This is a genomic window from Mucilaginibacter sp. cycad4 (genome assembly GCF_034263275.1).
Classification (GTDB): domain Bacteria; phylum Bacteroidota; class Bacteroidia; order Sphingobacteriales; family Sphingobacteriaceae; genus Mucilaginibacter.
The window spans coordinates 5,246,935-5,477,620 of the sequence record NZ_CP139559.1 but is presented as its reverse complement, the minus strand read 5'-3'; the positions used below and the strand labels follow the sequence as shown (position 1 = coordinate 5,477,620).

Below are 230,686 nucleotides of genomic sequence, written 5' to 3'. Positions count from 1 at the left end.
GTACTTCGGCATCCGTAATACAATCCAGGTTAACTGTAGCGCGTTCGCCGCTGTAAAGCGCGTTATAATCTGAAGCCCACCAGGTGGGCATGGCAAACTGCAGGATGAACATTTTCATGTCGTCGTTAATAAAAAACGACTTCAGATAGCCCGAAAGTACAAAATACTCACAGTCTACTTTATCACCTTCCCCTATGATGGTTTGCCCTTTTTTGAATGTTTTGTAGGTAAAATGCGAAAAGAAATAATCGAACTGATCATCGGTCAGCGAGACTGTTTTGCTTACGTGCTCTCTTAAAATTTCTTTTGGCTGCATATTATTATAAACTAACTACAAAAAAACTTTATTAGGAAAAGGGAGTCAATATTTAACTTTCCCGCTCTCCGCTTATTTTAGTTTCGCAATCCGGGAAAACAACGGGCGTCAGTTGGCTAATATAAAGTTAAAGCAATTCATAAGATATTAATGTTGCCCAGGGAATAATAAATTTACTTTTACTATGGAATGAAAAAACTGAACGATATTTTGCTGCTTGGCGATGAGCGCCTTTACCAGGTTTGCCCGCCGGTATTACAAAACGAATTGCCGCTGGTAAGCGGCTGGGTTGAGGACTTGCACAATGTAATGCAGGAGATCAGGCAGAAGTACCATTTCGGCCGGGCTATCGCGGCTCCCCAACTGGGCATTATGAAACGCCTCGTTTACATGAATATTGACAGGCCTGTAGTTTTCATTAACCCCGAAATACAGGATGCCAGCGATGAGCTTTTTGAACTTTGGGACGATTGCATGAGCTTTCCCAACCTGCTGGTAAAAGTTAAAAGGCATAAAACCATCACCGTAAATTATCTTGACGAAAACTGGCAGCAACAGCAGTGGATAATGAGGGATTCCTTGTCTGAACTGATGCAGCATGAGCACGATCATTTAAATGGTATTTTATGTACCATGCGGGCTATTGACAGCATGGCGTTTAAGTGGCGGCCGTAGTATGCTTTTGTAAATGTTGTTGTACCTCCTTATTCTCTTACTTATGAAACAATTTATAACACACATTACAGTGGTTGTTACCAATTATGACGAAGCAATTCAATTCTATACAGAAAAATTGAATTTCGACCTGGTCGAAGACACGCTGATCAATGAAATAAAAGGTGGGTTTTGGTAAGGCCAAAGGGTTCAGCAGAATGCAGTTTATTGTTGGCAAAGGCTGTAGGTGAAGAGCAGCAACGCAGCATAGGGTGGCAAACAGGTGGCCGTGTATTCCTTTTTTTGAAAACCGATGATTTTTGGCGCGATTACCGTGCAATGCAGAACAAAAGTATCATCTTCGTACGTGAACCCCGGGCAGAACCATATGGCACAGTTGCAGTTTTTAAAGATCCCTTTGGTAATTTATGGGATTTGCTTGGTTGAGCCTAAGGCTGCCAAAATCCGGCCACCAAAGCTTCTTATAATATCTCTGTTAAATAAAAAATTAAAACGCCTGTAACGTATAGGGGTAAAGTGTGGTCATAGCTGTATTACCATTAAAACCCCATTTATGAAAAATTATATTTTACTCCTTTTGCTTGCCGGGCAAACCGCTGTGGCCGTAGCCCAGAGCGGCGATAGCCGTTCATTATACCTCACCAAATCATTAGCTAATGATGCTATTAACAGTGTAATTGTAAACACATCGGCCGGTGGTATTGTGGTTAGCGGGCAGGCCGGGCAGGCGCCGCGCGTTGAAGTTTACATTAAAGGCAATAACGGCAGCGAACTTTCAAAAGAAGAGATCAAAAAACGCCTTGATAAAGATTATACCCTCGATATTTCTGTTAGCGGGCATGAAGTTAAAGCAGTTGCCAAAAGCAAACGCCAAAGTTTTTTTAACTGGAGAAGCACGCTCAGCATCTCATTCCGCATTTATGTACCTCAGCAATGCTCAACCAACCTGGAAACCAGCGGCGGCGGTATTGGTCTTGATAATTTAAAAGGTAACGAAAAATTCAGCACCAGCGGTGGTGGTTTAACTATCGACAGGCTTTACGGTACCATCCGCGGTAATACTTCGGGTGGTGGCATTCATGTTTCCAATTCAGGCGATGATATCTCGCTCGAAACCAGCGGCGGCGGTATCGAAGCCAAAAACTGTAACGGCCAAATCAGGCTTGAAACCAGTGGTGGCGGCATCACTTTAGAAAATCTTAAAGGCAATATCAACGCCGAAACCAGCGGCGGCGGCGTTGACGGCAATAACATCAGCGGCGAACTGATCACCAGTACTTCTGGCGGAAGCATCAGCCTTAAACGTATGGCTGGCAGTGTTAGTGCACAAACCAGCGGTGGCGGCCTGTACGCCCAAATGCTGAAGGTTGGCAAGTACCTTAAACTGGAATCAAGCGCCGGCAATGTTGATATCGAACTTCCGCAAAACCAGGGCTACGACCTCGACCTGAGGGGCGAAGGTGTATCGCCATCATCTGTTGCTAAATTTAACGGGCAATGGGAAAAAGAACGGGTTAACGGCAAATACAATGGTGGCGGCATCCCGGTTAAAGCAGAGGCATCAGGCGGCAGCGTTAATTTAAAATTCAGGTAATAACCAGACCTTTCTTTTTTTAATAAAAAGCCTCCGATTTCATAAACCGGGGGCTTTTTATTTTCTGTTAGAGGCATTCAAAAATCATTGCCGTTGGTTTTAACCAACGGTAAAAAGTTGCAATGTCATGGCTTTAGCCCAATTAAAAAAGCTGATTGGGGCTGAAGCCCTCCTTATCTTTACTCATTATTCCGTTGGTTAAAACCAACGGTAATGAAGTTTACCGACATCAGTCTTAATAGCCTCTTAAACCTTCTTCTTTCCGGTTAAAGCAACCAGCCCTAAAACCGGCCCTATGGCCAGTATCATATAAATATATCGCGCGTTTTCGGCTGTTCGAAAGGCGGTGATCAGTTGGATACTTACAATAGTGATAGCAAAACCGATGCAATTGACAATAGTTAGCGCGGTACCTTTTGATTGCTGATCGGCATTTTGCGCAACCAATGTTGAAAATAGTGGCGAATCGGCAATGACTGCAATACTCCATATCAATAAAAATGAAATCAATATCCATGTCGGGCCGGCAAATAAAAATAGCGGCGATACCAGGCAACAAGCGCAGGAAATTGTCAACGCAACAGTGGCTACATTTTTTACCCCCATATGTTTCGATATAATACCGCTTCCTGCACAGGCCAGTGCGCCCACCCCAATAATGAGAAAGGATAACAGGGGAACATTCAGATCTGCAGTTGTAAACCGGGCGTTATAAGCATTTAGTATCATGGGGATAAAGGCCCAAAAAGCATACAGTTCCCACATGTGGCCAAAATAACCAAAGGCCGCCGCCCTGAATTGCCTGTTGCCAAAACTTTGTAAAAATGCGGCCGGATTAAGCGCCACTCCCGGCTTTCTTTCCGGGCCGTCGGGTACCAGCAATATCATAGCACATCCACCCAAAGCGGCTAATATCGAGGTCGACAAGATAACGTAGCGCCATGGCAACGTTGCCATCAGGCTTTTAAGCAGGTGCGGCAACGCTGTGCCTAAAACCAATGCCCCAACCAAAAAACCGAGGGCTTTTCCCAATCCCTGCGGATAATGGTCTGAGGCTATCTTCATGCCCACCGGGTAAATCCCGGCCAGGAAAAAACCTGTAGTATACCTTAGCACTAATATCATGGCGGCATCCGTTCCCGGTAAACATGCCAACGCGTTAACAGCTGCGGCGGTAAGCGCACAGGTAAAAAATACCCGCACAGGTGAAAACCTGTCGGCAATACCAAGGATGGCAAAAACAAGGGTGCCTGTGATAAACCCAAGCTGAACAGCGCTTGTTAAGTATGCCAGGTACGATGGTTCAAGTTGCAGCTGTTTAGCAATATCGCCCATAACGGCGTTACCCGCAAACCACAACGAAGTACAAAAAAACTGCGAGAGTACAATTACCGGAAGAATGCGTTTCATTTGGTTTTGAAGAGCTAAAGAGGTGCAATAATAATTATAAACTGTGCTTTAAAAAAATGAGCGCTTTTGCGGGGCGAAACCCATTCAACATAAGGTTCCATAGGCACCTCGTGTTTTAAAAGAACTCCACCTGCATTTTTATTGCCTGTTGTGTTTCCTTTATAAAATAGGTATCTTGAGTTTCAAAACTAAACCTGATCTCATTACCATTATCAATGGATAAGCAACAAATTATTGACCAGATAAAATGGATGATAACCGATGGTAATTCGGATCATGAAATTGAAGCTTTACTGGTTGCAGAAGGCGTTGCCCGGGCCGAAGCAAAGCACACGCTTTCTGTGATCAAAAATGAACTGTTCCCGCACGAATATCCGCTGATAACCGAACCCAAAAGAAATCGCAATTACTTGTGGGCGGCCTTACTAATTGTTGCAGTATTGGTGTCATTATTAGTTTTACATCCATGGCGTAAACCATCGGGCACAGCAGAAAGAGAAGTGACCCCCGCCGATATGATCCGGCTTATGAAAGCCGGGCCGGGCGTTTATACTACCGAACTCAATAAGATCAGCAGCGGCTGGGCCTTTAACCAGGATAAAAACAGATGGGAAAACAAACAACGAAAAACAGCCCTTGCTACCAGAATGGAGCAGCTGCTTTATATGTGTCCTGTGCTGCATGATCACTCATTCCAGGGTTATCTCGAAAGCCACGAATTCAGAGATATAATTTATTCTAAACCCGGCAGCAAGATATTTCAAAACGATGAGTTCATGTTCACAATCCAAACCAATGAACATTACACGATGATATCGCTGGCCTACCGGTAATTGGGCTATTGCCTTAAGTGCATCTTTTTCCATCGATTGTAAAAAGGTCAAATTTTTAGCAGTTGCTCCATAACACTCTTTTTACAAAGCGCCAAAGTTTAAACCTTGTTAATCCCCGGTTAACAAAGCCAGCTTGTTTATCAATAGCAAAAAGCTGAAAACCAACTAAAAGCAGCACAAATAAGAAAATCAATATTGATTTTAATTAATAGATAAGTTAACCCTATATTTATTTCCTGATAATAAAACAACCGTTGCTTTGCACCAATTATCGCCCTCCTATCTCAACTCGGGCATCTATTAAAACAGGGTTTGTCATTAATTAAAACTATGAAAAAAAACTACAGATTTATTTTAAGGCTCTTTTTTGAACAAAGTAAAACGATTTGTCTTTTCCTGCTGATGTTTATAGCCTCGTCAGCGGTTTTTGCACAGGACGGCACCATAAAGGGTACCGTTACCGACGAAAGTAATCTTCCTTTACCCGGTGTAGTGGTAACCGTAAAAAGTTCGGGAAGATCAACCTCAACCAACGCTAACGGTGCCTATACCGTAAAAACAAGCGGTGCCGGCGATGTACTTAAATTTACCTTTTTAGGTTCGGTACCCAAAGAAGTTACTGTTGGCGAAAAGAACACAGTAAACGTTACCATGGTAACTGATACCAAACAGCTTAAAGATGTTGTGGTTATCGGTTACGGTACCGCCAGCCGCAAAGATGTAACAGGAGCAATCACTTCGGTAAAAGCCGAGGATTTTAACGCCGGTGTATTAACCACCCCTGCCGAACTATTACAGGGTAAGGTAGCCGGTTTGAACATCACCAAAAGCGGCGACCCTAACAAACAACCTGCAACCATTTTAAGGGGCCCATCAACTTTGCGTGAAGGTGCTGCTCAGCAACCTTTTTACGTAATTGACGGTGTACCGGGCGCCTCTATCGATCTTTTGGCCCCTGCCGATATCGAAAGTATTGATGTGTTAAAAGATGCATCTTCAACTGCAATTTACGGTTCACGTGCTGCTAACGGTGTAATCATTGTTACTACCCGCAGGGCCAAGGCCGGTCAAACCCGCTTAACTTATAGCGCTTATGGTGCTGTTGAGAACGTATCAAAAAACATTGATGTACTTACCGGCGACGAGCTGCGTAAATATTTAACCGACAATGGCGTGCCTAAATTAAGCACTGCTGATGACGATGGTTCAAATACCAACTGGCAAAAACTGGCCGAAAGAACGGGCTATTCACAAAATCATAATCTTTCATATGGCGGTGCAGGTACTAATTCGGAGTATGGCGCAAGCGTAAACTATATGAAAAACAATGGTATCCTGAAAAATACCAGCCTGGAGCGTACCATTTACAAAGGTTACATCAACCAGCGGTTTTTTAATGATCGTTTAAAACTGGGTATTACACTTACCAACAGTGTTACTAAAAACAATGATATCTTCCAAAGCCAGGTGTTATCAGGTATTTTATTCTACCTGCCAACGGTTAGCCCTTTTAACCCCGATGGTACTTATAAAGAAAACTATACCCGTACAGGTAGCGGCCCTCTAAACCCGCTGAGCTTAATTAATAACAACTTTACCAAAACAGAGAACAACAAAACATTAATTAATGGTTTTGCCTCTGTGGACATTTTGAAAGGGTTGAAGTTTACCGTGTCAGGATCAACCCAAAAAGAACAAAATAACGTTAACACTTATTCTACCAGCCAGTCGGGCATATATGTTAACGCCGGTGGTGTAGCTGTGCGCAGCGCTTACACTAATACAAGCAACGTTGTTGAAGCTTATTTTAACTACGATCGCGTTTTTGGTAAGCACTCACTGAAATTATTGGGTGGTTACTCTTATCAGCAAGATCGTAACAACGATGGCTTTGGTGTGCAAACTCAAGGTTTCTCAAATGATGCTTTAACTTACAATTACCTGGCGCTTTCAAACCCAATCCAGCTTTCGCAAATAGTATTTAACCCTGCCTATATCTCTACACTGAGGTTTGTATCTTTCTACGCCCGTGCCCAGTACGAGTTTTCGGATAAATACCTGTTACAGGCTTCATTAAGGGAAGACGGTTCATCGGCATTTGGTATTAACCAGCGCCATGGTTACTTCCCGGCTGTTTCTGCAGGATGGAAGATCATCAACGAAGAGTTCATGAAATCAGTTCCGGTTATCAGCGACCTGAAGTTAAGAGCTGGTTATGGTGTATCTGGTAACAGCTTAGGTTTCGATGCCTTTACTGCAAGATTGATTTACGGTGTGCCTCCCGGCGGCGGTAAATTTTTAAGCAATGGTAACATCGTTAACCCTATTGGCCCGGTACGTAATGATAACCCGGACCTGAAATGGGAAAGTACTGCTACCACCAACATCGGTTTGGATTTTGGCTTTTTCAACAATCGTTTAACCGGTTCGGTAGATTATTATATCAAAAAAACATCCGACCTGATTTACACTTATCCGGTATCAACCACGCTGTATTTTTATCCGTTTTACACTGCTAACGTAGGTAAAATTAAAAACAGCGGTATCGAGGTTGTTATAAACGCTGTGCCGGTGAAATCACAAGCCTTTACCTGGCGCACTTCATTCAACGTTTCGCATAACAAAAACGTTGTTCAAAGCTTATCAAACAGCCAGTTCGGTCTTAACTTTATTCAAACTGCCCAGTTAGGCGGTAAAGGCCAGTCGGGCAATTACAGCCAGATCATACAGCCTGGTTATGCTATCGGTACTTTTGACCTGTGGCACTATCTCGGTAAAAACGCTAACGGCGTAAGTACCTATCAAAAAGCCGATGGATCAACCACTGCTACGCAGCCGCTTACTACCGATCAGTTTATTAAATATGATGCGCAGCCTAAATTGGTTTATGGCTGGAGCAACAGCTTCTTCTATAAAGGCTTCGACTTAAACTTCCTGGTACGTGGTGTTTATGGCAACAAAATCCTGAATGCAACATTGGCATCGTTGAACAACCCTGCCGATTCAAAATTGCAGAACATCCCAAGGTTTACCTTAGGCGAATCATTTAAGGATATCAATGCTTACCTGATTTCTGATCGTTTCCTGGAGAGTGGTTCATACCTGCGTTTGGATAACGCTACTTTGGGTTATACCATTAAGCCACATATCCAGGCCATTAAAAGCCTGCGTTTTTATGCATCGGGCAACAACATTTTTATCATCACCAAATACCGGGGTGTTGATCCCGAAGTTAATATCGGCGGCTTAACCCCGGGGATCGATAACCGCGATTTCTATCCTAAAACACGCACGTTCAGCTTAGGTATAACTGCATCATTCTAAAAAAACTCAGAAAGACAAAAGATGAAAAAGATATTTTTTATATGTGCTGCTATTGCTGTGATCATGAGCACATATTCATGTACAAAATTAGATGTACCTGTTGAATCACAATACGTAAAGTCAAACTTCCCGGTTACCGATGCCGATTATACAGCATTATTGGGTACCATTTATTCAAACCTGTCGTCAAGCTACGCGGTGCCTTACTGGCGCATGCAGGACATGTCTACCGATGAGGCTATCCTTCCTGCCCGCGATGGTAACTTTGACGATGGTGGCCAGTACCGCCAGTTGCACTACCACACCTGGACATTTGACCATCCTAACGTTATCAGCGTATGGCAATGGGGTTTTGGCGGTATCAATACCTGTAACCGTATTATCAGCGTAATCAATGCCTCATCATCAACGGCGGCAAAAAAAGCATCGTCTGTTGCCGAGGTTAAAGCCATGCGCGCGTTATACCTTTATTTCATGATGGATCTGTATGGTAACGTACCTATCATTACTGATTTCCCGGTAACTACTCAACCGGCCAATCAGCCGCGTGCTAAAGTATATGAGTTTATTGAAAGCGAACTAAAAAGCGTTTTACCATTATTGCCGGCCAAAACCAGCAACGCAGCAACAAACGTATCGCAGTACGGCCGCCCGACAAAAGGAATGGTGTTTGCCCTGCTTGCAAAAATGTACCTGAACTCAGGTGTATATATTAACTCAAACCGCTACCAGGAAACAGTAGCGATGTGCGATAGCGTTCAGAACAATACCAACTACTTCCTGGATGCTAAATACAGGGATATATTTTTACCAACTAATGGGCCGGGGGTTAACGAAACCATATTTGCAGTTCCTTATGATCAGCAAATACCGGGCAACCAGTTTACCCGTTTCGGTTTCTTCTACTACCTGGTTAATGCATACGGCTTTAACGTGGGCTTAAGTATTGCTATGAGCACCACGCCCGAGTTTTATAACCGCTTTAACATCCCGGGCGATGACCGTACCAAAACATGGCTGGCCGGACCGCAATATTACCCTGATGGCAACGGCGGATTTACCAATCAACCGGTTTATTATCCAGCTCCGAATGCTACCAAGCAAATTAATATCATCCCAACCCTAACCCTTACCGGCTTAAAGCCTATGGACCTGGGTAACGATGTAGTTACCTCGCAATCGGAAGGTGTACGCTCTATCAAATACTACCCGGATGTTAATATTATCCAGGCTACCCGTTTAAACAGCAATGACGTACCGGTATTTCGTTTGGCGGATGTTTACCTGATGAAAGCTGAAGCTATTTTACGCGGCGCTACTCCAACAACAGTAAACGGCGACTTCCAATCGCCACTTACATTGGTAAACAAACTGCGCACCCGTGCCCATGCGGAGGTTGCCACATCAATTGATTTGGACGGCCTGCTGGACGAACGTGCACGTGAGCTTTCATGGGAAGCATGGCGCCGTAATGACCTGATCCGTTATGGTTTGTTTGAGAAAGAATATCCACTACCGGTTATGGGCGGCAAAACAGACGACCTGAAAATGAACACCGATCCAACCCGCAGGTTATATCCGATTCCATCAACCGAATTAAAAACCAACCCTAACCTGAAACAAAACCCGGGTTATTAATAATACCATTTTTTACAAAGCGCAAGGGGTTTCCTTTGCGCTTTGTATTTATTAAACAATAAAAACCAATTAAACAATGAAACTTATAGGCGGATTACTTGCCGGTATTATTCTTACTGCAGCTGCAATTAAGAATGATCCCGACAATCAAACCATCAACCATTTCCAGGTAATAGGATCTCACAACAGCTATAAGCAGGCAATTGATCCCAAGCTATTCCGTTTTTTGCAAAAGCGCGATTCGGTTGGTATGAGCAAGATCGACTATGAACATATCAGCCTTACAGATCAGCTTAACTTAGGCCTAAACGCGTTGGAAATAGATGTGTATGCCGATACCAGGGGCGGTAAATACGCGCACCCCAAAGGGTTGGACTGGGTGCCGGGACAGCCGGCATTTGATACCCGGGGTTTAATGAAAGAGCCCGGTTTTAAGGTTTTTCATATTGAGGATATCGACTACCGCAGTAACTGTGCAACTTTTAAGCTATGCCTGCAGGAGCTTAAAAAATGGAGTGATGGGCACCCCGGTCATAACCCCATTTACATTACCATGAATGCTAAAGACGAGCCGTCAAAAAAAACTGGTTTTACCGTTCCTGAGAAATTTACAGCAAAAACTTTTGCCGACCTGGACAAGGCGATATTGGATAACCTGGGTAAACAATACCTGATAACGCCCGATGATGTACGCGGCACATACAAAACCCTTGAAGCCGCTGTATTGCACAACAACTGGCCAACGCTTAAAGCTGCCAAAGGCAAATTCATTTTTATTCTTGATGAAAAAGGTGAAAAAAGGGCTTCTTATATCGCCGGTCACCCGTCGTTAAAAGGCCGTGTATTGTTTGCCGATGCATTGCCGGGCACACCTGAAGCCGCTATTCACATTATGAACGATGCTAAAAAGGATCTTGCAGTCATTCAGAAACTGGTTAAGAAGGGTTACATTATCCGTACCCGCGCCGATTCGGATACGGAAGAGGCCCGCGCAAATGATATGAGCTCATTTATAGCAGCGCAAAAATCAGGCGCACAGATCATCAGTACTGATTATTATAAAAAAAGCACCCATTTTAAATCTGATTACGTGATCAGTTTTGCAGGCGGCAATTATTTTAAACCCGATCCGCTGTTTAAAACAACTGCTTCAGCTTCGGCGGGTAATTAAAATGCATCACTATAAAATAATAAGGAGGCCCGTAGTTTTAATACGGGCCTCCTTTGTTGGTACCTGTCGACAATTGATATTAAACTGTCGCGGTGCTTGTTGTTGGATCAATGATGGCTTTAACTTCGGCAATGCTGGTTACCGGGAAGCCGCCTTTCATGGCGTGCTCGCGAACAACATCTTCACTTTCGGCAATGTGGATGCAGTAAATCTTATCAGCCGTAACAAACGACTGGATCCAATGGTATGGCTTTCCCAATTCATTTACAACCGAACACGATGCCTGTGAAATTGCCTGTAATTCTTCGGCCGACAGGTTACCGGCGCCTGGCAGCTCCCTTTCAATTACAAATTTTTTCATAAAATATGATTTAATGGTTAAATATTACTTTCAACAGCAACGTTAAATCAAACAGGTGTAATTGGCAGAAATGGAAGATAAAACGCAGCTAAACAAGTAGCAACATTTTATAAATCAAAGCTATAGAATAAATAAGCAATAACCCAGCTTCGGCGTATTTAATTTTTCATGAGATACGATGTTCAAAAAAGCAACCCCGCCTGATGTAAAATCAGGCGGGGTTGCTTTTTAAATCCAGACGCTTGCTATTTTTAAGATTTAGCCCTGTTGCGGCCACGGGCAGCAATTTTAAGTCTTCGCCGTTTAAGGGAGATCTGCGTGTTTTGCTCCCTGTTTTCGGCAATATACTGGTAGTAGGTGTTTAAGATCTCTTTATAGGAGATTTGTCCGGCAATGGTATTTCCGGCGGCAATAACAGGTAACGCTTCTACCGATTCTTCAGCCATGATCTCCACAACGCGTTTCAGCGGGTCATTGCTCTTCACAGCCTGTTTACTTGCCCGGGTTATATTACTTATGGTGAGTTCAGCAGAAATACTATGGTTATAAATGTCGGTCAGGCTAACCATGCCTGCATAGCTGCCATCATTATTAGTTACTATAAAAAACCTTTGGGCAATATTATTTCCGGTAAGCCGGGCCCTGGTTTCGGCTATGGTACTATTGCTTTTTAAAGTTTCACCAACTTCATTGTTAACATCAGCCACAGTCAATACCTGCAACAGATCGGGTTCGTACGAATCTGGAGTGTATACGCCCCTGCGGGCAATTTTTTCGGTCATGATAGTATTCTCCATCAGGAAGAATGAAACCAGGTATGATGCTGTACAAGCGCCGAGCAGGGGCAGCAAAGCATGCGATTGCATGGTAGCCTCCAGCGCGAAGGTGATACTGGTTAAATAAGCCCTTGAGGCACCTGCAAACATAGCGGCCATGCCAATAAGCGCGGCTATTGGAACACTTATGCCCGCATCAGGAAATATCAGATGCACCAGTGCGCCAAAAGCTGCACCTGCCGCGCCGCCAATGGTTAACAAAGGGGCCAGCGTACCACCCGAAGTACCACTGCCCAGGGCTATAGCCCATGAAAGGAATTTGAATAAACACAAACGCACAATTAGCATCAATGACAATGTACCCGAAAGAATAGTGATAATATTATCATATCCCACACCAAGGGTGTGCGGCGCAAAATAACCTATCAGGCCTACCGCCAGGCCACCAATTGCAGGCCACCACATCCAATGAACAGGCAGTTTTTCAAAGCTATCCTCAATAAAATAAACTATTTTGGTAAGCCCCAATGATATAAAGCCGATGGCCAGGCCAATGATACTGTAAATGGCAAGGGCGGTATTTGAAGGTGTATCTACATCAGGCATCGGGAATACAGGCCCGGCTTCAAACAATAAATGATGCCCCGCTGCTCCGGTGATACAGGCCAATGCTACAGGTAATATAGCCCTGGGCGAAAACTCGAACAGCAGCAGCTCAATAGCCAAAAACACCGCGGCTATGGGTGTGCCAAATATGGCCGACATACCCGCTGTTGCTCCTGCCGCTAAAATAATTTTACGCTCGTTGGGCGATATTTTAAATAACTGACCAAAGGTTGAGCCAAGCGCCCCGCCTGTTGCAATAATAGGCCCCTCGGCACCAAATGGCCCGCCGGTACCTATGGCTATGGCCGATGATACGGGTTTCAGAAAAGTTATAATCGGTTTTATTTTGCTTTTATTTACCAGGATCTGCTCCATTGCTTCAGGTATGCCATGCCCCCTGATAGCCTTTGAGCCATAAAGGGCCATAAAGCCTACTATAATGCCGCCTATAGCCGGTATAACAATTACCCATAAACCTAAATGGTTATTGGCCGGGCTGTGAAATCCGGCATCCAGCATCCCGTAAAATGAAATATTGGTGACAATATTAATAAGATAGATCAGTCCTTTGGCTATTACACTGATGAGGCCTGCAATGAGAATACAGAGTGCTGATATAAAGATCAGCCTTGTTTTCATTTGCCTGGTGCCTTTTAAGCCGGATTTAAAATTGTAAAGATCATTTAGTGAGGGTGAAACCGGGATGGCATTCTGTTTTGTTTCCATGTTTTAATTAGTTCCGCTTCATTTTTAAGGGACTGCTTTATTTTATTGCAAAGGTAATACTTAAAGAGGCTTAAATAAATTTTATTTTCAATTTTATATTGCACATGCAATATAATTATCTAACATTTGCTTAATTTTTTACAAAATCTATTGCACAAATAATAATTATGAAAATTGCCAGTCTCGTTCTTTCTGTGTTAGGTGCTGCAAGCATCATTGCCGGATTATTATTATTCAGAAACCTGAATACTGTTAACCCTTTCGATTCTCACCCCTGGACCATTTATATTAATGGCATCCGTTCGTTCCCGTGGCCTGTTTTTGGCGGTGCGGTATTGTTAAGCCTCGGAATTATTTTTAACATGGCCACCTGGAAGCAGCCAAAAGGCCGCCGCTTTTAATAAATTAGCACGCTTTAACAAAAATGGCAGGGCTTAAACAAGGGCTATTAATGAATTTTATATAAAGTAACTAAATGGCGTGTTAACCAGTTGATTAGCTTTAGGTCTTGTTTATTCTGCTTTTAGCTTTCATATAAATACAATTTCAATAAATGGGAAAAAACAAAGATAAATGCGATTTGGGGACTTGCTTTTTATGTACACATTGCCTGCCCGACTGGATCCCGGCCATTAGCGCCGCCAGGCAAAATATCGTTATAAAAAAAGGGCAGCAGATATTTAAAGAAGGGGACCCCGTTACAGGCATTTACTTTGTTTATTCGGGCACTGTAAAGGTTCATAAAAAGTGGGATAAGGAAAAGGAGCTCATTCTCCGTTTTGCCCGCCAAGGTGATATTGTTGGGCATCTTGGTTTGGGCAGTACCGAGTTTTATCCGGTTTCGGCCACGGCTATTGAAGCGGGTATAGTTTGTTACATTGATATGCCCTTTTTTGAAAGCACCCTGCAGGTTAACAATAACTTTGTTATTAAGCTGATGCGTTTTTTTGCCAACGAACTGCAGGAATCGGAAAAGCGGATGCGCAACCTGGCGCATATGCCGGTTAAGGGCCGTGTAGCCCAGGCCTTTATTTCGCTTAAAAATAAATTCGGGCTAAATGAGCAAGGATTTATCAATATTGAACTTACCCGGCAGGACCTGGCCTCATTTACAGGTGCCGCCTATGAATCACTGTTTCGCACCATTAATGATTTTATCGACGAGCAGATCATCGAAATATCGGGCAAAAGCATCCGCATAAAAAATGAAACCACGTTGCTGAAACTGACGGAAGAGGAGCAGCAGGCGGCTATTTAATCTGGACAATATAGCAGCGGCCCACAGTTTAATGGACAGCAATGCCGCCGGCGGTAAAATTGTTGTATTGACCTGATTAAGGGAGATATTCAACGTTATTCATACACATTACCTAATAAAATTGCGTAATGTTGAACTTGTTTTAGCACCCCATTTGCCAGCCGCTTGCTAATCAAATCGCCTACCTGTCCCGTGAGGTGCTGAAACAAGTTTAGCATGACCTGCTACAGATGTCATTTCACCTTCACAGCTCACCGAACTTTCAAACTCGCGATGACGATTTTATTCTTTTCAAACAGAATCTAACCATTATAAAAGCTCCACAAACCCGTCTGTTCCATTTACCCGGATTCTTTGTCCGTCTTTGACCAGCCGGGTTGCGTGCTCTACGCCTACAACTGCCGGTAAGCCATATTCGCGTGCGATAACTGCGCCGTGGGTCATCAGCCCGCCAACTTCGGTTACCAGGCCTTTTATGGATACGAATAAGGGCGTCCAGCTGGGGTCAGTAAACGGGGTTACCAATATATCGCCATCTTCCAGTACTGCATCTTCCATATTTAAGATCACACGTGCCCGTCCCTCTATAACTCCAGCAGAAACAGGCAGGCCTATAATAACGCCGGCCGGGAGGTTTTCCCGTTTATATCTGCCCATGATAATTTCACCGTCGGATGTGATAACACGCGGCGGGTTTAGCTTTTCGTGTAATTGGTGCTCTTCTTTTCGTTTGCCGATGATCTGTGGATCCAGTTTACCGGTGCGTACCACTTTACGAAATTCATCAAAGTGGAGATAATAGATCTCTTCTTTTTCATGAATAACGCCGGCTTTTACAAGCTGCCCGGCTTCTTGCAGTAAGGCCTGCTTATAAACAAAACTTCGGCTAACTATACCATATTTTGGATACTCACGATAACCGGCAAAATTCCGGATCAGGCTGATCCTTTGTTTTGTTTCTTCGGCTTTTTGTTCACCATCCGGCAATTGCTTTAATCTATCTATTAGCTCCCGTTCTTTTTTCAGAGCTTCCTGGCGGCCCTGCTCAAATTTTCGGTTACCTTCACCGGGTCCAAAGTTTTTGATGTTATTGAGGATCATGGGGAGCAGCGTAATTGGTTTTTCGCTCCAGCGAGCTTTAGTAATATCTATCTCGCCGGCACATCGCATCCCGTATTTGTTAAGATAAGCACTGATAGCATCCCGGGTTTCCGTTCCGCCGCTAAACTTTACCAGTTCATCCAAAAAATTATCGTCTTTTACATCTTTCAAATAATTAATTACTTCCGGGTAAGGGCGGATCACATCTGCTACATCCAATAACTCCAGGCCCATTTCCGAAGTAATATTGTTTGGTACAGATTGAGAAATTGTATCTGCTGCATTTTTTTCACCCAACCACTCCTTCATTTTTTCATTGATCCATGATGAAGCGCTCATTCCCGCCATGATCACAGCCAGGCTTTGCGGGGCAAATAAGCCCTTCCTTAATCCCTGGAGGTCCTGCAGGATAAAATCAAACAGATCAGTTCCTGATTTCGTCCGGATATTTTGTTTTAATGTTTCTACCGATGTTTGACTTTGTTTAATCAGGTTAGCAGCAATTTCCGGGTTGTTTTCTATTGGCGGCGGGGGAGCTAAAGCCGGCGGGACCTGAGCACTTTTAGCCGGAACGGGTTCTCCCTCCGACAGCGGTTTTATGAAATCTCCGCGTTCTATGATAGTAGTAATCGCATCTTTTATGAGCGGGTCATGCTGCTCCATGGCATTCAACAACGCACCCCTGCCGGCGGCAGAAGCCAGGCTATCCATAACATCAACAAACAACCGGCCCCCGGCTTTATACATGGCGCGGGCAGCCGTTAACTGCCATAAAGATAACCCCAGTGGCTTCATGGCATCGGTCATCATTTGCTGATGGCCTACAGATACATACACATGATTTTCCTGGTCATTTGCTTCGGGGATAGGGTATAAGGTTGTGACAGGCCTGCTCTGAACAATATAGAATGTATCGCCGGCCAGGCACCATTCAATGTCCTGCGGGCTGCCGAAATGCACTTCAATCTTTCTGCCGATGTGCTCAAGCTGTAGGATTTGCTCATCTGTAAGCACTTGCCTGGTTTGCATTTCAGGCCCAATTTCCTTTTCTTGAGTACCGCCATCTTTTAAGGCATAAACAGCCAGTTTCTTGACAGATATCTTTTTATCGATAATCTTACCCTTACACGTTTTATAGTTGTCAGCATTCACCAGACCGGAAACCATAGCTTCACCAAGCCCAAAGCCGGCATCAATGGATAGTGTCTTTCTGTTACCGGTAACGGGATCGGCAGTAAACAAAATTCCAGCTGCCTGCGGGAAAATCATTTGCTGTACCACAACCGACAGGTGTACCTTACGATGATGGAAGCCATTTTGAAGGCGATAGGTCACAGCCCTATCGGTAAATAGTGATGCCCAGCACTTGCTGATATGTTTAAGGATGGCGTCCGTGCCAATAATGTTCAAATATGTATCCTGTTGGCCGGCAAACGATGCCGTAGGCAGGTCTTCCGCTGTCGCGCTGGACCGCACAGCGAACGCATCTTTTTCACCAAACCTGGCGAGATGACCTGCAATCTCTTCCGCAATCTCCTCACAAATAGGTGTTCTTTCGATGATCATACGGATCTTTGCGCTGATGCCGCTGATATTTTCCCTCTCATCCGCCTTAAGGCGGGTTAATTCATCCAGCAAGCTGCTAAGCTCCGGATTAGTTTCAATTATTTTTTTATAGGCATCTGTAGTGATACAAAAACCTTCCGGTACCCGTATTCCCCCGATGCGGAACAACTCGCCCAGGTTAGCGCCTTTGCCTCCGGCGGTCATTAACATTGACCTGTCAATATCCTGAAAATCGAGTACATAAGCGGATGTTTTTTTGACTGGGTTAAGCTTGTTTTCCGGGATCATACAGATGTTTTTTTGAGGTGTGTATCCAAAAGTATGAGGTAAAATGCATCGAAACGTTGTTTTTAAAGTATATTTTTTTGAGCGCAATAATGACGAAAACAAGGCGTTATCCTTACAAACAGAGGGAGTTGGCCTCACCCAACCCTCTCCAAAGGAGAGGGCTTTAAAAAATTTTAAGCCTCCCCTTTTGGGGGATTTAGAGTTCTTCGCAAAGACGCCTTTTTAACACAGCATTTTTTATGAAACTTGATACCGCTCAAATATGAAACATTACTTTGAGCAGTATAATCCTTCCCGGCAGGGTATACGAACTGGCGGTTAATGTATTGGCCGATAAATAAAGCGTGTTGTAAGTTTTTACGTTCAGGAAGTTGGCAGCGCTCAGCTCCAGGTCGGTTTTCCATTTTTCGACCCTGAATTTTGCCGAGGCGTCTGCAAAAAAGTATTTGAGATCAGGATTGCCTTGCTGGCGGGTGAAATAATGTTCGCCCGATAATTTGAACTGTAAATTGGTTACAGGGTTATAATTTACCGAAGCTTGCTGAAGCAACTGGTTAATATGATAAGCCGATGCCTCCGCTGCCGAATGACTTTGTATTTGGGTAAATGTAGCTTTATAGCTAAAGTTTACCTGCTCGTTCACTTTGGTATCAGCACCGGCATTAATGGTCCTGGAAATGGTATTGAATGGCAGCAGTGCATTGTTCTGGATCTGCACCGACTTATTACTTTGCCACTGGACGCCTCCGCTAAAAGTGGTTTTTAATGCAAAGGAGTATTTGCTGACGGTGCCGTTCACTGTCCATGAATCGGTACTGTTGGAGTAGGGCAACACTACACGCTGCCGCAGGGTGTTGGTGATCACTTCCGAAGCAATATTATTGGAAGAGACATGGTTATAAAGCATGTTCAGGCTCGCGAAAAACAGGGTTAGTGCCTTCCGGTAATTGAACCCAAGGGCTGCCAACTGGTTCTGCCGCTCGGTAAGCCCGGCATTATTGGCATAAAGCGTCCGGTAATCTTTTAAAATATAGCCCCGGTACATGTCTTCTATGGTACCCGCCTCGTTGCGGTAGCTGTAAAGGAAACTGAGGTAGTTCTCAATCCCGGTTTGATATTTTACTTTTAATTGCGGGTTGAAATATAACCTTGTTAAACCCTTGCGCAGTGCATACAGGCTATCCGAATAATTGATCTGCTGCAGGCTTACCGGTAAGGTGAGGTTCACTTTGAGGATACTGCCCGGCAGATCATAAGCCGCCTCGGCGTACAGTTTTTTCCTGGTCCAGTTTAAATGATTGACGGAACTGTCTGACTCCTGGTTGATGGTGTTATTAGTCTGTACAACGTTTAAATCAGAGTTTAACTTTTGCGATTGAAGGCTGAATCCCGTTCTGAAGCTTTGAGTGATTAGGTTTGACGGTATTTTGAAAGAAATATAGTTATTGGTATACCACGCAGGCACATTTACATTTTGCACCAATTGAGCATAGGGAACGTTGTTGTTAAATATTGGATTATTATAGTCCGGCCCGATTGTCCTGCTCTCGGGCTCGGTTGAATGACTGATATAGGAATAAGCCTGGATAATATTGTTAGATCTTAATGACTTGATCAGGTTAAATTCATTGGAAAAACTCAGCGCGTTATCCTTAAATACCTGGTTCACCATGCTGCCGTTAGTGTTCAGGTCCGAATAGTTGGTAGACCGGTTGTTATCCATCAGCAACACATTGTTCAGGTAATATTTATCTTGGTTAATGTTCAGCGTAAACTGGGTATGCAACATATCCGGGCGGAAGCGGTTGCGTTGAGTTTCATTATAGCGCACGGTGTCACCGGGCAAAAAAATGGTGGTACGCTGACTGTAATCCTGCCGCCTGGTATCGTGCAAATAGTAAGCATTAATCTTCATCTGTACGTTCTTTTTAAAATTGACCAGGTTATTGAAATTGAGGATCCCCGAGCGATTTAACAGATACCGGTTACGCGATAAAGCCGGGTCATTCACCGATCCAAGCGATAGCATGGTGGCCGGTACATCGTTATCGATCCGCTGCATGTAATCAGCAAAATTGTGCGATACCAGGTCCTGCTGCAGATCGTTACCTGTGTTATTGCCCTTGAGGTAATTAATGGCTTTGTACTTATCCTTAAACATCATGGCGTTCAAATCCACGTCATAATTGCCTGGTAAGCCCGCGCCGATGCTCTCTTGCCCCACCATCTGTAATTTAGCGCCTTTTTTGAAGCTGAGGTTGAGCGCCACATCATCGCTAATTACTTTATTTTGAAGCACTTTAACAGGCTGGTGGTTTTGAATTACCTGCACCTGGTCTACCGCCCCCTGCGGAATGGTAGTGGTAGCGATATTATATTTATCGTCCAACAGGTTATCACCGCCAATGTACAGGTTGGAGATCGGTTTATTGTTATAGCTGATCCTGCCATCAGCGGCAACCGTTATTCCCGGCAGTTTTTTGATCACATCGCCAATAACCCTGTCCTGCACGCTGCTGAAATCAGATACTTTATAGCTTAGGGTATCGCCGTTTGTACGCAACACCGGCCGGCTGCTTTTGATCACTACGGCCTGTAACTGGTTGATGGAAACAGATAAAATGAAATCGACCGGCGCCTGCAAATCCGTAATGCCCTTGCTCTGGTTTTTATAGCCTATACAGCGCACCTCGACCACCAGGCCGCTCACCGGTATGCTGGCCGGGAGCGGCAAAGTGTAGGTGCCTTTGGTATCGGTAATGGTATAATTTATAATACCATTAGTGGCGTTGTTTTTCAGGTTAACAGTGGCATAAGGCACCGGTTTTCCGGTGCTGTCTTTCACTGTCCCTTTAATGCTTTGACCAAAGCCGGGAACCGAAAATAGTAACCCTATAAGCAGCAACCAGATGCGTTTTATAATCCGGCTCATTTCTTTTCGGGCAACTCTATAGGGTTATTGATCACTGGCTGCGGGCCGATCCTTATATCGATTTTGGGGGCCGGCCGCCCCTGGCTTGCCGCCTGTGCAGCCACCATTGACTGAGCAAAAGCATTAGGGTCTTTACGCATGGCCTCCTGTAACTTAGAAAACTCCTTTTCGGTAGTTTTGATGGCATTGGCGGGGATCTGGATGATATTGGGGTCGCCAACCTGGTCGTCCATGCCTATCATAACGGCCATCCGTCCCTGGTTATCCGGGGCCTGGCCGGCGGGTTGATCACCCTTTTGGGGAGAAATGGCGGCCTTTTCAATTCCGTCAAACTTAAAATAAACTTCTTTTTTGGCATCATAAGCCTCCACAATCACCCCCGGCAGTCCATTGAGTTTCCAGGGACCTATACGCAAAAGCAGATCAGGGCTGAACCAGGCCGTATAATCCCTTCCCTTGAAATGCGCTGTCGCTTTCTGGCAATGTAAGCCGCCAAACGTTGCCGTGTCTCCGTTTATTTTCCAATCTATGGTGGGCAGGACATCTGTTATGAGATAACTATTGAACAGCAGTGGTTCTTTCCTCGCCATTTTTTTTCCGTTCGGGAATTGGTAATAGTCTGTACCCGATCCCGATGATCTCCGCTGGATGTTTACACGCCCATCGGGTGAGTTGGCCATTTGTTCCTGCACTTGTTTTTTGAATAGCGCGTCCTGCAGTTGCTTGTCATAACTTTTGTAAGCGCCTGCATTTTTACCTACAATCAAAACCATGTTCTCGGTGTAGGGGTGCTCCCGGTTGGTGGTATCCCTGATGTGGGAAAATTTGTAGTGTACCAGCATTTGTGCGGTATCCGGCTTTTGTGCCCGGGCCATAATGGTGCACGATAAAAGGGCTGTACACAATAAAAATTGCTTTTTCATAATTTGGATATTTTTAAGCAATAGTACTTTGCCCTTTAAATCCGCCAAAAACTTTGGTATGAACAGCATATTCATTTCGACGTAAAATGGATATTTGTTATTTGAGCTTCTGTCGAAAACAAATTGCCGGTGGCCTTAAGCCCGGATTTCAAAAATTGCCCGTTTAGCCGGCAAATCACTATATTAACATCAATAATTTATGAATAAGCCGGGCTTAATATACTTTTGAAGAATGCACCGTATCAAGGTTAAACATATCATCGAGATACTGATCCACCTGGCGTTCTGGATAGGGGTGTATTATACCCTGGATTCGCTAACCAGCTCAACGGTTAAGATCCGGGTAAACCACAACGGGAAAATCATGGAAAGGAGTGAGATAGATACCATTTTTCCGTATTCCCGCTTTACACTTGCTTTTCTGGCCCTGCTGTTTTATGGCAATATATTTTGGATCTTTAAAAAGGCGCTTCGCTATAAAAGCTTATTTGCAGGCATCGCTATAGCTGCAGGCTGGTTTATACTTGTCTTTTTGGCCAATTATATTTTAGTTGGGTCTAAATTAAACAATAGCTTGCCCATGGGGCTTCCGCCTCCTGGTTTTACTGCAGGCAAAGGCGGCCTTAATCACCTGATACCAAATCATAACGCACTTTTTGCAATAGGGAACTGGGTGCACATGCAGCTCACCATGCTGCTTATTTTTTTAACTGCAGCCGGGCTTTCGATAGCTTATTTCTTTTTGAAAGAATGGGCCCGAAATGAACTGGTACGCAATCAACTGGAGGCGTATCAACTGAGTACCGAGATCAAATTCCTTAAATCGCAGATCAATCCGCATTTCCTGTTTAATACGCTCAATAACCTGTTTTCGATGGCCCAGGAAAAGGGGAATGATGAGCTTGCCGACGGCATCTCAAAGCTTTCGGGCATGATGCGCTATATGATCTATGACAGCAATGCCGGCGGGGTGCCGCTGAACAAAGAAATAGCATACCTGGAAGATTGCATCACCCTGAATAAGCTGCGTTATGCAGATGATGAGGTAAAAGTGATATTTGACCACCCTGCGCAGACGGGAACCGTAGTCGTTGCTCCTATGCTTTTTATACCTTTTGTTGAAAATGCTTTTAAGCATGGCGTATCTATCGGGCAAACCTCCTGGATAGACATTGCCATTGTGCTTTCAGATCACAGGCTGATCTTTACCTGCATCAACACCAAATATAACGCCATCAAAAAAATGGAGGACGAAAAAAGCGGCATCGGGCTCGAAAATGTAAAACGGCGGCTCGATCTGTTGTACCCGGGCAAACATAACCTGCAGATCAATGAAGGCCAGGGGAAATATATTGTTAAACTCGAAATTGACCTGGAATGATAACCTGTATTGCCATTGATGATGAGCCGAAGGCACTTGAAGTGATAGAGCGTTATTGCCTTAAAACCAGCCTGGTTGACCTGAAAGCCACTTTCCGCGAACCGGTGAAAGCAATTGAATTCCTGAACCATGAAAAAGTGGACCTCATTTTTCTCGATATTAATATGCCTGATATCAGCGGAATGCAGCTGGTACAAACCCTGGCGCCAAGGCCAATGATCATTTTTACTACCGCTTACAGCCATTACGCGGTAGAAAGCTATGACCTGAACGCCCTCGATTATCTGCTGAAGCCCATCACCTTCGAGCGCTTTCTTGCGGCCATAAATAAAGCCGCGGCAGCACTGTCTTCAAAAAATGGGGTGAGCAAAGAGGATGATCTCACAGTTTTTATTAAAAGCGGCCCGCAAACCTACCAGGTTAAGGTGGAAGAGATCTTGTACCTGGAAAAAGATGGCAATTATATCACCATTCACCTGAAAGACAGAAAGATCCTGATCCGTGAAAACATGGGCGATATTTTTGACCTCGTACCGGCAGCTGATTTTTTACGGGTGCATAAATCATATGTGGTGGCCATTAAACATATTACCATGATCGAAGTACATCAGCTCATAATCAACGGCGAAAAGATCCCGATAGGCAGCACCTACCGGGATCTTTTGCGCAACAGGCTGGGGTTAAAATAATGCACCGGCAAACTGTTATTCACTTCTCAAACTCTTCACCGGATTAGCTTTTGCTGCTTTTATAGCCTGGAAACTTATGGTTGCAAGTGCAATAATAATTGCTGCCATTCCGCCTGCCGCAAATAGCCACCAACTGATGTTGATGCGGTAAACATAAGCTTGCAGCCATTGGTGCATGTAATACCATGCAATGGGGGTAGCGATGGCAAAGGCAATAGCAATGAGTATGATAAACTCTTTCGAAAACAAATAAACGATGCTGCCTGAAGTAGCACCAAGTACTTTGCGGATACCAACTTCTTTTATCCGCTGTACGGCCATGAACGAGGCTAAACCATACAAACCCAAACAGCTAAGAAGTATAGCGATAGCAGCAAAAATTTTATATAATTGGGCTAACTGATTTTCCTGTTTGTAAAAACTTGCAATTTTATCATCCAAAAACCGGTATTCATAAACAAAATCGGGAAATGTTTTCTCAAATACTTGTTTAACAGATTGCATCGTCGAAAAAACATTTTTGGTTTTAAGTTTTATGCCGGCCTGGTTATACATGGTGATGTTTGTGGCGATAAGCAATGGTGCCAGGCTGTGCCGAAAAGACCGGTCATTAAAATCTTTTAACACGCCAACAACCGGGCATTTTATTACACCATCCCATATGCTGATCTCCTTGTTTAATATATCCTCGGGTTTTTTAAGCCCTAAACTTTTTACAAGCGATTCGTTCACCAGAAACTCCCTGGTAAAAGGGGATGGCTGAAGGTTTCTTCCGGCTATCAACTTTAACTTGTAAGCAGGTACATAGCCTTCGTCGGCAAATTTGGTAATCGCCTTGAAATCTGTTTCTTTTGTTGCGTGGTCAAACCTGACTGCGCTCCACGTATCATTTCCGTTTTCAATAGGGGTGTTAGAACTATAGCATACTGCCTGTACGCCGTTTACGGATAGTAATTGGTTCCTCAAATAATTTAGCCGGCTCATTCGAAGACTATCTACCCGGAACGGAATATTAACAATTGTTTCTTTATCGAAGCCTAAAGGCTGATCCATAAAATAGTTCATTTGCTTTACAATGATGAGCGTCCCGATGATCAATGCCTGCGCAATGATGAATTGAAACACAACCAATCCTCGTCGTAAAGAGATTCCTCTTGCCGGATCTGCTGTAAGTTTACTTTTTAAAGCATTAACAGGATTGAAGCGCGATAAAACGATAGAAGGATAAAAACCGGCGAGCGCGGTTACAGCAACTGCCACAGTCAGCAGAAATAAAATAATTGAAGGATTACTGAATATGTTGAATGAAAGCGACAGCTCTAAAAGCCGGCTCAAATAAGGCAATGCAAGTATGGTAATAACAACTGCAAGTATTAAAGCGCTTGCTACTATCAAAAATGTTTCGACAATGAACTGGAGTTGTAATTGCGATTTATTACTCCCCAAAACCTTTCTGACACCAACTTCTTTTGCCCGGTTAACAGCCTGCGCGGTAGAGAGGTTAATAAAGTTTACACAAGCAATTAGCAGGATGAACGCGGCAATTAGCCATAATACATTGAGCAACTGATGGCTGGCTGTTTGGTTGCTGTAGTTGCCTGTTTGTGAATCATAATGCACGGCATTTAATGCTTGTATAATATGGCTGTCCTTATTATCAGAAGATTGTACCTTTTGTGAATAAGCTTTCAGCTGCTGATTAAAATTGTCGGCAGTAAGGCTTTGAGGTAACAAAATATAGCAGCCAAAATCGGTTACCGTTCTGTTCCAATCTGTGGATTTTGCTAAATAGTCTCCAGTAAACCCCGTACCAAAACTAACAACAAGTTTGAGCTGAAAGTCGGAATTTGCAGGAATGGGAGCCAGGATCCCCGAAACTTTTAATACATCCGTGCCATGCTCAAACATGAAACCGCCCATTTGTAATTTAATGGTTTTACCCATTGCCGATTTCCAGTCGCCAAAATACTTTTCGGCAACCTCTTTGGTCAACAATACGTTGTCCGGATCTTTTAATGAAGCGTACGAGCCGGCAAGCAGCGGGAAGTTAAAAATTTTAAAAAATGATGGATTGGTATAAAACAGGCCCCTTTGTTCCTTAAACATTTTTACTGTAGCCCCATTTTCGTCAGGTATAATCAACTGGTCATTCTGGCTTGCAAAAATTGGGGCAACCTGTTCTATTTGAGGGAAAGCCGTTTTTAATCCTAATGGTAATGGAAAAGGAATGTCTTTGCCATATGTAATATCTCCGGTTTCTGCGTGATGATATTCGGTTAGCACACGATAGGTGCGGTCTTTCTTTGGGTGAAAACTATCAAAGCTTGTTTGAAACTGTATAATGATAAAAATCACCATACAAACAGCAATACCTACGGCCAGGCCGGTAATATTAATAGCGGCATAACTTTTATTGCGTGTTAAATTACGCCAGGCGATTTTGAAATAATTTTTAAACATAAAGTTGCGGTTGGTTTTATCATGAAACCATTTAGGGGCGGTTTCATGATTCAAAACTACCGGCGCAAATTGGATATCGCTTCTCAAATTATAAGATGGGAACTCTTTTTTTAAGTTATTTTTATATTCCTGCGGACTTTTCCCGGTCACCTGTTTAAAAATGCGGCTAAAGGTACTTTGGGAGTTAAATCCCGATTCAAACGCGATTCCTAAAAGGGTAATATGATCATTAGCAGGATCCTGCATTTTTCGGGCAGCTGCCTGTACCCGGTATTCGTTAATAAAATCATTGAAGCTTTTTTTGAGCACGGTATTGATGATCCGTGATAATTCATGGGTATGCATGCCAAGCTTTTCGGCGAGGGAACTTAAACTCAATTCCGGGTCCTGGTAGTAATTATTTTCTTTAACAACCCGCTTTAACCAGGCGCCTTTTTGCTTAAGCTCCGCAGGCAGTAATGGTTTTAAAACCGGTAAGTTATCTGCCTGTACAGTAATTTCCGGCCTTAAAAACGCTCTTGCCGCCATCCAGATAAGCATACACATTAAAAGGAGATACAAAGGGTAGTAAGCCTGAACGCTTAACCGGTAATCATAATAAAAATAATCTACAGCTATAAAAGGGACCCACAACAACCATAACAACCCGAAGCCTGTCAGTAAGTTATGTATCCATTTCAGCTCGTGCCGGTACCGGTCGCCTCCGTTAAATTTTAGCTCCTGGTAAAAGTTTTCGATCAGCCTGCGGCACCGGTATAGATAAATAATGACCGAGATAAATGCTGATAGTTGTAATACAGGGTTTAATCGTTGAAATATAAATGTATCGTAAGTTGCCCAGCCCGTTTTTATACTTTCCAGCACCGCTAAGGCCCAGGCGCTTAGTTCGACTAACAATGGACTGAAATGCAGCAGGTCCTTGCGGGTGAATTTATACTCCGGCCGGGTTATTTTAAGTACATAAAAGAAAATGAGTGGGCCAATTGCCAGCGAAAACTGCAGCGGTAGCCGGCTCCAGTTGGGAATATAAGTTGACAGCCCGATATCGGTGCCCAGGATCCGGGTTATCCACAAAGCGGCAATAGCCAATACCATCGCCAAAAACCGGTTTGCTGACCGGTTTGTTTTCCTGGTGAACCATAAAAGCAGGATAAAAGTGAGGCCGATAAACAACATCCCAAAAAACGCAGCGTCATAAAGGGTAATATGGAATGTATATGGCTTCAAGTAAATGAATGAGGTTAATAACTACTCCAAATTAATAAAATACTAATGGATAATAGGTTAACGGATAAATTAAATCCAAAATACCGGTCTCTGCCTTACGGAGTTTTTAAATGGATGCGTATGCCCTCGGCTTGTCATTGCATGTTCACAAAAAAACCGCTTACTTTCGTAAAGCGGCTTAGTAGCTTATTTAATATAAATACTTCAGGGGGATTGCCTGATCTGTTCCAAAAAAAGATTAATCCCAAATACCGTTCTGCGCTGTAAATATTACCGGCTCACCGCCGGTTACCATAATGGTGTGCTCGTGCTGTGCAACAAAACCGCCTTTATTACCAATTAATGTCCAGCCGTCGGCTTGAGTATCGGCAATTGTCGACCGTGTTGAAATGAATGTCTCTATCGCCACCACCGAATTCTTTTTAAAACGCGTAGTGTTATACCTGTCGCAGTAGTTGGCAACTTCATGCGGTTCTTCGTGCAAGCTGCGGCCAACACCGTGCCCGGTCAGGTTTTTTATTACCGTATAGCCGGCTTTTTTGGCTTCAGTCTCAATTAACCTGCCGATCTCTGAGATCCTGACACCGCCTTTAATGTTTTTGATCGCTTTTTTTAAGATTTCTTTCGAGGTTTCCACGAGTTTGCCATAGCCATGGATGTCCTGTCCTAAAACGAAGGAGCCGCCGTTATCGGCCCAGTAACCATTTAGCTCTGCCGATACGTCAATATTTACGAGGTCGCCTTCTTGAAGGATTTTATCGGCCGAGGGTATGCCGTGCGCCGCTTCCTCATTCACGCTTATACAAGTGTGTCCCGGGAAATTGTAGGTTAGCAAAGGTGCAGATTTTGCACCTAATTGTGCCAGCAGTTCGCCGCCGTATTCGTCAAGCTCTTTTGTAGAGATACCTGGTTTGGCGTACTCCCGCATCTTCCTGAGTGTAATGGCTACAGCATCACTGGCCTGCTGCATTCCAATTTTTTCGTCTTCGGTAGTTATAGACATTTTTAAATTTTTATCTGTTGCAAAATTAACAATTAATGCGGTTAGCAGGGTTTATCAAATGTCAGTTTGCGAAGGTAGGGTGCCGTGTTCCCGGAAGTGATGAAAAAGCCGCTTTGCTTTCGTAAAGCGGCTTTATTAGCCCGGTATCAGGGATCCCGGGGGAAATCTTAAATAGATACTAAGGTAGTAATGCTGGAGGCTGAAAGATTAATGCCAAAACTACTACCTGATACCGTGAAATTATTTGAAGACAGGTTAGCCGAACTTGTAGTAAAATACCGGTTAAAACCGGTAACGGTTATACCGCTAAGACTAAAGCTTTGATAAGTGGTTGCCGCATTTTGATTAACAATTACAATTACCAGTTTTGTTTCGCTTTTGTAGGCCGTAACATACACGCCGGTTGACGGATTTGCTGTGCATGATATTTTGCTGTATCCCGGACGCACATACCTTGCATATTGTGCCATTACATAGCCAAGCTTGGTGATGTTGCTGCTTTCATCTATTGGCCCGTAGCTTCGGCGAATATACCACCATACATAGGCTGCCCATCCCGCGTTCATGCAGTCATGAATCTCTTTGGCGGCAGTCATGGCATTGCCCCAGTCGTCACCGCTGATACTTGAATTGGTGTAGTGTTCCGTCATCCAAACCGATTTGCCAATGCTCCCTAAATTATAGGGGGTTTTACCATAAATATGCCCGCAAACAAAACTGGTATTTGTTTTTGCAGTAGTATTGCCCAGATAGGTATTAATGAAGGTTTGATCCATATTAAATGGTTCGGGCGCCATTATCGGCGCGCCGCAATTAGCCCCTTGTGCAGCAACAAAATTGGCTGCTTCGGTTGCGGTAGCCGCTGTCCACCCTGAATTGGAAAGATTAGGTTCATTAAAGGGGCTGATGGCATAAACTCCGCCTACAGCAGTATTATAAGCTTTTAGGTGGGCGGCATAATCTGCATAGGAAGCGGGATTTAAATGATTGTCGCTGGTTAACATCCCGGATGGTGCGTACCAGGCTGTTGCAATTACTTTTGCGCCAAAACTCTTAGCTGCGTCGATGGTTGGTTTTTCGGCTGCAAAACTGCTGCTGCTTGCCGGGACCATCACACGGAGTACGCTCATGCCAATACCATTGCTGCTTGAAAATGCCTTGGTTCTTTGATCGCTTGTTAAATCAGCTATCCATGCCAAAATGCTCGCTCCTCCAAAGCCCTGAATGGTTTGCTGTACCGTAGCCGCATCGATTGCAGCTGTTCCCGTTGCATTGGTTTGCAAACCGGCGGCTGGCTTAACAGATGGCGCCGGGCCTTCGCCGGCATTGTTGTTTTTTGTACATCCGGCCAATAGGGTAATGGCAACCAGGAATGGAAATAATTTTTTTTTCATAATTTGGTCAAATTAGATTGGAAATTAGGTAGTTATAACTGGCCTTTAGGAAGGCTATACAAACGTATTTTTTCTTTTACTTAAAAGATATTACGTTTGGTTTTATTGATATAAGAAATGTTCAAAATATGCTTATATAAAGTCTAATATATTTTTACAATTAAAGAAAAAAAATGTAACTTGCTTACATGAGCAAAGTAGCATTAAAAATAGAACATTATACTTCAGAAGAGTTACGATCCCTATTGAGGAAAGACGAGAAGTATCAACAGGCGATAAGATTATACGCCTGTTACCAGGTTTCTTTAGGTAAGCGGCCACAGGAGTTGGAATCGATTTACGAAACGTCTTTTAAGTCGATTTGCAATTGGGTAAACCGTTTAAATGAAGGCGGGATAGAGGCATTAATAGATAAGGTAAAACCGGGAAGAAATAACCGGCTTACGAATGATGAGCTACAATCGATAAAAGCTGTATTGTTAAATAAGCAGCCCGATGATTATGGATTTAACAGCGCCACCTGGACAGGGCCGTTATTGATTGAACTGATCAGGAAGGAATATCAGGTTGAATATAAAAAAGCGCAGATATACAATATATTAAAGAAGTTAGGTTTGACATTTCAAAAGGGTAAAGGCCTGTATCCCGAAGCACAGGACAGGGAAGAAAAGGTAAATGCTTTAAAAAAAACTCCGGGGGTTTCGGCAAGCTGATGCGGTAATCGTATTTGAGGATGAAGCAAGTTTGTCAAACACAGCTACAGTTTCGTATATGTGGGCAGAAAAAGGTAAGCAGCCGAAAATAAATCAAAAACAACGAAAAAGAGAAAGGAAAACTTTGTTCGGTTGTATTGAACCTGAAACCGGGATTGTAATCACCGGTAAAGCCGACAAAGGCAATACTGTCAGCTTTTTTAGTTTCCTGCTATTGGTAACGAAAATGTACCGGGACCGTAAGGTGATAATGGTTCTGGATAATGTGCCCTATCATCACGCCAAAAGACTGAAACCGATATTGGAGCGATACAGGCACAGGATAGAATTACTATACCTTCCAGCGTATTCTCCCGACCTGAATCCCATTGAGCGGGTTTGGTGGTATATGAGAAAGAAGATTACTCATAATCGGTATGTTCACAATCTGGAAGACCGGATCAATAGCTTTGACGTCTTTATGCAGGATTTCAAAGTTGAAAATGATCTCGGAAAGAATTTAGCTAAATTAATTGTAAATATTTAATGTACTTTATATAATATTTATATTTCGAAAAATATATCAGTATCATATCATCGGGCAATAAGAATTTGCACGGTTAAAAAGCGGTAGAAACATATTTGATAGAAGGACGGTATTCCATTTATTATTCGTGTAATAATAAATGGAAAAGGAGAGCGGAAAATCATCTGAAAAGCAAAAGCCGCTCTACTTTCGTAAAGCGGCTTTGTAGCGTATTTTGGGGAATTCTTTGAACACCTGGGGGGGGAATGTTCAACCACCTAAAACAATCGATATATGGTACCCCCTGGCGAAATGTTATTTTTTCAGCGGGCCAACGTGTCGGTAAGTGTTGACGAGCAAACCGGTGGGTGTGCTCTTCGAGTCGACAAAAGCAAGCTCCCGGGCGTCAATACTATCCGATAATAAGCGTTTACCCCGGCCAAGCAACACCGGGTAGGTGATGAGCACAACTTCGTCAGCCAGTCCCTGGTCAAGCAGCACAGAAGTTAGTGTTGAACTTCCCACCACGATCAGGTCGGGCCCATCGGTTGATTTGAGATCGCGAATAGACGCTATAATATCCTCGCCCAAACCCTTTACCGGTCCCCACTCCAGGGTGTCGGGCCTGTGGGTTACTATGTATTTTGTTGCGGCATTTATAGCATTTGCCATTGGGAAATCTCCGGCAGTAGGCCAAAAGCCACTAAATATATCATAAGTGTGACGGGCAAGCAGCAAGTCGAAGTTTGGTCCGTATGCCTCCAAAAGGGTTGCCGCGCCGGCTGGGCTCCGATAAGGCGTTGTCCAGGCGCCATAGGTGTAATCTCCGTCATGTTCTATCACGCCATCCAGCGAGATATGTTCAAAAATTCTGATTTTTCTCATTTGTTTATGATTAGTTTATAGATAAATCTGACATTAAAATTCCTTTTCCTGCGGTTGTATTTTAGATTGCAATTATCGCGGCTTTGTTATTGTAAAAAGCTATTCAGAAGATCTGATATAGTTTTTGTTTGCTGCATTAAGCTGACATGTCCCTGCGCAGGAACAATAGCTAAATGTGATTTTGGCATCGGCGCCAAATCAGCAGATATGCCACCTCCCAGTAATTGGTACGTTTTCATCAGCTCCACTTTGTCCAGGCCATCATTATCGCCAGAGATGAGCAATACCGGCGAAGTAATTTTAGCAATATTGGCATCGCCCACATCAAAAGGCTCTCCGGCAAAAACAATCATTTGTTCAACAAACTTTATCCATTTAGTTTTGTCGGGCGCCACTGCATCATATGTCGTTTTTAGAGGAGTATTGTTAAAAAATTCAGGCTTGAAACCTTTAAATCCATTATTTACAACAGGCAGCCAGCCATTGGTTTTGTAGGTAGACGAAATGATCACTAATTTTTTTACCCGTTTAGGGCTTTTTGCTGCTAACTGGTAAGCTACTGAACCTCCCATGCTATATCCCGCAACATCAGCACTATCAACTTTTAAGTAATCCATTACTCCTTCCACATCACTTGCCAGGGTAGCGATGTCTAATTTCCTGTCCGAATACGGGGTGTGCCCATGGCCCTGCATTTCAAGGGCAATTACCTTTCTTGTTTTTGATAATTCAGGGATTAGCTGCGCCCAGTTCATCTCAATGGTATAAAAAGCGCCATGCAGTAAAACAAGAGGCTTACCCTCGCCATATACCTCGTAATAAACTTTGATGCCATTAACAGGGGCGTAACCGCTGGTGACAGGCTTGAGCTGCTGGCCCTTTGATTGGAATACAGTAAAGAAAAGTATAGCAATTATTAATACCGGTTGGATGACATTAGATCCTTTAAATACTCTTTTCATGGAATGTTGGTTTAATTGTTTCGATTTTATTGATAATACAAAGATGGTGGGTATTGTAAGATTAAGTACTGTGCAAAAACGACATGTTGAGGGGTGGATCGCGACAAAGATATTGCCCGCACATACAGCAGGCCAGCTATTCCAAAAATAATCGCAAATAAATTTGCGCAACTCAGAAGTTGCATATATATTTACGCAACTCAAAAGTTGCGCGTTTTAAAATGAAACAAGATATATTCCAGGCCATAGCCGATCCGACACGCAGGGCAATTTTAACTTTAATTGCTATTAAGGCGCTGACACCTAATGCAATGGCCGAAAAATTTGATATGAGCCGCCAGGCAGTATCCAAACATATTAAAGTATTATACGAATGCGAATTGATTAAACCCGAACACTCGGGCAGGGAAATTTATTATCACTTTAACGCAAAAAAAATGCAAGAGCTCGACAATTGGTTAGCCCAATTCAGGCAAAGCTGGGAAACGCAGTTTAATCAGCTCGACAAAGTATTATCAACAATTAAACAACAGAAAATATGAACAACGATTTGCTATTTGATTTTACCGTTGATAAAGCAGCGCAAAAGGTATTTATAACCCGCGAGTTTGATGCGGGGCTTGACCTGGTATGGGATGCTTTCACCAAACAGGAAATACTTGACCAATGGGCCGCACCCGCACCAATGCGCTCCAAAACCAAATACATGAATTTTGAAGTTGGTGGGCGAAGATTTTACGCCATGATAAGCCCCGACGGACAAGAGCGTTGGCTGCTGCAGAAATATACTTCTATTACGCCCAAAACCAATTTCAAGCTATATAATTCTTTCGCCGATAAAGACGAAACCCCCGAACTACCGGGCTCGGAGTGGGATTACAATTTTGGCGAACAAGATGGTATAACAACAGTGAATATTTCCATTTATAATGAATCGCTTGAACGAATGGAACGCTTAACCGATGGCTTCACTAAAGGAATGATGCTGATGTTGAAAAACCTGGACGATCTGTTTGCAACCTTATCGCAAAAACCATAGAAAGAAAGTCGCCAATTATACTAATAACCGAAAGAGAAAAAACATAACAATTTAAAAACTAAAATTATGAGAGCAATTAATCCCTGGATCAACTTCAATGGCAACGCCCAGGAAGCATTCAATTTTTACAAATCAATTTTTGGCGGAGAATTCACCAGGATCATTCGCTTTAAAGACTTAGCAGGCCCTGAATTTCAGGTGGCAGAAAGTGAAGAAAACAAAATAATGTACATTGGTTTACCCCTCGGCAAAAACAATGTATTGATAGCCAATGATGTTCCTGAATTTATGGGGCAGGTAAGCGAAAATGAAAACAGGTCTAAAATATATGTGAGCGCTGAAAGCCGCGAAGAAGCCGACAAAATATTTAACGGATTATCGGCAGGAGGAGAGGTTGAAGGACCAATTGGTGATAGCCCCTGGGGCACGTATGCCGGTATGTTCAGAGATAAGTATGGTATTGAATGGATTGTGGAGTTTGACCCCAATTACAACGGGTAATTCTCGCAGTTTAAGCGTCTTTCGCTTGAAATATAGTTTAGGTAAGCGTCCGCGTCTTTTATGGGCGTCATCTTAAACGCCAATTTTTTTTAATTTAGGGTGACAATCGACAGCGTGTAAGCGCTGTTGATTGTTTAAGCGCTTGTAAGTAAATTGTCATACATAATAACATGAAGAAATATCTAATGATAATGTTTACGGGGGTAATTATGCTCTTGGTAACAGTTAATGCAATGGCGCAGGTTGATGCATCTCAACAAAACAAATTAGCCGAAAGGCAGGTAGTTAAGAAAGGCATGATCAAGGTGACGATACTTTATCCAAACGGGGAAGGTAAAAAATTTGATATGGATTACTACACCAGGAAGCATTTCCCCTTACTCAAAAGTTTATTTGGGGATGCTTTAAGGGCCACTGCTATTGACAAGGGAGTAGCCGCAGGCACGCCCGGCGCGCCGATTCCTTTTTTGGCTATTGGCTACTTGTATTTCGATTCGGTTGAAGCCTTTCAGGCTGGAATGAAAATCAATGCAAGCAAAATCCGAGCAGACATTCCAAATTATACTGATATCCAACCGATAATTCAAATCAGCGAGGTTTTGCTGTAATTATTAAAGGTAAACCCATCGCCCGGGTTATTCCGGATCCCCTCTTTGCTTCAGTTGCTGCACGTATGCCACGTGTTCTAAATTAATCCCAACAAAAAAGCCGCTCTACTTTCGTAAAGCGGCTTCGTAGCCCGTAGGGGAATCGAACCCCTGTTTGAAGAATGAAAATCTCCTGTCCTAACCCCTAGACGAACGGGCCGTCTTTTTTTATTTTGTTTCCCTTGTTTTGGGATTGCAAAGATAGAGTTTAAGTGATAAAATAAAAATAAATTTTTAAAAAAAATTAAAAGCACTGCGAAATTGATTGTGTGTCAATTAAATAAAATAAAATTACAATTTCAGACTTGCAGATTTTGTTGGGTTAAAGCTATCTTTATTCCATAAATCAATCATCTTTTTATGAAAGCTATCTGGAATAACCAGGTCATTGCCGAAAGCAATGACACTATTGTTGTTGAAAATAACCATTATTTCCCTAAAGAAAGTGTTAAGGCCGAGTATCTTAAACCGTCCGATGTGCATACAACCTGCCCGTGGAAAGGATTGGCATCATATTATTCCCTTGAGGTTGACGGCAAGGAAAACCAGGATGCCGCATGGTATTATCCCGAGCCAAAAGAGGCTGCAACAAACATTACCAACTACGTGGCGTTTTGGAAGGGTGTGAAAATTACCGAATAAAACTATGAAAACTTACGATGCCATTGTTATAGGCGCCGGTCAGGCCGGCGCCCCATTAGCCAAAAAATTGGCTAATGCCGGGAAAAAGACCGTTATAATTGAGAAACGATTTTATGGCGGCACCTGCGTTAACGATGGCTGTACGCCTACTAAAACCATGGTTGCTTCGGCAAAGGCGGCTTACATGGCCGGCAAAAGCCATGAGTTGGGTGTGCCGGTAAAAAAGTTTTCGGTTGATCTGGCTGCTATAAAAAAACGTAAGGACGATATCGTATTACGCTCGCGTAATGGCGGGTTAAAATCTGCCGAAAAAACGCAGAACCTTGATGTGGTGTTAGGCGAGGCGACTTTTACCGGCGAAAAAACGGTTGAGGTTAAGCTTAACAGCGGCAAAAAGCAAACGATTACTGCCGATCTTATCTTTTTAAACCCGGGCGCGTTGCCTTTGATTCCCGAAATTGAGGGATTGAATGAGATAAAATATCTTAACTCAACTACCATACTTGATTTGGAAGAAGTACCGGAGCATCTGTTGGTGCTTGGCGGAAATTACATCGGCCTGGAGTTTGGACAGATGTTTCGGCGATTTGGCAGTAAGGTTACCATTTTAGAAAAATCGGAGCGGATAGTTTCGCATGAGGATGAGGATATTTCGGCAGAGATGCAAAAGATCCTCGAACTGGAGAAAATCGAGGTCCTCAATAATGCCCAGGCCGTTAAGTTTAAACAAAAAGCCGGCGGCAAAATAACAGTGACCATAGCTCAAAAAGGGGAAGAGCGCAAAATCAAATGCACCCATGTATTGATAGCCATCGGCCGTAAACCGCAAACGGAGGCCTTAAATTTGCCAATCGCCGGGATTGAAACGGATGAGCATGGCAATATCAGGGTGAACGATAAGCTGGAAACCTCAGCTGCTGGTGTCTATGCACTTGGAGATGCAAAAGGTGGGCCGGCATTTACGCATATTTCCTATAACGATTATACGATTGTTTACCGTAACCTTTTTGAAAAAACTGATTATACCATCAAAGACCGCCCGGTGCCATATTGCATGTTTACCGATCCGCAACTGGGCAGGATCGGTTTGGATGAAACCGGGGCAAAAAAGCTGGGGATTAAATATAAAGTAGCAAAGCTGCCCATGGCCCATGTGGCGCGCGCTATTGAAACCGGCGATACACGTGGTTTTATGAAAGCCATTGTTGATCCGGATACAAAAAAGATCTTAGGTGCTACGGTACTTGGCCCCGAAGGCGGCGAAATCATGACCGTGCTGCAAATGGCCATGGAAGGCGGCATCACTTACGATAGGGTCCGTTATTGTGTTTTTGCCCATCCGCTGTATTCCGAATCACTGAACAATCTTTTCATGACCCTTGGGGATTAAACCGGCGCGCATGATCAAGGTTGATAAGCTAAGCAAACATTTTGGCGAAGTTAAAGCGGTTGACGGGGTGTCTTTCGAGGTGGAGGATCAGGAGAGCCTCATTTTGTTGGGCACCAGCGGATGCGGTAAAACCACCACCCTCAAGATGATCAACAGGCTCATTGAACCAACAAGCGGGGCTATTTACATAAATGGTAAAAATATTTTAGAGCAGCAGCCTGAAACCCTGCGCCGTGGAATTGGCTATGTATTGCAAAACAACGGCCTGTTTCCGCATTATACCGTTGCCCAAAACATTGCAGTTGTGCCTAACCTGCTAAAATGGGACAAGGAGAAAACAGAGAAACGCACAACTGAACTATTAGAGAAACTCCATCTTGATGCTTCGTATTTGAACGTTTACCCAAATGAACTAAGCGGCGGCCAGCAACAGCGCATAGGTTTGGCAAGGGCATTGGTGTCAGACCCGCCGGTGCTGCTGATGGACGAGCCTTTCGGCGCGCTGGATAACGTTACCCGTTCAAAAATTCATGCCGAGTTCAAAGCCCTCGACGAGCTTAAGCGCAAAACCATCATCATGGTAACACACGATGTTCAGGAAGCCTTTGAACTGGGCGACAGGATCTGCCTGATGGATCAAGGCAAAATTATCCAGTCGGGTGCTCCCGCTCAATTGCTTTTTAACCCCGTTAACGATTTTGTAAAAGATTTTCTGAAACATCAACGTCTGCAACTGGAATTCAAAGCCATCAAACTAACCGATCTTTGGGATTTGCTGCCCGAGCTGCATAAAGAAACAAACGCGTCATCATTTACCGCCGGTACCAACCTGTGGGAGGCCCTGGAGAGCTTTAAATTTAGTGATGAGGAAACCATCAACATCAGCAAAGATCAAAACCAGGTTAAAACGGTAAGCTTTGAGCAGCTGATGACGGCTTTTTATCAATATAAAAATCGCCAAGGCCATGAATGAGCAGCAGCAAACTTTATGGCAGTTTATGCAGCAGCAGTCCGGCAAATTGCAGGAGCAAACGCTGCAGCATATCGGGCTTACCTTCATTTCGTTGTGTATAGCTGTATTGGTTGGTTTGCCGCTGGGCATTCTTATTGTTCGTAAAAAACAGTTGTCAGGCATAGTTTTAGGGATTGCAGGGGTACTGCAAACCATTCCGAGCATAGCGTTGCTTGGTTTTATGATCCCTCTTTTGGGTATCGGCCCTAAGCCAGCCATTGTTGCGTTATTGCTATATGCACTTTTACCCATTATCCGCAACACCTATACGGGCATTTTAGGGGTTGACGCGGCGGTTAAAGAAGCCGCTGTTGCTATGGGGATGAGCAAGTGGCAAATCTTGTTTAAGGTAGAATTGCCGCTCGCTATGCCCGTGATATTTGCCGGCATCCGTACCGCTACAGTGATTAACGTTGGGGTTGCTACGCTGGCTTCGCTTATTGCAGCCGGGGGTTTGGGGGAATTTATCTTCGGAGGTATCTCGCTTAATAATACCAACATGATCCTGGCAGGGGCAATTCCATCCGCACTGTTGGCGGTTATTTTTGACCTGCTGTTGTCGATGGTGCAAAAGATCAGTTTTAAAAAACTTAAACGGGTTATCTATGCATTTCCGGTATTACTGATAGTGCTTTGCCTGTTCTACATTATCCCGGCAAAATCCAAAGGAAAACTTACCGCAGGTTTTACACCCGAATTTATGGGCAGGCAGGATGGTGATCTCGGTCTCAGGAGCAAATATGGCTTAAAGATCCATACCATTGTGATTAGTGATGCTGTGATGTATAAAGCTGCATTTGAAAAGCAGCTTGACGTGATCAGCGGCTACTCAACCGACGGGCGTTTAAAAGCTTACGATTTAGTTGTACTGGATGACGATAAGCATATTTTCCCACCGTATTATGCCGCGCCTATAGTGCGTAATGATGTGCTTCAAAAATTTCCTGACCTTGAGCCGACATTAAATCTGCTCGCGGGTAAAATAAATGATTCAGTCATGACGGTTTTAAATTACCGTACCGACTATCTTCACCAAAGCCCCGAAAGGGTTGCTAAGGATTTTCTGGTTGCCAATAAATTGTGGCGGCGGGAGCGGGGCGGGAGCGAGGGTATTGTGCGCATAGGTTCAAAAATATTTGGTGAGCAATATATCCTGGCCAATATGTACAGCATGCTGATAAAGGGTTATACAGATCATGATGTATCAACAAAAACAGGCCTTGGCGGCACCAAAATTTGCTTTGATGCGCTAACCAATAACCAGATAGATTTTTACCCCGAATATACGGGTACCGGCTTGCTGGCCATTTTACAGGCCCCGCCAAAAATAGTTAACGAAGTAACAGTAAACAGGGATAGCACATATAATTACGTACAGCGCCAGTTTGAAAGTAAATATCAGATCAAATGGCTTAAACCAATTGGCTTTAATAATGCGTATGCTTTAATGATGAGGCAGCAGCAGGCAAAGCAATTGGGTATAAAAACAATTTCAAACCTAAAGCAGTTTTTGGATAGTAAATAATTTCGATGGATTTAATAGCTCGTTACAAAGAGGTGCGCCGGCGTACGGAACAAATTTGCTCGTATTTGCAAACGGAAGACTATGTGGTGCAGCCTGTGGTTGACGTTAGTCCGCCTAAATGGCATATTGGGCACGTTACCTGGTTTTTTGAAACATTTATCCTCAAGCCTTATTTTATGGGCTACCAGGAATATAATCCCGACTACAACTACGTTTTCAACAGCTATTATGAAACTGTTGGCACACGTGTTATCCGTACGGACAGGGGTAACCTGAGCCGCCCCACGGTTATCGAGATCTATGGTTATCGCAAATATGTTGACGAAGCCATGGAAGGCTTTTTATGTGGCGATGTAAGTGATGATGTTAAGGAGTTAATGATACTCGGCTTTAACCATGAAGAGCAGCACCAGGAGCTTTTAATGACCGATATTAAATTCATATTGGGCCATAACCCGCTGTTCCCGGCCTATAATAAAAATTATGCTGCCCCTCATATTGATGAAGGGGAGGATGATGCCTTTATTAGTATGAATGAAGGTATTTATGAACTTGGCTTTACCGGCGATGGTTTTTGTTTCGATAATGAGCTTAACCGCCATAAAGTATATCTCAATGCATATCAAATAAGCCCTAAACTGGTAACCAATGCCGAATACCTGGAGTTTATTAACAGCGGCGGGTATCATGATTTTCGGCACTGGCATGCCGAAGGCTGGGATTGGGTAAAAACCAATAAAGTTGAAGCGCCTTTATATTGGCACCTGGTAGATAATGAATGGCATAACTATACCTATCATGGTTTGGAACCGCTGCATTTAAAAGAGCCGGCTACACACATCAGCTATTTTGAAGCCTATGCCTATGCATCATGGAAGGGCTTAAGGTTACCTACCGAATTTGAGTGGGAAGCAGCCGCCGGGAAATTTAACTGGGGCCGTCGCTGGGAATGGACTGAAAGCTCCTACCTTCCATACCCGGGTTTTGCAAAAGCGCCGGGTGCCATAGGCGAATACAATGGCAAGTTTATGGTTAATCAGAAAGTGCTGCGCGGCGCGTCGGAAGTTACGCCTCCGGGTCATAGTCGTGCAACTTATCGCAATTTTTTTCAAACAAATTTACGCTGGCAGTTTACTGGCATAAGACTTGCGAAGTAAATTGACACAAAAACCACCACCATCACTTATGAACCAGGTCTTTACATCAACAGCCGTTAATTGTACCATAAGCGCCGAAAACAGGCAGTTTTATGCCGATGTTATTGCCGGGCTGCAATCAGAGCCAAAGCATCTTAACTCAAAATATTTTTATGATGCAAACGGCGATAAGCTGTTCCAGGAGCTCATGAACTGCCCTGAATACTATCCGACTAACTGTGAATTGGAGATCTTTTCAGAAAAAACCGCTGAGATCTGTGACGCGCTGATAGCTGACGGGGATGCTTTTGACCTTATAGAGCTTGGCGCCGGCGATGCCACAAAATCCTCGTACCTGCTTAAGTACCTTTTGGATAAAAAGGCCGATTTTACCTATCTGCCGATAGATATATCAGATAATGTAATATCATACCTCAATATAACCCTGCCCGTAACCCTGCCCGGCTTAAAGATAACGGGGCTTAATGGCGAGTATTTTGAAATGCTTGAAAAGGCGGCTGCTATTTCGTCAAGGCGTAAAGTGGTGTTGTTTTTAGGCTCCAATATTGGCAATATGCCTGTTGATGGGGCTATTGAGTTTTGCCGCGAGTTGAGGAGTCATCTGTCGGAAGGGGATATGGTATTGATTGGGATGGACCTGAAGAAAGACCCCAGGGTGATCCTTGCAGCCTATAATGATAAAGATGGTATTACCCGCGAGTTTAACCTCAACCTGCTTCGCCGCATTAACCGCGAGCTGCATGCCGATTTTGATGTAAGCAAGTTTGAACATTATCCAACCTACGATCCCGAAACCGGGGCTTGCAAAAGCTACCTCATCAGTTTGCAGGATCAGCAGGTTACTATAGGGAACGAAAAAATAAATTTCAAAAAGGACGAATACATCTACATGGAGATCTCGCAAAAGTTCACGCTGATGCAAACCGATCAGATAGCCATAAACACAGGCTTTCAGCCGGTAGGGCAATTTTTCGATACCAAAAAATGGTTTATCGATGCAGTGTGGGTGGCAGGGTAAACCTCACCCAACCCTCTCCAAAGGAGAGGGCTTTTAATGGTTGTTTTGAAGTCTCCCCTTTTGGGGGAGATTTAGAGGGGGTTACAGCACCTTCGGGTTCAACTCCGAATCTATTAACCCGCCAATTGGTTTACTCATCAGCCATTTATGGTGGTCATTTTTTTGCCATTCGTTTTTGTAGGGGGTGACGCGGGCGCCGTCGGCTACATAAATTATGGTCATGATCTCGCGCATTTTATCTGAGTTGTTGCCGGGGGCATTGTGAATGGTGAAACCCCGGTGCCAGGTGGCATCACCGGCCTTCATGGTTTGGGCACGGGTTATTTCAAATCCTTTCTCCTTCACATAATCGTCAAACGCCGATTCCGATTCGTCAGAAATTTCATGGTTAAACACAGCGCCGTTAACGTATGAGCCCGAGGCAAAGGTGAGCATGCCCATGTTTACATCAATATCAACCAGCGGCATCCAAAGGGTTACTGTGTTGTTGGTATCGATAGGCCAGTAGTACTGGTCCTGGTGCCATGGGGTTGGGCCGCCGCCCGGTTCTTTAAACAGGGCCTGGTCATGATAAATACGTACGTTTTCAACACCCATCAGGTCGGCAGCAATTTTGGCCAGGCGTTTGGCCATTACAAATGTTTTAACATCCTCATCAACCCGCCAAAGGTTCATGATCTGTAAAAAGGCTTTCCCGTAAGTGTCCCGTTCGTCCAGTTTACGCTTTTCGGTGTTATACCTGTCGGCAGCGCCAACAATTACGGGACGATAGGCAGCAATTTCATCTTTTGTAAGCACTTCGTGTACAAGGGTATGGCCTTTTTCGCGAAATTCCTTAATATTGTGATTGGATAGTTTTATAAAATTATCAAGTGACGGTAAATGAGCGATCTGTGTATTCATAGTTTTTAGGTTTATATTTCAAAGTAAACTTATCTTTAGTTGAAAAAAAATGAAACGAATGGTACATTTATGGATGATTTTATCCGTAATTTGAATTAGAATTTTATTTACGTTAAAATATGCAATGATAAAAGCGTCGTACGAAGTTCTTCAGCCTACAAATACACAGTCATTTCTTGTGCGGAAATTTGATAAGCTGGCATTTGATGCCCCCTATCATTTTCACGAAGAATATGAATTAACATGTATTATCAGCGGCACCGGCAAACGCTATGTTGGCAGCCACATGGAAGATTTTGCGTCCGGCGACCTGGTGTTGCTTGGTTCTAACCTGCCGCATTGCTGGAAACTTGAGCCCAATGAAACAGTGCTCCGCGAGGCAAGCGCCGTGGTGATCCAGTTTAATGATGCTTTTTTGGGCGAGGAATTTTTTAACAAATTTGAGCTTCAGCTCATTAAAAAGCTTTTTCAGCAAAGCGGGTGCGGGGTATCATTTTATGGCGAAACACGCGCCGAAGTTAACAAACTGCTGCTTAGCCTGGTTGAAGAGAAAAGCAATTTCAGGATGCTGATAGGTTTGCTGGAGATCCTGCACCGTATGGCTTCATCAGAAGAGTACGTGCTGCTCGATCAGCACCGGATTATAGGGGAGCGCTCAAATACCGAGCGCGAACGGATTAACCCTGTGTTTGCATATTTGGTTGAAAATTTCAGAAAACACGTATCGTTAGATAAAGCGGCCGGTATCGCCAATATGACTCCGAATGCTTTTTGCAAATACTTTAAAAAAGTTACCCGCAAAACGTTCATGGAAACTATAATTGAGTATCGCCTTAATTATGCCATACAGCAGCTGGTGCAAACAGATAAGCCTATTTCAGAGATCTCCTATGAGAGCGGCTTTGGCGATGTATCCCACTTTTACAAAATGTTTAAAGCCAAAATGAACCTGAGCCCGCTTAACTACCGCAAAAGGTTTATGCGCAACTTGGCAGGTGATAAAAAGTTATCGGCGTAATTATTATTAAGTCCAATGTCGGAAGTCTGAAAGTCGGAAAGTTTCCTTTTCTATAGCTTCGTACTAATGGTTACGTGACGTTAATGATGCCGCGCTTTATGGCGTAGATAACTAATCCCACTAAGTTTTTCGACCCGGTTTTTTCAAACAGCCTTGCACGGTAACCTTCAACAGTGCGCACACTCAGGAAAATTTTATCTGCTATCTCCTGGTTAGAGCATTCCTGGCAAACCAGTTTAAGCACTTCAATTTCGCGCTCATTAAGGTCGGTTTTGTTATTGGGGATATTATCGGCCTGGTCATTGCCTACCAACTGTTTGATAAGGGTTATAGAAAGATGCTCGTTAAAATAAAAGCCCTTGTTGTAAACGGTTGATACAGCCTCGATGATCTCTTCCGGTTCGGCATTTTTAAGCAGGTAGCCCGATGCGCCGGCCTTCATCATATCCACAATATATTTATCTTCGTTAAACATGGATAGCGCCAGGATCTTGATATCCTTAAAATGCTGATGGACATGAGTAGCGGTTTGGATGCCATCCATCTCGGGCATTTTAATGTCCATCAATATAACATCGGGGGTTTTGTCGGTTAACAAGCCTATCAGCTCTTTGCCGTTTGATGCTTCGAGCACGAGTTCAAAATCCCCGCAGTCTTCAAGGGTAGCTTTTAAACCATTTCTGAAAATTTTATGGTCGTCTACTATACCTAATTTAATTGGGCCCATTGGTTGTTTTCAAGATTCAAATGATCAATAAATATAGGCTATTGATTTTAACTATGCTACTTTTAATTTAATGATTGTAATAGCCCCGCTAAGCGGTTTGCTATATGTATTTATTTCACCGTTAATGAGTTGCACGCGGCTTTGTAAATTTTTAAGGCCGAAGCCCTGCTTAACATCGCCCATATTAAAACCCTTGCCGTTATCTTTAAATTCCATAACAAGGTAGCCGGAATCTAAGGCCATGTTGAGGTTAATGATGGTGGCTTCTGAGTGTTTTATGGCATTGCCGAAAAGTTCCTGGGCTATGCGGTACATGGCCAGTTCAATTTCATTAGGGAAGCGCTTATCGGCGAAGTTTTTAGTGAACTTAACTTTGATATGGGTATTGGTTTCAACCTTGGTGCATAGCGCTTCAACAGCAACCAGCAAGCCATAATCGGTAAGTATAGGGGGTAAAACGTTTTGAATAATATTCCTGATCTCCTGGATGCATTCATCGGCCAGCTTGCGGGTATCAATTAATAGTGGCTGGCTTACTTCGTTCACACAATTTTTATCCAGGCGGTGCAGGTTAAGCTTTATTGCCGAAAGTACCTGGCCAACACTGTCGTGCAAATCTTCGGCCAGGCGCCTGCGCTCGCTTTCCTGGGTTTCAAAAACAGCGTTCATCAGGTCGGTTTGCCGTGCATCATGCATGGCGCGTAATTCTGCCTGGTTTTTTAACATTCTCCGCTGATATACAATCACGAAGAAGAATAAAAAAATAATCAATACAACAACCACAAGTGTCCCGATGATAAGAACAGGGATAAGGCCATTTTCGGATACTTGTAAAATAGGGCTGTTATACATGATTATTATATATGCAAACCTAAATTTATGATATTTTCTGTGGTTTGCAGAGTAAACCTATCGAATATAATATATTGGCTATAATATTCGTCACGCTATGGATCATGTAATAGTTATGTTGTTCGGCTTTTGGAATACGATCCAGGAGCATAAATAGAAAAATATTAACCGCTGAATAAAACAATATTCCTGTGTTTATCCAAAATAACCCCAGTTTTTCAATGTGTATAAATTCTTGAGGGTTAAGTAATTGGTAGAAATAGCAAAGGGACAAGATTATAAGAAGGACACCAAGGGAGGTGTTTGAAACAGACGGATATTGATCTAAATTGTGATTATAAACAATCATTATAATTGCAACTATACATGCCAGTATAATTGTCATATTCTTTAAAATAATTTTTTCAAACAGCTTGCTATATATAATAGCATAAAAGATCAGGCTTATTATAATGTATATATGGATTATATACATATCATTTTTTGTTCCAATTTCTTGAGCAACCCATAATGTTACGTCGACCACAAACGAGAATGCGAATAGTGCAAAAATTATCTTCAATAAATTGTTAAGGTTCCTGAATTTCAGTAACGCCGCGGCAATAGGGAAAATACCCGATATAACCGAGAGGATTTCTAACTGCCGCGTATAATTGATAGACATTTTGTAATATTTGATTATACTGTTTGGCCTGTGAGTCTGTTTTGCGGACATCCAGATGAGCCGGGGCATGGCATCGATTGCTCCCCAAGTATATTAGAAGTAGTAGCAGACATCAACGCAAAGGTTTGAACGCTTTCTGGAGCTTTTGCTTTTGGAGCAATTTCTTCAGGTAGTTGATCTTCACCTGTTTCAAGAACCCCGGTTATAATAAAATGCTGCTGCCCACCAACGTTGGCTATTACAGATAATAGAAAATTACTTATCGCTATCCAAAACTTTTGCCAGCCATTAAGCCTTTGATCATTAGCATAATAAATACGGATGCCCATGCAATCAGGTTGGTTAAGTATGGTATTTAATATTTCGCGACCGAAAAATTGTGATATGTTATCTTTAGGATTGCGGTGCCGGTGATTTTCTGTCCATTGTGCGGCTAAATCAAGTTCAATTGGTGCGCCTTCGTGGCCGGTGATGGGTGATGATGGTCTTTTTTCTTGTGTTTCCATAAAAAATAATAGCGTGTAGGGATTTAGTTTTGTATAAAACTAATACTAATAAGCATCCCTTTCAATGAGAACCCCGGTCATATAAGCTGTAATTGGATTTTGGTATGATTTTATATCGTTGATTATTAATTAATTGCGAATTACTTGCGTTTTATTACCCTCGTATAATACGTATTTTTACGTATCAGAAACTGTAATCTTACGTGGCGGTAAACAGGCTCCTCTTTGTGACTTTTCTGTATAAAATATCATGTTTTAAATGGTGAAGTTTTATATTAAATTATAAATATTATTTATTAAATTGCTTCAGGTAGTATTAATATTACGATTGCCGGTTTTGCTAAATGTTAAGAGGTGTTAATTAAACATGAAACAAGATCACCCAGTCCTTTACTGAACCAATAACAAACCGAAGTTTATGAGCCTGCGTCTTTCCAGCCCGGAAAGGCGCTTTTTTTATATACGTGTTTTCTCTTAGCGCGTAGTTCTACGTTTGGTTCATGTTGATGATACGTTTTTATATCGCGTACCACTACAGGCTGTAATAGCGTAGTGGCAACGTTGATTGCGCGCCGGTTTTGCCCAAACTTTGACACAGCAAATGAGCTGTACGTCAGCCTGCTTGCGGTGGAGTAAGCTGAAAATCCAGTTTAAAGAGTAGGCCGGTACAAATACTAATCAAAAACTTATGAACTACATTATTAAAGGGAACCTTCGCGGTTTATTATGTTCGGACTGCGAACTGCCTGTTGCGGGCACATCGGTAAAAGTTTATCGCCCTTCCGATCAGCAAAACGAAACCCGGCTTGCTGTGGCCGATCCCAAACAAACTTTTCACCAGGTAAATGATGAAGAGCTGAAAGCAAAGGAACGGCTGTTCATTACCCAGGCCGATGTGCAGGAAAATGGTGATTTCACTATCGAAATTGACGGCGGCAAATCCGGCTATGAAGGCGGCAGTATTGATGTGGACTGGTATTGCGGCAACGTGCCATTCAAAATTCCTGTGCCTAAAAAAGATCCGGCATTGCAGTTTCATATTACCACACTGCAACCATTATATAAAAGCAGCCAGGAAAATGCCCAATATGCACGATTTGATTATAAAATAGATTCCAAATGGTTTTGCCGCATCCTTACCCTGTTGGATATCTGGGTGGTTTGCGGTTATGTAAACGATTGTGAAACTCAAAAGCCAATCCCCGGCGTTAAGGTTTTTGCCTATGATGTCGACCTGCTGCAAGACGACTATTTGGGCAACGCGTATACCGAAAACAACGGTAAATTTACTATCGTATACCCTGGCGACAATTTCAGGAAAACCTTATTACCATGGCTTAATGTGGAATGGCCCGCCGGTCCTGATTATTATTTCAGGGTTGAAAGCTCATCAGGCACAGTATTGCTTGCCGAAGACCGTACCCGCGGCCGCCAAAACGACAGGCACAACGCCAATAACTGTTTCTGTGTAAAGCTTTGCATTAAAGGCGGCGGCATCATTACCAGCGATACGCCATGGTTTACTTCGGTAGGAAATTTCAGCATTACATCTGATATTGATGGCAGCGGTAAAACCCTCATGAGTAAATTTGGAGCGGGTGGCGCCGGTTATGGTTTCTTCGGTTCGGTGAAGCTGGGGGGCTATGCCACCAAGAAGGTGCCAACAGCGCCTGCCAGTCCGCTTTATTACCGCTTTTTATTCTCGACTGATAATGTAAACTTTAGTCCGGTAACAACAGCCCAGATGGAAACCACCGCCTTAAAGGTTGCCACCCGGCAAATTACCTGGAACGGCACAACTGCTTTTCAGGATGTAGTGATCGACATTAATCAACTTGCTTCGGTACCCGATAGTGTTCCGGCCGATAATTATCCAAATCCGATCCCCGATCATGTGCTGCACCCTGATGCCAATGGCTGGGTTCGGGTTGATCAGCCTGCGCTTGATAACGGCTTTTATGGCTCCCTGTTTTATTTAAATACCGCTACCATTATAGGTGGAGGTGATGCCAGCACTGGGCTTACCCCTGGTTTAGCTGTACCGGTAGCGGATCAGAAAAATGGCAGGATGTTATATATCCAATTTCAAACTACCGACGATCCGGCTAATCCGGGCTCGCCAAACCTTAATACACAATTGCTTATCGGCAAAATATATGTGAACAACTGGAATGAAGTGAACCTGCTGAAACTGGAAGAGCTTTTTGCCGGCGGCGGCAGCGGCTGCACCCCAGTAAGCGGCGTGGCACATGCTGATTACACGGTAGATCATGAGCTGATTGCCAGCTGGTCGTTGGGCGTTTGGTCGAACGCTACAGGTACTGTAAGCGGCTTGCCGAGCGGAACAACGCCGCGTGGCGACGCTAAGAAGTTTAACCTGGCTGCACCGGCCCCATTTGTTTTAACTCCTCCTTTTAGCGCATGGCCCTCATGCGCATATAGCCTAACCCTGACAACCTATCGCAAATTAACCACAGGCGAAAGTAATGACTGGGCAAAAACGAACCAGGTTATCTTTTGCAAGTAACCTGCATGTGGACGGGGAAGAGGGTGTCGTTGCATGTCGGCACCCTCTCATTTAACCGTTAAAATAACCTCAGTATGTACGAAGCCTCGTACAGGATAAAGATGATCACCAAAGCCGCATGAAACTTAGGGTTCTCCACCTTAATGGCTATCATGCATAATATGAAATGGCTGATATTACGGATAGGGTACTCGATGTTGTAGTGATGTACATAGCTTGGGCCCTTTATTTCGGTATCAATAATATCCAGCAGATAGCTCGTTCCCAAAATACCGAAGATCCATTTACGGCGCGAGTAAAAGTAGTCTTTATAACCCTGATAGTCCTTCAAATCGTCGGGATAGAGCAGGGCACAAACGCTGTAATAGGTTACAATGTAGATGATGATAAAAAAGTATTCGGCAAAAAGCCAGTGCTTAATTTCGTGCAGGCTGATCTCCCACCACCAAAAATGCAGCAGTAAAATAAACATGTAAAGTGTCCACAGGTTATGTACCCAATAAGGTTTATCCCGGCCGGGATGCTGAATTTGTTTGGCCGCGCCTTTAAGCAGATGGGTAATGCTAAGCCCCAAAGTAATGCTGATAACAGCCTTGATGTGACTAAAGGTATCCATAGGCAGGTTTATTACTAAAATAAAAATAGTGTTTTATTTTAGTAATAGGTGTTACTATAAATATCTGGTGGTCAATTATTCCCGTCATTGCGAGGTACGAAGCAATGACGGGAATAAGATAAAGGTCATGTTGAACTTGTTTCAACATCCCACTTGCTAAGCAACCATGCTAAGCAAATTGAGCTACCTGTCCTGTGAGGTGCCGAAACAAGTTCGGCATGACGTTGTGAGTTTGTGCCCCCTAAAATATAGCCTCAGCAATCCTTTTGGTTGGCCCGGCATTACTCATGGTATAAAAATGCAGTACCGGTGCGCCAAAAGCAATCAGTTCTTTACACTGGTTAATCATCCATTCAATGCCTACTTCTTTCACGTCCTTTTCGGTGGCGCAGGCATGGATAGCATCGCTCAGATCTTCCGGAATATCGATATGGAAGGTTTTTGACAGCGTAACTAATTGTTTTGATGATGTGATCGGCTTCAGGCCGGGGATAATAGGCACATTGATGCCATTGGCCCGGCAGCCGTTTACAAACTCCTTGTATCTGTCGATATCAAAAAACATTTGGGTTACAATGAACTGCGCGCCCATCTCTACCTTTTGTTTAAGGTATTTGAAATCGGTTTTAAGGTTAGGGGCCTCAAAATGCTTTTCAGGGTAGCCGGCCACGCCAATACAAAAGTTTGTTTTGGCAGTATTGCCATGGTCCTCATGCAGGTAAATACCGTTGTTGAGGTTAACCACCTGCTGCAGCAAATCAGTAGCATAGCAATGGCCGTTAGGCGTAGGTACAAATGATGAATCACCGAGACGGGCATCACCGCGTAAAACGAGTACGTTTTCGATACCTAAAAACTCCAGCTCGATAAGGGCATTCTCGGTTTCGTCTTTAGTAAAGCCGCCGCAAAGCAGGTGAGGCACGGTATCGACCTTATACCTGTTCATAATAGCCGCGCAAATAGCAATAGTGCCCGGACGCTTGCGGTAAGAGAGTTTCTCGAGCAGACCGCTTGGATGCTGCTTATAAATAAAATCCTCGCGCAGGGTAGTAACATCAATAAACGGAGGTTTAAATTCCATCAATGGATCGATAGCATTATAAATGCCCTGGATGCTCTGCCCCTTTAAAGGCGGGATCAGTTCAAAAGAAAAAAGTGTTTTGCCGTTGGCGTTTGCTATATGTTCAGGTATTTTCATTTGACCCCTAACCCCCTAAAGGGGGAATTTTTTATTTAAGTTTTATAATATACTTTTTTTAGCTCCCCTCTTGAGAGCAGGGCTGTTGCATTCTAATTTAATAGTTGTTTCAACCTGTTGATATCGTTGCAAACAAGCCTTTGCGCTTGTGCGAGGTTTGGGTAATCATTTATTCTAAATACATTAATAACTATGTTTCTGAACACAGAAGTATTTTCAGGCGCATTGGATGTTCTAATTCGTGAAGCGTCTTCGTTAAATGTCACGTCCTTTACCCAATGAAGACTGTTTTCTATACTCCAATGGCTTTTAATACCATGGCAGAATATTTGCGCATTACCGATTAAGCTACTGATGAAAAAGGCGTATTCTTCCCGGATACGTCCTTTTTCTTTTACCCAGCGATGCACTTTAATAAGTTGGCTTACCCCAGCCCATGTGTTACTGATTTCCTCTGTTCCCGGGTACACCCAAACTGTTCTACGTTCTATTCGCCCTTTGTTTTTCAACAACTCAACAAACTTACTACAAACCATTGCCTCGTCCGATGTAATGGTTTCGATCTTTTTGTAAAGGTTCTTTTGATTCTTCTTCACACCTATTATATAATTGTTATCTGTATCAATAATAGCCTCTACCGTTTTTTTTGACAATGTAATGCGTCAAGTGTAAACGTTACCCCCTGTAATCCTAAACTGGAAATAAGCTGCTGAACTACAGAGATTTCACTTTGTTTTGAGTTGTCAACTAAACCATGGCCAACGACTTGATTACTCCTGCTACTATACAAGCTTACCAGGCTTACAAATCGTTGTTTGTCAAGAGAATAATCGCTCATCGTCCCTTTCATTGCCTTACCATCTATATGTAGCCATTCATTTTTAGACAAATCAATATGCTGACTGGCCCATTTATGGAAACTCTCATTTAAGCTGTTAAAGTCTAAATCTTGTATTACACGTCTTATAGTATAAAAGCTTGGAAGGCGGGCTTTATTAGGCTGAAAGAAGGCCAAAAGATCGACTTCATTCCGCTTTATAAAATCACCCATCGAACGATAGCCATGATAACCGCTCATTGTACTCATTAACACAAGCAACAGAATGAAAGTCTGGTCATGGCGCTGGCCTGCCTTTCGCCTTATATCCGGTAACTCTGATAAATACGCTAATATGCTCTTATCCATCCTAACTTTTTTGACCTCAAGTTAACTTATAATATTTAGAATGCAACAGCCCTGCTCTTGAGAGGGGGTGCGTCGGTAATGTGTGTAGGGAGGGGTGTGTTGTCTGGTGTTCATTCCCACTTTGTTTAACACACCCCTCCCCCCCCTCTCAAGAGGGGAATCGCACGCGCCTTACGCTTTTTTTTAACGCCGCCGCTCGGCTCCAGCCGAGTGGCGGCGAATTTTTTTATTCTTCCTCCCCCTTTAGGGGGCGGGGGGCTAATAATTAATATTTGGCCCCAACCATCTTTCTGCATCTTCCAACGGCATGTTTTTCCTAACCGCGTAATCTTCCACCTGGTCTTTGCTGATCTTGCCAAGGCCAAAATACCTTGCCTGCGGATGCGCGAAGTAGAAACCGCTTACCGACGCAGCCGGTAACATGGCCAGGCTTTCGGTAAGGTGCATGTGCGCGTTATTCTCGGCTTTTAACAACTCAAACAAGGTGGTTTTTTCGGTGTGGTCCGGACAGGCGGGATAGCCCGGCGCCGGACGGATACCCTGGTATTCCTCCTTGATCAGGTCGGCATTGCTTAGTTGCTCGCCTTTGGCATAGCCCCAGTGTTCTTTACGTACCAACTCATGCATTTTTTCGGCGAAGGCTTCGGCAAGGCGGTCGGCAAGGGCTTTGGCCATAATGCTGTTATAATCGTCATGGTCGGCCTCAAACTCGGCTACCAGTTCGTCGCAACCCAAACCCGTGGTTACAGCAAAGCCTCCAAAATAATCAGGCACACCGCTTTCTTTAGGTGCGATAAAATCCGACAGGGCGTAATATGGATCATTCTTTACCTTTTCGGCTTGCTGACGAAGAGTGTGAATGCGGGTTAATACTTCGGTACGACTTTCATCGGTATACAATTCAATATCATCACCTACACTATTTGCCGGCCAAAAGCCGATAACGCCGCGGGCTGTTAACAGCTTCTCGTTAACGATGCGCTTCATAAGCACCTGTGCATCGTCAAATAGTTTTTTGGCTTCAACGCCTACAAACTTATCCTCAAAGATCTTCGGATAGCTGCCGCGAAGTTCCCAGGTATGGAAAAACGGTGTCCAATCGATATAAGGCAGCAACTCTTCCAGCGGGAAATTCTCAAATACTTTGGTACCGGTAAACGCAGGTTTCGGCGCCACATCGCCATCCAGGCTAATCTGGAACTTGCCCGCGCGGGCTTCTTCGATAGTTACAAAACGTTTATCCGATTTTTTGTTGGCATGTGCTTCACGGGCTTTAGCATATTCATCCTTAATGCCCTGGATATAGGCATCGCGGTTATCCTTGCTCATGAGATTGCTGCATACGGTAACACTGCGCGATGCATCCAGCACGTGAATGGCAGCCCCGGAGTATTGCGGTGCAACTTTTACCGCCGCATGAATGCGCGATGTGGTAGCACCACCAATGATGAGCGGAATGGTAAACCCTTCGCGCTCCATTTCCTTAGCAAAATGCACCATCTCATCAAGCGACGGGGTAATTAAACCACTCAGCCCGATGATATCAACGTTTTGCTTTTTAGCCTCTTCAATAATGCGCTGTGCCGGTACCATCACCCCAAGGTCGATCACCTCGAAGTTGTTACAGGCCAACACCACGCCAACTATATTTTTGCCGATGTCATGTACATCGCCTTTTACGGTAGCCATTAAAACTTTGCCGGCATTAGCACGCTGATCAGCATTGGCGTTGTTCTTTTTCTCTTCCTCGATGAAGGGCAGCAGATAAGCCACTGCCTTTTTCATTACACGGGCCGATTTTACCACCTGCGGCAAAAACATTTTACCCGCGCCAAATAAATCACCCACGATGTTCATGCCATCCATCAGCGGACCTTCAATCACTTCAAGGGGTTTGCTGTAGGCCTGGCGGGCTTCCTCCACATCATCGTCAAGGTATTCAACGATACCCTTCACCAGTGAGTGGGAGAGGCGCTCCTGAACGGTACCTTTACGCCACTCTTCATCACGCACTACTTCTTTGCCTTTACTCTTGATGGTATCGGCAAATTCAACCAAACGCTCGGTAGCATCCGGACGGCGGTTAAGCAGTACGTCTTCCACCAGTTCCAGCAGGTTTTTGGGGATCTCTTCATAAACTTCCAGCATCCCGGCGTTAACAATACCCATATCCATACCGGCTTTAATAGCATGGTACAGGAAAGCCGAGTGCATAGCTTCGCGCACCGTATTATTACCCCTGAACGAGAAGGAGATATTACTTACCCCTCCGCTCACTTTGGCATGGGGCAGGTTTTGTTTGATCCAGCGGGTGGCTTCAATAAAGTCGACCGCATAGTTGTTATGCTCTTCTAAACCGGTAGCAACGGTAAGGATATTAGGGTCAAAAATGATGTCCTGCGGTGGGAAACCCACTTCATTCACCAGGATATCGTATGAGCGTTTACAGATTTCGATACGGCGCTCCAATGAATCGGCCTGACCGGTTTCGTCAAAGGCCATTACAACGGTGGCTGCACCATAGCTTAAGATTTTCCGGGCCTGCTCCCTGAATTTTTCCTCACCCTCTTTTAGGGAGATAGAGTTCACTATACCTTTACCCTGTACGCATTTCAAACCAGCCTCGATCACTGTCCATTTTGAGGAGTCGATCATGATAGGCAGTTTGGCGATATCCGGCTCGGAGGCAACAAGGTTCAGAAATTTCACCATCACCGCTTCCGAATCGATCATGCCCTCATCCATGTTAATGTCGATGACCTGTGCGCCTCCTTCAACCTGTTGCAGGGCAACAGATAAGGCTGCCTCATAATCTTCGGCAAGGATGAGTTTAGAGAACTTTGGAGAGCCGGTGATATTGGTACGTTCACCCACGTTCACAAAGATGCTTTCGGGTTTTATGGTAACGGATTCCAAACCGCTCAGGCGCATATCCGGCTCAATTTGCGGGATAGGGCGGGGCGGATATTTAGCAGCCTTATCGGCAATGCATTTAATATGCTCGGGTGTAGTACCACAGCAACCACCAACGATGTTAACCAACCCGGACTTGATAAAATCATCAACCTGGTGCGCGGTTTCATGCGGGGTTTCATCGTACTGGCCAAACTCGTTAGGTAAACCGGCGTTTGGGTAAGCAGAGATAAATACACCTGCTTTTTCAGAAAGCTCGGCCAGGTGTGGGCGCATTTCCCTGGCACCTAAAGCACAATTTAAACCTACTGATAGCAGGTTGGCGTGGCTTATCGAGTTCCAGAAAGCCTCAACCGTTTGCCCGGAAAGGGTACGGCCCGAAGCATCGGTAATGGTACCCGAAATCATGATACCGCCGTTATCGCGGAAGGCAGGAAAATCCTTACCGGCAGCTTTACATTCCAGCTCATACCGTTTTATGGCGAACAAAGCAGCCTTGGCGTTCAATGTATCGAAAATAGTTTCAACCAATAACAAATGCGAACCACCATCAACCAAGCCACGAACCTGGTCATAATAGGCTTCGGCAAGGTCATCAAAAGTAACGGCGCGGTATCCCGGGTCATTTACATCAGGCGATAAAGAAGCAGTACGGTTGGTTGGGCCTATGGCACCGGCAACAAAGCGCGGTTTGGCAGGGTTGCGCTGCGTATATTCATCGGCAACTTCGCGGGCAATGCGCGCACCTTCGTAGCTTAGTTCATAGGCCAGTTCTTCGAGGTGATAATCGGCAAGGGAAATTACCTGCGTACTGAAAGTATTGGTCTCAATAATATCGGCACCGGCATCCAGGTATTCGGCGTGGATGGCTTTGATAATATCGGGCCGTGTGATATTGAGCAGGTCGTTATTGCCCTGCAGGTCGCTATGATGATCGCGAAAACGCTCGCCACGAAAATCCTTCTCGGTAAGCTGGTACCGCTGTATCATGGTACCCATCGCCCCATCAATCACCAGGATGCGTTTCTGTAATTCTTTTCTAATGTCCATTTTTTGATTTCACCAATTTTTATTTGATGATTTCACCGATTGCTTTGATTTTAAAGATTGTTAGGATCTACCGACGTCTTAAGCAAATAGCCGGTCAGTAAAAATTAAATCAGTGTAATCAGAACAATCGTTGTAATCACAAATAAATAAAAGCTTATCTCGAAAAGTCGGGTGTTGTTATGACTTTCGCTTATCTGTCCGGGCGCATAATTGCTGCCTGGTAGAATGTAGCACCTTGTGAAGCACAGGTTGCTAAGACATCGCAGGGTCTAATCCCTCCGTCTTTCTCCATAAGCACCGCAAAGTTGCGCAATAAAGTTGTCATTTGCAAGTGTATAACGTACGCTAAATATCACAGCTAAGCCACATTGTTAAACAAAAAAAGCCGCCTATGAAAACGGCAGCTTTTTGATTGAGTTTCTTAATTAGAATTATCTTCTTCTGCCGAATAAACGGAGGATCATCAGGAAAAGGTTGATGAAGTCAAGGTACAATGTTAAACCACCTAAAAGGGCCATTTTACTTGTTGATGAGGTGCCATATTCAAGACCGGCTCCTATGCGTTTCAATTTCTGAACATCATAAGCGGTTAATCCAACAAATACTGCGATGCCAACATAACTGATGATGTATTCTAACTGAGAACTATGCATAAACATGTTAAATAACGATGCTACGATAATACCAATAAGACCCATCATCATGATCGATCCAAACTTGGTAAGATCGGTATTGGTTGTATACCCTGCCACGGCCATTATACCGAAAACAACAGAGGTTGTAATAAATACGCCAAGTACCGAGCTTTCTGTAAACACTCTTAGTATATAACTTAAACTAATACCCATAACTGCCGAAAAAGCGATAAACAGCAGTGCTGCTACACCGTATGATAAACGGTTAAAGCCAAATGAGATTATCAGTACGAACGCAAGCGGCGCAAACATTACAATGGTACCTAAACCGGTATTGCCGCCGGTGGCAGGGTCCCTAAGCATTTCATATAACGCCTGGTTACCTGAAAATATGAACGCACACAAGGCCGAAAGCCCCAGGGCAACAAACATCCACACAAATACATTAGCTATGAATTTGCGCGACGCATCTTGTTCATTTAATTGTATTACGTTTTTATAAACGTATTCGGGATCTTTAATTTCCATTTTTTGTTATTAAATAATATACGAATTTATGAATAAAAAGTGAATGTAAGGTGAAGAAAGGGAGGAAAGAAGCAAGACAGTTTTGTCGTCTCTATAACAAGCACCGTCATGTTGATTACTTGTTTCAACACCTCACTCGCTAAGCCACCTGCTTAGCAAATCGCCTACCTATCCAGTGGGGTGCTGAAACAAGTTCAGCATGACCCGGTTGTTGCTTTGCCCGAAAGGCTTCCGGTAAGATTAGTTTAAACGGCGCATCAACTGCTCTTCCACCTTTTTGAAAACCTGTACAGGTTTTAGGGCTCTCCACCCAAGGTTATCAAGTTCGCCGCCGAAGTTGATGTAGTAGTCGATGTTGTTGTGTTTAAACTCATCGATTACGTGGTCGCGGAAGTTGATGCCTGCTATCCAGCCGTCCTCCACATCCTGGAACCACTCTTCGTAATAGCAATCATCGCTTGAGTGAAAGTTGAGTACGTTTTCGCCTATCAGGATAAAGTGGGTGATGCCGTTATCGATCATCAGGTCAAGTAGTTCGCGCTTCAGCAGCATGATGTCGTTATTGATGGCGTCGTTCCATTCGCCTATCAGCTCAATAATGGTGTAGCCTTTATCATAATCGGCAAAAAGCACTTTAAGGTAAAGTGTATTGGAGCCGAATGAATCCCATTGCGGGTGCAGCAGGTAATTGTATACCTGCTTGTCAAATTCAAACTCGCTGTATTCTGTTGCATAAAAAGGCGAAAACTCATCTTCCGATGCTACGTAATCATCTCGCCAGCGATAATATGGTTCAATTTCGTGCATTGTGTTAATTTCAATTGTCTGAACCTGAATTTATTGAATTGAAAAATTTATCGAATGCCAGGCATTTTCAAATTTTCAAATCAGCACATTTTCAAATTCAGCTTATTTTTTAAAATGATCAACAGCGCTCCGTACGCTGCCGTATTGTTTCAGTAACCCGGCTGCTTCCTCTTCGCTCAAGCCGGTTTCGTCCATTACCATATGTGTGCCCCTGTTCACTAATTTATGATTGCTTAATTGCATATCAACCATCCTGTTCCCTTTTACACGGCCAAGCTGGATCATTACGCTTGTGCTCAGCATATTTAAAACTAATTTTTGTGCGGTACCGGCCTTCATACGGGTTGATCCTGTTAAAAACTCCGGACCGGTTACCACTTCAACCGGGTACTGTGCCACAGCCGCAACCGGGCTGCCGCTGTTACAAACAATGCAGCCGGTAACTAAATTATGCTCATTGGCTGTTTTTAAACCGCCAATTACATAAGGCGTAGTGCCCGAAGCCGCAATGCCAACAACTACATCTTTATCATTAATGTCAAAAGCCTCCAGATCTTTCCAGGCCTGTACAGCATCATCTTCGGCAAATTCAACTGCTTTACGGATTGCGCCATCGCCACCGGCTATCAAGCCTACTACCATATCAAACGGAACGCCGAATGTTGGCGGGCATTCCGATGCATCAACCACACCTAAACGGCCGCTTGTACCGGCGCCTATGTAAAACAACCTGCCGCCGTTTTTCATCCTCCGGGCAGTGATGGTAGCAAGCGCTTCTATCTGCGGCAGGGCCTTTTCCACAGCAAGGGGAACGGTTTTATCCTCGTTATTAATGTTTTCTAAAATTTCCCTTACGGCCTGTTTTTCGAGGTTTTTATAGTGCGATTCCCTTTCGGTGGTGGTTTCCATAGCCTGTTTTCAAATAATTTATAACAAAATTCGGTAAAAATCATCAAAAGCAAGGGTGCAGGTAAAAATTATTGACCCTGCAATTGTTAACTTTGTGTGTAATAAGTTATGAAGAGGACCGCGGGTGTAATTTTCCGGACAATAATTCTGCTGCTGGTAGGGGTGATGATAGGCCAGGTGCTTAACAAGGATTTTGCCGCGCGTAACCTTGGCTTCTCTTTTGTGAGCAATAGTAAGATAGCAAAGGTACTGCAACTGGTTGACCGTAACTATGTTGACAGCGTTAATATCGATAGCATTGAAGGGGTATCGGTAAATAACCTGCTTCAAAACCTCGATCCGCATTCGCTTTATTTACCGCAGCAGCAGGCGCAATCCATCAATGAACGGTTAGACGGTGGTTTTAACGGTATCGGTATCGAATATCAGTTGCTGCGTGATACACTGATCATTACACAGGTTTATGCGGGGGGCCCGGCCGAAAAGGCAGGACTGCTGGTGGGAAGTAAGGTGATCAATGTTGATGATAAGAAGTTTTCGGGCAGTAAGCTAACGGCTACCCGTATAAATGGTGTTTTCAGGGGTGAAAAGGATGCTGAAATAAAATTGAGCGTTGTGCCTCCGCTGAGCAAAGATTTAAAAATACTTACCGTTAAGCGCGGACATGTTGACCTGAGCAGTGTTGATGCCGCCTATATGGCCGATGCCAAAACTGGTTATATCAAAATCAGTAAGTTTTCGGCTACTACCGACGTCGATTTCAGAAAGGCGTTAACGGCCCTAAAAGTTGACGGCATGAATAAGTTACTACTTGACCTGAGAGGCAATGGCGGCGGCTACCTGAATGCTGCTACCTCATTAGCTGATGAGTTTTTAACCGACGGGAAGCTGATAGTTTATACCAAAGGTATACACGAACCCCGTACCGATTATTTTGCTACAGATTCGGGCATGTTTCAAAAAGGGAAGCTTACCGTGCTTATTGATGAATACTCGGCTTCGGCCAGCGAAATTTTAGCAGGTGCCTTGCAGGACCTGGACAGGGCCACTATTGTTGGGCGCCGGTCGTTTGGTAAAGGCCTGGTGCAGCAGCAGTTTGCTTTTGACGACGGTTCGGCAGTGAATTTAACGGTGGCAAGGTATTATACCCCTTCGGGCCGCTCTATCCAGAAATCATACAAAAACGGGGTGGACAGTTACCGTAATGAACTGGCCCAGCGCATGCAAAAGGGCGAGCTTTTTTCAGAACAAAGCAACCTGAACGACAGTGTTTTTAAAGGAACGCCATCATACCATACCTCAAGCGGGCGTAAAGTTTTTAGCGGCGGCGGTATCATGCCTGATGTTTTTGTACCGGCGGATACCAGCAGGTTTACACCGCTTATCCAGGACCTGAGCCAGCAGCAATTATTTACCGCTTATGTTGTTGACTGCCAGCAGCAATTGCTTAAAAAATATCCTACAGAAGCTGACTTTTTAAAACAATACGCCGTTAGTAATGATGACGTGGATAAATTTATCCTGTATGCTTCGCAAACCATTAAAGAAATGGATTCGCACGAAGTTCAGATCTCCAGGGAACCTATAAAAACTATCCTCAAAGCCCAGGCAGCCCGCTTTAAATGGGGGGATAATGCCTACTTCAAAGTGATCAACACCGATGATGTGGCCTTTAAAAAAGGGTTGGAGCAGTAAGGGGCTAAACAAAAAAATGTCATTTCGGGCGAGCGCGGGGGCGAAAGAGAAACCTTTTAAGCCTGACAAAGCAACAAAATACATCTTCACAGTCTGATATATGACAAATTTAAACTCGAAGGAAGACTTTGTAAAATTTATGTCGTCGTTAATCAACGATTTGAAAGTTAACCCTGATAAATGGGAAAACAAATCTTTGTTAGAATATCTTGAGGCAATCCAAAGTTGGACTGATGATATGGAAGGCTACTATGTGAACAATAATCTCCCTTTCCAAAAAATATGAACTGGAATGTTTTTGCTGATATCCTGACTGCTGCAAGGATTTATGAATAAGTATTTAACTTCTCCCAGACTTTTGAAGTCTTCAATGTAGTTAGATTGATGCTACTTCCCCGCCAGGAAAACCTCATCAATTAATTCCAGATTCGCCATAACGCCTGCCATGGTGCCGCTGTTAACCGCGTTGGCTATGGAGCGAATGCCTGAAGCACTGTCGCCACAGGCATAAACACCCGGTATGGTAGTTTTTTGCCGCGCATCAACCTGGATATGGCCCTGCTTGGTAAACTCGCAACCCAACTGCAATGCAATATCACTATGCTGCACAAAGGGGAGCCTTGCATATAAAGCCATTAATTTTATTTCGGTACCATTTTGTAGCCTGATAGCGGTAATCTGGCCGTTATAATGATCAAGTGCTTCTATTTTTTCTTCAACAATCCGGATATTGTTATTTAGGATGATGGTTTGCTGGTCGTCGGTTAAAGTTGATTTGCCATTCGTGAACACGGTTAGCTCCTTTGTCCAGTTTGAAATAAGTTTGGCCAGTTCAAAAGCCATTTCCCCATTGGCAAATATGCCGGTATGCTGATGCCCGTACTCGTAGCCATGGCAATAAGGACAATGTATAACCGATATGCCCCAGCATTCAGCAAATCCCGGAATATCAGGCATCTGGTCTTTAATGCCTGCGGCAAGAATAACCTTTTTCGCGCCGAATACTTCTCCGGATCTTGTACTGACCTCAAAGCCGTTTGGCACTGGAATGCAATGGGCAGCCTCGTTATGAAGCAGCGTAATGGTTGGGTATTTTAAAGTCTGTTCGCGGGCAATAGTCAAAATCTCGTGCGGAGTTTGGCCATCGCGGGTAAAAAAGTTGTGTGAATGTGGCGTTTGGCGGTTGCAGGGTATGCCGCTATCAATAATTAATACTTTACGCATGGCGCGGCCCAAAGCCATGCCTGCCGATAAACCGGCACTGCTGCCGCCGATAATGATCATATCAAAATCCTTCATATGATATTGTGGTTAATTATTGATAAAGGTAAATGACAAAAACACAAAATGCAACTGTGTTGCATTTTGTGTTTTTGAATTGACAAAGGAAAGCAGGCTGATTATCCGGGGAAACTAACCTGGCTTTGGCAGCACCGGTAGAGTTTCAGAAGTATAAAACCTTAGTTTATCTTTTGTTTAGTGGTTTTATCCAGGGTCATTAATCCATTGAAATAATAAATTAATTTCCTGTCGCTGTCTTGAATATAGGCTACGGGGTAATCGTTGTACTTTGAGAAAGTTACCTTCCATGCTTTAATAAAATTGGGATGCTCCGGGGTATCCTGGTTTAGGTTGAAGTACCCGAATTCGGCATTGAGGCATGAGGATTCGTTAACATTGTTGGCAATGTTATAACCATCTTTTTTAAAAGCATCGATGAAAACTTTACGTATTTGCGGCAACGTTGCTTCGGCCTTAGTATTTAGGTTAAGAGTGCCAAAGCGCCGGCCTATTGAGGAGCTAAAAACCTCGTTCCTGAAATGATAGCTTATCCCCGAATTAAAGATGGGCAAGCCATTGCTTTCTTCATAGGCTACCACATGCTGGTAAATATTAAGCGGGCCGTTACTGGTTATGCTATCGTTTAAAATAACTCTATATATCACCAGGTCGTTAACCGGGATGTTGTTTTTTTGCAGGAGCTTAGTGGCAGTTATCAGCTCAACTTTGTTGCTGTCGCTATAATCGCGTTTAACACGATTGATGCAGCCATTGTCCTCTCCATCGCCGGATGAAAGTTGGCCTTTTTTACATGCAGCAAAAGCCACCAGTACTATGAGTACCAAACAATAAAACTTTTTCATGAAGTGTAAAGTATTGAGGTTTAGTAGTATTACGGAGCGGAGGAGAGAAACGCAACAATGGGGGAAATAAAAAACGTCATTGCGAGGAACGAAGCAATCGCGGACTATACAGGGCGTACCTGCAAATAGGGGATTGCTTCGTACCTCGCAATGACGCGGTATAGTGGAACTTCATAAGTCTGGATTTTACAAGGATAAATCTCAAGGAAATCCTTGAATCCTAAAAATCAGGGTCAGGTTCAGATTACTTCTGCCTGAACCAAACTTGCACGGGCGCACCCGAAAACTCAAAATTTTCGCGGAGTTTGTTTTCAATAAACCGGTAGTAAGGCTCCTTAACGTATTGCGGCAAATTGCAGAAAAACGCAAACATTGGCGAAGTACCGGCAATTTGGGTAATGTATTTTATTTTAACGTATTTACCTTTTATGGATGGCGGAGGGTAATTTTCGATAATGGGCAGCATTACCTCGTTCAGTTTTGAAGTAGGGATTTTGCGGGCACGGTTCTGGTAAACCTTGTTGGCCACATCAATCACTTTTAATACCCTCTGCTTTTCGGTAACCGAAGTAAATACGATAGGTACATCGGTAAAAGGGGCTATCTTATCGCGGATCTGCTCTTCAAATACTTTGATGGTTTTGCTGTTTTTCTCGATCAAATCCCATTTATTAACCACAATCACTACGCCTTTTTTGTTCTTTTCGGCCAGGTGGAAGATGTTGATATCCTGCGATTCAAAGCCTTCAACAGCATCGATCATCAGGATAATTACATCGGCTTCTTCCAGTGCTTTGATGGTACGCATTACCGAGTAAAACTCGATATTTTCTTTAACCTTTGTTTTTTTACGCATCCCTGCAGTATCAATCAGCATAAAATCATGACCATACTGGTTATAATGGATGTGGATAGAATCGCGGGTGGTGCCGGCTATTGGGGTAACAATGTTACGGTCTTTGCCGATAAGGGCATTAATAATAGATGATTTACCCACGTTAGGGCGGCCAACAATGGCATATTTAGGGCGGGTATTTTCTTCAAGTACTTCGTCTTCAAAGTGTTTTACTACTTCGTCGAGCAGTTCACCAGTGCCAGAGCCTGTCATTGATGAAATGCTGTAGATTTCACCAAGGCCAAGGCTGTAAAATACCATGGCATCCGCAACCTGGTTATTATTATCCAGTTTGTTCACTACCACAAAAACAGGTTTTTTGCTTTTGCGCAGGCGGTTTGCAATCTCATCGTCCAGATCGGTAATGCCGGTAGTAACATCAACAACAAACAGGATCACCGAAGCTTCTTCAATGGCTATATCAACCTGCTCGCGAATGGCGGTTTCAAATACATCGTCGGAGTTGGCTACGTAGCCGCCCGTATCAATAACGGTAAAGTTGTGGTTAAGCCATTCGGCAAGGCCGTAATGCCTGTCGCGCGTGACACCGCTAAAGTCATCAACAATAGCCTTCCGGCTTTCGGTTAAACGGTTATATAATGTTGATTTGCCTACGTTGGGCCTGCCCACAATGGCTACTATGTTACTCATGCTTTTTTATTAAGAGTCAGGATGCAAGAAGTCAAGATGCAAGAACAATGCAAATCTATCTAACTTAACAATCCAGTTCTATTGAAATTTAAATTTTTATTAAACGATAAATCAAAGATGCTGGAAGTGTGTCCTGTATCCTGATTCTAAAAGTCTTGATTCTGTTCTTCCTATTCGTACCCGAATTGTTTGAGGTAATTCTTTTTGGTACGCCAGTCGGGGATTACTTTTACAAACATTTCCAGGAAAACCTTTTGCTGAAAAAAGTCTTCCATGGCGCGGCGGGCATAGGTACCGGTGATTTTTAACATTTCGCCGCCTTTGCCTATGATGATGTTTTTTTGCGATTCGCGCTCCACAATGATCTCGGCGCTGATGCGGTAAAGTTTTTCGCCTTCTATAAACGCGGTTACAATAACCTCGGTGCTATAAGGAATTTCTTTTTTGTATTGCTTAAACACCTGCTCGCGGATCATTTCTGAAGCGAAGAAGCGGTCGTTACGATCAGTCAGGGCATCTTTTTCATAATAAGCGGCATGCTCGGGCAGGTTTTCGATCACGAAATCCATAATGGCTTTGATGTTGTGGCCATGCAATGCCGATATGGCGAAGATGGCTTTAGGGTTTAATTTTTCCTGCCAAAATTCAACTTTCTTTTTTACGGTTTCTTCATCGCTCTGGTCGATTTTGTTGATGAGCACGGCAAGCGGCGCTGATGAACGTTCCAATTTTTTAAGAACGTCTGCTTCGTCATACTCTTCATAAATGTGGGTGACCAGTAAAATAAGGTCGGCATCAACAATAGAGCCGTCAACCTGGTGCATCATGCTTTCGTGCAGGGCGTAGTGCGGTTTGATAACGCCGGGCGTGTCCGAAAACACGATCTGGTAGTTTTCATCATTCACAATACCCAGGATCCTGTGGCGTGTAGTCTGCGCTTTTGGGGTGATGATGGACATTTTTTCGCCCACCAGCGCGTTCATAAGGGTTGATTTCCCTGCGTTGGGTTTACCTATTATACTTACAAAACCTGCCTGATGAGCCATAAAAAAATAATTAAAAATATATTTGGACTGCAAAGAAACGAATTATATCTTTGCAGTCCAATTAAAACGGAGTGCAAATTTGCATTTTGGTAATTGGAAGCACCTTTCCGGGGTTATGGCCGGATCTCAAATATATAGCACAATACAGTGCGGGATGGAGCAGTTGGTAGCTCGTCGGGCTCATAACCCGAAGGTCGTAGGTTCGAGTCCTGCTCCCGCTACGAAGAAAATGAAAGCCTTGAATCGAAAGATTTGAGGCTTTTTTTTGTTGGAAAAACAAGTTTACGTGCTGACCCGCCTCTTGTCAAGGTTTGTTAATAATTTCACGACAGATCATCTTTGCTAACGATCAATTGCGGAGATGGAAGGATTTCTAACTGCTAATTGCAGTTCCAGTTTAGCGCGCCCCCGGTCGATTTTGAACGACCAATTGATATTCCCCGGGGGATTTGAAATAGAAAATTGCACTCAGTTTTTTTTAATTTTAAGGCATGAAAAAAAATATAGTTTTGATATTTATACTATTTCTTTCTCAATCTATTTGGGCGCAGTCTTATAAATCACCGGCTATCACAACAGCATTCGCTGATTCCTTAAAGAATCAGATCACCAACATTATTCCCAAAGGCTATACAATCAGGCTTTCATACCAAAGCAAAATCTCAACTGAGGGAAAGCTATTGAAACCATTGATAACAAGGCAATTTTCAGAGGATTCATTTGACAACAACGCGATAATCCAAAAATTGAGGTTCTTAATAAAAGAAGCACCCGCATGGAACCCAGCCAGGGATGCATCAAATAACGCCATAGAAGGAATGGTATTATTTGATGTAGAGATAAATAAAGGCAATATATCTATAATTGATAAGACCCAATAATATTGCAATTTATCCCTTGAGCATTATTCATTTCTTAAACTCGTTACCGGGTTAGCCATTGCTGCTTTTATTGCCTGGAAACCTATTGTTGCCATAGCAATAATTATCGCGGTTATTCCTCCGCAGCAAATAGCCACCAGCTTATTTTTGAGCTTTAATTGAGATGTTTTAATTTTCAAATCAGCATACCAGCGAGTGGGGTTTAGTTTTGCCGGGATTGTAAAATGAAACCTTCTTAACGCGCTAACTTAATAGGTATCTTTCAAATTCCCCTGGTGCCAATAGATCATATACCGGGCATCATGTAATTTGTAAAAAGGGATCAGTTCCAGTTTTTTAAACTTCGCCGGACTGATCAGTTCAGGCGCAATGAAAGTTTGAGGTTTTCCGGCTACTGGTTTCAGGTATTTTTCAAGATCAGGCTGGTTGCTTGCAAGTATAGGTGCCTCATTTAACGGATAAGTTTTACCACGGGCACGGTAACCCTCAAACTGGTCGCCATCGGCAATTAAGTTATCAAGATCGGTAGTGTCGGTTTTAGCCGCTAATACAATTGGCCCGTTTAAAAATGCTACATAATGCGAGCTATCCGGTAATGCTTCGGTGCTCAATTCCATAGGTAAACGAATTGCTATTTCATCGCCTTTTTTCCACAATCTGTTAAGCTTTACATATGAGCCGGGCCGGGCATCAACAGGTACTTCCGTACCATTGATCTTTATTTGCAGTTTACCTGCCTTTACCCAATGAGGGTAGCGGATATTAATGTCGAATTTACCAGGCTTCACTGCTTCAACTAAAAGTTTGGTAGTTTCCGTATCCGGAAATTTGGTTTGCTGCGAAAGTACAAGCCCTTGTGCAGCCCAATTTAACCGGGACGCAATAAACAGGTTTACATACAGGTTTTTTTGCTGATAGCTGTAGATGAGCTCGCCATATTTGCCATGGTTTTCCATGCCCGAACCCACACAGCACCACATATCAACCTGAGGCTGCGAGTAAACGCGATAATGGCGCGGGCGCATAGAGGTGTAATAAACAAAGCCACCGTGTACGGGATGCTGGCTCGAAAGGATATGATTATACAAAACCCGCTCGTAAAAATCCATATACTTAACATCTGCCGCCTTTTCAAAAAGATGGCGGGTTAGTTTGAGCATATTATAGGAGTTACAAGTTTCCGGGCCTGCAATATCTGTGATCATTTTAGTGAAATTGCCCGCTGGGTTAAAATGCTCATTTACACTGTTGCCGCCTATTACAACTGAACGGTTATTTACTACCGTTTCCCAGAAAAACTGAGCAGCCTTGCCATAATCTGCATCGCCGCCAACTTCTGAGATGCGCTGAAAGCCTACAGCCTTAGGGATTTGCATATTGGCATGCAGTCCATTGAGCTCATCATGCCTTTGGATCAATGGGTTTAAGGTCTCTTTATGTGAGAACCTCCGTGCCAGGGTAAGGTATTTATTTTGGCCGGTTATAACCGATACGTCGGCAAAAACTTCATTTAAGCCACCCTGTTCAGAAATCAGCATGGTTTGGATCTGCTTATCAGTCAGTTTGAGGGAAACGCTATAGATATAGTCTGTTAACCGCACCAGTATTTCTTTTGCCTGGCTTTTCCCGGCAATCATATAGGCATCCCTGAGGCCGGCAAAAAGTTTGTGGATATTATAAAGGGGTACCCATTTTTTATTGAGGGAGAAGGTGTCGGCTTCAATTTTACCTGCAGCGATATCCTTCCACATTGCTGTCCCTCCGGGTGTACCACCAAGATAACCACTTCCTGTTTTATCCTGGCAGCGTTTCAATTGGGCCAGCATATAATCCAACCGGCGGTTTAGTTCCGCATCGTGAGTGGCGGCGTACATAAAGGACAGGGCCGATAAATAGTGCCCGCCGATGTGCCCGTCTAACCCGGTGTTTTCCCAGTTTTCATAGTTTTTCTTTTTAGGCTTAAGCCCTGCTTCGGTTAGGTAAGGAGCCAACAACCGATCAGGATCTAAAGCCAGGATGTAAGCCTTGTCTGTTAATTGTGCATCTTTAAATACACCGGGCAATAGCTTAACCTGTTGCAACCGAAAGGAATTCAGTTGGGTTTGGGCTTGTGCTTGAATAGAGATAATACAAACTGATATTGAAAACAGCGTTAAAAAACGACCTGTTATTTTCCTGGTTGTCATGGTTTGGTATTTACAAATGGGTTAGCCTTGCTAAAGTATGGAATGTTTTTATTAATTGTTATTTTAACACCAATTTTGGTTTTTTGATGAATCAAATGAAATAATAGTATCATACTTTACTATCGTATCCACAGTAAATTGACATATTAGTCTTTAGCCCAAAATCATAAGTTCTAAGTATGTAAAGAGGAAGAATCGGACTTCCGGCTTGGTACTATCGGCTTAATACAGCTATCTTTTTTACATTTTGATTACTATCCGTGGAAATTTTTACCTATCATTACAACATGCATTTTGTAGTTGGTCCCAAACTCCTCCTTATTGCTTGTTTATCATTTATGAAGCCGGTAAAGCCAGCCGTACTTCATGCAGCAAAAAAACATAAAGCTAATAAAACGGCAAGGTCGCATAGTCATTCGCGGCTGAGGCATCATTATGCCGAAGTTGAGGCCAATTATGAAACTGGCGAAACCACACCTGATGAACTGGTTGAATTTGCCCAAACCCTGAAAGGCATCAGGTACCGGTATGGTTCAAGCAATCCGGAAAAAGGTTTTGATTGCTCGGGTTTTGTTAATTATGTTTTTACCCATTTCGGCATCTCTATCCCCCGCAGCTCATCGGATTTTACACCTGTTAAGGGTATCGATATTAGAGAGGCCAAATTTGGCGATCTGATATTATTTACCGGTACCCGCAGCCATAATTACCACAGTGCCGGCCACATTGGTATAGTTATATCGCAACCCGGCGAGCCGTTGGTATTTATCCACTCTACATCGGGCGATGAAAATGGGGTTACAGAAACTGCCATGAATGATCGTTACCAGCGCAGGTATATTAAAACCATCCGTGTGTTTAAGGAAGATCTGCAAGCCGGAGAAGAAGAAGACGCCGTACCGGATGCGATAGAAGAAGCGCGTTAATCTTTAATGTAGAGATGCATAATTGCGTCTCCCGTAATTTTCGTTAATAACTCCTTTTAACCAATCGTTGGTCGACAAAAAGATAACCGACGAAGCCAATAACCAGTGCCAATAACACCCATTTAAAGCTGATCACTGCATTTAAAAACATATCGCCGCTTTCAGGGCTCATCATCGCTAACAGGCCATAAGCCAGTGTTAATCCCCCGGCAAATATGACCATGGCCACCAGGTTAAAGTGCAGGTCGCTTTTGCGGTTAGCCTGTTCCTGTAGTTTTCGCCTAACGTTTGCGGCAAAGCTCATGGGCAAGCCTTGTTCGGGCCCGGTGCTTAGTGCGCTAAATAAGTTTTGATAAGCATGCAGATCGTTCTTATCTTCTTCTGAAAGTGTTTTGTTATCCGGAACCAGGCCATTGTTTAATAGCTCTTGTAATTCGTCGTCATCCAGCTCTTTCATATGTTTTCTTTCTTAAGGTCTTTTTCAATTTTCTCTTTCAATAATTTTCGTGCCCTGAAAAGATGGCTTTTCACTGTTCCTTCCGGAATTCCTGTGATCTCTTCGATCTCCGCACATGAAAACTCATTAAGGTGGTACAGCGTTAACACTGTTTTATATTGATGCGGCATTTGCTCAATAAGCAGGTTAACATATGCTGCGGTATTCTTTTTTATCAGTTCCTGCTCCGGGTTTTCATCTGTAAAATGATAATTATCAATATTTTCGGGATATTCGGCAGTGGAATTGTTCTTGTTCTTTTTTAAATAGTTTACAGCAGTTAAATAGGCTATACGTGCTATCCAGGTTGATAGTTTCGACTGAAACTCAAACCGGTGCAGGTTTTGGTGGATCTTAATAAAAACTTCCTGGCATATATCCTCCTTGTTTTGCTGGTCTTGCACCAACCGGTTTATCACGAAGAAGACCAGCTTTTCGTATTGCTTTACAAGCAGTTCAAAAGCCCGGAGATCTTTATTTAATATCCTGGATATAACCTCGTGTTCATTAAACATATTACAGTAGTCAATATATAAGGTTTGGCGGTTGCAAAAAAGGAATAAAAAAATATTTTAAAATAATTGCAACCGGAGTGCTGCGTGTGTTGACTACTATAGCAAATAAATAAACAATATCATGAAACAGTTAATGCCATTTATCATAATTATCGTATTTTTTATACTGATAGCCATATTTATACTTGCCCTTTATAATTACAGGTTAAAGAAACGGATTATTAATGCAGGCCCCCTGGATGAAAACAGCGTCAAGTTTTTGGCCCAGTTGGGTTCGGGTAACGAAGCTTTGAAATGGGGGCTCATCCTCCTTTGCGCCGGAATAGGTTTTATAGTAATGGAATTTATCCCTTACAGCGCCGAAGATTCACCCGTTCCTTATGGGGTTGAGATGATCTTTATCTCAGCCGGCTTTCTAATCTATTACCTGCTGCTTCGCCGCCGTAAAGATTAAATAATCAGCCTGATTTATTGTACTAAGCGGGCGGTTTAGCTGCCCGTATCATCAAATTTTAAAGAGGGAAATTCCTCTCAGGGAATCCTATTGCCTAAAAATTAATCAAAATCTAACCCCCTTACACATATGAAAACTAAACAAACAACAATACGGTTCATCATGATGATAGCTGTATTGATCACTTATAACCTCAATAGCTATAGCCAGGCCCCGGTACAGGTAAAAGGAGGTATTGCTGATTCGGTGACCAAAGCGCCTTTGCCATTGATAACCGTACGGCTAAAAAATGCTGTCAATGAAACCATTATGGTTGCTGTTACTAAAGACGATGGCTCTTTTAGCTTTACTTCGGTACAACCAGCCAGTTACACGCTCTTGATCAATGCTATCGGGTACGGCTCAAAAACAATAGCGCTTAATCTTACTCATCAGCAAAAAATACTGGAGCTTAAACCGGTTTATTTGAGCGATGTAATGACCAGCCTGAAAGAGGTTACCATAACCGCGGACAGGCCGATCATAAGACAAAAAGCCGACAGGATAATTTACGACCTGAAGGCGGATCCTGAAAGCAAAGGGAATAATGTATTAAGCATGATGCGTAAAATCCCATACCTGTCATTAGATGGGGATGATAATTTACTGCTCAAAGGAAATTCAAGCTTCAAAGTGCTTATTAACAGTAAGCCATCCGGTAGTTTGGAAAGTAACCTTAAAGCTGTTTTAAAAAGTATCCCGGCATCAACCATTGAGCGGATTGAGGTGATCACTACGCCGCCATCAAAATATGATGCCGAAGGCTTGGCAGGTATCATTAACATCATCACCAGCAAAAAAAACAACGATGGTATCAACGGCTCTGTAAATATTAATGAAAACCTGCCTGCCGGAGGCCCTGGTGTTGGTGGCTCATTTACGGCTAAAAAAGGCAAATTCGGCATTTCGGCATTTGGCGGCGGGAGTATCAACAATGCGCCGCAGACAATTAATAACCGTAAAACAATGGATACCGCAGGCACGGTACTGGCGCAAAACGGTTACGAGCGCTCAAATAATAAAACCGCTTATTTCGGCACCGAATTAAGCCTGCAGATAGATACACTGAATTTATTAACCGTTCAGTTCAATTATAACGGCAGCCATGCAACCGATCATAACGGGCAATCATCCCTGCTAACCGGCGATGATCAGCCTGAGCAATACCGTTTTCAAAACAATAATAAGGCCGCCAGCCATGGCATTGATGCAGGGATCAATTATGAATTGGGTTTTAAAGGTGTTAAAAACAGGCTGCTTACATTTTCATACATGTACAGCGGCAACACAAATAACAAAAATAGCGACGTTCAATTTTTTGACCGGGTAAATTTCCCAGTCCCTAATTTTCAACAAAGCGATAAACAAAAATTTAAAGAACACACTGTACAGGTTGATTTTGTTACCCCGGTAAATAAAATAACCATTGATGCCGGTGTTAAAGCCATTTTCAGGAATAACAGCAGCGATTTTGGCTATAGTTCATTAAATGATTCAACCGGTTTATATGAGCATGATGCAGCGCAGGCAAACGCGTTTACCAATACTCAAAATGTATTTAGCGCTTATAACTCTTACCAACTGGCTTTAAATAGTTGGAACATCAATGCCGGTGTGCGGGTTGAGGAAACCGTGATCCAGGCGAATTTCACGAGCACGGCATCTGTGGCCGATCAAAACTATTTTAACGTTGTTCCTTCTGTTTCGGTAAGTAAAAGGTTTAAAGACGAAAGTAGTATCAACTTCGGTTTTTCACAAAGGATCAGGAGGCCGGGCATCAACAGGCTTAACCCTTATGTTGACCGCTCAAACCCCAATTATGAAGTTACCGGTAACCCAAATCTGAGACCTGTTTTATTGAACGATATCCAATTGGGATATGGCAGCAATAAAAAACTATCAGTAAACATCGGGCTCGACTATTCGTTCATGAACAACCTCGATTTGCAGGTGGTTAATTTTGACCGGACTACCCAGGTTACGCAAATTACCTATGCCAATACCGGCAAGGCCAGCAGCGCGGGCATCAATTTTAACCTTAGTTATCCTGTAACTAAAATTTACAACGTAAGCCTTAACGGTAATATGATGTACTTGTGGCTGCAGGGTCAGGCCGGTGGAAAAGTAGTGGACAATAACCTGCTGATATATGGGGCCACGCTATCAAACGTAGTCCGCCTGAACCATGGCTGGGCCCTGAATGCCGATTTGGGTATAAACAGCCGTAACCCTACTGGCTTACAGGGGTACACCAACGGTTTTTTTTATAGTGCATTCAATTTCAACAAGGATATTGTAAAAAATAAGTTCAGTATCTCTGGGGGGATCAAAAACCCGTTTACCAAATACCGCAACAGTGTTAGCAAAACATTTGGCCCGCAGTTTAACCAAACCTACCAAAGCATGAATTATTACAGGTCATTCAGCATCAGCCTGAACTATAGCTTTGGAGGTTTGAAAGACAGGATCAATAAAAACAGGACAGGGATTGAAAATAATGACGTGGCTAATTGATGGTAGAGTATCTAATTATTGCAAAGGCCTCAACAATTTTAGTTAAGGCCTTTGTAACGTTGGTCAAAGCATTTTTTTGGTAATAAATTAAGAAAAAAAGGTTTGGACAACCAAGTATCGTTAAAGTGTAATTTTATAAAAGAGCCAGGCCCGTAAGTAGCTTTAAGCTAAGTGTGTCAACCCGTCAGGAAACATTCCCTTGGCCACTACAACCATATCCAGCGCTTCGCGGATCAGTTTGATCTTACCATTTTCGGCAACCAGGCGCCCCATATAGGTTTGCGGATAAACCCGGCCTGTTGAATTGACTATAGCGTTCACATCATATTCGCCAAAGGCCTGGTCAGGTGTATCAATATGGATCCTGATGTTTTGAAATTTAAAGTTGCCGAATGTTTTGGGTAGGTTTTTAAGGAAATTATATATTACTTCCCGACCTTTCCATTGCCAGGGTAAACCTAAACTTGCAAGGTAGGGAAGCTCGAACACTGCGTCGCCGGCAAAGAGTTCAATAGCTGTATCGGGGTTGTTGATATGCTCAAGATAGTTGAGCAGTAATTCTTTAGCGGTTTTCATCTCTTTGAAATTTTATGGTCCTGCCCGTTCATCGGTCAGGGTATCACAAAGGTGCAAAGTACCCAAAAGGTACACATTGACTTATAGTAAGAAAGAAATTGACTTATATCAACGAGTTTAATAAGTTAGGTGATAGCGTGTTAGGTAATTGTTAACAACACGGGCTCATTTGTGACAAACAGATGTGATAACTTATTGTACATTTGCGCTATCAAAACAGTGCGGGATGGAGCAGTTGGTAGCTCGTCGGGCTCATAACCCGAAGGTCGTAGGTTCGAGTCCTGCTCCCGCTACCAGTAAATCAAAAGCCTCAAGTCGGAAGATTTGAGGCTTTTTTGATTCAAAAATTTTTCCTTTTTGATAGAATAAGCCAAAAAAATAATGGAAATATTGCAATACATAATTTTGGTGTATTGTAATTGATTTTGCTTAGTATGCAGAATATAATTTCAATATTTTTTATTTTGTGGAATTTAATATTGTAGCTTAGGGGTGATGTTATTTGTAACCTTGCCAATCACCTACTGAAAAGCTATGAAAAAAAGTTACCTTAAAATCGCGCTACGCAATTTGGGCGCTCGCAAATTTTTCACTTTTATTAACATCGTTGGCCTGTCCGTCGGAATTAGCGCAGCCTTGGCAATTTTTGTTATTGTAAATTTTGATCTTAGTTTCGATAAATTTCATCAAGACAGCGAAAGGATTTTCCGGTTAGTAACAGATCTTTCTTATATGGATAAAGTTGTTGCTCGTGTTGGACTTGTGAACGGGCCCCTGCCTGCAACTATTAAAGCCGAGGTACCGGGTATAAAAATCGTTGCTCCATTCCTGGAAATAAAAGAAACAGATGTATTGATTCCGGATAATACGGAGTCACCTGTGAAGTTCAGAAAGGAAAGTAACATTGTATTAGCCAATAATGAATATTTCGCACTTTTTACTTACAAGTGGTTAGCCGGTTCATCGCAGACGGCACTTGAAAAACCTTACCAGGTTGTACTCACTTCATCTCAAGCCCAGAAGTATTTTCCTAATATCCCATACAACCAGTTGTTAGGTAAAACAGTGATATATGACAGTATTAAAACTACCGTTTCGGGGATAATTCAAACTCCGGATAATAACACCGACTTCTATTTCAAAGATTTTTTATCTTACAGTACATGCCTGAATAATGCCGATTTAAAAAGCATGGCCAGGTTAACCGAATGGTCAAATATGGTTTGGCAGCTATTTGTCAAAATTGATGAACACGCCAATACTGCTAATATAGAAAAACAGATCAATGTACTGCTAAATAAATATAACAAGGGGTTTAGACCTGGCGATGGCCAAACGGAGCACCTGCAGCCTTTGAAAGATTTGCATTTCAACCAGGATTACGCCAATTTCAACAAGGGCAGAAGAGCAAACAAAACAGCTCTTTATAGCTTGCTGGTGGTTGCTGGTTTCCTGTTGCTATTAGGCTGTATCAACTTCATCAATCTTTCTACAGCGCAGGCTACGCAAAGGGCAAAAGAAATTGGTATCCGCAAAACGATGGGAAGTAGCAGAGGACAACTCATTGTGCAATTTTTAAGTGAGACTTTTATTGTTACATTTTTTGCCATCTGTATTGCGTTTGCTTTAACTCCGCTAATTCTGCAATTATTTGCCGATTTTACACCGCCGGATTTATCCCTTAACTATTTAGATAGCAACCTGCTCCTGTTTTTATTGGCATTGCTCATAACTGTAACCTTGCTGGCCGGTTTGTACCCGGCAATTATCCTTTCGGGTTACAAACCTATATCGATATTAAACAGCTCGACAAGTAATAATATGGGGAACAGCAGCGGAATCCTGTTGCGTAAAACATTATCTGTTACGCAATTCGTAATTGCACAGTTTTTTATAATGACAACATTGCTCGTTAACAAACAGGTTTTTTACGCGCTGCACAAAGATCTTGGGTTTAAGAAAGATGCCATCATCAATATTGAAACTCCACGCAGTACGATAAACTCCAATAAACAACAGTTATTTAAAGATAAAATAAGCCGTATCCCACAAATTGAAATGATGAGCATTGGCAGTGAACCTCCCGCGGCTGAAAATATCAGGGCCTGGGAAGTAACCTACAAAGACGAAAAGGGGGAGATAAAAACCTCCTTGCAACAAAGAAACGGGGACGAAAATTACCTTAAGGTTTACCATATTAAACTATTGGCAGGACGCAACCTAATGCCTGCGGATTCAATGACCGCAGTATTGGTAAATGAAAAATACATACATATTTTAGGCTTTCTAACCCCCGCAGATGCGATAGGTAAATCTTTTGAGTATGAAGGCAACAAGAGAATGATTGTAGGTGTGGTTGCCGATTTTAATCAAAAGTCATTACGCGACCCCATTTTGCCTATCTCTATGCAGGCGCCTCACTATCAGTTTAATGATAACTTTTTCCATATCCTGCTAAAGCCGCAGCCAGCCGGCAGCACCGACTGGAACAAAGCGATAAGTAGCATGCAAAAAGCCTGGAAAGAGGTTTATCCAGATATTGAATTTGACTATCATTTTTTTGATGAAGAAATTGCCCGCTTTTATAAAAGTGAGCAACGTACTTCTAAATTACTTACGTGGGCAACCGGTCTGTCCATATTGATCAGCTGCCTTGGTTTATTAGGGTTGACTATTTTCAATACCAACCGGCGCACAAAAGAAATTGGCATACGTAAAGTGCTTGGAGCATCTGTTATGCAAATTGTAAGGCTGTTATCATCAGAAATAGCCTGGTTGGTTGTAGTTTCTTTTGTTGTGGTTATGCCAATGGCGTGGTTTGCTATGAACAAATGGCTGCAAAATTTTGCCGAGCGTACTCCAATAAGCTGGTGGCTATTTGTAATGAGCGGAGTAATTATGTTTTTCACTGCTCTTTTGGTGTCTGTTTTTCAAACCGGAAGAGCTGCTTTGGCAAATCCGGTTAAAAGTTTAAGGAATAATTAAAAGCACCAGTTAAGATTAACAGGGAAGATGTAACACTTAGAGAGTTCATGATTTTTTAAGATTCTATGCCGATAAATCGGACTTGCGATATCTAATTTATTGCGGATATAAGTCTGATACTTGCAACCAGGCGGTTCGACATTAGTCCCGCTACCAGTAAATCAAAAGCCTCAGGTCGAAGTCTTGAGGCTTTTGCGTTTGATAGTTGAATATGGACATCATTACCTAAAAAACAAGCTGTATTAAAACTAATGCGCCCTGTTTTGTTCACTATCGGCGCCGCCGGTATTACGCTTTTGGGGTACGTTTGTTAGTTTACCGAAACTATAGTTAAAGGCAAGGGTTACCACCCGGGTATCTAAAAAATTATGGAAGGTTGCATGGGCTCCCTCAATATTGGTAATGGTACCACTTGGGCGAAACGAGTGAAAGATATCCCGTGCATTTAATTTGATTGAACCTTTGTTATTCAATATTTTTTTCTGAATAGCGGCATTGAGCATGCCTTTGGGTATCGTAACAAACTGGCCATAAGTGCCTCCGCTATCATAAAAGCCGCTTAGTTCGGCACTCCAGGTTTTTGATAGGGTGAACTGGTTATTGCCATTGCCGCTAAATGTACTTTGAGATTCATGAAGGTAGCCGGAGTAAAACATACCCTGGTACGTGTTATTATATACCTCGGCATATAAATTAACCGACCACCATTTGGCCGGCTGAAAATTGGTATTAACAGAAAAATCCAGTGTTTTTCGTTGTCCTATATTACCGGTGGTACTGATGAATACGTTGCCGCTTTTGTGAATAGTTTCATTTTGAACATCGGTGGTATAATTGTATGCAACCGCAACGGTAAACAGGCTTTTGAAACTATAGGCCAGTTTATAATTATCGGTAAACTGTGGTTTCAGGAAGGGGTTGCCTGAAAAATAGGTAAACTTGTCTACAAAAAAGGTAAAGGGGTTTAAACTTCCATAATTCGGCCGGCCTATCCGGCGGCCATACGAAATAACCAACACTTTATGTCCTGCTGTATCGAGATTGTAGGAAAAATACGCGGTTGGAAACAAGTTTGTATAATGATTAACAAAGGAAGAGTCGGCCCTTTGGGCATTACCCAATTGATGCCCGTTACCATTCGTGTTCTCTAACCGCAGGCCGGTTTGTAATGCGAACCGGCCGAATTTTTTATTGAAATTAATATAGGCAGCATTTATATTCTCTTTATATAAAAACCGATTGGTGTTGTTATAATCAATAGTGTTTACATTATCAATCACATTAAAATAATTGGCGGCATTATCCGTATTTACATAGCTGCTCTTAACGCCGGCCTCCAGTTTTGCTTTGCCTTTGAGCGGATGGGAATAATCAGCTTTTGCAGAGTAGATATTGATAGTAGCAGGTAAATTATCACTCAGCATGGTTGAGTTTGTTAAGGTACCATCGGGCAAAAAGGTATTATTTACAAACAACTGATTACTGCCCGATACATCGCGGATATAATCCAGGTCAAACGTAAACACCCTGCCGGCACTGTCAAACTTATGAGTATAATTTACGTTGACGCCTCCGCTTTTAAAGCTGTTTTTGGAGGTGTTGAGGGTATTGATAGTTGAATCTAATTCGCCGGTTTTGCCATATAACAGGCTGTTTACCGGGCTGCTGTCATGATAGTGCGATAAGGTGCCGGTAAACACCACTCCCCAGGTTGTTTTCGGCGATGCATAATAATCCATCCCGGCTTTAATATTGGTATTGTTGCTTGCCGGCCTGAAATAGGAAATATCTTTTAGCGAGGAGGTTTGGTCGCCGTTCATATCAAAATAATCCCGGTCAATTTCAAGCCTCCTGTAGGTTTTTTGTTTATTGTAAGCAAGGTTAGCAAACAGGTTAATTTTGTCGATACGGTAGTTAAGGTTGATACTTTCATTATTGCGGTAATAAAAACCCAGCGCGTAATCGGCAGATGCTACCGCATTAAACCCCCTGGTGTTGTTTTTTTTAGTTTTGATATTGATTACTCCTGCATTGCCTGCCGCATCGTACTTGGCCGGCGGATTATCCATCAGCTCTATTTGGTCCAAAGACGAAGATGGTAAGGAACGCAGGTACGTGGCCAGGTTTGCAGCCGAAAGATAAGTTGGTTTATCATCTATCATTACCAGTACCCCGCTTTTTCCCTTAAAGGTAATATTGCCATCGGCATCTATTTGTACACCTGGCGTTTTCGACAGCACTTCCAAAGCATTGGCGCCGGTATTGGATATCAACGCGCCTACATTAACTATTGTGCGGTCAATTTTTTGCTGAACGTAAGATTTTTGACCGGTTATAGCTACTTCATTCAATGTTTTTCCGGCTAACGATAAAGTAAATGCCGGTAAATTAACCGGTTGTTGCTGATTAACAACTACAGGGCCGCTCCGGTAGTTTTTATAGCCCATATAGGTTGCCTTAACCAGGTATGTATCATCTTTTAAATTTTGAAAGGTGAAGCCGCCATCCGGACGGGCAAGCCGGGTACTTACAACTGTCGAATCTTTTGCGAAAAGTAAGGTCACAGTTGCACCGTCAAGCGGTTTTTTTGCATCATCTAAAACCGTTCCTGAAATTTTACCACCCCCGGTTTGCGCATTGGCAAAGGCAGATAGAAACAATGTGAATAAGGTTAAAAAGAATGCCTTTAGTAGTTTCATAATTAAAAGACATTAGTTTAGTTAAAATAGTTACATAAAAACGATAATTCAAAAGATCCATCATGCATCGAAAATGGGTAATGCTCTTTAATACCATTGTCAAGAAACAAGCATTTGTTAAATCTATCTATTTAAATAAGTACCTTCATCTTCAAAAACCTGAATGAACGCAATTATAAAAAACCGGATAACCTCTATTGACTTTCTCCGGGGCACTATCATGATCATTATGGCCCTTGATCATGTGAGGGACTATTTATACTCCGGATCATTTTTTTATGATCCGCTTGACCTTACCAAAACAAGCGGCATATTATTTTTCACCAGGTGGATCACTCATTTTTGCGCCCCGATATTTATGCTGCTTGCAGGAACATCGGCATACCTTATCGGGCAAAAGAAAACTAAAAGAGAGTTATCCATATTCCTGGTAAAACGGGGATTGTGGCTCATATTTCTCGAAATGTTCGTGATTAACTTCGGCTGGAACTTTAACATCACGTTCCCTATGTTTTTCTTTATCACCATATGGGCATTAGGTTTAAGTATGATAGTGCTGGCAGCGTTGATCCATTTGCCAAAAAAATTGATCCTGGGCATTAGCGTTATAATCATATTGGGGCATAATCTTTTAGACGGCGTTCATGTGCCGGGGAGCACTCTGCCGGCTTTTGGCTGGTCGCTGCTTCATGAACAGCAGTTTTTTACCTGGCATAAGGAAATTTTATTGGTAGGGTATCCCATTGTTCCGCTAATGGCGGTTATGTCATTAGGTTATTGTTTAGGGGGATGGTATACGGCGGGCTATGACATTAGCAAAAGGCAAAGAAACTTATTGATAGCCGGCGCCACTTGTATTGTTTTGTTTATTGTATTACGTTATACCAACCTATACGGAGATCCGGTGAAATGGAGCGTACAGAAAAATACATTATTTACCATCCTGTCATTTATTAAGGTAAATAAATATCCGCCATCATTGTTGTACCTGCTGTTAACGCTGGGTGCGGCATTTCTGTTCCTGTCATTTACCGAAAAATCAAAAGGAGTTGTTGTAAAAGTAGTTTCAGTATATGGCAGGGTGCCTATGTTCTATTACCTTATTCATATTTATATAATACATCTGATAGCAATCATCGCATCAGCATTAACTCCCGGGCAGGACTGGAAGATCTGGTTCCTGAAGCAACCTATCTGGTTCACAACAAACCTGAAGGGCTACGGGTTTTCATTGCCTGTTGCTTATCTTGTTTGGATTGGAATAGTAATAGGCCCTGTATCCTTTATGCAAGCGCTATGATGCTTACAAACAGGCCAACAAAGGAAAATGGTGGTTGAGTTATTTATAAAATTTAAAAAAATGGAAGCTATAAATGTAATTTCAGGAGCGTTAGGAAAACATACCCGTACAAGCCGGATGCCGGCTTTTGGCGGCGGGCTGTTATCGGTTTTAATAATTTTTATGCTATCAATATCTTCACCGGGCAGTGCTGTGGCCCAGGATAAAAACCACGTAGTACGCATAGCCAAACTCGTGATTGATTCTGCTCAATTGCAGCATTACATGGCTGCGCTTAAAGAGCATGCCGAAACCGCTGTACGCGTTGAACCGGGCGTTTTAACCTTATATGCGGTGGCCGAAAAGAATAACCCAATCCGGATCACGGTTTTTGAAATCTATGCCGATGCCGCCGCTTACCAGGCCCATTTGCAAACGGCTCATTTTAAAAAATACAAAAGCACTACAAAGGATATGGTTAAATCGCTTGAGCTTGTGGAAACTGTTCCCATTGTGCTTGCTGCCAAGCCGCATTTGTAGCACCGTACGCTCTAAATCTTATTCAGGCTGCCGGGGTGCTTTCCCTTTTTCCTGCCCGCGTTTTGACTTGCCGATAAATTAAGCCATATTTATAGCCATGGTATTGCACCCGGCTTGCGGTACGTATTACTAAACCTGAAATAACCAATTTATCATACTTGTTTTTTCCTGCTGATGAGTAAAAACCCTACGTACCTTGAATCAAAAGGTCATTATCAAATTCTTGACGGATTGCGCGGTGTGGCATCCCTTTTTGTAGTGGCTTTCCATGTTTTTGAAACCTATGCCGATGGTAACCGCTTTAAGCAGATCATAAACCACGGTTACCTGGCTGTCGATTTCTTTTTTGTGCTCTCGGGTTTTGTAGTTGCTTATGCTTATGACGATCGCTGGGGTAAAATGACCCAATGGGATTTTTACAAACGCCGCCTCATCCGCTTACAGCCTATGGTTATTATGGGCTCAATTATCGGCGCGCTGTTTTTTTATACACAGAGCGGTGGAGCCTTCCCGCTCATTCATGATACGCCGGTTTGGAAAATGCTGGTGATGATGGTGGTTGGTTTTACGCTGGTACCCGTGCTGCCATCTATGGATATCCGGGGCTGGCAGGAAATGCACCCCTTGAATGGCCCGGCGTGGTCGCTTTTTTTTGAATATATCGCCAATATTTTATACGCTCTGGTGATCCGTAAATTTTCTAATACCATGCTTGCCATATTGGTGTTTTTGTCGGCCTGTTTGCTGATCCACTATACAGTAATGGGCCCGCAGGGCGATGTAATTGGCGGATGGTCGGTTGATAAAACGCAGCTCAAGATTGGCTTTACCCGTTTGCTTTACCCATTTTTTGCCGGGATGCTGCTTTGCCGTATGGGTAAACTTATCCATATTAAAGGCGCGTTTGCAGTATGCAGCCTCCTGATCATTGCTATATTGAGTGTGCCGAGGATAGGGGGGAGTGAACATTTATGGATGAATGGCTTGTACGAATCGTTCTGCATCATCATTCTTTTCCCCCTGATTGTTGCCATTGGCGCGGGCGGAAGCTTAAAGAGTAAAAGCGCTATCAGGATTTGTAAATTTATGGGGGACATTTCTTATCCGCTTTATATTACACATTATCCTTTAATATATTTCCATGTAGCCTGGGTAACAAATAATAAGATCCCCATGGCGCAGGGCCTGCTTGGCGGGCTGGGGATTTTTGTAGTCAGTATAGCTATTGCCTACGGCTGCCTCAAATTGTATGATGAGCCTGTCAGGGATTGGTTAAAGAAACGTTTCCTGCTGAAAAAGACATAATATTGATTGTATGAAGTAAACGCGACATCGACTCTCTCCGACATCGCTGTGATGTTCGTGGCTGTATCATAAATCAAATTGACCACTCTCGGTGTTTTGTTACCTATGAATTGAAATTTAGCCGATAATATCTATACAAAAAGGGGGTTAACATGTTTTTCAAGGGAAATGCACTTAATTGTCTGATTATTAACTATATAATTAAATGTTAACCCTGAATTGTGTTAACCCTGTTAACCCCCCTTTTGTTAATAGGGCAATCCAACCCAAAACTATATATCGCTTAGTATCTGAATAAGTTAAAAAAAGACTGATCACGATTTATGATACGGCCTCTTTCTGCTATTTTCTTTACCCTCTATGCCGCGAAGTCGTAGAGAGGGTGGTACAACGAAGCGCAGACTGCGCGAGTCAATTGTGCGCCGGATATTATATACTTTTAAATTCTTTTAATAATATTTACTACATAACATAAATAAAGCTTGAAAGTGTCGTTTATAAACCTCATCTTTAGAGTACTATAAACCCTTTGAAAAAGATCGTTGCCTTAATATTGCTGAATATTTACCTGCTTAACATTGGCGGGCAGCTGGCTTTGCACCAATACCTGGTTTATAAATCGGACCGGTTTTTTAATGAACAGGTCGGGAAAGGCTTGTATAATGTAAATGACCTTACCGAAGTTATTATCTCCGTTAATTTACCCGGTATTCATGATTGGCGCACTTTTGAAAATATATCCGGGCATATTACATTTGGAAACGCCACCTACAATTACGTAAAAATGCGATTAACGAGGAATGCCCTTCACCTGATGTGCATCCCTAATTATAAAACTACCCGCTTTGCCGATAGCAATGTGCTTGATGCAAAAGGAATAAAGGGTGCACCTGTTTCTCCCAAAGAGCATGTGCCCTTTGGCAAAATGGTTTTACAGGATAATGTAAGCCTTTCATTTGTGCAATTTGAATTTTATTGCCCCGTAATGCCATTGCCTGAAAACGTTGTACAACCTGTGCAATCGTTAGTAAATGCTCATCAGGATATTCCTGAACAACCACCCAAAGCATCCTGCTGATTTTCTCCATTTAGCTTATTTACCAACCGGCATTTGTTTTAATGTTCCTGGTTGTGTTGTCCGGAATTTTTAGAAACAATTTAATACCACATCTATCGCGGGTAAAGCTTTGGCATTTTATTCGTGAGGGTATATTAACATCCTATGATAAAGAAAAAAATTACCGCCGCGCTTGTTCTGCTATGCGGCTTCACCATAATGGCATCGTGCCAAAACTCATCTAATGAAGAGATGGTCCAGGTGCTGAAGCAGATAAATAAAAAGAATAACATCATTTCAAACCCGTTTAACCCCGAAATGAAATTGGCTTATTGCGATTCGCTGCTTAAAATTAAACGGCTTGCCAAAAACCAGGAGGTTTTATTTTCAAAAGCCTCGCTGTTGTTAAAGGCCGGTCAGGAGCAGCAATCTGTAAACATTTATAAGTACCTGATGGATAATATCGACTTTATGTCGACCGATGAGATGCTGTCCGAACAGGCCATAGCTTACATGCGTTTGGGTGAACGGAGCAATTGTATGCTTAACCACACCGGCTCATCATGTATCTTCCCAATTAAAGATGATGGGGTGCACAAGCTCCAAACAGGCTCAAGAAAAGCGATTGAGGCGTATAAAGCATTGTTAAAGCTTCGCCCCGATGATTATGAGTCGCGCTGGTTGATTAATATAGCCTATATGACGCTTGGCGAGTATCCGCAAAAAGTACCCGGGAATGCATTGATACCTGGCCTCAATGCTGACCCGGACACTGCATATCAGGTTAAACCCTTTGTTGATGTGGCAGGTAGCCTTGGCCTTAATATCAACGGCCGGGCAGGCGGGGTCATTGTTGATGATTTTAATAACGATGGCTATCTTGATATCATGACATCGGGCTGGGACCTGAGCGACCCGATGCATTACTTTCAAAATAACCAGGACGGCACATTTAGCGATCGTACGGAAACCGCCGGTTTAAAGGGTATTACCGGCGGACTTAATATCCAGCAAACCGATTATAATAATGATGGTAAACTGGATGTTTTTGTTTTGCGGGGCGCATGGCTTACCAGGGGTTTCGGTAACCAGCCCAGCTCGTTATTGCGTAATAATGGCGACGGTACTTTTACCGATGTAACAGCCATAAGCGGTTTATTTATGCTTCACCCCACGCAAACTGCAACCTGGGCCGATTTTAATAACGATGGCTGGCTGGATGTATTTGTAGGTAATGAAAATTCAGAGTCGATGTACAATATTGATGAATCAACCTGCCAGTTATACATGAATAACCGTAATGGCACATTCAGCAATATAACCACTGCCGCTCATTGCGGTATCAAGGCTTTTGTAAAAGGGGTAACATCTGCCGATTATGATAACGACGGTTTTACCGACATATTTATCTCAACTATGGACGGACGCAAATACCTGCTTAAAAATAAAGGCAAAACCGCAGCAGGGGTAGATTTTGAAGATATGACCGTGCAATCGGGCCTTGACCAGATCAAACAACGAACCTTTACTACCTGGTTTTACGATTACAATAACGATGGATGGCCCGATTTGATGGTGGCCAATTATCATTTTGAGCGTACTTTGGGCTTTTACAGCGCCGCCGCCGCCCTGGGCAAACCCGTTCCGGAAGCCGGTAATATCTACCTGTATAAAAACAACCATAACGGTACATTTACTGATGTAACTAAAGAGGCAGGGCTGGATAAAGTAGTTTACAGCATGGGGGCTAATTTTGGCGATATCGATAACGATGGCTATCCCGATATGTACTTTGGTACAGGTAACCCCGATTTTAAATCGCTGGTACCTAACAAGTTCTTCAGAAATATTGGGGGTAAACGTTTTGCTGATATCACTTCATCATCACGTACGGGTAATTTGCAAAAGGGGCACGGCATAGCATTTGCCGATTTGAGGAATAACGGCCACCAGGATATTTTTGCCGAAATGGGTGGTGCTTATATTGGCGATTCGTACACCAGTTCATTATACATGAACCCCGGTGTAAGCAATAACAATTGGATTAGCCTGAAATTGAATGGCACAAAAGCTAACAATGCAGCCATCGGGAGCCATATTAAACTCACTTTTACCGAAAATGGGGTTAAACGTTCTGTTTATAAAGATGTTAACTCGGGCGGAAGTTTTGGATCGTCGCCTTTGCAGCAGGAGATAGGCATTGGCCAGGCAAAAGTGATTGATGAAGTTGAGATAAAATGGGCGGGCAGCGGCGCTGTGCAATACTTTAAAAATGTTGCCCCCAACCAGTTTTTAAATATCACCGAAGGTAGTGCACAATACAAAACCGTCCAATTAACAAAATTGATTTTCCGCAGCAAAAACATGCCTGGTTGTACGCCCATGCAAATGACAGCTAAAACAAATTAAGTTATGTTTCTGTAATAGAAAATATTAGCCCTGATTTTATACCAAAATAGTTACATTTATATCAACAACAATTAAAATAAATCTTAACCATGAGAAAACTCTTATTACTATGCTGCATGTTCATTGGATTGGCTGCAGCAGGCAACGCGCAAACCAAGCCCGGTGCTAAACCTGTTGAAAAATCAAAAGACCTGCAAAAACAATTAAAGCTCACTGATAAACAAACCGAAAAAATTGCGGTGATATACCAGGAATCATCCGATAAGTTTGAAAAGATCAAAGCTGCAGATAAAGGTGATAACACAAAAATGATGGTTGATATTAAGCCATTAAGGGAGGCTACTATCTCAAAGATCAAAGCTGTTTTAACTAAAGAACAAACAGTAAAATATGATAAGCTTTTAAAAGGCACCAAAGCAGCTGGCGGCAGCGGCTGGGGCGATGGCTGGAGCGCTACAAGTGGTCAGTAACAAGTTTCAGTAGCAACGAACTAACAGGCCGCTTTTTTGACTAAGAAGAGCGGCCTGTTTATTTATAAAATTTGTTTAATCAGTAGGCAGTACTATGATAGACAGTTTTATATCGTACCTCAACTGATTTCCTAATCCAGGATTTCGATTGGCCGGTTAAGTACTTCTTTCAGCGGGATCTTTTGAATGGTTTTATCTTTTTTTATATAGTTTAAACTAACCGGGAGAAGTATTGGCCCGGCGGTAACAGACCATCCCGACGGGTCATCGCCTTCTTTTAATCTCAAGAAGCCGTTGCTGATGTAAAGGGGCATAAGCCATGCGCCTCCGGTATCCATTGCGCCAAGATCTATCTGCAGGGAAGTAGAATGGAAAGATTTTGCAGTACGTTCCGGATCTGTAAATTTATTAATATCGGTTGGGTCATACATTTCACTTATTTCGTCAAGCTTTAAACGAGTGATATCGAGTCTTACAGATTCTGCTTTACCTTTACCAACTTGTTTGATAATTAAGCAGGCTACTGCTGTACCAGTTGGCTTCAGCTTTTTCTGCTTGTATAAGGATGTAAATTCCTCCAGGTAAGTGGAAGAAATTCCATAGTCAGGATGATAGGTTCCTGCAGCAATAAGATCATCTATTTCGTTCTTCATCACCGGGTAAACCAAGAGGCTGTTATCTTTTTGGCCGGCAGAAGCTTTCATCTTATTGTATGAGGCTATGCTCATTTCGCCATAACCAATTTCAAATTTAGCATTAGCGGTATCCAGCTGTTTGGCAAGGCTGTCCAATTGTTGCTTTTTTATATTATTGCGCTTTTGCCGGGCAACATAAAAATACAGGTTGCCAATGATCAGGATACTGCCAACCACTATCAGGATAAGGGCGAGGCCGTTTTTTGTTTGTTTGGCCGGTATTGGGTTTTCGTTATTTTCCATTCTTATGAATATCTGATCATTGTCAAACTATCCGCGCCCCTGTACACCTTCGGCCAGCCGAACCGGGCTCAGCATTTTTCGGATCACTAATGATTTTCGGGCGGTATCTGCCGGTTCTGTATAGCGGATATTATCCGGCAGAAAAATGGTTTTTGATTCAATTTTCCATTGCCTGTTTTTATTAACAGGGTTTGGTTTATCATAAGTCACAAATAACGGGATTAAAATTCCCTGCCCGGTTGAAAGCCTTGAAGGTAGCTTTATAATCCGTTTCACAGCGGTGCCTTTAGCCCTGATCTGGCTATCATAATCATTTTTGCTTTGAGGGTCTTCAGTTACAGTAAGCGGCTGGTTAATATTGAGCTTGCTCATGTCAAGCTCAATGTCTGATGCATCGCCTTTGCCTTTGTTCTGGATCATGAGGCAGGTGATAAACAGCTCATAATCGTTAGCTGTGGTGTCGGTAAAAAGCTGGTCAGTTTTCTGAAGGTTTTTATCAGAAATTTCATTGGTGAGTATGGGGTAATCAAGATAAAAGGCATCCTTTTTCCGTACGGCGCTGTCGCCTCCCGCCAGGGCATAAATATCATTGATCATGCTGATATACGAAATCTCGAGGCTGGCCTTCAGATCGGGGTTAGCCGGCGGGGGCGGATCTTTTTTAATCAGATTATACCCGGTAGTTAGTAAACCTAAAATAACAGTAATTACGCCCAGCTTCAATTGCAGGCTTTTCCATACGCTGTCTTTATCGGCTGTTTTCTTTTTGGCCATGCTTCCCGGTTGTTGATATGGTTAGGAATATCATGTAGTTGTATCACATGATTGTTTTACAGGTGCTTGTAATATAAAATTAGGAATAATAATTGATTGTAAAGATGAAGTTTACAAACTAATCGCTAATATCGATGACTCCGGCAAACAACGGCAGGTACTGATATTTAAAACGCCTCATTCAAGCCCAGAAAAAACCCTTTTGACCCATATCTGCCAAAGGCGTAATCAAGGCAAAGATTGGTGCGTGTTGCTTTATTAAATAATACGCGCAGGCCGCCGCCATAGCCCGGCTGCCATTGCTGAAATATTTTGGTGCCCGACTCATCATTGGTTGTTTGCAGGTTGGCAAATGCCACGCCACTCACAAATTTATTCCGCAGTATCGGGAAACGGTATTCCACTTCAGAGTAGTTGTATTGCGTACCCTTAAAATATTGTACTACATAACCCCTGCCGCTCCGGAAGCTGGGATCTTTGCCGGTGCCGGGCAGCTCAAGGTAAGGGATGTTGCCGCTGATCAGGTATGACCCCCAGTTCCAAAAGGCAACAACATGTTCGGGGTTTGTTTCCGACAGGCTGAAATACTTCCTGAAATCGGTAGTAAACTGCACCGCGTCTTTGGAACTTCCCATCCAGCTTTGATTAACGCGGAAGCCGGCATCGACATAAATCCCTCTGTAGGCCCGGTTTTGATTGTCGCGTGTAGTGTATTGTAAGTTAAAAAGCAAGCCGTTAGCAGCATAATGGTCGCGGGCAAATCCATGGCGGTCGCTATAGATATTGTATGGGGTAAGATCAGTTGTTGATTTGGTATCCTCAATTTTTCGCCTGATATCAAAAGAAGCGCCCGCACCTAAAAATAACCCCTTATTAATTTCTTTGTATACCTTCTCGCGGATATTATAAAATTGCGAATGCAGCGCCCTGCCTTTACGCCCGGGATTGGCCAGCACCTGGTCGGCTTCGCTGCCGCTTGATGCCTGGCCAATTCCCAAACCGTAATCGGGCGAAACCGTTTTGGCTGCAACCAAACTGCCCTGGAAATTCCATTTATTACCCGGTGTGTATATGTTGTGGTTAATATAAAAATAAATGATGCCCTTGGTGGTAATAGAAGCCGAAGTAGCTGCTACCGATAACAGGGTATTTGGATCGTTTCCTAATTTTTTTCCGGCTACGGCCTTGATCCCAATTTGTGACCCGATGGTTGGATTGGATGCCACGTTGGGTATGATGGTAATCCCCGATGACTTTTTATTGGGGGATTCCGCCGGCCGGCCGGGATGAAGTATGTTACGCACCAGGTCGCCAAAGTCATATTGTTTATATAAAGTATCGGTGGGCTTGGCCGGCTGTATTACTTTTTCTTTAATGCGCAGGGAATCGGCCTTTACCGAATCGGCAGGTACGGGTACCTGGCCAAAGGCATGTGCCGTTATGGCCGTAAATAGTATGAATAAAAACGTCTTTAAAAACAGGGAGGAAATTTTATGTTGTATTTTGTGATGCACGCTAACGTATATAAATGTTTTAAATTCAATTTATTAACTATTATTGTGATGCGGTTGGCTCATTTTTAAACCCTGAAAAGTGCATAATGTTTGAAGTTTAAATTTGGGCAGGAGTAAGACGTTAGGGTTTGGCTGCACTATTTGATGTTCCGGTTAAATATTGTTATCTTGATATTCTCTTGTTATAAACCACAGAGTCCGGTTCTGCCTGCTGTAAATTTTAACCAAATTTGATCATGAATGTACCTTACACTCGTTTTACTGCTTTTGTTGTTTTTATGTTTAGCTCCCTTTTAGGATCTGCCCAAAACATAACAGATACCGTCAACCGCAAATGGTGGAAAGAGGCTGTAGTTTACCAGGTTTATCCCCGCAGTTTTAAGGATAACGACGGAGATGGCATCGGCGATTTGAAAGGCATTATCTCCAAACTTGATTATATCAAAAGCCTTGGAGTAGATGTTGTATGGCTTAACCCCATTTATAGTTCCCCCAATGATGATAACGGGTATGATGTAAGCGATTACCGCAGCATCATGAAGGATTTTGGGACTATGGATGATTTTGACACATTGTTGAAGGGGATGCATTCCCGTGGTATTAAACTGGTTATGGACCTGGTTGTAAACCATAGCAGCGATGAGCACGAATGGTTTAAACAAAGCCGGAGCTCGCGGAACAATCCATACCGTGAATATTACCACTGGTGGAATGCCGAAAAGGGCAAACCTCCTTATCGTTACAGTTTATTTGATGTAAATCATGATGCCTGGCGATATGATTCGCTCACTAATGCCTACTACCTGCACTATTTTTCGCGCAAGCAGCCCGACCTTAACTGGGAAAACCCCAAGCTTAGGAATGAAGTGTACGGTATTATGAAGTTTTGGGCTGATAAGGGGATTGATGGTTTCAGGCTGGATGCCTTCCAGTTTGCTGCAAAGGATACTACTTTCCCGGCTTTCCCAAAAGGGTTTGAAAAAAACTTTACGCAATACTACGGTATGCAGGGTAATTTGCATGGCTACCTGCAGGAAATGAACAGGGCGGTGCTCAGCAAATACAATGTAATGAGTGTGGCCGAAGGTGCCGGCAATACATTTGAAGATGCGCATAATTTGGTTGATGCCGATAGGAATGAATTAAATATGGCTTATGCTTTTGAGGGGGTGGATATAGCCAAACCCGAAGGCTATAGCATAATTCATTTAAAACAGGTGTTTACCAAATGGGATAGTGCCTTTGCGGCAAAAGGCTGGCTTTCGGTGTTCCTGGCCAATCATGACCAGGCCCGGCTGGTAAGCAGGTTTGGCAATGATAGCCCGGAATTTAGGGCGGTATCATCAAAAATGCTGACTACTTTTTTGCTGACCATGCGGGGGACGCCCTATTATTATAATGGCGATGAACTGGGCATGACAAATGCCGGTTTCACCACAATTAATGAGTACAGGGATGTACAAACATTGAACGAATACCAGCGACAGAAAAATATCGGATCAGATTTACCGGCATATTTAAAACGGATAGCCTTTGAAAGCCGCGATAACGGTCGTACACCATTCCAGTGGAACAGCACCGCCAATGCCGGTTTTACTACCGGTACGCCCTGGATAAAGGTAAATCCCAATTATAAAAGCATCAATGCTGCTGCGCAGGAAAAAGACGCCAGCAGTACTTTAAACTATTTTAGGCGAATGGTGAAGCTGCGCAAAGATAATCCGGTACTGGTATACGGAAAATATACATTGCTCGATGCGCAAAACCCCGATACTTATGCTTACACCAGGGAATTAGATGGTAAAAAGCTGCTTGTGCTACTGAACTTTAGGGATAAAACGACTTCGGCTCAAACAGGCATTGATCTAAAGGATGCGACTGTTTTAATCGGTAACTATCAAAAGCCATCAAAAAACGGTAGGCTTATGCCATATGAAGCGGTTGTTTATGAGGTGAAGTAGGAGAGTTTTAAAGTGGAGACGCATATTTGCGTCTCCAAATGTACAGAGCTATATTTAATTCAAAATTGCGTGCGTGACCTGCCTGCGAGAGACGCATAATTGCGTCTCTCGCAGTAATTTTACCTCACCACCAACGAAATATGCAGCACCCTCGGCTTATCTCCAATTGCCGGGCCGCCCCAGTCTGTTTCATCACCATTTAGGATTCGAAGCGATTTAAATACGCCGTGATCATATTGGCCTTCTTCAACCTTAAGGTATTGCCATGCCTTGCCGGTGGCGCTACCTGCTGGAGGGAAGGTAACCCGGCAGTTGGTCCCGGTCATGATAAATTTATTTTCATCAAGGGTAATTATCATAGCTTTGCCGTTATGCTCTTTATTGGGCTTAAGTTCACCTCCCCGGCCGTTACCAAATTTTATAACAGCATCCCAGGCACCAAGCTTTATAGTTTGCTCTGTACCGTCTTCATGTTCAACAACGGCTTTGATCTTGTCTTCAAAGGCCCATTGGGCCAGCTCCCGCATCATTGGTGCTGCCATTTCATATTCCTGTGCAAAAGGAGCAAGACGCTCGGCGAGGTGTTCATCGTTTGAGCTATCGCCATTATCATCTATCCCAAAAGGCGAGAAACCGATGCCGCCATGAGCAAGAACATCATAAAAATATTTGGCATTATCGGCGATTAAACCGGCTTCGGGTACAAAAAGGGTATTATCTGCACGTGAATATAAATCAATTACCTTCAATACTCTTTCACTTCCCGACAGGTAAATATCGGGAGCAAGCAAATCGATGGATGGCGCAGCAGCTTTCCAAATGGGGATCACATTATCTGTTGCGCCACCGCTTTCATAATGGGTTGCAGGTGGATTGGTAAGCGGGTCACGAAGTGCAACATTTACGTACAGCGGTAACGGATATTCAGCTTTGCCGGCGGCAGCAACCTGCTCAATAAAGCGGGCTATTGACCAGGCCTGGAAATGTTCGTCGGCCCTGTCGCCAAAAACTTGTAGCCACGAACCTTTTGAAGTTGCAGGTACATTCAGGGCTTTCAGTATGGCCGGTTTTAACAGTTCGGCGGGCACATCGGCCTCAAACAGTTTTTGCGCCTTAGCCGAGTAATCGCGAACAGTATCCCAAGAGCCGGGTTCATTTTCAACCTGTACCATAATAACGGTATGCTGCGCATCAGCCTTTTTCAAGTATCGCATAACTGCCGAAAACGCTTTAATATCAGCATCTAAAGTAGCTTTCGGGTGCGGAGAAGGCGAATCAATGGGCTTGCCCGTTTTACCGGTGATGTTTGGATATTTTTCGGCATCACGCTTCATCCATTCGGGTATGTAATGATTGCTGCCATTTTTCCAGGTGCCAAACCACAATAATACCAGGTGTACATTATGCTGCCGGGCTTGCGTAAGCAGGGTATCTACCAGCGAAAAATTAAACTTCCCGGGTTCTGGTTCTATCTGCTCCCAATAAAGGGGTACTTCGAGCGTGTTAAGGTGCATTATCTCAGCCGATTTCCATACACCCGGCATCAAAGCGGGCCATGCGCTTGAGTTATGTGCCTGTCCGCCCAGCATCAAAAACGGTTTGCCATCGACCCAAAACGCATGCCTGCCATTTTTTTCGATTAGCCTGGGTAACGACGAATCATTGTTTTGAGCCTGGATTTTGCTCCCTGCAAATAGCAATGCAGTAAGCAAGAGCGTATATTGAGCTTTTTTGTGAATTATTTTAAGCATGGTACCAAAAGGTTTATGACCATGCAAAATAATTACAAAACCGCGCTTAAGGTAATACTAAATAAACCGTTTATGGTTAAAAATATACCACCAATCGTTTTTACTTATTTAACTCCAGCTTGGCAAAAAAGTCATTAAACATCAGGTTGATATCCAGCCTGCGGTAAACCCGGATGTTACGGCCATAGGCATTGTAATCGTACCCGCCCTTCGCATTAATAAGCGGACAGGGCTTTAATACATATTCGCTTGATGAGGGATCGGCCTCAAATGATGATTGCAATGCGGTAAGCAATACCAGCGGACTATCGCCTAAAATATAGGTTTCGCCTAAGTTAAGATGATATTGCTGAATGCGGCCCATCAAGGTTTCAAGTACGCCGGTCAGGTATCTACCGGCCTCGCCCTGCGGCTTTATTTTAAGTTGCAATTCAGAGTACGGCAATATGGCCTGGCGGTATCCATCTCTCGGGATCTGCCAAAGCTTTAATTGTGAGTGGTTAAACACAGCCCTCGCCGCATTGATATCAATATTGAGGTTATACTCGGGGCTGCTGTAATTAGGCGGGGGCAGGGCAAGGTCACTGTATTCAGGTCCGCCTATCCATACCAGGGTCACCTTATCGGCAATTTTGGGCTCGGTTAATACTGCCGATGCTATTTCGGTAAGCCCTGCGCCGCAAAGAATGTAAAGTGGCAGGGAGGTATCTGTACGTGAAGCTTCTTTGATGATCAAATCAACAGCCTTGCTTTTTACAGGGGTGCTGTCATTAATCATGGCGGTATTAGAGCCGGCCGTAACCGGGAAGCGGTCTTTAAGTTTTAAAACGGTTAATAGTTTGGTAGCTTCTTTTACCGCGTTATCGGCCTGGGTTTTTGATTTGTCAAATCCATCGTTAGCGTTTAAGTGTGAACCGATAATACCCCTTACCTCAACCGATGGAGATAGTACGAGATGTGTTAGGGCGAACAAACCATCCGGGTCACCGCCAAAATCATTATCCATAATTACCCTGATGCGGGGTGATATCAGTTTGTTATTGGCTGTCGATTGCCCCTTTGAAATAATTGGGGAAATAAACAAAAAGAGCAGGAATGATAAAAACTTGCTTTTGGTCATGACTTACAGGCTAATTGGTTGGTGCACACAATATAAGTGTTTTACCACGAAATAAACACTGCTTTATCCTGCAATACTTTCAAAAGCTGCAAGATATTTGTCAATATAAAATTGCTTGCTTGCTGTTTTATATTGCATGATAAAGCGCGGATGTTCCAATGCTATGATTTCGCCAAAGAAATGGTATTCATTATTCAGCTTGCGTAAAAATGTCTCATTCTTACCGGTACCAAAACAAAAGCATTTTTCGGTATTAATGCCCAGATCAATCTGCTTGCGGATGTTTTCGATCATGAAATGGTAAACGGCGCGGGTTAATTCCTTGCTGTCGTAATAATTATAGTTCTTTTCCTTGCCATTGGCATCGATACTGGTAAAACCAAGCGGACAGGGTGAGTTGATATAGATCTGCTTATAAAAAGTTTCCGGGCCGCCAAAGGCATTGATCACCTCGTAAACAAATACAGAAGATGGCTCATGCGACATTTTGCCCTCATAGTTGATATGACATTCCGCAATAAGCCTTTTAGGATCGGTGAAAGGGATCCCGGTTAAACCACCGCCAAACCTGCCGGGATTAATACCCAAAATGATATGGCGCTGCCGGTTATCGTTGTAATACTTATGATAAAAAGCATCAACAATGCGCATGGTTTGCGGATGCTCTTTAAAAGGGTTCATGATGCGGATACCAGCCGGTAAAGGATCGCCGGTGTAGGTTAGCTGTTCATTGAATTGAATTACCCTGTCTGCAAATGTCATAGCCCAAATGTAGCATTTGTTATAAATTTTGAAGATAAATCATTAGTCGCCAATTCGCTTTTTACCAAATGGTAAGTGGAACCGGGTTTTTACGGGGGAAATTTGTGGTGTCAAAAAAAGAATAAACATCATGAATAATCAAATTGAAAACAAATCGTCATTAAATGGCAAACGGGTGATTATATTGGGAGGCAGTACTGGTATAGGCTTCGCGACGGCAAAAGCCGCCGCTGCCGAAGGAGCAAAAGTTGTGATAGTTTCAGGCAATCAAAGTAAGATCAATAATGCATTGAGACAGTTGCCGGAACGTGCCGAAGGTTATGCTGTTGACCTCGCCCATGAACAAAACATACAGGCCTTTTTTGAGCAGGCAGGTAATTTTGATCACCTAATTTATACCGCTGCCGAAAACCTTAACTTGAATAACATCAATGAAACGGATATTGAGGCTGCACGTCAGTTTTTTAATCTCCGTTACTGGGGCGCCTATGCAGCTGTTAAATACGGCACCCCGTTCATGAATGCGGGCGGTTCGGTAAATCTTACCGGTGGTACAGCCGGCAGCAGACCAGCTTCCGGCTGGTCGATAGCCAGTAGCATTTGCGGTGCTATGGAAGGTCTGGTAAGGGCATTGGCCGTTGAATTAGCCCCTATACGTGTAAATGCAGTAATACCCGGCGTAATTGATACTAACCTTTGGGATAGCCTGCCTGCCGAAAATAAAGAAGGGCTTTACAATTGGGCAAAAGATACCCTGCTGCTCGGTCGTGTTGGTCATGCAGATGACGTTGCCCTCGCTTTTGTTTATCTTATGAAACAAAATTTCGGCACCGGATTGAATTTAGTTGTTGATGGCGGCACATTGCTGGTATAATCCCTCTAAAGTTTAGGATTGTTTTCCCTGATAACACTATTGGTTGATGCCGGCCGCTTTTGTATCTTGGAGCGTTCATCAATCATAAAAAGCAATTGACAAGCACACCAACACATTTAAATAAAACCCGCATAGCACCAACGCCAAGCGGGTTTTTGCACGTGGGTAATATCCTGTCGTTTGCTATCACCGCGGCACTGGCCCGCAAACATGGCGCAAAAATATTATTGCGGATTGATGATCTTGACCGGGCAAGGGTTACCCCGGAATATTTAACTGATATTTTTGATACTCTTCAATTTCTGGAGATCCCATGGGATGAAGGCCCGCGGGACGCGGACGATTTTGAAGTCAATTTTTCGCAGCTTCAAAGGATGCATTTGTACAACGATGCTCTTGAGCAATTAGCAGCCGGCGGTTTTGTTTTTGCCTGCACCTGTTCGCGCAGGGAGCTTAATGAGGTGGGGTTATGTGCTTGTTTTGATAAACATATCCCGTTAAATACTCCGGAAGCAAGCTGGCGCTTACTCACCAATTGCACTGTATTGGAAGTAAAGGATTATAACGGCGCAACTATCAAGGCGCAATTACCTGCCGAAATGGAAAATTTCATTGTCAGGAAAAAGGATGGCTTCCCGGCTTACCAGCTTACATCAGTTATTGACGACCTGTTTTATGGGATCGATCTGATTGTAAGGGGAGATGATCTCTGGCCCTCAACACTGGCCCAAATTGAACTTGCTGTTGTACTGGGTAAGCCTACTTTCAACAATACAGTATTTTATCATCATCCTTTATTGCTTGAAGCACCCGGGAAAAAACTATCCAAATCGGCTGGCTCAACATCGGTTAGATATTTGAGGCAGGAGGGCAGGAGCGTCGCAGAAGTATTTGAGCTTATTTCGGATCTGTTAGCACTTTCCGGCAGGGCAATTAACTGGCAGCAGCTTGCCGGGTTAATCCTTAGCTAATCTCTGCGTTTATTAACAGGTGTTTATAAAATGCGGATTTAATGTGAATCCGTCTTAATCGAAAAGTATCGGTTTGTATATTTTAATGTGATGAAAATGTTAACTCATTTACAATAAATTAAAACACAAGGTGCTTTTACTTTACTATGACATAACTGCCTGTACATATCGGGAACTTAAATTTGCATCAACAAATAAAATTTACGATGCAAGCAGCATTTTGCCACAAGCACCTGAAATTTGTGTTTTTTGTTATCCTGACACTGAGAGCCGTCACCTGCCTGGCTCAAAACAGCCCCCTCTCCAAAGGTTTCGCCCACAATGACTATTGGCATGACCGCCCTTTATACGATGCCTTGGATAATGGCTTTCAAAATGTGGAGGCCGATATTTATTTGCGCGACGGCGAATTACTGGTTGCGCATATCCTGCCTGCCTTTCAAAAGAAACGTACCCTGGAGCAGCTTTATTTAAACCCATTGTTTGATTGCCATCAGGGCAAGAACAGAGAAGTGGTGTACCCTTTATCGCCTATCACCCTCATGATCGATATTAAATCAGACGCTGATAAAACATATGCTAAGCTATCGGAAGTTTTAAAACGTTATGCACCCATGCTGTCGAGCTATGATAACGGCAGAATAACCGAAGGGAGCGTAACCATTGTTATAACCGGTAACAAGCCTTATAAAATGCTTAAGGCGCAAAAACAGCGCTATGCTTTTATTGATGAAGACTTGATGCAGGTGCGTACCGACACAGTTTCAAACACTGTTTATAAAACGGCCAGCTGCAAATATTCACGCTTGCTTAGCTGGACAGGCAACGGCCCGATACCTGAAAATCAAAAACAATTGCTACGCGATTACGTAGCTGCAGCACACCAATATAAAAAGCGGGTACGCTTGTGGGCTTCGCCCGAAAATAAGGAAGTATGGCGGGCTTTGCTTGAATGTGAAGTTGACCTGATCAATACCGATCATTTAGCCGAATTGAGGGAATTTCTGATGGCGGGACAGGAACCGATAAGATATGCGAAGGTGAACAGCAAGTGATAAACCTAATCAGTCAGTAAGATGAAAAAGATCAGAGTAGTTTTTTTTGCCGAGATACTTATTGAAGATTTTGATGGCGCGGTACGCACCATGTACCAGCTCATTAAACGGATTGACCGTGATATTTTTGAATTTTTGTTCGTATATGGTGCCGGTCCGGATAGTATAGCGGGCTTTGAATCACTAAAAGTTCCGGCTTTAACGCTGCCTATTAATACAGGCTATACCATGGCCATACCCGCCCTGGTTATGAGCGAGCTGAAGGAAGAGATTGATAGCTTTTCGCCTGATGTTGTACACATCGCCACGCCATCGCTATTAGGTAATTTCGCTTTAAAATATGCAGCACAGCATGGTTTGCCTGTCATTAGCATCTATCATACCCATTTTATTTCCTATATCGATTATTACCTGAAACATACCCCTTTTTTGATCAATAAGGTTAAGCAAATAATGGCCGAAAGCCACGAGGCTTTTTATAACCAGTGCGACCAGGTATACGTGCCTTCGGTAAGTATGAAGGAAGAGCTGATTGATATTGGAGTGGATACCTACCGTATGAAGCTTTGGCAAAGGGGAATGGACACTAAACTATTTTCGCCCCGGAATAAAAACGGCAAGGCCATGCGTGCGCTAACCGGAAATGATAACCCCACTATTTTGTTTGCAAGCCGCCTGGTTTGGGAGAAAAACCTGGAGACCTTGTTTGAGATTTATACCATTATGCAAAATCAGCACCCGGAGGTTAACTTTATTATTGCAGGCGACGGCGTAGCACGCAAGGTATGTGAAATGAGGATGAAAAATGCAGTATTTACCGGTAAGGTTGATCATAAAACACTTTCGGTTTTATACGCGTCATCCACTTTGTTCCTGTTCCCTTCCGTATCCGAAACTTATGGCAATGTGGTGCTTGAGGCTATGGCATCGGGCCTGCCGTGTATTATAGCAGATGGCGGCGGTTCAAAAGATTTTATTGAGCAGGGCATTAATGGTTTTAAATGCGAGCCTTATAATGCCGCCTGCTATGTTGAAAGGATTGAATTACTGCTTAAAAGCAATAGCTTAAGAGAACAGTTTATTGAAGAGGGGCTTCAATACAGCAGCCGGTTAAGCTGGGAACATCTGGCATCGGTATATTTTGATGACCTGGCCGAGATGGCTGATGTGGATGTATTGAGCGTGGTAAATTCTAAACAATTCTTAAAGTGATTTCCCTGTCACAAAACAGATAACTTCTTGTACACAAAATCCTATTTCTTACATTTGCCGTTTGTTTTAATAATAAGGGCTGAGTATCAAATCATAATAGGGGAATTTCATGTACGATATTTGTTGTGTAGGGCATATTACGTTAGATAAAGTGGTGACACCGCAAGCGGTGAAACATATGGCTGGCGGTACTTCTTTTTATTTTTCAAACGCCATCCGTAATATGGATGTGAAGTATACCCTGGTTACTTCGCTTGCTTTAAGCGAAATGCCTGTGGTTGATAAGCTCCGGGGCAAGGGTATCGAGGTACATGCAACAACAGGCGGCGAAACAGTTTATTTTGAAAATATTTACTCTGTTAACCAGGACCACCGTACCCAGCGCGTGCTGCAAAAAGCAGACCCTTTTACCATTGAACAGCTTGATGAGATTGAGGCTGATGTTTACCACTTAGGTCCTCTGCTGGCCGATGATATCCCAGTAGAGTTCATTAAAGCACTTGCGCTACGCGGCAAGCTGTCGCTTGATGCGCAGGGCTATCTCCGTAAGGTAGAAGATAAAAATGTAATAGCTATCGACTGGCCCGAAAAACGTGAAGCCCTGCAATATATCCACATCCTGAAAGTGAACGAGCACGAAATGGAGGTGCTCACCGGTATTACTGATATCCATGAAGGCGCCAAAGTTTTGAACGAATGGGGCGTTAAAGAAGTGGTGGTTACACTGGGCAGCATGGGCTCGGTTATTTATACCGATGGTGTTTATTACCAGATCCCGGCTTATAAACCGGTTGAGGTAGTCGATGCTACAGGTTGCGGCGATACCTATATGGCAGGTTATTTATACCAGCGCGCCAAAGGCAAAGATTTCCAGGAAGCCGGTGAATTTGCAGCTGCCATGGCAAGCTTCAAGATCGAATCATCAGGCCCATTTACAGGTACGGAAGAAGATGTGCTGGAGCTGTTAGCAAAACACAGCTTGAAGCCGAAAGCTTAAAGCAAAAAGCAAATACTGGTTCAAGTTTAGCGATAGCGTAATTTGGACCCAAAATAGGTTAAGCTTTCAGCTTAATTGCGATTTCCCAAATTGATGATTAAAGGAAGCAGGATGCTTCCATGATTTTAGGACGAAGTTACGCTATCGCTAAACTTCGACCAGTGATGAGAAATGGCAAGATGTTGAATTAAAGGTAAAAGACAACCTTTCGCCTTTTACCTTTATCCTTTCACCTCCTCAAAAATTATATTTCTTTAGCATCAGAAGCATTGATCCAACCCTCGTTGCCGCTGGCCAGCCTGATTTTCATCCAGCCGTTATTATCTTCTAAAATTTCAACCTTGGTGCCGTCATGGATCAGGAACAGGTTTTTAGCGTTTGGCGTGGGAGCACTTTTTACGTTTACCGATGTGCTGAAAATGATTGCGCCATGGTGTGCGTCAAAATATTGATCCTGGCGGCTTGCCACAAACATGCTTGCAAAACCCAAAAGCAATATCACTAAAGCCGAATAAAACGACCACTTTTTAATGCTTACCGAATTGGTAAACCTGTAAACTATAAGTAAGGCCGAACCTGCAATAATAAACAGGATTGTCAGAACGGCTAAAGTAGTTAACGAAAAACGGAGAATGAACGAGTGCCACCATTTGGTAATGAAAAACTCGGTGCCGGCCTCTACCTTATCTGCTGTTTTTTGATTGGCAAACTGAATGTTGAAATTGATATCATCATCGCCGGGCGAAAGCTTGTGCGCCTTTTCATAATATAACAGGGCCGATGGTACATCCTCATTTTTAAAATAAGCGTTGCCCAAATTATAATAAACCAATGCCGACTGGTGCCCATCGTTCACAATTTTCTGATAGGTGGTTATAGCTTCCTTGTACTGGCCTTTGGCGTACTGGTCGTTCCCTTTTTTTAACAGGATGTTAGCTTCATCGTTAGCTAATGCATATATCGGCATAACGATGATGAGCAGTAAGTATATAATGCGCTTCATCATGTTATATTTTATTTTCAATGTTATTGATCATGTTTTGTGCCTTATCAAGCACCTGCTGTTCGGTAATGCCGGATACCGGGGCATAACGTGCCATTTCGCAAAGGTCGAGGGTATCAAGCATCTCGTTAATGAGACTTTCATCAAGCGAGCGGGCTTTTAGTTCTGATGCTATCTTTTCACGGTTAAGATCTGAGTAAGGGATATTGAGCTTATCACTTAAATAGCCATATAAACCACGGAACAGGTTTTCGTAAAAGGCTTTTTTATTATTTAACTGTTGTTTAGCGCTGGCCAGGTGTTTAGCGGCTATTTTACCAGCCTTGCGGCTTTTTAAGCCTACCACGTCGGCATTGTTTTTATCGCGCCACTTACCGTAAACTAAAGCACCTAAGAAACCTGCCGGACCGAAGATCAGCAGGAAATAATACAGCCCCGATCCGTAAAAATCGCTGCCTGCTTCGTTTAATTCGGTACCTGTTTTTATATAGCGGATATCGTTGCTCAGTACTTTAACATCCTGCTTGCCTGCGTTTGAAAAGGCGGTAACATTACTGCCGTCTCCGGTGCCTTTGGCAACCTTAACATGGAATGCCGGGGTGCTTAATGAAACGTACCTGCCTGTAGCGGGGTTAAAATATGCGAACTTAACAGGGTCGATAGTAAAATCGCCCTGGTGCCTTGGGATTAACAGGTAGGTGTATTTTCTGTTACCTGATGAGCCGCCGGCGTTTTCAGTAATGGTATCGGTGATCTTGGGTTCATATTTCTCAAAATCGGCCGGGAAGGTAGGGTTTATCGGTTTCAACAACTTCAGGTTGCCTGTACCGCTTACCTTTATTGTGTAATTGATAGCATCGTTTGCCTTAACGTCATTTTTATCAAGCGAGGCCTCAATGTTAAACTTGCCCACAGCGCCGGTAAACTCGGCAGGTTTGCCGGCCAGCGGTAATGGTTTTACGTGGATAACAACCGGTGTACTTTTTACCTTATACTTCACATCCTCGTATCCGCCAAAAAATGCGTCGAATGGGTCACCTGAGGTTGAAGCGGCCTGCTGCCTCACTATAAAGTTCATAATGGCAGGCTCTATGGTGATATTGCCCTCATGCTCGGGGAACAGGATAGTTTGTTTAATGTCGGTCACGTTGTACCGCACGCCGTTTAAGATTTCGGTACGCCACTGGGCGTTTGGGTTAGTGCTTTTAATTTCCTGGCTGTAAAAACCATTAAGATCAGGGATTTTTTCAGGTTCGCCATTGGCGATGTTAACCCGGGTGTAAAGGCGCAGGTTCATCGTGATCTGCTGACCGAGATAAGCTGTTGTTTTATCAACCTCGGCACGTAAAAACAATGATTTAGAAATGTCGCTTACACGTCCCCTCTGAATGTTGCGGCTGTCCGGGCCATTGCTGCTTTGCTGCTGAGCCTGTTGGCTGGCCTGCCCGCCCTGACCTTTTACCACTTTAATTTTAATTGGAGTAGTGCTGTAGGGCCGTCCGCCTGATACGATAGTGGCCGGGCCGATGGTTATTTCGCCTTCTTTGGTTGGTACAAGATCATATCCGTATGCTATGCTTGCCGAAGTGACCCCGTTGATCATGGATACGCTGTTGGACACATTAGGCCCGCCAACTACCTGGAAGCCGCCAAAAGCAGGCGGCGCAAAACGATCGCCATTGGCATTGATGGAAAAAGTGACTTCAAGAACTTCGCCCGTGCCTATGGTGGTTTTATTTACCGATGCCGTAAACTTCACCTGCGCAAAAACCAGGCTTGAGCAACACAGCAGCAGCGTTAATATGGAAAGTTTAATTTTCATTAGTATCTACAAAACAACAAAGATTTACCAATCTTTTGAAATGGGAACTTTAGCGCCCTTTAATTTTTTATTCTTGAGCTTATCCTGGGTTTGCTTTTCATCATTGTTGAGGGCATCAAGCATCCGCTGGGCATCATCTTTTGACAACTGGTTTGGCTGCTGTCCTTGTTGATTTTTCTGATCCTGGTTTTGCTTATCCTGATCCTTCTTGTCCTGGTCCTGCTTATTTTTATCCTGGTCTTTTTTGTCTTTATCCTTGTCCTTATTGTCTTTGTTATCTTTATTCTTATCCTTGTTTTTGTCCTTGTCCTTATTATTCTTGTTGCCCCCGCCGCCTTTATTCTTGTCCTGTTGGTTTTTTAGCATTTTTTGGGCATAAGCAAGGTTATACCGGGTTTCCTCATCTTTTGGATTATTAACAAGTGCTTTTTTATAGGCATCGATACTTTCCTGGTATTTTTTTTGGGTCAGAAAAGAGTTGCCGATATTATGATAGGCACCTGCCTTCACATTTTTATCAATGGATGCCGTTGCCAGCTTATTGAACTGCGCGGCTGCATCGTCATATTTCTTCTGCTTAAACATGGCGTCGCCAAGGTTAAAATTACCCTCAAGGGTTTTGGCCTTTTTGCTCATGGCCAGGCGGTATGCTGCTTCAGCTTCTTTATACTTTTTTTGCTGATAGAGTTCGTCACCCTGCCTCAGGTATTTTCTTTCCTGCTGGGCAAAAAGAAATGAAGCCTGCAGCACTAATAAAATAGCTATGATATATTGCTTCATGTGTTTTTTACTTCAAATAATTTGATCTTGCTCAGGCGCATGTTTTTACGGATAGAGATAAAGAACTCGGCCAGTAACAGTACAAAGGCAATGGCCAGGAAAAACTGGAACCTGTCTTCAAAATCTTTAAACTGTTTGGTGTCGGTCATTTTGCGCTGCACTTTGGCTATCTGGTCCATCACAATGTTAAGACCACTGTTGGCATTATTTGCGCGCACATAAACACCATTTCCTGCTTCAGCAATCTCCTTGCCCATTTGCTCATTCAGCTTGCTCACCACGGGGTGGCCGGTACTATCATTATGGAAACCGGTTTGTTTGCCGTTTTGATAAATGGGGATTGGTGCACCTTCTTCCGAACCTACGCCAACCACATTCACCGTAACATTTCTGGCTAAAGCGGCTTTGGCTGCCGATACAGCATCGTCCTCATGGTTTTCGCCATCAGTAATAATGATGATGGATTTGCCCGTTCCGTTCTTAAAATCAAACGACTGCATCCCTAAATTAATCGCCGCACCAATGGCAGTACCCTGTGTTGGCACCATTTCGGTATTAATGGTGTTAAGGAACAGTTTGGCTGCTGCATAATCGGTAGTTACCGGAAGTTGTACATAAGCCTGGCCTGCAAACACCACAATGCCGATACGGTCATCATGCAGTTTATCAATCAATTGAGATAGCGCACGTTTAGCGTTTTCTAATCGGTTAGGGGCGAGGTCCTGCGCCAGCATACTGTTTGATACATCGAGCAGGATCATCAGGTCGGCGCCTTTACGTTTTACCTCTTCGGTTTTTGAACCCAGCTGCGGATCGGCAATGCCAATAATAACAAGGACATATGCTAAAATGAAAAAGATGAACTTGATCCAGGGGCGCGAAAAAGAAACCTGGGGCATCAGCTGCATCACTACCTCCTTGTTGCCCAATGAGGCAATGGCTTTACGTTTCCACCAGTTTACCCTCAAAAAAATAAAGAGCAGCAGCGGAATAGCAAGCAATCCCCATAAAAATTCTGTATTTGCAAAACGTAGCATGCTGTTATGTTATAGCTCCCTTAAGCAGGGTGTTTCTTGTTAAAAATTCTAACGATAAAAGTGCCAGCGCAATAATAGCGAACGGCAAAAAGCGTTCGGTTTTTTTGCGGTATTGGGTAACATCTATCTTGGCTTTTTCCAGTTTGTCAATCTGTTCGTAAATATCCTTCAAAGCGCTGTTGTTGGTTGCCCTGAAGTATTTACCGCCGGTAATGGTGGCAATTTTGCTCAGTGTACCTTCATCAATATCAACCTTCAGGCGCTGGTACTGAATGCCCATTGGTGTTTGAACCGGGTACGGCGCAAAGCCGTTGGTGCCAATGCCTACCGTATAAACCCTAACGCCAAACTGTTTGGCAATTTCAGCAGCGGTAACCGGGGGGATAGAGCCCGAGTTGTTTGAACCATCGGTAAGCAGGATCACTACTTTACTTTTGGCCTCACTATCTTTTAAACGGTTTACGGCTGTGGCCAGGCCCATACCAATGGCGGTACCATCTTCAATCATCCCGTTTTTGATATCGGCATAAAGGTTTACCAGTACCGAATGATCAATGGTAAGCGGACATTGTGTAAAGCTTTCACCACTGAAAACTACCAGGCCTATCCTGTCGTTCGGGCGGTTCTGGATAAAATCGATGGCTATGTTTTTGCCCGCCTCAAGCCTGTTGGGCTTAAAGTCTTCGGCAAGCATACTACCTGAAATATCCGAAGCAATTACAATGTCGATACCTTCGGTGGTGGTATCCTGCCAGCTTAATGACGATTGCGGCCTTGCCAGCGCTATAATAAGCGCGGCCATTGCCAGTGAACGTAAGATGATACCCAAATGCCTGAAACGGGGCAGCATGCTTTTGGTGATCATGGCAAAACCCCTGATGGTAGGCATGGCCAGGTTGCCCTGCAGCTGCTTTTGCTTCCAGGTGTACCAGCCCACCATAAGGGGGATGCTGATAAACAGCCAGAAAAAGCCCGGATGAGCAAATTCTATTCCTTTAAACCAAATCATTTTGCGGGATCCTCCTTCATGTTCACATCCGTTGGCCTGGTATGAGGTTGCGTATCTTTCACAAAAGCAACCGCGTTTTCCATACTCTTTTCATTTTCGTGGGCTGCAGGTTTCTCTTTGGCAAATTTCACCATATCGGCAAGTACGAGCAATTGCCTCAACAGGTTCCTGTCTTCGCTGGCTATATCCATGTGCCGTAAGCTGGCAAAGATCTCTTCGGAAGTTTGCTCCATGGCTTGGATCTTATACCGTTTTTCAAGGTATTCACGCACCACATCGCTCAGTTCAATATAATATTGCTTCACCTGGTCATGCTGCCAAAGCTGTTTGTTTTTGATCTCATCAAGCTTTTGAAGTACCTGGATATGCAAAGGGATGTCGGGCTTAACCTCTTCAACCACAACTTCTTTTTTGGGCCGTTTAAGCAGGTAATAAATTACCCCGCCACCAACAATCAAGCCGGCCAGTATACCTGTAACCAGCTTCCAGTTATCACGCAGCCAATCCCAAAAGGTGTAATTAATTATAAGCGGCTGTTTAATATCATAAAAGGCTTTAGTGGTATCAACCGCAACTGTTTTAACATCAAGCAACAAAGAGTCGGTTTGCATAACGCCGACCGGCATTTTAAACGCGTATGATGGTATGGTGTAGGTGCCGCTGTCAAAAGCAGTAATGGTGTAATGCCGGTTAATAGTTTCGATAGATGCATCGCCCTTATCAAAAGCGGTATCCGCCTTAAAACTTACTATCCTGATTTTGGAGCCTATGCTGTCGGCCAGTTTTGGAAAGCCGATGCTGTCTTTAGCATGGAAACGGATGCTTAAATTAAGCAGCGTTTGTTCGCCAATTACAATAGATGTTTTATTAAGCGTGGCTTTGGGGCCGAAACTTTGTGCCCTGGTTGTTTGGTAAAAGCCCGCAAGGGAAACCAGCATAGCCAGGGTGTATTTAATGTACCTGTTCATATGTGTTAACGTCGGCCTTCCCGCTTTTTAAATAATGTCATTAATGGTTTAACGTATGATTCATGTGTGCCAATGGTAGTGTAATCAACCCCCGAACGGCGGAAGGCATCCTGCAGGGCGGCGTTGCGTTTCACGGCGTCCCATTTAAACGCGTCGCGCACAGCTTTATCGCCGGTATTTACCCACATGATATGCCCGCTTTCTTCGTCCTTAACCGGGATGAGACCGAGGTTAGGAAACTCTTCTTCGTGTTTATCATACAGCTTTACGGCAATGATATCATGCTTTTTATTGGCGATCTTGAGCTCGTTCTCAAACTCCGAGGTAATAAAATCAGAGATCACAAAAGCCGTACATTTCTTTTTGATAACACTTGTAAAGTATTTCAGCGCTTCGGCTACGTTGGTGCCTTTGTTTTCGGGCTGAAAAGCGATCAGCTCGCGGATGATCATCAGGATATGGCTGCGGCCTTTTTTGGGCGGAATAAATTTTTCGATCTTATCGCTAAAAAATATGATACCCACCTTGTCATTGTTTTGGATGGCCGAAAAGGCCAGCACTGCGCAAAGCTCGGTAGCAAGGTCCTGCTTTTGCTGGGTTTGCGTACCGAAGTTTTCAGACCCGCTCACATCCATCAATATCATAACGGTGAGTTCGCGCTCCTCGTCAAATACTTTTACATAAGGGTGGTTAAAGCGGGCGGTCACGTTCCAGTCAATGGTACGGATCTCGTCGCCAACCTGGTATTCACGCACCTCGCTAAAGGCCATACCGCGCCCCTTGAAAGCCGAATGATATTCGCCCGAAAATAAGTGGTTACTTAAGCCACGGGTTTTGATCTCTATCTTTCTTACCTTTTTTAGCAGATCCTTGGTGTCTTTAGCCATGTACCCCTCCTAAATCCTCCCCGAGGGGGAGGACTTTAAAAGCCTTTTAATTAACAATTTTACATTTTATCTCCCTCTCATTTGGAGAGGGCAAGGGGTGAGGTTTACGGTACCTCAACCACGTTCAGGATGCCGGTGATAATATCCTCACTGGTAATGTTTTCGGCCTCAGCTTCGTAGCTTAAGCCAACGCGGTGCCTTAACACATCGTGACAAACAGCGCGTACATCCTCCGGGATTACATAGCCCCGGCGTTTGATAAAGGCATAGGCCTTGGCTGCAAGTGCCAAACTGATACTGGCCCTCGGCGATGCGCCAAATGTGATAAGCGGCTTGTATTTGGCAAGCTTAAACTGATCGGGAAAGCGGGTGGCAAAAACAATATCAATGATGTATTGCTCAATTTTTTCGTCCATGTAAACCTCGCGCACAATCTGGCGGGCTTTAATGATCTCTTCGGGCTTAATGATGGCGTTTGGTTTTGCCATGCCGCCCGGTGAAATGTTAGCGCGCATGATCTTTTTCTCATCCTCTTTGTTGGGGTATTTGATCACCACCTTCAGCATAAAACGGTCAACCTGTGCTTCGGGCAGGGGATAGGTTCCTTCCTGCTCAATAGGGTTTTGGGTTGCCAGTACCAGGAACGGATCGGGTAATTTGTAAGTAGTATCGCCAATGGTTACCTGGCGCTCCTGCATGGCTTCAAGCAGCGCGCTTTGCACTTTGGCTGGCGCACGGTTGATCTCATCGGCCAAAACAAAGTTAGAGAAGATAGGGCCTTTGCGCACAATAAACTCTTCCTTTTTTTGATTGTAGATCATGGTACCCAATACGTCGGCAGGGAGCAAATCCGGGGTGAACTGGATCCGGCTAAAATCAGCCTGGATAGCTCTTGACAGCGTATTAATGGCCAGTGTTTTGGCCAGGCCCGGTACACCTTCCAATAAAATGTGCCCATTGGCCAGTAAACCGATCAGCAAGCGCTCAACCATATAACGCTGACCAACGATCACTTTATCCATCTCCATGATCAGCAGATCAATAAACGCGCTTTCCCTTTGTATCATTTCATTCAGCGCCCTGATATCGGTTGAATACGATGTTGGAGCTGCCGGAGCTGCTGATGAAACATTTCCTGTATAGCTATTTTGTTCTTCCATTAATTTTTTTCGTTTCGGTAGGCAAACTTAAACACCCGCTCAATTTTTCGCCAACTAAAATCCATGCATAAATGTTAAAAAGTGTTAAATTGTCGTATATCCCGGTTGATATATCTGTTTAACACTCAAAATGTTTGGTGATAATTGTTAAATCCGGCCCTGTTAAGTCCCAATATACACTATTTAGCCGCTTTGGTATTATATAACGTGTTAAAAGGGGTTTTATTGAATTGTGGTGTCGAGTTCTTAGAAACCCGGGCTCCTCGCGCTCGTTTGCAGCGAGTGGTAACCTGGGTTTGCGTTTGTAACACAAATGGTGATGTAATCGCGAAACCATATTAAGCGCCCGTTACAAATGAGTGCAAGGTGGAATTTTCAGGCTTTTATTACCTACTTTTAATCAACATTATCCCAGGCGATATGAAAAAGAGTAGTTTGTTATTTACATTGGTTATAATCATCCTTTCGGCAATGGTTACCAAAGCTCAAAATATCTATAAAAACATCCCCCTGCCCCAGGCTATAAACGGGGTAAATGAGGAGTTTTCGGGCATGACCATGTATGGGAACCGCCTTTATCTTGAGCCTCAATACGGGGATCACAAGGAAACTAAACTTGATGGTGCATTTAACCTGTACAGTATCCTTGCGGATAGTATCAGCCGGGTTGTTGACGGACAAGATACAGCATTATCAACATATAAAACCGTCAGTGTAAAAGGGCTTAATTTATTACCCGATTCTGTTAAGGCAAACTATGAAGGTTTTGAAGCTATCAGTATTGCTAATAATACTGTATTCCTTTCTATTGAAACTGATGATAAATACCCGTACTGTTTTGTGTTGAAAGGGAAACTGGACACCGTTAGGGGGGAGGTGGTAATCGATCCGGAGCATTTTATTTCCTTGCGGAGATATCCATCCATCAGCAATGCCGGGTTTGAAAGCGTTACTTATCTGCCTAACGAAAACAAATTGCTGGCTTATTATGAGTTTAATGCCATGCCTAAAGGTGGCTGCGGGTATTTAATAGATACCTCGTTCAGCAAAGCGCCTGAGCAAATTAAAACTCCGTTCCTGTATTTCAGGATCACAGACATTGCTGCTGCCGCAGAGGGGAAAATATACGGTATAAACTATTTTTGGAACGGCGATTACGACGCTTATTTAAATAATGATTGGGTGAAAAAGCCAGAAGATGCCATAGGCAAACTTATTCCTGAACTTGGGAATAAGCTGAGCACTGATCCCAACTATCTGCATAACAACCCTTACGCTGCTATTGTGATGCTGGATAGCCACAAAAGTAAACAGTGGAAATACATACGCTCATTTGACGGCATTAAAAATAATTGGGAAGGTATAGCCCTGTTTAAAAAAGGCGCATTGATAGTTACCGATGCCAACCGGAGCAGTAAGCAGGTTTGCAGGTTGGTTTATGTGGATTTTTGATCAGATACAAAATACCCATCATCCCGAACTCGTTTCGGGACCCCATTTGGCAGGTCCGCTTTGCTTATAGGGCTGATACTTAGCAGGTAGGGTGCTGAAACAAGTTCAGCATGACATAATAAAAATTACGGTCATGTTGAACTTGTTTCAACATCCCATTTCGCTAAGCCGCTTGCAAATCAAGCCGTCTACCTTTCTTGTGAGGTGCCGAAACAAGTTCGGCATGACGACAGAGAGATGTCATGCTATCTTCAGAGGCCGCCGGGTTTAATAACTCAGCATGGCCGGGTTGTTAATTTTGTTTTTACAACAAAAAAAAGCCGCTCATCGCGGCTTTTCATATATAGTCTATAATAATTTTATTCTTCAACCATTTCGCTGTTGGGGCTGGCTACTTCGGGTTTTTCGTGTTTGAAATAGCGTTTCTGGTATAGCAGTATCATAATTACGCCTACGCAGATAGAAGCATCGGCCAGGTTAAATACAGGCCTGAAAAACTCGAACGATTCGCCTGCCCAAAATGGAAACCATGATGGGTAAGTACCACGCAGCAGCGGGAAGTAAAACATATCAACCACACGGCCGTGAAATAAAGGCGCGTATTTATACATTATACCATAAAAGGTTGAATCAATGATGTTGCCCATGGCGCCGGCTAAAATGAGCGACACGTTCATGATGAGCCCGCGGTGGTATTTGTGTTTAATTAAATAAATAAGGGTGTAAATTATACCGCAAACCGCAACTATGCGAAACAGCGTTAAAGCCAGTTTACCCGCATCGCCGCCCCATTCCATACCAAATGCCATACCGTTGTTTTCGGTGTAGTGCAGCATGCCCCTGCTTCCCAGGAAACGAATTTCGTCCTGGAGCTGCATATGTGCGCGAACCCAGGTTTTAATAATCTGGTCGGCAAGGATGATGAAGGCAGCAGTTAAAAAAGGTTTGGTATAAGCGGCCTTCATTTATTGCTTTAATTTAGCTTCCATTGAAAGCGTAGTATGCGGCACCGCACGTAAACGCTCTTTCGGGATCAGCTTGCCTGTTTCGCGGCAAACACCGTAAGTTTTATTTTCAATACGCACAAGCGCGGCTTCAAGCTGCTCAATAAATTTTTTCTGACGTGCGGCCAGTTGGTTTATCTGCTCTTTTTCAAGCGTAGCCGAACCATCCTCCAATGTTTTGTAAGTACCGGCGGTATCATCAGTGCCGTTGGCATTAGGCGAACTCAATGACGTAGCCAATGAGTTTAATTCCTCGCGGGCTATGCGCATTTTATCCAGGATAATCCCTTTAAATTCCTGCAGGTCAGCTTCAGAATATCTGGTTTTTTCTTGTTCTTGTTTCATTATACTTTACTAATAGCAATCAATATTTCTTGTTCGTCAATTGTAACAGGTTCGCCCCCGGTAAGGTTATTCACAAACGTAATGCTGTCGGCCAAAATTTCGGCGCAAATGTAGGATAGATTGTTTTCCACGGCCTCTCTGATCGCCGGGGTGCTGCTTACCTGCACGTTTATCCTGTCAGTTACTTCAAATCCTTTGGTCTTACGTATATTTTGCACACGGTTGATAAACTCGCGCGAGATACCCTCCTGTTTTAATTCGTTGGTTATGGTAACATCTAAAGCCACGGTTAGTTTTCCCAAATTTGCCACCTGCCATCCGGGAACATCTTCAGCTATGATCTCTACGTCGGTAGCTAATACTTCGTATTTGCCATCAAGAACCTGGATGTTGCCGTTGGTTTCTAAAGCGGCTATGTCATCCTGGGTGAAATTTGTGATGGCTTCGGCTACAACTTTCATATCCTTACCCACTTTTTGGCCTAAGGCCTTAAAGTTTGGCTTTATTTTCTTTTTGATGAAACCAGCGGTATCGGTAATATACTCAATATCCTTGATGTTGGTTTCAGATAAAATCAGGTCCTTAACCTGCTCAACGTGTAATTTAAAGCTTTTATCCAGTATTGGCAATAAAATTTTACTCAATGGTTGGCGCACATTGATATTCACCTTTTTACGCAGGGAAAGCGTTAGCGACGAAACGTCCTGTGCTAATTGCATCCGCTCTTCCAGCTCAGCATCAACCAATGCGCTGTTGTACTCGGGAAAGTAAGCCAGGTGTACTGATTCAAATTCTTCCTTACGGGTAACAGCGTTCAGATCGCAATATAACCTATCGGCAAAAAACGGCGCAATGGGCGACATCAGCTTGCTGATAGTGATTAAGCAGGTGTATAATGTTTGATAAGCCGAAAGCTTATCTTCTGTGTTATCAGATTTCCAGAAACGGCGGCGGCTTAAACGGATAAACCAGTTACTGAAATGTACATCCACAAACTCCTGGATAGCGCGGGCAGCCTTGGTAGGCTCAAAATCGGCATAATAACCATCAACTTCTTTGCCCAGGGTGTTTAACAACGATATAATCCAGCGGTCGATCTCCGGGCGCTTGCTGATCTCTATCTCAGCTTCGCTGTAAGTGAACTTATCAATATTGGCGTACAGGGTGAAGAATGAATAGGTATTGTACAGCGTACCAAAAAACTTACGCCTAACTTCATCTATCCCTTCTTCGTTAAATTTAAGGTTATCCCATGGCGATGCATTGCTGATCATGTACCAGCGGGCCGCATCGGCCCCATATTTTTCGATGGTTTCGAACGGATCAACGGCATTGCCTAAGCGCTTAGACATTTTGTTGCCGTTTTTATCAAGCACCAGGCCGTTTGATACCACGTTTTTAAACGCAATGCCTTTATTGCCAACCTGCTCATTGATAGCTTTTACCTCATCACTTGCTTCGCTTAACATTACAGCTATAGCGTGCAGGGTGAAAAACCAGCCGCGGGTTTGGTCAACGCCTTCGGCAATGAAATCGGCCGGGTAAGCGTTCTTAAATTCCTCCTGACCTTCAAACGGGAAATGCCATTGCGCATAAGGCATAGCACCCGAATCAAACCAAACGTCAATCAGATCGGGTTCGCGCAACATTTTATTACCTGTTGATGATACTAAAACTACATCATCAACATAAGGGCGGTGCATATCCTCCAACACAAAGCCCTCTGGCATAAAACCTGCTTTGATCGATTTTGCTATTTCGGCATTCAGTTCGGCTATTGAACCGATGCAGATCTCTTCGGCACCGTTTTCCTCGCGCCAGATAGGCAGCGGGGTACCCCAGTAGCGTGAACGCGAAAGGTTCCAGTCGACCAAATTTTCAAGCCAGTTACCAAAACGGCCTGTACCGGTTGATTCCGGTTTCCAGTTAATGGTTTTGTTCAGCTCCACCATTTTATCCTTCACCGCGGTGGTACGGATAAACCAGCTATCGAGCGGATAATATAATATCGGCTCGTCGCTGCGCCATGAGTGGGGGTAGCTGTGCTCGTATTTTTTAACGTCGAACGCGCGGTTCTCGGTTTTTAATTTGATAGAGATGAGTACGTCGGTTGGTTTAAAACCTTCTTCGGCACGCTCTGCGTCGGTATAATATTCCTCTTTAACGTAGCGGCCTGCGTAATCAGTAACCTCGTCAACAAAACGGCCCTGTTTGTTCACCAACGGAACATCCTTGCCTGTTTCATCCTTTACCATTACCGATGGTACGTTGTTTTCCTTACAGGCCCTGAAGTCATCCGCACCAAAAACAGATGCGGTGTGTACTATACCGGTACCATCTTCAGTAGTAACAAAATCGGCGGGGATAACGCGGAAAGCGTTTTGCTCCAGATCTTCATTGGTTACATAAGGCATCAGTTGCTCATAGTGGATACCCACCAGTTGATTGCCTTTTACTTCGGCCTCAATTTTCCATGGGATGATCTTGTCGCCACCTTTGTAATCGGCAAACGAAGCATTTTCACCTTCGGCTTTAAAATATTTCTTAACCAGGTCTTTAGCCAGTACTACACAAACCGGCAGGTAAGTGTAAGGATTGAAAGTGCTGATCTTAGCATAGGTAATGCCTTCGCCAACAGCAAGGGCGCAGTTTGACGGCAAAGTCCACGGGGTAGTTGTCCAGGCCAGGATAAATACTTCGGTATCTATACCATTGAATAAAAACTCCGAATCGCCGTCGCGTTTAACTTTAAACTGGGCGGTTATGGTAGTATCCTTCACCATTTTGTAGGTGCCTGGTTGGTTAAGCTCGTGCGAGCTAAGTCCGGTACCTGATTTTGGTGAGTATGGCTGTACGGTGTAACCCTTGTACAGCATATCTTTTTTATGCAGTTCCTTCAGTATCCACCAAAGGCTTTCAATGTATTCGTTTTTATAGGTGATATACGGATCGTTCAGGTCAACCCAGTAACCCATTTTTTCGGTCAGGTCGTTCCAAACGTCGGTATAGCGCATTACCTCCTTGCGGCAGGCATCGTTATAATCTTTAACGCTAATTTTTTTGCCGATATCATCTTTAGTGATCCCCAAAGCTTTTTCAACAGCAAGCTCAATAGGCAAGCCGTGCGTATCCCAGCCGCCTTTACGTTTTACCTGGTAGCCTTTAAGCGTTTTGTAACGGCAAAAAATATCTTTAATGGAACGCGCCATTACGTGGTGAATACCGGGCATACCGTTAGCGCTCGGCGGCCCTTCATAAAAAGTATAAGGGTTACCTGCCGGACGGCTGGTGATGCTTTTTTCGAAGATATTTTTCTGTTTCCAGAAGTCCAGTATCTCTTTGCCTGTTTGCGATAAGTTTAACTGCTTATATTCCTTGTACATCTATTATTTCACCTCGTTTTTAAGAGGTTGCAAAAATACAGAATTAAAAAATGATTTTTTTAATTTAGGCCGATGAAAAATAAAGCAAAACGCTCTGTTTATCTTTTATTAATAGGTATTATCCTGTTTTCGGCAGGGATGGCCATTCCAAGCGGGCCCAGTGAAAAATGGGATGACTATGCGCGCGGTGCAGGAGCAGGATTATTTATTGCCGGTTTCATTGGCCTGGTAACCTGGCTCATTGATGTGGTGAAGGAAAATAAATAGCGTTGCTTTAGCCTCAAGTCGTTAGTCTTAAGTTCAAAGCCGGATAGGTATTACAGCATTGTTCAACCGGAGCCATCACCATATTTTGAATCATAAATCACTGATCTCGAAGTTAGAAGTCAAAAATAAGACTTCCGACTAAATTCTCTGCCGTTGTTGGTGTTGTCACCAACAACTCTACGCCCGGTATTTGACACGGCTTTTAGATATCATAAAAGCAAGAGGGTTCAAAAAGTTGTTGTTGGTGACAACACCAACAACGGGCAATATGTAATGTAAGTTTCTTAATTCTCAGTTGGGACTATATTTTTAGTCTTAAGTTTTCGGCCATGCGTTTTACATCTAAGAAGCAGAGCAAAACTTCGACTCTCCGATTTTCGGCGAAATACTTCAGACTTCGCTTATTTAAATACTAAGACTTTAGTTGATGCGTTTTGAATAAGGCTAAAAATAAAAGCCTCCTTGCACTCGCTGCTTGGAGGCTTTAAACCTAAACCTTATCACAAATCAAGGTGGTAACCTTGTATTGAAATAGTTGCAAATCTACTATAAGAATTATTAAAATCAAAAAAAAACCGACGAATAGATTAAATGAATCGACAGATTACTAAAAACTATCGTTTTTTGTTTAAATTTTTCTAAAAAATTAAAAATATTGCAGGTGTAACCGGTTTTTCTAAAATAAAACAGGTCGTCGGGAAAATGAAATTTCGGCCCGGCTGGGCGGCAGGCCCTGGTTGTAAAAACTTTAAGGTATCGGTTTCATTACCAGTTCCATTTTTGTTTTCGGGATGGTTGGCTATCTGGCCTATCAATTGCACAAGTCCGTCATGATTTCCCGCTGTAACGCAGGCGTTCATTTCATCTTCGGGCAAACCATTGCGGGTAACTGCCCCCTTTGAAAATTTTAACAGCAACCTCGCTGGTTTCACTGGCCTTTCGCCATAAGGGCTTTAGGGATGATACCCGATGTGCCTTCGCCAGGCAGGTGGTTATCTCCATTCCTGGTTATCAATGGTGTAAGCGGTTAAGAGCTTTGAAATCAAACGGCATCATTGATCCATATTTTCACCACCGGTAAGGTAGGTGTTAAAAGATGGCGAATTTTAAGCGATAGCTATCATGGTGACTTTCTGTCGGATTATTTTCCGGTATTGGCAGAGGAGAATACGTAATTTAAGCTCTTGATATTGTTTTGGGGCTGCCGGAGGCCGCCCCTTTTTTGCGGGGCGAAATTTGAAATTGTAAATAAAAAAAGCCCAACATTTCTGTTAGGCTTTTTCGTGGGAACTACTGGGTTCGAACCAGTGACCCTCTGCTTGTAAGGCAGATGCTCTGAACCAGCTGAGCTAAGCTCCCTTTATTTTTAATTTTACCATTATAATTGGTAAAACCGAGTGGCGAAGTTAAATCACTTTGCCATATAATGCAAATACTTTTGTGAAGTATTTAGCGAAGAGTGCAAGTATAAAAAAGCCCAACATTGCTGTCAGGCTTTTTCGTGGGAGCTACTGGGTTCGAACCAGTGACCCTCTGCTTGTAAGGCAGATGCTCTGAACCAGCTGAGCTAAGCTCCCTTGCTTTTGGGACTGCAAATATAGGGTCTTATGTTTATTCTTCAAAAAATATTTTGAATTTTTTGTACTTGGTTGATTTTTAGTGAAATGTGTTTTATAATCTACTTAACATCCCTGTACTGGGCACGCGGGCGAGGGTCTTCAGGGAGAATTTCCATTTCCGGAAATTCGATATAGTGGGCATACCATTGTATGGCCCCTACTAAATCCAGCGCGTCTTCAGCAGCTACACTAACCGTTTCAAAAGCGTAAAGCTTATGGTCGGCATAGCCATAAAGCTGGATCTCGTTATCATCCGGACTAAATTGTTCTTCATCAAGGCAGTAAACTTTTACCTTGAGGCGTGTATCCCTGGAGTGGATCACATCCCTGCAGGGGTTTTGAGGATCGGTTGCCAGTAAATATACATTATAGTCCATAATCGGTTTAACAAAGTTTATATGGGATGGTTTCTTGATTAAGCATTTATGTTAAAAATTGTTTGATTTTTTGATCTGTTTCCCCAGGTGTGGAAATTGCACCCTCGTTTGGGGAAAAAATCTACAGTTTAACGTTTAGGTAATATTAAAAAGCTGTTTTTTAGGCGAATAAGTGCCAGCTTATCAATTGGCATTTCGTTTGAATAAATGTTATTACCCTTCTCAAAGGGTTGTTTTTCATAGGTAGATGTAGGGTCGAAATACTGCGAGAGTATTTCGACCTTTTTTATATCCAATATTTGATGCCGGCCTCTTCCCTAATAGCTTACGTAAAATATATATCCTAAGTATGTTACGATAGGTAAGGTAGTTTAACTGATCAGCTTTATTAAGTTTAACTTTTGGGAAAATTATACCACCATTCCCCGGAAAGTATTTACACACTTTATAGTCAATATGCCTTTAAAGGTGCGTTTTAAGGACTTACAAGGCGTTTTCGCATTTGGCATCTGGTTTGAATTAAAGTTAATACCCTTACTAAAAAGGGTTGTTTTTCATAGGTAGATGTAGGGCCGGATCAACTGCGAGAGTTGTCCGGCCTTTTTTATTACACGTTTGTATTGCCTGATAATTAAAATGGCGGCCGCCAAAATTAACCATTGGGAAATTAATTCCCGGTTTTGGGTGTCATTTCTACACATTGAGGAGGGTTTGCTTTTTAAAAAGCTGCCAATTAGGCATTTAAAGCCGTTTTTAAATATTGGCATCACGTTTGAATATGGTTTAATACCCTTCTCAAAGGGTTGTTTTTCATAGGTAGATGTAGGGCCGGAATAACTGCGAGAGTTGTCCGGCCTTTTTTATTTAACAAAAATTTCAATCTCCTCCTGATCTCATTGCTTTTTAATTAAGAATATTTTAATAACAGTAGCTTAATAATCCCCGATTTTGGGAGTGCTTTCTACAGGAAGGGTATTTAATAGATTCAAAAAGCTTATTTATAGGGGCTTAAAAGCGCTTTTTTGATTTGGCACCAGGTTTGGATAAGTATTAATACCCTTCTCATAGGGTTGTTTTCATAGGTAGATGTAGGGCCGAAAAACTGCGAGAGCGTTTCGGCCTTTTTTATTATTCCGAATTTTTTCTGAAGGCCTTTTAGCCGCAACTGATTATAGCAACCATAAAACAAAAAACCGGTAGCAATTTACTACCGGTTCTTTATATAGGCTCTATTAATTAGTTTCACATAAAGCAATTTAGTTTTAAGCTTTGTGTATTATGCTTTTAGCTTTCATATAAAAGCTATTTGTTCAATGCCTGCCGGCCAAATTTAATCAGGTCGTTTGCCCTGATATAACCTACGGTTCCTGATACGGGCTTGCCTTTGCTGGTAAATATGATCATGGTAGGGTAGGCCTGCAATCCCCATTCGGTCGCCAGGGCCGGGCCTTGTCCTTTTTCCATATCGATGGCTACATTCACAAAATTATCGTTGTAAAAATCGGCCACTTTGTTGTTTTTAAATGTGGTGGCCTTAAGCATTTTGCAGGGACCGCACCAACTGGCATAAGCATCAACAAAAATATATTTGTTTTGGCGTGCAGCCTGCTTTAAGGCCTCGTTCCAGGAGTTTTCAATAAAGTTGATTTGGGTAGATGACTTGCTTATAGTTTCCTGTGCTTTTGCAGCGGGGCCTGGTACAAGAGCGAGTATGGCGATAAAATAACTTATATGCAGGAGTTTCTTCATTTTTAATCGGTGAGCTTGTAAATAAAACAGCACGTATATAATGCTTTATACGTGCTGTTTATTATAGCGGTTATAATTTAATTGTTTTCGGGGCGGTGTTGCTGTTGCTGACGCTGACGTTGCTGTTCCTGCTGCTGCTGGCGTTGGGCCTGTTGCTGCTGACGTTGCTGTTCCTGCTGCTGTTGGCGTTGTGCCTGTTGCTGCTGGCGTTGCTGTTCCTGCTGCTGTTGGCGTTGTGCCTGTTGCTGCTGGCGTTGCTGTTCCTGCTGCTGTTGGCGTTGGGCCTGTTGCTGCTGACGTTGCTGTTCCTGCTGCTGTTGCCTTTGGGCCTGTTGCTGCTGACGTTGCTGTTCCTGCTGCTGTTGCCTTTGAGCCTGCTGCTGCTGGCGTTGCTGTTCCTGCTGCTGTTGGCGTTGGGCCTGTTGCTGCTGACGTTGCTGTTCCTGCTGCTGTTGCCTTTGGGCTTGCTGCTGCTGGCGTTGCTGTTCCTGCTGCTGTTGCCTTTGGGCCTGTTGCTGCTGGCGTTGCTGTTCCTGCTGCTGTTGGCGCTGGGCCTGTTGCTGCTGGCGTTGCTGTTCCTGTTGCTGCTGGCGTTGCTGTTCCTGCTGCTGTTGCCTTTGAGCTTGTTGCTGCTGGCGTTGCTGTTGCTGTGCTGGCTGCTGTCTTTGCGCTTGCGGGTCTTGTTGGTTTTGAGGTCGTTGCTGCTGCTGGCGTTGTTTCAATTGCTGTTGACGCTGTGCTTGCTGCTGCTGCTGGCGTTGGGTTTGATCCTTTTGCCTTTGATCCAACTGTTGTTGCCTTTGGGCTTGCTGTTGCTGCTGGCGTTGTTGTGCTTGTTGCTGACGCTGCGCCTGTTGGTTATCGCCTGCCGGCCTGGCATTGGGCTGATTGGGGCGGGCATTAGCAGCGGGGTTCGGCCGGGTAGCAGGCCTTTCATGATTAACCTGTACTACTTTATTGTCAGGCTTTTCATTTCGGGCAACTTCCCTTAAGCGGGCAGCGTTGTTACGGTTGATGCCTGCGTTACCGGTTCGCCTGTTCGCTATGCCATTATTGGGGTTTTGCTGCCTGTAAGCTGCAGCATTTACCACTCTCGCCGGGCGCGCATCCGGCGCTTTCCTTACTTCGGGGCGATAAATGTTTACTGCATTATTAACTATCCTGCCGCCTCCGTTTGGCCGGTTAACATTGGTAATATTGTAAACCCGCACATTACGGTTATTGGTAACCCGCCTGATCTCGTTAACTCTTGGGCCGGTTATATAAGTACGGTTGTTATTAACATAAGTGTTGTTAATAATGGTAGTACGATGAATAACATTTACCACGCGGGTCTGCGGCACATAATAGTTATAGATGTTTGGCCTGTTGATATAGGCCTGCGGTGCACAAACCCAGTAATTATCAGGCACACGGTAGCTATTGCCAAAAGATATGCTGATGCTGATGCCCGGTTGTAAAGGTGCCCAGCCATAATAACCACCGCCATGCCTCCAGCTTACCCAGGCGGGTGCCCATTCATGGCCAGGGATCCATTCCCATCCATAATAATCATCATAACGCCACCTGCCGTAATGAAACGGGGCCCAACCCCATTCATAATCAGATACCCAGGTATTGCCATAGTCGGTTACAACCCAGTGACCGCGGGTTGCATATGGTCTGAAATTGTCGTCTGCGTCGGGGATCCAAACATTACCGTATTGAGGGTCGTCAACCCAGGTGCCATAAGGATCAAGCTCGTCGTAAAACTCCTGGTCGGATACATAGCCTCCTTCCTGGGCTTTACTCATGTTTGGTGCGGCAAGCATTATCAAAAATGCTATTAAGCTGATACCGCATATTTTATTGATGAATTTCATAATAATAGTGTTTAAAAAAGCCTGTTATATTGCTGTCGCTAATTATATGACAGGCAGAAGTATAAAACGTTTAAAGCTAAAATTGTTTTAAAGCGTTATTACAAACAAAGCCGGTGTAATTATGGGGATAAAATTTTATTGCTATCTTGTGTACCACGCTTAAAAATTAAATAATTTTGCTACCTGTTTTATAAACAATAACTATGAGCACAGTAAATATTCCACGCCTGGATTTGAATACCTATATAAATGGCAGTGCCGAAGAACGCAAGCAATTTTCAAACGATATTGGCAAAGCTTTTAACGAAACCGGCTTTGTTACCATTACTAATCACGGCCTCAGTAAAGAGCTGATAGATAAGCTTTATGAGCAGGTGAAAGCTCTTTTTTCCCAACCCGATGCGGTAAAACAGCAATATGAAATACCTGGATTGGCCGGCCAGCGCGGCTATACAGGTAAAGGAAAAGAAACCGCAAAAGGGTTTAAAACGCCCGATCTGAAAGAGTTTTGGCAGATTGGTCAAACTGTAACTGATGATGAAGCACTGAAAGCACTGTACCCGGATAATGTAACCGTTAACGAGCTGCCCGAATTTAACCCAACCACCATTGAAGTTTACAAAAAACTGGAAGCTGCCGGTAAACATTTGCTCCGTGCAATTGCCGTTTACCTTGAATTGCCCGAAAACTATTTTGATGATAAAGTCCATAACGGTAATTCCATACTTCGCACCCTGCATTATTTCCCGATAACCGACCCAGACTCGGTGCCTGATGATGCGGTACGTGCCGGTGCACATGAAGATATCAACCTCATTACCTTATTAATAGGCGCCAGTGCCGACGGACTCGAACTGTTAACCCGGGATAACAGCTGGTTCCCGGTTAAAGCATATGGTGAAGACCTGGTAGTTAACGTTGGCGATATGCTGCAGCGTTTAACCAACAATAAACTAAAATCAACAACTCACCGTGTGGTAAACCCGCCGCGCGAGTTGATGAAATTTTCACGTTTTTCGGTGCCGTTTTTCCTCCACCCAAAATCAGATATGGATTTAACCAGCCTCGATTCGTGTATTGACGAGCAGCATCCTAAATTATACGCAGATATTACTGCAGGTGAGTATCTGGATGAGCGATTGAGAGAGATTGGTTTGAAGATGTAAAATATAAATAAGGTAAAAAAAGCGTCGTTGAGAGTAACTATCAGGGAAACCCTGAAAAAAAATGTGATGACGTGTAAAGTATAACTTAGGGATGGTGTGCAGGCCGCGTTAGGGATTGCAGTGTAAAGCCCGGAGCGTGCATCGGGTTTGTGTGTGGGCAAAGCGAGGACTTGTAACGGAAAGCCCGGCCCGTTAGCTAACGGGAACGCCCATGTTATAAAACCGCCAAAAAAAGTACTTAACAATCAGTCATTTACGATCACGTCATTATAAGGCACGAAGCAATCCCAAACTATACAGAGTGGCTCTGCTAATCGGGGATTGCTTCGTGCCTCGCAATGACGCTTTTATAGTGAAGCCCTTTCAGTTTTGAAAGGGCTTCTTAATTTATATATAGATAGATGAAATAAGTTTACTTTGCCAACACCGCTTTGCCGTCAACACTTTCCCCGGCCGCCTGCCTCCTTTTATACAATACAAATAACGCGGTGGCTAACACCCCGATGATCCCCTCAATGCAAACGGCCCTGCGTGGGCCAAGCTCATTGGCCAGCCAGCCTGCCATCAAACTGCCTACCGGGATCATGCCCTGGTAAGCCATCACATAATAACTGATAGCCCTTGCCCTCATGGCCGGAATAGCGTGGGTTTGGATGTAGGTGTTAATGGCCGATGTTTGCGCCATCATGCCTACGCCGGTAAACACCATAAATACTAAGGCAAAAGGTAGTTTCCCTGCATAAGCCACCATCAACACACTGGTGCCGAAGATAAGACTGGCGATAGACATGATTTTTACCAGGTTTTTATTGGTTTTTAAGTTGGCCAAATACACCGCGCTTATCACCGAACCTAAACCCGCGGCGCTCTCAAACCAGCTGAAGGTTTTGGCATTGCCATTAAAAATATCTTTTGCGAAGATGGGCATCAGCGTATTAAAAGGAATAACAAATAAGCTGCTTGCAGTAAGCATCAGAATCATGCTGCTCAGGTCGCTGTCGCCTGATACATATTTGAAGCCTTCCTGTAATTCAGTCCAGATGCTTTTTTCTGAACGTATGGGCACTATGGTGTTCAACTTCATCATAAATAAACAGGCAAGTACCGGGATGTAGCTCAAAAAGTTACCGAAGAAACAAACGTCCTCACCAAAGGCACTCAATACGATACCCGCAATAGCCGGGCCCGCAATACGTGCCAAATTGGTCATGGTTGAATTGAGGGCGATGGCATTAGGCAGGTCGGCCTTATCATCAACCATATCTACCATTAATGATTGGCGGCAGGTAACATCAAAAGCATTTACAATGCCTTGCAACAGGCTTAAACCAATAATTGCGGGGATGTTATAGATCTTGAAAAAGATCATGAAAGCAAAGGCGCCGGCCTGCAGCATGGATACCACCTGGGTAATAACCAAAATGCGGTAACGGTTGTGCCTGTCGACAATACTGCCTGCATATGGGGCCAATATCAGGGATGGGATCAGGCTTACAAAACTTACTATTCCTAATAAAAGGGCCGAACCGGTGAGGCGGTAAACCAGCCAGCTTACTGCAGTTTTTTGCATCCATGTGCCAATGAGGGATATTGACTGACCGTAAAAAAACAGCTTAAAATTACGGTACTTTAAAGAGCGAAAGACATTCATTTGTTCAATTCATAACAAAACAATTTCAGGGGAATACTTAATACAAGACTATTGGAACTGTTTGTGCTGCAAATATCGCCTATATCAATACATTTGTAAAATAGATTGTTTTAATAGAATTGATAGGTAAAAACGATTGATTATGGAATTGCGTCAACTCCAATACTTTGTTAAAGCCGCCGAAACTATGAACTTTACCGAGGCTGCGGCAGCCGTGTTCATTACCCAAAGCACGCTTTCGCAGCAAATTAAACAGCTGGAAGAGGAGCTGGGGATGCTCCTGTTCGACAGGATAGGCAAGCATGTGCGTATAACCGAAGCCGGATATATATTTTTAACCCATGCCCGCAAGATCCTTAATGATGTGCAACGGAGCAAACAAGCCATCAGCGAGTTACAGAATGCCACCATCGGCGTACTGAACCTGGGCGTTTCCTATGCATTTACTTCTTTATTATTACCCGCGCTGGCTCCGTTCAGCACCAAATATCCGGGCATCAAGATCTTTATTACTTACGGGAGCCCGGAAGACCTGGAAAAGAAATTGCGACTGGCCGAGCTGGATATGATCCTCGCCTTTCATAATGAAAGTGACGATGAAGACCTGGAAATGCAGGAGTTATTCAACTCAAGCGTAGTGATGGTGGTATCCAAAAATAGCTCCCTTGCCCAGCTCAAAAAGATAAGCCTGGAAGAGCTGGCGAAACTCGACCTGATCTTGCCGGGAAAAGGCTTCAGTTCGCGCGATTTTATTAATGAAGTATTTAACCGTAAAAAGATAACCCCCAATATTAAGATAGAACTCAACGACGTGCATTCACTGCTGGCCCTGGTTGAAAATGGCCACTGGGCTACCGTGCTGAACGAAAAGGCAATCATCGGCTGGAACAAAGTTACTGCCATCCCAATCGAATCAAAGGAGATCAAACGGCAATCATATATCTTGTGGCAAAAAGGTGTTTATCGTAAACGTGCGGCTATTTTATTTATAGAGGAATTGATGCGGGTAATGGAGAGTGAGTAGTAGAATATTTTAATAATATACACCCGATAAGCTGCAAGTGAGATAATAATCTGTTTATATTTGAGTTGTAACCTAATATAAACCTAACCTATGAACCTTAAAGCAATTGTTTACCTGCTATTACTATCTGCAATAGCTATTTTATCTCTTTCTGGATTTCGACCTGATCAAAGCAAATCGATTTATAGTCAAAAATTAAAAGACGGCTCAAAAGCCACCATCTCATTTAGCCTTAAAGCTCATGAGCAGTTTATGTTTGAATATACGAATGTTTTTCTGGAAAGAGAACAGATCAAATTTATAAATCCCGGAGGAACAGATACTGTAATTATAAGGGAGGTAACAACTAATATTCCAGTTGCTTTAACATTGAGCTTTTTTGAGTTTGGCAAAGATAAGGGTACAAAAGAAATCAAATTTTCGGTTCTTGCATCACCCGGGGATACGTTGAATTTATCATTAACAAATCAGATTTCTCTAAATACAACACGATGTAAAAAAGGAAGCGTGCTATCTAACGATTCCATTTCGTATTACACTACCTATACTTTATCGTCCGGGGGCAGAGCAGTGCTCTCCAAAAAAGAGCTTTGGGAATCTTTTTATACTGAATTTAATAATAGGTTTCAACAGGAAACAGATCGGATTAAAGGGCTTTTGGCTAATTTTCAAATAGACTCATTAGCATTTAAACAGATGACAATCAATTGTAAACTACATTATTACAAACGGTTGTTGGATTGGCTGTATGAAGATAAAGGCAAATACTTTGAACCCGCTTTGCCTGTAATTTCAAAGCTAAGCCCGGATATTGAAAATATTTTAAATGACCCACACCTATTTTTAGCTCAAGATTTATTGAATGTAATTGATGGCTATGTAAGACTCAGAATTATCAATAAAGGAGGCAACTACGTTAATGGCATTACTATTTATAAAGAAGCGTCGGCTATTAATCTGGGCAGGTTTAAACCCAGTTATTTAAGTATTTGTTTAACCCATTCACCGGTTAAAAAAGGGGCGGAATTTGGTGAAATCATGAAGGACTACCGGGAAAAGATGGCTAACACAGCCTATTTGATACACTTAGACAGTATTATAAGAAACGTGCTGGATGGCCAGAAGATTATTGCAAATGATATGTTGGTTAATTTAAAAGGGAAAAAACTATCATTGAATAACTTAATTAAATCAAAGAAACAGTTTTATATATTGGATTTTTGGGCAAGTTGGTGTTCGCCATGCAGAGCCCAATTACCTGTGATGGATAGCTTACGATCTGTGTTGAAAAGATATTCTGTTGAAGTTGTTTCCGTTAATCTCGATGAAAAAGAAGCATATTGGAAAACTGCCTCCCTTGCCGAAAGTAAGTATCTTGGGATAAACAACTATCACCTTAACAAGGCCGCTAAATCAGCTATTGTGCATCAGTTAAATATATCATCCATTCCGCGATACGTTATTTTGGATAATTTTAAAATAATCTCGTCAAACTTTTATCAGCCTGCGGAGCCCAGTTTTGTTGAGGAGTTGAAGAATCTGATAAACGCCAGGTAGAAAGCTTTTTGGAATTTATAATTAAGGCAGTTTACAAGATCGGTCATTGATTTTATGCCCCTGAATTTATAAGCCACGGCATATGATATGAATGTAAACGAATTATTGTGGTTATTTCTTCATCTCTTCCCTTATTGCCCTTAAAAACTCATTAGGGTGTTTGGAGCCGATGATATAAAGCAGGCCATCACGATCGGTGAGGTGGATGGCTTCGTTGCCCGAAGTAAAAAAGCGGATGGTGCCTTTGGTGTGCAGGTTATAAACCGGGTTGTTGAAAAGATAGCGGCTGTAGGTGCCTTTTTCGACTTTGACAATACTGTTCAAATCTATTTTTACCAGTTTGGTTGTCCACAGCCCGTCGAGCGTAACGCTTTTGTTTTCTACACGGGTGCGAAAATGCAGCAGGAACCCCAGGATAATGGAAATAATGATGATGGCAAAACCTACAACAACCAGTAAATCGCCGTTGCGCTCGCGTTCGTCGGTAAAAAAGTAGGCTGCAAAACAGAACATGGCTAAAACCAGGCGTATGGTTAGCGGTATAAATTCCCGGCCAAGGTATTGCTTTTCAGTAAAAACGGATTTATCGCTCATGTTAGTTTAAACAGTTCGAAGATAGTAACTTTTTTAGTGTTATCACTCACTTTATACCTTTCGTCGGGGCGATAGCCGCCAATCCACATAATTTCGCCGTTGCCATTTACAAGTACAGGGATTTCTTCCTTTTGGTGCAGCGGCACTTTTTGGTTAATGAAAAAGTCGCTCAACTTTTTTTTGCCCTTCATTCCCAAAGGGAAAAAATGATCGCCCTCATGCCAGGTACGCACCCTGAGCGGATAGATCAGTTTATCTGCATCAATTGACGCAGCCAGCGGGTTATCTTTTATAATCAACGGACTATCATCATGCAGCAGGTTAAGCTTATAAACGCCAAAATTTGCTTCATGGTCTGTGGCATTGATAATAACTTCGGCATGCGGAGCGGTAGTTTTTGGTTTCAGGATAATATTATCGCGATCAAGGAATAAGGTATGTGTTCCAGACTCGAATACCCGGCCAGCGTGTTTATCGAGCGAAGCGATGAGGTCATCAATAGTCGCATCGTTAAAACCATACTCCTCCAAAAGTTTAAAAAGGAGCAGCCGTATGGGGTTTAGTTTTTTCACTTCAGCAATGTGCAGATAAGTGACCCCATCACGTATTTGCAGCAGCGTTTGTCTTATTTCGTCAAGTTTGATCTCAAGCAATAGCTCCAGATCGCGAAAATGGAGCAGGTTGTTTTCAAAAGTTTTTTCGAGCGATGGGTTCAGTTCTTTCAGCTTGGGCACAACTTCCAGCCTGATCTTATTGCGGGCATACTTAGCCGAAACGTTGGAGCTGTCTTCCACAAAAGTTAAACCTTCGGCAGTAACAATGGTCTGTATCCCGGCACGGGTCAAGAACAGCAGGGGGCGCACAAGTTTGCCATTTTTAGGTAAGATGCCATGCAAGCCGGCAATGCCGGTGCCGCGGGTAAGGTTTAACAATATTGTTTCGATAGTATCGTTTTGGTGGTGAGCAAGTGCAACAACCTCATAACCTGATTGCTGATTGATATTATCAAACCATTGGTAACGCAGATCGCGGGCTGCCATTTGGATCGAAATTTTGTTTTCAGCGGCGTATTGTTCCGTATTAAAGTTAACGGTGTGGAAGGGGGCGCCGAGGGTTGTGGCGAGATCGCGGCAAAAAGCCTGATCGCGCAGGGCTTCATCACCGCGCAGCTGAAAGTTACAATGGGCAATGCCGAAATCATAACCCGCGGCTTTAAGCAGGTGTACCATTAAAACCGAATCGATGCCGCCGCTTACAGCTGCCAATATTTTGGTAGATGGTGTAAATAAGCTGTTTTGCTCAATAAAATTAACAAACTGATTAACTGGCAGCATTCATCAAAATTATTAATTTAATAACCCCAACAAAAAACTAATTTTGCCATTGTGAGGAAATATGTTTTATGCTTTTTGTTTTTGGCGATAGCAACTGCAGCTATGGCTCAAAAAAAATCAATTGTAAACCTGATACAATCTGAACGAAGCACCGGCACAAAGGTTAACGGCAGGCAGCTGATCAAGGTATATAAAGGTGTATTTAAGCAGGATTACTCCATCCTCCGGTCGGATAGCGCGTACTTTTATCCCAACGAAAACGCTTTTGACGCTTTTGGCAACGTAAATATAAACCAGGGCGATACGCTGAATATATTTTCGGATAAACTGAACTACAATGGTAATACCAAAACAGCCATCCTTACTGACAACGTTAAAATGGTTGACCGTGATGCCACGCTAACCACTAATTATCTTACCTATAATACAGCAAGCCGCATAGGCACCTATACCGGCGGCGGAAAGCTGGTAAACAAGGATAATGTGCTTACCAGTAAAAACGGCTACTATTTTGCCTTCAGCCGCGATTCTTATTTCCGTTACGATGTAGTGCTAACCACGCCCGATGCCCTTATAAAAAACGATACCCTTAAGTACAATACAGGTACGCGTATTGCCTATTTTTTCGGTCCAACAAATATTTACGGTACCAAGGATAAGGATACCCTGTATACCGAGAACGGCTTATATAATACTGTTACTGAGCAGGCCTATTTCGGAAAGAAAAACTCATACAGGCAGGGCACCAAATCATTAAAAGGAGACAGCCTTTTTTATGATAAGCTGAAAGGGTACGGCCGCGCGGTAAAGAACATCACCTTTGAAGACCGTGAACAAAAAGTAACCATTAAAGGCGACCTGGGCACCTACTATAGGGTCGAAGAAAAAACCGTCGTTACCGAAAATGCTTATGTGGTACTGATCTCCGAGCAAAAGGATACCAGTAAAACCGATACTACAGTTAAACAGTTACCTGCCGACAACAAGAACGCCAAAACATCAGTCAAAAACGTTACCGATCTTACCAAAATTGCCAATGCCATAAAACCTGATAGTAACCGAAAGGCCCCGGCCAATACTATGCCTATTAAGCAGCCCTTTGCTATAGGCAAAAAAGATAGTGCCAATGTTGATATGGCGACTACGCTGGTACAGGGTGCTTTAAAAAATAATAAAGATGCCAATGCCGATGCTTTGATAAAAGCGGCAACGCAGGCCAAAAAAGGGAACGAAAAGCTGATCGATTCGGCGCTGAAGGCGGCGGCCCCGGTATTAAAAAATAATAAGGATAAAGCGAATATAAAAAACATAGGCAGCCTGGCCGGAGTGGCCGATGCTATTAAGCCTGGAGTTGCCAAAGTAGCAGGAAAGCTTGTCCCCATAAAAACTACTGTGGCCTCAAAAGATACCAGCCACATCAAACGTGATTCGATATACATGACTGCCGATACCATCGAAACGCAGATCATGACCTATAAAAATCAAAAAATTTACCAGGAGCGCCAGCGTACCTTACGTGATACTACGTTGAAGCAGCGCAAACTGGCGGCGGATAAAAAATCGTCGAAATTCTTGACTGCTTATTATATCAAGGTCCCCAAAGACACAAGCTACTTTCACCGGGATTTTTTTGGAAAACCTAAACCGGTAAATGATTCGTTGCAGCGAAAAAAGGACGCACTTGCGGCTATTAAAAAAGCAAAGCAGGATAGCATAGCCCGTGAGCAGATGCAGCGCGACCCGGTTTTTAAACAATATCCCGTTAATATAAAGGATACGGCGCGTGTGAGGATGCTTATCGGGCATCATCATGTCAAGATCTTTAAATCCGACCTGCAGGCCAAATCCGATTCGGTATTTTACAGCAACAGCGACTCTACCATGCGCATGTATGTGAACCCTATTATCTGGACGCAGGGTTCGCAGCTGAGCGGGGATACCGTATACATGCAAATGCGCCGTAAAAAGCTGGATAATATTGAATTGTTCCCTTCTGCATTTATCGTAAATATTGAAAAAGATGACTCAACGCATTTTAATCAGGTGTCTGGGAAAAAAATGCGGGGATATTTTAAGGATGATAAGCTTGACCAGATGTATACGTTTGGCAATGCCGAAACCATTTATTTTCAGCGCGACAGCGGCAAGGTTTCGGGCATGCAGCGATCATTGAGCAGCAGGATCCGTACCGTTTTTAAAAAGAACCAGGCTACGGATATTTACTTTTTAACCAAGCCCGAAAACCGGTATATCCCTATCGAAAAGGTTAAGGAAGACGATAAGATCCTGAAAGGCTTTTTGTGGAAGCCTAAAGAGCGGCCTGCTTCAAAAGAAGATATCATTAAAAAGCATAGTAAAAAAGCGGCGCCGACCAAATCGCCGGCAAAAAATGCTCCAGTTAAACCCGGAACTGTTAAGCCGGGAACAAATCTCAAGACGGACAGCCTGAAAGGGCCTGAGCCAAAAAATATGCAGGATAGTACCCTAAAAGTTGATACAGGGAAGAATAATGCGATAAAATTTAAAAAGGATACGACAATCAGGAATTTTACGCCAAAACCACCCGAAAATGGGCAAAAAAAGGACAGTACTGTTAACAAAACGCCATCTGTTAAGAAAAATTGACCCAAAATGAAAAAAAAGTAACATTTTTTATCAAAAAAATTAGTCTACTAATTCTATAGTGCTTATATTTGACTAATTGTTATTATCGTTCTAACCAATTAGTTCTTTATGATAAATAATGAGGTCAGTCAACTTAAATTTAAAAAAGAGACAGCCGGCGGGCTATCTCTTTTTTTTCTGCCTCTTTTTTAAAGTATGTTTAAACAACTGTTTTATTTGCCGATAAAGTAAACATCATTTATCGTGGCGTGTTATCTCCATAAACAAACCGCCATGATCGATCAAAAAGACACCACACCGGCAGCCAAAGACGGGAAGTACGAATTCCTGATCAATTATTCAGAACGTGAGCTTACCTGCCGCGTTGAAAAAGAACAGAACAAGCTTCATGTTTTTATAGATAACAACATTAATGCCGAGCTGGAATTGCAGCCCGACGGCAGCCTTACCCAGGCCAGCGGCAATGCTCTGCCCGAATCAACCATCGAGTTTATTAAGAAACATATCATGGAGGGGTAGGAAAGAATACGTTAATAAAACAATTGCCATCATTTCAAATTTTTTAACCCGGCTAACTTTTAGGGTGAAAAGATATCTCTACCCGTCATGCTGAACTTGTTTCAGCACCCCACAGGATAGGTATGCGATTTGATTAGCAAGCGGCTTAGCAAATGGGGTGTTGAAACAAGTTCAACATGACCACTATTTTATTGTGTCATGATAGGGACGAAGTATACATCTTCCAAAAGTTTTCAATTTTTAAATATTATTCACTAATCTTGAGTGGTATTCTAAACCAGGTAAATCCTGCGCGCTGCCCCAATTATCAGCGCTATATTATATATACGTTTTATGAACAAGACTAAAGTAGCCATACTGGGTGCCGGTTTTATTACCGATATCCACATGGAATCGTACCATCGCTTTATCCCCGAAGCCGATGTTGTGGCCTGTTACGCCCGTAACCCCGAAAAAGCCGAAGCCTTTGCCGAAAAATATAACATAGGCCAATGGTTCGATGATATTGATAAACTCCTTGCCGAGTCCGATTGTGAAGTGGTGGATATCTGTCTGCCCAATTACCTCCATGCCGAAGCCACCATCAAAGCAGCCAAAGCAGGCAAGCATGTGATTATAGAAAAGCCGCTTGCTGTTACGCTTGAAGAGGCCGACGAAATGATTGCCGTATGCAAAGCCAACAATGTAAAGCTGATGTATGCTGAAGAGCTTTGCTTCGCGCCAAAATATGAACGGGCAAGGCATCTGGTAAAAGAAGGTGCCGTTGGCGAGATCTATATGCTGAAACAGGGTGAAAAACATTCGGGTCCTCATTCGGATTGGTTTTATGACATCAATTTTTCGGGCGGCGGGGTAATCATGGATATGGGCTGTCATGCGTTAGGCTGGTTTAGGTGGATGCTTAATAATGCTAAACCTAAAAGTGTTTACGCCAGTATGAGCACAGTGTTGCATAAAGGGCGCACCAAAGGCGAAGATAATTCGGTAATTATTGTGGAGTTTGAGAACGGCGTAACCGCCGTTGCCGAAAATAGCTGGGCCAAACATGGCGGCATGGATGATCGCTGCGAGATCCATGGCCTTGGCGGTGTTATTTATGCCGATTTATTTATGGGCAATGCAGCAGTCACGTACAGCCGCGATGGCTATGGTTACGCTATGGAAAAATCAGACACCACACAAGGCTGGAGCTTTACCATTTTTGAGGAAGCCTTTAACCAGGGCTATCCGCATGAGCTAAAACATTTTATTGACTGTGTACAAAATAATAAGACTCCACTGGTAACTGGCGAGGATGGCAGGGCGGTGCTCGAGCTCATCTACGCTGCCTATGCATCGGCCGGTGCCGGCAAAAAAATTGAGCTGCCCTTTTCAGCAAAGGTTGATAAACCGGTAAATCTTTGGCTCAATAATAAATAGCAAATGAAACTACATACATATCCTGATTACAATACCATGTCGAAAGCGGTGGCCGACCTGGTAGTTACCCTGGTTAACCAAAAGCCAGATGCATTGATCTGCTTCCCTTCCGGTGATTCACCAACCGGTTTGCTCAGCTACCTGGTTCAATATGCAAACCATGGCCTTGTTGATTTTAGCCAAACCAATTTTGTTGGCCTGGATGAATGGGTGGGCCTCGACCGTACTAATGATGGCAGCTGTACCTACTTCCTCGAAAAACATTTTTTTACGCCGCTTAATATTTCCCCCAATAAAGCGAAGTTTTTTAATGCCGTTGCTGATGACCTGGACGCCGAATGCCAGGCCATGAATAAACATATTGATAAGCTTGGCGGCCTGGATATGATGGTGGTTGGTGTGGGGCTTAATGGTCACATTGGTCTTAATGAACCTGGTGCCGATTTTCATTCGTATGCTCATCACTCGCCCCTGGCGCCTATTACCATTGAAGTTGCTCAAAAATATTTTACTACGGATACTGTTTTAACCGAAGGCATTACGCTTGGTTTAAGGCACCTGGCCGAGGCTTCCGTGCCGGTACTGATAGCCAGCGGGACTAAAAAAGCACCTATAATAGCCCAGGCATTGCAGGGATGTGTTACCAATGATATACCAGCTTCGATATTTAAAACGCTGCAATATGCGCAGGTGTTTTTGGATGAAGCCGCAGCGGCACAGTTGAGCTTAACAGTATAAAAACTGTTATGATGATGTGATGAGCTTAAATCTTAGAGCAAAAAGCTGAAAGCCAAAAGCTTTAGGCCTTTAGCATTGTGCTTTTAGCTTTGACTAAAACCTATTGCCAATTAAACAGTTTATTAACCATAACAAATTGTACCCATGCCTGACGAACCTAAAAATACTACCGGTCAGTTTACTTATGATGCTATTGTAATAGGCTCAGGAATCAGCGGAGGATGGGCGGCTAAGGAGCTTTGTGAGCAGGGTTTGAAAACCCTTGTGCTGGAGAGGGGCCGGGCTGTTCAGCACATCAAAGATTACCCCACCGCAACCATGGATCCCTGGGAGTTTAAGCACCGGGGCGCTATGACTAAGGCCTTCCTGGATGAAAATCCGCTGATAAGCCGGGCGGCTGGTTATGGTGAGGATGATGCACATTTTTTTGTAAAGGACAAGGATCACCCCTATATACAGGAAAAACCTTTCGACTGGATTCGTGGCTACCAGGTTGGCGGTAAATCGCTTACCTGGGGAAGGGCCTGCCAGCGCTGGAGTAAGTATGAGTTTGAAAACCCGGCACGTTTTGGTTATGGCATTGAGTGGCCTATTAGTTATGATGATGTAGCGCCATGGTACTCACATGTAGAAAAGTTTATAGGCGTTTGCGGTAATAAGGATGGTATTGAAGCTATGCCCGACGGCGAGTTTTTGCCACCCTTTGATATGAACGCGGTACAGGAACACATCAGCAAAAAAATAAAGGAAAACTATCCCGACAGGCACCTGGTGCATGCCCGCTGGGCGCATATCACCGAGCCGAAGCAGATCCACATTGATCAGGGCAGGGTTAAATGTATGGCGCGCAACCTGTGTATGCGCGGCTGCCCCTTCGGTGGTTATTTTAGTTCGGTAAGCTCAACGTTGCCCTGGGCCAAAAAAACGGGTAACCTTACCATACGGCCATTTTCGGTTGTTCATTCTATTATTTATGATGAAAAACTGGGAAAAGCTACCGGGGTAAAAGTTATAGATACCAATACCAAACAGGAGCTCATTTACAAAGCGCGCATTATTTTTATGAATGCTTCGGCATTGAATACTAACCTGGTACTGCTTAACTCAACCTCGGGCCGGTTCCCGAACGGGCTTGGTAACGATAATGGTTTGTTGGGTAAATACATCGCCTTTCAAAATTACCGGGCATCGGTAACGGCCGATATGGATGGCTTTTTAGACCGCTACTATTTCGGCCGTAATCCAACAGAACTGATCCTGGCCAATTATCGTAACCTGCACAAACAGGAAACCGATTACAAAGGCGGCTTCACCACGTTTATGGGGGCCTACCGTAACCGGGGACCAAAAGAAACTGCCAAAGGCGAGGTAGGAGGGGCTTACAAAGATTCGCTTACTGAACCGGGTGGATGGAGTGCTTACATGTACCTGCAGGGCGAAACCATACCCAAGGAAAGTAACCATGTACGTTTAAGTAAAGAACAAAAAGATCAATGGGGGATTCCGCTGCTGATTACTTCGGTTGAGTATGATGATAATGATGAGCGCATGATCCGGGACTTTTTAACCCAGACTGCAGCTATGTTTGAAAAAGCCGGCTGCACCAATATTCAAAAGCACGAAAACAAACAGGCACCTGGTTTGGATATTCATGAAATGGGAGGAGTGCGGATGGGAAAAGACCCCAAAACATCGCTGCTTAACCAGTGGAACCAGCTGCACTTATGTAAAAATGTGTTTGTTACCGATGGTGCCTGCATGACTTCTACAGGTAATCAGAGCCCGTCGATATTGTATATGGCATTAACCGCCCGCGCTGCTACTTACGCTGTGGGCGAATTTAAAAAGGGAAATCTTTAAAACTTACTAATTAAACATAGCACCAATGAACAAGTTATTTTTAATAGCACTAACAGCCATAGTCATAAGCGGCTGCCATTCGTCCACCCCAAAAAACTATAATAACGACAGTACCAGTGTTGCTGATACCAATCAAAAAAAGGATAGCACAGCCTTGGCGTTTGAACCTTTGTTTGATGGTAAAACTACCAATGGCTGGCATGCCTACGGTAAACCGGCACCGGGTTCGGCCTGGAAAGCCGAAGATGGTGTACTGCACCTCGACGCATCGCAAAAAGGCGACTGGCAAAGCAAGAACGGCGGTGATATGGTAAGCAACGAGGAATACGGGAACTTTGACCTTAAGCTGGAATGGAGGATCTCCAAAGGCGGGAACAGCGGCATCCTGTTCCATGTTAAGGAAGATACCACCAAATACAAGTACAGCTATTTTACCGGCCCCGAATGCCAGGTTGTTGACAACAAGGAGAACGAGGATGGCAAACTCATCAAACACCGCGCAGGTGATCTGTATGACCTGATCTCGATATCAAAAGAAGTAGTTAAACCTGCCGGCGAATGGAACCAGGTAGAGATTGTTTGTAACAACAGCAAGCTTGATTTCACCATTAACGGTGAGCATGTGTTATCAACAACCCTATGGGATGATAACTGGAAAAAGCTGGTTGCAGGCAGCAAGTTCAAAGAATGGCCCGATTTCGGAACATTTAAAACCGGCCATATTGTGCTGCAGGATCATGGTGCTGATGTATGGTACAGGAATATTAAGATCAAGAAGTTATAATGTTTTAATAAAAAAACGTCATTGCGAGGAACGAAGCAATCTCAAACTATATAGGGCAGACTTACACAGCCGCTTTGCTAATCGGGGATTGCTTCGTTCCTCGCAATGACGCGGTTGAAAACATTGACATTTTTTAATTTCTTGTTTCCTGCCACCTGACGTCTTGCGTCTTGTCTACCTCAGCACCGGCACATTAATATAACTATCATTAAGCCATTTTATTTGCAGTGGTTCTTTAGCATCCTGGATATTTTCATCGCTTACATTGTTACCCGTTCCGTAATTGATCTGTTCAAAAGGACTTTTATTGATATTGAGCAGGATCACTATGCGGCTGCCTTTGCTGAATTGCCTGCTGGTAATATAGCTGTTGGTAAAAGGAATAGTTTCCATTTGTCCCGGTTTTAGCAAATGCCTTTTCTCCGGGTTAGTAGCATAACTGGCCCTGCCCATAAAATAGGTGAGATAAAAATATTTGCCATCAGGCATTTCCTCAAACATCACCACATGGTAATCCAGGTCCTTTTTGTTGATTACAGTTTTTAACACGCCCGAAAATGCACCGCTTACGATTAAGGGTTGGGTAAGCGGATCGCTTTTAAAAACAAGACTACTACCGGTGTTCAGCGTATCGTAAATAAGCTGGTTTAAAAAATAGTAACTGTTGATGCTGTCCCGGTTGGCGAAGTTGATGTTTTGGGATGCGAAAGCCTTTCTTAACGGCTTAACCGGATTTAAGCGGGAATTATCCAAATAAAATTTCAGGGTATCATTACTCATTTGTTTTAGTGATGGCACATGCTTCCACTCGTTGCTGCCCATAACTTCAAAGTTGAACTTATCTTTCAAAAAGGCTGGCTTAGATTTGTTTTTGAAGATATAATCAAACCACTGGTAAATAATTTCGTGAATGTTGATCCGCGCGGCGTCATCGATACGGTAACCATTCAAAACCGAATCAGGGTGCCCCTGTGAACCGAAATGCCCGTAGGGTCCAATAACTACGTAATGGTTGGCTTTGGGGGTATATTTCAGGTGTTCCCGATAATAATACATGCCGCCAATCTGCCCGCCATCGTAATATCCTGTGGTAGTTAACACCGGTATCCTGATATCGGCAAATTCATTTTTGTAAGGGATCATGTTTTGCCAGTATTGATCATAGGTGGGGTGTGCTACCCAATGCCTGAACATATTATTGATCCCTCTGCCGGTAAGGCTGTCGAGCGTATGGTAAGCTAAGCCGGCGTTATACCATTTCCAATACAGTTGGTTCCATTGCGGGCCATTGTAATCTTTTTCATCCAGAAATTTGTTGTTGCTGGTATAGTATGTCCAAGAAAAAACAAAGCTCATTTGTACATTATTGGTCATGGGCACATCAAGCCCCGGTGCCACAGCCGCCGAAGGCACAATAGTTTTAAGTGCCGGATGAAGTTTTTTTGCAGCAGCCCATTGGGTAAAGCCGTTATAGCTTCCTCCGTACATGCCCACCCGGCCATCGCTCCAGGGTTGTTTACTGATCCAGTCGATCACATCGTATGCATCGCGCCCATCGGTTTCATAAGCCAGCGGCTCGCCGGGACTGTTCCATTTGCCGCGGGTATAGGCAATCACGCCAACATAGCCCCTGTCCGCAGCTTCCTGAATTTTTAATGAATCTGTTCGTCGGGCATAAATGGTAAACTGGAAAATAGCTGGTAGCTTTTCGGTTACGCCTTTTTTGCGGGCCACCATCACGGTAACGAATGCGCCGTCACGTGTTTTAAGTAATACGCTATCCCGAAGATAAGGTCCTGTAGCTTTTTTGTTTTGTGCCGATGCTATGCTGCCAAAAACAAGGCATAGCAGGAGCAGGGAGAATAATTTTCTCATCATTTTTAATTGTTGTAATATTTGTAATGGTTGATCTATTTATTTGCTGCCCAATGCCTGAATTTTGCCGATTGCCGTTCGGATACTTCCAGCTGCGCGCCAGTACTAATGGTTATTTTTAAACGGCCATCCACGGTTGTAATAGTTTGTATGTATTGCCTGTTAATGATCTGCGCACGGTTGATCCTGAAAAATATGCTGCTGTTCAATTTTTCCTCCAACTGGTTGAGCGAGCTTTTCAGGAACACATTTTTATCGCCAAAAAAGATCCGTGCATAGTTATCCATCGATTCAATAAGATGTACTGAGCTCCACTGAATAAAATGGTATTGCTGGCGGTCTTTCACAAAGATCTGCCCGGCGGGATCGGCCTTGCTTAACCGCTGCCTTGCCTGCGCTATGGCTTTTTCAAATCTTTCATCGCGAATGGGTTTTACGAGGTAATCAAGCGCGCTTACTTCGAAAGCTTTAACCGCATATTGATCATAAGCTGTTGTAAATATCACTGGTGGCACCTGCGCTAATGCCTCCAGTAGGTCAAAGCCTGATTTTTCGGGCATCTGGATGTCTAAAAAAAGGAGGTCTGGCATTTGCTCGCCTATCATTTTCATGGCATCGTCGGCATTGACAGCTTCTCCTATAATTTCAAAATCAGGGTAATGGGCAAGCAGCCGTCTTATTTCACTTCGGGCAGCGCGTTCATCATCAATAATCAAAACCCGTATCTTTTTCATGCCAAAGGGATTTTAATAGTTGCTGTTACCATGTCATTAGCTTCGCTGATAATAAAACAGGCAGCGCCTTTGTACTGTAATTGCAAACGTTCGTTCAAATTTTTGATACCTAATCCGCTGCTTTCTTCAATAGGCTTTAACCTGCCCGGATTGGTTATACACATTGTCAACCCGCTATGGTTATTAGTGAGTTTTATGCTGATGAGCCCCCCTTGCTTTTGCTGGCCGATGCCGTGCTTAATAGCGTTTTCAATCAGGGTTTGAATACTTAAGCGGGGAATAAGCATATCATGAAACTCATCGCCTGCTTCAATGTGATATTGCAGCCGCTCTTCAAGTCTTAGTTTTTCCAGCTCAAGGTAATCTTTAACCAGTTCCAGCTCTTCTTTTATGGTGGTCATTTGTTTGTCGCCGCTGTAAAGCGAATTCCGCAGCAGATCGGCCAGCAGGTCGATAGCCCGCCTTGCTGATTTAGGGTCGTCAATAATTAAAGCCTTGATGTTATTTAAAGAGTTGAACAGGAAATGCGGGTTAAGCTGCGCCGACAGGTTATTAAGCTGTGCATCGCGGGTAATAACCGCCAGCCGGGCGTTTTCCCTGGCAATGCCAATCTCGCGTTTTGAATAATGGTATAGGTGATAAGCCAGTAGCCAGATGGACATCAGGCGTACCCCGGCTACAAAAATGCTATCGCGGTAAAAATCAAAAAACTCCGTGAATGATTTTGAAAACCCCGGCTGAAACCACACCCTGAAAAAATAAACTTTTGAAACCGTTACAAACAGGTAAACCAAGCCCAATACTATAACTGCGGGTATCAGCCTTGGCAATAACTTGTTTAACCCAAGGTTTTGCCAGCCCAATTTTAGGGCAAGGCAGCGATAAAGGTGGGTGATGAAGATATAAACAGCAACATCAGTGGTAAATTGAATGATACCTAATAACCAGTGAAAGCCCGGCTGACTATAGCCCGTATACCCCCAGTAAAGCGCCGCAACCGACCAGCCAATGAGCTGGCATTTCCAGTAAAGTGATATAGTTGCCTGTTGTTTCAATTTGCTTGTTGCCGAATTATTATCAAAGCAACAAAAACTATTATACAGTTAAAAGATAAAGTACATGGACGCAGATATTTAGGGGATGAGTGAAGAAGAGATGCAAGACATTTAGATGTAAGAGCCAGGAGCCTTATAGCTTTTAGTGATTGTCGACTTTAATGGCGCTACTTCTTAGGTACCTTTAGTTTTTTTTCGCGCTTATTGTTGGATACCATTTTTACAATAGTTTTGCCCTGGGTGAGCAGCTTAGGGTCTTTTACTTTTTTAAGCGAGTTTTGCCATGCTTCATCAATCAACTTTTTTACTTCGGGCTGCGGAAAGGCTGCTATATCAGTTACCCTTAAATACCGGTATTGGTTACCATCGCCAATGAGCAACTGTTGAGGGTCAGTCAGCTCGGCTCCCCAATAAAATCCAAAATGCATATTGAAATTGACCCGGTAGATAGCCACGGAACAAAATATATGACCCATCCTTTCGGTTGGCGACCAACCAAAGGCCAGTGCATTATAATTATCGTAAATAAGTTCGTTGGCCTGCGGGTATAAATCCCATATAAAATCGCGCAGCCACAAAGCGCGTTCCCTCACTTCGTAGGGGAAAGTCCTCATAAAAAAAAGGAGGTCGTTCACTTCTTCTTTTGGCATAATATAAATATAGGGCATTTATTTATCGGCCAATAATAATTATCTTTATATCACCCGATTATAAACCTAAATACATCCAAATTGAAAAACAGCTGCTTCAACAAACCAGTATTTGTCTACATAGCAAAAATGATGAGTGACTCATTGGTCAGCCTGCTCATTTTAGCGCTTATTTTATTTTTCAATTTTTATTGCTGTGCGCAGGAAAAAGCTCCGGTTTCACGCCTGCTTGAAATGAAATCGGCCCAGGATAATATTACCAATCAAAACCCCGCCGAAAAAATCTATCTGCAATTGGATAAAAACACCTACACCCCTGGCGATACCCTTTGGTTTAAGGCCTATCTGTTTAACGGACCCACACTCAACCTGTCGGCCAAAAGCGGGTTAATGTATGTAAGCATTATTACCGATAGCAATGTAGTAGTAAAGCGGCAGCGACTGCCGGTTGAAAATGGGTTAAGTTGGGGCAACATTAGCCTGAAGGAGCTGCCGGCCGGTACTTATACGCTTGTTGCCTACACCCAATGGCTGCAAAATTTTAGCCAAAATTGTTTTTTCCGGAAACAGTTCATCATTGCCGATGATGCCAGCAGCGGTTGGCTGTCTAACTATACCTGTTCAAGTGCAATAACTGATGGTAAGGAACTGGCACACGTTAAGCTAATACTCAGCGATGCTTATAAAACGATTATAGCAGGCAAACCAGTGCAGCTGTCGGTAATGAAAGGCAAGAAGCGTTTGTACAGGGAAAACCTGCAAACCGACGAAAAGGGCATGATAGATATATCCTTTAATCTGCCGGACAAACCAGGAGATATCCGAATTATAGCCACTGATGCCGGAAGTAACCGTGTAAATATCCCGCTCAACTTTAATCGCCCGCAGGATGCCGATGTTCAGTTTATGCCCGAAGGAGGTGAGCTCGTGGCCGGATTATCGGCACATGTCGGGTTTAAGGCTATAGGGTTAGACGGCAAAGGCATCAACGTTTTGGGCCAGGTACTTGATCACGAAAAAAAGGTTGTGGCTAATTTTGCAACGCAGCATTTGGGCATGGGTAGTTTTAACTTGCCGGTTGTTAACGCGGGCGAAAATTATACAGCTAAAATAACCCTGCCTGGTGGTTCAATCCGTGAATTTCCGTTGCCCGATGTTAAAAACGACGGGATCGTCCTGAACGTGATCAATATCCCCAAAGAAGATTCGGTAAAAGTCCTGCTTTCCGCAACCGATAAAATTGCCAGATCAGGTGAAAGCTATTTCCTGGTAGGTAAAGCCCGCGAAATTATTTGTTATGGTGCAATGGTCGACTTTAAAAACGGTACGTCTATCAGTCAAAAAATCAATAAAAAGCTTTTCCCTTCTGGTATCACTCATTTTTTGCTGCTTGATAAAAACAGCAAGCCATTAAACGAACGGTCGATTTTCATTAACCGGCATGACAACCTGCATTTAAACATCAATGCAGATAAAATGGCTTATGGTCTAAGCGATAGTATAGCGTTACACATCAATGCAAAAGATGCTTTGGGCAATCCGCTCGCCGGCAATTTTTCAATAGCGGTTACCGATGACGCGCAAGTACATCTGGATAGCCTGAACAACGAGAATATTGCTACCCGCATACTGCTTACATCCGAATTAAAAGGCTTTGTGGAGCAACCGAACTATTATCTGACAGCTAATAATACACAAGGCAAAGATGCACTTGATAACCTGTTGCTTACGCAGGGCTGGGTAAGTTACAACTGGCCCGATGGTAAAGATAATCCTGGTTACGTTGCCGAAACCGAGATGGCGGTTAAAGGTCGCGTAATTAATGTTTTTAACAAACCTGTTAAACAAACTAAAGTGCAGCTATTTTCCAAATCGCCGATAGTGGCAACTGATATGCTCACCGATAAGGACGGCAGGTTTGCGTTTCGTAATCTCCCACTTGCAGATACCCCGGCTTATTTTATTAAAACTTCTAAAAATTTTAATGTTGGCATTGTAATGGACGATGCTCCACCTCCTGTGTTGCTGGCATCTGCCGGCCCCACACCAATGCCCTGGTATGTAAGCAGTGACAGTACCTTGTTCAACAGTTTGAAAAATAACCGGATGCGGCAAAATCTGGTCGATAATCTACCTGCTGACACTAAGGCTTTAAAAGAGGTAAAAATTACCGCAAAAAAAATAGTTAAAGGCTCACAAAATTTAAATGGTGCAGGTAATGCCGATTTGGTCTTTGATGAAGCCGACATGTTGAAAGCAAGTAAAAAGAGTCTGCTGAATTTTTTAGAGGAGCATGTTCCAAACCTGAGATGGGCGACTTTAACCAAAAAGTATAGTTTAAGATTTGCATTGCAGGATAAATCACTTGATGAGGTCAACGCAATATCGCAATTTGTTATTGTGCGTCCATTGGTAACTATTCCGTGGTATTTGATAGATAACAAACCCATGAAGTTAATAGTTGATGGTATTCCTTTTGGTAGTATATTTAAGATAACGTCATTTGATGAGCCGAATGGAGATGATATTAAAAACTACCTCGAGTCGAATACAGCTGAAGACGTTAAGGGGATTGAGATTAACAGTTCAGGCAAATATAGCGGTGACTATTTTCGTAGATATATTTATCCGGAATGGAAGCCTAATTTAAACCCGTTGGATATAGCTTTTGTTGAGATCACTACACGTAGCGGCAAAGGGCCGGCGATAGTGCATACACCCGGGGCTTATTTATATAAGCCTTTGGCATTAAGCGTTCCGGCCCGGTTTTATCGCCCGCGTTATTTGCCTAATGATGCAAATAAACATACCCCTGATTTGCGCTCAACTATACATTGGGAGCCCAATATAACAACCGGCACCGATGGCAAAGCAACCGTATCATTTTACGCAGCAGATAAACCAACAACTTATACTTATATTTTGGAAGGCACCAATATGGATGGCAGTGTTGGCTATACTTATGGTAAAATTAAAGTAGCCGGTAACGCAAATCCGTGAAGGGTGCAGCAGTAGCTTGGCGTTTTTAAGGACAGGGCAGCAAAAGCTTTCGGCTTTGAGCTCCAATCAGGCTTCATCAATATCCGGCCCCTTAATCTTCTTGCGGTCAACGCCGCCTTCAAGTGATAACAAAAACGCGGGCAGCAGGGTAAGGTTGCTGATCATGGCAACCAGCAGGGTTATAGACAACAGGATCCCCAGGGCTGCGGTGCCGCCAAACTTTGACACCGCGAAAATCCCGAACCCGAAAAATAACACGGTTGCAATAAAGATCATACTCACCCCGGTTTCGCGAATGGTGTCTGAAACTATTTGTGAAATGCTCTTTTTACTGTGGCGTAACTCATGGCGGTAACGGGTAATGAAATAGATGGTTTGGTCGGACGAGATGCCCATGGCTATACTGAATATCAATATGGTCGACGGCTTAAGCGGGATGCCAAAAAAGCCCATAATACCGGCTGTGATTACAAGTGGAACAAGGTTCGGCACCAGTGATATAGCAATCATTTTTATACCCCGGAAGAGGATCCACATTACGCCTGCTATTAGTGCTATAGCCCAGGCAAGGCTTTCATAAAGGTTTGTCAACAGGTAGTTGGTGCCTTTTATAAATATAATGCTTGAACCAGTTAGCTCAACATGGAACTTCTTCGGGTTAAAAATAGAATCGATCCTGGGTTGCAGTTCGGCCAGTACCGTATTCATTTTTTTTGAACCGGCATCAACCATTTCAAAGGTAACACGGGTAACGCGGTGGGTGCTGTCGAGATAAGTTTTCAGCAGGCTGCTTGTACCTTTGCCCGAGTTGCCGGCATAGTTTAGGATAAAGTTTTGCTCCAGTCCGTCGGGCAATCGATAGTACTCGGGGTTGCCGCCATAAAACGCCTGTGTACTGAACTTCAGCACCTGGATCAATGATACCGAACGGCTGAACTCCGGGTAGGAGGAGATGAGTTTTTCCAGCCTCTCCACCTTGCGGATAGTGGCCAGGTTCATTACCCCATTTTTGCGTTTGGTATCGATACTAACCTCTAACGGTAACACACCCTTAAAATTCGACTCGAAAAATTTAAGATCATGCAGGGTATTATTACTTTGCGGCAGGTCATCAACTACATAGCCGTTAATGTTCATTTTAACCATGCCAAAACCCGCAATAATGATCAATACTACGGTGGCGATGTAAATAACCTTGCGTTTGGTATGTACCAGCTTATCCAGCGTAGCCAACAGGCCGTCCATCAGTTTACTGTCTTTAATGCCGGTTTGGCTTGCCTTAGGTGCGGGCAGGAAACTGAAAATAATGGGTACTAAAATCAGGCTCAATGCAAAGGTGCCCAATATGCCGATTGAAGCTACCAGGCCAAACTGGGTAAGCAGTTCGCTGTTGGTAAAGCACAAAACACCAAAGCCTATAGCTGTAGTAACGTTTGCTATAAAAGTAGTGATACCTGCACGCTCAACAGCAACTTCCAAGGCAGCCATTTTATTACCGCTGATGCCATACTCATGGAAATATTTATTGAGGATGAACACACAATTAGGGATCCCGATCACCACAATAAGCGGAGGAATGATACCCGTAAGAATGGTCATTTCGTAATGCATCAGTTGCAGTACGCCCAGGCTAAACACCACACCCAATATCACCACTATCACCGGGAAAATAACCGGGAATACCGAACGGAAAAACAGCAGCAGGATAAGGCCGGTAATGATCACCGAAAGGCTGAGGAATAATGAAAACTCATGAGCTACCAGGTCGCCAACAACTGTACGGATGAGGGGCAGGCCGGAGTAGTGTACTTTAATATTGTGTTTCTTCTCAAATGCCTGTCCAAGCTGGCCGATCTTTTTAATGATAGGTACGCGGAAAGGGGTATTGATGATCTTATCGTCAAAAGTAATGGCCATGAGGGTGCTTTGGCCATCCTCGCTTACAACCAGTCCTTTATAAAATGGCATAGAAGCAAGCTGTTGATTTACGCTGTCAACCGCCGCGGCTGTTAGCAGTGGACCGGTAACCAATGGCTTCAGTACAAATTTATGCTGCAGGGTATCTTTTTGCAGGTTGTAGATATTGGCGGCCGAGATCACGGCTTTAATCCCCTTTACTTTCTTTAACTGTTCGCCAATCTGGTACCAGTCGTTAAAAACATCTTTATTATGGAAGATCTCCGGCGACTTGATTCCGATGACCATCGATGAGGCATCCTGTCCGAAGGTTTTCTTGAACTCGGCATAACGGATAAAAGCTGAGTCGGTAACCGGGAGCACTTTACCGCCGTTGAAGGTAATTTTTACCTTCGAAGCTTCGTAGCCCATAAAGGTGCTCAGCGCTAAAACGCAAATAAAAATTATCAGCCTGTTTTTAAGAATTGCAGAAGCTATATGTTTCCAGAACATTAGTTATTGATATGTAAGGGGAGGCGCAAAACTACGAAAATTGCGTTATCTGCCTATTAATGATAGTGATAATGTGACAAATATATAACCGGTAACGCTTTATGTTGTGGTTAACAGATTTGTATACAGTATTTAGTGTTCAACTTTTTTAGGTGTAAACACTTGAGCTTGTTTTAAAAAATAAACAGTGTTGATAATTAGGATGTTACGTTTTTAGCGATTTGATGTTTTGGGAGATATGAACAAATTTGTTCTGATAATCAGCTTTTTATGTTTTTGAAAAATAAAAAGCTGAACACCCGTTTTTTAAAAGTTGAACACTTGTGTTATGCCGTTGCCGGTGTTGTTTATTGAAGATGAAATTACTTCTAAAAAATATGTCATTGCGAGCGTAGCGCGGCAATCTCGTAGCTAATGCATGTCCGATCTGTATAGCTACGAGATTGCTTTGTCGTGCCTCCTCAATGACATGGCTTTTTAAACCAATATTTATGCCGTTGTTGGTGTTGTCACCAACAATTATTGGATGGATTAACCGAGATTGTTAATTGGATGGTGTAGAGTTGTTGGTGACAACACCAACAACGGCGAGACAACACTAACAACGGTGCAGGTAAGGATAACTACAATACCGCAGTATAACGCCTGTCCTTATTTGCACTTAAACTTTGTATTTTTGAGCATGAAAAGGTTGGTACGCAGTTTTGGTTTCGCGTTTAAGGGTTTAGGGTATGCTGTCAAAACCCAGCCTAACTTCAGGTTTCATTTGGTGGCCGGAACAATAGCCGTTGCATTGGGCTTCTTTTTAAAGCTTTCAACTGCCGAGTGGCTTTGGCTTATGGCTTGTATTACCGTGGTACTTGTTACCGAATTGCTTAATACTTCGCTCGAAACACTGACCGACCTGGTTTCGCCCACTTATAACGAAAAAGCGGGGCATGTAAAAGATATAGCTGCCGGTGCTGTTGTTGTGGCTGCACTATTCGCGCTGATAACGGGAATAGTTATTTTTTTACCGAAGATCATTTTATTGATAAGGCATGCTGCATAAAACCCGTGGAATCATATTCAGGGCTACCGATTATGGCGAAAGCAGCGTAATTGTTCAGATCTTTACCGAAAAGTTTGGGCTGCAATCGTACATTATCAACGGAGCAAAAAAGCCAAAAGCAAAAATAGGCCGGAATATGTTACAGCCCCTGCACCTGTTGGACCTTGTGGTTTACCATAAAAATACCGGGAGTGTACAGCGCATTTCTGAACTGAAAAATGCACCGGTACTGCTCAGTATTCCTTATGATGTAATTAAAAGCTGTATAGCGATATTTTTGAATGAGGTGTTGTACAAAGCCATAAAGCAGCAATCGCCTGATGAAAACCTGTTCGATTTTATTTTCAGCGCTATTGAATGGCTCGATCACCAAACCGAAAGCGTAGCCAATTTTCACCTGGTATTTTTAACCCGGCTTACCCGCTACCTCGGTTTTTATCCCGACCGCTATATGGCTGGCAATGCGGATTACTTCGATATAAAAAATGGGCAGTTTACCCGTTTCAAGCCCGATAGCGTTTCGTACTTGTCGCCCCCCCATACTCAAAGCTTCGGGTTAGTATTGCAAACCGGTTTTGAAAATATGCATGCGCTTCAGCTGAGTAACGATGAACGCCGATACCTGTTGCAAAAGCTGCTGGAATATTATGCCATGCATGTTGAAGGTTTTGGCAACATAAAATCGGCTGATGTGCTGGAAGAGGTATTGGCGTAGTGAGAATATTATAAATCGTCATTGCGAGTGACCATCAGGGAGCCTGAAAAAAACTGTTATGACGTATATAATATATTTTAGCGATGGTGTGCGGGGGCCGCGTTAGTGATAGGAGCGGATACCGTCCGTTAGCCAACGGATAATGCCTGTGCAGTATGAGCACGGCCCGTTGGCTAACGGGAACGCCCATATTTACAAAACCGAATAAAAAGCACTCAGTCTCATCCTGTATACTCGCGTCAGAATATGTTACCTGACATAATTAAAAAACTATTGTCATGTTGAACTTGTTTCAACACCTCACTCGCTAAGCACATGCTAAGCAAATCGCCTACCTTTCTTGTGGGGTGCTGAAACAAGTTCAGCATGACGGCATGGAGATGTCATTTCCCCATCAGAGTCCATCGGACTTAAACACTCAACATGACAATTTTATTTTGTTGTCCTTCAACTCCATAGCTTTATTGACCCCCTCCATCCATAATCTTCATCCTTTCATCGATAAAACTTGCTATTGTAAAACTTAATTTTTACTATTGTGTAATAATGACACAAAGAGTGTAATTTTTGCTGTTATTGTTACCGCCAATTAGTACCCTTTAACCTATTTAATTTTTAAACATGAGAATGAGCTACAAATTACACGTTGCTTTAGCAGGCGTTTTATTTGCCGGTGGAATCCATCAGGCAGCACTGGCCCAAAGCAAAAAACCGGCGCTGCAACTAAGTGCAACAAACGTAAAACAGATTATTGCCGCCATGACACTCGAAGAAAAATCGAAGCTTGTTGTGGGGATGGGTTTTAAAATGCCGGGTGTGCCGCCGCCGGTAAAGGGTAAAAAGCCTGAAGCAATTGATATAGGGGGCTTTAAATTGCCTCCGTCTGATCCGGATGCTTATAATATTCCCGAAAAAGTGCCCGGAGCAGCCGGTCGCACACATGCTATTGCCCGTTTAGGAATCCCTTCAATCACGGTATCTGATGGCCCCGCCGGTTTAAGGATCGAGCCTATCCGTAATGGCGATAAATCAAAAACTTATTATGCTACGGCTTTCCCGGTGGCTACCTTGCTGGCCTCAACCTGGGATACCCAGCTTGTGAATAAAGTAGGTGTTGCCTTTGGTAACGAAGTGCGCGAATACGGGGTTGATATTTTGCTTGCACCGGGGCTTAACATTCACCGTAACCCGCTGGGCGGCCGTAATTTTGAGTATTATTCTGAAGATCCTTTAGTGGCAGGCAGCATGACCGCGGCTATTGTCAATGGTATTGAATCAAATGGGGTAGGTACTTCCATTAAACATTACGCGGCCAATAACCAGGAAACCAATCGTAACTCCATTAACACCATAGTAAGCGAGCGTGCCATGCGTGAGTTGTACCTGCGTGGTTTTGAGATAGCGGTAAAAAAAGCACAGCCCTGGACAGTGATGTCATCATACAATAAACTGAACGGCACTTTTACATCCGAAAGGCGCGACCTGCTCACTACCATCCTTAAAAAGGAGTGGGGTTTTAAAGGTTTTGTCATGACCGATTGGTTTGGCGGTAAAGATGCCGTAGCGCAAATGAAAGCCGGCAACGATTTGCTGATGCCGGGTAACCCAACCCAATCAGAAGATATAGTAGCCGCCGTAAAAAGTGGTAAGCTTAGCGCTCCACAACTTGATGCCAACGTTGAGCGCATCCTGAATGTAATAGTTCAATCGCCTACGTTTAAAAAATATAAATACTCTGATGCTCCTGACCTGGCCGGTCATGCTGCTGTGGCCCGTGAAGCAGCCGCGCAGGGCATGGTGCTTTTAAAGAATGACGATCATGCCCTGCCATTTGGTGCAGGTAAAAGGATCGCAGTATTCGGTAATACCTCGTATGATATTATCGCAGGTGGTACGGGCAGTGGCGATGTGAATAAAGCCTATACCATTTCGTTAATGCAGGGTTTGGCAAATGCTAACTTCAAATTACAGGAAACGCTGTCAAATAATTACAAAGCATACCTGACAGATATGAAGGCCAAACAGCCAAAGCCTAAAAACTTTTTCGATCACCCGGCACCTATTCCAGAAATGGATGTAAACGCTATCGTAGCAGAGGAAGCCAATGGTGCTGATGAAGCACTGATCACGATTGGTCGTAACGCCGGCGAAGGTGCTGACCGTAAGCTGGAAAGCGATTATTATTTAAACGATGCGGAAAAAGGATTGATCAATGGTGTTGCTAATGCTTTTCATGCAAAAGGTAAAAAGGTAATTGTTGTACTTAACGTAGGTGGTGTTGTTGATGTTATCGCCTGGCGCGACAAGGTTGACGGGATCTTATTAGCCTGGCAGCCAGGTTTGGAAGCCGGTAACGCCATTGCCGATGTGCTGAGCGGTAAAGTAAACCCATCGGGCAAACTGGCGACTACTTTCCCTGCCGATTATAAAGATGTACCATCGGCTAATAACTTCCCGGGTACGCCTGAAGGTAAACCAACACAAGTTATTTATGAAGAGGGTATTTATGTGGGCTACCGTTATTACGATGCCGCTAAAATTACCCCGGCATATGAGTTTGGTTATGGCTTGTCATACACCAACTTTAAGTTCATTGATCTGAAATTAAGCTCAAAGGTTTTCAAAAATGCAATTACTGCAACGGTAACGGTTAAAAACACCGGTGAGGTTGCAGGTAAAGAGGTGGTGCAGTTGTACCTGGCGGCTCCTAAAAAAGATCTGGATAAGCCCGAAGATGAGCTGAAAGCTTTCGGCAAAACCAAACTGCTGGCCCCGGGGCAATCGCAAACGTTGACGTTTACTATCAAAGCATCTGATCTGGCTTCGTTTTATACCAACAGGCAGGCCTGGATAGCTGATGAAGGAGACTATAAAGTGAAAATAGGTTCATCATCTCGCAAAATTGAGGAAGCAGCATCTTTCAGCCTGGCTAAAGATATCACTGTTGAAAAAGTAAATAAGGCGCTGATGCCCGAACAAACTATAAACGAACTAAAACTAAAGTAAAACCAACCTGGCCTCTGCAATATTTTTTGCAGGGGCTTTTTTCTTTAACCTGAATCATGAACCATCATGGCCAAACCAATTAAACTGATAACCCTGCTGGCCTTGCTGCCCGCAACGGCTACAATAGCACAAAATAAGTGGACAGAAAGAAAAGCAGGCGATATTGCTTTTGTTACCAATACCGGTGGGCAAAACTTAGGTTACTCCACCACATCCGGCGTAAAAATATTAACTGTTGATGGCCTTGCTTTTAAAGACCTGAACAAGAACGGCAAACTGGATAAATACGAAGACTGGCGTTTGCCGGTTGATGAACGGGCTAAAGACCTCGCCTCAAAAATGAGCGTTGAACAAATAGCGGGGCTGATGCTGTACAGTCGCCACCAGCCAATCCCCGCTGCTGCGGGTGGACCTTTTGCCGGTACTTATAATAACAAGGTATTTGCAGAAAGCGGGGCGAAGGCGTCTGATCTTTCCGATCAGCAAAAGCAATTTTTAGCTAAGGATAATGTAAGGCATGTGCTGGTAACTTCGGTACAAAGTCCTGAAATAGCCGCGCAATGGAATAACAACGCACAGGCTTTTGTAGAAGGATTGGGTTTGGGGATCCCCAACAATAACAGCTCCGATCCGCGGCATGGTACCGTGGCTACTGCCGAATACAATGCAGGGGCAGGAGGGGCTATTTCCATGTGGCCGGGATCGCTTGGGCTGGCCGCTACTTTTGATCCGGAAGTGGTGAAAAACTTTGGCCATATAGCCGCTCAGGAATACCGGGCTTTGGGTATTTCAACAGCACTTTCGCCGCAGGTTGATATCGCTACTGATCCGCGCTGGGCCCGTGTAAGCGGTACTTTTGGTGAAGACCCGCAATTAGCCGCCGATATGGCCCGCGCTTATATTGATGGCTTTCAGACTTCAGAAGCTGAAAAGGAAATAAAGAACGGATGGGGTTATAATAGTGTAAATGCTATGGTTAAACACTGGCCGGGCGGTGGTGCCGGTGAGGGTGGTCGTGATGCACATTATGCTTATGGTAAATACGCGGTTTATCCGGGGAATAATTTTAAACAGCACCTGATCCCGTTTACAGAAGGTGCTTTTAAGCTGAATGGTAAAACCGGTATGGCTGCAGCCGTAATGCCTTATTATACCATCTCCTATAACCAGGATGTTAAGAACCATGAAAATGTGGCCAATAATTATAACTCCTACATCATTAACGACCTGCTCCGTAAAAAATATAAATACGATGGCGTGGTTTGTACCGATTGGCTGGTTACCGGCGATGAAACTACGGTTGATTCATTCCTTTCGGGTAAGTCATGGGGTGTGGAAGGACTTTCTATTGCGCAGCGTCATTATAAAGTGCTGATGGCCGGTGTTGATCAGTTTGGAGGTAATAATGAGGTTGCTCCGGTCACCGAAGCTTACCAAATTGGTGTAAAAGAGCACGGCGAAGCATTTATGCGGGCAAGGTTTGAGCAATCGGCAGTGCGGTTGTTACGCAATATTTTCAGGACAGGTTTGTTTGAAAACCCTTACCTGGAACCTGAAGTGTCAAAACAAGTTGTTGGCAAACCCGAGTTTATGGATGCAGGTTACCAGGCGCAGCTTAAATCAATAGTGATGCTGAAGAATAAGGCTAATATTTTGCCTTTGCAAAGCGGCAAAACTGTTTATGTTCCTAAAAAATTTACCCCGGCCGGCAGAAACTTTTTAGGGATGGAAACGCCAGAGAAACTGGAATACCCGGTAAATATGGAAACTGTTAAAAAGTATTTCAAAGTGACTGATAACCCGGATGAGGCTGATTATGCCCTGGTATTTATCGCCAGCCCAAACAGCGGCGGCGGTTATAACAGCGCCGATGCCAAAAACGGCGGAACAGGTTATGTGCCTGTTAACCTTCAATATGGCGCGTACACAGCTGCCGACGCCCGTGCAACCAGTATAGCAGGCGGCGACCCGCTGGAAAAATTTACCAATCGTACTTACAAGGGCAAATCAAGCACTGCTATTAATGTTACGGATCTGGCTATGGTTACCGATACTTATGCAAAAATGAAAGGCAAGCCAGTTATTGTATCTGTTAACATGAGTAACCCGATGGTGTTTGCTGAGTTTGAAAAAGATGCCAATGCTATTATTGTTGATTTTGGCGTACAGGGCCAGGCATCGCTTGATATCATGACCGGTAAAGCCGAACCATCAGCATTGCTGCCATTGCAAATGCCGGTTGATATGAAAACCGTTGAAGCCCAGTTTGAGGATGTGCCGCACGATATGAAATGCTATGTTGATGAGCAGGGCAATAAATATGATTTCGGTTTCGGTTTAAACTGGAAAGGTGTGATTAAAGATGGGCGGGTGGATAAATATGTGAAGAGTGCGGTGAAGCCGTAAGGGCAAAATATTCAAAACATAACGGCGTCATTGCGAGGTACGAAGCAATCCCCGATTAGCAGATCCGATCTGTAAAGTTTGGGATTGCTTCGTACCTCGCAATGACGCTTCTTTTATTATCCTATTTCACAATCCGCCTGGCATTATCCTTTACAAAAGTATCTCCATCGCTACCGCAAGCGCAATGTCATTAAGTTAAGTTGGTTTTAGATTGCATCTTTTTGATTTTTAGTTACTTTAGGTCTGATCCTGGCTCTGTATTTACCGGCATGTCTTGGGAACGTTCGATTATTTCTCACCGGGATAGTATGTTTAATAAACAAAGCTTCTAATTCCTGAAATACAGATTCTAAAGGGGCTTGTTTACAAAGCAATTCTAATATCCTGTTTTTTAAGAACCCATAAGAGAGGTTTGTATTTACCTTGTAATCGTATTTTTTGGCTTCATTTTGTATAGACAATTCCGGTTCCAGATCATTTACAATAACCGATTGAAGATTGCTGATAAAAATGGCACAATAAAAATCCTGCAATATGCTCGCTTGTGAGTAACCTGTGAAGTGTTCGACCTTAAGTTTGTTCTTTAATTCATCATAAAAGGTCTCAACTCCCCATCGCATGAAATATAGCTTTTTAAACAGTTTAGCAGGGTATTTAGTACTATCCAACAAAGTTGTTATCAGTACCTCTACTTCTCCGCTCGGAAGGTCAACCCTTAATAAACGCACTTTTAACGGAGTATTTTTATCATAATCCTTATCTTTTAGTGAATGACTTTCTGAGGGATATATTTCCGTAACTACAGATTTCTTACCGCCGGCTACAAAGGTAGTAGCGAACGAAAAATTCGCTACTGTTACCCGTATCAAACAATCAGCCCCCAATTTAACATGCTCATGTATAAAATCGTAAGAAGGGTATCCTCTGTCATATATGATCAGGTCTTTCTTTTTCCATTTTTGGTTATGCCTTAGCGCGAGTTCCCTTTCCCCTTTATTCAAACCATCTAAAGCTGCATCTAAGACTAAGCCATTTAAAACATCGTATAAAACAGATGCTCTTGCTTGTACAACTTCCACTGTGGACTGATTTTTCATTACGCCATAGCACTTTTTTAATTCGGCAGTATAAGGTAAAGTAAGTTTGGTGCTATCAACAACCAGTATCCTAATACCATTTAAATAGTTTGCCGTCTCGTTGTCTGTCGTGTAAAAGTTCTCAATAATCACATTTGAAAGGTGACTGAAAACGGCTGGATCGATCTTTTTCCGGTTCTGAATAAAAGCGCTTGAGGTAAAAGAGCGGGCATTGCCAAAAGAAAAATGCTCATTCAAATAACGTACGAAGCCATCTATTTCAATGGCAAGGCTTCTTCTTAATAAATTGAACATAAATAGCAAAGTTGAACTAAAAGGCTGCTTTCTGTTCCTGGTAAAGTCTTGTTCATTCATCTTAAACTTCAGAGCAAGCTCCTTGCTGAAAATTGTCTCCCTCAATTTTTCTATGATTAAAAATGAGGTTTTTTTTGCACTTTAACTAATTGATTATGAATTAAATATAGGAAAAATAATCAATTAAATAAAGATAAATAACTGATTATTAGTAACTTATTCGCTAACTTAATGACATTGACCGCAAGCGTCCTCGCTTGTGGGCTTCATGCTAAGTTATGTAAGCTGTATCGTCCTAAAATAAGTTTACAGTTTAATTGATTAATCCTGCTATAGGTTTACATTATTGATTAGTCCTAAAATAGGTTTACAGATTGACATTTTTTGAATTATAATAACTTTTCCAATTTCGCTGTACAGATAGGTTATTTTGATGTACGATCTCAGGTGTAAGCATATTGCAACTCATGTGAGGCCTTAGCTTATTATAAGTGTTTACAGACTTAGCTAAAAGTTCCATAACCTGGTTTTTATCATTAAGTATATGATGTTCCAGGTACTCCTGTTTCATTATTCCATTTATCCGTTCCGCTACTGCGTTCTCTAAAGGGTCTCCGTTTTCGGTCATGCTGATGATTATTTCATTGTCCTGTAATAGCTTTACATAATCATAGCTACAGTACTGAACACCTCTGTCTGAATGATGTATTAAGCCAGTCAAAGGCTGGTCACTTTCTTTAATGGCCATTTGTAAAGCACTAAGTGTGTGAACTGCATCCAGTGTATCAGCGGCATGATAGCCGACGATCTTTTTACTATAGGCATCCGTTATAAAACTGATATAAACGAATCCCTTCTTTGTCCTGTAGTAAGTGATATCTGACACCCATATTTCGTTCACTTTAGTCGGAATAATTTCTCTTATGCAATTAGGATATTTTCTTAGCCAATGAAAAGATTGAGTAGTATGTATGCGCCGCCTTTTCTTTCTAACTAACAAGTAGTGAGCAGCAAGCAGATCAAAAAGCGCATCCCTGCCCATTTTTATCCGGTGCTCAAGCAAAAAAGGCTGCAGCAAAACATAGAGTTTTTTACCGCCAATAATCGGATGTATGGCCCTTATTGCCCGGACCTCATTTAATAATATTTCCTGCTCAAAGCTTATCGCTTCTGTCTCCCAAAAATGCTGGTAATAGGCCTGCCGGGTAACTCCAAGTAAACAACAGCACTTCACCAGGCTCATCCCAGGGTAGCTGTCTTTAATCTCACGGATTACTTGGTATCGGACTTTTTTCGGATATTGATCTTAAGATCTCTTTCGGCCACTTCTATCATTTTACGATAAAGCTCCTTCTCCAGCAATGCATCTTCAAGTTGCTTTTTTAATAACTTAATTGATGCGCTGTTTTCGGCCGGGACATCCTGATCTTTCTTGGTTGGCATATCATTCGAAGATACATAAATTGTTTTCTTCATCTCCAATCCGAATGATTTGAGCCAAAACGCAATACGGCTATTGCCTAATTTGTATTTCCTTTCAATCGTTGTTCGGCTTTCCTGACCTTCTAAATATTCTTGACAAACTTTACGCTTAAACTCCTCGCTGTACTGGCTTTGCCATTTGCTGCCATACACTTTTGAATATCTTTCCATTTTTGTTTACTGTTGTGTAAACCTATTTTAGGACAAGACAAGCTGTTCATTAAACGCGGGCCACAAGCGAGGACGCTTGCGGCCAATGTCATTAAGTTAAGTTGGTTTTAGATTGCATCTTTTTGATTTTTAGTTACTTTAGGTCTGATCCTGGCTCTGTATTTACCGGCATGTCTTGGGAACGTTCGATTATTTCTCACCGGGATAGTATGTTTAATAAACAAAGCTTCTAATTCCTGAAATACAGATTCTAAAGGGGCTTGTTTACAAAGCAATTCTAATATCCTGTTTTTTAAGAACCCATAAGAGAGGTTTGTATTTACCTTGTAATCGTATTTTTTGGCTTCATTTTGTATAGACAATTCCGGTTCCAGATCATTTACAATAACCGATTGAAGATTGCTGATAAAAATGGCACAATAAAAATCCTGCAATATGCTCGCTTGTGAGTAACCTGTGAAGTGTTCGACCTTAAGTTTGTTCTTTAATTCATCATAAAAGGTCTCAACTCCCCATCGCATGAAATATAGCTTTTTAAACAGTTTAGCAGGGTATTTAGTACTATCCAACAAAGTTGTTATCAGTACCTCTACTTCTCCGCTCGGAAGGTCAACCCTTAATAAACGCACTTTTAACGGAGTATTTTTATCATAATCCTTATCTTTTAGTGAATGACTTTCTGAGGGATATATTTCCGTAACTACAGATTTCTTACCGCCGGCTACAAAGGTAGTAGCGAACGAAAAATTCGCTACTGTTACCCGTATCAAACAATCAGCCCCCAATTTAACATGCTCATGTATAAAATCGTAAGAAGGGTATCCTCTGTCATATATGATCAGGTCTTTCTTTTTCCATTTTTGGTTATGCCTTAGCGCGAGTTCCCTTTCCCCTTTATTCAAACCATCTAAAGCTGCATCTAAGACTAAGCCATTTAAAACATCGTATAAAACAGATGCTCTTGCTTGTACAACTTCCACTGTGGACTGATTTTTCATTACGCCATAGCACTTTTTTAATTCGGCAGTATAAGGTAAAGTAAGTTTGGTGCTATCAACAACCAGTATCCTAATACCATTTAAATAGTTTGCCGTCTCGTTGTCTGTCGTGTAAAAGTTCTCAATAATCACATTTGAAAGGTGACTGAAAACGGCTGGATCGATCTTTTTCCGGTTCTGAATAAAAGCGCTTGAGGTAAAAGAGCGGGCATTGCCAAAAGAAAAATGCTCATTCAAATAACGTACGAAGCCATCTATTTCAATGGCAAGGCTTCTTCTTAATAAATTGAACATAAATAGCAAAGTTGAACTAAAAGGCTGCTTTCTGTTCCTGGTAAAGTCTTGTTCATTCATCTTAAACTTCAGAGCAAGCTCCTTGCTGAAAATTGTCTCCCTCAATTTTTTCTATGATTAAAAATGAGGTTTTTTTTGCACTTTAACTAATTGATTATGAATTAAATATAGGAAAAATAATCAATTAAATAAAGATAAATAACTGATTATTAGTAACTTATTCGCTAACTTAATGACATTGACCGCAAGCGTCCTCGCTTGTGGCCCGCGTTTAGGTCTGCGATTTGAAAGCCGTTTGCATAGCACAGCATAAAGCCCACAAGCGAGGACGCTTGCGGTCAATGTCATTAAGTTAAGTTGGTTTTAGATTGCATCTTTTTGATTTTTAGTTACTTTAGGTCTGATCCTGGCTCTGTATTTACCGGCATGTCTTGGGAACGTTCGATTATTTCTCACCGGGATAGTATGTTTAATAAACAAAGCTTCTAATTCCTGAAATACAGATTCTAAAGGGGCTTGTTTACAAAGCAATTCTAATATCCTGTTTTTTAAGAACCCATAAGAGAGGTTTGTATTTACCTTGTAATCGTATTTTTTGGCTTCATTTTGTATAGACAATTCCGGTTCCAGATCATTTACAATAACCGATTGAAGATTGCTGATAAAAATGGCACAATAAAAATCCTGCAATATGCTCGCTTGTGAGTAACCTGTGAAGTGTTCGACCTTAAGTTTGTTCTTTAATTCATCATAAAAGGTCTCAACTCCCCATCGCATGAAATATAGCTTTTTAAACAGTTTAGCAGGGTATTTAGTACTATCCAACAAAGTTGTTATCAGTACCTCTACTTCTCCGCTCGGAAGGTCAACCCTTAATAAACGCACTTTTAACGGAGTATTTTTATCATAATCCTTATCTTTTAGTGAATGACTTTCTGAGGGATATATTTCCGTAACTACAGATTTCTTACCGCCGGCTACAAAGGTAGTAGCGAACGAAAAATTCGCTACTGTTACCCGTATCAAACAATCAGCCCCCAATTTAACATGCTCATGTATAAAATCGTAAGAAGGGTATCCTCTGTCATATATGATCAGGTCTTTCTTTTTCCATTTTTGGTTATGCCTTAGCGCGAGTTCCCTTTCCCCTTTATTCAAACCATCTAAAGCTGCATCTAAGACTAAGCCATTTAAAACATCGTATAAAACAGATGCTCTTGCTTGTACAACTTCCACTGTGGACTGATTTTTCATTACGCCATAGCACTTTTTTAATTCGGCAGTATAAGGTAAAGTAAGTTTGGTGCTATCAACAACCAGTATCCTAATACCATTTAAATAGTTTGCCGTCTCGTTGTCTGTCGTGTAAAAGTTCTCAATAATCACATTTGAAAGGTGACTGAAAACGGCTGGATCGATCTTTTTCCGGTTCTGAATAAAAGCGCTTGAGGTAAAAGAGCGGGCATTGCCAAAAGAAAAATGCTCATTCAAATAACGTACGAAGCCATCTATTTCAATGGCAAGGCTTCTTCTTAATAAATTGAACATAAATAGCAAAGTTGAACTAAAAGGCTGCTTTCTGTTCCTGGTAAAGTCTTGTTCATTCATCTTAAACTTCAGAGCAAGCTCCTTGCTGAAAATTGTCTCCCTCAATTTTTCTATGATTAAAAATGAGGTTTTTTTTGCACTTTAACTAATTGATTATGAATTAAATATAGGAAAAATAATCAATTAAATAAAGATAAATAACTGATTATTAGTAACTTATTCGCTAACTTAATGACATTGCGCTTGCGGCAGCAGGTGACCTCAAAATCCGGGTCTCTGAAGAAGAAATGACATGCCCCATCGTCATGCCGAATTTATTTCGGCATCCCACAGGACAGGTAGCCGCTTTGCTTAGCATGGCTGCTTAGCGAGTGGGGTGCTGAAACAAGTTCAGCATGACCTTATTTTTACTATGCATGGGGTAACTTGTTTCAGCATCCCACAAGACGGGTAGGCGATTTGCTTAGCGTGGGGGCTTAGCAAGTGAGGTGTTGAAACAAGTTCCATGACTTAATTATTATTGAACGATGAGGCTATCTCACTTCACAATCCGCCTGGCATTATCCTTTACAAAAGTATCCCAGCCCGAATATGACTTTTTAGAACCTGCCTTACCCGCCCCCGAACCTGTAGGGATCCGTTGAAACGAATGGCAAACAGCCACCGCCAAACCATCGGTAGCATCCAGAAAATCGGGAGTTTCTTTGAATTTAAGCAGACTTTGCAGCATGGCGGCCACCTGCTCTTTAGTAGCATTGCCGTTGCCGGTTATGGACTGTTTAATTTTACGGGGAGCATATTCGGTGATCTCTACATTGCGCGATAATGCGGCGGCTATGGCCATTCCCTGTGCGCGGCCGAGCTTAAGCATCACCTGTATGTTTTTGCCGTAAAAGGGAGCTTCAATAGCCAGGCAATCGGGATTATAGTTATCAATGAGGGCAACGGTTTTTTCGAAGATGCGCTGCAGCTTAAGCATATGATCGTCAGTAGTGGGCATTTTGACCACGCCCATAGCAAGCAGCTCTATTTTAGGACCGGTTTCCTTAAGCAGTCCGTAACCCATAACGGCTGTGCCTGGGTCGATGCCTAAAATGATCCTTTCCTTTAAATTTACTGCCTGTTGCATATGGCCTAAAGGTAACTAATTAAACTAAATTATTTAGCAATACATCCATATATTGCTCCCGGCTTATCATCCGTGCACCCATCGATTCGAGATGACCGGTATGTACCTGGCAATCGATAAGCTTGTAAAGCCCGGTATTGCACAGATAAATGAGCGCAGTTTTTGAAGCGTTGCTAACCCTGCTAAACATACTTTCGCCACAAAAAACACCGCCGACATGTACGCCGTAAAGGCCGCCAACCAGTTCGTCATCCTGCCATACCTCAACAGAGTGGGCATAGCCTTCCCAATGCAGGCGATTGTAAGCGGCAATCATATCGGGCACAATCCAGGTACCGTCCTGCCCCTCGCGCGGAGCGGTTGAACAGGCTGTTATTACATCGTTAAAACAGGTATCGACAGTTACGCTCAATTTGCCTGATCGTAACACCTGCCGCATGGATTTGGAAACTTTTAACTCATCAGGAAATAAAACAAACCGCTCGTGCGGCGAATACCACAGGATCGGCGTATCATCACTATACCAGGGGAAAATGCCGTTTTGATAGGCCAGCAGCAAGCGCTCGGTGCTCAGGTCGCCGCCAACAGCCAAAAGCCCGTCTGGTTCGGCCAGATCGGGCTTTGGAAATATTAAATCTTCGTCGAGCCTGAATATCATCAGGCGCAAATTTATGCTTTACGGCGGATCACCAGCTTTTTATTTTGGGCTTTGGCAATGGCGTCCATATAAACCTGCATCTCGGTGTATTTGGCAGCCGGGATCACATGGTTTTTTAAATTGAATTTGGTGGTGCTTACCACCTGGTTTTTAGCAGCGTCATAAACATATTTAACATCATATGTGCCATAAGTAAACTTGAGGTTCTGATCGGCAGGCAGGGCATCAATTTCAAAACCGGCAGGCAGGTCAATAGTGGTAACGCATGTTTTTAACATAGGGATCTCAAAATAATAATCGCTTTTTCGTTTTTCCTCTGCCGGAAATGTTGATTGCCATAAATCGAATACCCTGGGCTTATAAAACTGTTTGCCGCCTGCCGATATATCACAAAATTTATCATACTCCAAATCAATGTCAACCTCCTTTACGCCATCTTTATCTGTTGATGGTTTAAAGGTGAAAACAGAAGGCTGTTTCATATTTAACATAGTTATCACCCTCGACTTTTGCTCATCTGTTTTTAAATACATTAAACCAAGATAATCGTCTCTGTAATCGCCGGTACTGAGGATCCTGACGTTTGCCTTAGCACCACCATCAGCATCAAGGGTTATATGCACTTCGCTGTTAAACTGGTTGTCAGTATCTGTGCTCCCGGGCGTTTTTACGAGTTTTCCGCCATCTTCGGTAACTAATAATGCATACCTGTTTTCGGTAAATGATCCTAACTTTCCAAAAGCCTGTGTCTGACTTGTGCACTCAAGCCAGGTTGTATCGCTCTTAAGTGGTACACATAATATAATGTGATTGAAAGGGTCATAAGGAAATGAAGGATCTGCGGGTTGCATGTTTGCCCCGGCATTTACTATTGCATAGCATGAAGGAATATTCACTGCCTTGAGCAATGCCGACATGTAATTGGATAAAGCTTTGCAGTCGCCGTATTTTTTCTGATCAACAAAAGTTGCAGGAAAGGGTTTCCAGCCACCAATGCCCAATTGTATGCTCACATAACGTACATTTTGTTGCATGTATTCATATAAAAACTTTACTTTTTCTTTGTCGGTTTTTATATCGGCGGTCATTTTCTTTATTTCTTCAACCCGTTCCGGGCTAAGTGTACATACGTCCGCATTTAACTTTTGCTGCCACTTGCCGTAGTTTTGCCAGGTACTTATATTGCCGGGCACACCATAAAATTCAAAATCGCTGGCTGCAAAATATATCCTCGGCAATACCCGCCATCCCTTTGACCCGGCTTCGTGTTTGAAAGCCTTTAGGTTGGCAACCTTCCACGAATAGCTGTCGGTTTTATCGGCGGTTGTTTTTTGTGGTTTAATATTAGTATTCTTATTTAAGTACCTGAAGCCAGCATCGCTGCTAATGGAAATATGATAGTAGGCATTTTGGACAGATTGTTCGTAATCCTGGTAAGCCCAGCCGCCAAGGTCCATCAGGCTTCTGACATCCAAATCATAAATAAACTCAACAGTTGTTGGATAGGAGGCAATGGTATGACTTATGGAGAGTGACCTATCGTCGGTTGCCATAGTTTCATTGCTCACAGCCAGCCTGTCATACATATCGCTTTTATGATATTTTTTTATGAGGGTACCATCTGCACCATATACCCGCATTTCAAATGAATTTACCAGGCTATACTTTCTATTATACTGTAAAGCCATTTCGGCTTCGTCGTTCCCTTTTTCATTTAAAATGGTAACAATAGTATGGAAGTGCTCTTCCGCTTTGCCCGGGCCTATAAAATTATCATCCTCCATACTGTAGCGTACTACGGAGTTTGCATCCTCTTTCAATGAATCGGGGATGGTTGAGGCTATATAAAGCTCTTTGGGGATATTTTTATCCTGGCCGTAGCTTTTGATTGCTAAAACAAACAGGGCTGCCGCAATAAGCAGCAGCCTGTTAAAATATTTACTGATCATATTATTCACTATGACTTTTTAAGTACTATCTGCTCATTGATCATTTCGTACATTTTTTTACAGAATTCATGAAAATCAGCATACTCTTCTTTAAAGTATATTGTTTTTTTGTGGTCGATGTTAAGACGTACCATGATCTGGCCATCTTGCTCGGCCACCATGCGTTTAAAAACAATTGAATTATCAGGAGTGGCCATACTTACACTTTTAGGTAGGGCATCAACTTTATAACCCGCAGGCAGTTTAAAAATGCCTGTTATTGCATAATTGTCGCGATAGCCAAAGTTGATATCAGTAGTACGGTTTTCATTTAAAAACGGGTTCTTTTTAAGATCGGTAAACAGGTTTGAATTAAAATAGATGTAATTATCATCTGAGCCCGTAAGGTCGAGATTGAAATTGATATTCTGGCGTAAGGGAAGGGTATCGATATCTATATCTTCAATTTTTAGCGATGATATTTTAAGACTGTTATTATTACTGCACAGGTTTTCAATGTATTTTTTCTCACCGTCGGTTTTATAATCTCTTACAACATTGATCCTGTTATAGGCGAAGCTGCTGATATCGGCGCTGCCGGCCATCTTGCCATCAGGCTTAATTTCGGCGTTAATCAAAACTACCTGCCTTACCGGATCGGTGTTTTGTAAAAACGTCATGTCGTAAACGTTATCAGCTTTGTTTATTAAAAAGCCGAATGAATTAAGATAGGTGTAAGGAATCTGGTTGTAAAGGTTGTATTTACTTGTTGCATCAAGCACATAGTGTTTTGCACTGTCGACAGGTATATAGGCCACCGTGTTGTTAAACTGGTAAGAGTTTGGGTAAGCCGGGTTTATGCGGCCATGCTTACGGGTACTAACCATCATTGGATATACCTTTAAGCCTGCTTTTTGAAGTAAATGATAAAGGATAAGATTTACTTCTGTCGAGTTACCGGTTTTCTTTTCCCATGCCTTAACAGTACCATCGTTGGTTGTTTTATCATATGACTCATCCCATTTCATGGTGTTTTTAACCTGGTTGAAAATGTAAGCTATTTTTTCGTCGTCGGTTTTGAAAGTTTTTGCTTTGGCAATAATAGTTTCCTCGCCTGCGAGTTTACGGTTAAACTGCTCGCCAAAATCTTCCCATTTAACAACGTTTTCGCCAACTTTTGTCCATGTGTCTGAGAAACTATGCATAAAAGTTCCGCGAACACTTAACAGTTGGAAAAGGATCCGTTCTGAATTATCATTAATAGCATCCATGTATGGCTCCTCCTTTACCGAAGGAATGTTAGCCATTGCCTGGGTATGTGTATTGCTGCCCGAAGTTTTATCAACTACCAGCGGATAGTGAAGGTTTACCAGGTTTTTGTAAGTAAGAATATCGGGAATATTGGTATTAAGTTCGCTGTAGCGCGTCGGCAATTCGTCCTGAAAATACCAGTCAGGAAAATCAACAATGTTGTTAATGGTATGCCTGTATTTATACTCAATAATACTGCCTGGTTTTACGTTAGGGAACGAAAAAACGATTGCCGAGCGGTTTTTATCTACAGTTTGTGTAAAGATCTGTTTTTTATCGACTTTGATGGGCGTGGCAACTCCATTTTCAAGGTTAATGGTTTCGGCCTGTAAGCCTGTTATAAATTCGGAATGGCTGGCACTGATATAAGATAATCGAATATTGGCTTCATCTTTCCCATTGTCGTTAAATATTTTAATACGCCTGTGCCTTTCAAATATGATGTTGTATTGTGTATCGAAATACACCTCGCCTTTATCAAAAAGAATTTCAGCATTGGCGTCTTTTTCAAAATCGCAGGCTTTCATTTCAAGGTCGGCTTTGTCAACCTTGCCAAAAGCCTGGGCGGTTGGGATAGCAGGAGCTTGTGCTTTTGCAGCAGTTGCAAGGGCTCCTAAAGCAATAAGGGTTAGTAACTTATTCATTTAAATTAATTGTAAGGGTTTAAATTATAGTATAATTGGTTTGAGCTTAAACTAATTGGATATTAAGAATTAATGCTTGTATGTGCAGGCAGTTGTTTATATGAGCTTAATTCAGGAGATCCATCCGGCTCAAAATGGACAGTAATCTTTCCGTGACTGATAAGTTCAGTTTATAAAATCGAAAAATCGGGGGATGCGTTTTGGCTTTTGGTACTTGAGCCGGTAACGTAAATAGGGCTGATCTACACAGCATTAAAGGCCTGTTCATCGTGATGAGGTTTAATCAAATCAAAAATAACAATTAACATAATATATAAAAGCAAATTTTTTTAGCCATTTTTTTTGCTAAAATGTAATCCATGTCACTAATTGACCTTCACCATGTTATTTTGACATTAAAATTTTATTTCACAGCCCCGTTTACGTACATTTATTCAATTGGCATTTGGATTGATATATTGTAATTAATGAAGCAAAAATTTTATGATACTGCTGTGAAGCAGGAAAAAGCTGTACTTGTTGGTGTAATAACCCCCAACGAAACCGACGAGATTGAAAAAGAGCACCTGGAAGAGCTGGAGTTTCTGGCCAGCACCGCGGGAGCGTTGACGGTAACTCACTTCACTCAAAAGCTGCAGCGCCCGGACAGGGCAACCTTTGTTGGCTCCGGTAAACTGGAAGACATTAAAGCATACGTTAAAGAAGAAGAAATTGATATAGTTATTTTTGATGATGGCCTTTCGCCGTCGCAACTGCGTAATATTGAGAACGAACTACAGGTAAAGATCCTTGACCGTAACAACCTGATCCTGGATATTTTTGCAAGCCGCGCACAAACAGCCCAGGCCAAAACCCAGGTTGAACTGGCGCAATTGCAATACCTGTTGCCCCGCCTTACCCGCCTCTGGACCCACTTAGAGCGTCAGAAAGGTGGTATCGGTATGCGTGGCCCGGGTGAGTCGCAAATTGAGACCGACCGCCGTTTGATCCTGAATAAGATCTCGCTGCTAAAGGAAAAGCTGAGGCAGATAGATAAGCAGAACGAAACCCAGCGCAAAAACCGTCATCAACTGGTGCGTACTGCCTTGGTTGGGTATACCAACGTGGGTAAGTCTACGATCATGAACATGATTGCCAAATCGGAAGTATTTGCCGAGAATAAGCTGTTCGCTACTTTAGATACCACCGTAAGGAAAGTTGTGATCGAGAACCTACCTTTCCTGATGTCGGATACGGTAGGTTTTATCCGTAAGCTGCCGCACCATTTGGTTGAGTGTTTTAAATCAACCCTTGATGAAACCCGTGAGGCAGATATCCTGATCCATGTGGTTGATATTTCGCACCCTAATTTTGAAGATCAGATCCGTACGGTTAACGAAACCCTGAAAGATATCGGCGCTATTGATAAACGCATTATTACTGTATTTAACAAAATAGATGCCTTTAAACCCGAAGATCACCAAGTGTCGCAAGAAGAACCACTAACACTGGAAGACTTTAAACAAAGCTGGATGGCTAAGAACAACGCACCTGCCATATTTATCTCAGCAACGAAAAAAGAAAATGTGGATGAGTTTAGAGCTTTGTTATATGACGAGGTGAAAGCCATACATACCGAGAGGTACCCGTATGATCAGTTGTTGTATTGATAGTTGATCGGGAGATAAAATAAGAAAAGGACGTATTTTTGAAGTGTGTCCTTTTTATTTTATACAAGATTTATACAAGAGTTTCCGGCGTAATGCGTTTTACTTCCATGAAAACCAGGTGAAGGTGATCGAAATCTTTATCAGTGGTTACGAGTGTTAATCCAAGAAGAGCAGCTGTCGATGCTATCCATAGATCATTTTTACCCATATTGCGCGGGGTAGCAAAGCCATATTCTTGAAAGGACGGGTTGCGGCGTTGGGAGTAGGCATCGATTTGTGAGTAAGAATTAACAAGCGTTTGTGTTGCCTCTACTTGATAGCATTCATCTATTATTGGTTGAATAAAGTCCCATTTTTCTTTTGCCCAATTGTTTTGAAGTGCAATAGACCGTAATTCGGCAATAGTAACAACAGAAACATATAATTTTCGGTTATCTGGGTTGATGACCGTACTTAAAAGTTTCAGTTTGGGATATCTTGATATAAAAATGAAAATGTTGGTATCAAGCAATAAATTCATCTTTTCTCTCTCAAAATTTCAAGTGCGGCTTTGACATCTTCATCGGTTAAAAAGCCATCATCGGGCAAAGCCTCAAGGACCTTTTCGATATTCTCCGGATTTTTACCCATCTTGTTCGCAAAGGCTGTGGCACCGCCAGCGGCCAAAATCTCTTCTACTGAATATGATTTAGGAATTGGTGGCATATATGGAGTTTTGAGTTCCTCTATTTTAATTTTTGTTGTCTTCATTTTCAATCCTCCCATCTATACAAATATAACTAAAACAAGCATAATATTTATCACGGCCATCTCATACATCAGTATCATATTCAACGTCAGTGATTAATCAGTCAAAAATATCCCATCCTTTATCTCCGGTATAATCCCTTTCTCCAAAGCGGTATCAAACATCAGGTTGATAGCTTTACGGCCTTCTTCGCCCAACTCAACCGAGTATTGGTTTACATAAAGCTCAATGTGTTTATACATTACTTCCTCACTCATTTCCTGGGCATGTTGTTTAATAAACGCTAAGCCCGATTTTGGATTGGCAAAAGCAAACTCAACCGACTTGCGCAGCACCCGGTTTATTTTATGCTGAATATCCAATGGTAAATTGCGGTTAGCTACAATACCACCCAGCGGAATGGCGCAGCCGGTACGTTTTTCCCAGTAGTCACCAAGGTCGATTAATTTGGCCAGTCCCCTGTCCTGATAAGTAAATCTGTTTTCGTGGATAATCAATCCAAAATCAATGGTTCCGTTTAGTACAGAGTTTTCTATTTCAGAAAAAACAATTTCTGTTTTGTTATTTGCTTCCGGAAATGCGAGGCTTAGTAAGAAATTGGCGGTCGTATATTTTCCAGGAATCCCAATTTTGGATTTAGAAACAATAGGCACTAAATCAACCTTTTCACTTGTGCCCGATTCTCCCTTGAATATTTCTTTATCCTCATCATTCACAAAACGCGTTATTGGCGGGTTGAAAATAAGCATAGGCCCTACGCCAAAACCCAGCGCGCTGCCCGAGTCGAGCAGCACATATTTATCGGTTACATAGGCAAAGGCGTGGTAGCTTAGTTTGGTAATATCCAGTTCACCACGAAAAGCTTTTTGGTTAAGCGTTTCCACATCATCGTAAAATACTTCAAACTCCAGGCCTTCGGTGTCAATTTTATGGTGAATGAGGGCATCAAAAATAAAAGTATCGTTAGGGCAGGGCGAAAATCCGAGCGTAAGTTTCATGGCGAAGATAGATTATGTATTAATGATCTGGCTAACCAGGTCGATGGCAAATGTATTTAGATTTTTAATGGCCAGCCCAATATTCCAGGCTTCGCGGTTACGTTTTTCAACATAATTTGACACAGCCCTGATCTGTATGCCCGGAACATTCATCTGCCGGCAGGCGTAAAAAAAGGCCGCGCCTTCCATGCTTTCCAGCTGCGGGTATAACCGTTGCTGTACTTTTTGGATGGATGGCTCGTGGCCATGCACCGTATTAACGGTTATAGCCTTTGCCTTTTTCAGAAAAAAGTTTGGGTAAACCTGCTCAAGCGATGTTGTGGGGATAAAAGTGCTTTCGCCAAAACCAAGGCTATCGATAGGGATAAATGCTTCATCGTCCTGTGCGCCAAGTTCGGCAAAGGTATCTTCGGTAATTTCCAGTACCTCGCCTAAATTAAAGCTGCGGTCGAAACTGCCTGCTATGCCAAGATTGACCACAAGATCATAGGTATGGTGGCTCAATTGCCGGGCCATGCCAAAGGCTGTTGGTACCATGCCCGCACCTGTTATGAGTACATCAACCTTATTGCCCAATTGGTTTACGAGAGGGGCAACCTCAAATTTGGTGGCTGCAACAATGAGTATAAGCATATTGCATTATTTTGACGGCTAATATAAAACAACTACCCTGTTTTTGTTTTGTATATTTGCACCCAATTTGTTATGATGATACATATAACGCGCAAGGAACATTTTAATGCCGCTCACCGGATGTACCGTGAGGAATGGAGCGCTGAAAAAAACTTTGAGGTGTTTGGCAAATGTGCCAACCCCAACTGGCATGGTCACAATTACAACCTGTTTGTAACTGTAAAAGGAGAGGTCACGCACGCTACCGGCTATCTTATCGATTTAAAAGAGCTTAAGATAATTATCAACGAATATGTAATTGAAAAGCTCGATCATAAAAACATCAACAAAGATGTTGATTTTATGGCCGGCAAAATGGCGTCGACCGAATTGCTCTGTATTGAGATTTTTAACCAGTTAAAAGGACCTATCGAAGCTTATGAGGGTGTGTTTTTACATTCGGTTAAGCTGTATGAAACCGAAAATAATTCTGCCGAGTATTTTGGCGGTTAATTTTATAAGATGAGCGATTCACAATTTAGCCAGGATACCGACGATGACGATTTCGGCGGATATATTAAAATAGATCGTTACAACCAGGAACGGATTGATAGTTTAAAGGATAACTACCACAACGTATTAAAGCAAATAGGCGAAGATGCCGAACGCGAAGGTTTGTTAAAAACCCCCGAGCGTGTGGCCAAAGCTATGCTTTATTTAACCCACGGTTACGAGCTTAATGCCGAAGAGATCCTGAACTCGGCCAAATTCAGGGAAGATTACAGCCAGATGGTGGTGGTAAAAGACATTGAAGTTTATTCGATGTGCGAGCACCATATGCTGCCATTTTTTGGCAAGGCGCACGTGGCCTACATCCCCAACGGGCATGTGGTTGGTTTAAGCAAGATCCCCCGTGTGGTTGATGTATTTGCCCGCCGTTTGCAGGTTCAGGAACGTTTAACCAACGAAATTCGCGATTGTATTCAGCAAACACTGAACCCTGTAGGCGTTGGCGTGGTAATTGAATGCCGCCACCTGTGTATGAGCATGCGGGGAGTACAAAAACAAAACTCGGTAACAACAACATCTGCCTTTACCGGCGAGTTCCTGAAAGAAAAAACAAGGACGGAGTTTTTGAATTTGATAAGTTCTAAGTTGAGTTAAGTGGTGAATGGTTGATTGGGTGAGTAGTTGGTTATGTGGATTGTTTTATCATGACCTGCTAATCAACCACTCACTTAATCAACCCAATCAACCACTCACTTAATCACCAATAAACTAAAACAATGAAAGCATATATTTTCCCGGGCCAGGGTGCCCAGTTTCCGGGTATGGGCAAGGACCTGTACGACCAGTCAGAAAAAGCACGTGAGCTGTTTGAAAAAGCTAACGGGATATTGGGTTTCCGCATTACTGATGTAATGTTTGAAGGCACTGCCGATGACCTGGTGCAAACCAGCGTTACACAGCCTGCTATTTACTTACACTCCACCATTTTAGCTACAGTTTTGGATGACGATTTTCAGCCCGAAATGGTTGCCGGTCATTCATTGGGCGAATTTTCGGCCCTGGTAGCCGCAGGCGCGTTATCGTTTGAGGATGGTTTGCGTTTGGTTGCAGCGCGTGCCAACGCCATGCAAAAAGCTTGTGAAATACAGCCATCAACCATGGCCGCTATTTTAGGACTTGATGATTTTACTGTGGAGGATATTTGCCAGCGGATAAGTGAGGTTGTTGTGCCCGCAAACTACAACTGTCCCGGCCAGCTGGTGATATCGGGCTCCATTGCCGGTATTGACGAGGCTTGTATTAAAATGACCGAAGCTGGTGCTAAACGTGCCCTGAAACTTAAAGTTGGCGGTGCATTCCATTCGCCGTTAATGGAAGCCGCGAGGGTTGAACTGGAAGCTGCCATTGTTGCAACGGAAATCAAAGCGCCGGTATGCCCGATCTATCAAAACATTGATGCCAAACCGTATACCGACCCTGAGCTGATTAAACACAACCTGATTGCCCAGCTTACCGGTGCCGTGAGGTGGACACAAACCGTAATGTACATGTTTGAAGATGGCGCCACATCATTTACCGAGGTGGGGCCTGGCAACGTACTGCAGGGCCTTGTTAAAAAGGTTGATAAAACCGTTGTAACTGCAAGCGCCGCGTTACCGCAATAATTTTTAAAAGCCACATACAACATGTGGCTTTTATTTTTGTTATAGGCTTGTATTAAACAAAAAATCCATAGTATAGCAACATCTTGACTACTTCCGGAAAAATACGCCTATTGCTTGCTCTTTTAGGGCTTAGTTTGCTGCTTACGGCCATTATTGTTCAAAAAACATATACGCCTGTAAACAGCCTTGTGCAGTCTGCCCGGATACTGGAAAATAACCTCCATAACAAGGAAGCCTTTATAAATAAGCAGCTTAACGGCACCGGGCGCTTTAAAAAGATGATGAACCTGCGCAATAATGAGCAGGATGCTATTAATGCTATTGAAGATTTTACCACCCAAAACAACATTTGGTTTATAACCCTAACCAATAATAAATTAAGCTTTTGGAGTGGTATAAAAGTATTGCCCGATAGTACCAATACCATTAAAGACGGCTATTCCTTTATTCAGCAGCCTAATGGGTATTATGAAACGTTCCGGAAAACGGAGGGAAGCTTTTCCGTTATCTTCTTTATCCCGGTAAAGATCAATTATGCATTCCAGAACAAATACCTCCAGAACAAATTTGCCAAAGATCTTCTCGACGATGATAACATTGACATAGCCGATTTTACAGACATCAACGTTTACGAGGTTCATAGCAGCGATAATGATTACCTGTTTTCGGTAAAGCTTAAAAATAATGGCACCAATAATGATTTTGTTTATTATGAACTTTCATTCTGGATCCTGACAGCAATTACGCTTTGTGTCCTGATGCATAATATTTGCAATTACATAGCATCAAAAGGGTATGTGGTATTGTCCATCATAACCCTCGCTTTATACATTGTTTTGTTCAGGTTTGTTAACCTGCATTATAACCTGCCCGATTTTACCTATAAGCTCAGTATTTTCAATCCCGCATTTTATGGCTCAAGCCTGGTTTATCCTTCGCTGGGCGATTTTTGTATCAATATCCTGGTTATCTTTTGGTTTGTAACCTATGTGTACAGGCAGCGCCGCAGGTTTTTGAATAATGTGCAAAACAAAACTGCCGGCTATGTTATCGTGGTTGTTGCTGTTTTAACACTTATAGCGGTATCAACATCATTATTGCGTTTGTTTTATGGCCTGGTTATCAACTCAAAAATCAATTTTGATGTAAATAATGTACTCAGTTTAACAGGGTTCAGCATCCTGGGCGTATTAATGCTGTGCTTTAGCTTTTTGATATTTTACCTGCTTAATGAAATCATTTTAACCATATGCCTCAAGCTTAACGTACCCCGAACGCACCAGTTATTCCTGCTTTTATCCGGAATTATCATAACAACTGTTGTATTTACCTATTTCCATGAGTTTACGCTGTTTTACATATTGTGGTCGCTGCTGGTATTGATAAGGGCCTATAATTTCATTTACTATAAAGAGCAGCTTTTCGCTACTTCGTTTTTAGGTATCGTATTTATTTGCGCCCTGATAGGGGCCATTAAGCTTAACCATTTTGAAGATCTGAAAGAGCACGAAACCCGGAAAGCCCTGGTACAAAAGCTGGAGATCCCGGACGATGCCACGGCCGACTACATTTTTAAAAAGATAGAAAATCAAATTATAACTGATACTGCCATAGTACGCTATTTTACCAATGGCCTGCACAACGGCGATTATCTTAAAACCCGTTTCCAAAAACTTTATTTTGATGGGTACCTGTCAAAGTACGAGTTTAAAGTTCATGAATTTGATGCCAATGAAGAACCGACATCGGCAGATAAAAACTACTCGCTGAGTGTGTTTAAAGACCTTGTACTATATAGCTCATTTAAGGTATCCGACTATTTTTACCGCGAAAACGAATCATTCGGATACCAGAATTACTTTGCCATATTACCTGTAAATACCAGTAACAAGCAATTGGGCACTATTGTAATTGAGCTTAAATCAAAACCGCTGCAATTATCAGGTGCTTTCCCCGAATTGCTTATTGACGGTAACATAAGCCCGGAAAATGATTTTAAAGATTACTCATACGCTTTTTACAGTGATAACAAACTGCTGAGCCAGCGCGGCACCTATGTTTACTCGCTTGATAACAGGGAGTTTAAAGGCGATCTGAAAAAATACACCGAAAAAACCACTCAGAACCATAGCACTGCCTGGTATGAAAGCTTTACAACATACAATCACCTGATATACAAACCCAGCGAAAGAAACCTGATTGTTGTTAGCAGGGAGGAAAACTCACTTTACTATGCGGTTACTTCGCTTACCTTCTTTTTGGTGGTCATATTGATATTCAGCGCGGTTATCATCACTTTAAAATGGTCATGGGCCCGCATCAAGATCTTTAACATAGCCGAAGACGGGCTAAAGATAAACTTCAGGATAAATTTTGATAAGGTATTGTATAAAACCCGCATCCAGATCTCGATGATACTGGCCGTAGTGGTTACCCTGGTGCTTGTTGGTTTTATTACTTTTTTATCAATCAGTAACCAGTACTATACCCAGCAGGAAAAAATGATCAGGGATAAAATAACCCGTATAGCATCGGCATTTGAAAACGGCCTTTTTACCCAGTATGTTGAGCATATAAACGAAGAAAGCCAGGTTCATTTTAATGAGCTGGCCAATACTTATGCAACCGACCTTACTTTGTTTGATACCAATGGCGTTCCTTTGCTAACCACCCAGCCCAAAATTTATGAAAACGGCCTGGTTGCAAAACGGATGAACGCACGGGCCTTCATCTTCTTGAGCAAACTGCAAAAAACCGAATTTGTAAACGACGAAAAAATTGGCGAACTGAACTATAAAGCGGCCTATGCCCCGGTAACCCTTACTGCATCAAATAAAACGGTTGCCTACATCCAGTTGCCTTACTTTAGTAATGAAACCGACTACCGCGAGCGCATAAGCTCCCTGCTTAATGTAATGATAAACGTTTACGCTATTGTTTTTATAGCAATAGGCTTGTTTGCCATAATTATAGCAAGGCAGATAACCGCACCGTTAAACTTTATACAACAAAGCCTCAGCAAAACCATCTACGGTAAAAAGAACGAACATATTAAATGGTCGCGCGATGATGAAATCGGAGCATTGGTTAAAGAGTATAACAAAATGATATCGGCGCTGGAAAACAGTGCCCAGCGGCTGGCGCAATCCGAACGCGAAAGCGCATGGCGCGAAATGGCCAAGCAGGTTGCCCATGAAATTAAAAACCCGCTGACTCCGTTAAAGCTGGGCTTGCAGCTGCTTGATAAATCATGGAAGGATAAAGACCCTAAGTTTGATCAGAAATTTGAACGTTTCAGCAAATCATTTGTTGAGCAGATTGAAAGCCTGTCGTCAATAGCTTCGGAATTTTCGGCATTTGCCAAGATGCCGGATACCCGTATTGAGCAGATCAATATTTTTGATATGCTGAACCAGGCTGTTACCATTTTTAAACAAATGGATAACGTGCATATCACGTACCTGCAACCGGAAAATTCGTTCATTATCAATGCCGACCGCGACCAGCTATTGCGCTGTTTCAATAACCTGTTAAAAAATGCTATTGAAGCCACCCCTCACGACAGGAAATGTGTCATAGGCATCAATTACCTGGTAACCAGCAAAAATATCCTGCTTACCATTAAAGATAACGGTAACGGGATCCCGGAAGAGATGCGTGAAAAGATCTTTGAGCCAAATTTTACCACCAAAAGTTCCGGGACGGGTTTAGGCCTGGCATTCATCAAAAACTCTATTGAAAATGCCAATGGCAAAATCTGGTTTGAAACCACTATGGGGACAGGTACCACGTTTTACCTAAGTTTACCGGCTGCTTAATTTATTAAACCGCTTTACCGTCAATATTATTGCCTTAATCGATTGCCCTTCAGTGTTCGTAACCTGTTCGTTGTATAAATATGCCACAGAGAGGTTATTGAAAAGAGCATCGGTATCATAATTCGAGCTAAAGTTACCAGACAATGGAAACACCCGAAATCCTGCTGCAATTACTGTTTAGCTTTTTGCATATACCTGTCATAGAAAGCACCCGATCCTTTTGCATCAATTCTACCAACAATTACATCTGCTGAACTTTTACTAATGTCGAAATCAGGCTGAAGATGTATATGTTCTCTCGCACCAATCGGAAGGGCCGTTATGCTGTCCTGATTTAAGTCAGCAATTTTTATCAGGAGTTTTGCAAAAGATCTCAATCCTTCAGGATCACCGTGAATTAATACATTTTGCCACTTCTGTATCTCGCCTTCAAATTCATCCTCATGATCAGCAACAAAAATATCTATGTGCCCGATAAGTTTTGATTTGTGTTTTTTCATTATTGGGTGTTGTAACCTAAAATCGAATATAAATAAAAAGGCCTCAAATCTTTCGACTTGAGGCTTCCCACTTGAAAAATAGCGGGAGCAGGATCGAACTGCCGTCCGTTAGCCAACGGATATGAATCCCACGCTCTAACCATCCGAAGCGTTAACTTTTTTATCGATGATATTTCGAATAAACTGCCGTCCCTTTGATGATTTAAGCTGTTTTTCACGTATTAATGCGTCTGATTTTGTTGTGAACTCTTCGGTATATGCAATTACCCATGGGCGATATTTGATAGTATGCCCCTTTGTTGCCAATTCATTGTGGGAAAGAAAACGATTATCTAAATCGGAGGTGTAGCCGATATAGATTTGATTAAAGGTTGAGGAATACAAAACGTATACTGTGAACATAAGCACAATATACAAGAAAAGCCCCTTTTTCAAGGGGCTTTCTGCCAATGTAGCGGGGAGCAGGATCGAACTGCCGTCCGTTAGCCAACGGATATGAATTCTACGCTCTAACCATCTGATGCGTTAACTTTTTTATCGATGATATTTCGAATAAACTGCCGTCCGTTTGATGATTTAAGCTGTTTTTCACGTATTAATGCGTCTGATTTTGTTGTGAACTCTTCAGTATATGCAATTACCCATGGGCGATATTTGATAGTATGCCCCTTTGTTGCCAACTCATTGTGGGAAAGAAAACGATTATCTAAATCGGAGGTGTAGCCGATATAGATTTGATTAAAGGCTGAGGAATACAAAACGTATACTGTGAACTTTTCTTCTTCAGTCGCCATGCTTAAAAGGTTTCGCGTGAATTAATTTTTAAAAATTCCATTATCGATGTCCGATCATATAGTATAACCCTCTGGTTGACCTGCGTATAAAGAATTTGGCCCTCATCGCGATACTTTTGCAATGTAGTTTTGCTTGTAATCCGCAAGAGCCGCATAGCTTCATCTGCGGTTATCCATTGGTCTTCTTTAACTGTATGCTTGTCTTTTAGTCGTTGATAAACTTGATCTACAAGTTCGTAAAAAGCAGGTTCTTCAAGGCAGATAAATTTTGCATCCATGTAACAGGCGGTTTAATCAAAACTAATTAATTATTTTTGATTATGACCGAGAACGAGAAAGCAAAAAATAAGATCAAGTCTAAAATAGGAATTTGGCATCATGTAAATGAAAGTACATATATTCTCGTTTTTAATTTAGCAAAAGAACGCTTTGAAGATATATTGGGAGAATCCGAATCTATTACAAATAAGGCCATTAAGATAGAGACAGGCCTTTTGGCGTTTATAGGCTTTTTTGTTGGATACTTTTTTACAAACCAAAACTTAATTGTAAATCATGTCGCACTCATAAGTTGGAGTGGCATTCCGGTATTTTTAGAAGTAACCTTATTAGCTTTTCTAATTTTTCCTAAAAAAGTAAAAAATAGAGGCTTGCCTCCAGAGGTATCACTTGTAGAAAATATTGACAGTCCGGAAGATAAAAAAAACCAAAGGCAATTAGTATATTATAATTGCATAGTAGCATTGCAAGAAAACATAGATTTCATGCTTGTAAAAAACGAAAACAGAGCGAAAATATATACAATCGCACTTTCGTTATTTTTACTGCTGGTAATTTATATCCCTGCCTTAACTATTTTTCTTATCTCGAACCACTCTTAGTTCCAGTTGTTGGCTGATCTGATGTTGTTTGTACTTCTTCTCTTGGCATTATAATGAATAATAACGGTAAGGCTAAATATACACAATATAATTGAATTCACCTTTAAGCTTACATATAAGATAACGTGACCAATACGTGACCAATAAATGAAAAAGCCTGTCACAACTTAATGTAACAGGCTGATTTTCAGTGTAGCGGGGAGCAGGATCGAACTGCCGACCTTAGGGTTATGAATCCTACGCTCTAACCATCTGAGCTACCCCGCCGTTTTATTTTCTATCTCTTATCGCAAGAGAACTTTAATTTTATTCTCAAGGACTGCCGTCCGTTAATTAACGGATATGAATCCTACGCTCTAACCATCTGAGCTACCCCGCCGTTTTATTTTCTATCTCTTATCGCAAGAGAACTTTAATTTTATTCTCAAGGACTGCCGTCCGTTAATTAACGGATATGAATCCTACGCTCTAACCATCTGAGCTACCCCGCCGTTTTATTTTCTATCTCTTATCGCAAGAGAACTTTAATTTTATTCTCAAGGACTGCCGTCCGTTAATTAACGGATATGAATCCTACGCTCTAACCATCTGAGCTACCCCGCCGTTTTATGTATTAAGCTCTTTTTGTGGTTAGCAAAAAGAGTGCCCTTGCTGTTAAAACAAGTGGCCGTCCCTAAAAAGGTTTGCAAATATAGTAGAAATTCGTTTTCTTTAGAAAAAATGTTTCACATTTACTTTTATTCCTGTTTTTTTAAGTGTAAACCGAATGTCCGAAAAGAAAAAATTTACCATTGAGTACGAGATAAAATCATCTCCGCGTATCCTGTTCAGCTTCTTAAGCGAGCCTAATGGCTTGTCTCAATGGTTTGCCGATGAGGTTAATATTCGTGACCATGTTTATACTTTTACATGGGATGACGAATCACAAAAAGCCAAACTTTGCTCAGTTAAGGAAAACAGATCCGTACGTTTTAAATGGCTCGACGATGATGCCCAGTATTATTTTGAAATGGAAATACTGCAGGATGAGCTTACCAATGATGTAGCCCTGGCCATTACTGATTTTGCCACCGAAGACGCCATTACAGAACGAAAGCAGATCTGGGATAACTCTATCGATTACCTCATAAGTGTATTGGGCGCCTGATAAAACTTTATTTTAGCTAATTTTGTACGCTGAACGGTTTTTTGCACGTTAATGGATTTTAACTGTGCGGCTAATTGTTTTTGCCCCTGTTAATTGCAAATAGCACTAATGAAGAAGATCCACCTTTTACTCCTTAAATCATTTATAAGGCCTTTTTTGGTTACGCTTTTCATCGTGATGTTTGTGTTGCTGATGTTGTTTTTGTTTAAATACATCGACGACCTTATAGGCAAGGGCTTTGCCTGGTACACTATACTGGAGCTCATGATGTACAATTCGGCAACCAACGTGGCCATGGCGTTGCCGCTTTCGGTACTGCTCTCTACTATCATGACCTACGGCTCTCTTGGCGAAAATTATGAGCTGGTGGCTATCAAGGCTGCGGGCATCTCTTTGCGCCGCGCCATGTACCCCATGATCGTTATCGTTACTATCCTGAGCGTGGCGGCATTCTTTTTTTCTGATTATATGCTGCCGGTGGCTAACCTTAAATACTTTTCGCTGCTGTATGATGCCCGTAAACAAAAATCGGCCGATTTGCTGCCCGAGGGAGTATTTAGTACAAGTTTTCCCGGCTACACCATCCGCGTAAAGCGAAAAGACCCCGACGGGCAGCGTTTGTATGATATCATGATCTATCAAAAAAGCCCTGGTGGTGATAACAACAATTCCGTGATCCTGGCCCGTGAAGGAAGGATGTATCGTACCATGGGTGATAAATACCTGGTTTTACGTTTAAAGGATGGGGTGAGGTATGAAGAAACCGCTGCTGAAAATGCCGGTTATAATACACGGCAGCGCCTTTTACGCCAGCGCTTTAAGGAAACCGAGACCAAGTTTGATCTTTCGGGCTTCAAACTTGCCCGTACAAATGAAAGTGAGTTTAAACAGGCATCGCAAATGATGAATATCAGGCAATTAACACATTATCTTGATTCGTCGCAGCGGTCTGTTGATAGTAATGTGATGGTGAATTATAAACTGGTAACGCCATATATCAAATATTATTCAATCCCTGCCCAATCAAAGGCCATTAAAAAATATAAGGAGTTTGATCCTAAAAAAGACGCCTTCCAGGGCCTTACCCTGTCCGAGCAGCAAATGAGCCTCAGCAGTGCAGCGTCAGAAGTTAGGTCGATCAAGGACGTGATCAAAAACCGGAGCGACAGGTATAAGGGCGATTCGGAAAACATCCGCAGGTATTTTGTGGAGTATCAAAAAAAATATAACCTTTCGGTAGCTTGTTTGGTATTGTTTTTAATTGGCGCGCCGCTGGGCTCCATCATCCGCAAAGGTGGTTTGGGCTTACCGGTAGTAGTTTCGGTAGTGTTTTTCCTGATCTACTATATCATTACCACCATTGGCGAAAAATCAGTTAAGGGCGGCGATATTAACAAGTACCTGGGCATGTGGATCTCCATTATCACGCTGTTGCCTATTGGTTTGTTCCTCTCTTATAAAGCGGCTACGGATTCGGCCCTGTTTGATATGGAGATTTATAAGCGCTTTGTAAACCGCGTGGCAGCAAAGTTTAAGTCCAAGGCAACCCGTCGCAGTCATTAACGGTATATTTAATAAACGCCATATTATAAAAGCATTATCATTTTACACAACGCCGACCCAAGTCATGGTAATATGCGTTAAATTTGATTTAGATTAAACAAGCGTTTAAGCGCTACCCAACAAGCAAGTATAGAATGTTAAACACCATACAGGAAGCGATTGAAGAAATCAAAGCAGGTAAAACAATTATCGTAGTTGATGACGAAGATCGTGAAAACGAGGGCGACTTTTTAACAGCCGCCCGCAATGCCACCCCCGAAACAATCAATTTCATGGTCCGCCACGGCCGCGGCCTGGTTTGTGCCCCTATTACGGCGCAAAGGGCGCGCGAGCTTGACCTTATGCCCATGGTGAGCCACAACACCACATCGCACGAAACTAATTTTACAGTTTCTGTGGATTTGCTTGGCCATGGATGTACTACAGGGATCTCTGCAAGCGACAGGTCAAAAACCACGCTTGCACTCATTGATCCGGCTACTAAGCCGGAAGATCTTGGCCGCCCGGGGCATATTTTCCCGCTGATAGCCAAGGATGGCGGTGTGCTGCGCCGTACCGGGCATACCGAAGCTGCTATTGACCTGGCTGTTTTAGCCGGTCTTGAACCGGCAGGTGTGATCTGCGAGATTATGAAGGAAGACGGTGAAATGGCCCGTCTGCCCGATTTGCTGGAGATTGCCAAAGAATTTAACCTGAAAATAGTATCTATCAAAGATCTCATCGCTTACCGCCTGGAGCATGAATCGATGGTAAAACGTGAAGTAGCTGTTAAAATGCCCACCGAATGGGGGGATTTTGATATGATAGCTTATACCCAGGTTGATACCGGCGAAAACCACCTTGCCCTGGTAAAAGGCACCTGGGAGCCCGGTGAGCCTATTTTGGTCCGCGTGCATAGCTCATGTATGACCGGCGATATATTCGGCTCATGCCGTTGCGATTGCGGCCCTCAGCTTCATAAAGCTATGGAGATGATCAGCCGGGAAGGTAAAGGGGCCATTGTTTATATGAACCAGGAAGGCCGCGGCATTGGCCTTATCAATAAATTAAAGGCATACCATTTACAGGAAAACGGTTACGATACCGTTGATGCTAACCTGAAACTTGGCTTTAAAATGGATCAGCGCGATTATGGTATCGGCGCACAGATCCTGCGCAGCCTCGGTATCACTAAAATGCGCCTGATGAGCAACAACCCTAAAAAAAGGGCCGGCCTTATCGGTTATGGTTTAGAGGTGGTTGAAAACGTGCCTATCGAAATTGCATCAAACCCACATAACGAAGCATACCTGCGCACCAAACGCGACAAGATGGACCATGCCATTATGCGGGACCATTGAGCGAAAAGCTTAAAGCTAAACAGGTGATATATAGTAAAGGCTTAAAGCGGTTGTGCTTTAAGCCTTTATTTTTTATGCATTTCCGGAGAGGCTTTTGGCTTTCAGCTTTCAGCCTTCGGCTTTATTGATCCTCATCTTCATCGGGCCTGGCTGCAGGTGTGGTAATTGATGTTGGGATGGGGGCAGGATTAACCGGTGCATTTTTGCGGCGGCCCTGCCTGAATATGTTACGGATAAACTCGCCAAAGGTGTCAAAATCACGCTGATAAATTAAACCGAAACCGTTTACATATTGTGTAAGTGACGGGTCGGTGAGGCTGCTTAAGGTTGTGTTGTTTAGTGCGCGGTATGAATATCGGGCATTGAGGTTACCGTCGCGGCGTATCTTGTATAAAACCTCAAAGTCTTTGGTTAAAGTGTTAAATTGCTGATTAAACAGGTTTTTATTATTGTTGTTAAATATATCGCTTGATCCGTTATTGCTAAATACGCTGCCGTTAAACGTTAGTCGGTCATCATAAAACCTGAGCGATGCGCTTGCTTCATTGAGCGAGCGAATGTTTAAGTCGAAGTTTTTAATGTTTGATTGCGATATCAGGCTGTTAAGCTTGTTAAATGCAAATTCGCTCACTGCCTCGCCGGCTGTGCCGAGCACCTGGTTGGTTAAGTTGTTACTGTTTGATGTAAAGTTACGGCGCACAATAATACTGATAGCCTGCTGGCTCCTGTTATTGGCATCGGCAAGATAAGTTGCCAGATCGTCCTTAACAGATGGATCGGTGGGAAAGTTAAAGTCGAAATCAATATTAGGTTGTAACAGTGATTTGGTGAGGATTAGCTCGGCCTGTACCAGTGTTTGCTGTCCCGATGTAGGAGTTTGCAAACCCGCGGCAGTATATAATGGTGCCTTGCTTGTGCGCACCTCATACAGGGCCTTAAGGTTGATCTCGGCATTTGATGGGTTACCCGTCCACCTGATGGTACCGCCCTGGCTTACCGTAAAGTTTTTACTGATAAAGTTTTTGGCAGTAAATTCAAACTTACCCGACGATATTAAAAAGTCGCCATACATCTCAAAATCGCCCAGGCTGTTAATATTCAATTTTAAATTACGGGCAACGCCGCTGCCTTCCAGCTGGCCGTAATCAGTGGCTATTTTTACAATGGTTTTTTCGTCGGCGCTTAAATCAAAGTTTAGGGTAACACCGTTAAAAGCACGCTCTTTAGCAGCAACTTTGGCGGTATCACTATGGCTTACAAATTTAATAAAATCGTAATCGCTGGCGGTTGATGAGGTATTGAGCGGAATGTTGAAAACAGTGCCGGCGTTAGTGCTGGCTGTAATATCTATTTTCATGTTATCAACCGGGCCTTTAAAACTAAAAGTGCCTGTGCCATAAGCTGTACCAAAATAAAGGTGATTGTCCTTGAATGTTGTATTCAGGGCCATCAGGTTATTGGCTTTAAGGGTTACATCAATATCCGGGTTCGATAGGTTATTTAGGTTTACGGTGCCGTTGGCAGTTCCGGTACCATTGTGAATGTCCTTCAAAACCATATCCTTAATGCTGATAATGCTGTTGTTAACATCCAGCTTGTTGTTAACCGTATATGCCGTTTTCAAATAGTTAACAGTAAGGCCGGTATTAACAAGGGTAACAGTGCCATTAAGCTGAGGGTTCGAGGGCTTGCCGGTAAGTTTCAGGTCAGTTGAAACATGCCCCTTTACATCCGAAACCAGGTCATTAATAAAAGGCTCAAATATAATAGCTTCGGTTTGGTTCATCTTGATATCAAAATCAAGTTTATCATCCGTTTCTTTGCCAAATGAGTAGGTACCACCGATGTTCATGGTTTCCAGGCCGCGATTAATGATGTTCATATTAACGTCCGCCTGTTTACGGTCGTTGCCAAGCGTGGTAACCAGTTTTACATTGCCCACCAGCGTTTTGTTCATGGTGAGTGAATCGATGGTTAAATGCGAATCGATCCCCGGAGATTTAAGTACCGAGGTCATCTTAACATCGCCATCCATGTAGCCCTTTAAATTTACACCCGAAGTGCGCGTGAGCTGGTTAAACGTACGCATGTTAAACTTCTGGAACGAGAGCTTTAATTCATCCGCGGGGTTATCGGATATAAATCCATCAATAAACACCTTTTGCGGTCCGTTGGAAAGCTCAAAGCCCGATACCTGCGTTTTACCATCCAGTAAGCGGATGCGTACCTGTTCCTGGATCTTCCATTTCTCTTTTTCCAGTATGATGTCTGACGGCAACAATTTCAGCTTGGCCGTAGTATCGCGGCCAAATTCAACCAGGCCGTAAAGATCCAGCTGGTTAACGGCATTTTTATCTGAGAGCTTAACGTTAAAGTTAAGACTGTCGTTTTTCAGGAAGTTGGTGATGTTGATATCCTTGATAAAAAGGCTGTCGGTTAGGTCAACCCGCCTCAGGGATACGTTGAGGCCCAGTAAGCTGTCGGTAGTGTTTTCGTCAATAATAAAATCATGGAAAACGGTTTTGCCGTATTTTAAGGTTTTGATATAACCTGATAGTGTGGCGGTTTTCTTTTCCGAATTAAATTGCCCTACAAAAGTGCCTTGCTCCGGGATCTTCAGATCGGGCAGGAAGATAGCTGTAAGCGGATCGAGGTTTTTAAGGTTCAGCGTAAAATCAAACTCCTCGGGCTTAGGCGGCACTATGGTTGTTTTTATGGAAGGGATATACTTTTTAACGATGGTTTTAAAATACGAAGGCAGGGTTGCAAGGTCATATTTACCCTTAATGCTACCATCGGCAAAGTCGGATTTTAAAGCGATGGTGCGGTTATTGCCAATGCCTTCGGCCGACAGGTAAAGAGAGTCAACTGCATAATTATTCCGCGGATTGACCACCCTCGCCGGCGAAAACAGGATATTCCCCTGCAAATTGGCCAGGTCATCGCCTTTAAACTGGGTTTTAAGCAGTGTACTTACAATTAAAGTATCTTTAGTAAAACCAAGCTTGTTCAGGTTAGCCTCTTTGATATCGGCAGTAAGATCATAAGTGGGCAGAGCAGGGTTAAGGTTTACTTTGCCTTTAAGATCAAGCTTTATATTTCGGTCGTTTATGGTAATGTGGGCGTTGGCGAGCCTGTTTATAAAACTGCCGTTAAGCGTAAGCCTGTTGTAGGTGTAGTTGTTATAAGTGATGGACGCGATTTTTGCATCCACTTTTTCAGTAAGGCTTTTCAAAGCGTCGCCGCTGCCTTGTATGTTTGAGGTAAAGGTAGCCCTGCCCAAATCGCGTTGATCAAGCAGGGTGCCCAGGTCAAAAGCGTAGGCATTAACCCTGCCGCTGTAGCTTGGGCGGTCATTTTTATCAATTTTAAGGTTGATGTCTGAATCAAAACGACCGAGCGCTGTTTTAAAAACACCGTAGGCCACAAAATCGTTCTGCGAGCCCGTAAACCTGCCCGTAAAATTAAAATTGCCGAATTTGGAAAGTATCGCCGGAGCTTTTTCCGTTGGAGTTCCCGAAAAATGGCTGATCAGGTAATCAAGGTCTTTTTTGTTTGAGGCAACCTGGTCAAATTTTAACTCAAGGAAAGCGTTATCCCAATCGGTGAGGTTATGCAGGTTAAAATCGCCTTTAACAAAGGTTGCCTGGCCGCCGGTAATGGTCACTTTTTTGGCTTTAAGATTGTTCACATAACCTTTAGCCTGCCCATCAATACCCAGATCAAAACTTACTTTTTTTAGTGAACTGGTAAAGTAGGAAATATCTGATGATGAAATACGCGACGATTTAAAGCTGGCATCCATGTGCACCTTGTTCTCAAAATCATCAAAATCGTCAAATGATTTAAATTTCATCCGGAAATAATCCTTCAGGTCTGATCGGGGCGTTTGGATGGCGAGGTGCTTCAGCATGATCTGGTTGGTATCAATCGTAGCATCCGATGCAAAGTGTTTTACGGTGAACCCGCTTTTTTCATGCAGGCTTAAGCTTTTTATATTGGCTTTAAACAGGTGGTTCTTTAAATCCATACCCTGTATCAGCGTGCTGAAATGCTGTACATCCAGGTCGTTAAAATTAACGCCAGCTATTACTGTATCGCGCAGGCTGTTTTTGTACCTGAAATGGAAGTTATTGATAGCGATGGTGCCGAAATTTAGTGTCCAGGGTTTGCTTTCGGTTTTTTTTGTGGTATCGCCCGAATTAAAATAATCGATAACAAATTGCAGGTTGGTAGTACTGTCTTTTTGTTTTTTGAGATAGAAGGAGCCATTATCCAGTTCGATATTGGAAAAATTGATGGTGCGGCGTTTTATACTTCTGAAAAGATAAAAACCCTCAACATCAACAGCCAGCCTGGGCGTACTTAGCAAGGTATCCTGCTTCTTATCCAAAATATAAAATCCTTCCAGTACTACCGAACGGAACGGCCTCAGATAAAGGCTTTGGATACCTACTTTGGTCTTCAGTTCGCCGGCAAGGTAAGCTGCCGCTTTTTTAGCAGCCCAGGTTTGCACCGGCTTAAACTGAAACGTGAGTAAAAGTATGCTCAATGTCAATAAAATGAACAATACCAGGCCCAGGAATATTTTGAGTACTTTTTTAATAACTTTGCACCTTTAAACTAATTAATGATTTAGTGAATTATTGATTTAGCGAATGTCTTTACTATCCCTCTACAATTTTAAGAAAAGATAGTTTGCCGCTAATTAATAAAATCACTAATTCACTAATTCAATAAATCAATAATTAATAAAACGTGCCCGTAATTTTAGGAATCGAATCATCATGTGATGAAACCTCAGCTTCGGTTTGTGTTGATGGCGTGATCATGAGCAATGTTATTGCCAATCAAACCATACACGAGGCCTATGGAGGCGTGGTCCCGGAGTTAGCCTCAAGGGTTCATCAGCAAAATATTGTTCCGGCTGTTCAGCAGGCATTATTAAACGCAAAAGTAAGCAAAAATGATATTGATGCGGTAGCTTTTACACGCGGTCCCGGACTTTTAGGCTCTCTTTTAGTAGGCGTTTCATTTGCCAAGGCTTTTGCCTTAGCTAAAGGCATCCCGCTTATTGATATCAACCATATGCAGGCCCATATTTTGGCCCACTTTATCGGCGATAAAAACCCGTCGTTCCCTTTCCTTTGCCTTACCGTATCAGGTGGCCATACGCAAATTGTGCTGGTGAAGGATTATTTTGATATGGAGATCATAGGCCAAACGCTTGATGATGCTGCTGGCGAGGCTATGGATAAAACCAGTAAAATTTTAGGCCTGCCGTATCCCGGCGGACCGCTCATTGATAAGTACGCACGCCAGGGAAACTCTGATGCTTATAAATTCCCGGAGCCTCAGATCCCGGGGTATGACTTTAGCTTTAGCGGTTTAAAAACCTCTATCCTGTATTTTATCCGCGATAATGTAGCTCAAAACCCTGATTTCGTTAGCCAGAACATCGCCGATATTTGTGCATCTGTAGAAAAACGGATCGCTACTATTTTGCTTAACAAACTGCAAAAAGCAGCGCAGGCATATGGCATAAAAGATATAGCTTTGGCGGGTGGCGTATCAGCCAATACAGGCTTAAGGTTAGGCCTGCAGGCCATGGCCGAAAAAAACGGGTGGAACAGTTTTATCCCTAAAATGGAATACTGTACTGATAACGCCGCCATGATTGCCATAGCCGGGTATCATAAATACCTGAAAGGCGAATTTATAGGACAGGACGTTGCCCCAATGGCAAGGATGGCGTTTTAATCAATTATTGATTTAATGAGTTAGTGAATTATTGAATTTGCTTTCAGGTGCATTAACTTAATAAACGATAAATTTTAATCAATTATTGATTTAATGAGTTAGTGAATTATTGAATTTTATTCTAATGCACTGACTCAACAAACAATATGCAATCGCTAAATCACTAATTCAATAAATCACTAATTAAAATGAACGCATCAGGATATATTTTTTACATCGTTTTTGTTATTCCATTAATAGCAGCTATGGTTTGGCTTATGCGCCAGGACAAAAAAAAGGGGAAGATCGGGCTTGTAGTACTGGCGGTTTTAGTGGTAGGGGTTTTGATTTACGTTTATCTTAACCGCGAGGCTTTGAATGGAGTAAGACCGTAAAGGGAGAAGCCTGTTTGCTGATAATAGGCTTAGCCATTTGCTATCATTTCCTCATATTCCCTGATCAGCTTTTTGGTAGCCCTTGCAAGGTATGCTGTTATTAACAGTTGCTTCAGATCGCCGGGGGATACGGTTTCGAGGCGTACCAGCATGTATTTATAATTTTGATAATGCGGCGTGATGAAAAAGGTATGCGGATCAAGCGCTATCCATTTTTCGCGCCCGGTGGTGTAAATAGCCAGTTGCTCATCCTTTTCGTGTATGTTGGCGAAGATCTTATCATTAACATAAAATGCAGGATGCTCAAAGTGCATTTTATGGGTAACACCCGGCAGCGGTAACAGGGTGCTTTTCATAAACTGAAAAAAAATATGCATATCGGTAGCCATACTTAAAGTTAATAAGTTTTCGGCATGGCATCCAATAAAACAGTAATTTCGGGTGCAAAACAGGATTGGCCATGAATAGCAATAACCTCCGGAAACTATACGGCAATATCGATATCTATTTGTTCGATCAGTTATTGAAAGGGCGTTTTGATGATTGCCGTACCATACTTGATGCCGGCTGCGGCAACGGGCGAAACATCGCTTATTTTTTGCAAAACGGCTTCAACGTGTATGGTATTGATCAAAACGGGCATGCTGTTGAACTGGCCAAACGGTTATCCGCAGAATTGTGCCCCGGTCATTCCTCCGATAATTTTAAACAGGCCGCTGTTGAGGACCTGCCTTTTGATGACGGACAGTTTGACCTGGTAATTTGCAGTGCCGTGCTGCACTTTGCCAATGATGCCGAACATTTTGACAATATGGTACGCTCACTGTGGCGCGTACTGAAACCAGGCGGTTATTTCTTTGCAAGGCTTGCATCTGATATCGGTATCGAAACTTTGGTACAGCCTTTGGGCAATTACCGCTACCTGCTGCCCGACGGCTCCGAACGTTTTTTAGTAAATGAAGAGATCCTGCTTGAATATACCCGTGAGCTGGGTGCGCAGCTTTATGAACCTATAAAAACCACCAACGTACAAAACCTGCGCTGTATGACAACCTGGTGCATGCAGAAGCAGTAATTATAATTAATTGCCGGGCTTTCGTCTTCTCCCCTCCGTCTACGTCATTCTTCTGTTCATCGATACAATATCGTTATGTGTCGATACAGTAAGTGTTAACAACAATTTCGTCCGAAATATTTGCGTTAAACCTGTAATAACGGTTTAAGCAACAATTATTATTAACGCTTAACACACATCGTATGATCATTCTGCTTTGCGGATTATCCGGATCCGGTAAAACAACCCTTGCTCAAAATGTTAAAATGAGGTTATCTGATACCGATATCCCTGTCGAAATTATTGATGCTGATGTATACCGTCAAAAGCTGTTCCCTAACCTGGGCTACACTAAGGAAGACCGTTTTGAAAACATCCGCAGGCTTGGTTTTATTGCCGGTAAATTATCCGGGCATGGTGTGGTGACTGTTATCAGCGCCATAAACCCATATGATGTGATCCGCCGCGAGTTGATAGCGACTTACCCTAATGTGAAGCTGATCCATATCGATTGCCCCGTTAAAACACTGGTGCAAAGGGATACCAAAGGCCTTTACAAGCGTGCATTATTGCCCGAGGGGCACCCGGACAAGGTAACTAACTTAAGTGGTATTAATGACCCTTTCCAAATCCCGTCTTCGCCTGATCTGTACATCAATACCCATATTACCAAACAGACAGAAGCTACCGAAATGTTGGCAGGTTTTATTCTTGAGAACTATCAGCAGGTGCAAATTAAGCAACTACAGCCAACCGGCCGTTATTAATCAAGCCATGATCAATACTACAGTCAAGTTTACGCCGCGGCAAACTTTAATTATTGCAGGTATGCACCGTTCGGGCACATCGCTTGTAACCAACTGGTTAAGCCGCTGCGGCCTGCAAATCGGCGAACGCTTATGCGGCAGCGGTACGGGCAATGTTGACGGCCACTTTGAAGATCTGGAGTTTTTGAAGCTGCATGAGGAGATCCTTGATCGTAACAGTTTGGAAGTATCCGGACTAACCGATACCCGGGATATTGAGGTGCCGCTTTACCAGCTTGAAAAGATGAAGGCTGTAATTGGTATTAAACAACAGCTTTATGAACAATGGGCCTGGAAAGATCCGCGTACCTGTCTTTTTTTGGATACTTATGCAAAATTGCTGCCCGGCGCCAGGTACCTGGTAATTTTGCGTAATTATCAATCGGTGGTAAGTTCATTGCTCAGGCGCGATTTTGTATCCGTTGATCAAAAATACATGGCCCGCAACTATATTCAACGCCAGGTATGGACTCATTTCAGACGGCCACGCAGGTTGAAAGTTTTTTACCATGACCATGCCGAAAGCTATTTAAAAGTATGGATCAATTACAATGAAGCAATATTGAAAATGCTTAAAAAGCTGCAGCCTGATGATTACCTGGTAATTAATTATTCGCAATTGCTTGAAAACGACAGCGAGGTTTTCTCGTTTTTAACCGGCAAATGGAAGTTTGCACTCAATTATTTTGATTTTAAGGACGTGTACAAGCAGGAGCTGATGAACAAAGCAGATGATATCAGCGATTTTGTTACCGATAAAACATTGCTGATAAAAGCAACCTACCTGCTTAAACGCCTGGGAAGCTACATGCGGGGCAGTGAAAGTTTTCCGGGAAAGGAAGAATAGTTTTTTAGCTTGCTTGATATTGTAGTCGTTGGAAATCTTCTAAAAAAGACTTCTCTAAATAATCTCTGATATATCCCCCATTAATTCAGATGCCTATTACCCTACATAGGCTTAGTGGTCTCCCCGTTTTTAAAACCTTATTTGTAATTAATCTAAATAAATATAACTTTGCGCCCAATCCGGGTTGCAGGTTATTAAATTTTGTGGCCCGGATCAGTTAATGCTGATCCTTTAATCAATTCATTATTTAAGTAAAATATGCATTTTACACTTACCCCTATTCTTGCTTCCGGCAGGCCGGCCCTAACAAATGTTTCTTCAAATCTTAAAGTAACATTCAAAATAGCTTTTAGCTTTATACTGGCGATACTGTTTTTAAACCATAATGCAGCTGCGCAAACCGGTACAGGAACTATAAAAGGTACTGTAAAAACCGCTGATGGTAAGGCTGCCGAGTTTGTAAATATTGTTTTAACCAATACAAAGTTTGGTGCAACTGCAGGGCAAAGCGGACATTTTACCATTAAAAATGTTCCCGCAGGTACATACACAGTTGTTGCAAGCTTTATTGGCCTGCAAACTCAAACCAAAGAGGTCACTGTTAACACAGGCGAAACTACCACAGTAAGTTTTGTTTTAACTGAAGGGGCGAAAGACCTGCAGGAGGTTTATGTTAAAAGTGCCAGGCACAACAAATTCCTGAAAAAAGAAACTGAAGATGTTGCCCGTCTGCCTCTGAAAAACCTGGAAAACCCGCAGGTATACAGTGTAGTTACCAGCGAACTGATGAAAGAACAGATCGTAACCAGCTATGTAGATGGTTTTAAAAATATTCCGGGTACCGGCGTACCGCTGGTTTACAACAACGGGCGTACCACCCTGCTATCAAGGGGTTTTGTTACCGGCAACTTTATCCGTAACAGTGTTGCGGGTTATAACTTTAACAGCATCGATCCTGCCGATATTGAAAAGATAGAAGCCATAAAAGGCCCTACAGGTACGCTGTTCAACAGCAGCCTGGCTTCGTTTGGCGGTTTGTTTAACCGTGTTACCAAACAACCTAATGAGACAACGCGTACCGAAATTGCCTACCAAACAGGCAGCTTCGATCTCAATCGCCTTACAGCCGATGTTAACATGCCTTTAAATAAAGATAAAACCGTATTGTTCCGTGTTAACGCGGCACTGCATAATGAGCACAGTTTCCAGGATGCGGGCTTTAATCGTGGTTTTTTTGTTGCCCCCAGCATAACCTACATCGTTAATGACCGTTTATCGGTTGATGTTGACGCCGAAATAGGTAACTCGAACGCCACTTCGGCTTACAGGCTTGCCCCGGATATCAAAGGAAATACCTATAATGTTAAAGATCTGGGAATCGACTACAAACGCTCTTTTGGCAACAACGGGGTTGATTACCTGAGCAGGCAAATTGATCTTTACTCATTGATCAATTACAAAATCTCGGATCACTGGAAATCGCAAACCATGTTCAATAAAACTTTTTCGACTACCAAGGGCATGGTTACCGCATTTTCCCTTGTTGATAGCAGCAAGCAGATAAAACGGCAGGTTACCCAGGAAGATTATCCTTACTATATCACCAATGTACAGCAAAACTTTATAGGCGATTTTAAGATCGGTCAGTTCCGTAACCGGATTGTTGCAGGTTTAGAGTATTACAATCAAAAAAGCAATAATACCAACGTTACCGTAAGTACACCGGCAATAAGTTACCTTGACCCGGGAGCAGCTTATAATAATTTTACGGCAGATAAAGTTTCGGCACTTGTGGCCGCTGCTGCTCCCAAGCCCGGCGATTATGTTCAAAACAACCAAAGCTCATATGCGGCCTATGTATCGGATGTGTTTAATATTACCGAACGCCTGAATGCCATGGCCAGCATCCGTATTGACAGATTTGTTAACAAAGGAGCTTATACACCGGCCGATGGCAAAACCACCGGTAATTTCAGTCAAACGGCATGGTCGCCCAAATTTGGTTTGGTTTACCAGGTGGTTAAGGAGCAGGTATCCTTATTTGGTAACTATATGAATGGCTTTAACAACGTAAGTGCAACCAGCTTTGATAACACGCCCTTTAAACCGCAATATGCCAACCAGTGGGAAGCCGGCGTAAAGGTTGATGCCTGGGATCATAAGATCAGCTCTACCATAAGCTACTACGATATTTCGGTAACCAACACTACTATGGACGACCCCGCCCATCCGGGCTTTTCAACCCAGGCAGGTACACAACTAAGCAAAGGTATTGAGGCCGAATTGATTGCCAATCCTTTTAACGGTTTCAACATCGTGGCTGGCTTTGCTTATAACGATAGCAAAATAACTAATGCAGCCCCAGGTACCGGCTTGCAGGGTTTACGTCCGGCCAACTCAGGCCCGGCAAGGTTAGCCAACTTATGGATGAGCTACCGCATTACCCATGGTAAAATTCAGGGTTTAGGTTTTGGCCTGGGCGGCAACTATGGAAGTGATTCGTACCAAACCAATACCGCTGCGTTTAAATTCACCATACCATCATATACCACGGTTGACGCTACTGTGTTTTATGATCAGCCTAAATACCGCATAGGCTTTAAGCTGGATAACCTGACCAACGAAAAATATTGGTCGTTCCGTTTGGCGCCACAAAACCCAACACGCGGCACATTGAGTATGAGCATTAAGTTTTAAAAGGATATTGTCAAAATAAAAAGGCTTTCTGATAAGGTGAAAGCCTTTATTGTTGATGGCACCTGGCAGATCAAAAAAATTGTGCAGCCACACCAAAACCTGCAGCCTCAGTATATCGGCAGGTTATAACTTTTAATAGATAACATCTGTTAAATGGTGTAGAGCAGGGTTGTTAATATAACAGCTCTGCCTTCCTGTTACCTGTATCGTATACTACCCCGCTAAAACTTTCATAGCCGAAATTTGTATTTCAACTATGAAAGCATTGGTTTTTGAGCAGGCAGGCAATGCCGCTGATGTGATACAAGTGAAACATTTAGCCTACCCCAAACCGGCTCCCGGCCAGTTGCTCATCAGGGTAAAAGCATGCCCCGTACACCCGGCCGACCTGCTTTTTATTGCGGGAAAATACCGCTATCAGCCGGTGCTGCCCCAAATAGCGGGACTGGAAGGCGCCGGTTATGTTGAAGAAGCCGGACATGACAGCATCATCCCCAAAGGCAGCCTGGTAGCTTTTAGTAAAATAGGGGCATGGGCGCAATATGTGATAGTTGACGAGCAGGACGTAGTATTATTACCCGATACCTTCCCGTTAGAAAAAGCCGCACAATTATTACTCAATTCGTACACCGCATATGGTTTAATACAGGAAGCAAAAGTTAAAAGCGGCGACTGGCTGCTGCTTACTGCAGGCCATTCTACGGTATCGCGTATAGTGATACAGCTTGCAGCCGAAAAGGGTATTTGCGTTATAGCGACTGTGCGCGATGAGGCGCAAAAACAAGAGTTATTAGCTTTAAAAGCCGAGGAAGTAATAGTTCCTGAACCTGGCAAACTTAAACAGGTTATTGATGAAATTACCAAAGGCAAGGGTATCAAAGCGGCACTTGATGCGGTAGGCGGGGAGCTGGCTACTGAAATAATATCCTCGTTATCGCCCGGCGGGCACCTTATTGTTTATGGTTTGCTTGATCCACAGCCGGCCGCTTACCTCAATGCCGAGGTTGTTTTTAAAAACCTGGTCATTAAAGGTTTTGGTGTGAGGGGATATGTGGCAGCGCTTTCGCTCGAAGAAAAAACTCAGATGATCAGTCATTTAGTGCATTCTATTGGCAGGGCCGAATTTCAGCTTGCGGCATCGGCAATTTATACAGCCGAACAGTTTGAGCAGGCTTTTGCACATGATAAAGGAGGCAAGGTTTTATTTAAATTTTAACAGTTTTTATTGTACTGCAATAGGTAAACAAATCGTAAATTTAGCGTTAGGGTGCGGGTTTTGTATGTACAATAAAATTGTTTGTTATGAAAACTATATTAATACCTGTAGATTTTTCGGAAACCAGCAACAATGCTATCAAATATGCTGCTGATATGGGTTGCGATATGCCCGTTAAAAAAATTATCCTTCTCAAAAGCTATTATACCTCGGTATATGAACAGATCCTTCCCTCGCCTGATTTTTTACAACTCAGCGCTGACGATTTTGAAAACGAGCGAATAAAGATAGAAGAGCAGCTAAGCGCTTTACGCCTGAAACTACGCAACCGTTGTCACGAAAATATCGATATTGAAACGGTGATAAGTACTGAACCAATCATCCGCGCCATACATGAAACGATTGAAGACCAGCAACCCGACCTGATGATAGTTGGAGGGGATATTGGCGGCGAGTTAAGTATGATTGGCGAACAGATCATTGAAATTGCCAAAAGCAGTTCGGTAAAGGTGCTGATCATACCGGCCAATACAGTTTATCAAAAAATAGAACAGGCCTTGGTGCCATGTGATTTTGAAGCTGTTGCCCGTCTTGGCATTTTAAAAGGCCTGAACACTTCACACAGTTGGCTTAACCCAAAGCTGATGATCTTATATGTAGATCCGAAGAGAAAACATATTGGCCGGGAGGCCGAATTTGAAGCATCGGTAAAACAACTGGTTAACTGTTATGAATGTAAGCTTCATTATTCGGAGGATAAAAATATTGTACGGGGCATACTTAATTTTGCTGTAGAACAGCAAGTACAGCTCATTATTGCGTTGCCGGGCAAACATAGCTTTTTTTACAATTTAACCCACAGCAGCATAACCGAAGCTTTGTCGTTAAACGCCAGGCACCCGGTACTGATCCTTAAATAGTTGTAATCGGGAATAATAAGGGGCTAAAATAATCTTCCGATAACTTTAATGTAACTTAAAATTTAACATTAAGGTTAAATTAAAGGTATAGCTTTACGGTAATGAAACCGCAGCGTAAACTTAAGCTCATCTTGTTATTTGCAACACTTATGTTTGTGGCCAAGCCTTTTATTGGTTTTGTTCAGTTTAACAGGCAGCACCCCCCTCAAAAAATTAATATCCACGCACTCGAAAAAGCTTTCAGTAAACGAATGATCCAGTATAAGGATGGAAGTTTAACTAAAATGACCTCCATTCAAAGGCAATTAACTGAGCCTGGTATTAAATATTATGTAACTTTTTTGTTTTCGTTGCTATCGTTTTTTACCTCAATCTTGGTTGGTAGTAAACGGTCAGTAATTCATAATCAGTCGGTTAAGAGGTTGCTGCTGCTGCCGGCATATCTTCTTAACCGGCAAATTATTGTTTAACCGGCCATTCTTCTTTATCACACCCCCTGCCCGGCACAATTAAGCAGCCGCGATAATCGTTAATTTTTGTCAACATAATGGCAATGTCAGTGATGCTGTCATATGTTTTAATTTTTACTTAACGGCATTGTAGTTGAGTATTATAATTTAATCTGTGAATATATGCCACTTTCTTATTCATACACAAATTTTGATGATAACGATAAAGAGTTATCAAACTTTGCCAAGGCCCTGGCGCTCCCGGTAAGAGTTGCCATCATCAGGATCATTATTGAGCATAATAATGTTGTAAAGCGCGAAATGCTTTACGAAATTCCGTTCAATATCGAAACCATCAACAAGCATGTGGCCGAACTAAAAAACCTGGGGATCCTGAAGGTTTATGGTATTAAAGGAAATGTTAATTACAGCATTGATGAAAGCCTGTTCGATCAGATGGCTTACCGCTTTTCGTTATTATTTAAAAGTGCACGGCATTTGTTTGTACAGCATGTCAATACCAACTATAAGACTGAAGAAGTTGCGCCTCTTGATAACATGATAAACGAAATGGTCCCCCAGAGCCATTTTGGGGCTTTTATTGATCAATACAGAAATTCGCTTAATATTACACAACACGCACTGGCCGAAAAACTCGGCATAGATGCAGAGCGTTTAAACCAGGTGGAAAAGGGAGAAACAGCTTTTAACCCGGGGAAACTGATGCTGCTTGCCAATGCTTTCGGTATAGCTCCAACCGTATTAAAGCGGGAATATTACAGTTACCGCATTGCCGAGCTTGTTGACGAAAGCGGCTGTAACGAATCATTGCTGGACAGTGCCAAAGAAAAGATCCACCAGATTCATGCCGGGTAAACAGTTTGGTTCATAATGATTTAATGTTGCGGTTAAGCCGAATAAAACCTTTCTGTGTATATTTAGTTAAGTAGTCATTTATAAATAGCTTACTTAATTAAACGCATGGAAAATTTTACAATGCTGCAGTTTTTTGAATGGTATTACCCCGCCGGAGGCAGATTGTGGAATCAGTTAAAAAATGATGCAGAAAATCTGAAGAAAAAAGGGATCGATTCGGTATGGCTTCCGCCGGCTTATAAAGCGGCAAGCGGAGGGCTCTCGGCCGGGTACGATGTGTACGATATTTATGATCTGGGCGAGTTTGATCAGAAAGGTACAATCGCCACAAAATACGGTACCAAACAGGAATATCTCGATGCCATAGCTGCGGCGCAAAAAGCACAGTTAAAGGTTTATGTTGACGTAGTGCTTAACCACATGGGGGGGGCCGACGAAATTGAAAAGGTGAACGCCCGCAAGGTTGACCCCGCCAACCGTAACGAGTTTATTAGCGAGGTTTACGAAATAGGCGCTTATACCAAATTCACTTTTCCGGGCCGCAAGGGAAAATACTCCAAATTTATATGGGACTGGCAGTGCTTTTCGGGTATTGATTACGATGCCTATAAAAAGGAAACGGCTATATTCAGCATCCAGAACCAATATGGCGAAGGCTGGGAAGATGTGCTTGACGATGAAAACGGCAATTTTGATTACCTCATGCTTTCAGACATCGACACGCGGAACCCAAGCGTACGGGAAGAGCTGAAAAAGTGGGGTAAATGGTACTTTAAAACCGCAAAATTTAATGGTTTCCGGCTTGATGCAATAAAACATATGGATCATGGCTTTTACAACGAATGGCTTGATTATATGCGCAATGAGTTTAAGCACGAGTTTTTTACCGTTGGCGAGTACTGGGCGTTTGATTTGCCTAAATTGTTAAAATACATTGAGGCGACTGAAGGGCGCATGTCGCTTTTTGATACCCTGCTGCATGATAACTTTCATCATGCCTCAAGGGCCGGGAAGGATTATGACCTCACCGCTATTTTTGATAACACACTCTTGAGCGTAAAGCCCGAACTGGCAGTTACACTTGTTGAGAACCATGACACCCAGCCACTGCAGTCGTTGGAGCAACCGATCGATCAATGGTTTAAGCCTTTGGCCTATGCGCTGATCCTGCTGCGTGAGGCCGGTTATCCCTGTGTTTTTTATGCAGATATGTATGGCTCAAAATATACCGACAAAGGTGGTGATGGCGAAGATCATGAAATAGAGCTGCCTGTAGTAACCGAGCTCGAAACCATGCTTTATGTAAGGAAAAACATGGCCTACGGAACCCAGCGCGATTATTTTGACCATCCTAACTGCATAGGCTGGACGCGTGAAGGCGATACTGATCACGAAGATTCGGGTTGTGCTGTGGTAATTTCAAACAGTGAGGATGGTTATAAAGAAATGGAAATTGGAGCAGGGCATGCAGGTAAAGTGTTTGTTGATTACCTGGATAAGCACGGGGGCGAAGAGGTAGTGATCACTGCCGATGGCTGGGCTGAGTTTAAAGTTAAAGCCGGATCGGTATCGGTTTGGGGAATTAAGAAGTAATTTATCTTAAACGGGGTGAACATTTTATACATTTGTTTACCCCGTAATATATACTGCTATGAAATACGAAGAAATCCCCCTGGTAAATAATGAGGCCATCCACAATTTTGAACTGATTGTTGAAGGCCACCGTGCTTTTATCGACTACAAAAAAAAGGACGATAAAATTTACCTCATCCATACCGAAGTGCCGGTTGAACTGGAAGGTAAAGGTGTGGCGTCGGCCATTGTTGAAAAGGCATTTAACTATATCGAAGAAAATAACCTGAAACTGGTGCCGCTTTGTGTTTATGTGGCCTCATACCTGAAACGCCACCCCGAGTGGGCCCGCATATTGGCAATAGCACCAGGTCATTAATAAATGCGCGTTTTAGTAACAGGTTCGTCGGGCAGGTTAGGTGCGGTTACAGTTAAGCACCTTCGGGCCTTTGGGCATCAGGTTACCGGTATAGATATAATCCCGGCCGAAACTACTGATGAGCTTATCGATATCTTAAATAAAGAGGCGGTTTTGGCGGTCACTAAAAACATGGATATAATTATCCATACTGCGGCAATCCATGGTAAACATTATGAGCTCAACTACCCAAGGGAAGCGTTTATTGATGTAAATATTTACGGCACGCTCAATTTGCTCACCGCCTGTATTGCCAATGGTGTTCAAAAAATGTTGTATATCAGCACCACCTCTATTTATGGCGATGCAATGATGGATAAAGACCGGGCTGTTTGGGTTGATGAAGAGCTGGCGATTAAGCCACGCGATATTTATGACATCACCAAGCAAACGGCCGAGCAGCTTTGTAAAGATTTCTTTTACCGCGAAGGCTTGCAAACATCGGTTTACCGGGTTGGTCGTTTCCTGCCCGAAACGGATAACCTCCAACTAAACCATCGCCTTTACCGCGGCCTTGATGAACGTGACGGAGCCGAAGGTTTACGTTTAGCCCTGGCGCAAACTTTTTCAGAATTTGAGACCTTTAATATTACAAGCAGCTCGCTCTTTAAAAAAGATGAGCTTGTACAATTAAAGCATAGCCCGGCAGAAGTAATAATAAAGCACTATCCGCAGGCCGAAGCTATTTACCGGTCAAAAGGCTGGGCGTTTCCGAAAAGCATTGACCGGGTTTATGTAAGCGATAAGGCTAAACGATATTTTGGGTATGAACCCAGGTTTACATTTGATTATCTGTTGAATGATCTTGAACTGTAGATTGGTTCTTGCTGCCGCTCGGCCCCGGCCGAGTGTCTGTTATACGGCCGCGGGACAACGCCGTATACAAGGCCAGAGATGAGCGGCGGCATTTTATTTAACCATTCACCTGATCAACCCAATCAACCATTCACCAACACTAATAAGGCGAAGTACTAACCGCCGTCCATCCGCCATCAACCACCAGGTTTTGCCCGGTGATATGCCTTGCATTTGGCGAAACCAAAAACAACACAGCGTTCGCCACATCTTCAACGGTTGCGGCACGGCCCATAGGGGTAATCCTCGCCCAGGTTTTTTGATAACCGGCATCTTCCATAGTGCGTTCGGTTAGGGTAGCGCCGGGCGCAACGGTGTTTACAGTAATCTGGTGCTGCGATAATTCAACTACCAGGCTTTTGGCCAGCATTTCCAGGGCAGCTTTCGTCATACCATAAGCGGCAAGGTCCTGGTGGGCCTGGTGCCCCGTAACCGATGACATGAACAGGATGCTGCCCCCGCTTTTTTGTTTAGCGATTTGCCTGGCTGCCCTTTGCGCTAAAAAGAAACTGCCCTGCAGGTTAACGTTCATTACACTTTGGAGGGATTGGGCAGGGTAATTCAAAAAATCGCCAAATAAAGTGATCCCTGCATTGGCAACGGCTATGGTAAGTTTGCCATAACGCTGCACTGCTTCATCAACCATTTGCTGTATAAAATCAATGTCTGAAGCATCGCCGGCCACCGGGTAACAATTACCGCCGAGCCTATTAATGGTATCGGATGCCTGAGTAGCCAGCTCTTCACTCAAATCGTTCAATAATACAGCTGCTCCAGCAATACTTAGCTGTTTTGCTATCTCAAAACCAATCCCTTGCCCGGCACCGGTTATTATGGCCACCTGCCCGCTAAATTTATCAGTTATCATTTTTTAGGTTGATAGTTTTTATTATCTAATGTTATATCGTGCGATAGCGAAACATGAAAGCTAAAAAAGGCTGTCATGCTGAGTTTATCGAAGCATGGTGGGCAGACCTCTGCGCGCGCGTCTTTGACGGGCTCAGACTGACAAGCCCTTGCTCAAAGCCTATTCGCTATTGTATTAATTATTTAATGCGAATCCCTCAAAACCTCGCTCCCCGAGCCGCCTCTTAAAAAATCAAGATCAGCCCCAAGATGCGCCTGCTCCACATGCGTTTGGTATAAATAAGTGTATCCCCGTTTGCTGATATTGTTATTTAATACCAGTTTTGATTTTCTTTCGGCAATTTCTTCATCACTAACCTCAAGGTGTAGTGTCCCGGCGGGCACATCAAGTTTAATCATATCGCCATCCTGTACTATTGCCAACGTCCCGCCAATGGCAGCCTCCGGCGATACATGTAATACCACTGTGCCAAAACCGGTACCGCTCATCCGTCCATCCGAGATACGTACCATATCGGTAATACCCTGGTCCGCCAGTTTTTTGGGGATCAGCATATTGCCCACTTCGGGCATACCGGGATAGCCTTTGGGGCCGGCATTTTTCAATACCAGTACGCTGTCTTTATCCACATCCAATGCCGGGTGGTTAATACGATGATTAAAATCCTCTATATTTTCAAATACCACGGCCTTACCGGTATGCTGCATTAAGGCCGGACTTGCAGCCGATGGTTTAATCACTGCCCCATTTTGGCACAGGTTACCTTTAAGTACAGTTATGCCTGCTGTGGGGTTAAAAGGATTATCAACGGAGGCTATCAGTTCGCGGTTAAAACATTCGCTGTTTTCATAATTACGTAATATGGGGTGGCCGCTTACGGTAATGGTATCGCTGTTAAGTTGTTCGTGAAGCTCTTTCATTAAAGCCGGCAAACCTCCTGCATAATAAAAATCTTCCATAAAATATTTACCAGATGGCTGCAGGTTAGCCAGTAAGGGTATCTTACGGGCAGACGTATTGAAATCGTCCATACTTAAATCAACCCCGATACGGCCTGCTATGGCCAGCAGGTGTATAATAAAATTAGTGGAGCCACCTATAGCGGCATTAACCGTGATGGCATTTTCAAAAGCCTGCCGGGTAAGGATATCTGAAGGTTTGAGATCTTCCCGCACCATATCAACAATACGGTTGCCTGATAAATGTGCTAAAACTTTCCGGCGCGAATCTGCAGCAGGAATGGCTGCGTTCTCTGCCAGTGAAAGCCCCAGAGATTCAACCATGCAGGCCATGGTTGATGCCGTACCCATTACTGCACAATGACCCTGGCTGCGGGCCATGCAGGCTTCGGCAGTGTAAAGGTCCTCGTCGTTCATTTGCCCGGTTTGGTGATCTGCGAAAAAGCGCCAGATATCTGATGTGCCGATATCCCTGCCCCGGTATTTACCGGTTAGCATGGCTCCGCCCGATACTACTATAGTTGGAATATTGACGCTGCAGGCCCCCATTACCAGCGCCGGTGTGGTTTTATCACAGCCGCAAAGCAGCACTACGCCGTCAAGCGGGTTGGCACGGATGCTTTCTTCCACATCCATACTTACCAGGTTTCGGTAAAGCATGGCAGTAGGTTTAACCAAAGTTTCGCCCAACGACATTACTGGGAATTCGACAGGATAACCGCCGGCTTCGTAAATGCCGTTTTTTATAGATTGAGCTAATTCCCGGAAATGGGCATTGCAGGGTGTAAGCTCCGACCACGTATTGCAGATACCGATTACCGGCTTCCCCTGCAGCTGGTGTGCCGGGATACCCTGGTTTTTCATCCAGGCACGGTATATGAAGCCATCCTTGCCCTTTTTACCAAACCATTGCCGGCTTCGTAGCGGTTTTTCCTCCATTATAAGATGTATTGTGTTTTGAATTGGTTGTTTAACAAATATAGATTTCTATAAATCGTTTTAGGCAACAATGTTAAATTGCAGCAAAACCACCGGAAGGTGGACATCCGATTGAACGGTTAATGTGCAATAAACCTGTTAAATGATTGCCAGTACTTATCCTTATATATATTATAATCGATATCGATAACAGCCTGGAATTTTTGTTTGAGTTTATAAAGCAGTAAAGACGGTTTTCTGAAATCTTTGCAGGCAATAAAAATTACCCTTAAACCATCGGCAGTTTGGCGGCCGATATTTAGGTAGCCATCGGTATCAGGGAGCGCGGCAAAAATCTCCTCTTCTATGGCATCCAGCAGTTTATAGGTTTTTTGATCGGGCATGCCATTGTTTTTAGATCCATTGTATTTAATTTCAACGTTTACTATCCACGGGTGCGATACCTTGTTATCCCAATAAAGCAAGCCTGTGTTTATGGTAGCCAGCATAGCATTGCCGCTTTTTAATGTGGCCTCCAGCAAGGAGTAATTATCCTCCGAAATGTCGCGCGTGATATGTTCATATTTCTCTATAAATTCAGCTTGCCTCCAGGTCAAAAAGTCTTTTAGTTTACTTATGGGCACCAGTTCGCTTTTTGCATCATCCCTGCCAACCACCGTGATTTCATCAATTGTGGTAATAAAATTGAGTTCGCCAATGAAATTATCAATGAAAATATAAACCCCGTTGATTATCTCATTCCTGTTTTGCTCATTTAAATCGTTATGAACTACCGTTATGTCTATCTCATCGGGGTAAGTAGTATTGTCATTTGAATAAAAGGAGATGTTTTGATCGTCAAACCGGTAGCCCCCCATTTCTATGTAGGTGTTTTTAATGTCAGATGCCGGTTTGAGAGCTGTAAACTTCCAGTTAGCAAGCCGGGGAGCAGCGCCAACTAATTCTTCAACAAAAGCAATATTGTTGATATTGCCGTCAGGTGTCAGTATCAGGTCCGCAGTATTGTCGTTAAGCATCCCGGTTAAATAAAAAATACCATTTTTGAGCTCATTGAGTTTTGGTGAGAGTTTCTCAAAAAAATCCTTGTCGATATTTTGCCTCCCCTTTACCGTATTGAAAAATACTTTTTCATGGTTTATAAACCAGTCCCAAAATTCCTGGTATGTGCTTATCGGGGTTTCTTTTTTTCTGAATATGTTTTTTAGAAAATCCATTTTAATGTTTGTGTATTTGAGTTGCGATTGATTTAACGGTAATCAAATATAAATACATTGCTATATGCAGTGTGCCGTGTCCTTAACTTTATAATCAATTTATGCGGCAACGGGGCTCGTTATAACTAAAACAGCTTCTGGTTTAAACTTTAATTGTAAGTGAGGAGTGCCCGGTTTAATTTTTTTGGAGATGATATTACCGGCGCGAAGTATGGTGCCTGCTATATTAAGAACAAATAGGTATTGGTTTATGATAAAACCTGTTTGTATTCCTGTTTAAGGATAAACTAAGCGGCAGTTGCTTTTATTAATAAGTGTTGATTGTTTTTTGAAGAGAAGGGTGAATAGGTTTAGAGAGAGATAACGGCGGTATATAAACCAGCCATGTAAATTTTTGTTATTGGTTATTAGCATGTTAAGTAAACATTAAGGAAAAGGGTTAAAAATAATTTGGATGAGTGTAAAAAGGGTGTACCTTTGCAGCCCGCAAACGAAGAAGCGGGGAGTTCTTTAAAGGTTGAGCGTGAATGAAGGGAAGGAGAAAAAAGATTGTAAAAATCTTTTGTGAAACCGGAAAATAATTCACACCTTTGCAGCCCGCAAACGAGGAAGAAAAGAGAGAGGGAAGCGGCTGAAACTTTTAGAAAATAAAAAAGTAAAAAAGTTTTGGAAAGAAGAAAAGGTTTTCTACCTTTGCAGCCCCAAGCGGGGAAGAAGTTTAAAAGCTTCTAAAGAAAAGAGGATGAGGGTTTTAGGCCTTAGGAATCAAGGGTGAAAGGGAGCGATTCCCACACTAAAAAAATTGACAAATCAACTCAGGTAAAACTGAAAGATTATATAGCTGAACTGGATAGGGAAGCGGGAAAGTTCTTTTAAGAAATGGAAATCATGTAGCGTAACGGGAGGCGAAGTCTAACCAAGGTTAAACTGAGCTGAAGAGTTACAAAATAAAGAGAGCCTGTATAAAGAGATAATAATACAGATTCTATTAATTAATAATAGGGTCAGTGATTAAAACAAAACATTTTACAATGGAGAGTTTGATCCTGGCTCAGGATGAACGCTAGCGGCAGGCCTAATACATGCAAGTCGGACGGGATTCGGGTGCTTGCACCTGATGAGAGTGGCGCACGGGTGCGTAACACGTATGTAACCTACCTTAGTCAGGGGGATAGCCTCTCGAAAGAGAGATTAAGACCGCATAACATCACGAAGTGGCATCGCTTTGTGATCAAATATTTATAGGACTAAGATGGGCATGCGCAACATTAGCTAGTTGGTGTGGTAACGGCATACCAAGGCTACGATGTTTAGGGGATCTGAGAGGATGACCCCCCACACTGGTACTGAGACACGGACCAGACTCCTACGGGAGGCAGCAGTAAGGAATATTGGTCAATGGACGGAAGTCTGAACCAGCCATGCCGCGTGCAGGAAGACGGCCCTACGGGTTGTAAACTGCTTTTGCAGGGGAATAAACCTTCTTTCGTGAAAGAAGTTGAATGTACCTTGAGAATAAGGATCGGCTAACTCCGTGCCAGCAGCCGCGGTAATACGGAGGATCCAAGCGTTATCCGGATTTATTGGGTTTAAAGGGTGCGTAGGCGGCTTTTTAAGTCAGGGGTGAAAGACGGTAGCTCAACTATCGCAGTGCCCTTGATACTGAAGAGCTTGAATGTACTTGAGGTAGGCGGAATGTGACAAGTAGCGGTGAAATGCATAGATATGTCACAGAACACCAATTGCGAAGGCAGCTTACTAAAGTATGATTGACGCTGAGGCACGAAAGCGTGGGGATCAAACAGGATTAGATACCCTGGTAGTCCACGCCCTAAACGATGAACACTCGATGTTGGCGATATACGGTCAGCGTCTAAGCGAAAGCGTTAAGTGTTCCACCTGGGGAGTACGCCCGCAAGGGTGAAACTCAAAGGAATTGACGGGGGCCCGCACAAGCGGAGGAGCATGTGGTTTAATTCGATGATACGCGAGGAACCTTACCCGGGCTTGAAAGTTAGTGAATGTGACAGAGACGTCACAGTTCTTCGGAACACGAAACTAGGTGCTGCATGGCTGTCGTCAGCTCGTGCCGTGAGGTGTTGGGTTAAGTCCCGCAACGAGCGCAACCCCTATGTTTAGTTGCCAGCATTTAAGGTGGGGACTCTAAACAGACTGCCTATGCAAATAGAGAGGAAGGAGGGGACGACGTCAAGTCATCATGGCCCTTACGTCCGGGGCTACACACGTGCTACAATGGATGGTACAGAGGGCAGCTACCTGGCAACAGGATGCCAATCTCTTAAAGCCATTCACAGTTCGGATCGGGGTCTGCAACTCGACCCCGTGAAGTTGGATTCGCTAGTAATCGCGTATCAGCAATGACGCGGTGAATACGTTCCCGGGCCTTGTACACACCGCCCGTCAAGCCATGGAAGCTGGAAGTGCCTGAAGTGCGTAACCGCAAGGAGCGTCCTAGGGTAAAGTCGGTAACTGGGGCTAAGTCGTAACAAGGTAGCCGTACCGGAAGGTGTGGCTGGAATACCTCCTTTCTGGAGCAGGCCCTCTGAGTGGCTCAGAACTGTTCGCTGCATGATATTTCTTAAAGTTAGTTAAATGGTTGATTAGGTTAAGTGGTGAGTAGTTGAAAAGCGAAGATCACAAAACATGAGCAGTCATATACTGATAACACACACGCAAAAGGAAACACCCAGAAGATGAAGCCATCAGTGGCAATAACATCTGAGAGGCGGGATTGTAAGAGATTACGATTGACGATTTGAAGAATAAAAAAATCTAAAATCGAAGATCGGAGATCCGAAATACAAAAAAGTCCTGTAGCTCAGCTTGGTTAGAGCACTACACTGATAATGTAGGGGTCAGCAGTTCAAATCTGCTCGGGACTACAAAAGAGGCGATGATTGAATTATAGAATTACTGAATTATTGAGTGAAAAATAATCAATAATTCAAAAAATCAATAATTCGATAATTCATCTTAGGGGGGATTAGCTCAGCTGGCTAGAGCACCTGCCTTGCACGCAGGGGGTCAACGGTTCGAATCCGTTATTCTCCACATTGAACCGGAAGTCATTAAGTCATCTGGTCATTGAGTCATTGAAAAATGACGTAGTGACTAAATGAAAGAATGACGGAGGATCAAAACGTTCTTTGACATATTGGAAGAAGTAATTGAAACAAGAGAAAACAACAGATAGAGACGTTGTTTGCTCAGAGGCAAGATTGCAAGAAAAAAGAGACAAGACTTCGGTCCTGGTTCTTGATTCCTGATCTCTTGACGCTAACAAACAATTATCTAAAATAAAGACATACCATGCGGCGCAAAAGGCGCATGAGTAGAAGAAAGTAAGAAAGGGTACACGGGGGATGCCTTGGCTCTCAGAGGCGAAGAAGGACGTGATAAGCTGCGATAAGCTGCGGGGATCAGCAAATATGACTTGATCCGCAGATTTCCGAATGGGGAAACCTAATTAGTTGAAGACTAATTGCATAAATGCGCTAACCTGCCGAACTGAAACATCTAAGTAAGCAGAGGAAGAGAAAACAATAGTGATTTCCAGAGTAGTGGCGAGCGAAATGGAAGAAGCCCAAACCTGTTATGTTACGGCATAGCAGGGGTTGTAGGACCACAACATGAATATTAAACAGAACCGGAACGGGGTGGGAAACCCGGCCATAGAGCATGAGAGCTGCGTACGGGTAATGAATAGTAGGATAGTGGTATCCTGAGTACCGCGAGGTCGGAGACGCCTTGTGGGAATTTGCCGGCACCATCCGGTAAGGCTAAATACTCCTGAGAGACCGATAGTGAACCAGTACCGTGAGGGAAAGGTGAAAAGAACCCCGAACAGGGGAGTGAAATAGAACCTGAAACCGTGTACTTACAAGCGGTCGGAGCCTGGCAACGGGTGACGGCGTGCCTTTTGCATAATGAGCCTACGAGTTACTCTTCCCTGGCAAGGTTAAGTGTTTAAGACACGGATCCGAAGCGAAAGCGAGTCTGAAAAGGGCGTATAGTCAGGGGAGGTAGACGCGAAACCTTGTGATCTACCCATGGGCAGGTTGAAGGTGCCGTAACAGGTACTGGAGGACCGAACCGATAAACGTTGAAAAGTTTCCGGATGACTTGTGGGTAGGGGTGAAAGGCTAATCAAACTGGGAAATAGCTCGTACTCCCCGAAATGTTTTTAGGAACAGCCTGGCGGTTGAGTTATAAAGAGGTAGAGCTACTAATTGGGTGCGGGGGAGTCAAATCCTACCAAATCCAGATAAACTCCGAATGCTTTATAATATACGCTGGAGTGAGGCTATGGGTGCTAAGGTCCATGGCCGAGAGGGAAAGAACCCAGACCATCAGCTAAGGTCCCTAAATTATTGCTAAGTTGAACTAACGAGGTCCGATTGCACAGACAGCTAGGATGTTGGCTTGGAAGCAGCCATTCATTTAAAGAGTGCGTAACAGCTCACTAGTCGAGCGATCGGGCATGGATAATAAACGGGCATCAAGCAGTATACCGAAGCTATGGATTGCATGTAAATGCACTGGTAGGGGAGCATTCTATTTGTCGGAGAAGCAGGAAGGTAACTGACTGTGGAGGGAATAGAAAAGCAAATGTAGGCATAAGTAACGATAAGGCGGGAGAGAAACCCGCCCACCGAAAGACTAAGGTTTCCTGATCAACGCTAATCGGATCAGGGTTAGTCGGGGCCTAAGGTGAAGCCGACAGGCGTAGCCGATGGACAACTGGTTAATATTCCAGTACTTTTTATTACTGCGATGCGGTGACGGAGTAGTGACACTGACGCGAACTGACGGAATAGTTCGTTAAAGGCTGTAGGTATAAGACGTGTAGTTAAGTACGCATGTTTTGCTGAAAGCTGATAGTACACAGAACCTTCGGGGGATGTGATAGTTCAGGTAATCAGACTTCCAAGAAAACCCGCTAAGCTTCAGGTAATAAAAACCCGTACCGTAAACCGACACAGGTAGTCGAGGAGAGAATCCTAAGGTGCTCGAGTGAATCATGGCTAAGGAACTCGGCAAAATGGCCCTGTAACTTCGGGAGAAGGGGCGCTGTCAGCAATGGCAGCCGCAGTGAAAAGGCCCAGGCGACTGTTTAACAAAAACACATGGCTTTGCAAAATCGCAAGATGACGTATAAGGCCTGACACCTGCCCGGTGCTGGAAGGTTAAGAGGGGATGTTAGTCGCAAGGCGAAGCATTGAATCGAAGCCCCAGTAAACGGCGGCCGTAACTATAACGGTCCTAAGGTAGCGAAATTCCTTGTCGGGTAAGTTCCGACCTGCACGAATGGTGTAACGATCTGGGCGCTGTCTCAGCCATGAGCTCGGTGAAATTGTGGTATCGGTGAAGACGCCGGTTACCCGCAACGGGACGGAAAGACCCCATGCACCTTCACTATAGCTTAACATTGATATCGGATACAGGATGTGTAGGATAGGTGGGAGACTGTGATGTGGCTTCGCCAGGAGTCATTTAGTCAACGTTGAAATACCACCCTTTCTGTATTTGGTGTCTAACTCTGCAAAGCGGAGAACATTGTTTGGCGGGTAGTTTGACTGGGGTGGTCGCCTCCAAAAAGGTAACGGAGGCTTTCAAAGGTAAGCTCAGTACGCTTGGTAACCGTACGCGGAGTGCAATAGCAAAAGCTTGCTTGACAGTGAGACAGACAAGTCGAGCTGGGTCGAAAGACGGATATAGTGATCCGGTGGTTCTGCATGGAAGGGCCATCGCTCAAAGGATAAAAGGTACGCTGGGGATAACAGGCTGATCTCCCCCAAGAGCTCATATCGACGGGGAGGTTTGGCACCTCGATGTCGGCTCGTCACATCCTGGGGCTGGAGAAGGTCCCAAGGGTTGAGCTGTTCGCTCATTAAAGTGGCACGCGAGCTGGGTTCAGAACGTCGCGAGACAGTTCGGTCCCTATCTGTTGTGGGCGCAGGAAGTTTGAGTGGGGCTGACCTTAGTACGAGAGGACCGGGTTGGACTAACCTCTGGTGAATCTGTTATGCCGCCAGGTGTACTGCAGAGTAGCTACGTTGGGAATAGATAAGCGCTGAAAGCATCTAAGTGCGAAACTAGCCACAAGATGAGACTTCCATTGAGGGTCGTAGGAGACTACTACGTTGATAGGTTACAGGTATAAAGGTGGTGACATCATAGCCGAGTAATACTAATTGCCCGAAGCTTTCTTCGTGACGGATTAAGGTGAGTGGTTGATTAAGTTGATTAGGAGAGTGGTTGCAAGACTACACAAATAAAAAACCAAAGCGATCACTCATCTGAAACAAAACAAACAGATAAACAACAAAAGCTGTTGTTTTCTCTTCAATCAAGTACTTCTTTCAATAATATGTCATGTTAATGGGGGTGAATAGTTGATTAGGTTCATTAGGTGAGTAGTTTAAAAGCTATACACCATACAAGAACCACTCACCACTCACCCAATCAACCACTAACTTAAAAATATTCAGGTGCCTATATCGGCGGTGTCTACCTCTTCCCATTCCGAACAGAGAAGTCAAGCCCGCCAGAGCCGATGGTACTGCGGTAAAACGTGGGAGAGTAGGTCGGTGCCAACCTTTATCACCTTTAATGGTGCAACATTGCAAAAGCCTTAGCTAATCCCTAAGGCTTTTTGCGTTAACGGCCTTTTCGTAAGTCCCCCCGTGCCAACCACTCATCATTCACCATTTACCACTGCCCAGAACACCGCGTTAGTAGCCGGTACCGGCCAAAGCGCCTAAAGTCTGCAGGCGTATGAGCGCATAGCCCGGCCGAAGGCAACGTCACGGATAAACTACTGTTCCACTATTCTGAAAATCATAGCGCTTGATAATCAGCTTATTATAAATTTACTGAAACACCCTCAAAGCCGGGATGGGTAAATGTATATTAATAATCAATAACTTACAAATTAAGCCTCCTTTAGTGGAACACGCTGTTTTATAAAGGGGGGCGCTGACAATTTATTGCTACCACTTTGGTAAAACCGCATGGTAAATTACGTCATCGTAAAATGTACTTAATATTTGGAGTTTATAGTGCCAACTGATAATTCAACATCAAAAAAATTTACTCCAATTAAAAAAAGTACGCTATATTCACGCTGTCGAATTAGGTGTTAATCTCACACTCAATATAAACCAAATCAGTGATACTCATGATGTTTAAACAATTATCTCAAAAAGGCGCAAAAGTTAGGCAATCGATTGCGTGGCTCGTTTTCCTTTTGGCTGGCATGTCAGCTGTGCCGGCTATGGCAGTTATTAAATCTTTCAAAAAAGCAGCTGATGGCGTTACTTTCACGCTCGACAAAGGTTTGATGAAGGTGCTTATCCGCAGAGATGATATCATCGAAGTGAAATATACCATCTTTGATGCTTTTGAGGCCAAGCCTTCGCTGGTTGTTAATAATAAATGGCTTCAGCATTCAGCCTACCAGGTTACTGATGGTAAAACCGAGGTGGTTATTACTACTGCGAAGCTGAAAATAAAGATTAATAAGACTACCAACGCCATCACCTATACCGATTTGAAAGGTAACGTGATCATTGCCGAAGACAGCGACAATAAATCCATTATTCCGGCAACCATCGCAGGGATCAGCACTTATAACGTAACTACACAGTTTACGTCGCCAAAGGATGAGGCCTTGTTTGGTTTGGGCTGCCATCCTTTAGATTCTATGTCAATCAATTACAAGGGACGCAACCAGGACCTGGCTATTAAGTATCTTACCGGCGCTATCCCGGTGCTGTTATCAACAAAGGGCTATGGCTTGATGTGGGATAACTACTCGGCCAGTAATTTTTATGGTGCCGAGGCTGATAATACCAAATTCAAATATGTATCCGAAAGCGGTAAACAGGTTGATTATTTCTTCTTTTACGGCCCGGGTTTTGATCACATCATCGATCTGTACCGTACCGCCACCGGCAAAGCGCCGATGTTTGGTAAATGGGCTTACGGCTTGTTTCAATCGCAGGACCGATACCTGAGCGAGGACGAAATCCTTACTGTAAAGGACAATTACCGCAATAACCACATCCCGGTTGACGTAATTGTGCAGGACTGGTACTACTGGGACCCATTGCCAATTGGCTCACATGTAATGAAACCGGAACGCTATCCACACCCACAAAAACTGGTTGACGCTTTGCATGATGCAAATATCCATGCCATGATCTCTATCTGGCCGGTGTTTGGCAAGGGCACTCCTAACTATGATGCACTGGATAAAATGGGCGGTCTTACCGATATTACCTGGGATAACGTGGTTACCCACACTTTTGATACTTATTACGATGCCCACAATCCTAAAGCCCGGGAACTTTACTGGGACCAGGCCCGCGACAGCCTCATTAAGCGTTACGGTTGGGATGCCTGGTGGATTGACCAGTGCGAGCCTGATAATGGAGCGTTGCTTGACGCCCGCCGCCAAAGTAATTTTGCTATAGGTAAGGGCATTGATTATTTTAATACCTACTCCCTGCAGCATACCAAAGGCGTATATGAGGGCTGGCGCAGGGATATTCCCGGTAAGCGCGCCTTCTTTTTGGTAAGGCAGTCCTTTGCCGGTGAGCAGCGCAACGCCTCTACATTATGGTCGAGTGATATTGAGTGTACTTTTCATGATTTTAAAGACCAGGTACCGCAGGGCATCAACGCCTGTACATCGGGCATTCCTTACTGGACGTCAGACATCGGCGGATATCATTACCACTGGAAACCTGCCGATTGGTCGCAGCCGGATAAACGCGAATTGTTTACCCGTTGGTTCCAGTTCGGTACATTTTGCCCTATTTTCCGCATCCACGGTAAAGGCGAGCGTGCCATCTTCAGCAAAAACTGGGACGAAAATACAAGGTCGATCCTGCTTAATTTTGATAAGCTCCGTTACCGTTTGATGCCATACATTTATTCATTGGCAGGTCGTGTAACTAAGGATAACTATACCATTATGCGTTCGCTGGCGTTTGATTACCGCGGCGACAGCAAGGTTTACGGTATTCCGGACCAGTATATGTTTGGGCCGGCCTTTATGGTAAACCCGGTAACCGAGCAACTTTATACCTCAAGCGATGCCGACAGAAAAGCCAAGGCCCGCCAGGTTTACCTTCCTGCCGCCAGCAAATGGTATAACTTTTGGACAGGCGAACTGCTCGATGGTGGCCAAACCATTAGTGCAGCTGCGCCTATCGAGATCTTACCACTGTATGTAAAAGCGGGCTCAATTATACCAATGGGCCCTGATGTTGAGTATGCAACCGAAAAACCAAACAGCAATATCGAACTGCGTATTTACCCCGGTGCCGATGCCTCATTCAAGTTTTATGAGGATGAGAACGATAACTATAACTACGAAAAAGGACAATCGGCTACGTTTACGTTAAACTGGAACGATAAAACACATAAGTTAAGCATTTCAGATACTAAGGGACATTTCCCAGGTCAGTTAAAAAGCCGCACATTTAATGTGGTACTGGTTAAAGGCGCACATGGTTCGGATGTGGCTTTGACCGCTAAGGCTGATAAGGTGGTTAAGTATAGCGGGAAAGCGTTGGCGGTAGCCCTTTAGTGGTCATTTGAATATCATTGGGTCATTAGCTTAATTTATTGGCCAACAATTTATAAACCGTCATTGCGAGGTACGAAGCAATCCCCAATAAGCAGATCCGATCTGTATAGTTCGCGATTGCTTCGTACCTCGCAATGACTGTTTTTTTATAGTTTACGTTAATTATAAACGTACGCAAATGCTATTTGATTATTACTCCTTGCTCACCACTTTCTTACCCTTATTCGCTTTCATTTTCAAATTCAGCATCTCTACCAAAACTGAGAAAGCCATGGCAAAATAGATATACCCTTTAGGGATATGCTGTTCAAAAGCTTCGGCTAAAAGCGAAACACCTATCAATAACAAAAATGATAGTGCCAGCATTTTTACGGTTGGGTGCTTGTTTACAAATGAGGCCACCCCGTTTGAGGCCCACATCATAATACCTACGGCTATTACAACCGCCAGGATCATGATCTCTACATGGCTGGCCATCCCTACAGCAGTGATCACCGAATCGAGCGAGAAAACGATATCCAGCAGCATGATCTGGATGATGGTGCCCCAGAACGAATGTTTTTTTATGGTTCCTTCGTCTTCTTCTTCGCCTTCAATTTTATGGTGGATCTCGGCAGTGCTTTTATAGATCAGGAACAGGCCGCCGATGATCAGGATCAGGTCACGGCCGGAGATAGCCAGTTTTTCAACCCATTCGGGGTTGGTAATACTCAAAACCGAACTCAGGTTAAACAAGGGGGCGGTAAGCGTCATTACCCAGCTAATAGATAACAGCAACAGGATACGGGTGATCATGGCCATGCCCAAACCAATCCTCCTGCCCCTGCTTTGCTGGTTGGCCGGTAATTTATCAGACAGGATGGAGATAAATATCACGTTGTCGATCCCTAAAACGATCTCCAAAAGCGTAAGTGTGATCAGGGAGATCCAGGACTCGGCCTGGCTAAACATTTCAAAACTCATAGGCAGCAGGTATTTGTTTCTTCTCAAAAATAACAAAACCCCTGCCGTTATTGGCAGGGGCTGGAAAAATTAGATTGTATCGGTACAGATATTTATTCTACCGTAACCGACTTGGCCAGGTTACGGGGCTGATCAACATTACAGCCGCGCATTACGGCTATGTGATAAGCCAGTAACTGCAGCGGGATGGTTGCCACCAGCGGTACAAATGCCTCATTGGTTTGCGGGATCTCTATCACATAATCGGCCATACCTTTTACTTCGGTATCGCCTTCGGAAACAATGGCAATTACGTGGCCTTTACGGGCTTTTACTTCCTGTATGTTACTGATCACTTTTTCGTACGATGAATGTTTGGTGGCGATGAACACTACCGGCATTTCATCATCAATTAAAGCGATAGGGCCGTGTTTCATTTCGGCGGCCGGATAACCTTCGGCGTGGATGTAAGAGATCTCCTTGAGCTTTAAAGCGCCTTCAAGGGCTACAGGGAACGAACTGCCCCTGCCCAGGAACAGGCAATTGGTCGAATCTTTAAACCGGGCTGCAATTTGCCGGATATGTTCGTTTGATTTCAGCGCTTCCTGTACCAGGTTCGGGATTTCGTTTAAGCCGGTTAAATACTCAACCATTTTGCTTTGGGTAATTTTACCGCGCTGCTGGGCTATGTAAAAAGCTATCAGCGTTAACATGCTTACCTGGGCGGTGAAGGCCTTGGTTGATGCTACCCCTATTTCAGGTCCGGCATGGGTATAAACGCCGGCATGCGTTAAACGCGGAATAGATGCGCCAACCACATTACATATCCCAAAAATAGTTGCCCCTTTTTCTTTAGCCAGTTCAATGGCGGCCATGGTATCGGCTGTTTCGCCTGATTGAGATATGGCTATCACCAGGTCTTTTTCGGTAATGATAGGGTTGCGGTACCTGAACTCGGAGGCGTATTCTACCTCTACCGGCACACGCGCGTATTCTTCAATTAAATATTCGCCTACCAAACCTGCATGCCATGAGGTGCCGCAGGCCACAATAATGATCCTGTCCACGTTTTTAAGCTTCTCGGTGTATTCCTTAATGCCACCGAGCTGAACTTTGCCCTGCTGGGGGTAAATACGGCCGCGCAGGCAGTCGCGGATGGAACGGGGCTGCTCATAGATCTCTTTCATCATGAAATGATCGTAGCCGCCTTTCTCCAGCATTTCCAGTTTTAAGTCCAGTTCCTGGATATAGGGTGTTTGTACCGAATTGTCGATATTTTTTACCAGCAGGCTTTCACGGTGTACATAGGCAATTTCGTTATCGTTAAGGTAGATCACATTTTTAGTGTACTCCACAATGGGCGTGGCGTCTGAAGCTATGAAATACTCACCTTTGCCTACACCAATTACCATGGGGCTGCCTTTGCGGGCCGCAATAAGCAGGTCGGGCTCATCGGCACTCATGATAACGATGGCATATGCGCCTATTACTTTATTTAAAGCCACGCGCACGGCGTCTTTCAAATCAAGGCCGGTTGCATTTTGGATATCCTCAATCAGGTGTATTAAAACCTCGGTATCCGTATCGCTTTTAAAAACATGGCCTTTAGCTGCAAGGGTTTCCTTGATCACTCCATAGTTTTCAATAATGCCGTTATGTATAATGGTAAGCTTCCTGTCGCCCGATGAGTGCGGGTGCGAGTTACGGTCGCTCGGTTCGCCGTGGGTTGCCCAGCGGGTATGGCCCATTCCAATTGTCCCCTTCAGGTCAATCCCCTTCACAAAATTTTCGAGGTCTTCAACCTTGCCGGCCTTTTTATAAACTTTAAGGTCATGATCAAGCAGGGCAACGCCGGCACTGTCATAGCCCCGGTATTCGAGCCTGTGAAGTCCCTTTATAACTATAGGGTAAGCATCCCTGAATCCTATATAACCAACAATTCCGCACATAAAATAATCAAGTATAAATGTTAAACGCCGCAAAATAAACAGCTATATAACACATATCAGCAATAATTATTTTGATTTTTTTCAAAAAAGGAGAAGTTTTAAAATACTTAGAAAAGTATTTTAAGAAGTGTATTGTCTTAAACAAAAAAATCCCCTAAGCGGGGATTCTTTTGTTTATTGAGAGATATCTTACTTGCGAATTTTGGTGTAAATGATATTCATGCGGATGCTATAACCCGGAGTTGCCTTATCACTGCCCACTATCACCGTACGGGCTGCCGTTTGTGTTGACGGGCCTACGTCGATACCTGTTGTGACATTAACAAGGGTAGTATCAACAGGGGCGATATAAGTGCCGTAATCGACTGTTTTTTTGCGGATCAGGTCCTGTACAAAAGCCGTAACCAGGAAGTGGTATTCTTTTTTTGTACGGTCATATCTGCCGCCAAACAAACTTGTTTGCGAACGCGGGTCACTCGCGGAGGCATCCTGTATCAAAGCCCGTTGTTTGGCTATATCCAGCTTGTACATAGTTAGCTTGGGTAAAGGCGCATAAGGAACACCCGAGCCCGCACGCGGGGTTATAACGATCTCGGCACGGTTTAACACAATTGATGAATCAATAAGTTTGTCAAGGCCGGGGAAACTGAGCTTGGCCCTTAAGCCTGCAAGGCCCTGAAGGTAAACCGTATTTTGTGATGTTGTTGTATTATTCAAGGCTGCCTGGATAGTGGTACTATAGGTATGCGTAATTTCGGCAGCACGGTTAAAGAACGGCAGGGTTACCGATGCCGTATCAATGGTACTGGTTGTTGTACTGGTGGCAGCTGTAACAACCTTATAAAAAACATCAATTTGCGATGAGGCAAGATCAAGCTGGATGATACCGCCGGCGTCGCTGGCCTGTGCCTTGTCTAATGAAAGATAAAGCCCTTTTACAGTACTTTGAAAAGTTGTTGGTGACGCAAGTACAGCGCCGCTTGCATTAAACAGGTTGTTATAGATAAAAGCTTTACTAAGCGGCACACGTAACTGAGGGGCTACACGCTGAACGGTATCTAATGTGTCGGTACGGATGCGGGCTATGGTAATACTGTCGTGCGTACGGGCTGTAAAGGTTTTGGAACCAAGCAAATTGCCCAGGTCGGCATCCCAGTGGTTGTTACTGTAATAGGTTTTGCTTTCTACTTTCTTTTGAAGCTGATACACGTTTATTTTATAGCGTGAAGCCAGCGAATCGCCATAAAAACCGTCAGAATATTTAAGCACAAGCACAGCCGAGTCGATTGTCAACGTACCTGCAGGTACAGTATAAGCGGCGCCATTAGGCAGGTTAACACCTAAAGCAACAATACTTTTTGTTGTGCCGAATACCGGGTCGGTAAAGTTGGCAAGCGGTGTCCTGGTCTGGCCGGAGGTAGCCGCAGTATCATCAGCAACAGTGTTAATAACGATGTTGGTATCAACTATCAGGCTGCCATTGATCTCGTTTTGATCATTGACGCCCAAACCAATACCATCCTGGCGTTTACAACTGTTCAAAATAAAAAGACTTATTAACAGGGTCAATAAGTCTAATCGGAAAAATTTCATATATAATATTAAGTCTTATGCAACATCCACCAATTCGTCGTTGGTAATTTCGTCGTAAAAATTGTAATAATTTTCGAAATCTGCGGTAGAATCAAATTCTAAAACCGATTTATTGCTGTTTTTAACATTATTTAACACATCTGCATCAATATCGGGGCTGCCTAAAACGATACCATCTGAGTAGTGGATTGCACCTGCATACAATGCTGAGTTAGTGCCGCCTTTGTACGGCTCAACATGCTGCTCGTTCATATTGCTCATGATGGCTTTTGTAGCAAAGTCATTGTGCAATTTCTCTTTAAAATCATTTTCATAAATGGAGTAAATGATTTTTGAGTGCTTAAATGTAGGATCGTCTTTGTAGGTTGTTTTCAGATAAGCAGGCACAAGCGCGCTCATCCAGCCATGGCAATGGATCACATCCGGCGCCCAGCCTAATTTTTTAACAGTTTCCAATGCACCTTTGCAAAAGAAGATCATGCGCTCGTCATTGTCGGCGTAAAATTTACCTTCTTTGTCTGCAAACACATGTTTACGCTGAAAATATTCTTCATTATCCAAAAAATACACCTGCATACGCGCCGCCGGGATAGATGCTACTTTGATGATCAGCGGGTTATCATTATCGTCGATAATAATATTCATACCTGATAACCGGATCACTTCATGAAGCCTGTTCCTGCGCTCATTGATATTGCCGAAACGCGGCATAAGGATACGGATCTCGTAACCTTTCTCCTGCATGGCCTGCGGAAGTTGGCGTGTTATTTCAGCAATTTTTGTGAGTTCAAGGAAAGGGGACATTTCATGAGTTATAAACAAAAGCTTAGATTTACCCATCACTAAATCAGTATTTAAAATGTAAAGAAGTCAAAAAATTTGAGTTTGCAAATATAACTATTATTATATAAACTGCCAACGAATTATGCAAGTAACTTTTGGTTTATTTTAAGCAATTGTACACCTTTGCCAAATTTTGTAACACCTATTACGTTGAAAATATTCAGCACTAAAAATGAGATAACCGATTATTTTAACCGTAAACCGGTAAAAGTAATTGGCTTTGTACCAACCATGGGCGCATTGCATAAAGGGCACCTGGGTTTAATTGAACTGGCTAAGCAGCAAAGCACCCAGGTTGTTTGCAGCATTTTTGTGAACCCCACCCAGTTTAATGATCCTAAGGACCTTGAAAAATACCCCCGCCCCATAACCGATGATATCCGCCGCCTGGAGGAAGTTAACTGCGATATTTTGTTCAATCCGCAGGTTACCGAAATGTATGCTGATAATGAGAAATGGCATTTTGACATGGGCGATCTGGAATACCTGCTGGAAGGGAAATTCAGGCCCGGGCATTACCAGGGGGTAACGCAGGTGGTAAATAAATTGTTCAATATTGTAAAGCCCGACATCGCTTTTTTTGGGCAGAAGGATTACCAGCAGTTTATGGTGATCAGCAAAATGGTTGAGGTGCTGGAGATGCCCGTTAAGCTGGTGATGTGCCCGATTGAGCGTGAGCCCGACGGCCTGGCCATGAGCTCAAGAAATATTCACCTCACTCCGTATGACAGGGAACAGTCGCTCATCCTTTCCAAAACCCTGAACCTGGTTAAAGAAAACTTCGACATTAACAAAATTGACGAACTGCAGCAACAGGCAGCCCAAATGATCAGCAACGAGCCCGGCGTTGAGCTGGAGTATTTTGAAATAGCCGACGGCAAAACGCTGCACCCCGCCACCCCGGCATCCGAAACCGTTGTTGCCCTTGTTGCAGCACGCGTAGGTAAAACAAGATTGATTGATAATGTGTTGATTGATTAGGAGCCTATGGTTCATAGTTGATAGTTCATAGTATTTGGTGGTTCATAGGTTATAGTTTATGGGCTGAGTTAGAGCGGTAATTCTTGATAATGATTGATTATAACCCGCTAACTTCCATTTAACTGTAAACTTACTGCTATGAACCATGAACCATTAACTATGAACTTGTTCGCATGAACTAAATATTCCTAACTTTGCGCCATGATAATTGAAATATTAAAGTCCAAAATTCACCGGGTTAAGGTAACACAGGCCGAGTTGAACTATGTGGGCAGTATCACTATTGATGAAGACCTGATTGAGGCTGCAAATATCATCCCCAACGAAAAGGTTCAGATAGTGAACAATAATAACGGCGCCCGCTTTGAAACCTACGTTATCAAAGGCGAACGCGGAACAGGCACCGTATGCCTTAATGGCGCTACCGCCCGCCTGGCACAGGTTGGCGATATCGTGATCATTATGTCATATGCTTACATGGAGGTTGAAGAGGCCCGCAACTACGAACCTATTTTAATATTCCCCGATTCAGATAACAAACTGATTAAGTAAATTAGCGGCGCCTAAGCCGCAATTTATGAAAACACTTTTTATAATCACCCTTTTTCTTGTTACTGTAACCGGAGTTTTTGCCCAACGCCAAAACGTTTATTTTATCAAAAATAACGGTAAATATGTTGATACACGCGATAGCGCCGATTATATCCGTGTGGTGCGTGAGCCGGACTCGGCTTCGGCGTTATATAATGTTTTTGAATTTTATCCCAGCGGAACTCAAAAACTCATTGGCAAATCTGTAAAGATCGATCCGCCACAATTTGAAGGGCAATGCGTTACCTACTATACCAATGGCAAAAGGCAATCAGTCATCAGCTATAAAAACGGGGTAAAGGCCGGTGAGGATATGGAATTTTATCCCAATGGCAGCTTATACGCGCAGTTTTCGTATCCCGGGGATAATAAAGACCGTACTGCCGGGAGGTCTGGCAATTACCTCATCATGGCCAATAAAGATTCATTAGGAAACGACCAGGTTTCCGAAGGTAATGGCTACTTTAAGGGCTACGATAACAAATTTGCTTATGTTGAAGAAGAAGGCCCTGTAAAAGGCGGCAAACGCGATGGGCAGTGGAAAGGTGATTTTCAAGACTTCAAGACTACTTTTATCGAAATTTATGATAGCGGGGTGTTGATATCAGGCACAGCTACAACTAAAGATGGAAAAGTAAACACCTACCTGAAATCTCGTGGGGTACCTCCGCAATTTAAAGGCGGGCTTGAGCGGTTTGGCAGGTTTTTATCAAACAATATCAAATATCCCGATGATGCCCTTCGCCGGGGGATTGAAGGTACCGTGATCCTTTCGTTCGTTGTAGAAAAAGATGGAGCATTAACAGATATTAAAGTGAGTAAGTCTGTTGCCCCTGTTATTGATGATGAAGCTGTGCGGGTGCTTAATAACTCGCCTAAATGGTTGCCGGGCACGCAGTTTGGTTTACCGGTAAGAGTAATATATAGCGTGCCGGTTACCTTTGCTTTGAAATGATTAGTTAGATGGGTAAGATCCTATTCCCAACGATACTTTCAGGCTGGCATCAGTTGCTGCAGCTTTACGCAGGCGGTAAACCATCCGTATGCGCACACCTGGTTCACGTACCAGCTCATCTAAAAAGTGCGAGTTGTCTATATCCAGTACAATGCTGTTGCCGGCGTTGGGTTGGATATCTTTACGGATAGCTACCATTACTTCTTCACTGCCATCTTTTTTACCCATGTATACTCTTAATGACGCTATATTGCCAATATTATAATCTGATGGATCGCTCGATTGCAATTTGGCCGATATAATCCGAACTTCGCTTATTTTGCCGGCATTATTGCCGTCTTTGGTAAAATCCTGGTCAAAACTGTTGCCGGTGCTTATGGCGGTTTGAGGCTCATCAACTTTAGCCGATGCCGGGATTACCATCATTGCTGTATAAGGAAAGGTTGATTTAACAACCGATTGCAGCATGGCGCAGCTGCCCCAAAATAAAATAGCCGCAAGCAACGGAAAAACAGGCTTCTTTATCATAGTCCTTAAATATATAAAAGTATTTGCGGGTTAGCGCAATTACAGGTTCAATTGGAAATTACAGGCCGGGCTGTAAGTAAATATAGTGAGATTTTACGGAAATAGTAAGCCTATTGTTTTAATAAAATGCGCCCCGAAACATAAAAAAAGCCGGGTGTTATTGCGACAATGTTAAATCTGAAAAAAAACATGAATGGTGTTTATTAAAACTCTATCTTTGCACCCCGACGCTGAAGTCGGGATTTCTTGGCTTTCAGCGCATAGGAAAAACCGTTTAAAGGCTTAAAGGCCTTTAACTTTTGACTTAGAACTTTTGACTTAAAAAAAGCCCTATGCCCAAAGACACCTCCATCAAATCCGTTCTGATCATTGGCTCCGGCCCAATCATTATCGGCCAGGCTTGCGAATTTGATTATTCCGGCTCACAGGCCGCTCTCTCGCTAAAAGAAGAAGGCATCTCCGTTTCTATTATTAACAGCAATCCGGCAACCATTATGACGGATAAAGTTATCAGCGACCATGTTTATCTTCTGCCGCTCACCTGCGAAAGCATTGAGAAAATTTTAACTGAACAGCAGATAGACGCTGTACTGCCTACCATGGGCGGCCAAACCGCGTTGAACCTTTGTATCGAAGCGTCTGAACGCGGCATATGGGAAAAATATGGCGTTAAAGTTATCGGTGTAGATATTGCCGCCATCGAAAAAACCGAAAATCGTGAGGCTTTCCGCCAGCTGATGGTTGATATCGGCGTAGGGGTTGCCAAATCAAAGATCGCCAACTCGTTCCTTGAAGGTAAAGAAGGTGCACAGGAAATAGGTTTCCCGCTGGTAATACGCCCAAGCTATACGCTGGGTGGTAAAGGCGCAGGGTTCGTTCATAAAAAGGAAGACTTTGATGCAGCCCTTAACCGCGGTTTGCAAGCCTCACCAACCCATGAGGTACTGGTTGAACAGGCTGTGCTTGGCTGGAAGGAATATGAGCTTGAATTGCTGCGCGACAGCAACGATAACGTGATCATCATCTGCTCTATCGAAAACTTTGACCCGATGGGCATCCACACCGGCGACTCGATCACCGTGGCCCCTGCCATGACCCTGAGCGATCGCTGCTACCAGGAAATGCGTAACCAGGCCATTAAAATGATGCGCGCCATCGGTAACTTTGCCGGCGGTTGTAACGTGCAGTTTTCGGTAAATCCTGCCGATGAAGCCATCATCGCTATCGAGATCAACCCGCGTGTATCACGCTCATCAGCGCTTGCATCAAAAGCTACCGGTTACCCTATCGCTAAAATAGCTGCAAAGCTGGCCATAGGTTATAACCTTGATGAAATTGAAAACCAGATCACCAAAACAACATCGGCTTACTTTGAGCCTACGCTGGATTACGTGATCGTGAAAATACCGCGCTGGAACTTTGATAAGTTCAAAGGCGCTAACAAAGAGCTTGGCCTGCAGATGAAATCGGTAGGTGAGGTGATGGGCATTGGCCGCAGCTTCACCGAAGCCTTGCAGAAAGCCTGCCAGAGTTTGGAGATTGGTCGCGCCGGTTTAGGTGCCGATGGTCGCCAGAGCCGTAACCTCGAAGAAATCATGGCCAGCCTTGAGCACCCGAGCTGGGACAGGTTGTTCCACATTTATGACGCGTTAAGCCTGGGCGTACCGATCGAATCGGTACGTAAAGTAACCAAAATCGACCGCTGGTTCCTGAACCAGATCCAGGAATTGGTTAACCTTGAAACAGAGCTTCGCCGTTATTCATTGAACAACGTTCCTGAAGAGTTCCTGTATACGCTGAAACAAAAAGGATTTTCGGATGTGCAGATAGCCCACATTTTGGGTAACGTAACCGAGGAAGATGTTTATCAGCGCCGTAAAGCACTGGGCATGCACCGGGTTTACAAAATGGTTGATACCTGCGCTGCCGAGTTCCCTGCTAAAACCCCATACTACTATTCAAGCTATGAGGGAGAAAACGAATCTGTAGCATCCGATAAGAAAAAGATCATCGTATTGGGCTCGGGCCCTAACCGCATAGGCCAGGGCATTGAGTTTGATTACAGCTGCGTTCACGGCCTGCTTGCCGCCAAGGAAGCCGGTTTTGAGGCTATCATGGTTAACTGTAACCCTGAAACTGTATCAACCGATTTTAACATGGCCGATAAGCTGTACTTTGAGCCGGTTTACTGGGAACATGTACGCGAGATCATAGAGCTTGAAAAACCTTATGGGGTAATTGTACAGCTGGGGGGCCAAACAGCCCTTAAAATGGCCGAGAAGATGCATGAGCATGGTATCAAGATTATTGGTACATCATTCAATGACATGGACATTGCGGAAGACCGCGGCCGTTTCTCTGATTTGTTGAAAGATCTTGACATCCCATACCCTAAATATGGTGTTGCCGAAAGTGCAGAAGAAGCGCTTGAAGTTGCCCACAAGGTTGGTTACCCGGTACTTGTACGCCCAAGCTACGTATTAGGCGGGCAGGGCATGAGCATTGTGATCAATGACGAAGACCTGGAGAAAGCTGTGGTAAGCCTGCTGCGCAACCTGCCGGGCAACCGCGTACTGATCGACCACTTCCTTGACCGTGCCGCCGAGGCCGAGTCTGATTCGATCAGCGATGGCGAAGATGTACACATTGTAGGGATCATGGAGCACATTGAGCCTGCCGGGATCCACTCGGGCGATTCATTTGCTGTATTGCCTCCATTCGATCTGTCGGACAATGTAATCCACCAGATAGAAGAATATACCAAAAAGATAGCCACGGCGCTTAATGTACGCGGTTTGTTGAACATACAATTTGCGGTTAAGGATGATAAGGTGTATGTGATTGAGGCTAACCCGCGTGCTTCACGTACCGTGCCTTTCATTGCTAAAGCTTATGATGTGCCATACATCAACATAGCAACAAAAGTTATGCTTGAAGCTAATAAGCTGAGCGACTTTACCATCGAACGCAAGCTTTGGGGTTATGCCATCAAAGAACCGGTGTTCTCGTTTGATAAGTTCCCTGAAGTTACCAAGGAGCTTGGCCCTGAAATGAAATCGACAGGTGAGGCTATCCGCTTTATCCCTAACCTGCAGGACCCATACTTCAGGCATCTGTACAAAGAGAAATCAATGTATTTGAGCAGATAATTAAAACATTAAATTGCAGCCTTTGTAGTTTAATTGCTAATAACGTGAGCCTGCAACCCTAATTGCAGGTTCACTATTGTTGTACTTAGTTGCTATAGATTGAAAGTTAATACGGCTAATGGTCAGGAAATCAACCTTAAAAGTGTTGATCCTGAAGATATGGATGATGTTTTAGTGAAAATTGAAAAATCATTTAACATCAGTTTAAACGATACATCGGTAAATGATGTACAAAACTTTGGTAAACTTTGCGACGTTGTTGTTGAAAAGGTAAAAAAAACAAATGATGGCTGTACTACACAGCAGGCGTTTTACAAACTCCGTAATGCCATCAATGCATCATCGGGGCATGATAAGGATATCATAAAGCCCCAAACCAAACTCGCTGATCTTTTTCCGCGCGATAGCCGTATTGAGGCTGTGGCTGCCATTGAAGAAGAGATGGGTTTCCAGATCCGTTTGCTTCAGCCGAAGCAATGGATAGTTAACCTGTTTTCCATGATATTGGTAGTTAGCTTTGTTTTGGCCTTTTATTACCTGGCCATTGGTATTGCCGGTATGGTAATAGCGGGGATAGGTTTAAAACTGGCCGGACGTTTTGGCAAAGAGATGCACGTAAAAACGATCGGCGACCTGGCCGAAAAAATTGCCCGGGAGCACTACATGAAATGTAAACGTGAGGCGTCCGCGGTAAACAAAAACGAGGTTTCTGAAAAATTAAGGCAGCTCATTGTAACAAACGTGTAGGTGTTATCGTCAGGGTTAACAGACAACGTTAACTTTAAACGATTAATCTATCCTGCTTTGAAAACTACTTTTATCCTGCTTTTTGCCCTGCTGGTATGCGGGGCAGTGAAAGTTCATGCCCAGGCTAAAAATGCTATCGGCCTTGGGTTGGGTTTTAATACCTCCCGTGAAAAAAGCATCGGCTACGGCGGCCTTTTACAAGGTGAAATTAAAATAACAAAAGCTGTAAGTGTTACGCCGTATTTGAGCGTGGAAGAGCCATACTACGTAGTGGGGGGCCTTTCGGGCAGGTATTATTTCAATAAAATAATTTACGCATCGGCGGGTGCCTTCGGTTACTTTGATTCTGATTATAGCGGCTACGGCGGTACCGGTGGAGCAGGTTTAATCCTGCTGTCAGGACGTCATCAAACACTCGATCTCAACTTTCATGGCGATTATTTGAAAAAGGGGTCCCAGGCCACGCCTTTTGCCGGGATCAGGCTTATTTACAGCTTTTCATTTACCCGGCTTGAATAGCTTATTTATCTATCATCAATCCTTTTACCTCAAAGCTAACCTTTCGGCCTGGGTTGGTATTTACTTTGTGCTGCTTTTTGCCATTAACCGTATCGCCGGCCATATGTTGCAGGTCATCGGCAATGAATTGTTTGGCTGCTATTCCCGAAATGATTACCATACGGCCCGCCAGTTGCCCGGGCAGGTTTATCCCTGCATTGGTAAAATGCGCTGTAATAACCCGGTTGTTACCCGCATCCATTTCAAACCAGCCGCCTTTTTCTTTAGTTACTTTAATAATCCTGCCGCTAATGGCAGTGGTGACCCGTGTTTTTTTCCCCATAAAAGCTTCCAGTTTTGAGGCAGGCATCAAGGCTATCGTGTCGGGTTTATCGCCAAATATCATCCCGTGGGGCAGGGGCACATGTTTTTGTGCAATAGCCGTATTGGCTATCAAAATGGATATGAACAGCATTATTAGTTTCATAATAAATGAGTAACAGGCCTGCGCCAAAAATGTTGCCGGGTTTTTTGAACTGCTTTACCCCTGTTTAAGAGCGGTTAACCGCTTTTATTTGCGTTTGCGGGGCGGCGAAATCTTTTGGTAAGTAATAAGTATGTTAATATTTGTTAAAATGTTACTTTAAAGTAATTTGCTACGTATTGATGAGTTAATTTTGCTTACTTTACTACATATAACTTTTAAACTAACTCGTGAAAAAGAGCTTTACTAAAACAATTTTATTTGCCGCGTTTTTATTTGCCGTTGCTTTGGCTGGCACAAGCTGTGGTAAAAAAGGAGATGTTACACCCGTAACGGTACCTGATTTAACCACAATGGATGTGGTGACTACCGAAAGTGGAACCATTGCCTATACAGGTGGTTTATTTAACGGATCAACTGATATAAGCCTGAGCAGCTACGGTATTTGTTACAGCGCCACCAATCAAACTCCTACCACTGCCGATAAGAAAACCACAGATACAGTAATTTTGTACGCCTATACTACAAAACTTACCGGTTTAAGCCCTAAAACCACTTATTATGCGCGCGCTTATGCTGTAAACAGTGCGGGTACAGGCTACGGCAAAGTGGTGCAATTTACTACCGGCGAAGGTACAACATCAACAGGGGGCACAGTTAGCACATTGGCCGGTAATAGCGCGGCCGACTTTGTTGACGGTTTGGGCGGCGCCGCTTTTTTTAACAGTCCGCAGGGAATAAGTGTGGGTACCGACGGCAATATTTATGTGGCTGATTCATTTAACAGTGCCATACGCAAAGTTACCACAGCAGGAGATGTTACTACGCTTTCGGGCAATGGTGCCATTGGTTATGTTGATGGCCCTATTGCTACCGCTCAGTTTTATGCCCCGCAAAGTTTAGTTACCGATGCATCGGGCAATATTTACGTTGCCGATTATGGTAACAACAATATCCGTAAAATTACCCCGGCCGGTGTGGTAAGCACTTTTGCAGGCAGCGGCGATGCGGGATATACGAATGGTACAGGTACCGCAGCAACATTTAACAGTCCGCGCGGTTTGGCAATTGATGGCTCCGGAAATATTTTTGTTGCCGATATGGGCAATAACCTGATCCGCAAAATAACGCCGGCCGGTGTTGTTACCACATTTGCAGGCAGCAGGGGGGCAAGTTACCTGGATAATGCAACGGCAACCAGCGCTACTTTCAACAAGCCTAACGGCATAGCTATCGATGCTGATAATAATATATACGTAGCCGAAACGCTTAACCATGCCATTCGTAAAATAACCCCGGCAGGTGTTGTTACTACCTTTGCCGGCGGCAATAAACAAACCGCTCTTCTTGGCAGCCCATCAGCAATCGCGTTTGACAAAAGCGGCAACCTGTTCATAGCCGATCAGAATGGCAGGATCATGGAAATTACCAAGAGTAAAGTATTGAAATCAATTGCCGGGAACTCAACGGCCGGTTTTGCGGAGGGTGTCGGCACGGCAGGGATCTTTAATTCGCCGCAGGGTATTGCGGTTGATGCGAGCAATAATGTGTATGTAGCCGATTATTATAACAACCGCATCCGCAAGATTGTACTGCCATAAACTTTAATCGGTTAGATATTTTTAAGCGCCATGGCAGCTTCCATTTTAGGAAGATATTATGGCGCTGATTTTTTGTGGGGTTTTGCTATTTTATTTTAGGAGAGGTAAAGTACAGTAGATGGGCCTTTGTCATCCCGAGCGATAGCGAAGGATCTTCTTCATGGTACACAGGTGCTATACAGCGTGAAGTAAAAGCTTCATTCCTACCTGTGAGATGATTAAAAAGTTATCGTCATGTTGAACTTGTTTCAACACCCCATTTGCTAAGCAAACCGCCTACTTGTCCCGTAGGATGCCGAAACAAGTTCGGCAAGAAGCCGGAGGCTGTCATTTATCTTTTGAAGGTCCCGGCTTTGCCAATTATCCTTAACAAACTGTAAAATCCGGACTGTAACTTCGCCCCCTCGCCGTTGTTGGTGTTGTCACCAACAATCCCTAACGGCCTTTTAATCACGTTTTTCATATTTACAATATTACGCCGTTAGTTGTTTATGTAATGCCGCAAATGCATGGAGCAGAGTTGTTGGTGACAACACCAACAACGGCTGGGATGATTAAAAAGTTATCGTCATGTTGAACTTGTTTCAACACCCCATTTGCTAAGCCGCTTGCAAATCAAGCCGTCTACCTTTCTTGTGAGGTGCCGAAACAAGTTCGGCAAGACGCTGTTGGCTGTCATTTATCTTTTTGGAGGCCCCGGCTTTGCCAATTATCCTTACAAACTGTAAATCCGGACTGTAGCTTCGGCTGAATCCTAATTCTTTTTAAAATCATACGCGCCCCGCTCCACAAAATCAGCCACTTTTACGCGTACTCCTGTCACCTCACCGTTTTGTACCGTGAACGGAAATACAGCTTTCCCAAGTGTAGGATCAGAGAAAGTTACATAAAAGCGGTTGCCGCCAAGCGGTTTTAGCAAGGCATACATTTTGGGGTGGTGCTCAAAGCGCATTTCAAGGTTGCTGCCTTCGCCCTGGGTAACCTCCATGCTGCCATAAAAATCATTGCTGTACTTGCCAATGTATTTATTGGGCAACAATAAAGGTTTGGGATTCAAGGCAACCGAATCTTTCAGCTTTTTATCTTCGGCCTGTGCGGTTGCAGTATTGGCTTTATATTGTTTTAAATAACCCTCGCTGTAATTGCGGAAGGGCTGTTTAAAGTAAGCATCTAAAATATCCCAGCGCAGGGCCTCAAACAGCTCGTTCTGGTCGGTATTGGTTAATATGATGACGCCCAGGTTATCCTGCGGCGAAAGCGTTACAGACGACAGATAGCCGTTAACCCCGCCATCATGCATCACCAGCCTGTGGCCCGAATAATCCTGGATAAACCAGCCTAAGCCATAAAGTTCAAAGTTGTTTTCTCCGTTCATGTGATGAACACTGCTCACAATATCCTGCGGCACACGTGTAGCCTGGATGGCTGCAGAAGGGATCACCTGGCGCTGTCCAACCTTGCCATCGTTCAGTAAAGCAAGCACCCATTTGCTCATATCATTTACCGACGAGCTGATAGACCCTGCAGGTGCGATGCCATCTATCTGGCAATAAGGGATTGGGGTAAGCCTGCCATCAACGATAGTATGCGGCACGGTGCGGTTTAAGGATGTTGGCAAATCTTTGCTTAAAGCCAGTGTGTTGCCCATGCCCAGCGGCGCAAAAATGGCTTCCTTTAAATAAGCTTCCCATGAATGCCCGTTGGTTACCTTCGGAATGATCTCGCCGGCGGTTAAAAATGCAGCGTTGGTATAACCCCAGCGTGTGCGGAACGGATAAGTAGCTTTGAGCTTGCCCAAACGCTGGATCACCTCCTGACGGGTAAGGTTAGTATTGTAAAAGGTAAAATCGCCCTGGAAGGTTCGGAAGCCGAGGCGGTGGCAAAGGAGATCACGCACTATTACCTGGTCGCTTGCGTTTTTGTCTTCCAGTTTAAATTCCGGTATGTATTTGGTTACCTTGTCATCTAACGACAGTTTTTTATTTGCCTCCAGCATAGCAAGCGCGGTGGCGGTGAAAGCCTTGGTATTGCTGCCTATCATGAACAAGGTGTTTTCATCAACTTTGTTCATGAGGCCAAGCTCTTTAATGCCATAACCTTTCATCAGCACAACCTTATTGTCTTTCACAATACAAACAGCTATGCCGGGCACGCGCCAGTTGGTTAAGGCCTTGCTGATATAAAGGTCTAAACTGTCTTTAATGAACTTGCTCCTGTCGGCCCGCTGGGCATTTACTGACGTAAAAAACAAGGTGCAGACAGCAAGGAATAGAAGTATTTTTTTCATTACAGATGGCTTTAGATTTCTTTATTGTGCTAATTTAACGCAAAATTTACAGTGACGTTACTTAATAAATAAAAATAACGCCGCTCAATTAATTCAAACTAAATGTATATGAAATTTTACCGTTCGGGATTATTTTTCCTTACTGCGCTACTGTTAATTATCCAGCAAAATACTGCCCGGGCGCAACGTGCTGCCGTTAACTGGACAAAAGACGGCTATCAGTATTACCGCATCACCGGCGGGCAGATCATCATGATTGATGCCCGTGACACCTCAAAAAAAACTGTTTTTATCACTAAAGAAGAATTGACGCCAGCAGGCAAAGCACCTGTCAGCGTTAAAAGGTTTACAGTGAGCGATGATAACAAAAAAGTGCTCATCAATACCAATACAAAAAAGGTATGGCGCTACGATACCCGCGCCGATTACTGGGTGTATGACTCCAATACCAAAAAGCTTTGGCAGTTGGGCAAAAACCTGCCGGCATCATCATTGATGTTCGCCAAATTTTCGCCGGATGGTACTAAAGCAGCTTATGTAAGCGGCCATAACATTTATATGGAAGACCTGGCCGATGGTTCGGTAAAGCAATTAACTACCGATGGTACCCAAAAGCTTATCAACGGTACCTTTGACTGGGCTTATGAAGAAGAGTTTGGCTGCCGCGATGGTTTCCGCTGGTCGCCGGATAGCAAATCGATAGCCTACTGGCAGATTGACGCCAGCAAGATCAAAACCTATTTAATGCTGAACACTACCGATTCGGTTTATCCATATGTTGTGCCGGTTGAGTACCCTGTTGCAGGCGAAGATCCAAGCTCATGCAAAGTGGGTGTTGTTAATACCACCACTGGTACAACTACCTGGATCAATGTTCCGGGTGATGCTGTACAGCATTACATTCCTAATATGGAATGGGCCGATAACTCAAACGAAGTTATTCTTGAACAGTTGAACCGCGCGCAAAATGAAAGCCGCGTGTTTATCGGTAACGTATTAAACGGTGCAACCCGTGTAATCCGCGAAGAGCATAACGATTCATG

Annotated in this window: 180 protein-coding genes, 8 tRNA genes, 3 rRNA genes, 1 pseudogene and 1 riboswitch (2 of these 193 running past the window's edge); of the genes and pseudogenes, 98 read left to right on the top strand and 94 right to left on the bottom strand. The window is 43.3% G+C overall.

Annotated features, from left to right (window positions below; genetic code table 11):
* A protein-coding gene (locus SNE26_RS22255; protein ID WP_321556074.1) for a Crp/Fnr family transcriptional regulator crosses the window boundary here: on the bottom strand, positions 1–316 show its 5' portion. The gene continues 257 nt to the left of window position 1, outside the view; only the first 316 of its 573 coding nucleotides appear in the window; the start codon lies at positions 314–316; the stop codon falls past the left edge of the window.
* Between the two features lie 189 nt (positions 317–505).
* Here SNE26_RS22255 and SNE26_RS22250 point away from each other — a divergent pair, with 189 nt between their 5' ends.
* From SNE26_RS22250 to SNE26_RS22235, 4 genes are all read left to right on the top strand, one after another.
* Positions 506–991, top strand: coding sequence for a peptide deformylase (locus SNE26_RS22250; protein WP_321556073.1), 486 nt, complete (start codon positions 506–508; stop codon positions 989–991).
* 43 nt (positions 992–1,034) lie between these two features.
* A complete protein-coding gene (locus tag SNE26_RS22245; protein ID WP_321556072.1) occupies positions 1,035–1,169 on the top strand; it encodes a VOC family protein in 135 nt (44 codons plus the stop codon).
* The gene (locus SNE26_RS22240; protein ID WP_321556071.1) at positions 1,163–1,417 is read left to right on the top strand and encodes a VOC family protein; all 255 of its coding nucleotides are present in this window, start codon (positions 1,163–1,165) and stop codon (positions 1,415–1,417) included. Before SNE26_RS22245 ends, SNE26_RS22240 begins: the two co-directional genes overlap by 7 nt.
* 127 nt (positions 1,418–1,544) lie before the next feature.
* On the top strand, positions 1,545–2,585 hold the full coding sequence (locus SNE26_RS22235) for a DUF4097 family beta strand repeat-containing protein (RefSeq protein WP_321556070.1): 1,041 nt from the start codon (positions 1,545–1,547) through the stop codon (positions 2,583–2,585).
* Positions 2,586–2,831: 246 nt separating this feature from the next.
* Here SNE26_RS22235 and SNE26_RS22230 read toward each other — a convergent pair whose 3' ends face one another.
* The gene (locus SNE26_RS22230) at positions 2,832–3,995 is read right to left on the bottom strand and encodes an MFS transporter (protein ID WP_321556069.1); all 1,164 of its coding nucleotides are present in this window, start codon (positions 3,993–3,995) and stop codon (positions 2,832–2,834) included.
* Positions 3,996–4,210: 215 nt separating this feature from the next.
* On the opposite strand from SNE26_RS22230, the gene SNE26_RS22225 reads away from it, so the two are divergent.
* The 4 genes from SNE26_RS22225 to SNE26_RS22210 all read left to right on the top strand — a co-directional run bounded on the left by SNE26_RS22225 (position 4,211) and on the right by SNE26_RS22210 (position 10,961).
* Positions 4,211–4,828 (top strand): hypothetical protein, encoded by a 618-nt coding sequence (locus SNE26_RS22225; protein ID WP_321556068.1) that lies wholly within the window; start codon positions 4,211–4,213, stop codon positions 4,826–4,828.
* 330 nt (positions 4,829–5,158) lie between these two features.
* Complete coding sequence (locus SNE26_RS22220; protein ID WP_321556067.1) at positions 5,159–8,152, top strand: TonB-dependent receptor; 2,994 nt, start codon at positions 5,159–5,161, stop codon at positions 8,150–8,152.
* 21 nt (positions 8,153–8,173) lie between these two features.
* Positions 8,174–9,790 carry a RagB/SusD family nutrient uptake outer membrane protein gene (locus SNE26_RS22215; protein ID WP_321556066.1) on the top strand — a complete coding sequence of 539 codons (1,617 nt, stop codon included), beginning with the start codon at positions 8,174–8,176 and terminating at the stop codon, positions 9,788–9,790.
* A gap of 76 nt (positions 9,791–9,866) precedes the next feature.
* Positions 9,867–10,961 carry a phosphatidylinositol-specific phospholipase C1-like protein gene (locus tag SNE26_RS22210; RefSeq protein ID WP_321556065.1) on the top strand — a complete coding sequence of 365 codons (1,095 nt, stop codon included), beginning with the start codon at positions 9,867–9,869 and terminating at the stop codon, positions 10,959–10,961.
* 79 nt (positions 10,962–11,040) lie between these two features.
* Here the strand turns inward: SNE26_RS22210 and SNE26_RS22205 are convergent, their stop codons facing one another.
* Positions 11,041–11,322, bottom strand: coding sequence for a DUF4242 domain-containing protein (locus SNE26_RS22205; RefSeq protein WP_129569447.1), 282 nt, complete (start codon positions 11,320–11,322; stop codon positions 11,041–11,043).
* 251 nt (positions 11,323–11,573) lie between these two features.
* Positions 11,574–13,430, bottom strand: a complete 1,857-nt coding sequence (locus SNE26_RS22200; protein WP_321556064.1) for a chloride channel protein — start codon at positions 13,428–13,430, stop codon at positions 11,574–11,576.
* A 167-nt stretch (positions 13,431–13,597) separates the two neighbouring features.
* Between SNE26_RS22200 and SNE26_RS22195 the strand changes: the two genes are divergently transcribed.
* A complete protein-coding gene (locus SNE26_RS22195) occupies positions 13,598–13,831 on the top strand; it encodes a hypothetical protein (RefSeq protein WP_321556063.1) in 234 nt (77 codons plus the stop codon).
* Positions 13,832–13,983: 152 nt separating this feature from the next.
* Complete coding sequence (locus tag SNE26_RS22190; protein ID WP_321556062.1) at positions 13,984–14,688, top strand: Crp/Fnr family transcriptional regulator; 705 nt, start codon at positions 13,984–13,986, stop codon at positions 14,686–14,688.
* 309 nt (positions 14,689–14,997) lie between these two features.
* On the opposite strand, the gene ppsA is transcribed toward SNE26_RS22190, so the two are convergent.
* From ppsA to SNE26_RS22175, 3 genes are all read right to left on the bottom strand, one after another.
* Positions 14,998–17,643 carry a phosphoenolpyruvate synthase gene (gene ppsA / locus SNE26_RS22185; protein ID WP_321556061.1) on the bottom strand — a complete coding sequence of 882 codons (2,646 nt, stop codon included), beginning with the start codon at positions 17,641–17,643 and terminating at the stop codon, positions 14,998–15,000.
* 256 nt (positions 17,644–17,899) lie between these two features.
* Positions 17,900–20,575, bottom strand: a complete 2,676-nt coding sequence (locus SNE26_RS22180; protein ID WP_321556060.1) for a carboxypeptidase-like regulatory domain-containing protein — start codon at positions 20,573–20,575, stop codon at positions 17,900–17,902.
* Positions 20,572–21,498 (bottom strand): GLPGLI family protein, encoded by a 927-nt coding sequence (locus SNE26_RS22175; protein ID WP_321556059.1) that lies wholly within the window; start codon positions 21,496–21,498, stop codon positions 20,572–20,574. Before SNE26_RS22175 ends, SNE26_RS22180 begins: the two co-directional genes overlap by 4 nt.
* Before the next feature lie 232 nt (positions 21,499–21,730).
* On the opposite strand from SNE26_RS22175, the gene SNE26_RS22170 reads away from it, so the two are divergent.
* Positions 21,731–22,879: a sensor histidine kinase gene (locus tag SNE26_RS22170; RefSeq protein WP_321556058.1), complete on the top strand. Its 1,149-nt coding sequence runs from the start codon at positions 21,731–21,733 to the stop codon at positions 22,877–22,879.
* Positions 22,876–23,568: a LytTR family DNA-binding domain-containing protein gene (locus SNE26_RS22165; RefSeq protein ID WP_321556057.1), complete on the top strand. Its 693-nt coding sequence runs from the start codon at positions 22,876–22,878 to the stop codon at positions 23,566–23,568. The genes SNE26_RS22170 and SNE26_RS22165 overlap by 4 nt, the downstream gene beginning before the upstream one ends.
* A gap of 15 nt (positions 23,569–23,583) precedes the next feature.
* Here SNE26_RS22165 and SNE26_RS22160 read toward each other — a convergent pair whose 3' ends face one another.
* The 3 genes from SNE26_RS22160 to SNE26_RS22150 form a co-directional block, all read right to left on the bottom strand.
* Positions 23,584–27,255, bottom strand: coding sequence for an ABC transporter permease (locus SNE26_RS22160; protein ID WP_321556056.1), 3,672 nt, complete (start codon positions 27,253–27,255; stop codon positions 23,584–23,586).
* A gap of 238 nt (positions 27,256–27,493) precedes the next feature.
* Positions 27,494–28,258: a type I methionyl aminopeptidase gene (gene map, locus SNE26_RS22155; RefSeq protein WP_321556055.1), complete on the bottom strand. Its 765-nt coding sequence runs from the start codon at positions 28,256–28,258 to the stop codon at positions 27,494–27,496.
* A 167-nt stretch (positions 28,259–28,425) separates the two neighbouring features.
* Positions 28,426–29,652, bottom strand: coding sequence for a hypothetical protein (locus SNE26_RS22150; protein ID WP_321556054.1), 1,227 nt, complete (start codon positions 29,650–29,652; stop codon positions 28,426–28,428).
* A 188-nt stretch (positions 29,653–29,840) separates the two neighbouring features.
* Here SNE26_RS22150 and SNE26_RS22145 point away from each other — a divergent pair, with 188 nt between their 5' ends.
* Positions 29,841–30,365: a helix-turn-helix domain-containing protein gene (locus SNE26_RS22145; RefSeq protein ID WP_321554625.1), complete on the top strand. Its 525-nt coding sequence runs from the start codon at positions 29,841–29,843 to the stop codon at positions 30,363–30,365.
* A 7-nt stretch (positions 30,366–30,372) separates the two neighbouring features.
* Positions 30,373–30,891: an IS630 family transposase gene (locus tag SNE26_RS22140; protein WP_321560018.1), complete on the top strand. Its 519-nt coding sequence runs from the start codon at positions 30,373–30,375 to the stop codon at positions 30,889–30,891.
* A gap of 294 nt (positions 30,892–31,185) precedes the next feature.
* Here the strand turns inward: SNE26_RS22140 and SNE26_RS22135 are convergent, their stop codons facing one another.
* Positions 31,186–31,755, bottom strand: coding sequence for a dihydrofolate reductase family protein (locus SNE26_RS22135; RefSeq protein ID WP_321556053.1), 570 nt, complete (start codon positions 31,753–31,755; stop codon positions 31,186–31,188).
* Between the two features lie 86 nt (positions 31,756–31,841).
* Positions 31,842–32,717 (bottom strand): alpha/beta hydrolase, encoded by an 876-nt coding sequence (locus SNE26_RS22130; RefSeq protein WP_321556052.1) that lies wholly within the window; start codon positions 32,715–32,717, stop codon positions 31,842–31,844.
* A gap of 221 nt (positions 32,718–32,938) precedes the next feature.
* Between SNE26_RS22130 and SNE26_RS22125 the strand changes: the two genes are divergently transcribed.
* The 4 genes from SNE26_RS22125 (at position 32,939) to SNE26_RS22110 (ending at position 34,865) form a co-directional block, all read left to right on the top strand.
* Positions 32,939–33,259, top strand: coding sequence for a metalloregulator ArsR/SmtB family transcription factor (locus SNE26_RS22125; protein ID WP_321556051.1), 321 nt, complete (start codon positions 32,939–32,941; stop codon positions 33,257–33,259).
* Entirely contained in the window at positions 33,256–33,756 is a 501-nt protein-coding gene (locus tag SNE26_RS22120) for an SRPBCC domain-containing protein (RefSeq protein WP_321556050.1), read from the top strand. Before SNE26_RS22125 ends, SNE26_RS22120 begins: the two co-directional genes overlap by 4 nt.
* 66 nt (positions 33,757–33,822) lie before the next feature.
* Positions 33,823–34,257, top strand: a complete 435-nt coding sequence (locus SNE26_RS22115) for a VOC family protein (RefSeq protein WP_321556049.1) — start codon at positions 33,823–33,825, stop codon at positions 34,255–34,257.
* Between the two features lie 170 nt (positions 34,258–34,427).
* Positions 34,428–34,865, top strand: a complete 438-nt coding sequence (locus SNE26_RS22110) for an EthD family reductase (RefSeq protein WP_321556048.1) — start codon at positions 34,428–34,430, stop codon at positions 34,863–34,865.
* A gap of 127 nt (positions 34,866–34,992) precedes the next feature.
* Here the strand turns inward: SNE26_RS22110 and SNE26_RS22105 are convergent.
* Positions 34,993–35,064: transfer RNA gene (locus tag SNE26_RS22105), tRNA-Glu, on the bottom strand.
* A gap of 200 nt (positions 35,065–35,264) precedes the next feature.
* On the opposite strand from SNE26_RS22105, the gene SNE26_RS22100 reads away from it, so the two are divergent.
* The 6 genes from SNE26_RS22100 to SNE26_RS22075 are packed head-to-tail and all read left to right on the top strand — an operon-like array spanning position 35,265 to position 41,648.
* On the top strand, positions 35,265–35,546 hold the full coding sequence (locus tag SNE26_RS22100; RefSeq protein ID WP_110584115.1) for a DUF427 domain-containing protein: 282 nt from the start codon (positions 35,265–35,267) through the stop codon (positions 35,544–35,546).
* A 4-nt stretch (positions 35,547–35,550) separates the two neighbouring features.
* A complete protein-coding gene (locus tag SNE26_RS22095; RefSeq protein ID WP_321556047.1) occupies positions 35,551–36,936 on the top strand; it encodes a mercuric reductase in 1,386 nt (461 codons plus the stop codon).
* Between the two features lie 10 nt (positions 36,937–36,946).
* Positions 36,947–37,909, top strand: a complete 963-nt coding sequence (locus tag SNE26_RS22090; protein ID WP_321556046.1) for an ABC transporter ATP-binding protein — start codon at positions 36,947–36,949, stop codon at positions 37,907–37,909.
* Positions 37,902–39,473 carry an ABC transporter permease/substrate-binding protein gene (locus SNE26_RS22085; RefSeq protein ID WP_321556045.1) on the top strand — a complete coding sequence of 524 codons (1,572 nt, stop codon included), beginning with the start codon at positions 37,902–37,904 and terminating at the stop codon, positions 39,471–39,473. The genes SNE26_RS22090 and SNE26_RS22085 overlap by 8 nt, the downstream gene beginning before the upstream one ends.
* A 5-nt stretch (positions 39,474–39,478) precedes the next feature.
* Positions 39,479–40,630 (top strand): ergothioneine biosynthesis protein EgtB, encoded by a 1,152-nt coding sequence (gene egtB, locus SNE26_RS22080; protein ID WP_321556044.1) that lies wholly within the window; start codon positions 39,479–39,481, stop codon positions 40,628–40,630.
* 28 nt (positions 40,631–40,658) lie between these two features.
* Positions 40,659–41,648, top strand: coding sequence for an L-histidine N(alpha)-methyltransferase (locus tag SNE26_RS22075; protein WP_321556043.1), 990 nt, complete (start codon positions 40,659–40,661; stop codon positions 41,646–41,648).
* Between the two features lie 81 nt (positions 41,649–41,729).
* Here the strand turns inward: SNE26_RS22075 and SNE26_RS22070 are convergent, their stop codons facing one another.
* Complete coding sequence (locus SNE26_RS22070) at positions 41,730–42,551, bottom strand: phytanoyl-CoA dioxygenase family protein (protein WP_321556042.1); 822 nt, start codon at positions 42,549–42,551, stop codon at positions 41,730–41,732.
* A 124-nt stretch (positions 42,552–42,675) separates the two neighbouring features.
* On the opposite strand from SNE26_RS22070, the gene SNE26_RS22065 reads away from it, so the two are divergent.
* A complete protein-coding gene (locus SNE26_RS22065) occupies positions 42,676–43,569 on the top strand; it encodes an AraC family transcriptional regulator (protein WP_321556041.1) in 894 nt (297 codons plus the stop codon).
* Positions 43,570–43,639: 70 nt separating this feature from the next.
* On the opposite strand, the gene SNE26_RS22060 is transcribed toward SNE26_RS22065, so the two are convergent.
* From SNE26_RS22060 to SNE26_RS22050, 3 genes are all read right to left on the bottom strand, one after another.
* On the bottom strand, positions 43,640–44,296 hold the full coding sequence (locus tag SNE26_RS22060) for a response regulator transcription factor (RefSeq protein ID WP_321556040.1): 657 nt from the start codon (positions 44,294–44,296) through the stop codon (positions 43,640–43,642).
* A gap of 51 nt (positions 44,297–44,347) precedes the next feature.
* Positions 44,348–45,148, bottom strand: a complete 801-nt coding sequence (locus SNE26_RS22055) for a sensor histidine kinase (RefSeq protein WP_321556039.1) — start codon at positions 45,146–45,148, stop codon at positions 44,348–44,350.
* Between the two features lie 678 nt (positions 45,149–45,826).
* Positions 45,827–46,318 carry a hypothetical protein gene (locus SNE26_RS22050; protein WP_321556038.1) on the bottom strand — a complete coding sequence of 164 codons (492 nt, stop codon included), beginning with the start codon at positions 46,316–46,318 and terminating at the stop codon, positions 45,827–45,829.
* Positions 46,319–47,006: 688 nt separating this feature from the next.
* Here SNE26_RS22050 and SNE26_RS22045 point away from each other — a divergent pair.
* On the top strand, positions 47,007–48,845 hold the full coding sequence (locus SNE26_RS22045) for a hypothetical protein (RefSeq protein WP_321556037.1): 1,839 nt from the start codon (positions 47,007–47,009) through the stop codon (positions 48,843–48,845).
* A gap of 58 nt (positions 48,846–48,903) precedes the next feature.
* Here SNE26_RS22045 and SNE26_RS22040 read toward each other — a convergent pair whose 3' ends face one another.
* The 7 genes and pseudogenes from SNE26_RS22040 to murQ form a co-directional block, all read right to left on the bottom strand.
* The gene (locus tag SNE26_RS22040; RefSeq protein ID WP_321556036.1) at positions 48,904–49,461 is read right to left on the bottom strand and encodes a hypothetical protein; all 558 of its coding nucleotides are present in this window, start codon (positions 49,459–49,461) and stop codon (positions 48,904–48,906) included.
* Between the two features lie 241 nt (positions 49,462–49,702).
* The gene (locus tag SNE26_RS22035) at positions 49,703–50,659 is read right to left on the bottom strand and encodes a methylenetetrahydrofolate reductase (protein WP_321556035.1); all 957 of its coding nucleotides are present in this window, start codon (positions 50,657–50,659) and stop codon (positions 49,703–49,705) included.
* A 92-nt stretch (positions 50,660–50,751) separates the two neighbouring features.
* Positions 50,752–51,845: pseudogene (locus tag SNE26_RS22030) on the bottom strand (ISAs1 family transposase).
* Positions 51,846–52,103: 258 nt separating this feature from the next.
* Positions 52,104–55,808 (bottom strand): methionine synthase, encoded by a 3,705-nt coding sequence (gene metH, locus SNE26_RS22025; protein WP_321556034.1) that lies wholly within the window; start codon positions 55,806–55,808, stop codon positions 52,104–52,106.
* Positions 55,809–55,995: 187 nt separating this feature from the next.
* A riboswitch (SAM riboswitch) is annotated at positions 55,996–56,105 on the bottom strand.
* A 134-nt stretch (positions 56,106–56,239) separates the two neighbouring features.
* On the bottom strand, positions 56,240–56,971 hold the full coding sequence (locus SNE26_RS22020) for a Bax inhibitor-1/YccA family protein (RefSeq protein ID WP_321556033.1): 732 nt from the start codon (positions 56,969–56,971) through the stop codon (positions 56,240–56,242).
* A 240-nt stretch (positions 56,972–57,211) separates the two neighbouring features.
* Positions 57,212–57,778 (bottom strand): hypothetical protein, encoded by a 567-nt coding sequence (locus SNE26_RS22015; RefSeq protein WP_321556032.1) that lies wholly within the window; start codon positions 57,776–57,778, stop codon positions 57,212–57,214.
* A 102-nt stretch (positions 57,779–57,880) separates the two neighbouring features.
* Entirely contained in the window at positions 57,881–58,687 is an 807-nt protein-coding gene (gene murQ / locus SNE26_RS22010) for an N-acetylmuramic acid 6-phosphate etherase (protein ID WP_321556031.1), read from the bottom strand.
* 108 nt (positions 58,688–58,795) lie between these two features.
* Between murQ and SNE26_RS22005 the strand changes: the two genes are divergently transcribed.
* Positions 58,796–60,382, top strand: coding sequence for a S41 family peptidase (locus tag SNE26_RS22005; protein WP_321556030.1), 1,587 nt, complete (start codon positions 58,796–58,798; stop codon positions 60,380–60,382).
* A 387-nt stretch (positions 60,383–60,769) separates the two neighbouring features.
* On the opposite strand, the gene SNE26_RS22000 is transcribed toward SNE26_RS22005, so the two are convergent.
* The 4 genes from SNE26_RS22000 to era form a co-directional block, all read right to left on the bottom strand.
* The gene (locus SNE26_RS22000; protein WP_321556029.1) at positions 60,770–61,681 is read right to left on the bottom strand and encodes an NAD(P)/FAD-dependent oxidoreductase; all 912 of its coding nucleotides are present in this window, start codon (positions 61,679–61,681) and stop codon (positions 60,770–60,772) included.
* A gap of 161 nt (positions 61,682–61,842) precedes the next feature.
* The gene (locus tag SNE26_RS21995) at positions 61,843–62,526 is read right to left on the bottom strand and encodes a hypothetical protein (RefSeq protein ID WP_321556028.1); all 684 of its coding nucleotides are present in this window, start codon (positions 62,524–62,526) and stop codon (positions 61,843–61,845) included.
* A gap of 244 nt (positions 62,527–62,770) precedes the next feature.
* A complete protein-coding gene (gene der / locus SNE26_RS21990; RefSeq protein ID WP_321556027.1) occupies positions 62,771–64,072 on the bottom strand; it encodes a ribosome biogenesis GTPase Der in 1,302 nt (433 codons plus the stop codon).
* A 170-nt stretch (positions 64,073–64,242) separates the two neighbouring features.
* Complete coding sequence (gene era, locus SNE26_RS21985) at positions 64,243–65,118, bottom strand: GTPase Era (protein ID WP_321556026.1); 876 nt, start codon at positions 65,116–65,118, stop codon at positions 64,243–64,245.
* A 148-nt stretch (positions 65,119–65,266) separates the two neighbouring features.
* Between era and SNE26_RS21980 the strand changes: the two genes are divergently transcribed.
* Both SNE26_RS21980 and SNE26_RS21975 read left to right on the top strand, forming a co-directional pair.
* Positions 65,267–65,339 (top strand) — tRNA-Met (locus SNE26_RS21980).
* A gap of 270 nt (positions 65,340–65,609) precedes the next feature.
* Positions 65,610–65,999 carry a hypothetical protein gene (locus SNE26_RS21975; protein WP_321556025.1) on the top strand — a complete coding sequence of 130 codons (390 nt, stop codon included), beginning with the start codon at positions 65,610–65,612 and terminating at the stop codon, positions 65,997–65,999.
* A gap of 248 nt (positions 66,000–66,247) precedes the next feature.
* On the opposite strand, the gene SNE26_RS21970 is transcribed toward SNE26_RS21975, so the two are convergent.
* Entirely contained in the window at positions 66,248–68,185 is a 1,938-nt protein-coding gene (locus tag SNE26_RS21970; RefSeq protein WP_321556024.1) for a glycoside hydrolase family 127 protein, read from the bottom strand.
* A 338-nt stretch (positions 68,186–68,523) separates the two neighbouring features.
* Between SNE26_RS21970 and SNE26_RS21965 the strand changes: the two genes are divergently transcribed.
* Positions 68,524–69,111: a C40 family peptidase gene (locus SNE26_RS21965; RefSeq protein WP_321556023.1), complete on the top strand. Its 588-nt coding sequence runs from the start codon at positions 68,524–68,526 to the stop codon at positions 69,109–69,111.
* Between the two features lie 43 nt (positions 69,112–69,154).
* On the opposite strand, the gene SNE26_RS21960 is transcribed toward SNE26_RS21965, so the two are convergent.
* Entirely contained in the window at positions 69,155–69,568 is a 414-nt protein-coding gene (locus SNE26_RS21960; RefSeq protein WP_321556022.1) for a hypothetical protein, read from the bottom strand.
* Complete coding sequence (locus tag SNE26_RS21955; protein WP_321556021.1) at positions 69,565–70,122, bottom strand: sigma-70 family RNA polymerase sigma factor; 558 nt, start codon at positions 70,120–70,122, stop codon at positions 69,565–69,567. The genes SNE26_RS21960 and SNE26_RS21955 overlap by 4 nt, the downstream gene beginning before the upstream one ends.
* A gap of 121 nt (positions 70,123–70,243) precedes the next feature.
* On the opposite strand from SNE26_RS21955, the gene SNE26_RS21950 reads away from it, so the two are divergent.
* The gene (locus tag SNE26_RS21950; RefSeq protein ID WP_321556020.1) at positions 70,244–70,576 is read left to right on the top strand and encodes a DUF6249 domain-containing protein; all 333 of its coding nucleotides are present in this window, start codon (positions 70,244–70,246) and stop codon (positions 70,574–70,576) included.
* Positions 70,577–70,705: 129 nt separating this feature from the next.
* Positions 70,706–73,129 (top strand): TonB-dependent receptor domain-containing protein, encoded by a 2,424-nt coding sequence (locus tag SNE26_RS21945; protein WP_321556019.1) that lies wholly within the window; start codon positions 70,706–70,708, stop codon positions 73,127–73,129.
* 162 nt (positions 73,130–73,291) lie between these two features.
* Here the strand turns inward: SNE26_RS21945 and SNE26_RS21940 are convergent, their stop codons facing one another.
* Positions 73,292–73,705, bottom strand: a complete 414-nt coding sequence (locus SNE26_RS21940; RefSeq protein ID WP_321556018.1) for a nuclear transport factor 2 family protein — start codon at positions 73,703–73,705, stop codon at positions 73,292–73,294.
* Between the two features lie 220 nt (positions 73,706–73,925).
* Here SNE26_RS21940 and SNE26_RS21935 point away from each other — a divergent pair.
* Together SNE26_RS21935 and SNE26_RS21930 are read left to right on the top strand one after the other, a co-directional pair.
* Positions 73,926–74,001, top strand: a tRNA-Met gene (locus SNE26_RS21935).
* Between the two features lie 238 nt (positions 74,002–74,239).
* Positions 74,240–76,690, top strand: a complete 2,451-nt coding sequence (locus SNE26_RS21930; protein WP_321556017.1) for an ABC transporter permease — start codon at positions 74,240–74,242, stop codon at positions 76,688–76,690.
* A 248-nt stretch (positions 76,691–76,938) separates the two neighbouring features.
* Here SNE26_RS21930 and SNE26_RS21925 read toward each other — a convergent pair whose 3' ends face one another.
* Positions 76,939–79,389, bottom strand: a complete 2,451-nt coding sequence (locus SNE26_RS21925; RefSeq protein ID WP_321556016.1) for an outer membrane beta-barrel protein — start codon at positions 79,387–79,389, stop codon at positions 76,939–76,941.
* Positions 79,390–79,552: 163 nt separating this feature from the next.
* Here SNE26_RS21925 and SNE26_RS21920 point away from each other — a divergent pair, with 163 nt between their 5' ends.
* From SNE26_RS21920 to SNE26_RS21895, 6 genes are all read left to right on the top strand, one after another.
* Positions 79,553–80,689, top strand: coding sequence for a heparan-alpha-glucosaminide N-acetyltransferase domain-containing protein (locus tag SNE26_RS21920; RefSeq protein ID WP_321556015.1), 1,137 nt, complete (start codon positions 79,553–79,555; stop codon positions 80,687–80,689).
* A gap of 60 nt (positions 80,690–80,749) precedes the next feature.
* Positions 80,750–81,208, top strand: coding sequence for a putative quinol monooxygenase (locus tag SNE26_RS21915; RefSeq protein ID WP_321556014.1), 459 nt, complete (start codon positions 80,750–80,752; stop codon positions 81,206–81,208).
* Positions 81,209–81,382: 174 nt separating this feature from the next.
* The gene (locus tag SNE26_RS21910) at positions 81,383–82,513 is read left to right on the top strand and encodes an acyltransferase (RefSeq protein ID WP_321556013.1); all 1,131 of its coding nucleotides are present in this window, start codon (positions 81,383–81,385) and stop codon (positions 82,511–82,513) included.
* 529 nt (positions 82,514–83,042) lie between these two features.
* Entirely contained in the window at positions 83,043–83,591 is a 549-nt protein-coding gene (locus SNE26_RS21905; protein WP_321556012.1) for a hypothetical protein, read from the top strand.
* Positions 83,592–83,735: 144 nt separating this feature from the next.
* Positions 83,736–85,979 (top strand): CRTAC1 family protein, encoded by a 2,244-nt coding sequence (locus tag SNE26_RS21900; protein WP_321556011.1) that lies wholly within the window; start codon positions 83,736–83,738, stop codon positions 85,977–85,979.
* Between the two features lie 89 nt (positions 85,980–86,068).
* Positions 86,069–86,449, top strand: a complete 381-nt coding sequence (locus SNE26_RS21895; protein WP_321556010.1) for a hypothetical protein — start codon at positions 86,069–86,071, stop codon at positions 86,447–86,449.
* A 131-nt stretch (positions 86,450–86,580) separates the two neighbouring features.
* Here the strand turns inward: SNE26_RS21895 and SNE26_RS21890 are convergent, their stop codons facing one another.
* From SNE26_RS21890 to SNE26_RS21880, 3 genes are all read right to left on the bottom strand, one after another.
* Positions 86,581–87,387, bottom strand: a complete 807-nt coding sequence (locus SNE26_RS21890) for a hypothetical protein (RefSeq protein ID WP_321556009.1) — start codon at positions 87,385–87,387, stop codon at positions 86,581–86,583.
* Positions 87,388–87,414: 27 nt separating this feature from the next.
* Positions 87,415–88,161: a hypothetical protein gene (locus SNE26_RS21885; protein WP_321556008.1), complete on the bottom strand. Its 747-nt coding sequence runs from the start codon at positions 88,159–88,161 to the stop codon at positions 87,415–87,417.
* Positions 88,162–88,328: 167 nt separating this feature from the next.
* Positions 88,329–89,675, bottom strand: a complete 1,347-nt coding sequence (locus SNE26_RS21880; RefSeq protein WP_321556007.1) for a BamA/TamA family outer membrane protein — start codon at positions 89,673–89,675, stop codon at positions 88,329–88,331.
* Between the two features lie 236 nt (positions 89,676–89,911).
* Here SNE26_RS21880 and SNE26_RS21875 point away from each other — a divergent pair, with 236 nt between their 5' ends.
* The gene (locus tag SNE26_RS21875; RefSeq protein ID WP_321556006.1) at positions 89,912–91,636 is read left to right on the top strand and encodes an alpha-glucosidase; all 1,725 of its coding nucleotides are present in this window, start codon (positions 89,912–89,914) and stop codon (positions 91,634–91,636) included.
* 119 nt (positions 91,637–91,755) lie between these two features.
* Here the strand turns inward: SNE26_RS21875 and SNE26_RS21870 are convergent, their stop codons facing one another.
* From SNE26_RS21870 to SNE26_RS21860, 3 genes are all read right to left on the bottom strand, one after another.
* Positions 91,756–93,387 carry a DUF5597 domain-containing protein gene (locus SNE26_RS21870; protein WP_321556005.1) on the bottom strand — a complete coding sequence of 544 codons (1,632 nt, stop codon included), beginning with the start codon at positions 93,385–93,387 and terminating at the stop codon, positions 91,756–91,758.
* 100 nt (positions 93,388–93,487) lie between these two features.
* The gene (locus tag SNE26_RS21865; RefSeq protein WP_321556004.1) at positions 93,488–94,507 is read right to left on the bottom strand and encodes a nucleoside hydrolase; all 1,020 of its coding nucleotides are present in this window, start codon (positions 94,505–94,507) and stop codon (positions 93,488–93,490) included.
* Positions 94,508–94,570: 63 nt separating this feature from the next.
* On the bottom strand, positions 94,571–95,269 hold the full coding sequence (locus SNE26_RS21860; protein WP_321556003.1) for an SMUG2 DNA glycosylase family protein: 699 nt from the start codon (positions 95,267–95,269) through the stop codon (positions 94,571–94,573).
* Positions 95,270–95,321: 52 nt separating this feature from the next.
* Here SNE26_RS21860 and SNE26_RS21855 point away from each other — a divergent pair, with 52 nt between their 5' ends.
* The 5 genes from SNE26_RS21855 (at position 95,322) to SNE26_RS21835 (ending at position 100,378) form a co-directional block, all read left to right on the top strand.
* A complete protein-coding gene (locus SNE26_RS21855) occupies positions 95,322–96,143 on the top strand; it encodes an SDR family oxidoreductase (protein WP_321560050.1) in 822 nt (273 codons plus the stop codon).
* Between the two features lie 95 nt (positions 96,144–96,238).
* On the top strand, positions 96,239–97,114 hold the full coding sequence (locus SNE26_RS21850) for a glutamate--tRNA ligase family protein (protein ID WP_321556002.1): 876 nt from the start codon (positions 96,239–96,241) through the stop codon (positions 97,112–97,114).
* Positions 97,115–97,320: 206 nt separating this feature from the next.
* Entirely contained in the window at positions 97,321–98,169 is an 849-nt protein-coding gene (locus SNE26_RS21845; protein ID WP_321556001.1) for a phosphatidylinositol-specific phospholipase C/glycerophosphodiester phosphodiesterase family protein, read from the top strand.
* A gap of 21 nt (positions 98,170–98,190) precedes the next feature.
* Positions 98,191–99,381 (top strand): glycosyltransferase family 1 protein, encoded by a 1,191-nt coding sequence (locus tag SNE26_RS21840; protein WP_321556000.1) that lies wholly within the window; start codon positions 98,191–98,193, stop codon positions 99,379–99,381.
* Between the two features lie 109 nt (positions 99,382–99,490).
* A complete protein-coding gene (locus SNE26_RS21835; protein ID WP_321555999.1) occupies positions 99,491–100,378 on the top strand; it encodes a PfkB family carbohydrate kinase in 888 nt (295 codons plus the stop codon).
* Positions 100,379–100,622: 244 nt separating this feature from the next.
* On the opposite strand, the gene SNE26_RS21830 is transcribed toward SNE26_RS21835, so the two are convergent.
* The 8 genes from SNE26_RS21830 to SNE26_RS21795 all read right to left on the bottom strand — a co-directional run bounded on the left by SNE26_RS21830 (position 100,623) and on the right by SNE26_RS21795 (position 108,948).
* Positions 100,623–101,384 (bottom strand): tetratricopeptide repeat protein, encoded by a 762-nt coding sequence (locus SNE26_RS21830; protein ID WP_321555998.1) that lies wholly within the window; start codon positions 101,382–101,384, stop codon positions 100,623–100,625.
* Between the two features lies 1 nt (position 101,385).
* The gene (locus tag SNE26_RS21825) at positions 101,386–103,203 is read right to left on the bottom strand and encodes a BatD family protein (protein ID WP_321555997.1); all 1,818 of its coding nucleotides are present in this window, start codon (positions 103,201–103,203) and stop codon (positions 101,386–101,388) included.
* 24 nt (positions 103,204–103,227) lie between these two features.
* Entirely contained in the window at positions 103,228–103,983 is a 756-nt protein-coding gene (locus SNE26_RS21820; protein ID WP_321555996.1) for a tetratricopeptide repeat protein, read from the bottom strand.
* Complete coding sequence (locus SNE26_RS21815; protein ID WP_321555995.1) at positions 103,980–105,020, bottom strand: VWA domain-containing protein; 1,041 nt, start codon at positions 105,018–105,020, stop codon at positions 103,980–103,982. The genes SNE26_RS21820 and SNE26_RS21815 overlap by 4 nt, the downstream gene beginning before the upstream one ends.
* Before the next feature lie 4 nt (positions 105,021–105,024).
* Complete coding sequence (locus SNE26_RS21810; RefSeq protein WP_321555994.1) at positions 105,025–106,029, bottom strand: VWA domain-containing protein; 1,005 nt, start codon at positions 106,027–106,029, stop codon at positions 105,025–105,027.
* Positions 106,026–106,997 carry a hypothetical protein gene (locus tag SNE26_RS21805; protein WP_321555993.1) on the bottom strand — a complete coding sequence of 324 codons (972 nt, stop codon included), beginning with the start codon at positions 106,995–106,997 and terminating at the stop codon, positions 106,026–106,028. The genes SNE26_RS21810 and SNE26_RS21805 overlap by 4 nt, the downstream gene beginning before the upstream one ends.
* Positions 106,998–107,002: 5 nt before the next feature.
* Positions 107,003–107,884, bottom strand: a complete 882-nt coding sequence (locus SNE26_RS21800; RefSeq protein ID WP_321555992.1) for a DUF58 domain-containing protein — start codon at positions 107,882–107,884, stop codon at positions 107,003–107,005.
* Positions 107,885–107,988: 104 nt separating this feature from the next.
* Positions 107,989–108,948: an AAA family ATPase gene (locus tag SNE26_RS21795; protein ID WP_373695605.1), complete on the bottom strand. Its 960-nt coding sequence runs from the start codon at positions 108,946–108,948 to the stop codon at positions 107,989–107,991.
* Positions 108,949–109,464: 516 nt separating this feature from the next.
* On the opposite strand from SNE26_RS21795, the gene SNE26_RS21790 reads away from it, so the two are divergent.
* Complete coding sequence (locus SNE26_RS21790) at positions 109,465–110,496, top strand: hypothetical protein (RefSeq protein ID WP_321555990.1); 1,032 nt, start codon at positions 109,465–109,467, stop codon at positions 110,494–110,496.
* Between the two features lie 359 nt (positions 110,497–110,855).
* On the opposite strand, the gene SNE26_RS21785 is transcribed toward SNE26_RS21790, so the two are convergent.
* The 3 genes from SNE26_RS21785 to ileS are packed head-to-tail and all read right to left on the bottom strand — an operon-like array spanning position 110,856 to position 115,228.
* A complete protein-coding gene (locus SNE26_RS21785) occupies positions 110,856–111,461 on the bottom strand; it encodes a lipoprotein signal peptidase (protein WP_321555989.1) in 606 nt (201 codons plus the stop codon).
* On the bottom strand, positions 111,462–111,845 hold the full coding sequence (locus SNE26_RS21780; protein ID WP_090533802.1) for a TraR/DksA C4-type zinc finger protein: 384 nt from the start codon (positions 111,843–111,845) through the stop codon (positions 111,462–111,464).
* The gene (gene ileS / locus SNE26_RS21775; RefSeq protein WP_321555988.1) at positions 111,845–115,228 is read right to left on the bottom strand and encodes an isoleucine--tRNA ligase; all 3,384 of its coding nucleotides are present in this window, start codon (positions 115,226–115,228) and stop codon (positions 111,845–111,847) included. Before ileS ends, SNE26_RS21780 begins: the two co-directional genes overlap by 1 nt.
* A gap of 72 nt (positions 115,229–115,300) precedes the next feature.
* Here ileS and SNE26_RS21770 point away from each other — a divergent pair, with 72 nt between their 5' ends.
* The gene (locus SNE26_RS21770) at positions 115,301–115,495 is read left to right on the top strand and encodes a hypothetical protein (RefSeq protein WP_110584045.1); all 195 of its coding nucleotides are present in this window, start codon (positions 115,301–115,303) and stop codon (positions 115,493–115,495) included.
* Positions 115,496–116,133: 638 nt separating this feature from the next.
* Here SNE26_RS21770 and SNE26_RS21765 read toward each other — a convergent pair.
* From SNE26_RS21765 to SNE26_RS21740, 6 genes are all read right to left on the bottom strand, one after another.
* On the bottom strand, positions 116,134–116,427 hold the full coding sequence (locus SNE26_RS21765) for a hypothetical protein (RefSeq protein ID WP_321555987.1): 294 nt from the start codon (positions 116,425–116,427) through the stop codon (positions 116,134–116,136).
* A gap of 352 nt (positions 116,428–116,779) precedes the next feature.
* A tRNA-Val gene (locus SNE26_RS21760) sits at positions 116,780–116,854 on the bottom strand.
* A 143-nt stretch (positions 116,855–116,997) separates the two neighbouring features.
* Positions 116,998–117,072: transfer RNA gene (locus SNE26_RS21755), tRNA-Val, on the bottom strand.
* A gap of 101 nt (positions 117,073–117,173) precedes the next feature.
* Positions 117,174–117,491, bottom strand: a complete 318-nt coding sequence (locus tag SNE26_RS21750) for a hypothetical protein (RefSeq protein ID WP_321555986.1) — start codon at positions 117,489–117,491, stop codon at positions 117,174–117,176.
* A 1,302-nt stretch (positions 117,492–118,793) separates the two neighbouring features.
* Entirely contained in the window at positions 118,794–119,240 is a 447-nt protein-coding gene (locus tag SNE26_RS21745; RefSeq protein WP_321555985.1) for a thioredoxin domain-containing protein, read from the bottom strand.
* Positions 119,241–119,317: 77 nt separating this feature from the next.
* Positions 119,318–121,102 carry a DUF6600 domain-containing protein gene (locus SNE26_RS21740; RefSeq protein WP_321555984.1) on the bottom strand — a complete coding sequence of 595 codons (1,785 nt, stop codon included), beginning with the start codon at positions 121,100–121,102 and terminating at the stop codon, positions 119,318–119,320.
* A 203-nt stretch (positions 121,103–121,305) separates the two neighbouring features.
* Here SNE26_RS21740 and SNE26_RS21735 point away from each other — a divergent pair, with 203 nt between their 5' ends.
* Positions 121,306–122,268, top strand: a complete 963-nt coding sequence (locus SNE26_RS21735) for a 2-oxoglutarate and iron-dependent oxygenase domain-containing protein (protein ID WP_321555983.1) — start codon at positions 121,306–121,308, stop codon at positions 122,266–122,268.
* Positions 122,269–122,680: 412 nt separating this feature from the next.
* Here SNE26_RS21735 and SNE26_RS21730 read toward each other — a convergent pair whose 3' ends face one another.
* Positions 122,681–123,919 carry an MFS transporter gene (locus SNE26_RS21730; RefSeq protein ID WP_321555982.1) on the bottom strand — a complete coding sequence of 413 codons (1,239 nt, stop codon included), beginning with the start codon at positions 123,917–123,919 and terminating at the stop codon, positions 122,681–122,683.
* Between the two features lie 142 nt (positions 123,920–124,061).
* Between SNE26_RS21730 and SNE26_RS21725 the strand changes: the two genes are divergently transcribed.
* Entirely contained in the window at positions 124,062–124,943 is an 882-nt protein-coding gene (locus tag SNE26_RS21725; protein ID WP_321555981.1) for a LysR substrate-binding domain-containing protein, read from the top strand.
* Positions 124,944–125,033: 90 nt separating this feature from the next.
* Complete coding sequence (locus SNE26_RS21720) at positions 125,034–126,500, top strand: TlpA disulfide reductase family protein (protein WP_321555980.1); 1,467 nt, start codon at positions 125,034–125,036, stop codon at positions 126,498–126,500.
* 111 nt (positions 126,501–126,611) lie between these two features.
* Here the strand turns inward: SNE26_RS21720 and SNE26_RS21715 are convergent, their stop codons facing one another.
* Both SNE26_RS21715 and tilS read right to left on the bottom strand, forming a co-directional pair.
* A complete protein-coding gene (locus tag SNE26_RS21715) occupies positions 126,612–127,094 on the bottom strand; it encodes a hypothetical protein (RefSeq protein WP_321555979.1) in 483 nt (160 codons plus the stop codon).
* On the bottom strand, positions 127,091–128,428 hold the full coding sequence (gene tilS, locus SNE26_RS21710) for a tRNA lysidine(34) synthetase TilS (RefSeq protein WP_321555978.1): 1,338 nt from the start codon (positions 128,426–128,428) through the stop codon (positions 127,091–127,093). The genes SNE26_RS21715 and tilS overlap by 4 nt, the downstream gene beginning before the upstream one ends.
* Positions 128,429–128,530: 102 nt before the next feature.
* Between tilS and SNE26_RS21705 the strand changes: the two genes are divergently transcribed.
* The 6 genes from SNE26_RS21705 to SNE26_RS21680 all read left to right on the top strand — a co-directional run bounded on the left by SNE26_RS21705 (position 128,531) and on the right by SNE26_RS21680 (position 136,373).
* Positions 128,531–131,053 (top strand): OstA-like protein, encoded by a 2,523-nt coding sequence (locus SNE26_RS21705; RefSeq protein ID WP_321555977.1) that lies wholly within the window; start codon positions 128,531–128,533, stop codon positions 131,051–131,053.
* Positions 131,054–131,326: 273 nt separating this feature from the next.
* Positions 131,327–131,572 (top strand): hypothetical protein, encoded by a 246-nt coding sequence (locus SNE26_RS21700; protein ID WP_091216455.1) that lies wholly within the window; start codon positions 131,327–131,329, stop codon positions 131,570–131,572.
* Between the two features lie 333 nt (positions 131,573–131,905).
* Positions 131,906–132,991, top strand: coding sequence for a Gfo/Idh/MocA family oxidoreductase (locus SNE26_RS21695; RefSeq protein ID WP_321555976.1), 1,086 nt, complete (start codon positions 131,906–131,908; stop codon positions 132,989–132,991).
* Between the two features lie 3 nt (positions 132,992–132,994).
* Complete coding sequence (locus SNE26_RS21690; protein ID WP_321555975.1) at positions 132,995–133,729, top strand: glucosamine-6-phosphate deaminase; 735 nt, start codon at positions 132,995–132,997, stop codon at positions 133,727–133,729.
* Positions 133,730–133,873: 144 nt separating this feature from the next.
* Positions 133,874–135,589 (top strand): GMC family oxidoreductase, encoded by a 1,716-nt coding sequence (locus tag SNE26_RS21685; RefSeq protein WP_321555974.1) that lies wholly within the window; start codon positions 133,874–133,876, stop codon positions 135,587–135,589.
* A 25-nt stretch (positions 135,590–135,614) separates the two neighbouring features.
* On the top strand, positions 135,615–136,373 hold the full coding sequence (locus SNE26_RS21680; RefSeq protein WP_321555973.1) for a DUF1080 domain-containing protein: 759 nt from the start codon (positions 135,615–135,617) through the stop codon (positions 136,371–136,373).
* A gap of 174 nt (positions 136,374–136,547) precedes the next feature.
* Here the strand turns inward: SNE26_RS21680 and SNE26_RS21675 are convergent, their stop codons facing one another.
* The 4 genes from SNE26_RS21675 to SNE26_RS21660 form a co-directional block, all read right to left on the bottom strand.
* Positions 136,548–138,251 (bottom strand): CocE/NonD family hydrolase, encoded by a 1,704-nt coding sequence (locus SNE26_RS21675; protein ID WP_321555972.1) that lies wholly within the window; start codon positions 138,249–138,251, stop codon positions 136,548–136,550.
* Between the two features lie 32 nt (positions 138,252–138,283).
* The gene (locus SNE26_RS21670) at positions 138,284–138,982 is read right to left on the bottom strand and encodes a response regulator (RefSeq protein ID WP_321555971.1); all 699 of its coding nucleotides are present in this window, start codon (positions 138,980–138,982) and stop codon (positions 138,284–138,286) included.
* Positions 138,979–140,037, bottom strand: coding sequence for a histidine kinase (locus SNE26_RS21665; protein ID WP_321555970.1), 1,059 nt, complete (start codon positions 140,035–140,037; stop codon positions 138,979–138,981). Before SNE26_RS21665 ends, SNE26_RS21670 begins: the two co-directional genes overlap by 4 nt.
* 167 nt (positions 140,038–140,204) lie before the next feature.
* Positions 140,205–140,687: a DUF1801 domain-containing protein gene (locus tag SNE26_RS21660; RefSeq protein ID WP_321555969.1), complete on the bottom strand. Its 483-nt coding sequence runs from the start codon at positions 140,685–140,687 to the stop codon at positions 140,205–140,207.
* A gap of 129 nt (positions 140,688–140,816) precedes the next feature.
* On the opposite strand from SNE26_RS21660, the gene SNE26_RS21655 reads away from it, so the two are divergent.
* Positions 140,817–143,687 carry a hypothetical protein gene (locus SNE26_RS21655; protein ID WP_321555968.1) on the top strand — a complete coding sequence of 957 codons (2,871 nt, stop codon included), beginning with the start codon at positions 140,817–140,819 and terminating at the stop codon, positions 143,685–143,687.
* A 66-nt stretch (positions 143,688–143,753) separates the two neighbouring features.
* Here the strand turns inward: SNE26_RS21655 and SNE26_RS21650 are convergent, their stop codons facing one another.
* Positions 143,754–146,096 carry an MMPL family transporter gene (locus tag SNE26_RS21650; protein ID WP_321555967.1) on the bottom strand — a complete coding sequence of 781 codons (2,343 nt, stop codon included), beginning with the start codon at positions 146,094–146,096 and terminating at the stop codon, positions 143,754–143,756.
* Positions 146,097–146,778: 682 nt separating this feature from the next.
* On the opposite strand from SNE26_RS21650, the gene SNE26_RS21645 reads away from it, so the two are divergent.
* The 4 genes from SNE26_RS21645 (at position 146,779) to SNE26_RS21630 (ending at position 153,274) form a co-directional block, all read left to right on the top strand.
* Positions 146,779–147,147: a diacylglycerol kinase family protein gene (locus SNE26_RS21645; RefSeq protein WP_321555966.1), complete on the top strand. Its 369-nt coding sequence runs from the start codon at positions 146,779–146,781 to the stop codon at positions 147,145–147,147.
* A complete protein-coding gene (recO, locus tag SNE26_RS21640; RefSeq protein ID WP_321555965.1) occupies positions 147,137–147,862 on the top strand; it encodes a DNA repair protein RecO in 726 nt (241 codons plus the stop codon). Before SNE26_RS21645 ends, recO begins: the two co-directional genes overlap by 11 nt.
* Before the next feature lie 627 nt (positions 147,863–148,489).
* The gene (locus SNE26_RS21635) at positions 148,490–150,868 is read left to right on the top strand and encodes a glycoside hydrolase family 3 C-terminal domain-containing protein (RefSeq protein WP_321555964.1); all 2,379 of its coding nucleotides are present in this window, start codon (positions 148,490–148,492) and stop codon (positions 150,866–150,868) included.
* A 66-nt stretch (positions 150,869–150,934) separates the two neighbouring features.
* Positions 150,935–153,274 carry a glycoside hydrolase family 3 N-terminal domain-containing protein gene (locus SNE26_RS21630; protein WP_321555963.1) on the top strand — a complete coding sequence of 780 codons (2,340 nt, stop codon included), beginning with the start codon at positions 150,935–150,937 and terminating at the stop codon, positions 153,272–153,274.
* A 206-nt stretch (positions 153,275–153,480) separates the two neighbouring features.
* On the opposite strand, the gene SNE26_RS21625 is transcribed toward SNE26_RS21630, so the two are convergent.
* The 9 genes from SNE26_RS21625 to SNE26_RS21585 form a co-directional block, all read right to left on the bottom strand.
* On the bottom strand, positions 153,481–154,770 hold the full coding sequence (locus SNE26_RS21625; protein ID WP_321555129.1) for an IS4 family transposase: 1,290 nt from the start codon (positions 154,768–154,770) through the stop codon (positions 153,481–153,483).
* A 262-nt stretch (positions 154,771–155,032) separates the two neighbouring features.
* Positions 155,033–155,908, bottom strand: coding sequence for an IS3 family transposase (locus SNE26_RS21620; protein WP_321554928.1), 876 nt, complete (start codon positions 155,906–155,908; stop codon positions 155,033–155,035).
* Positions 155,909–155,937: 29 nt separating this feature from the next.
* Complete coding sequence (locus SNE26_RS21615) at positions 155,938–156,318, bottom strand: hypothetical protein (protein ID WP_321554927.1); 381 nt, start codon at positions 156,316–156,318, stop codon at positions 155,938–155,940.
* A 107-nt stretch (positions 156,319–156,425) separates the two neighbouring features.
* Positions 156,426–157,715 (bottom strand): IS4 family transposase, encoded by a 1,290-nt coding sequence (locus SNE26_RS21610; RefSeq protein ID WP_321555129.1) that lies wholly within the window; start codon positions 157,713–157,715, stop codon positions 156,426–156,428.
* Positions 157,716–157,973: 258 nt separating this feature from the next.
* Entirely contained in the window at positions 157,974–159,263 is a 1,290-nt protein-coding gene (locus SNE26_RS21605) for an IS4 family transposase (protein ID WP_321555129.1), read from the bottom strand.
* A 433-nt stretch (positions 159,264–159,696) separates the two neighbouring features.
* Positions 159,697–160,287, bottom strand: a complete 591-nt coding sequence (gene ruvC, locus SNE26_RS21600; RefSeq protein ID WP_321555962.1) for a crossover junction endodeoxyribonuclease RuvC — start codon at positions 160,285–160,287, stop codon at positions 159,697–159,699.
* Between the two features lie 19 nt (positions 160,288–160,306).
* Complete coding sequence (aat, locus tag SNE26_RS21595; RefSeq protein WP_321555961.1) at positions 160,307–160,945, bottom strand: leucyl/phenylalanyl-tRNA--protein transferase; 639 nt, start codon at positions 160,943–160,945, stop codon at positions 160,307–160,309.
* Positions 160,946–160,956: 11 nt separating this feature from the next.
* Positions 160,957–162,894 (bottom strand): DUF3857 and transglutaminase domain-containing protein, encoded by a 1,938-nt coding sequence (locus SNE26_RS21590; RefSeq protein ID WP_321555960.1) that lies wholly within the window; start codon positions 162,892–162,894, stop codon positions 160,957–160,959.
* Positions 162,895–162,902: 8 nt separating this feature from the next.
* Entirely contained in the window at positions 162,903–164,828 is a 1,926-nt protein-coding gene (locus SNE26_RS21585) for a DUF3857 domain-containing protein (RefSeq protein ID WP_321555959.1), read from the bottom strand.
* Positions 164,829–165,295: 467 nt separating this feature from the next.
* Here SNE26_RS21585 and hflX point away from each other — a divergent pair, with 467 nt between their 5' ends.
* Complete coding sequence (gene hflX / locus SNE26_RS21580) at positions 165,296–166,477, top strand: GTPase HflX (protein ID WP_321555958.1); 1,182 nt, start codon at positions 165,296–165,298, stop codon at positions 166,475–166,477.
* Positions 166,478–166,547: 70 nt separating this feature from the next.
* On the opposite strand, the gene SNE26_RS21575 is transcribed toward hflX, so the two are convergent.
* From SNE26_RS21575 to mqnB, 4 genes are all read right to left on the bottom strand, one after another.
* Positions 166,548–166,997 carry a type II toxin-antitoxin system VapC family toxin gene (locus SNE26_RS21575; RefSeq protein ID WP_321555957.1) on the bottom strand — a complete coding sequence of 150 codons (450 nt, stop codon included), beginning with the start codon at positions 166,995–166,997 and terminating at the stop codon, positions 166,548–166,550.
* A complete protein-coding gene (locus tag SNE26_RS21570; RefSeq protein WP_321555956.1) occupies positions 166,994–167,242 on the bottom strand; it encodes a hypothetical protein in 249 nt (82 codons plus the stop codon). Before SNE26_RS21570 ends, SNE26_RS21575 begins: the two co-directional genes overlap by 4 nt.
* Before the next feature lie 78 nt (positions 167,243–167,320).
* Positions 167,321–168,223, bottom strand: a complete 903-nt coding sequence (locus tag SNE26_RS21565) for a 1,4-dihydroxy-6-naphthoate synthase (RefSeq protein ID WP_321555955.1) — start codon at positions 168,221–168,223, stop codon at positions 167,321–167,323.
* A 12-nt stretch (positions 168,224–168,235) separates the two neighbouring features.
* Entirely contained in the window at positions 168,236–168,856 is a 621-nt protein-coding gene (gene mqnB / locus SNE26_RS21560; protein WP_321555954.1) for a futalosine hydrolase, read from the bottom strand.
* A 75-nt stretch (positions 168,857–168,931) separates the two neighbouring features.
* Here mqnB and SNE26_RS21555 point away from each other — a divergent pair, with 75 nt between their 5' ends.
* The 4 genes from SNE26_RS21555 to SNE26_RS21540 all read left to right on the top strand — a co-directional run bounded on the left by SNE26_RS21555 (position 168,932) and on the right by SNE26_RS21540 (position 174,827).
* Positions 168,932–169,348, top strand: a complete 417-nt coding sequence (locus SNE26_RS21555) for a 6-carboxytetrahydropterin synthase (protein WP_090534603.1) — start codon at positions 168,932–168,934, stop codon at positions 169,346–169,348.
* Between the two features lie 9 nt (positions 169,349–169,357).
* Positions 169,358–169,999 (top strand): GTP cyclohydrolase I FolE, encoded by a 642-nt coding sequence (folE, locus tag SNE26_RS21550; protein ID WP_321555953.1) that lies wholly within the window; start codon positions 169,358–169,360, stop codon positions 169,997–169,999.
* 122 nt (positions 170,000–170,121) lie between these two features.
* The gene (fabD, locus tag SNE26_RS21545) at positions 170,122–171,009 is read left to right on the top strand and encodes an ACP S-malonyltransferase (protein ID WP_321555952.1); all 888 of its coding nucleotides are present in this window, start codon (positions 170,122–170,124) and stop codon (positions 171,007–171,009) included.
* 110 nt (positions 171,010–171,119) lie between these two features.
* Positions 171,120–174,827: an ATP-binding protein gene (locus tag SNE26_RS21540; protein ID WP_321555951.1), complete on the top strand. Its 3,708-nt coding sequence runs from the start codon at positions 171,120–171,122 to the stop codon at positions 174,825–174,827.
* A gap of 170 nt (positions 174,828–174,997) precedes the next feature.
* On the opposite strand, the gene SNE26_RS21535 is transcribed toward SNE26_RS21540, so the two are convergent.
* The 4 genes from SNE26_RS21535 to SNE26_RS21520 all read right to left on the bottom strand — a co-directional run bounded on the left by SNE26_RS21535 (position 174,998) and on the right by SNE26_RS21520 (position 176,399).
* Positions 174,998–175,327, bottom strand: coding sequence for a hypothetical protein (locus tag SNE26_RS21535; protein WP_321555950.1), 330 nt, complete (start codon positions 175,325–175,327; stop codon positions 174,998–175,000).
* Between the two features lie 135 nt (positions 175,328–175,462).
* Positions 175,463–175,729: a GIY-YIG nuclease family protein gene (locus SNE26_RS21530; RefSeq protein WP_321555949.1), complete on the bottom strand. Its 267-nt coding sequence runs from the start codon at positions 175,727–175,729 to the stop codon at positions 175,463–175,465.
* A gap of 107 nt (positions 175,730–175,836) precedes the next feature.
* Positions 175,837–176,121 (bottom strand): GIY-YIG nuclease family protein, encoded by a 285-nt coding sequence (locus SNE26_RS21525; RefSeq protein WP_321555948.1) that lies wholly within the window; start codon positions 176,119–176,121, stop codon positions 175,837–175,839.
* A gap of 2 nt (positions 176,122–176,123) precedes the next feature.
* The gene (locus tag SNE26_RS21520; protein ID WP_321555947.1) at positions 176,124–176,399 is read right to left on the bottom strand and encodes a helix-turn-helix domain-containing protein; all 276 of its coding nucleotides are present in this window, start codon (positions 176,397–176,399) and stop codon (positions 176,124–176,126) included.
* A 42-nt stretch (positions 176,400–176,441) separates the two neighbouring features.
* Between SNE26_RS21520 and SNE26_RS21515 the strand changes: the two genes are divergently transcribed.
* Positions 176,442–177,002, top strand: a complete 561-nt coding sequence (locus tag SNE26_RS21515; protein ID WP_321555946.1) for a hypothetical protein — start codon at positions 176,442–176,444, stop codon at positions 177,000–177,002.
* A 193-nt stretch (positions 177,003–177,195) separates the two neighbouring features.
* Here SNE26_RS21515 and SNE26_RS21510 read toward each other — a convergent pair.
* Positions 177,196–177,269 (bottom strand) — tRNA-Met (locus SNE26_RS21510).
* 499 nt (positions 177,270–177,768) lie between these two features.
* Between SNE26_RS21510 and SNE26_RS21505 the strand changes: the two genes are divergently transcribed.
* The 3 genes from SNE26_RS21505 to SNE26_RS21495 all read left to right on the top strand — a co-directional run bounded on the left by SNE26_RS21505 (position 177,769) and on the right by SNE26_RS21495 (position 181,052).
* Complete coding sequence (locus tag SNE26_RS21505) at positions 177,769–178,149, top strand: START-like domain-containing protein (RefSeq protein ID WP_321555945.1); 381 nt, start codon at positions 177,769–177,771, stop codon at positions 178,147–178,149.
* 108 nt (positions 178,150–178,257) lie between these two features.
* A complete protein-coding gene (locus SNE26_RS21500; RefSeq protein ID WP_321555944.1) occupies positions 178,258–179,712 on the top strand; it encodes an LptF/LptG family permease in 1,455 nt (484 codons plus the stop codon).
* Between the two features lie 134 nt (positions 179,713–179,846).
* A complete protein-coding gene (locus tag SNE26_RS21495; RefSeq protein ID WP_321555943.1) occupies positions 179,847–181,052 on the top strand; it encodes a bifunctional 3,4-dihydroxy-2-butanone-4-phosphate synthase/GTP cyclohydrolase II in 1,206 nt (401 codons plus the stop codon).
* Positions 181,053–181,173: 121 nt separating this feature from the next.
* Here SNE26_RS21495 and SNE26_RS21490 read toward each other — a convergent pair whose 3' ends face one another.
* Positions 181,174–185,604, bottom strand: coding sequence for a translocation/assembly module TamB domain-containing protein (locus SNE26_RS21490; protein ID WP_321555942.1), 4,431 nt, complete (start codon positions 185,602–185,604; stop codon positions 181,174–181,176).
* A gap of 206 nt (positions 185,605–185,810) precedes the next feature.
* Between SNE26_RS21490 and tsaD the strand changes: the two genes are divergently transcribed.
* Both tsaD and SNE26_RS21480 read left to right on the top strand, forming a co-directional pair.
* Positions 185,811–186,812: a tRNA (adenosine(37)-N6)-threonylcarbamoyltransferase complex transferase subunit TsaD gene (gene tsaD / locus SNE26_RS21485; protein ID WP_321555941.1), complete on the top strand. Its 1,002-nt coding sequence runs from the start codon at positions 185,811–185,813 to the stop codon at positions 186,810–186,812.
* A gap of 188 nt (positions 186,813–187,000) precedes the next feature.
* The gene (locus SNE26_RS21480; protein WP_090534570.1) at positions 187,001–187,186 is read left to right on the top strand and encodes a hypothetical protein; all 186 of its coding nucleotides are present in this window, start codon (positions 187,001–187,003) and stop codon (positions 187,184–187,186) included.
* A gap of 29 nt (positions 187,187–187,215) precedes the next feature.
* On the opposite strand, the gene SNE26_RS21475 is transcribed toward SNE26_RS21480, so the two are convergent.
* Positions 187,216–187,542: an MmcQ/YjbR family DNA-binding protein gene (locus SNE26_RS21475; RefSeq protein WP_321555940.1), complete on the bottom strand. Its 327-nt coding sequence runs from the start codon at positions 187,540–187,542 to the stop codon at positions 187,216–187,218.
* A 104-nt stretch (positions 187,543–187,646) separates the two neighbouring features.
* Here SNE26_RS21475 and SNE26_RS21470 point away from each other — a divergent pair, with 104 nt between their 5' ends.
* From SNE26_RS21470 to SNE26_RS21420, 11 genes are all read left to right on the top strand, one after another.
* Positions 187,647–188,261: a class I SAM-dependent methyltransferase gene (locus SNE26_RS21470; RefSeq protein WP_321555939.1), complete on the top strand. Its 615-nt coding sequence runs from the start codon at positions 187,647–187,649 to the stop codon at positions 188,259–188,261.
* 182 nt (positions 188,262–188,443) lie between these two features.
* Positions 188,444–189,007 (top strand): adenylyl-sulfate kinase, encoded by a 564-nt coding sequence (locus tag SNE26_RS21465; protein WP_321555938.1) that lies wholly within the window; start codon positions 188,444–188,446, stop codon positions 189,005–189,007.
* Between the two features lie 7 nt (positions 189,008–189,014).
* On the top strand, positions 189,015–189,893 hold the full coding sequence (locus SNE26_RS21460; protein WP_321555937.1) for a sulfotransferase: 879 nt from the start codon (positions 189,015–189,017) through the stop codon (positions 189,891–189,893).
* Between the two features lie 258 nt (positions 189,894–190,151).
* Complete coding sequence (locus SNE26_RS21455) at positions 190,152–192,590, top strand: TonB-dependent receptor (protein ID WP_321555936.1); 2,439 nt, start codon at positions 190,152–190,154, stop codon at positions 192,588–192,590.
* A gap of 256 nt (positions 192,591–192,846) precedes the next feature.
* On the top strand, positions 192,847–193,806 hold the full coding sequence (locus tag SNE26_RS21450) for a zinc-dependent alcohol dehydrogenase family protein (RefSeq protein WP_321555935.1): 960 nt from the start codon (positions 192,847–192,849) through the stop codon (positions 193,804–193,806).
* Between the two features lie 86 nt (positions 193,807–193,892).
* Entirely contained in the window at positions 193,893–194,726 is an 834-nt protein-coding gene (locus SNE26_RS21445; RefSeq protein ID WP_321555934.1) for a universal stress protein, read from the top strand.
* A 101-nt stretch (positions 194,727–194,827) separates the two neighbouring features.
* Positions 194,828–195,196 (top strand): hypothetical protein, encoded by a 369-nt coding sequence (locus SNE26_RS21440; RefSeq protein ID WP_321555933.1) that lies wholly within the window; start codon positions 194,828–194,830, stop codon positions 195,194–195,196.
* 162 nt (positions 195,197–195,358) lie between these two features.
* Positions 195,359–196,051 carry a helix-turn-helix transcriptional regulator gene (locus SNE26_RS21435; protein WP_321555932.1) on the top strand — a complete coding sequence of 231 codons (693 nt, stop codon included), beginning with the start codon at positions 195,359–195,361 and terminating at the stop codon, positions 196,049–196,051.
* A gap of 105 nt (positions 196,052–196,156) precedes the next feature.
* A complete protein-coding gene (locus tag SNE26_RS21430) occupies positions 196,157–197,644 on the top strand; it encodes an alpha-amylase (protein WP_321555931.1) in 1,488 nt (495 codons plus the stop codon).
* A gap of 58 nt (positions 197,645–197,702) precedes the next feature.
* Positions 197,703–198,002, top strand: a complete 300-nt coding sequence (locus tag SNE26_RS21425) for a GNAT family N-acetyltransferase (RefSeq protein ID WP_321555930.1) — start codon at positions 197,703–197,705, stop codon at positions 198,000–198,002.
* Between the two features lie 3 nt (positions 198,003–198,005).
* On the top strand, positions 198,006–198,857 hold the full coding sequence (locus tag SNE26_RS21420; protein WP_321555929.1) for an NAD(P)-dependent oxidoreductase: 852 nt from the start codon (positions 198,006–198,008) through the stop codon (positions 198,855–198,857).
* A gap of 139 nt (positions 198,858–198,996) precedes the next feature.
* Here SNE26_RS21420 and SNE26_RS21415 read toward each other — a convergent pair whose 3' ends face one another.
* From SNE26_RS21415 to SNE26_RS21405, 3 genes are all read right to left on the bottom strand, one after another.
* A complete protein-coding gene (locus tag SNE26_RS21415; protein ID WP_321555928.1) occupies positions 198,997–199,764 on the bottom strand; it encodes an SDR family oxidoreductase in 768 nt (255 codons plus the stop codon).
* Between the two features lie 182 nt (positions 199,765–199,946).
* Positions 199,947–201,662, bottom strand: a complete 1,716-nt coding sequence (locus tag SNE26_RS21410) for an IlvD/Edd family dehydratase (RefSeq protein ID WP_321555927.1) — start codon at positions 201,660–201,662, stop codon at positions 199,947–199,949.
* Between the two features lie 119 nt (positions 201,663–201,781).
* Complete coding sequence (locus SNE26_RS21405; RefSeq protein ID WP_321555926.1) at positions 201,782–202,876, bottom strand: DUF695 domain-containing protein; 1,095 nt, start codon at positions 202,874–202,876, stop codon at positions 201,782–201,784.
* Between the two features lie 1,028 nt (positions 202,877–203,904).
* Between SNE26_RS21405 and SNE26_RS21400 the strand changes: the two genes are divergently transcribed.
* The 6 genes from SNE26_RS21400 to SNE26_RS21375 all read left to right on the top strand — a co-directional run bounded on the left by SNE26_RS21400 (position 203,905) and on the right by SNE26_RS21375 (position 212,495).
* Positions 203,905–205,425, top strand: a 16S ribosomal RNA gene (locus SNE26_RS21400).
* Positions 205,426–205,704: 279 nt separating this feature from the next.
* A tRNA-Ile gene (locus tag SNE26_RS21395) sits at positions 205,705–205,779 on the top strand.
* 95 nt (positions 205,780–205,874) lie between these two features.
* Positions 205,875–205,948 (top strand) — tRNA-Ala (locus tag SNE26_RS21390).
* Positions 205,949–206,231: 283 nt separating this feature from the next.
* Positions 206,232–209,111: ribosomal RNA gene (locus tag SNE26_RS21385) — 23S ribosomal RNA — on the top strand.
* Positions 209,112–209,384: 273 nt separating this feature from the next.
* Positions 209,385–209,496, top strand: a 5S ribosomal RNA gene (gene rrf, locus SNE26_RS21380).
* The 16S, 23S and 5S rRNA genes sit together here with 2 tRNA genes alongside, the layout of an rRNA operon.
* A 581-nt stretch (positions 209,497–210,077) precedes the next feature.
* Positions 210,078–212,495 carry a TIM-barrel domain-containing protein gene (locus SNE26_RS21375; RefSeq protein WP_321555925.1) on the top strand — a complete coding sequence of 806 codons (2,418 nt, stop codon included), beginning with the start codon at positions 210,078–210,080 and terminating at the stop codon, positions 212,493–212,495.
* A 192-nt stretch (positions 212,496–212,687) separates the two neighbouring features.
* Here SNE26_RS21375 and SNE26_RS21370 read toward each other — a convergent pair whose 3' ends face one another.
* The 4 genes from SNE26_RS21370 to SNE26_RS21355 all read right to left on the bottom strand — a co-directional run bounded on the left by SNE26_RS21370 (position 212,688) and on the right by SNE26_RS21355 (position 217,819).
* Positions 212,688–213,458: a TerC family protein gene (locus SNE26_RS21370; RefSeq protein WP_321555924.1), complete on the bottom strand. Its 771-nt coding sequence runs from the start codon at positions 213,456–213,458 to the stop codon at positions 212,688–212,690.
* Positions 213,459–213,550: 92 nt separating this feature from the next.
* Positions 213,551–215,386, bottom strand: a complete 1,836-nt coding sequence (glmS, locus tag SNE26_RS21365) for a glutamine--fructose-6-phosphate transaminase (isomerizing) (protein ID WP_321555923.1) — start codon at positions 215,384–215,386, stop codon at positions 213,551–213,553.
* Between the two features lie 189 nt (positions 215,387–215,575).
* Positions 215,576–216,928 carry a DUF4270 family protein gene (locus tag SNE26_RS21360; RefSeq protein WP_321555922.1) on the bottom strand — a complete coding sequence of 451 codons (1,353 nt, stop codon included), beginning with the start codon at positions 216,926–216,928 and terminating at the stop codon, positions 215,576–215,578.
* Positions 216,929–216,994: 66 nt separating this feature from the next.
* Positions 216,995–217,819 carry a glycogen/starch synthase gene (locus SNE26_RS21355; RefSeq protein ID WP_321555921.1) on the bottom strand — a complete coding sequence of 275 codons (825 nt, stop codon included), beginning with the start codon at positions 217,817–217,819 and terminating at the stop codon, positions 216,995–216,997.
* Between the two features lie 153 nt (positions 217,820–217,972).
* Between SNE26_RS21355 and panC the strand changes: the two genes are divergently transcribed.
* The 3 genes from panC (at position 217,973) to SNE26_RS21340 (ending at position 220,349) form a co-directional block, all read left to right on the top strand.
* Positions 217,973–218,803 (top strand): pantoate--beta-alanine ligase, encoded by an 831-nt coding sequence (panC, locus tag SNE26_RS21350; RefSeq protein ID WP_321555920.1) that lies wholly within the window; start codon positions 217,973–217,975, stop codon positions 218,801–218,803.
* 201 nt (positions 218,804–219,004) lie between these two features.
* Entirely contained in the window at positions 219,005–219,355 is a 351-nt protein-coding gene (gene panD, locus SNE26_RS21345) for an aspartate 1-decarboxylase (protein WP_090534618.1), read from the top strand.
* Positions 219,356–219,380: 25 nt separating this feature from the next.
* Positions 219,381–220,349, top strand: coding sequence for a TonB family protein (locus tag SNE26_RS21340; protein WP_321555919.1), 969 nt, complete (start codon positions 219,381–219,383; stop codon positions 220,347–220,349).
* On the opposite strand, the gene SNE26_RS21335 is transcribed toward SNE26_RS21340, so the two are convergent.
* A complete protein-coding gene (locus SNE26_RS21335) occupies positions 220,350–220,877 on the bottom strand; it encodes a hypothetical protein (protein ID WP_321555918.1) in 528 nt (175 codons plus the stop codon). It lies immediately after the preceding gene.
* A gap of 332 nt (positions 220,878–221,209) precedes the next feature.
* On the opposite strand from SNE26_RS21335, the gene carB reads away from it, so the two are divergent.
* The 3 genes from carB to SNE26_RS21320 all read left to right on the top strand — a co-directional run bounded on the left by carB (position 221,210) and on the right by SNE26_RS21320 (position 225,292).
* A complete protein-coding gene (gene carB, locus SNE26_RS21330) occupies positions 221,210–224,026 on the top strand; it encodes a carbamoyl-phosphate synthase large subunit (protein WP_321555917.1) in 2,817 nt (938 codons plus the stop codon).
* A 99-nt stretch (positions 224,027–224,125) separates the two neighbouring features.
* Complete coding sequence (locus SNE26_RS21325) at positions 224,126–224,773, top strand: hypothetical protein (protein WP_321555916.1); 648 nt, start codon at positions 224,126–224,128, stop codon at positions 224,771–224,773.
* 57 nt (positions 224,774–224,830) lie between these two features.
* Positions 224,831–225,292, top strand: coding sequence for a hypothetical protein (locus SNE26_RS21320; protein ID WP_321555915.1), 462 nt, complete (start codon positions 224,831–224,833; stop codon positions 225,290–225,292).
* A gap of 1 nt (position 225,293) precedes the next feature.
* Here SNE26_RS21320 and SNE26_RS21315 read toward each other — a convergent pair whose 3' ends face one another.
* Positions 225,294–225,758 (bottom strand): DUF4920 domain-containing protein, encoded by a 465-nt coding sequence (locus SNE26_RS21315; protein WP_321555914.1) that lies wholly within the window; start codon positions 225,756–225,758, stop codon positions 225,294–225,296.
* 227 nt (positions 225,759–225,985) lie between these two features.
* On the opposite strand from SNE26_RS21315, the gene SNE26_RS21310 reads away from it, so the two are divergent.
* On the top strand, positions 225,986–227,356 hold the full coding sequence (locus SNE26_RS21310; RefSeq protein ID WP_321555913.1) for an NHL repeat-containing protein: 1,371 nt from the start codon (positions 225,986–225,988) through the stop codon (positions 227,354–227,356).
* A gap of 754 nt (positions 227,357–228,110) precedes the next feature.
* Here SNE26_RS21310 and SNE26_RS21305 read toward each other — a convergent pair.
* Positions 228,111–229,643, bottom strand: coding sequence for a serine hydrolase (locus tag SNE26_RS21305; protein WP_321555912.1), 1,533 nt, complete (start codon positions 229,641–229,643; stop codon positions 228,111–228,113).
* 102 nt (positions 229,644–229,745) lie between these two features.
* Between SNE26_RS21305 and SNE26_RS21300 the strand changes: the two genes are divergently transcribed.
* Positions 229,746–230,686 carry the 5' portion of a DPP IV N-terminal domain-containing protein gene (locus SNE26_RS21300; protein ID WP_321555911.1) on the top strand. The gene runs 1,249 nt beyond the window's last position, so 941 of the gene's 2,190 nt are visible here — the first part of the coding sequence; the start codon lies at positions 229,746–229,748; its stop codon lies off the right edge, out of view.

What these genes read in the sequence shown, in the direction of transcription:
- SNE26_RS21915 (WP_321556014.1), top strand. Translation starts at nt 80,750, where the DNA reads ATGGAAGCTATAAATGTAATTTCAGGAGCGTTAGGAAAACATACCCGT.
- aat (WP_321555961.1), bottom strand. Translation starts at nt 160,945, where the DNA reads ATGATATTCAGGCTCGACGAAGATTTAATATTTCCAAAGCCCGATCTG.
- SNE26_RS22180 (WP_321556060.1), bottom strand. Translation starts at nt 20,575, where the DNA reads ATGAGCCGGATTATAAAACGCATCTGGTTGCTGCTTATAGGGTTACTA.
- SNE26_RS21805 (WP_321555993.1), bottom strand. Translation starts at nt 106,997, where the DNA reads ATGAACAGGTACATTAAATACACCCTGGCTATGCTGGTTTCCCTTGCG.
- SNE26_RS22195 (WP_321556063.1), top strand. Translation starts at nt 13,598, where the DNA reads ATGAAAATTGCCAGTCTCGTTCTTTCTGTGTTAGGTGCTGCAAGCATC.
- SNE26_RS21700 (WP_091216455.1), top strand. Translation starts at nt 131,327, where the DNA reads ATGATCGATCAAAAAGACACCACACCGGCAGCCAAAGACGGGAAGTAC.
- SNE26_RS21575 (WP_321555957.1), bottom strand. Translation starts at nt 166,997, where the DNA reads ATGAATTTATTGCTTGATACCAACATTTTCATTTTTATATCAAGATAT.
- SNE26_RS21405 (WP_321555926.1), bottom strand. Translation starts at nt 202,876, where the DNA reads ATGGATTTTCTAAAAAACATATTCAGAAAAAAAGAAACCCCGATAAGC.
- SNE26_RS21590 (WP_321555960.1), bottom strand. Translation starts at nt 162,894, where the DNA reads ATGATCAGTAAATATTTTAACAGGCTGCTGCTTATTGCGGCAGCCCTG.
- SNE26_RS21370 (WP_321555924.1), bottom strand. Translation starts at nt 213,458, where the DNA reads ATGAGTTTTGAAATGTTTAGCCAGGCCGAGTCCTGGATCTCCCTGATC.
- SNE26_RS21830 (WP_321555998.1), bottom strand. Translation starts at nt 101,384, where the DNA reads ATGATGAAGCGCATTATATACTTACTGCTCATCATCGTTATGCCGATA.
- SNE26_RS21715 (WP_321555979.1), bottom strand. Translation starts at nt 127,094, where the DNA reads ATGAGCGATAAATCCGTTTTTACTGAAAAGCAATACCTTGGCCGGGAA.
- SNE26_RS21840 (WP_321556000.1), top strand. Translation starts at nt 98,191, where the DNA reads ATGAAAAAGATCAGAGTAGTTTTTTTTGCCGAGATACTTATTGAAGAT.
- murQ (WP_321556031.1), bottom strand. Translation starts at nt 58,687, where the DNA reads ATGGAAACCACCACCGAAAGGGAATCGCACTATAAAAACCTCGAAAAA.
- SNE26_RS21780 (WP_090533802.1), bottom strand. Translation starts at nt 111,845, where the DNA reads ATGAAACAAGAACAAGAAAAAACCAGATATTCTGAAGCTGACCTGCAG.
- SNE26_RS21305 (WP_321555912.1), bottom strand. Translation starts at nt 229,643, where the DNA reads ATGAAAAAAATACTTCTATTCCTTGCTGTCTGCACCTTGTTTTTTACG.
- SNE26_RS21955 (WP_321556021.1), bottom strand. Translation starts at nt 70,122, where the DNA reads ATGTTTAATGAACACGAGGTTATATCCAGGATATTAAATAAAGATCTC.
- SNE26_RS21520 (WP_321555947.1), bottom strand. Translation starts at nt 176,399, where the DNA reads ATGGATGCAAAATTTATCTGCCTTGAAGAACCTGCTTTTTACGAACTT.
- SNE26_RS21375 (WP_321555925.1), top strand. Translation starts at nt 210,078, where the DNA reads ATGATGTTTAAACAATTATCTCAAAAAGGCGCAAAAGTTAGGCAATCG.
- SNE26_RS22060 (WP_321556040.1), bottom strand. Translation starts at nt 44,296, where the DNA reads ATGGGCCCAATTAAATTAGGTATAGTAGACGACCATAAAATTTTCAGA.
- SNE26_RS21530 (WP_321555949.1), bottom strand. Translation starts at nt 175,729, where the DNA reads ATGTTCACAGTATACGTTTTGTATTCCTCAACCTTTAATCAAATCTAT.
- SNE26_RS22205 (WP_129569447.1), bottom strand. Translation starts at nt 11,322, where the DNA reads ATGAAAAAATTTGTAATTGAAAGGGAGCTGCCAGGCGCCGGTAACCTG.
- SNE26_RS21975 (WP_321556025.1), top strand. Translation starts at nt 65,610, where the DNA reads ATGAAAAAAAATATAGTTTTGATATTTATACTATTTCTTTCTCAATCT.
- SNE26_RS22020 (WP_321556033.1), bottom strand. Translation starts at nt 56,971, where the DNA reads ATGGAAATTAAAGATCCCGAATACGTTTATAAAAACGTAATACAATTA.
- SNE26_RS21535 (WP_321555950.1), bottom strand. Translation starts at nt 175,327, where the DNA reads ATGAAAAAACACAAATCAAAACTTATCGGGCACATAGATATTTTTGTT.
- SNE26_RS21920 (WP_321556015.1), top strand. Translation starts at nt 79,553, where the DNA reads ATGAACGCAATTATAAAAAACCGGATAACCTCTATTGACTTTCTCCGG.
- SNE26_RS21465 (WP_321555938.1), top strand. Translation starts at nt 188,444, where the DNA reads ATGATCATTCTGCTTTGCGGATTATCCGGATCCGGTAAAACAACCCTT.
- SNE26_RS22015 (WP_321556032.1), bottom strand. Translation starts at nt 57,778, where the DNA reads ATGCACGAAATTGAACCATATTATCGCTGGCGAGATGATTACGTAGCA.
- SNE26_RS22165 (WP_321556057.1), top strand. Translation starts at nt 22,876, where the DNA reads ATGATAACCTGTATTGCCATTGATGATGAGCCGAAGGCACTTGAAGTG.
- SNE26_RS21460 (WP_321555937.1), top strand. Translation starts at nt 189,015, where the DNA reads ATGATCAATACTACAGTCAAGTTTACGCCGCGGCAAACTTTAATTATT.
- SNE26_RS22150 (WP_321556054.1), bottom strand. Translation starts at nt 29,652, where the DNA reads ATGAAAAAAAAATTATTTCCATTCCTGGTTGCCATTACCCTATTGGCC.
- SNE26_RS21910 (WP_321556013.1), top strand. Translation starts at nt 81,383, where the DNA reads ATGAGTAAAAACCCTACGTACCTTGAATCAAAAGGTCATTATCAAATT.
- SNE26_RS22095 (WP_321556047.1), top strand. Translation starts at nt 35,551, where the DNA reads ATGAAAACTTACGATGCCATTGTTATAGGCGCCGGTCAGGCCGGCGCC.
- SNE26_RS21655 (WP_321555968.1), top strand. Translation starts at nt 140,817, where the DNA reads ATGATGAGTGACTCATTGGTCAGCCTGCTCATTTTAGCGCTTATTTTA.
- SNE26_RS22250 (WP_321556073.1), top strand. Translation starts at nt 506, where the DNA reads ATGAAAAAACTGAACGATATTTTGCTGCTTGGCGATGAGCGCCTTTAC.
- SNE26_RS21515 (WP_321555946.1), top strand. Translation starts at nt 176,442, where the DNA reads ATGACCGAGAACGAGAAAGCAAAAAATAAGATCAAGTCTAAAATAGGA.
- SNE26_RS21705 (WP_321555977.1), top strand. Translation starts at nt 128,531, where the DNA reads ATGGCTCAAAAAAAATCAATTGTAAACCTGATACAATCTGAACGAAGC.
- SNE26_RS21430 (WP_321555931.1), top strand. Translation starts at nt 196,157, where the DNA reads ATGGAAAATTTTACAATGCTGCAGTTTTTTGAATGGTATTACCCCGCC.
- SNE26_RS21505 (WP_321555945.1), top strand. Translation starts at nt 177,769, where the DNA reads ATGTCCGAAAAGAAAAAATTTACCATTGAGTACGAGATAAAATCATCT.
- SNE26_RS21675 (WP_321555972.1), bottom strand. Translation starts at nt 138,251, where the DNA reads ATGATGAGAAAATTATTCTCCCTGCTCCTGCTATGCCTTGTTTTTGGC.
- fabD (WP_321555952.1), top strand. Translation starts at nt 170,122, where the DNA reads ATGAAAGCATATATTTTCCCGGGCCAGGGTGCCCAGTTTCCGGGTATG.
- SNE26_RS22000 (WP_321556029.1), bottom strand. Translation starts at nt 61,681, where the DNA reads ATGAAGGATTTTGATATGATCATTATCGGCGGCAGCAGTGCCGGTTTA.
- SNE26_RS21870 (WP_321556005.1), bottom strand. Translation starts at nt 93,387, where the DNA reads ATGCTTAAAATAATTCACAAAAAAGCTCAATATACGCTCTTGCTTACT.
- der (WP_321556027.1), bottom strand. Translation starts at nt 64,072, where the DNA reads ATGAGTAACATAGTAGCCATTGTGGGCAGGCCCAACGTAGGCAAATCA.
- SNE26_RS21900 (WP_321556011.1), top strand. Translation starts at nt 83,736, where the DNA reads ATGATAAAGAAAAAAATTACCGCCGCGCTTGTTCTGCTATGCGGCTTC.
- SNE26_RS21790 (WP_321555990.1), top strand. Translation starts at nt 109,465, where the DNA reads ATGAAAAAGAGTAGTTTGTTATTTACATTGGTTATAATCATCCTTTCG.
- SNE26_RS21480 (WP_090534570.1), top strand. Translation starts at nt 187,001, where the DNA reads ATGAACGCATCAGGATATATTTTTTACATCGTTTTTGTTATTCCATTA.
- SNE26_RS21770 (WP_110584045.1), top strand. Translation starts at nt 115,301, where the DNA reads ATGAAAAATAAAGCAAAACGCTCTGTTTATCTTTTATTAATAGGTATT.
- ileS (WP_321555988.1), bottom strand. Translation starts at nt 115,228, where the DNA reads ATGTACAAGGAATATAAGCAGTTAAACTTATCGCAAACAGGCAAAGAG.
- SNE26_RS21735 (WP_321555983.1), top strand. Translation starts at nt 121,306, where the DNA reads ATGAGCACAGTAAATATTCCACGCCTGGATTTGAATACCTATATAAAT.
- SNE26_RS21420 (WP_321555929.1), top strand. Translation starts at nt 198,006, where the DNA reads ATGCGCGTTTTAGTAACAGGTTCGTCGGGCAGGTTAGGTGCGGTTACA.
- SNE26_RS21475 (WP_321555940.1), bottom strand. Translation starts at nt 187,542, where the DNA reads ATGAAAAGCACCCTGTTACCGCTGCCGGGTGTTACCCATAAAATGCAC.
- SNE26_RS21885 (WP_321556008.1), bottom strand. Translation starts at nt 88,161, where the DNA reads ATGGCCAAAAAGAAAACAGCCGATAAAGACAGCGTATGGAAAAGCCTG.
- SNE26_RS21630 (WP_321555963.1), top strand. Translation starts at nt 150,935, where the DNA reads ATGGCCAAACCAATTAAACTGATAACCCTGCTGGCCTTGCTGCCCGCA.
- SNE26_RS21895 (WP_321556010.1), top strand. Translation starts at nt 86,069, where the DNA reads ATGAGAAAACTCTTATTACTATGCTGCATGTTCATTGGATTGGCTGCA.
- SNE26_RS21500 (WP_321555944.1), top strand. Translation starts at nt 178,258, where the DNA reads ATGAAGAAGATCCACCTTTTACTCCTTAAATCATTTATAAGGCCTTTT.
- SNE26_RS22190 (WP_321556062.1), top strand. Translation starts at nt 13,984, where the DNA reads ATGGGAAAAAACAAAGATAAATGCGATTTGGGGACTTGCTTTTTATGT.
- SNE26_RS21335 (WP_321555918.1), bottom strand. Translation starts at nt 220,877, where the DNA reads ATGATAAAGAAGCCTGTTTTTCCGTTGCTTGCGGCTATTTTATTTTGG.
- SNE26_RS21615 (WP_321554927.1), bottom strand. Translation starts at nt 156,318, where the DNA reads ATGGAAAGATATTCAAAAGTGTATGGCAGCAAATGGCAAAGCCAGTAC.
- SNE26_RS21435 (WP_321555932.1), top strand. Translation starts at nt 195,359, where the DNA reads ATGCCACTTTCTTATTCATACACAAATTTTGATGATAACGATAAAGAG.
- SNE26_RS21455 (WP_321555936.1), top strand. Translation starts at nt 190,152, where the DNA reads ATGCATTTTACACTTACCCCTATTCTTGCTTCCGGCAGGCCGGCCCTA.
- SNE26_RS21635 (WP_321555964.1), top strand. Translation starts at nt 148,490, where the DNA reads ATGAGCTACAAATTACACGTTGCTTTAGCAGGCGTTTTATTTGCCGGT.
- SNE26_RS21410 (WP_321555927.1), bottom strand. Translation starts at nt 201,662, where the DNA reads ATGGAGGAAAAACCGCTACGAAGCCGGCAATGGTTTGGTAAAAAGGGC.
- SNE26_RS22075 (WP_321556043.1), top strand. Translation starts at nt 40,659, where the DNA reads ATGAACCAGGTCTTTACATCAACAGCCGTTAATTGTACCATAAGCGCC.
- SNE26_RS21685 (WP_321555974.1), top strand. Translation starts at nt 133,874, where the DNA reads ATGCCTGACGAACCTAAAAATACTACCGGTCAGTTTACTTATGATGCT.
- SNE26_RS22110 (WP_321556048.1), top strand. Translation starts at nt 34,428, where the DNA reads ATGAAGAAATATCTAATGATAATGTTTACGGGGGTAATTATGCTCTTG.
- SNE26_RS21950 (WP_321556020.1), top strand. Translation starts at nt 70,244, where the DNA reads ATGAAACAGTTAATGCCATTTATCATAATTATCGTATTTTTTATACTG.
- SNE26_RS22055 (WP_321556039.1), bottom strand. Translation starts at nt 45,148, where the DNA reads ATGTATAACAGCCCTATTTTACAAGTATCCGAAAATGGCCTTATCCCT.
- ruvC (WP_321555962.1), bottom strand. Translation starts at nt 160,287, where the DNA reads ATGCAACAGGCAGTAAATTTAAAGGAAAGGATCATTTTAGGCATCGAC.
- SNE26_RS21670 (WP_321555971.1), bottom strand. Translation starts at nt 138,982, where the DNA reads ATGAAAAAGATACGGGTTTTGATTATTGATGATGAACGCGCTGCCCGA.
- panD (WP_090534618.1), top strand. Translation starts at nt 219,005, where the DNA reads ATGATAATTGAAATATTAAAGTCCAAAATTCACCGGGTTAAGGTAACA.
- folE (WP_321555953.1), top strand. Translation starts at nt 169,358, where the DNA reads ATGAGCGATTCACAATTTAGCCAGGATACCGACGATGACGATTTCGGC.
- SNE26_RS22120 (WP_321556050.1), top strand. Translation starts at nt 33,256, where the DNA reads ATGAACAACGATTTGCTATTTGATTTTACCGTTGATAAAGCAGCGCAA.
- SNE26_RS22040 (WP_321556036.1), bottom strand. Translation starts at nt 49,461, where the DNA reads ATGGATACCTTTAGTCACATCAAGGCTGTTATCAGCATTACTTTGGGG.
- SNE26_RS21555 (WP_090534603.1), top strand. Translation starts at nt 168,932, where the DNA reads ATGATACATATAACGCGCAAGGAACATTTTAATGCCGCTCACCGGATG.
- SNE26_RS21355 (WP_321555921.1), bottom strand. Translation starts at nt 217,819, where the DNA reads ATGGGTAAATCTAAGCTTTTGTTTATAACTCATGAAATGTCCCCTTTC.
- SNE26_RS22245 (WP_321556072.1), top strand. Translation starts at nt 1,035, where the DNA reads ATGAAACAATTTATAACACACATTACAGTGGTTGTTACCAATTATGAC.
- SNE26_RS21820 (WP_321555996.1), bottom strand. Translation starts at nt 103,983, where the DNA reads ATGAAGCAATATATCATAGCTATTTTATTAGTGCTGCAGGCTTCATTT.
- SNE26_RS21890 (WP_321556009.1), bottom strand. Translation starts at nt 87,387, where the DNA reads ATGGAAAATAACGAAAACCCAATACCGGCCAAACAAACAAAAAACGGC.
- SNE26_RS22200 (WP_321556064.1), bottom strand. Translation starts at nt 13,430, where the DNA reads ATGGAAACAAAACAGAATGCCATCCCGGTTTCACCCTCACTAAATGAT.
- SNE26_RS21970 (WP_321556024.1), bottom strand. Translation starts at nt 68,185, where the DNA reads ATGACAACCAGGAAAATAACAGGTCGTTTTTTAACGCTGTTTTCAATA.
- SNE26_RS22100 (WP_110584115.1), top strand. Translation starts at nt 35,265, where the DNA reads ATGAAAGCTATCTGGAATAACCAGGTCATTGCCGAAAGCAATGACACT.
- SNE26_RS21945 (WP_321556019.1), top strand. Translation starts at nt 70,706, where the DNA reads ATGAAAACTAAACAAACAACAATACGGTTCATCATGATGATAGCTGTA.
- SNE26_RS21525 (WP_321555948.1), bottom strand. Translation starts at nt 176,121, where the DNA reads ATGGCGACTGAAGAAGAAAAGTTCACAGTATACGTTTTGTATTCCTCA.
- SNE26_RS22065 (WP_321556041.1), top strand. Translation starts at nt 42,676, where the DNA reads ATGATAAAAGCGTCGTACGAAGTTCTTCAGCCTACAAATACACAGTCA.
- SNE26_RS21690 (WP_321555975.1), top strand. Translation starts at nt 132,995, where the DNA reads ATGAAACTACATACATATCCTGATTACAATACCATGTCGAAAGCGGTG.
- SNE26_RS21570 (WP_321555956.1), bottom strand. Translation starts at nt 167,242, where the DNA reads ATGGGAGGATTGAAAATGAAGACAACAAAAATTAAAATAGAGGAACTC.
- SNE26_RS22170 (WP_321556058.1), top strand. Translation starts at nt 21,731, where the DNA reads ATGCACCGTATCAAGGTTAAACATATCATCGAGATACTGATCCACCTG.
- SNE26_RS21425 (WP_321555930.1), top strand. Translation starts at nt 197,703, where the DNA reads ATGAAATACGAAGAAATCCCCCTGGTAAATAATGAGGCCATCCACAAT.
- SNE26_RS21865 (WP_321556004.1), bottom strand. Translation starts at nt 94,507, where the DNA reads ATGACCAAAAGCAAGTTTTTATCATTCCTGCTCTTTTTGTTTATTTCC.
- SNE26_RS22145 (WP_321554625.1), top strand. Translation starts at nt 29,841, where the DNA reads ATGAGCAAAGTAGCATTAAAAATAGAACATTATACTTCAGAAGAGTTA.
- SNE26_RS22235 (WP_321556070.1), top strand. Translation starts at nt 1,545, where the DNA reads ATGAAAAATTATATTTTACTCCTTTTGCTTGCCGGGCAAACCGCTGTG.
- SNE26_RS21730 (WP_321555982.1), bottom strand. Translation starts at nt 123,919, where the DNA reads ATGAATGTCTTTCGCTCTTTAAAGTACCGTAATTTTAAGCTGTTTTTT.
- SNE26_RS21745 (WP_321555985.1), bottom strand. Translation starts at nt 119,240, where the DNA reads ATGAAGAAACTCCTGCATATAAGTTATTTTATCGCCATACTCGCTCTT.
- SNE26_RS21470 (WP_321555939.1), top strand. Translation starts at nt 187,647, where the DNA reads ATGAATAGCAATAACCTCCGGAAACTATACGGCAATATCGATATCTAT.
- metH (WP_321556034.1), bottom strand. Translation starts at nt 55,808, where the DNA reads ATGGACATTAGAAAAGAATTACAGAAACGCATCCTGGTGATTGATGGG.
- SNE26_RS22085 (WP_321556045.1), top strand. Translation starts at nt 37,902, where the DNA reads ATGAATGAGCAGCAGCAAACTTTATGGCAGTTTATGCAGCAGCAGTCC.
- SNE26_RS21585 (WP_321555959.1), bottom strand. Translation starts at nt 164,828, where the DNA reads ATGAATAAGTTACTAACCCTTATTGCTTTAGGAGCCCTTGCAACTGCT.
- SNE26_RS21875 (WP_321556006.1), top strand. Translation starts at nt 89,912, where the DNA reads ATGAATGTACCTTACACTCGTTTTACTGCTTTTGTTGTTTTTATGTTT.
- egtB (WP_321556044.1), top strand. Translation starts at nt 39,479, where the DNA reads ATGGATTTAATAGCTCGTTACAAAGAGGTGCGCCGGCGTACGGAACAA.
- SNE26_RS22125 (WP_321556051.1), top strand. Translation starts at nt 32,939, where the DNA reads ATGAAACAAGATATATTCCAGGCCATAGCCGATCCGACACGCAGGGCA.
- SNE26_RS21415 (WP_321555928.1), bottom strand. Translation starts at nt 199,764, where the DNA reads ATGATAACTGATAAATTTAGCGGGCAGGTGGCCATAATAACCGGTGCC.
- SNE26_RS21825 (WP_321555997.1), bottom strand. Translation starts at nt 103,203, where the DNA reads ATGAAAATTAAACTTTCCATATTAACGCTGCTGCTGTGTTGCTCAAGC.
- SNE26_RS21995 (WP_321556028.1), bottom strand. Translation starts at nt 62,526, where the DNA reads ATGAAAAAGTTTTATTGTTTGGTACTCATAGTACTGGTGGCTTTTGCT.
- SNE26_RS21810 (WP_321555994.1), bottom strand. Translation starts at nt 106,029, where the DNA reads ATGATTTGGTTTAAAGGAATAGAATTTGCTCATCCGGGCTTTTTCTGG.
- SNE26_RS21785 (WP_321555989.1), bottom strand. Translation starts at nt 111,461, where the DNA reads ATGAAGGCCGCTTATACCAAACCTTTTTTAACTGCTGCCTTCATCATC.
- SNE26_RS21450 (WP_321555935.1), top strand. Translation starts at nt 192,847, where the DNA reads ATGAAAGCATTGGTTTTTGAGCAGGCAGGCAATGCCGCTGATGTGATA.
- SNE26_RS22130 (WP_321556052.1), bottom strand. Translation starts at nt 32,717, where the DNA reads ATGAAAAGAGTATTTAAAGGATCTAATGTCATCCAACCGGTATTAATA.
- SNE26_RS21860 (WP_321556003.1), bottom strand. Translation starts at nt 95,269, where the DNA reads ATGACATTTGCAGACAGGGTAATTCAATTCAATGAACAGCTAACCTAC.
- SNE26_RS22215 (WP_321556066.1), top strand. Translation starts at nt 8,174, where the DNA reads ATGAAAAAGATATTTTTTATATGTGCTGCTATTGCTGTGATCATGAGC.
- SNE26_RS21965 (WP_321556023.1), top strand. Translation starts at nt 68,524, where the DNA reads ATGAAGCCGGTAAAGCCAGCCGTACTTCATGCAGCAAAAAAACATAAA.
- SNE26_RS22070 (WP_321556042.1), bottom strand. Translation starts at nt 42,551, where the DNA reads ATGAATACACAGATCGCTCATTTACCGTCACTTGATAATTTTATAAAA.
- hflX (WP_321555958.1), top strand. Translation starts at nt 165,296, where the DNA reads ATGAAGCAAAAATTTTATGATACTGCTGTGAAGCAGGAAAAAGCTGTA.
- recO (WP_321555965.1), top strand. Translation starts at nt 147,137, where the DNA reads ATGCTGCATAAAACCCGTGGAATCATATTCAGGGCTACCGATTATGGC.
- SNE26_RS22050 (WP_321556038.1), bottom strand. Translation starts at nt 46,318, where the DNA reads ATGGAAACACAAGAAAAAAGACCATCATCACCCATCACCGGCCACGAA.
- SNE26_RS21845 (WP_321556001.1), top strand. Translation starts at nt 97,321, where the DNA reads ATGCAAGCAGCATTTTGCCACAAGCACCTGAAATTTGTGTTTTTTGTT.
- map (WP_321556055.1), bottom strand. Translation starts at nt 28,258, where the DNA reads ATGTCTATAACTACCGAAGACGAAAAAATTGGAATGCAGCAGGCCAGT.
- SNE26_RS21565 (WP_321555955.1), bottom strand. Translation starts at nt 168,223, where the DNA reads ATGAAACTTACGCTCGGATTTTCGCCCTGCCCTAACGATACTTTTATT.
- SNE26_RS21695 (WP_321555976.1), top strand. Translation starts at nt 131,906, where the DNA reads ATGAACAAGACTAAAGTAGCCATACTGGGTGCCGGTTTTATTACCGAT.
- SNE26_RS22045 (WP_321556037.1), top strand. Translation starts at nt 47,007, where the DNA reads ATGAACTACATTATTAAAGGGAACCTTCGCGGTTTATTATGTTCGGAC.
- SNE26_RS22230 (WP_321556069.1), bottom strand. Translation starts at nt 3,995, where the DNA reads ATGAAACGCATTCTTCCGGTAATTGTACTCTCGCAGTTTTTTTGTACT.
- SNE26_RS21800 (WP_321555992.1), bottom strand. Translation starts at nt 107,884, where the DNA reads ATGGCTAAAGACACCAAGGATCTGCTAAAAAAGGTAAGAAAGATAGAG.
- mqnB (WP_321555954.1), bottom strand. Translation starts at nt 168,856, where the DNA reads ATGCTTATACTCATTGTTGCAGCCACCAAATTTGAGGTTGCCCCTCTC.
- SNE26_RS21815 (WP_321555995.1), bottom strand. Translation starts at nt 105,020, where the DNA reads ATGCTACGTTTTGCAAATACAGAATTTTTATGGGGATTGCTTGCTATT.
- SNE26_RS22210 (WP_321556065.1), top strand. Translation starts at nt 9,867, where the DNA reads ATGAAACTTATAGGCGGATTACTTGCCGGTATTATTCTTACTGCAGCT.
- SNE26_RS21740 (WP_321555984.1), bottom strand. Translation starts at nt 121,102, where the DNA reads ATGAAATTCATCAATAAAATATGCGGTATCAGCTTAATAGCATTTTTG.
- SNE26_RS22225 (WP_321556068.1), top strand. Translation starts at nt 4,211, where the DNA reads ATGGATAAGCAACAAATTATTGACCAGATAAAATGGATGATAACCGAT.
- SNE26_RS21940 (WP_321556018.1), bottom strand. Translation starts at nt 73,705, where the DNA reads ATGAAAACCGCTAAAGAATTACTGCTCAACTATCTTGAGCATATCAAC.
- SNE26_RS21315 (WP_321555914.1), bottom strand. Translation starts at nt 225,758, where the DNA reads ATGAAACTAATAATGCTGTTCATATCCATTTTGATAGCCAATACGGCT.
- SNE26_RS21440 (WP_321555933.1), top strand. Translation starts at nt 194,828, where the DNA reads ATGAAACCGCAGCGTAAACTTAAGCTCATCTTGTTATTTGCAACACTT.
- SNE26_RS21960 (WP_321556022.1), bottom strand. Translation starts at nt 69,568, where the DNA reads ATGAAAGAGCTGGATGACGACGAATTACAAGAGCTATTAAACAATGGC.
- SNE26_RS21495 (WP_321555943.1), top strand. Translation starts at nt 179,847, where the DNA reads ATGTTAAACACCATACAGGAAGCGATTGAAGAAATCAAAGCAGGTAAA.
- SNE26_RS22135 (WP_321556053.1), bottom strand. Translation starts at nt 31,755, where the DNA reads ATGAGAAAAATCAGAATTTTTGAACATATCTCGCTGGATGGCGTGATA.
- carB (WP_321555917.1), top strand. Translation starts at nt 221,210, where the DNA reads ATGCCCAAAGACACCTCCATCAAATCCGTTCTGATCATTGGCTCCGGC.
- SNE26_RS21620 (WP_321554928.1), bottom strand. Translation starts at nt 155,908, where the DNA reads ATGAGCCTGGTGAAGTGCTGTTGTTTACTTGGAGTTACCCGGCAGGCC.
- SNE26_RS22090 (WP_321556046.1), top strand. Translation starts at nt 36,947, where the DNA reads ATGATCAAGGTTGATAAGCTAAGCAAACATTTTGGCGAAGTTAAAGCG.
- ppsA (WP_321556061.1), bottom strand. Translation starts at nt 17,643, where the DNA reads ATGATCCCGGAAAACAAGCTTAACCCAGTCAAAAAAACATCCGCTTAT.
- SNE26_RS21835 (WP_321555999.1), top strand. Translation starts at nt 99,491, where the DNA reads ATGTACGATATTTGTTGTGTAGGGCATATTACGTTAGATAAAGTGGTG.
- SNE26_RS22035 (WP_321556035.1), bottom strand. Translation starts at nt 50,659, where the DNA reads ATGAAAATACCTGAACATATAGCAAACGCCAACGGCAAAACACTTTTT.
- SNE26_RS21750 (WP_321555986.1), bottom strand. Translation starts at nt 117,491, where the DNA reads ATGGACTATAATGTATATTTACTGGCAACCGATCCTCAAAACCCCTGC.
- era (WP_321556026.1), bottom strand. Translation starts at nt 65,118, where the DNA reads ATGGCTCATCAGGCAGGTTTTGTAAGTATAATAGGTAAACCCAACGCA.
- SNE26_RS21725 (WP_321555981.1), top strand. Translation starts at nt 124,062, where the DNA reads ATGGAATTGCGTCAACTCCAATACTTTGTTAAAGCCGCCGAAACTATG.
- tilS (WP_321555978.1), bottom strand. Translation starts at nt 128,428, where the DNA reads ATGCTGCCAGTTAATCAGTTTGTTAATTTTATTGAGCAAAACAGCTTA.
- SNE26_RS22005 (WP_321556030.1), top strand. Translation starts at nt 58,796, where the DNA reads ATGAAGAGGACCGCGGGTGTAATTTTCCGGACAATAATTCTGCTGCTG.
- SNE26_RS21340 (WP_321555919.1), top strand. Translation starts at nt 219,381, where the DNA reads ATGAAAACACTTTTTATAATCACCCTTTTTCTTGTTACTGTAACCGGA.
- SNE26_RS22175 (WP_321556059.1), bottom strand. Translation starts at nt 21,498, where the DNA reads ATGAAAAAGCAATTTTTATTGTGTACAGCCCTTTTATCGTGCACCATT.
- SNE26_RS22220 (WP_321556067.1), top strand. Translation starts at nt 5,159, where the DNA reads ATGAAAAAAAACTACAGATTTATTTTAAGGCTCTTTTTTGAACAAAGT.
- SNE26_RS21645 (WP_321555966.1), top strand. Translation starts at nt 146,779, where the DNA reads ATGAAAAGGTTGGTACGCAGTTTTGGTTTCGCGTTTAAGGGTTTAGGG.
- SNE26_RS21650 (WP_321555967.1), bottom strand. Translation starts at nt 146,096, where the DNA reads ATGTTCTGGAAACATATAGCTTCTGCAATTCTTAAAAACAGGCTGATA.
- SNE26_RS22115 (WP_321556049.1), top strand. Translation starts at nt 33,823, where the DNA reads ATGAGAGCAATTAATCCCTGGATCAACTTCAATGGCAACGCCCAGGAA.
- SNE26_RS21680 (WP_321555973.1), top strand. Translation starts at nt 135,615, where the DNA reads ATGAACAAGTTATTTTTAATAGCACTAACAGCCATAGTCATAAGCGGC.
- SNE26_RS21925 (WP_321556016.1), bottom strand. Translation starts at nt 79,389, where the DNA reads ATGAAACTACTAAAGGCATTCTTTTTAACCTTATTCACATTGTTTCTA.
- SNE26_RS21720 (WP_321555980.1), top strand. Translation starts at nt 125,034, where the DNA reads ATGAACCTTAAAGCAATTGTTTACCTGCTATTACTATCTGCAATAGCT.
- glmS (WP_321555923.1), bottom strand. Translation starts at nt 215,386, where the DNA reads ATGTGCGGAATTGTTGGTTATATAGGATTCAGGGATGCTTACCCTATA.
- SNE26_RS21445 (WP_321555934.1), top strand. Translation starts at nt 193,893, where the DNA reads ATGAAAACTATATTAATACCTGTAGATTTTTCGGAAACCAGCAACAAT.
- SNE26_RS21660 (WP_321555969.1), bottom strand. Translation starts at nt 140,687, where the DNA reads ATGCCAAAAGAAGAAGTGAACGACCTCCTTTTTTTTATGAGGACTTTC.
- SNE26_RS21930 (WP_321556017.1), top strand. Translation starts at nt 74,240, where the DNA reads ATGAAAAAAAGTTACCTTAAAATCGCGCTACGCAATTTGGGCGCTCGC.